Genomic DNA, 172,382 nt, shown 5'->3' on the forward strand with positions numbered 1-172,382 from the left:
GTGCTGATTTTTGGCTAGGTTCGCCTGCAACGTGCCTGGAGACTGTTACTAACAGGGAAACGTCCGCTTCCGACCCAAATCGGACATAGTTTGTTGCGTTCAATTCGAGCGAGGTGGTAGCGATGAAGGTGGGGGATTCCGTTCGGCTCGCCATCAATGATTGGGAGCGAGGCGAGCAAGAGTCAGCAATGCTGCATGCCTGCAACTCGGTGGACGGAACGGCAAAGAAGATCTATCCGGCTTTGCTCAATAAGCAGCGCTTTACGCAGATGCTTCGCGACAACTACGGCGTCCTTGGGCCGATGGGCGCCCCTGGCATCAATCTTGTTGAAACCCGATTTCCCATAAAGGTCAACAATCCCACTGCGCCCGGCGGAGAGCCGGATCTCGCGGATCTCGTCTATGCCATTCACCGCTGTACGCATGGCCACGGCGATGAATTGCCGGGTGGCTACGAGCTAATTCCCGATGTGGCTGGGCCACCCGGGCTGACCCATGTTGAAATCCGAAAAGGGGGTGGGGTGCGGCTCAGCGACAGGATGATCTTTGGTCTCTTGGCCGTGGCAGTCCTTTCGCCAGCCAACAACGATCAGCGAGTTCCAGACGGATATCACCTCACGTTTGGGCGATCAGCCCGCTTGATGATCAATGACTGGTGGGGCCGCGCTGGTGATTTTCCCGCCATTGCTGCACTTGAGCCCGTCCCGTTGTTGAAGCTTGATTTCAGCAGCTGGGGACGACCCTAGAATTGTTCTCTGTTAAACACGGGATGTCTGCTTCCGACCCATAGCGGACATTAACTTCCATAGAGACGATGGACACTCATTGCCCATGCATCAGATCCCCACGTCTGTCTTCCTGCTTGCCATGGCCGTCACGGTATTCTTCTGGGCGCATCTAGCTTTCGCCCTTCTAGTTCGCTTTGCCGTGCGCCGCGATCAGCGCGTGGTGAAGGCCCTTTTTGCTTCAGACTCATCTCCTGGACTGATGCCGTTCAAGTCCTTTCAGATGCGGGTGAAACTGTTCTTGCCTTGGGCCTCAGCCTGCGAGATGAAGGGGCATTCGAGGTCGGTCAAAGTGTTGCTCTGGTCCGCCAGACTCGCTGGAACCGGCCTGATCGTTGCCTTTCTTCTCGTCGTGGGCGACTGCATTTATCTGGCTTCGAGCGGGGCGTAACCGAATGTCCGCTTTCGACCCGGAGCGGACCTTCGCAATAGCCACCATCCGCCTCAGGTCGCAGGTTGGCTTGCGCAGTCGCACAAAGCCGCTTAGGCTCCGCGCGAAACCCTTGGGGGCTTTATGATCAGAGCAATGCCTTTGCTCTTTTTGCTGCTGATCGCGGGAGCAATCGGGCTGAGCTGGCGCCACTACCAGAACGCCAGGGCACTGCTGAACGACTGGGCCGACGCCAACGGATTGCGCATCCTGCACGCGAAATCCAACACCTTCTGGCTGTCCGTTCCGCTGTCGATGTGGCTCACTACTTCGAAATACCAGATGATCTTTCGCATCTCTGTTTACGACGAATCCATTCATCGCATACGCACAGGCTTGGTGCGGCTCGGCACGCCCATATGGGGCATCATGAACCGGGATGCGGTAGACGTGTTTTGGGACAACCCAAACTGAGGCTTGTCGGGCGATCCAGTGCTTGAGGTTCCCTGGTGTTGGGCGTGGTCGTCCATTTTGTCGGGAACGGCCGCTCTAGGCCCAATGCAACCCTAAGACCCAGGGCTGGGGTCATGCGGCAAAAGCAGGGAATGATGTGACGAGTGGTCGCAAACGCGTACAGGGGTTGGGAGCGCCATCATCACCGCGCCGTATAGCCAGTGTCAGGGGCAATCAACATGCAATTCCGTGAGCTCGAAGAATCAGCATTACAGCTAAACGAACTTTACGAACAGCTTGAAATCAAGAGGTATGGTCGCGTCTGGACCACAGAAGAACTCGCGCTTGGTTTCGTTGGGGATGTAGGCGACCTTGCAAAGCTGATCCAGGCGAACGCAGGTGTCCGAACTATCGAAGACTGCAAGGCCAAACTTGGTCATGAATTGTCCGACTGCTTATGGTCGATTATCGTTCTGGCAAATAAGTGCGGCATTGATTTGGAAGCCGAGTTTTTCAGTAACACCCGGGGGCTGGTCGAACATGTATCTGGCGAACTTGGTACATGACAAAAGGCCACGCGGCGACGAATTCGGCGTCGCCTTGCGTCACCAGGCTAGCGCGTGATGGCTAGCGGTAGGTGCCATCACCAAAGGGCGACCACGAACTTTTAGGCTTTCGATTCCGGCCCGACGCAGCGGTCGCTGCTCGATTGACCCGGTACATAAAGGAAACTTGCATCGTGAAATGGGTTTCAAGATTCCTGTCCATCGCCGTCGTGTCGTGGCTGTCGTCGTTCGCACCAGCATCAGTGGCGGGTGATGCCACCGCGGCAACCGACGTGCTTTTCGTTGCCCGCCACCTTGATGTGCTCTCCTTTCCGAGTTCCATCTATCCCCGACGACGTGACGGAGCACATACCCTCATGGACTACGGATTCACGCACTTCAAGGTGAAGGATCGCGGCGTGGAGTCGATCGAGGACGATGGTGAATGGTGCTTCGCGGTAGAGCTCACGGCGGACCATGGGGACACCAAGGAGCTCTGCATCACGGACCAGGCAACGAACGGTGGTACATATGCCGACCGCTACCCCATCAAAGTTCGGTTGGGGCCTGATGGCTTGTTCCATGCGATAGAAAGGCCCGCAGAAGGGGCGTCTTGTTAGGCTAGAAAGGTGAGGGGGCTGCTTTCGATAGCGCCCGAGCAGGTCAACGCAACCCATGCTGAGCCGGAGCGGACTTCACAATATCAGGGAGGAGATATTGCAATGTACGGACGGAAGCTTTTATTGGCTTTTACCCTTCTTAGCCTGGCTGGATGCTCCCAGACTTTTTCGGCAGGTCCGGCAGGGACATCAGTCGATGGAAAGACATACTTCGTTGTTTATGACGGCCCAGGGAAGAAGTGCCAGGCGCCGACGTTTGATGGCGAAGGATGGAAGGGTGGGTACAACACGCCGTTGCAGGTGTCTGTTGGTCCCCACCGTTATGAATGCGGTGGCACCGTCATTACGTTGAACATGCCCAAGGGCATGATCTACAAGGTCGACTATCGGTTGCTATGAACGAGCGCTACCGACCCGAAGCGAATTCAAAGGGTCTGGGCGATCGTCGCGCTAGGTGGTGAGCTGTCCTCCGGCGGACCGTCATTGGAAAGACGGCTAAGATGGGTGCCCACCCAAGAAACCAGTTCCGGTTTATGGTCGCAGTCGTCACGCAAGATCAATGGTTGAGTACGCCGTGCGGTCGACTTTACGTCAAGCAATGGTCGCCATCGCGTGGTGGATCGGGCCACGCTCCCATCGTGATGTTCCACGATTCACTGGGTAGCGTGGAGCTCTGGCGAGCGTTTCCCGAGCAACTGGCCGAGGCCACTGGTCGCAGCGTGATTGCTTATGACCGGCTGGGTTTTGGGAAATCGGACGCCAACCCGGCGGTGCTTGCCGCCGACTTTATTCGCGATGAGGCATTGGATGGCTTCCAGTCTGTCCGCCAGGGGCTGGGTGTCGTCTCCTTCGTCGCCTTTGGACACAGTGTGGGCGGCGGTATGGCGGTTGGGTGTGCGGCGCGTTTTGGCGCTGATTGCGAAGCTTTGATAACGGTGTCCGCGCAGGCGTTCGTCGAGGATCGAACGCTGCGCGGTATCATGGACGCGCGAGTTGCGTTTGGTCAGCCGGGACAGTTGGAGCGCCTGGCGAAATATCATGGCGACAAGGCTCAATGGGTATTGAGTGCGTGGATCGATACCTGGCTCTCACCAGGCTTTGCGGACTGGAGCCTGGATGCTGATTTGAAGCAGGTCTTCTGTCCCGCCTTGGCGATCCATGGCGAGCAGGACGAGTTCGGATCTGCACTTCATCCCCAACGGATCGCCGAGCTGAGTCGCGGACGGTCTGCCTTTGAAATACTCGCCGATTGCGGCCACTCGCCCCATCGGGAGTATCCAGAAGTCGTTGCTGGCCTGGTCCAGCGATGGCTCGACCAAGCGTGATATGTACGCCGATCAGGGTCCCCGGCCTGCCGATGGGGCCTGGGGAAGGCCGGGCGGACAGTGGTCACATGGCATCACCGGACAGGGCTGCTTCCGACCCGGAGTGGACATGGCTAGGATGGTGTAACGGGGTCCGCTTGGCGATGTGCCGCTCATCTCAGGAGCATTGGCCTAGCTGATTGGGGGCCGCCTTTCCTCTACTGCATGCTCTGCGGTAGTCGACTTTGCTGGGGAACGGTCAGATCGAGATAGGCACTGGTGCGACGGCTATCCAATTCATTGGATGGCCCAGTCGAGGTGATTCGGCAGCTAGCTGCCCATCCTTGGCCAGAATCAGGCAGCGAAAACGGCACGGAGAATCAACTCGAATGAAATTCCAAAGATTCACGACGGTGTTCATGGCTGTCGTGCTTTTGTCGGCGGGTTTCAACGCCTGGGCGGGCCCCGGCGCGGGTCCGGCGGAGGTCGCGGGTTTGGCCGCTCTCAAGCCCGTGCCTGCGGTACTGTCATGCGAAACACTGACATCCGTGGACGTGTCCAAAGAAGTCGGTGCACCGACCCGTTTGACGAGCGCGCGTCTCGAAGGTGACATGTGTGCTGTCACCGGCAACATCGATCCAAGCATCGGATTTCAAATGCGGTTGCCCATGCGAAAGTGGAGCCAGCGCTACCTCCAGCTCGGCTGCGGCGGCCTGTGTGGCCTCATGCGACTGGACATTGAGCACGCCAACGGTTGCGTGCCCGCCGAAAATGGGGAGCTGGTGACCGCGACCACGAATATGGGCCACGAAGGCGCGTCCATGGGCGATGGATCTTTCGGCAGAACGCCCCAACTGCGTATCGACTTTGCCTACCGTGCAGTTCACCTAACGTCGGTGGCAGCTAAGGCGATCATCAGGAGGTTCTATGGTCAGCCCCAAACGTATGCCTACTTCTCCGGCTGTTCCGACGGAGGACGAGAGGCTCTGATGGAGGCCCAGCGTTTCCCTGATGATTTCGACGGTATTGCGGCCGGTGCACCGGCCATGAATTTCCAGCTTCAAAACAGCTTCTATCATGCCTGGCAAGCACGCTCGAACATGGACGCAAAGGGCAAGGCGATCATCACTGCCGACACGTTGCCGATTCTCCATGAGGCGGCGCTGGCGGAATGCGATGCGCTGGACGGTCTCAAGGATAGTCAGATTGACGACCCGCGACGCTGCAACTTCGACCCGGCGGTGGTTCAGTGCAAGGAGGGGCCGGCCGACGCGTCGCGCTGCTTGAGCGCTGCTCAGGTTGAAGCGGCTCGAAAGATCTATGCGGGGCCCACCGATGACAAGGGCCGCCACTTTCTGGTGGGGACCGTGCAAGTCGGGTCGGAGCTCAACTGGAAGGGAGTGTTCGTTCCGGAGCGTGGCGATGGCCCGATTCCCAGTGCAGAGATGGCGATGAGCGCAGTGCGCAATCTTGTCTTTGAAACGAATCCGCCGTCGACCATGCAGGTAACGGATTTCAAATTTGATGAGGCGACGTTCAACAAGCTGGTGCCGTTGCATGGCTTGTACGACGCCACCAATCCCGATATCGCGGCCTTCGTACAGCACGGTGGCAAGCTCATGCTTTGGCATGGCTGGGCCGACCCTCACATCTCGCCGCTCAACACCATCGCCTATTACGACGCGGTCAAGAAACAGTTGGGAAGTGCCGCGGACAATGCGGTTCGGCTGTTCTTGTTCCCTGGCATGGGGCATTGCTTCGGTGGGCAAGGTCCGAACCAATTCGATTTGCTTACGCCCCTGATGCAGTGGGTGGAGTCGCATCATGCGCCTGAGATGATCGTTGCCGGTCGCCCGCGTGTGGAGCCCTTGATGATGGGTCCAGCTCCTGCCGCGGCTCCGGGGCCGGGAGGCAGTCCTGAAGACAGGTCGACGATGCCCAAAGGCACGATGCCGCCGACGATGGGTGGCGCCTCGGGGCTCAAGCCCGCGCTTCCGGTCAATCGCACGCGTCCCATCTTTGCCTATCCGCAAGTAGCTCGTTACGCCGGTAAAGGCGATGTGGACCAGGCAGCTAACTTCGTCGCGGCGACGCCAAGCGATAGTGATCCGTCGATACCGACTTGGCTGGCGGCATCGTTCTATCAGCCGGGCTTCCAGAAGCAATGCGCGGTCAGCGCAGACGGATTGGTTTGCAAGTAGTGGCCAAGATGCAGGTCGAATACCACCGCTTGGTGCCAGCACTTGGCGGACTATGGAATGCATGCACCCCAGCAGCCGAGCGATCTCTTGGCGCGAGTCGCCTTGCTGCCTTCGATCCCACAGGAGGGTCTTCTGCCTGTCAGTGAGGCGCCGCGGAAGCCTGGTTGGGCATGCAACACGCCATCCGCCCGGCCATTTATAGTGTTTTGCGTTGACCGGCCGAATACGCAACCCGAAGCGGAGACTGCGAACTATCTAAATCTTTGACAAGGATGATAGAGCAGTGGAAGGCACTCCCAATGCAATGAATTCGACCGGCGTCGACGTAAATCCATCTGTCCGTTGGCCGTTCCGGATCCTCGCTGCGTTGATCGTCTTGGCCGGCGTGGCCGCAGTTATCGGTGAATTATTTGCCGGCGCGTCGCGCCAAGAGCCCTCAAGATGGCAACTGCTCGCTAGCCTCCCTGGCATTCTCTGGCTCGTGCGACTGGCTTGGTGGGCTGCTGTCCGGGGAAAGTCGCCGCCACACCCTTGCTGGCCGTTCGCTACCGATCGAGTACTGTTCTGCTACTTGGCAGCGTGGATGGCCATAAATTTCTACGCGTGAAAGATCCGCTTCCGACCGATAATGGTCATTCTTGATGCCGCTAATCGGGTCGGCAAACACCCGGGAGAGAGGCTCTGGCCTCTTCTCGGTGTGCGCTATCGCGGATCAGCGGCAATGCACTTAAACCTTGTGGCGCCATGCGACATCCAATGTGGAAGTTGTCTCCCTTCCCTGATTGGAAACTACCCCGATGGATGGCTCACTGAAGTTGCGGAACATGATGGGGCGGCACACCGTATGGAAAATTGTGCTCACGGCCCTCGTCCTGCTTTCTGCTTTTCCAGCCCTGGCTGATTGCGGCGATTGTGCGGCCATTGCCCGGCGCTTTGCCGCGAAGGAGAATTTCAGCGGCGTTGTGCTGGTAGGTCATGGCGAGAAAATCGATTACGCCGAGACCTTCGGACTGGCGGATGCCGGCACTGGCCGAACTATAACGACCGACACGCCGTTCGAAGCTGGATCGATCTCGAAATGGATCGCTGCGATGCTAGTCATGCGGCTAGTCCAACAAGGTCAACTCGGCTTGGATGAGCCGATCTCGACCTACCTGCCAGATTATCGGCGTGACAACGGTGCCAAATTGACGCTACGTAGCTTGATGACTCACAGCAGCGGTGTTCCCAACGACGTCGACGAAGCCATCAAGCGCGATCCATCTATACGCGAGCTATCGCTCAACAACGCTGAAGCTGTGCGCCGCTTCGCCAGTGGTGACCTGCGTTTCGAGCCGGGAACGGATTGGGACTATTCGCACTCCAATTGGCTTCTGGTCAAAGCGATTGTCGAGAAAGTCACCGGGCGGGACTATGCCTCACTGGTAGACGGCTACTTGATCCAGCCGCTCGCTCTGCATCACAGCGGCATCTACAGCGGTAGCTCGTTGGCGGTGTCGGGTATGGCGCGCGGTTACCGGCAGCCCGCCCCTCAACCCGAGCCGCTCGACAAACCGATACCGAACTTCATGGTGCTTGCTGGGGGATTCTACGCCAGCGCTAACGATCTCTTCGCCCTGATGAACGGCCTTTTTACAGGCAGGATTCTGTCGGTTGAATCCACGCACACCTTGATGGCCGTTGAGCGTCCCGCTCAGAACTATGCCCTGGGCGGACGTACCAAAACATTGGCATTCGCCGGCGTGAGCCATCCCGTTGCCTGGGAGTACGGTTCCAATGGCGCCTTTCGCGTATTGGCTTGGCGCACGCTGGATGATGGGCATACCGTCATCGTGATGAACAACACGAGCTTCGATCACATGAAGATCGGAGAGCTTGGCACGGCAATGCTGGAGGCCAGCTATCGTTGATTCGTTCGGTGGTCCGAACGCCGTATCAGGGGTCCTGGATGGCATCCATGTTGAGTGGTGTAGCTTTTGGCGACTGCGTTTTGATGCTGTCACGTCCGCCGTTCTGGCTCGTGCCGCTCGAAAACAAGCAGGTGACCCGTCTGCTTTCGACTCATAGCGGACGTCATTCGCACAACGGCGAGGCAGCACAACTTGAACGGGAGCGGCGATTCGCATGATGGAAGGTAGTTGCCACTGCGGTGCGATTCGCCTGAAGCTTGCGACCGCTCCAGATCACGTAATCGACTGCAACTGTTCAATCTGCAGAAGGCATGGTGCGCTCTGGGCGATATTTGAGCCAAGAGCAGTGACTATTTCTGGTCAATTGGAGTCTTTGCGCGCCTACGTCTGGGGACGACGAACGATCCGCACCATGCACTGCGTAATCTGTGGATGCGTGACTCATTGGGAGCCCATTAACTCCCAGGACGAGCCAAAGCTTGGGATCAATATGCGTAACTTTAGTCCTTCATCGGCGACCGGCTTTAGGGTGCGCCGCTTCGACGGGTCTGATAGCTGGACTTATCTTGATTGAAGTGTCCGTTTTCGACCCGTCGCGGACAGTTCTGACAGGGGCGCAGTAACGGATGGCACAAGCTTGCCGCTAGTGTGCTCTACGAGGGGGAAGTAAGTCATGCAACGCATTGTGGGACCTGTCATGTTCATGGCAGCGCTATCCGTCAGCCTGGTCTCTGTGGTCTACGATGCCAAGCCGGCCAGAGGCTATATCTATGATGGGGGGGCGGGCTGGATAACGTGGCGATAGTCATCGATGTCGGAAGAACCTGGATAGACGTACAGGGAAAGGAACACGTACGCATAGGTGCTGCAGGTGGCGACTTTGGCGGTTCCTATGATGATTGTGGTAATCAGGCCTTCTATTGCATGACAGGGGGGCTGGAAATCGTCATTCCGAAGGCCATGCCGATGAAGGAGTGGACGTACCACGGTCTGTACTGCAAGAACGTCGCCAAGCTGGGAAGCGACAGCTATCGCATCATGTGCCAGTCACCGAACTACCGTGGGCGGCCCACCTATACATATTCACTTTCGCGCGGGGTCATCTCGATCGAGAGCTCCCCCGTGGCCAGCTATAACAAGTTCGAGTTGCGCGGCGATCGAGGGTTGTTCTCGCCGGGAAATAATCCTTAGCGGACGATGCAAAGCGTCCACCCCCGGTCCGAAGCGGACACCACATGGCGCTGTGCCTTCCGCTCTCAGGTGCTGAATTCAGTCGTCGTGGGGCTGGGAAGCTTGGCGCCGTTTGCAGGAACTCTGGCGCTTTTTGCTAGTTACCCAAGGGCATTCTGGGGACACAATGCCGAATAATCGCCTTGGGAATCGATCATGGTCGCCATCAAAACAACTCAGCCCGTCATGGTCACGGGCGCCACGGGGTACGTCGCCGGGTGGATCGTCAAGGAACTGCTCGATGCGGGTTTGACGGTACACGCTCCGGTTCGCGATCCGGATGATCGTGCGAAAGTGGATCATCTTGAGGCGTTGGCGGCGGGAAGCACGGGATCTATCCGCTTGTTCAAGGCGGACTTGCTTGAACCCGGTTCATATCGTGACGCGATGGCCGGATGCGAGGTGGTCCTTCATACGGCTTCGCCGTTCAAGGTTGACGTCAAGGATGCCCAAAAAGAACTTGTAGACCCTGCGCTGCTCGGGACCCGCAACATATTGGAAGAGGCCAGTCGCACGAGCAGCGTCAGGCGCGTGGTCCTCACCAGCAGCTGTGCCACCATCTATGGCGATAATGCCGATCTCTTGAAGACGCCGGCAGGTGTTTTTACCGAGGACATCTGGAATACCAGCTCTTCGCTCCAGCACAACCCGTACTCGTACTCGAAAACCGTCGCTGAGAAGGAGGCGTGGGCGATTGCGCGGAAGCAAGGCCGCTGGAACCTCGTCGTGTTGAATCCCTCCCTGGTCGTTGGACCTTCGCTCAACGACCAGCCGACATCGGAGAGCTTCGCGATGGTGAAGAGAATGGGTGACGGATCGCTCCGCATGGGGGCTCCGCGCTGGGGTTTCGGAATGGTCGACGTTCGTGACCTGGCGAAGGCTCATCTGGCAGCAGCTTTCACGCCAGCTGCGTCGGGTCGCCATATCATCAGCGGCCACGATACCGACCTTTATGAAGCAGCGCGGCTGTTGCTTCCCAGGTACGGTAGCCGTTACCCCATACCCAGGCGGGTGATGCCGAAATGGTTGTTGTGGTTGATCGGTCCGATGGCAGATGGCGGCCTGACCCGCCAGGCCGTATCGAAGAACGTGAATCTTCCGTGGAAGTCTGATAATGGTCGCGGCGTGAAGAATCTTGGCGCAACCTATCGTCCGCTCGAGGTTTCAATGAACGACATGTTCGAACAGATGGTTGATCGTGGTGTTTTCACCAAGGCCTAGATCGAGTTGCAAGCGACCGCCGAGGACATGGGGTTGCCTCTGTTTCACTCATGGGGCGCGTGACCTCGGTTGGAACAAGGCATGGGTATGGATGTCATGACGACCAGACAAGCAAGCCGTTTCGCGGTGCAACCGGGCTGGCGTCTGATCCTGCGTGATGCCGGCATCAGTGCGGCGGATGCGTTGTCATATGCCGGACTTCCTGCGGATCTTTTCACCCGCAAAGATGCGTCGTTAACCCCGGCGGAATATTTTCGTCTTTGGCATGGCCTGGGGGCTGCGGCCGGGGAGCGGAACGTCGCTCTCACGCTGGTTCGCGCCATCTCGGTGGAGGCGTTTGACCCGCCGATCTTTGCGAGCCTTTGCAGTCCTCACCTGAATGTTGCACTGTCACGGCTGGCTGAGTACAAGCGCTTGATAGGCCCGCTAACATGCGATGTGCTCATCGGTCCGGAATTCACGCAGGTCACGCTCGCTTGCTATGGACAGGATGATCCGCTTCCCCCAAGCCTTGGGGTATTCGAAGCGCTGTTCCTGGTCCAGCTCGCACGGCTGGCCACTCGCTTTGACGTGAAGCCGACTATCTGTCAGCTGGTGACGCTTCCGCCGGAAGCAACGCAGTGCGAGGCGTTCTTGGGTTGCCCCATCGAGCTCGGTCAATCCAACATCATTCGATTCTCGGCAGAGGATGCCACTCGTCCCTTCCTGACCGAGAATGTGGCGATGTGGGAGGTTTTCGAGCCCGACCTGCGTGTTCGTCTGTCGAAGCTTGATGTGGGGGCAACCATGGGTGAGCGGGTCCGCGCAGCCCTCCTTGATATGCTTCCTAGTGGGCAATCGTCCATTGACCAGGTGGCGAAGCGACTCGCCGTGAGCAGGCGTTCGCTGCAGCGCCAACTCGAAAAAGAACGTATTCCATTTCGCGACGTGCTCAATGGCGTGCGTAGCGAATTGGCCAGTCACTACCTGCTGCATTCCGACCTCGCGCCAGGGCAGATTTCCTACCTTCTGGGGTTTGGAGACGCGAATTCGTTTCTTCGGGCATTCAAGGGCTGGACGGGAATCACCCCGGGTGAGTTTCGCCTGGAGCGGTCGGATCGTCCTTTGGCGCACGCCTTGCGTTAGTCGCACATTGATGACGCACCTGATGGGTGGGTTGCGTCGTGGGAGATTCGATTGGGCTGAGCGATCCCTGGCGATGCCCGGCCATCGACAGCTCATGGGCCTTTAGAATGGAACTTGCGTCAAGCGTCCGCCATCGCCCCGAAGCGGGCAAGCCATGGGCAGGAAAAGGGCCAGTCATGCCGAACGGGAGCACATGGATGAAACGGCGATCGAGTCTCTTGCTGTGTGTAAGCTTGCTTTCAACTGCCGGCCTGGTGTTTGCCGCGTCCGATCCTCCGGCCGGACACATCACCGGGGTGGGTGGGGTTTTTTTCAAGGCGAAAGATCCAAAGGCGCTCGCCGCGTGGTATCGCGACGTCCTTGGCATGCCGGTGGAAGCCTGGGGCGGCGCCGCGCTGCGCTACGACGCACCCAAGCATCCACCCGTACTGGCCTGGAATGCGTTTCCTGCCTCGACGAAATACTTCGCACCGTCGGACAGTGGATGGATGATCAACTACGCCGTCGACGACATGGATGCGCTGCTTGCGCGGCTGCGCGCCAAGGGCGTCACCGTCCTCAAGCGCGACGACAGTGATCCGAATGGCCGGTTTGCGTGGATCCTGGACCCCGAAGGAAACAAGATCGAGCTGTGGGAGCCCAAGCACTAGTTGGCCGCTGCGGTGTGCGCGGGGTGATGCAACGTGTCGGGTGGCGATCATCGTCGCTGGGCTGAAGCAGCGCGCCACCGATCGGGCAGGCGACCGGGCGAGCGTATGCATTTTCGTCGCAGGTGATGGCGTAGATGTACGACTTTGGACGCGTCAGGGCAGGCAGCGGTGGGCAGGCCATGGCGGATGCTATCCCGGGTCTTCTCGCCAACGGACAAAGGGTGGCATCTTGCCGGGTTCGTCCAGATAAGCTCGTTCGCCAAGGGCGACGCCGAAACTGCACTTTCCAACGGAGAATCCTTCATGAGCCTACCCCTGCTGGATCGCACCAATTGCGCGTTGATTTTCGTGGATCAACAGGCCGGTCTGGCCTTTGGTGTCGGCTCGGAAGACCGCCAGGTGCTGCTCAACAATTCGATCGCCCTGGCGAAAACGGGAAAGGTATTTGGGCTGCCCATCGTGGCGTCCACATCGGCTACCAAGGTGTACAGCGGGCCGATGATGCCGGCATTGCAGCGCGCCATCCCCGAGGTGGCTGCGATCGACCGGCGCAACATGAACGCCTGGGAGGATGACACGGTCCGTGAAGCGATCATCCAGACCGGCCGCAAGAAGCTATTGGTCTCCGGCATGCTGACGGAAGCTTGCGTGAGCTTCCTGGCACTATCGGCGGCGAACGATGGCTACGAGGTCTTCGTGGTGGGCGACGCCTGCGGCGGACTTACCTTGCGCAGCCACGAGCTTGCATTGACGCGGATGCAGTCGGCCGGTATCCACATGACAAGCTGGATCCAGGTGCTGCTTGAACTGCAGAGGGACTGGACACGACATGACACCTACGACGGCGCCAGGGCCATTGTGGAGGAGTTCGGGGGCGGCTATGGGATCGGGCTCGCCTATTCCCGTGACATGATCAAGCCTTGATGACCTCCGGAGGACGCATGCCCGAGCAGCAGAGGCTGGGACGTTGGCAGGACGTATCGATCGACATTGCTGCCCGGGACGGCGTGACGGTGGATGTGGATCTGTCCTTTGCCTGCATGTTCGCCCGTGAGCTGGATGGTGGACCGCATGGCGGGTTGCTTCATCTGGACAATGCACTGTCGGGCCTGCTGGTACGTTTGCGCGATGAGGGCGCATTCCTGGGTGAGGCGACGGAGACGCTGTTGCTCAGTCAGCCGCCTCCGGCCATTGCGGCGCGGGCGGTGATGGTGATCGGCATAGGCGATCCGGCCCAATGGACGACGGCAGTGACGGCCCGGGCAGTCGCCACCGCGGTCCGTGCTGCGATGCAACTGGGCGCCACCAGTGCCGCATTTGCGCCGAGCCTGCTCGACACGGGGCTGGCGCCCGAGGCCACGGCTGGTGTCGCCACGGCCATGGCAAAGGCCTTGACCCGCGCCATCGACGCCCAACTGAGTGTAGCGAGATACGGCCTGGCGCCGGCGCCCTCATTGCGCCGGTGGGTGTTTGATGTCGGCGCGGCGGGCTTCACGGCCGCAGCCGAGCAATTCAAGGCCGCCTTGAACCCATGAGTGGATCGTCGGTCAGGCGCACTCGATCAAACCGCTTCCGAAGTCAGTTGGCCTGACGTGGGGAGGCAAAGCCGATGGCCGGGCGAGCGCCGGCCGGGTTGCCTAGGACCTGGGTTCGCCGGGGTTTTCCTCGGCGAGAAGGCGATCCAGGTTTGAGTTGAGGCGTCGTAGCAGGTCCACCAGCATCGTGATCTCGGCCTTGCTGAAGTCGTCGAACGCCTGCCGGTTACCCGCATTCATCACTTCCCGGACCTTCGGGATTTTCGCCATGGCACCGCGGGTGAGCGAGATCAGGCTGCTCCGTCCATCGGCAGGGTCTGGCGAGCGTTGGATGAGCCCGTCACGCTCCATGCGTGAAAGCATCTGGGCCATGGATGGCTGTTCGATCTTGGCGAGCGTTGCCAGTTGCTTCTGCGACATCGAGCCACCATCGCGCAAAAGGTAGACAACCGGCATCTGACCGATGGCAAAACCCAGCGGCTTGACCTGGCGATCGCCAAGCCTGGCGAAGCTACGCGAGGCCATGTTGATAAGGGGAGCGGGATTGTCGAACAGGCTCCAGTCGACGGACCTTGACATATAGATAGTCACCTATATTGTTATATAGGTTCCAATGTATATGGGCGTAGAGGTATTGTCGATGAGCAGTCAGCCACGTATCGCCATCATCGGGGCAGGCCCCGGCGGCCTCGCCCTGGCCCGCATCCTTGCCCTGGGAGGAATGACCTCGACCGTACTGGAGCGTGAAGCCCATGCCGGGGTCAGGCCGCAGGGCGGCACGCTTGACCTGCATGCGGACTCCGGCCAGCTGGCGCTGCGGCGGGCTGGCCTTGAGCAGGAGTTCCTCGCCATTGCCCGCTACGAGGATCAGGGCGGCCGCCTGTGCGACAAGCACGGCAGGCTGCTGTTGGCCGATGATGACGCCAGCGAGGGCGACCGTCCCGAGGTTGATCGCACGGCGCTAAGGAACATGCTGCTGGCCTCGCTTCCCGCGCAGGCCGTGCGTTGGGATCACGCGGTCTCTCGCGTGCAGCCCAACGCCGATGGAAGCTACGACGTCATCTTCGCGCACGGCGACAGGCAGACATTTGACCTTGTGGTGGGAGCGGACGGAACCTGGTCGACGGTACGGCACCTGGTGTCGCGCTACGAACCACAGTACACCGGGCTTACCTTCATCGAGTTCGGCCTCGATGACGTGGACGTGCGCCATCCGGCGCTTTCCGCGATGGTGGGCCGGGGCAAGCTTGGCGTCGAGGGCAATGATGGTCGTGCGCTTATTGTCCAGCGCAACGGCAATGCGCATCTGCGCGGCTACGCCATATTCCGGGTGCCCGTGGACTGGGTCAGCCATCACTTCGACTTCTCGTCGCCGGCGATTGCACGCGGGCAACTCGTCGCAGAGTTCGATGGCTGGGCGAGCAGCGTGCTCGATCTCATCCGTGCAAGCAACGACCAGATCGTTGCCCGGCCAATCTACGCGTTGCCGGTCGGCCACCACTGGGCCAACCGCGTTGGCGTGACGCTCCTGGGCGATGCGGCCCACGTGATGTCGCCCTTCGGTGGCGAGGGAGTAAACGCAGCGCTCCTGGATGCCGCCGAATTGGCGCGGCGCCTGGTGGAGACCGATGACTGGCGGTCCGCCGTCAGGGACTATGAGAGCGACATGTTCTCGCGCGTCGAGGCAGCGGCGAAGGCGTCCGCCGAAGCGGCCGCCACCGAGCTATCGCACGTGGCGATCAGCCTGAGCCTGGATGCCATGAAGGGGCATATGCGTAATCGACCAGGTTCCTGATCGGGCGCGCGCGTGAGCATGCCGGCAGGGTAGTGCTTCGCTGCAAACCGCTGCAGGCCAAAGGCGCGTGGACTCCTGTCGTGTGAAGTCCACGCACCTGTCGCGGATGGTGCACCTGCCGCGCCGGAGCTGGCCTCAGTTGGCCACGGCGGCCTTTTCAATGAGGCGCGCTACCACTTCGGGATGCGACACCATCACGACATGCGACGCGCCCTTGACGACCACCACGTCCTTGGCCGCGGCACGCTTGGCCATGAAGGCCATGGCCTGCGGCGGGATGTTCTTGTCGGCATCGCCGTAGACCCACCACGACGGGATGGTCTTCCAGGAGGCCTGGCCAGCCTTTTCATCGAGCGCTGCCTGCAGCAGGGGACGCTGCGTGGCCGCCATCAGCGCGGCTTCGCCGGCCGGCACGTCCGCCGCAAACTGCGCGGGGAACTTGTCCTGCACGATGTACAGGTCCTTGCCGCCATCGGCCAGCTCGGCCGGCGGGGCGAGTGCCTGGCCCAGCGTGCTGCCCGGGAACTTGCCGGTCAGTTCACCCAGGGTTTCGCCTGTGTCAGGGGCGAAGGCGCTGACGTAGACCAGCGACTTCACGTTGGCGTGCCCATTGGCTGCCTCGGTGATGACGTTGCCGCCATACGAATGACCCACCAGCACCACCGGTCCCTTGAGGTCGCCGACCAGGCTGCTGATGTAGGCACCATCGCTCTTGGCGCCGCGCAGGGGATTGGCCGCGGCAATCACGAAATAGCCGTCCTTCTGCAGGATCTTGGCCACGCCGTTCCAGCTTGACGCATCGGCGAAGGCGCCGTGCACCAGCACGATGAAGGGTTTCTGTGCCGGCTTGGCCATCTGCGCCGATGCATTGATGGCGAGCATCGCGGTGACGCACAGCGCAAGCGCGACGAGGATCTTTTTCATCTCACATCTCCTTGAGGTTTTGGTATGGCATGAACGGACGTTGTCGCGACGCGGATCAGGGGGCCAGGCGCGTAAAGACCAGGTCGTGGTCTTTCACCTTGGCCTGGTGACAGGCGAAGCACGTACGGTGCTGCGCTTCATCGGCCGGCTTGCCATCGATGAACCGGCCAAAGCCCCAGCCGCCCGTGGCGGCGTACCGCTTGGAGTCCTTGACCATCACCTGCACCGTCGAGGCAGCACCGGGAATGGTCGCCGGCTCGAACTCCGGCGACGGCTTGCGCTTCCACGCGAGCTTGACCAGCACGGCGCCGTCCGGAAATGGCAAGCTCTGGCTCCGGTAGGCCTTGAGCGCGGCGGCGTTGCCCACCACCACGCGCAATTCATCGAGCGGTGCGGCTTCCTCGGCCGGTGCGATCAACTCCCATTGGCGGTAACCGTCGGGCAAGGTGACGCCGTAGATGGGCGATGCCTGGCTCTTGCCCATCAGGTCCGCTGCAAACGCCATGGTGGCCATCGCGATGGAGGCACCGGCCACGGCCAGCATGGCAACGTGAGTCCGTTTCATTGGGTTTCCCTCCGCCGCGCGGGATCAGAGATGATCGGCATCGATGACTGCCTGGGTGAAGGCCGCCGGGGCTTCCTCAGGCAGGTTGTGGCCGATGCCGCCGGTGATCAGGCGAAACTCGTACTTGCCGGTGAACTGCTTGGCATAGGCTTCCGGTGCCGGATGCGGAGCGCCGTTGGCGTCACCTTCCATGGTGATGGTGGGTACCGAGATCGTCGGCAGCTTCGCCAGGCGGGCCTCCAGCGCCGCGTACTTCTCCTCGCCCTTGGCCAGGTCGAGGCGCCAGCGGTAGTTGTGGATGGAGATCGCGACGTGGTCCGGGTTGTCCAGCGCCGCGGCGCTGCGCTCAAAGGTGGCGTCGTCGAAGTTCCACTTGGGCGAGGCCAGCTGCCAGATCAGCTTGGCGAAGTCGCGGTGGTACTTCTGATAGCCTTCCTGGCCACGCTCGGTCGCGAAGTAGAACTGGTACCACCATTGGTACTCGGCCTTGGGCGGCAGCGGTGCCTTGCCGGCTTCCTGCGTGCCGATCAGGTAGCCGCTCACGCTGACCAGCGCCTTCACCCGTTCCGGCCATAGCGCCGCGACGATGTCGGCCGAACGCGCGCCCCAGTCGAAGCCGCCGAAGACGGCTTGCTTGATGTGCAGCGCGTCCATGAAGTCGATCACGTCCTGCGCCAGGGCAGCAGGCTCGCCATTGCGCGCGGTATTGGCGGACAGGAAGTGCGTGTCGCCGTAGCCGCGCGCATACGGCACCAGCACGCGATAGCCCTTCGCCGCCAGCGCAGGCGCCACCTGCTCGTAGCTATGGATGTCGTACGGCCAGCCGTGCAGCAGGATCACCACCGGACCGTTGGCCGGCCCCATCTCCGCGTAGGCCACGTCGAGCACGCCGGCATGCACATGCTTGAGTGCACCCCAGGCCTCGGGGGTGGCGGCCGGTTGTGCCGGTGCCGATTGCGCATGCGCCTGGCCGAGCAGGCCTGCCTGGATCACCAGTGCGGCCGTGAGCGCTGTGCGCAGCAAGCCGCGAGCCGAAACGTTCTTTTTCAACTGCATGGGATGTCTCCGGTAGGGAAGCGGTTCGTTGAAAGAGACTGCAGCCGTTCCTTCGGCAAACGGGGTTGTCAGGTTTCGTCGAGCAGGGCCAGCGCCTGGTTCCTGTATTCGTCCGGCACCTGCAGTTGGATACCACCCGTGCCGCCCTCCATGGCGAAGTCGACACCGACGACCTGGGCCTCGATGCCGGCGGCATCCAGCCGGATCCTGGCCAGTTCGGCGGAAAGTCGTGTGCTATAGCTGCGGATCGTGATCATCGTGGTCTTGCCCTGGAATAATCGGCATCGATCGCCGGACGCGTCCGGCGCGCACGACTACCGTTTGGCGTAGTCGGTAAAGACGTAATCCCGGCCTTTTACGATCGTGTGGCAGGCGAGCCCGCACTTGGCATCGTTGCCCTGCGGCGGTTTGCTTGCCTGTGTGCCCGGCGCAAAGGTGTCGGTTTCGGGGGCGCGGTCGAATACGGCGTAGCCCCAGCCGCCACTGTCCGCAAAGCGCTTGCTGTCCTTGACCATGAAGTCGACGTCTTGCTGGTGGGCCGGCACGGTCGCTGCAGGGAAGGTTTCCATCTTCTTGGTGTTCCAATGGACCTTGGCCATCTTCGAGCCATCGGGGAACGGTTTGCCGTTGCCCGGAATACCCGAGCGGTAGGCGTTGATCATGGTCGGGTTGGCCAGAATGACGGCCAGAAGCCCGCCGTCCTCACTCACCGACACCACCTCCCAGTTCTCGTATCCCTTGAATTCGGAGAAGGCGAGGCCGCCAGGAGCCTTCAGGGCGTATTTGTCCTGGGCTGTTACGGCAAGCGCTGCGCCACCCAGTGTTGCCGTCATCAACAGCACTGCTGCAATCGAGCGCGTTTTCCTGGTTTTCATGGCGGGTCCTTCCTGGCTGGAGTGGGTGGGGGCCAACTCTTTAAGGCGGTCGCCCGCGTGTTTTGGTCGATCACCGGTCCATCTGACTTTCGTTGCGTGGGGACATCACGTGCGTGGCCATGCGATCAATGCTTCATTTCTGGCGGGTCGTCGGGATCGTTGATCACCACGCTCCTGCGTCCGAACATGCGGGCATCGACGGAGTAGCCACCCGGGCCGAGCAGCGCCAGTGCAACGGCCACGGGCACAGAGATTCCGGCGCACGCCCATGCCGCGCCGCCCGAACGGATCAGTGCATAGACCCCGATCAAGGCGCAAAACGAAGCGAGCAAGGGTGTTGCGAAGCCAATGAGCAACAGGAAGCAAAGTATCTCCAGCATCCATGCGAGTGCCGGGAATCGGGCTTGCATCGACTGCGTCGCCAGGCATAGCGCGAGCGCTGCCGTCAGGCGCAGGCAAAGCAAACCGATACCGGGTAAGCCGACCGGAAACATGGAGAATAGGCGCTGCATGGCCATAGCCTAGGCGCGCCCGGATGTGGCTGCGACCCCACATGGTGGAGAACTGGAGTCACCCTTTTGAGGCATTGCCACCGGGCGGCATGCGTGGCTGGTGGCAACTCGAGCATTTTCAATCCAGCCGGGTTCGGCGAAGATTGAACGTCCGTTGGCCGATGGCAGAGAGGAAGGGCAGTGGCTTACCGCTCGGACTGGTTCTCCCTCCTTGGGCGTCGCTGCCTTCCCTGGATCCGTTGCGCATCGGTGCTTGCACTCGTCGCCATGCTTGGCGCCAGTGGCCTTGCGCACGCGGTCGATGCGGGTCGCCTGCTTTCACAGTACGGGCATACCGCCTGGCGATTGCAGGATGGGGAACTTCCCGCCTCCGCCTATCCGATCGGGCAAACCTCGGACGGCTATTTGTGGATCGGCACGCAGACCGGTGTGGTGCGGTACGACGGTGCGCGCTTCGTAGCGCTCGATACCCTGACCGCCAGTCGCTTGAGCAGCTCCTTCATCCTGGCGCTCCTGGGCGCCAGGGACGGCAGTTTGTGGATAGGTACCACCAAGGGCCTGAGCCGCTGGAAAGACGGCAAGCTGACCGACTATGGCGCGTTCGATGGCGGAGTGAACTCGCTCGCCGAGGACAAGGGCGGCAAGATCTGGCTCTCGACGTACAACAAGGAACTGAAGCCGTTATGTGAAGTGACAGATACCGGCACGACATGCCATGGCAAGGATGATGGCCTGGTCGTGTCCCGCATGTGTTGTGACCGGATGATCACCGACCACAACGGTACCTTCTGGATGGGCTCGGATGTTGCCGTGGTGGAGTGGAGCGAACATGCTTCGTCCAGGACGTTTCCCATCGAGGCGAAGGTCAAGGCGGACACGCCTGGCATCATCATCCTCTCCCGGGAATCCACCGGTGCGTTGTGGGCGGGCTTGCCCCTGACCGGAGCCGGGCTTGGCCTGCAGCGCCTGGTCAAGGGCCAATGGCAGCCTTTCGAGGCCGATGGCATCACGGGAAGCTCGCTGGCGGTCCAGGCCATGTACCGGGATCGTGAAGGTGGGCTCTGGATAGGCACCATCGATCACGGCATTTATCGCTACGTCGCGGGGCGAGTGGATCATTTCGACAGCAAGGACGGCTTGACCAGCGACTGCATCTACGCCTTCTTCGAAGACAAGGAGGGAAACGTATGGGTCTCGACGTCGGGCGGCATCGATCGGTTTCGCGACTTCCGGGTCTGGAGCTACACGACCCGGCAAGGTTTGACCGTCGATGACATCGATTCGGTGGCGGCGAGCCGCGACGGAAGAATCTGGGTAGGCACGGCGGGAGCCCTGGATGTCCTCGACCACGGTCGCATCCAGTCGCTCCGCTTCGGCAAGGAGTTGCCAGGCAACCAGGTGACCTCGTTGCTCGAGGACCACGCAGGCCGCCTGTGGGTGGGCGTTGACCAGGGCCTCTGGATCCATGCGGATGGAAAGTTCTCCGCGGTCCTCGACCAGCATGGCAAGCCGTTGAAGGGCATGGTGTACGGGCTGGCGCAGGATGCCAGTGACGACATGTGGGCCGTCGTGCGCGCCTACCCCAACAAGCTCGTCCGCATACGGGATGGCCAGGTCGTGGACGAATTCGCCGCTCCCCGATATCCCGTACCGCGCAGCCTCGCATCCGATGCGGCGGGCACCGTCTGGGTTGGCACGGTCGACGGTGAGCTGACCCATCCGGGCGAGGCGGGAGGGCTGGCGCCAACGCACCTGGACACGCCCATCGTGGAGTTGGCTGTTGCCGGGGACGGCTTGGTGCTCGGCGGCAGCAGCAAGGGGCTGGTCGCGTTCAAGGATGGGGTTCTTCGAGTCCTATCCAGCAAGGATGGACTTCCCTGCGATGAAGTCAATGGTGTGGTCGACGGTGACGCCAGGTCGTTGTGGCTGCAAATGGGCTGCGGCCTGGTCAGGCTTGAACGTTCCGACGTCGAAAGCGCCCTGCATGATCCCACGCATACGACGAGTGCGAGGGTATTCGATGCGATCGACGGCGTACGTTCCGGCCTGTCCCCGTTCCAGCGGGTGATCACACGCGATCCGGATGGCAGGCTGTGGTTCGTCAACGGCGCGTCGCTGCAGACGCTCGACCCTCGCGCAAGCGTGGCCAGCGATGCCGCGTTGCCCATCCACATCGAGCGGCTGACCGCGGACGGAAAAACCTACCCGCTGGACGACAAGCTGGCGCTGCCTGCCTTGACGCGCAACATACAGCTGGACTACACGGCGATAGAACTCGCCACGCCGCAGCACATCCGCTTCCGTTATCGGCTCGATGGACGTGACCGCGGCTGGATGGATGCGGGTTCGCGCCGCCAGGCGTTCTATACGGACTTGCCGCCGGGTACCTACCGGTTTCGTGTGGCCGCCAGACTGGACGGCAGCGCGTGGCAGGAAAGCCCCGCGGCGTTGAGCTTCACCGTACTGCCGGCGTTCTACCAGACCAGCCTGTTCACGCTGCTGGTGGTGGCCGTGATCGCGTTTGCGCTTTGGCTGCTGTTTTCCTGGCGTGTCGCGCATATCAAAGTCCAGATGCGTACGCTCTTCGAGGAGCGGCACGCCGAACGCGAGCGCATTGCGCGCGAGCTGCACGATACGTTCCTGCAGGCTGTGCAGGGATTGATGCTGCGCTTCCAATCGGCCATGGAGCGTATTCCGCCCTCCCAACCGGCGCGCGAGCTCATGGAGGGCGCGCTCGATCACGCCGACAAGGTCATCATCGAGGGCCGCGACCGGGTGACCCAGTTGCGGGCCCTTGAGCACAGGGAAGCCGATCTGGAGTACGCGCTGCAGCAGCTTGGCGCGGAGTTCACGCGTGACAGCCGCATCACGTTCGGGCTCACGGTGGAAGGTGCACACCGGCCGGTCGACCCTGCCGTCGGCGACGAAGTGCTGCGCATCGCACGGGAGGCGATGTCCAATGCCCTGCGCCATGCCAAGGCCAGCCGCATCGACGTCAGCCTGTGCTACGAACGAAAGCGATTGACGCTGGCCATCACCGATGACGGTGTAGGCTTTGACGTGGACGCGATCGCCCAAAAGGCGCCCGCCGGTCACTGGGGCCTGAAAGGCATGCATGAGCGTGCAAGAAGCCTTCGCGCACGCCTGACGCTTTCCAGCCGGGCGGGCGCGGGTACGGCGGTGGAGCTGGTGGTGCCGGCGGCCATGGCCTTCCGCCGGCCGACGAGCAGGTGGAGCCGGCGCATGCGCCTGCTACGCCAGATATTCGCCGGACGCAGCACGAGTACGAGAACCCTAGACCATGACGAAGTATGAAACGCCTATGCCGACCAGCGACGTCGAAGTGATTACGGTGCTGGTGGTCGATGACCATCCGCTCTTGCGCGATGGGGTCGCCTTCGCGCTTTCCGGCGAGGCGGACATGCGCATCGTGGCGCATGCGGCGGATGGTCGTTCGGCGATCGAGGCGTTTCGCACCCATCGGCCGGAGGTTACCCTGATGGATCTGCAGTTGCCCGACATGAGCGGGGTCGATGCGATGCGTGCCATCCGCTCGGAGTTCGCCGAGGCACGCATTCTTATTCTTACCACCTACCGGGGCGATGCGCAGGTGAGCCATGCATTGCGCCACGGTGCCAGCGGGTTTCTGCTCAAGGCCTCGCTACGGAAGGAGTTGCGCGACGCCATCCGCGCGGTGCGCGCCGGTCGGCGCGTCATCGATCCTGACGTGGCCTCCGACCTGGCGGTGCACGTGGGCGGCGACACGCTTTCCGAGCGCGAACTGCAGGTCTTGCGCACGGTGGCGCGCGGGTACGCGAACAAGCAGATTGCGTCGGAGCTTGGGGTCAGCGAGGACACCGTCAAGTCGCACATGAAGAGCATCCTGTCCAAGCTCGACGCGCAGGACCGCACGCACGCGGTGGTGACCGCGATAAAGCGGGGCATCATCCAGATATAGCCCCGGGCGGCGCTTCGCAGCGCGCAGATGCCCGGGTGGATACAAGGGCTTCTGGCCTGCGCGCCGGCAACCCGCCGGGATGGATCAGAGCGTCATGCCGCCATCGATGGTGAGGCTCGCGCCCGTCATGTAGCGGGATGACGAGCCGGCCAGGTAGGAGACCAGATCAGCGATGTCGTCGGCCTGGCCGACCTGCCCCAGCGGCACCATGTCCTTGATGCGCTCGATATGCTCGGCCGTCATGTCGGTTTCGATGGGGCCCGGCTGGATGTTGTTGACGCGGATGCCGCGGGGGGCGAGATCGAGCGCGAGCCCCTTGACCATGGCCGCCACCGCAGCCTTGCTCATGCCATAAACCGTCCCCGCGGGCGACAGTGGGCGTACCGCCGTGTTGCTGCCGATGGTGATCACGCGTCCGTTCTCGCCCATGTGGGCCACTGCTGCCTGGATCGCCACGTACACGCCGCGCACGTTGACCTGCAGCACCTGGTCGAGATCGGCGAGGGTGAAGGCGTCCACCGTGCCCAAACGGAGTATGCCGGCGTTGACCACCACCACATCGAGTCGGCCGAAATGCTCAACCACTATGTCCACGGCCTGCCGGATGGCCGTGGCGTCGCCGCTGTCCGCCTGCACGGCGATGGCCTCGCCGCCTTCGGCCACGACGGTGTCCACCACCCGCTGCGCGCTGTCGGGGCGAGAGACGTAGGTCAGGCCAACGGCATAGCCATCGCTTGCGAGGCGGCGGGCCACCGCGGCACCGATGCCGCGTGAGCCGCCGAAGACAAGAGCAACCTTTTCCTTGTTGCGGACACCAGTGTTCATACGCATCCTCGTTATGGAATAATCAGTCAATAAATGGTCGAGAAAAGCCGCCATGGCCGGCGACGGTAAACGGGGGGCTAGGCCTGCAGGCGATCCACGGCAAAGCGGGCGAGGCGCTGCAGCTGCGACTTCCTGGCCCCGCTTCGAGCGGCAAGCTGGATGCCGGTCATGCTCATCATCAGGTAGTCAGCGGCTTCGCTCGCGCTCAAGGACGGATCGATTTCGCCGGCCTCCTGTCCCTCGCGGATCCGCTTGGCCAGGCGACCGTGCAGGTAGCTCGAAGCTTTTGCGCGCAATTGGGACAGCTGTGGATCGCTCGTTCCAAATTCGCAGGCGGAGCCCACGCCCATGCAACCCAACGCTCGCAGCGCATCGTCATCCACCACCAGGCCTTCGAGCATATCCCGCAGGCCCTGCAAGGGCGAGGCGGGCGCCTGCAGCCGATGCAGATGAGACGAGGTGGAATGGTTCTGGTAGCCCGTGAGCGCTTCCACGTAAAGCTGCCACTTGTCGCCGAAGGCGTTGTACAGACTCTGCCTGCCGATGCCCATGGCCTTGACCAGATCGTCGGTGGACGTTCCGGCGTAACCCTTGGCCGAAAAAGCCAGACGGGCCTGCTCAAGGGCAGTGTCTCGATCGAACTCGCGCGGTCTGGCCATGGCATCAAGCTACCGATTATTGACTGATACATCAATAATTGAGTGCAAGGGGCAGGGTGTCCGTTCAGGTTGCCTGAAGGTAGTCATCCACGGCGCTGCCCACGGTGGGGTGAAAACTCTTGTCGCCGATGATGTCCATCAATTCGAAACGCCTGAGCTTGTCACGCACCGGGTCCTTCATTTCAGCGAAATGGAGTGCGATGCCACGGTCGCGCAAGATGCGGCTCAGGTCCCGCAGCATGTCGGCGGACGTGACATCGATGCTGGTCACCGGTTCGGCCGCCACGATCACTCTTTGTACTGGCGTGGGAGAGGCATCGATGGCCTCGAGCAGGCGTTCCTGGAAGAGCTCGGCATTGGCGAAGAAGAGCGGTGCATCCCAGCGAAACAGCACGAGCCCCGGGACTCTCTCGTCGTGGGGATAGCGCTTGGTGTCGTGGTATCCGCGCAGGCCTTCCACGCGCCCGAGCACCGCGTAATGCGGGCGCCAACCATCCCACAGGAACTCGATGACGGCGATCGCCACGGCCAGGCAGATGCCCGGGATGGTGCCCAAGGCCGCGACACCGGTGAAGCAGGCAATGGATAGCCAGAATTCCCACTGCTGGATCCGGTAGATGCGTTTGAGGTCGGCGAACTCGAACAGGCCGAGCGCCGCCGCAATGACGACAGCCGCCAGGGCGCTGCTGGGCAAGTTGCGCATCACGTTGGGTGCTGCCATCAGCAGTATCGCTACCGCCACCGCGCCCACGACACCGGTCATCTGGGTTCTGGCGCCGGCCGCCTCGGCGACCGGCGTGCGCGACGAACTGCTGCTGACCGGGAAGCCCTGGAAGAAGCCTGCGGCAAGGTTGGCCATACCCAGGCCGACCATCTCCTGGTTGGGATTCACGCGGGTATGGAAGCGGGCCGCAAAGGTACGCGATAACACGCTGGTATCCGCGAACGAGATCAGGCCCACGGCGCAGCCGCCAAGCAGGATCCTCACCGGGTCGGCATCGCTGGCCCAGGGAATGACGAAGGATGGCAAGCCTTGCGGAATGGTGCCAAGCACCTGCACGCCTAATGCGTCGAGCTTGAATAGGGCGACGCACAGCGTTGCCAGGATGACGGCGATGAGGATCGTCGGCAGCCGCTGGTAGCGCTTGAGCGACAGGATCAGTACGAGGCAGCCTGCACCCACGGCAAAGCTGTACCAGTTGGCTTGTCCCGCCACGATCGCCTTTCCAAGGCTCCATACATCGCGCAGCGGGCCGCGGCTATCGATGGAAATGGCGAACAGCCTTGGCAGCTGGCTGATCAGGACCGTCAGCGCGATGCCATTCATGTAACCGTATCGGATCGGCTTGGACAGCAGTTCGGTGATGAAGCCAAGCCGCAGCCATCCCAGTACGATGCAAAACAGGCCAGACACGACGGCCATCATGCCGGCGATCGCGATGGCCCGCGACGGATCGCCGAAGGCCATGGGCGCGACGATGGCAAGGATCGGCGCCGCAAGGGCGGAGTCCGGGCCAAGCACCAGGATGCGACTGGGGCCGAACAGGGCATACGCAAGCAGCGGCACGATCGTGGCGTAGAGTCCGTAGACACCCGGCACGCCCGAAGCCTCGGCATAGGCGATGCCAACAGGCACCAGCATGGTGGTCAGGACCAGGCCGGCGCCGATGTCTCTCGGCAGCCAGGCGGCCTGATATTCCCGCAGCATCGCGATGCCCGGCAGCCAGCGCGCCCAAGCCGGCCTCCCGTCCGTCAACGATTCAACCGGGAGGCTTGGTCCGTCGGATGGCATGCGTTCCTCGCTTGCTGTCGAACCGGATGCTGCTGATCTTGGCTTGGTGGCAGTCCGGCAGCCCATACGGGGGCTCTTTCCCGAAACCGGCCACCGCCCGCACGTCCCTTGAGCAATGCACAGGCAGCCGGATGGCCGGTGCGGCCCCGGCCTTTCATATTGGGCCAGCGTGCACGAGGCCATGCATCCTTGGTGTCAAAGCCCCGCCGGCGGCATGGATGGCGCCACGCGATGCCACCATGCTGGCTTGCCCCTTTGCATGTCCATGCTTCCGATGGCGCGGTCCTGGGCTCAGGTCGGTCTTGTCGGCAGCTTCACTTGCCAGGTCATGACGGCGGTGCGGTTCGTCACGATTTCCGTACGAGTAAGGGCTCCGGGCGATCTGGCACGGCCACCTGGAACATCCTCAGGCTGGGCCGAGCCATAAGCCGGGCCCAGGTGGTCGCGAAGACCTCGGATGAAGTGCTGCTAGGCAACGGCAGCCGGCGTTGCCATCAACGGTCGAGTAGCTGCTGCTCGAGTTGGTGGAGCACCTGGTAGCACGGCAATACCTGGGCGACGCTGGCGTTCGGTTCGCGGCCTTCGCGGATCGCCGCGAAGAACTCGCGGTCCTGCAGCTCGATGCCGTTCATCGACACGTCGACCTTGCTCACGTCCACCGGTGTTTCCGCCCCCTTGCTGTGCGACTGCACCAGGTCGTCGTAGCGCGCGATATAGGTGGCGCTGTCGCCGATGTAGCGGAAGAACGTGCCCAGCGGGCCATCGTTGTTGAACGAGAGGCTGAGCGTGCAGATGGCGCCGTTGGCAGCCTGCAGCTGGATGCTCATGTCCATGGCGATGCCAAGCTCGGGATGGATCGGGCCCTGGATAGCGTTGGCCTTCACGATCGGGCTGCCGGTCTGGTACGCGAACAGGTCAACGGTGTGCGCCGCGTGGTGCCAAAGCAGGTGATCGGTCCAGCTGCGCGGCTGGCCCAGCGCATTCATGTTGGTGCGGCGGAAGAAGTAGGTCTGCACATCCATCTGCTGGATATGGAACTCGCCGGCCCGGATCCGGCGGTGGACAAACTGGTGGCTGGGGTTGAATCGGCGCGTGTGACCGACCATGGCCACCTTGCCGGTCTGCTTCTGCAGGGCCAGCACTTCCTCGCCTTGCTTCAGCACGTCACACAGGGGAATTTCCACCTGGACGTGCTTGCCGGCCCTGAGGCAGGCCTTGGCCTGGTCGGCGTGCATCTGCGTGGGCGTGCAGAGGATCACCGCATCCACTTCCCGGATTGCCAGCGCGTCGTCCAATTCGGTGCTGACGTGCGCGATGCCGTATTGGTCGGCTACTTCGCGGGTCTTGGCAAGGTCACGGCTGATGAGGGAAACGACCTCGACATCGGGGATGTTCCTGATGCCGTCCAGGTGCTTGATGCCGAAGGCACCGGCGCCGGCGAGTGCGACTTTCAATGACATATCAACGGTTCTCCAGAATCAGATGGCCCACGGCGGTGTTGGATGCCGGCACGTGGTAGAAACGATGTGCGACGCGCGGGGCCGCGCCGCCGGCCACGTCGGCCATGGCGCCGCGGGCGATCAGCCACATCACCAGCTCGATGCCTTCGCTGCCGGCCTCGCGTACGTATTCGATGTGCGGCACCTTGGCCAGCTCGGCCGGCTCGGCGATCAGCCGGTCGAGGAACTGGCCATCCCATGCCGCGTTGATCAGCCCGGCGCGCGGGCCCTGCAGCTGGTGGCTCATGCCGCCGGTGCCCCAGATGTGCACGTTGAGGTCCTCGTCGAAGCTCTCGATCGCCTTGCGTATGGCCTGGCCGAGCAGGAAACAGCGTTGGCCGCTGGGCACCGGATACTGCACGACGTTCACCGCGAAGGGGATGACCGGGCAGGGCCATGCGTCGGCCACGGGGTCCTTCTCGCCGCACATCAGCGACAGCGGCACGGTGAGGCCGTGGTCGACATCCATGCGGTTGACGATGGTGAGGTCGAAGTCCTGCTGGATCACGCTCTGCGCGATATGGCTGGCGAGCTCGGGATGGCCGATGACCCTGGGCACCGGCCGCGCCCCCCATCCTTCATCGGCGGGCTGGTACTCCGCCGCCGTACCTATGGCGAAGGTGGGAATCATGTCCAGGCTGAAGGCAGTGGCATGATCGTTGAACACCAGGAAGATCACGTCGGGCCGGTTGTCCTTCATCCACTGCCTGGAGCGCTCGTAGCCGGCGAACAGTGGACGCCAGTAGTCCTCCTGCGTCTTGCCGAGGTCCATGGCGGCGCCGATGGCGGGAACGTGCGAGGTATAGACCGAGGCGGAAATGCGGGCCATGGCTTACTCCTCCTGGCCGCGCCTACCGGCGGCACCCTGTGGCTGGTTCTGCGGCTGCGCGTCGCCGCTTTCGCCGAGGTGGCGATTGCCCTCGATGCCGCGGCCGCCGCCGATCATCATGTCGCGGTACTCCTGCTCGGTCATGCCGGTCATGCTGCCCGCCATCTGCTGGAAGCTCTTGCCGTCGGTAGCGCCGATCTTGGCAAGGAAATAGATGTTGCCTCCGGCCTGGATGCATCGGTTGAGGTCACGTGCGAGCACTGCCTGCTTCTGCTCTTCGGTCATCGGCCACTCGTCGAGATAGGCGCGCTCGTCGGCCTTGAAGCGCGCGCGGTTGCCGGCCTTCATCAGGCTCATGCAGAACTGGTTGAGCCAGTAGCCCTTGCGGCTTTGCTCGGCGTCGAAGATCACCGTGCCGGGGATGTCGAGATAGGGTTTGTCCAGGGACATCGCGGCGTGGCCTAGGCGACTTCTTCGGGCCAGTAGAGGCGCATGGGGTTGTCCACCAGCAGCTTCCTCTGCAGTTCGGCCGTGCGTGCGATGTGGGGGATGAAATCCACCAGCAGACCGTCGTCCGGCATGTGGTCCTTGAGGTTGGGATGCGGCCAGTCGGTGCCCCACAGCACGCGATCGGGGAAGGTTTCCACGATGCGTCGCGCAAAGGGCATGACGTCGCGATAGGCCTGGCGTTCGCCGTCCAGCGCGGCCGGCCCCGCTACCGAAAGACGCTCGGGGCAGCTGACCTTGCTCCATACATTGGCGTGTTCGGCCATGAAGCGCTCGAACAGGGCGAACTCGGGGCCTTTCACTGGCTTGCGCACATCGGGTCGACCCATGTGGTCCACCACCACGGTGGTGGGAAGGCGTGTGAAGAAGTCCCACAGTTCGGGCAGGTCCACCGCCTCGAAGTAGATCACCACATGCCAGCCCAGCTCGGCGATGCGGCCGGCGATCTCCATCAGCTCGTCCTTGGGCGTGAAGTCCACCAGCCGCTTGACGAAGTTGAAGCGTACGCCACGGACACCGGCGTCATGGAGTTCCTGCAATTCATGGTCGGTGACGCTGCGCTTGACCGTGGCCACGCCTCGCGCCTTGCCGCCGGAGGAGCGCAGCGCATCGACCAGTGCACGATTGTCTGCGCCGTGGCAGGTGGCCTGCACGATCACGTTGCGGGCGAAGCCGAGCCGGTCGCGCAGGGCAAACAGCTCATCCTTGCCGGCATCGCAGGGCGTGTACTTGCGTTCTGGCGCATAGGGAAAGCGGTCGCCTGGGCCAAACACATGGCAATGTGCGTCCACGCTGCCCGCGGGCACGCGGAACGCCGGCTGGCTGGGATTGCCGTACCAGTCGAGCCAGCCTGGCGTTTTCTCGAAGGGACCGGAAGTAGGCTTGCTCATCGGCACTCTCTCAATCGATGTACTTGAGGCCGGCGGCTGCCAGCGGTTCGCGCATGCGGTACATGTCCAGCCCAAGTACGCCGCTGGCCAGCTTCGCGCGCTTCTCTCCCTCCAGGGCTTCACGCTTGCGCGCGGCGTCGAGAGTCTTGTCGGCCAGGGCGTGCGGCACGCAGACCACGCCGTCGTCGTCGGCCACGATGACGTCGCCCGGCGTCACCCACATGCCCGCACAGACCACGGGAATGTTCACCGAGCCCAAGGTGGCCTTGATGGTGCCCTTGCTGCTGATGCAGCGGCTCCACACCGGAAAACCCATCTCGGTGAGCGTCTTCACGTCGCGTACGCCGGCGTCGATCACCAGGGCGCGCGCACCGCGTGCCTGGAAGCTGGTGGCCAGCAGGTCGCCGAAATAGCCGTCGGTGCATTCGGCCGTGGTGGCGGCCACCACGATATCGCCGGGCTGAATCTGTTCGGCCACCACGTGCATCATCCAGTTGTCGCCGGGATGCAGCAGCACCGTCACGGCCGTGCCAGACACCTGCACGCCGGCGTAGATCGGGCGCATATAGGGCTTGAGCAGTCCTACACGCCCCATGGCTTCGTGCACGGTGGCCGACCCCAGCGTCGCCAGTGCATCGGCGGTGGCGCGGTCGGTGCGCTCGATATTTCGATAGACGACACCCAGTTCGTACATCATCGTGTCCTTGTGGTGTTGGCCCGGGCGATCAGCGCCCTTGGGCCTTCAGTGCTGCATCGAGGCGCGGATACACGCGGCGCGCATTGCCCTCGAAGATCTTCTGCCTGTCCGCCTCGCTGAAGCGGGGCGAGCCGTCGACGTAGCGCTTGGTGTCGTCGAAGTAGTGGCCCGTGTCCGGGTCGATGCCGCGCACGGCGCCGATCATCTCGGACGCGAACAGGATGTTGTCCACCGGGATCACCGTGCCGAGCAGGTCGATACCCGGCTGGTGGTACACGCAGGTGTCGAAAAACACGTTGCCCAGCAGGAACTCCCGCGGCTCGGGTTTCTTGAGCATCTGCGCCAGGCCGCGGAAGCGCCCCCAGTGGTAGGGCACGGCGCCGCCGCCATGCGGAATGACGAAGCGCAGCGACGGGAAGTCCTTGAACAGGTCGCCGGTCAGCAACTGCATGAAGGCTGTGGTGTCGGCATTGAGGTAGTGCGCACCCGTGGTATGGAAGCAGGCGTTGCAGCTGGTCGACACGTGCACCATCGCCGGGATGTCGTATTCGACCAGGACCTCGTAGATCGGATACCAATGGCGGTCGGTGAGTGGCGGTTCGCGCCAGTGTCCGCCCGACGGGTCCGGGTTGAGGTTGACCGCGACGAAGCCGAACTCTTCCACGCAGCGACGGATCTCGGGAATGCAGGTCGCCGGGTCGACGCCGGATGATTGCGGCAGCATGGCGGCGCCGATGAAGTGCTCGGGAAACAGCTGCGACACCCGGTGGCATAGCTCGTTGCAGATCGATGCCCAGGTATTGCTGACGTTGAAGTCGCCGATGTGGTGCGCCATGAAGCTTGCGCGCGGACTGAAGATGGTCAGATCCGATCCGCGTTCGCGCATCAGCTTGAGCTGGTTGGTTTCGATCGTTTCCCTCAGTTCGTCGTCGCTGATGGCCAACTCCGACACCTTGGGCATCTGCGAAGGTTCCTTGATGCCGGCGATCTGGCGGTTGCGCCATGCCTCCAGGGCGTTGGGCGCGGTGGTGTAGTGTCCGTGGATGTCGATGATCATGGTCATGGGAAGAGGGGCCTCAGGCGGGTTCCATGCCGTGCTTGCGCAAGGTGGCCGCGCTGTCCGGCGAGGCCATGAAGGCGAGTAGCGCGCGGGCGGCGCCGGGCTGTTCGCTGGTGGCGCACACCACGCCCGCGAACACCGTGGTTTTCTGTATGTCCGGGGGCAGTGGCCCGAGGACGTCGATGCCTTCGATATCGATGAGCTCGCTGCGTTGCTGGAAACCGAGCTCGATCTGGCCGCGGGCGATCAAGGTGCCCACCGGTACCCCCGGGGGCGCCTGCACGAGGCGAGGCGCAACGTCTTGCGCGATGCCCCAGCGTTGAAAGAGCCCGGCGAGATACACGCCGCTGGGCCCGGTGGAATAGCCAAGCGTCCTGGCGCGCAGTACCGCTTGGCGCACCGCTGCTTCGGTGTCGATCGGTGGATGCGCCGCGCCGCCTGGCACGGCCACCCAGATATCCGAGCGCATCAGGTCGACCCGGCTGCCCGGTACGACATGGCCTCCCTGGTCGAGCTTCTCGATGGCGTCCGCTGCCAGCCAGACCAGGTCGAAGCGTTCGCCTTCGCTGACGCGCTTGAGTGCGTCCACGCCGCCAACCGATTCGATCTCGATTCGACCCAGGCCCTCGCTGTGATAGCGGGCCGCCAGCTCCGACAGGACGTGGCGCGTGGCCATGGAGGAAATGCCGCGCAGCGTGTTTTCAGGATTCGCCATGGCCAGGTCCTAGAGCGGCAGTCCGACGTAGTTTTCGGCGAGCGAACGCGAGGCCGCCTCGGAGTTGACCAGGTAGTCCAGCTCCGCGCCCTGCAGCTTCCGGCCGAAGTCGCCACCGTCGGGAAAGTTGTGCATCAGCGAGGTGAACCACCAGGAGAATCGTTCCGCTTTCCATACGCGGCGCAGGCAACGCTCCGAGTAGGTATCGATGCCGGTGTCGCTATGCTCGTCGTAGTGCTCGATCAGGGCCGCCGCGAGGTACTTCACATCGGTGGCGGCGAGGTTGAGGCCTTTGGCGCCGGTCGGCGGCACGATGTGCGCGGCATCCCCGGCAAGGAACAGGCGTCCGAAGCGCAGGGGTTCGGCCACATAGCTGCGCAGCGGCGCGATGCTCTTCTCCAGCGAGGGCCCGGTCACCAGGCGCTCGCGTGCATCGGGGTCCAGGCGTGCGCGCAGTTCGTACCAGAAGGCCTCGTCGGACCAGTTCTCCACCCGGTCGTCGATGGCCACCTGAAGGTAGTAGCGGCTGCGCGTCCGACTGCGCATGGAACACAGCGCGAAGCCCCGTGCAGTGTTGGCGTAGACCAGCTCATCGGCTACCGGAGGTACGTCGGCGAGCAAGCCAAGCCAGCCGAAGGGATAGACCTTTTCGTATTCGTGAATGGCGTTGCGCGGGATGCTTGCGCGGCACACGCCGTGGAAGCCATCGCAACCGGCAATGAAATCGCAGTGGATCTCGTGCCGCCGGCCACCGCTGGTACAGCTGACCGTGGGTTGCGCCGAGTCGAAGTTCGCGATGACGACTTCGCTGGCCTCGTAAAGCGTCTGGGCTCCCGATGCCTCGCGGGCCTCCATGAGATCGCGGGTGACTTCGGTCTGTCCGTAGACGATGACCTGCTTGCCCCCGGTGAGGCCCTGCATGTCGATGCGATGGCGCGCGTTGTCGAACAGCAGCTCGAAGCCCGCATGCGGAATGCCTTCGCGCTCCATGCGGTCACCGACGCCCGCCTCGCGAAGCAGGTCGGCACTGGTCTGTTCCAGCACGCCGGCGCGGATGCGCCCGAGCACGTAATCCGCTCGCTGCCGCTCGATGATCACATTGGCGATGCCCGCTTGGCTGAGCAACTGCCCGAGCAATAGGCCCGATGGACCTGCACCAATGATGGCCACCTGCGTTCGCACGCTTTCCACCCTCCTTCGGGGCCGAACGGATCGGCCATTCACGGGCGGACAAAGTACTGTGCGAAGAAACTTCCAACAGCGTGGGATATTTGCCTGTTGCGCGATTATCGCGCACGATGTGCGGTAATCGCACAACGGGTCGAGATGGTGGGCATCGCAAAAATCGATTTGATCGAAGGCGTGGTCAAGGGTATGGCGGTGCTGGAGTGTTTCGACACCAGTCGCCAACGCCTCAATGCCACGCTCACCGCGCAGCGTGCCGGCATCACTCGCGCGGCCGCACGTCGCCATTTGTTGACGCTCGCGCACCTTGGCTATCTGGAGTCGGCGGACGGCTACTACTGGCTATCGTCAAAGGTGTTGCGCTTTTCCGGCAGTTACCTGGCTTCCGCACGCGTGCCACGCGCCGTCCAGCCAGTGCTGGACCAACTGGCTGCGCAGACGCAGGAGGCTTTTGCGGCCGCCGTGCTCGATGGCGACGAGGCCGTCATCGTGTCGCGTAGCGGCAACGAAGGCTCAGGCACGCCCGGTTCCACGCGGCGCCTGCTTGCCCATGGTCTCCATCTGGGCGCCCGCCTGCCCGCGCATGCCACATCGTCGGGGCGCGTGCTGCTGGCGGGCCTTCCACGCACTGAACTGTCGGCGTGGTTGAAGGAGCGCCAGTTTCGGCGCCTGACTCCGCAGACCGTCACCAGCAACAGCGCGCTGCGTGCGATCCTCAATGAAGTGCGCAAGCAGGATTACAGCCTCGTCTATGAGGAGCACGAAACCGGCGTGGGTGCACTGGCGGTTCCCGTGCGTGATGCCCAAGGCAACGTCGTTGCCGCGCTCAATGTCGTGGTCTCGCCGCAACGGTACGGTCCGGAGGCCCTGCTTCGGACGATGTTCGGCCCGATGTGCGACGCGGCGGCCATGCTGCGTAGCGTGCTGTAGCGGCGGCCTTCGCTTGCTTGAGTGGAAGTTTGTTCCGGTGCTTCCGACCAGGGGCTGTGCGTGCACATGACGCAACGGCCGGCAGCCAGGGCGGAATGCCAGGGACGGTGGGACAAGTCCGTACGGCGTGCAGCGGTGCGGGTGCTTTGTTGGGGGGACTGGTTCGGCGTACCTGGCAGCCGTTCGCGGATTTGCAGTCTTGTGGCCATCTGCGGCATGGGCGGCCTCGCACCTTGAACGGGAAAAGCCTTTACCTGGGCTCATCCACGAATAATAATGATTCGCATTTAGTGACCTGCAGCCCCTCGGCGTGGCGGGTTCGGGCCACCCTCAACCGTCGCGATGTCCACCTCTTCCACGCCTGCCTCCCGCGCCGTCGAAGCCCTGTATGTCGACCACCATGGTTGGCTGCGCAGTTGGTTGCGCCATCGGCTGGGCAACGAGTCGGATGCCGCCGACCTGGCGCAGGACACCTTCGTGCGCGTCATTCGCTCACGGCAAGCGCCGGAAATCCGACAGCCCCGCGATTTCCTGGCTACCGTGGCCAGAGGCCTGGTGGTCGACTTCTTCCGCCGGCGCACCTTCGAGCAGGCCTACCTGGAGGTTCTCGCGCAGTTTCCCGAGCCACTAGCGGCTTCGCCGGAGGAGCGGGCGACGGTCATCGATGCGCTCATGGACATCGATGCGATGCTCGATGGCCTGGGAGCGAAGGTTAAGCGCACCTTCCTGCTGTCCCAATGCGACGGCCTGACCTATGCAGCGATAGCCAAGACCCTTGGCATTTCCTTGCGCACGGTCAACAACCATATGGCCAAGGCGATGGAGCACTGCTGCCGTCTTCGCCTGCGCTACGCCGCATTGGATTGAGCCCGCCGTCATGCCTGTTCGTCCCCTCGACGATGCCGTCATCCTGGAAGCTTCCCGCTGGTTTGCTCGCCTCCACGCGGAGCAGGCCTCGGAGGATGACCGCCAGGCATGGGCGCGCTGGCACACGGCCGATCCCAGCCATCAACGCGCATGGCAGCTGGTGGAGGATGTGCGCGCGCAGTTCGAACGCGTTCCCCGCGTCGTAGCCGGGCATGCACTGGATGCGGCGGGCAGGGCGCGACGTCGGGCGCTAGGCCAGCTGTTGGCGGTGCTGGGGGTCGGCACCGCCGGCATGCTCGCGTGGCGGCAGTTGCCCTGGGGCGGCTGGCTGGCCGGTTACCGAACCCGTGTCGGTGAGCGCAGGGATGTGGCACTGCCTGACGGATCGGCGCTTTCGCTCAACACGGCGAGTGCGGTTGACGTCGAGTTCTCGTCCACGCGGCGCTTGCTCAAGCTGCACGCGGGCGAGGTGTTGATACGCACGGGTGCCGACGCGGCGGCAAGTACGCACCGACCGTTCGTGGTCGCGACGCGGCATGGCGAGGTACTGGCGCTGGGTACTCGCTTTACCGTGCGCACCGAGGCTGACTACGGGGAAGTCTCGGTGCTGGAGAAGGCGGTCAAGGTGCAGCCGGCGGGCGGCATCGCGCCGCTCATCGTGCCGGCCGGCTACCACGCGCGCTTCACCGTTCATGGCGCCGAGGCGCCGCAGCCCAACAACGTCTCCGTGGCGTCGTGGCAGTACGGCAGCATCATCGCAGTGGACATGCCCCTGGGCGGACTCGTCGCGGAATTGTCGCGCTACCGCCACGGATACCTCGGCTGTCATCCGTCCATCGCCGCCCTGAAAGTCTCGGGCGCCTTCCCCATCGACGATACCGACCGGGCAATGGATGCACTCGTCCAGGCGTTTCCTGTGCGAGTGGTCCAGCGTACCCGGCTCTGGGTGACATTGGAGCCGCGCTGACCGCCGGGTTGCACTTTTTCCATCGCTCGTTCGGCCCCTGCTGGAGAACCTATCCATGCCCGGGAAAACCCATGTCGTTCGATCACTCCATCACCTTGCCCCACCGCGCCCTGTCCAGGCACCTGCGCGGCATCCTATGCGGCTGCCTCATCGCGATGCCCTTGCTGAATTCGGTTCATGCGCAGGACCTTGTGGCCTCTTCCGCCCCGGCAGCGCGGCGGGTCGATATCGCTGCCGGCCCGCTGCCCTTGGTGCTCAGCCAGTTTGCCGGCACGCAGGGCGTGACCCTTTCGTTCGACGCAGCCCAGCTCGGTTCGGCTACCTCGAACGGACTGCATGGCGTATACACGGCGCAGCAGGGCTTTGATGCCCTGCTTGCCGGCAGCGGATGGCAGGCGACGGTTGACCGCCGCGGGATCTATTCGCTGGTGCACGCCTCCCAGTCCACGGCCGGGGCAAGGGCGGCGGCGCCGGCGGCCGCGACCCAGGCCGGTTCGGCACCGGGGACGACCACGCTATCGACGATCCAGGTCACGGCCGAATCGCAGAACGCCACTACCGAAGGAAGCGGCTCGTACACCACGCGTGCGCTGACGCTGGGCAAGGGCGAGTACAGCATGCGCGAGATTCCCCAATCGGTCAGCGTCATCACGCGCCAGCGCATGGATGACCAGAACATCAACGACATCAAGGATGCGATGACCCAGACCACGGGTGTCACCGTGCAGGGAAACGCCAATCCGTACCTCAACAACAGCTACTACGCCCGCGGCTATGCGCTCGAGGCAGAGCTGGACGGCATTCCGTCCAGTGGGTCGCTCAACGTCGGTGCACCGCAGTTCGACATGTCCATGTACGACCGCATCGAGATCATCCGTGGCTCAGCGGGATTGCTCGAGGGCTCGGGCGAGCCCGGCGGTCTCGTGAACTTCGCGCGCAAGCGCCCCACCGCAGACACGCAGGTTTCCGGCAGCCTCAGCGTAGGGTCGTGGAACCAGTTCCACGGTGACCTTGACGTATCCGGCTCGCTGAACCAGGACAAGACCCTGCAGGGCCGCATGGTGATCGCCGATACGGACAACGACGAGTTCTACGATCACTCGCACCACGAATCGCGGATGCTGTATGGCATCGTGGAATACCATCTGGGTGCGAGTACCTTGCTGTCGCTGTCGGGTACGGTGCAGCACGACGAGACGCACGGCATCCTTTCGGCCATTCCCGCCTATAGCACCGGCCAGCTGCTGGACCTGTCGCCGTCGACCAACCCATTTCCCGACTGGACGCGCAGCAACCAGAACACCCGCGAGGCGTTTGCCGAGCTTGACCACTTCTTCGATGGTGGCTGGCGGATGCGCGCGAGCGCGCGCTATCGCTCCAGCGACACCGATGCGCGCTATATCGGCCTGCCAGGGCCGGTCGACGCTGAGACCGGCGAGGTGCAGTACTTCCCCGCGGCGGATAACACGCGCTTCAGCTGGATATCCGCCGATGCCAATGCGAGTGGTCCATTCGAACTGTTCGGTCGCACCCACCAGCTGATGGTCGGCATGAACTACGACGAGGTGAAGACGCAGGACCAGTATTCCAACGAACCCTGGGGCAGCACCGACTTCTTCCAGCTCGTCCAGCTGCCACAGCCCTCGATCCCATTGGTGGGCAACTACCAGACGCGCACCGAGCAATACGGCATCTATGGGCAGGCTCGCTTCAGCATCACCGATCCGTTCACCTTCGTGCTCGGTGGACGCGTGAGCAACTACCACAGCTTCAGCGGCAACGCCGACTACGGCACCACGCCGGACATGCCGCGCGACCCGGGCGGCGTGGATCACAAGTTCACGCCCTATGCGGGACTGATCTACACCCTCAACAGCCAGATTTCGCTTTATGGCAGCTACTCGCAGATCTTCGTGCCGCAGTCCGAGCTGACCGCCAGCGGATCGCCGTTGCCACCACGCACCGGCGACCAGTATGAGATTGGCGCCAAGGGCGAGTTCTACGACGGCAAGCTCAATGCCTCGATGGCGCTGTTCAATCTCAAGGATCGTAATCGCGCGTATTACTCCAGCGACATCTTCTTCTACAGCGCGGCTGGCGAAGTGCGAATGAACGGCGCCGAGGCCGAGATAGGCGGTTCGCCGATGCCCGGCTGGGACCTGAGCGCGGGATACACCTATCTGGACCCGCATTACCGGACCGAGCAGGATGAGGCGAACCTCTCTGCGATCACGCCGCGGCACAACGCAAAGATCTGGAGCAACTACCACTTCCAGGGCGAGGCGCTGCGCAAATTCAACATCGGCGCGGGACTGTTGGCTTCGAGTGGATGGACCAGCGGCAATGTGCACGCGCCAGGCTATGCAACCGCATCACTTCAAGTGGGCTACCGCATCGATCCGCACTGGAACGTCACGGCTACGATCGACAACGCGTTGGACCGCCGCTACTACCAGAGCTTCTACGCGGCTGGCGGCTTCTACGGCGCGCCACGGAGTTTCATGCTGACCGTACGCGCGAAGTATTGACGCATCGTCGGGTATCAGGCCCCGTCGTGAAGAGGGCATGCGTTGCCGGAAGCGGACGCATTGCCCTCTTGCGTCGAACGCTTAGGCAGCCTGCGCGGCGCGGCGCCGCTCAGGCGCCGGCATCGATGATGGTTTCCATGACCACGAAGGTCGAGGTGCTCGCCACGTGCGGGAGGCTGGAGATCTTTTCGCCGAGGACGCGCCGGTAGGTGTGGATGTCGGAGGTTCGAACCTTGAGCAGGTAGTCGAAGCTGCTGGCGATCATGTGGCACTCCTCGATCTCCCGCACCTGCATGACCGCCTTGCCGAACGCCTGGAGTGCCCGCTCGCGGGTGTCGGAGAGTTTCACTTCCGCAAAGGCGATATGGCCCAGGCCCAGCTTCACCGGGTCGGTCACCGCCCTGAAGCCGCGGATGTAGCCGTCGTCGATCAGCCGTTTGAGCCGGATCTGGCACGGCGTCTTGGAGAGGCCGACCCGTTTGGCCAAGTCGGTCACGGTCAGGCGACCGTCGCCGCGCAGTTCCTCGATGATCTTGCGGTCGATTTGGTCGATCTGGCTATAAGTCGACATATAAGTCACCAATACATGAATAAATTGGCAGTTAATTAGGTAATTAGACCTACATCTTTGATAAATATAGTCAAATCGACTTTCGGCGTCGAGGTACCATCGCGCATTAGCTAAATGCAGGATTCGAGCCCCATGAACCAGCCCTCCGCACCGTTCGCCACCTTCGCTCCGGCGATCAGCACCGTGACTCCGCTTCGCCAACGGATCACCGACGCCTATCGGCGCCCCGAGACTGAGGCCGTCGCGGCCCTGCTGCCGCTGGCTGAAGTCGATCCCGCGCTGCGCCGGGACATCGCGGCACTGGCCAAGGAACTGGTGCTGGCGCTGCGCGCGAAGGGGCAGCAGGGCGGCGTCGAGGGACTGGTGAAGGAGTACTCGCTTTCCAGCCAGGAAGGCGTGGCGCTCATGTGCCTGGCCGAAGCGCTGCTTCGCATTCCCGACAACCAGACGCGCGACGCGCTGATCCGCGACAAGATCGCCGGCGGTGACTGGCAGGCCCACCTGGGTGGCGGCAAGACGCTGTTCGTCAATGCCACCACCTGGGGCTTGGTGGTCGCCGGCAAGCTCACGGCAAGCCACAGCCAGGAAGGTCTGGGCGCCGCGCTGACCCGTGTCATCGCGCGGCTCGGCGAGCCGGTCATCCGCCGCGGCGTCGACCTGGCCATGCAGATGATGGGCGAACAGTTCGTCACCGGCGAGACCATCGACGAGGCGCTCAAGCGCGCCCGCGAGCTGGAGGCCAAGGGCTTTTCCTTCAGCTACGACATGCTGGGTGAAGCGGCGACCACGCGCGCCGACGCGGATCGTTATTTCGCCGACTACGAGCGTGCCATCCACGCGATCGGCACCGCTTCGAACGGTCGTGGCGTTTACGCCGGCCCTGGCGTATCGATCAAGCTTTCCGCGCTGCACCCGCGCTACAGCCGTGCCCAGGCCGGCCGCGTGATGGATGAACTGCTGCCCCGCGTGCATTCGCTCGCCCTGCTCGCCAAGGGCTATGGCATCGGCCTCAATATCGATGCCGAAGAGGCCGATCGGCTTGAACTTTCGCTGGACCTTCTCGAAAGCCTTGCGCTCGCTCCCGACCTGGCGGGCTGGGACGGCCTGGGTTTCGTCATCCAGGCCTACGGCAAGCGTTGCCCCTTCGTGATCGACTGGGTGGTGGATCTTGCCCGCCGCTCCGGCCGCCGGCTGATGATTCGCCTGGTCAAGGGCGCTTATTGGGACAGCGAGATCAAGCGCGCCCAGGTGGACGGCCAGGCCGGCTTCCCGGTGTATACGCGCAAGGTCTATACCGACCTGTCCTACATCGCCTGCGCGCGCAAGCTACTGCAGGCCCGCGATGTCGTGTTCCCGCAGTTCGCGACGCACAACGCGCATACGCTCGCCACCATCTACCGCATGGCGGGACCGCAATTCTCGATCGGCGACTACGAGTTCCAGTGCCTGCACGGCATGGGCGAGGCGCTCTACGAGGAAGTCGTCGGTGAGGCCAAGCTGGGCCGGCCGTGCCGGATCTACGCACCGGTCGGTACGCACGAGACCCTGTTGGCTTACCTCGTGCGCCGCCTGCTCGAGAACGGCGCCAACTCGTCCTTCACGCATCGTATCTGGGACGAGAACGTGTCGGCCGACGAGCTGGCCGCCGATCCGGTCGACGAAGTGCGAAAGATCGTGCCGCTGGGCGCGCCGCACGAGGTTGTGGCGTTGCCCCGCTACATCTATGGCGAGCGGCGCAACTCCGCGGGCGTGGACCTTTCCAACGAGAACGACCTGGCCAGGCTGAAGGTGCAGTTGCAGGAAAGCGCCGGCCTGCGCTGGACAGCCGCTCCCACGTTCGTCGGTCCGGAGGCAGGACACGATCCGCAGCCCGTCCGCAATCCGGCGGATCACCGCGATTTCGTGGGCGAGGTCACCTTCGCGCTTGAGCGTGACGTCGAACTCGCGGCGCAGCGCGCCGCGCAGGCCGTGGCGGCCTGGTCCGCCCATTCGGCGGAGGCCCGCGCAGGCTTGCTCGAGGCCGCGGCGAACGAACTCGAACACAAGATGCCGATCCTGCTGGGACTGATCATTCGCGAGGCGGGCAAATCCATGCCCAACGCGATCGCCGAAGTGCGCGAGGCGGTCGACTTCCTGCGCTACTACGCCCAGCAGGCGCGTACGACGCTGGCCGACGCCGAGCGGCCGCTCGGACCGATCGTCTGCATCAGCCCGTGGAATTTCCCGCTGGCGATCTTCATCGGACAGGTCGCCGCGGCACTGGCTGCGGGCAACACCGTGCTGGCCAAGCCGGCCGAAGAGACGCCGCTCATCGCGGCCGAGGCCGTGCGCATCCTGCACGGCGTGGGCATCCCGAACGAAGCCGTGCAGTTGCTGCCGGGCGACGGCGCCATCGGCGCGGCCCTGGTGCGCCAGCCTGAAGTGGCAGGCGTGATGTTCACCGGATCGACCGAGGTGGCCAAGCTCATCCAGGTCGAGCTGGCCGGGCACGCCCTGGCCGATGGCCGTCCGATTCCGCTGATTGCGGAAACCGGCGGCCAGAACGCCATGATCGTCGACAGCTCGGCCCTGCCGGAACAGGTCACCGCCGACGTGATGGCCTCGGCGTTCGACAGTGCCGGCCAGCGCTGCTCGGCCTTGCGGGTGCTGTGCCTGCAGGAAGACATCGCCGACCGCCAGCTGGTGATGCTCAAGGGAGCCTTGCTCGAGCAGTCCATCGGCAATCCGGACCGCCTTTCGGTGGACGTGGGCCCGGTCATCACCGAGGAAGCCAAGCGCAACATCGAAGCCCACGTCGACCGCATGCGTGGACTGGGCTGCAAGGTGCAGCAGCTGCCGCTTCCGGAGGCGACCCAGCACGGCACCTTCGTCGCACCGACCATCATCGAGATTTCCGACATCGGCCAGATCGGGCGCGAGGTGTTCGGCCCCGTGCTGCATGTCGTGCGGTTCCGTCGTGAAGCGTTGCCCGGCCTGATCGACGCCATCAATGCGACCGGTTACGGGCTGACCTTCGGGCTGCATACGCGCCTGGACGACACCATCGAGCAGGTCACCGCCAAGGCCGCCGCCGGCAATATCTACGTCAACCGCAACATCATCGGCGCCGTGGTCGGCGTGCAGCCCTTCGGTGGTCGCGGACTCTCGGGTACCGGTCCGAAGGCAGGTGGCCCGCTGTATATCGGACGTCTCACCCAGGGCCGGCCCAAGCTCGGCATCAGCGGCAACGGCAGCACGGACAACGCGTGCGAAGCGCTTGCATCCTGGCTCGATGCCTCCGGCCATGCGCAGGCGGCCCGCCAGGTGCGTGCAGCGGCGACGGAGCGCATGAACGGCTACCAGGTCGAGTTGGCGGGCCCGGTGGGCGAGCGCAACATGTACGCGCTGCATCCGCGCGGGCAGGTGCTCGCCGTTCCGGCCACCGAAGACGGACTGATCGCCCAGCTGGGCGCCGCGCTGGCCGCCGGCAACCGCGTGAGCGTCGTGTGGCCAGGCGCCAGGCCGGCCCGTTTCGCGAGCTTGCCGACGCAGGTTGCCGCCAGGGTGCAGTGGCTTGCAGAGATTCCGTCGGCGTCCACCTTCGCCGCCGTTCTTGTCGAGCCGCGTGAGGAAGGTACGCACGCATTGATCGCTCGCCTGGCCGGCATGACGGGCCCGATTCCCATCGTGCAGGTAGGCGATCAGCAGGGTCGTTACCGCCCTGACTGGCTGGTGGAAGAAGTGTCCACGTCGATCAATACGACGGCTGCCGGTGGCAATGCGCGCCTGATGGCCATGGTCTGAGCCGGCGATGCCGGCGGGTGGCGTGGCCTTGTCGTCCAAGGCCACCCGCCCATGCTTGGCTAAGTCTCGGCAAGTAGGGGCATATCCATGCCGAGACAGACCGGTATTCGCGCGCTCGTTGGCATGCTCGCCGTGGTTTGACGGCGGCGGGCATGCTTCATCCGTGGCTGGTCGGGCGCAACGTGCCCCGGTCAATCGAAGCCGCCGAGCGCCCTCCGTGTCGCCCAGGTTGCTGCGCCGACGAGCGTCGGTTCAGGCGCCGCCGAAGATCGCCAGGGCCTGCTCGTTGAAGCCGTTCACGAAGCCGTGCTCGCCCGGGCCTACGTTGGCGCGGAACGGCTTGGCGGACTCGACCAGGATTTCGTCAGCATCGGTACCGAGTGCCGCCATCGTCTCGGCGATGAACTGGTCCAGCGGCATCGCCTGTTCGGCTTCCTGGCTGTTCATCAGCTCGGTGCGCACCCAGGGTGGTGCTATCTCGAGGACGCGCACGCCGGTGTTGCGCAACATGAAGCGTTGCGACAGCACGTACGAATGAAGCGCGGCCTTGGTGGCTGAGTAGATGCCGGTGACCGCCAGCGGCACGAACGCGAGCACGGAGCTCGTGTATGCAACAACGGCGTTGTCCTTGCCCTTGAGGTGATCGATCAGCGCCGAGGTCATGCGGATCGGCCCCAGCAGGTTGGTGGTGATGGTCGAGGTCAGCAGCGCATCGTCAATCCTTCCGGCGACGGTGTCGGGCTGCATGATGCCGGCGTTGTTGATGAGCACATTCAGCCCGGGATGATCGGCGACCAGCCGCTTCGCCACGTGCTCGATGCTGGCTGTATCGTTGACGTCCAGCTCGACCGCCTCCATGCCCGGATGGGCCGCGATCACGGCGTCGAGATGACTGCGGCGCCGGCCGCCGATGATCACCTTGTTGCCGAGCTTGTGCAGCGCTTCGGCAAGGCCGCGGCCAATGCCGGAGCCGCCGCCGGTGATGAAGATCGTATTGCCAGCAAGTTTCACGGGGGTTCTCCTCAGAAGGGATCAGGCAGGAAAGCGATTGCCGAACATCGGCAGTCCGCTCCTGGATTCGGCTTGTGTTGCTTCGTCCTGCAACACGTCCCAGTGCTCGGCGAGCTTGCCGTCCTCGACGCGCACGACATCGGCGGCGATCCACGCGGCCGGGCGCCCGTTGCCGGAAAAGCGGCCGTGCACGATCACGTAGTCGCCTTCGGCGAGGATCAGCCCGTGCTCGTAGCGCAGGGTGCTGGGAATGCTGCGTATCAGCTTGAACAGGCCGTCACGGCCCGGCTCGATGTGCGCGCTGTGCTGGATGTAGCGATCGGACCAGAAGGCTTCGGCCGCTTCGTAGTCGCGCTGGTTGAAGAGCGTATCGAAGGCCTTGAGGACCAGGGCCTTGTTCTGTTCGGGCGTGGTCTTTGACATGGTCGTTTCCTCTTCGAGGGTGGCCCTGGTGCGCCTAGGGGTGGAATTCAAATCACAATGGCGATCACCATTGACATGGCGTAGAATGGTCCCGCCCGAATTCAATGTCAATGGTGATCACCATTGTATTTTCCCTCCAAGGGGTGTCGGGTGGCCGGACAGGAGTAACCGTATGGGCGTTTCCAAGCAGCAAGCCATTGAAAACAAAAAGGCTATTACCGATGCGGCCGAGCGGCTCTTTCGCGAGAAGGGCGTGTCGGCGGTGGGCCTGGCAGAGCTGACCAAGGCGGCCGGGTTCACGCAGGGCGGCTTCTACAACCACTTCAAGTCCAAGGACGCCCTGGTCGCCGCCGTGATGGAGAAGGCGATGGAGGGCGGGGCCGCCGCGCTTTTGGGTGGGCTCGAGGCCTCCAGGGCGCAAGCGGCCGAGCCCATGAAGGAGTACATCGATTACTACCTGTCCCCCGGGCACCTGGCCGATATCGAGGCCGGTTGTCCGTTGACGGCGTTTGCGGGCGACGTCCGCCGGCTCGGCGAGGAGGCGCGGCAGCGGTACGCCCGCGGGCTGGACTGGAATTTCGATCAGCTGGCCGGTGTCATCGATGGCAACAGCGCGCAGGAGAAGCGCCGGAAGGCCATTGCGCTGTTCAGCCAGATGGTGGGCTCGCTGCTGCTTTCGCGCGCGGTCGCCGAGGCTGATCCCGCGCTCGCCGAAGAAATACTCAGGGACGGGCGGCTGCAGTCGTTGCAGGCCGTCGATGACGACGGCGCGCCGGAGCGCTGAGCGAACGCCAGGCCCTTGAGTGGCGACGCGCGCGGAGAGCGGCGCCCTCACCGCGCAGTGATGCGCCGCACACATGGGCTCGGCTACAAGTCCGGAACGACGGCGATGGCGATGCCTTGGCAAAAGCATCGGGTCACCGGCGTTTCCCGTCATGCACTGCTGAGGACCGCGATGGATACCACGCCGCTGTTTCGCCCTTTCCATCATGGACAGCTCAGCCTGCCCAACCGCATCGTCATGGCACCGATGACGCGACGCTTCAGCCCGGGCGGCGTCCCCGGCGCCGATGTGGTGGAGTACTACCGCCGCCGGGCGGCGGGTGGCGTCGGCCTGATCATCACCGAAGGCACCACGATCAACCGTGCCGCGGCATCCGACAACACCCGCATTCCCAACTTCCATGCGCCGGAAAGCATCGCCGGCTGGCAGCGGGTGGTGCAGGCGGTGCATGCCGAGGGTGGCAAGATCGCGCCGCAACTGTGGCACCAGGGCCTGGCACGCGCGGCCGGTGCGGGGCCCCACCCCGAAGCGCCGTCGGACGGCCCCACGGCCGTGGATGAGCGCTCACATGCGATGACCGACGCGGACATCGCCGACACCATCGCCGCCTTCGCTGCGGCGGCGGCCACGGCGCGGCAGCTCGGCTTCGACGCAGTGGAGCTGCACGGCGCGCATGGCTATCTCATCGACCAGTTCCTGTGGGCCACCACCAATCGTCGCGAGGACCGTTTTGGCGGCAACCCCGGGGAGCGCACGCGTTTTGCCGCGGAGGTCGTGCGCGCAGTGCGGGCCGCGACGGGGAGCGATTTCCCGCTGATCCTGCGGTTCTCCCAATGGAAGCTACAGGACTACGGCGCCCGCCTTGCCGACACACCCCAGGAACTGGAGCGCGTGCTCGCGCCGCTGGTCGATGCGGGCGTGGATATCTTCCATGCGTCCACGCGCCGCTTCTGGCAAGCGGAGTTCGCCGGATCCGATCTCAACCTGGCCGGGTGGGCGCGGAAGCTGACCGGCCGACCCGCGATCAGCGTCGGCTCCGTGGGTCTCGCCGGGCCCGACTTCACGGAGCAGGTACGTGGACAGTCCAGCGAAGCGCCCATCGGTTCGCTGGACGATCTGCTGCGCCGCATGGAGGCCAACGAGTTCGACCTGGTCACCGTGGGTCGCGCTTTGATCAGCAACCCCGACTGGGCCACCAAGGTACGCGAAGGTCGCTTCGATCAACTGCATGCATTCCGCAAGACGGACCTCGCCACACTCGCCTGATACGGATTGCATCTGCGCCGGGTGCGGTCTTGCTCGCGCAAGCACTGACACATTTCCATGACATCGCACATGGAAACATCGCCCGGCAACGCGCCCAATCGGCGGCGTCGTCGAGCACTGCGGATGGGCAAGCTTTGCCGGTCTCCACGTGCGGCTGTTTGATCTGGCCGCGCCTGCCCTGTTCGGCGCGCCCTTTTCTTCGCCCGTCCACAGGGATACGTCATGACCGTTCGCCACGATTCCAGCGTCGCATTCGACAACGAGCCGGATGCCACTCGCCAGTACTGGCATAACCGCCCGGAAAACACCTTGCCGCCGCCGGACATGCTCGGGCCGTATTCCCGCAACCGGCCATTGGCACCCGAAGGCGTAAACGAGCGCAAGGCATGGATCATCGGCGGCGGCATCGCGGGGCTGGCGGCGGCGTTCTACCTGATCCGCGACGGGCATATGCCGGCCGCCAACATCACCATCATCGAAGGACTCGATGTGGAGGGTGGTTCGCTGGACGGCGCCGGCAATGCGCAGGATGGCTACCTCGTCCGCGGTGGTCGCGAAATGAACTGGAACTACGACAATTTCTGGGACATGTTCCAGGACGTGCCGGCGTTGGAACTGCCGGCGGGTTTCAGCGTGCTCGACGAGTATCGCCTGGTAAACGACGCGGACCCCAACTGGTCCAAGGCGCGTCTCCTGCACAGGCAGGGGCAGGTCAAGGATTTCTCCACCTTCGGGCTCGACAAGTCACAGCAATGGGAGCTGATCCGCCTGCTGCTGAAGCGCAAGGAAGACCTGGACGACCTGACCATCGAGGACTACTTCAGCGACGGCTTCCTCAAGAGCAACTTCTGGTTCTTCTGGCGTTCCATGTTCGCCTTCGAGAACTGGCAGAGCCTGCTGGAGATGAAGCTGTACATGCACCGTTTCCTCGATGCCATCGATGGACTGAACGACATGTCGGCGCTGGTGTTTCCCAAGTACAACCAGTTCGACAGCTTCGTGCGGCCGTTGGCCAACATGCTGCGCGAGCAGGGCGTGAAGGTGGAGCTGGACACCCTGGTATACGACCTGGACCTGCGCACCGACGGTGCGGCGTACACGGTTACCGGCCTGCGCTGCGGCGGAGCCGGCGGCGAGCGGACGATACCGGTGGCGGCGGGCGACCTGGTGTTCGCCTTGACCGGGTCGATGACACAGGACACCGCCTATGGCGACATGGATACCGTGCCAGTGCTGGATCGCGAAAAGCTCGCCACGGCGCCGGAGGGCGGCTGGTCGTTGTGGCGCAACCTCGCAAAGAAATCGGCCATTTTCGGGCGACCCGGGAAGTTCTTCGGCAACGTCGACAAGTCGATGTGGGAATCCGCCACGCTGACCTGCAAACCCTCGCCGTTGACGGAAAAGATCCGCGAGCTTTCGGTCAACGACCCGTATTCGGGCAAGACCGCGACCGGTGGCGTCATCACCTTTACCGATTCGAACTGGGTGCTGAGCTTCACGGTGAACCGGCAGCCGCATTTCCCCGACCAGCCCAGGGACGTGCTGGTGGTGTGGGTGTATGCCCTGCTCATGGACAAGGACGGCAACCATGTGAAGAAGCCCATGCCGGCCTGTACCGGGCGCGAAATCCTGGCGGAGCTTTGCCATCACCTTGGCCTGGCCGACCAGATCGACGAAGTGGCGAAGCACACCAAGGTGCGCACCGCCCTGATGCCCTACATCACGGCCCAGTTCATGCCGCGCGCTGCTGGTGATCGCCCGCGCGTGGTGCCGGCCGGCTGCACCAATCTGGGCTTGCTCGGGCAGTTCGTGGAAACCCACAACGACGTGGTGTTCACCATGGAGAGCTCGGTGCGCACCGCACGTATCGCGGTGTACACCCTGCTTGGGCTGCGCAAGCAGGTGCCCGACCTGTCGCCCACGCAATACGACATTCGCCACCTGCTGAAGGCCGCGCGCACCATCAACAACAACCAGCCTTTCGTGGGAGAGCGCCTGCTGCATCGCTTGCTGGACAAGACCTACTTCGCGCACGTATTGCCGCCGCTTCCAGTGGACGAGCGCGGGACTCGCCAGAAGATCGATGACGAAGTGGTGTCGTTGCTTGGTGCAGGCAGTCACGCGTTGAAGAGCATCTCGGGCTGGCTGGACCAGTTCGGCGACAACCTGCGCAAGCGCAGGCGCTAGAGGCCCCGAGCATGTGAAAACGTTGCCGCTGATGCGCGGCCGCTGCATGTAGAAAGCTCTCGCGCGGCGTACATCGGGCGCGGCCACCAGGGTGGTGCGGCTGCATCGGTACACGTGGGGTCGGGCATTCACTCGCCCGGATTTACGGACCGAATGTCATCACGCATGAGCGTTTTCAAAAAGGTTTAAAGGGAAACGCCATGACGTTGTGCACATCGCCATGCCTGCCGGGTGGTGATATCTCTGGAAGCATCTCCATCACGGGCGCGCGCGGACCGGGCGTCATGCGCGGTGCGCCGTCGCGTGGCCAGGCTTGGCGATCGCGGGGGCGTCGAGCCGTGGTGTCATCAACGAGCAGATGCGTTCAAGAGGAGTGAACATGCTGCAACGACTGTCGACATGGTCTTTTGGATTGGCCTTGATGGCGCCGGCCCTGGGGTGTGCGCAAGTGGATCTCTCGGGGTTGGACAAGGGCATGGCCGGGCCGCGCAGCGAGGTGTTGGTACTTGGCAGCGTGCACCTTTCGCAGTTGCCCAAGGGTGCCCATGTCACGCCCGCGCAATTGCAGCCCGTGATCGATCGGCTGGCCGCCTATCGGCCCGGCATCATCACCATCGAAGGCCTTTCCGGCGAGACGTGCGATCTGATGGCGCGTCATCCCGCGGTTTACGACGCCGATGACGTCAAGACGTACTGCCCGGATACCTCGGCGGCAAGGGCGGCCACCGGGCTCGATGTGCCGGCGGCCATCGCCGAGTCCAGGCGTCTTCTGGATAGCTGGCCGAAGCAGCCCACGCCGGCGCAGCGGCGCCACCTGGCCGCGGTGTTCCTGGCCGCGGGCGATCCCGTGTCGGCCGTGGTGCAGTGGCTACAATTGCCCGATGCCGAGCGCCATGCCGGCGATGGCCTGAGCGAGGCGTTGGTGCAGCAACTGCGCAAGGGCGAAAGCCGCCCCAACGAAAGCAACCAGATTGCCGCCGTGCTTGCCGCGCGACTGGGCCTGCAGCGCGTGTATCCGGTGGACGACCATACCGGGGACAATATCGCCATCGACGATCCGGCGGCCTACGGCAAGGCGATCCGTGCTGCCTGGGCCCAGGCGGCGCCGAGGGCCCGGTCGATGAGGGAGCGTGGGGACGAGCTTGCCACCAAGGGTGACATGCTCGGGCTCTACCGCTTCATCAATGACCCGGCCAACCAGCAGCTGACCTCGGAATCGGACTTCGGCGCCGCGCTGAAGGATCCATCGCCGCAGCACTATGGCCAGCGCTACGTGGCAGGTTGGGAGGGGCGCAACCTGCGCATGGTCGCGAACATCCGCAGCAGCTTTTCCGACCGCCCCGGTGCACGCGTGCTGGTGATCGTCGGTGCAACGCACAAGCCATGGTTCGATCGCTGGCTGGGGCAGTTGCAGGGCGTGGACATGGTGGACGCGGAGAAGATCCTCGATGCCACCGCGGGCTGATCCGCCAGGCAGGGGCGCGGGACTCAGGCGGCCATCACTCGCCGTGCGAAGGTGCTGAAGGCCTCGGCGACTTCGCCGGGGTTGTCGATCCAGGGGAAATGTCCCGCGCGGGCAATCGGGCGCACCATCACGTTGGGCGTGTTGTATTTCGGTGCCGACCAGCCGCGTTGCGTCACGATGCGGTCGCGGTCGCCCCACAGGCGCAGCACCGGTATGTCGGTGGGCCACCATGCGGCGCGATAGCTGTGGTCGAAGCAGGCATCGGACCATTCCACGGCCGCGCTGTTGTAGGGCATGCGGGCAAGCAGCGCGCGCCCCACTTCGAGCGCATCGGCGGTGAAGTTCCACTCGGCGGACGACACCGCAAGCGTGGTCAGGTTGCCGATCGACTTCTCCTCGGCGTAAGCCACCGCGGCTTGTTCGAAGGCAGGCAGCGGGTACTTGCGCGTCATCTCCACATAGGCGGGATGCCACGAGGCGTCGGGCGCCGTATCCAGCAGCGCCAGGCCGCGCACCAGTCCGTGCAGCTGCGGGGTGGCGAGCAGGTACATGCCGCCGGTGGAATGGCCGACGTAGACCGCATTGGGCAGGACCTGCGCAGCCTCGACCAGTACCTGCGGCCACTGGCTGTAGGGATCGTCATCGTCGTGCAACGTGTTGGACCCGTCGCCTGGCAGGTCCACCAGCCAGATCTGTCCCGGCACCGCCATCGCATCGGCGAGCTCGTGCAGGCTCTCCGATCCAATGCCGGGGCCACCGGGCAATAGCAACCAGTTGAGGTGGTCCCCTCGCTTGGAGTGGAATCGCATCCTCACGCCGGATGGTGTGTAGCGTGTTTCCATCGTGGTCGTTCGCATGGCTTGGAAAACGGCCATGCTGCGGCAAGCCGCCTACACGGACTTTTCAAAACGCCCGCTTCCTTGCAGGGAAGCACGTTGCGACGAAGCGGGCGCCTTCAGCTCAAAGCGAGGTATCCAGCAAGGCTTGTTCGAGATCCGCATGGGCATCATCGACCTTGCGCTGGCGGTCGGCGATCTTCTGCGGGCTCTTGCCCTCGTCCTTCGCCTCCTGCAGCTCCTGCTCGCGTTCGGCCAGCTTCTGCCGGGCCTTGGTGACCTTCTGCTCCGCGTCCGAACGCAGCGATGCCTCGGTGCAGTGTGCCTTTACTTCGGCCAAAGCCCTTTGCAGTCCCTGCACGCGCGACGTGTTGCCATGGGCCTGGGCATAGGCGATCTCGCTTTCGATCGACTGCTGCTTGGCGTTGCATCCGCCCGTTTGCGCAAAGGCTGCGACGGGCAGGACGGACATGGCGAGCAGGGCCGCGGCGACAACAGGTTTCATGGGTGCTTCCTCGTGTTGAAGACGCCGGCACGAGGCCGGCGGTGATCCATCATGGCGTCTTCGCGAACAGCGGGTGTGTGTGTTTCGTGATGCCGGCCCGGGCGCCGCCGCCGGCGGGAAACGCGCGGGGAATGGAACGTGTGTTCGCATACTACCCCCGGGTATGTTAGGTTACTCCCCTCCAGTATCGTCAGGCACGGCCCATGCCCCACTCTGTCGAAGAAAAAAAGCGTGTTCTTGCCCGTGTTCGCCGCGTGCGCGGCCAGCTGGATGCGCTGGAGCGCGCGCTGGAGGAGGGGGCCGAGTGTGGTCCGATCCTGCAGCAGATCGCCGCGGTACGTGGTGCCATCAACGGCCTGATGGCCGGCGTGCTCGAAAGCCACCTGCGCGAGGAGTTTTCCCATCTTGCGCAAGCCAAGGGAGCGCCGGAGAAGTCCATCGACGAGGTGGTTTCCCTCGTGCGCTCGTATCTTCGCTGACCTGTTCGGGTGGCCACGCGTGCCGCCTGTCGTTTTCCATCCTTGAGTCTCTGGAACTGCCATGAAATCACGTGCCGCTGTTGCCTTCGCGCCGGGCAAGCCCCTGGAAATCGTCGAGATCGACGTCGAGCCGCCCCGCAGGGGCGAGGTGCTGGTGAAGATCACCCACACCGGCGTGTGCCACACCGATGCCTTCACGCTGTCGGGCGATGATCCGGAAGGCCTGTTCCCCGCCGTGCTGGGCCACGAGGGCGCCGGGGTGGTGGTGGAAGTGGGCGAAGGCGTCACCAGCGTGAAGCCGGGCGACCATGTGATTCCGCTGTACACGGCCGAGTGCGGCGAGTGCCTGTTCTGCAAGAGCGGCAAGACCAACCTGTGCGTCTCGGTGCGCGCCACCCAGGGCAAGGGCGTAATGCCGGACGGCACCACGCGCTTCAGCTACAACGGCCAGCCCATCTACCACTACATGGGTTGCTCCACCTTCAGCGAATACACCGTGGTGGCCGAAGTCTCCCTCGCCAAGATCAACCCGGAAGCCAACCACGAGCAGGTCTGCCTGCTGGGTTGCGGCGTCACCACGGGGCTGGGCGCGGTGAAGAACACGGCCAAAGTGCAGGAAGGCGACAGCGTGGCGGTGTTCGGCCTCGGTGGCATCGGCCTGGCGGTGATCCAGGGCGCCAAGCTGGCCAAGGCGGGTCGCATCATCGCCATCGACACCAACCCCGGCAAGTTCGAGCTGGCACGCAGCTTCGGCGCCACCGATTGCGTGAACCCGAAGGATCATGACAAGCCGATCCAGCAGGTGATCGTCGAGATGACCGGCTGGGGCGTCGACCACAGCTTCGAGTGCATCGGCAACGTCAACGTGATGCGTGCGGCGCTCGAGTGCGCGCATCGCGGCTGGGGCCAGTCGGTGATCATCGGCGTGGCCGGCGCCGGCCAGGAAATTTCCACACGTCCATTCCAGCTGGTCACGGGGCGACGCTGGCTGGGCACCGCGTTCGGTGGCGTGAAGGGTCGTTCGCAGTTGCCGGGCATGGTGGAAGACGCGATGGCCGGCAAGATCCAGCTCGAGCCGTTCGTGACCCACACCAAGTCACTCACCGGCATCAACGAGGCCTTCGACCTGATGCACGAAGGCAAATCGATCCGCACGGTCATTCACTACTGATCCATTGCCATCGACAGGCGTGGGCGTGTTCGACGCCCACGCACCTGGTGTCGAAGCCGTTGCCGGGATGCCGGCAACGGCCGATGGCTTCGCGGCCTGCGGCTCAGGAGATGGTCGCCGCCTCGCCTGCAAGGGCCGTTGCATCCTTGCGCGTTGCAAGCCTGACCAGTTCGCTCGGGTGGTCCGCGTAAAGCAACAACCATCGGCGCGGTGGCAGTGGCTTGCCGTTCCGGAGCAGCTCCACCCCAGTCATGGCGCCGGCATCGAGCTCGATGGCCAGGTTCGGCGGATCCAGTTCGCTCATCCTCAGCGTGTCACGCATCGCCACGCCCTGCGTTGCGGCCCAGGCATGGCGGGAGCCCTGCACGGGAACCGCGCGGACCATCGCGCCACGAGGCAGCTTGCCGCTGTGCCGTATGCTCCCGCCTATCCACAGCTGGTGATCATCGATGACATGCGGCACGGCCGCGACCACGCTGCGCGCCGCCAGTGCCCAGCCCACCGCATAAAGCCCGAAGGCCGCGATCAACGCGTGAACCAGCCAGGGATGGGTCGGGTGGCACAGCGCGACGATCACCAGCGACAACGGAACATCACCCATCAGCCCGACCAGGACCACCGGCAGCAGGACGCTGGTCACCGGCCCGTTGGCCGTTGTAAAACGTTGCCCCGGGGGATGGCTCGCGACAAGGGCAGCACTCGGCCGGGGGCGCCGAAGCAGGATGGCAAGACACTCTCGCCGAAGGCTGGGAGTTCGCGGCATTCGACGTTCCTGTCGTTGATCAGCGGGATACTAACGCCGCCGATCGCGATGTACGACGGAGTGCGGAGGCCGGAATGGCAGCTGCCGGGGCTGGCGTCTCGTCTGCCGACGGCGCGAGGAGATGTTCCTCGATCGCACCTGCATCGCGGGTGGGTGATGGCTAAGATGCTGGGGCGGTCGCAACCCCATAGCCGAATTCGATCTCAGGGCTTGCCATGCCGATCAAACGGGACGCGTCCACAGGCCATGCGTCCGTCCACAAGGGAAGAATCATCATGAAATGGAAAACCCGCGCTACACCGCTGTTGAAACTCGCCACTTGCGTGGCCATCGTGTGCAGTACGGTGCGCGTCGCCTCTGCCGAACCTGGCGGGTTGCCGCCCTGGCAGTTTGGCATGACACCGGAGCAGGTCTCGGCGTTTCAGGTATACGGTCCTTACAAGTCCTTCAGGAACGGTGACCTGGAAACCTATGCGGGAATCTTCAATGACCGTAAGGAGAATGTGCAGTTCTTCTTCCGGGATGGAAGACTCGCGCGCATCGGCATCTACCTCTATGAAGGCCAGGACGCCAAGGAGGCTGCCGCTACCTGGGGTCGTGCGTACGCAACGCTGAAATCCATGTTCGGCGAGATGGAGTTGCCCGGCCTCCAGCTTTCGGGTGAAGGTGATATCCCACCCGAGGCGGTAGGTGCCGCTGCCGGCGCCAACGTGGGCATGGGAAACAAGATGCAGATGGCGCCGATGCACCAGGGGGCTGACAAGTTCGTCTTTGGCAGCTTCTGGCGGGCGAGTGTGCAGGGCCACATGTTTTATTACGTGACGGTGATGTACGAACCACCGCATGGATAACCGAAGGCGTCGCCTGGTTTTCACCTGCCCTGAACAATCCACGCGCCCGCGCGACACGATGCCCGCCTGGCGTTTGTGACAAGCGGGGCGCCCCCCGCGCCACGGCGTAAAACCGCAAGAACCTGGACCGCCAGACCCCACTAGCTGTGCTACATTTTTGAACAGGCGGCGGGGTCTATCCCCGTCGTCGCCACGGAGATTTTCGAGCAACGTCCATCGCCCCTTGGGGCGGTATGTCTAGCCAGATTTCCCGGGAGCGCAAGCGATGGCACTCACGCGCCGCGAGTTCATCAAGTTCACAGGCCTGGGGCTGGCCGCGTCCGGCCTGGGCGTACTCGGCTTTGGAGCCTCCGGCGAGGCCCAGGCCGCCGCCGTCAGGCCGTTCAAGCTCACCCACGCGACCGAAACGCGCAACACCTGCACCTATTGCTCGGTCGCCTGCGGCATTCTGATCTACAGCATGGGCGACCGTGCCAAGAATGCCCGTTCCAACATCATCCACATCGAGGGCGATCCCGATCATCCGGTGAATCGCGGCACGCTGTGTCCCAAGGGCTCGGCCTTGCTCGACATCGTGCATGCGCCCACGCGCCTGAAGGCGCCGCGCTATCGCAAGCCGGGTGGCACGGAGTTCGAGGAAGTCTCCTGGGATTTCGCGCTGGACCGCATCGCGCGCCTGATGAAGGACGATCGCGACAAGCACTTCATCGCGAAGAACGCCGCCGGCACCACGGTCAATCGCTGGACCAGCGTGGGCATGCTGGCAGCCTCGGCGTCGTCCAGTGAAACCTCCTACCTCACGTGGAAGGTGGTGCGTTCGCTCGGCATGGTGGTGTTCGACAACCAGGCGCGCGTCTGACACGGACCGACGGTGGCCAGTCTGGCCCCATCATTCGGTCGCGGTGCGATGACCAACACCTGGCAGGACATCAAGAACGCCAACGTCGTGATCGTCATGGGTGGCAATGCCGCCGAGGCGCATCCGTGCGGCTTCAAGTGGGTGATCGAGGCGAAGATCGAGAACGGCGCCAAGCTCGTCGTGGTCGATCCGCGCTTCACGCGCACGGCGTCGGTGGCCGATTACTACGCGCCCATCCGCCCGGGCACGGACATCGCCTTCCTCAGTGGGGTGATGCATTACCTGCTGGAGAAGGATGCGATCCAGCACGAGTACGTGCGCGCGTACACCAATGCCAGCCTGATCGTGAAAGACGGCTTCGGATTCCAGGATGGCCTGTTCAGCGGCTACAACGAGGAAACCCACGCCTACGACAAGTCGAGCTGGGATTACGAACTGGACGAGCAAGGTTTTGCCATGTCCGACGACACCTGGCAGAACCCGCGCTGCGTGATCAACCTGCTCAAGCAGCACGTGTCGCGCTATACGCCGGAGATGGTGTCGCGCATCTGCGGCACGCCGCAGGACAAGTTCCTGCATGTGTGTGAGCTGATCGCCAGCACCGCCGCGCCCGACAAGGCCATGACCAGCCTGTTCGCGCTGGGCTGGACGCAGCATTCGGTGGGCGCGCAGAACATCCGTTCGATGGCGATGGTGCAGTTGTTGCTCGGCAATATCGGTGTGGCCGGTGGCGGCATGAACGCCTTGCGCGGGCATTCCAACATCCAGGGCCTGACGGACGTCGGTCTGCTTTCCAACCAGATGCCGGGCTATATGAACCTGCCGCTGGACAAGGAAATCGATCTCGACACGTACATGAAGACCAAACTGTTCAAGCCGCTGCGTCCGGGGCAGACCAGCTACTGGCAGAACTACCGAAAGTTCTTCGTGAGCTTCCAGAAGTCGATGTTCGGCGACGCGGCCACGCAGGACAACAACTGGGCCTTCGATTGGCTGCCCAAGCTGGACGTGCCGCTGTACGACATCATCCGGGCGTTCGAGATGATGAACAACGGGCAGATGACGGGCTACATCTGCCAGGGCTTCAACCCGCTGCAGGCGTTCCCGGATCGCGGCAAGATCCGGCGCGGCCTGAGCAAGCTGAAATTCCTGGTCACCATGGATCCGCTGGACACCGAGACCTCGCGCTTCTGGCAGGATTTTGGTCCGCAGAACCCGGCCAAGTCCGCCGAGATCCAGACTGAAGTGTTCCAGTTGCCCGTGACCTGCTTCGCGGAAGAGAACGGCTCACTGGTCAATTCGGCGCGCTGGCTGCAATGGCACTGGAAGGCCGCCGAAGGGCCTGGCGTGGCGCGCTCCGACATCTGGATCATGAGCGGCATCTTCCATCGCCTGCGCGAGTTGTATCGCAAGGAAGGCGGCGCCTTCCCCGATCCCTTGCTCAACGTGACGTGGAAATACACCGATCCGGTGAGCCCTGATCCGGAAGAGCTGGCCAAGGAAATGAACGGCCGCGCGCTGGCGGATCTGGTCGATCCTGCCACCAACACGGTGGCGACCAAGGCGGGTACCTTGCTGGATGGCTTTGCGCAATTGCGCGATGACGGCACCACCGCGTCCGGTTGCTGGATTTTCGCAGGCTGCTTTACCGAAAAGGGCAACCAGATGGCGCGGCGCGATGCCACCGATCCGCGCGAGCAGGGCATCGCGCCGAACTGGGCGTGGGCGTGGCCGGCCAACCGGCGCATTCTCTACAACCGTGCCAGCGCCGATCCGGACGGCAAGCCGTGGAATCCGGCCAAACCGGTGATCACCTGGAACGGCACGCGCTGGGTGGGCATCGACGTGCCCGACTATGGCCCCACGGTGAAGCCGTCCGATGGCGTGGGTCCATTCATCATGAATGCCGAAGGCATGGGCCGCCTGTTCGCCCGCGACCTGATGGCGGAAGGGCCGTTCCCCGAGCACTACGAGCCGCTGGAATCGCCGGTGGAAAACGTGCTGCATCCCAAGGTGCAGAACAATCCCGCAGCCCGCGTGTTTGCCGATGACCGCGCGGCGTTTGGCAGTCCCGACAAGTTCCCCTACGTGGCTACCACCTACCGACTTACCGAGCACTTCCACTACTGGACCAAGCACGCGCTGATCAATGCGATCCTGCAGCCAGAGGAGTTCATCGAGATCGGCGAAGTACTGGCCAAGGAAAAGGGCATCGAGCAGGGCGGCTGGGTGAAGGTGTCGTCCAAGCGCGGCGAGGTGGTGTGCAAGGCCTATGTCACCAAGCGCATCAAGCCGATGATGGTGGATGGCAAACCCACGCATGTGATCGGCTGCCCCATCCACTGGGGTTTCACCGGCCAGGCCAGGAAGGGCTATGGAGCCAACACGCTCACGCCGTCGGTAGGCGATGCCAATACGCAGACCCCGGAGTTCAAGGCATTCCTCGTCAACGTCGAAAAGACCCACGCACCGGTAGCAGCCTGAGGCCAACGTCATGTTCGATCTGCAATCGCAAGACTACGTCCGGCGCTCCGCATCGACCATGACGCCGCCCATGGCGCGCAGCCATGAGGAGCAGGTGGCCAAGCTGATCGATGTCAGCCGCTGCATCGGCTGCAAGGCCTGCCAGGCAGCGTGCATGGAATGGAACGACCTGCGTCCGGAAATCGGCCACTTCGAGGGTTCGTACCAGAATCCCGACGACCTCGGGCCCAGCGTGTGGACGCTGATGAAGTTCGCCGAGTACGAGAACGAGCAGGGCAACCTCGAGTGGCTGATCCGCAAGGACGGCTGCATGCACTGCGAGGACCCGGGTTGCCTGAAGGCTTGCCCGTCGCCCGGCGCCATCGTGCAGTACGCCAACGGCATCGTCGACTTCATCAGCGACAAGTGCATCGGCTGCGGCTACTGCGTGAAGGGTTGCCCGTTCGACATCCCGCGCATCAGCAAGCAGGACCACAAGTCGTACAAGTGCACGCTGTGTTCCGACCGCGTGTCGGTCGGCCTGGAGCCGGCCTGCGTCAAGGCCTGTCCCACCGGGGCCATCATGTTCGGCTCCAAGGCCGACATGAAGCAGTGGGCGGGTGAGCGCATCGAGGACCTAAAATCGCGCGGCTTCGAGAACGCCGGCCTCTACGATCCCGCTGCAGTGGGCGGCACGCACGTGATGTACGTGCTGCACCATGCGGACAAGCCGTCGCTGTATTCGGGCCTGCCCGACAAGCCGGAGATCAGTCCGGTGGTGCGTGGCTGGAAGGGCATCATCAAGCCGCTGGCACTGATCGGCATCGCGCTGGCCGCGCTGGGCGGATTCTTCCACTGGATTACCGAAGGCCCGAACGAAGTGACCGACGAGGACGAGGCCGAAGGCGAGCGCGTGCTGCGCGAGTCGGAGACGGAGAAGACGCCATGAGTCCCGCCAAGACCGTGATCGTCCGTTACAACAGGGTCAATCGCGTCAACCACTGGATCACCGCGATCTGCTTCGTGCTGCTGGTGCTGTCGGGACTGTCGATGTTCCATCCGCTGCTGTTCTTCCTGTCCGGCCTGTTCGGCGGCGGACAGTGGGCGCGTGCGGTGCACCCGTGGATTGGCGTGGTGCTGCTGGTCAGTTACCTGGGCCTGATCGTGCAGTTCTGGCGCGAGAACCTGGTGCACAAGGACGACGTGGAGTGGATGAAGCAGATGCGTTTCGTGGTGGCCAACGATGAGGCGCATGTGCCGCCGGTCGGCCGCAACAACGCCGGCCAGAAGTTCGTGTTCTGGTCGATGACCCTGTTGATCCCGGTGCTGTTCTTCAGCGGCCTGCTGATCTGGGAGGTGTACTTTGGTGAGGCTACCTCGATTCCGGTACAGCGTGTGGCGGTGCTGATTCACAGCCTGGCAGCGGTGGCGGCCATCCTGGTGTGGGTGGTGCATGTGTACGCGGCGATCTGGGTGCGCAACTCGGTACGCGCGATGACACAGGGCTACGTGACACCCGGCTGGGCCTGGCGGCATCATCGCAAGTGGCTGGAGGAAATCGCTTCCGGCCATGACAAGGCAACCCTCAGGAAGCGTCCGTGAAGCAGGCCGGCACCCCTCCCACCGGCAAATGGACCGGCCCATCCCACGCCGGCGTCAAAGCACCGGATCCGATTCTCCTGCCCGACCCGGCAAGGCGCTTCATGGCCACCGCGCAACGGCTGGAGCAACTGGCCGACGGCCATCCGCTCGACGCGTGGCTGCGTTTCCTGGCGGCAGTGGCCCGGGCCCAGCATGCGGTGGCGGCGATACGGGCGCCGTCCGCCGCACCCGGTGCGCAGGCCGTGGCGCAGGCTGTCGAGGCGCGACTTCCGCCGCTGGCGGCGGATGGCCACCAGCGCGACAAGGGCTGGCACGAAGGACTCGGCCTGCTGCTGGCTCGCATGGATCGCGGCGTGTTGCCGGATGCCGCGATGGATGCCATCAAACAGTTGCAGGCGATGGATGCGGTCGCCGTGGACAAGCTGGCCGACCGCTTCCTGCGTGGTGGACTGGCCGCGTCCGAGATCGGCATGGCCGTCTACGTGGCGGCCGCCCTGCAGGTGTACTTCACCTGCGCGGCGGCGCAGTTGCAGGCCGCTGAGTTGCGCCTGCTGGACGAGCGCGCGCTTTGCCCGTGCTGTGGTTCGCCATCGGTGTCCGGCTTGATCACGGCAAGCGGCGTGACGCCCGGTACCCGCTACCTGTATTGCTCGCTGTGCTCGACCGCGTGGAACCACGTGCGCGCGGTATGCATCACCTGCGGAGGCACGCGCGAGCTGCTGCTGCAGTCCATCGACGGCGATGACGGCGTGGTCAAGGCCGAGACCTGCTGCGAATGCCACACCTACGCCAAGCTGCTGTACCAGCTCAAGGACACGCAGGTCGATCCGTATGCCGACGACCTCGCCTCGCTGGGCCTGGACATGCTGGTCAGCGAGGAGGGCTACGCCCGCCATGCGCCCAACCCGCTGCTGCTGGTGGGCGATGGCGAGGCGATGGTCGACTAGGGCGTACCCGCGCGCCCTCAGTGCATGCCCAGCGCCGCGGCGATCGCGCCGCCGAGGATGCCGAAGCCGACCACGGCCACGGCGATGGTCACCAGCATGCGCAGCGGGAACGAGCGCGACAGCATGGTCAGCGACGGCAGGCTCACCGGCGGCAGGGTCAGCATCAGCGCGGCGGCCGGGCCACCACCGAGGCCCAGTGCCAGCATGGCCTGTACGATCGGCACCTCGCCGGCCGTCGGTATCACGAACAGCATGCCGGCCAGCGCGAGCGCCACGATCCAGAACCATTGGTTGCCGATTTCCGGCCCGATGTGCGGAAACATCCACGCGCGCACCGCGCCCAGCAGCAGCACGATCACTACGTATTCGGGAATCAGCCGCACGGTCATGCGCAGGAAGATCCGTGCCCAGCGCGCACCGACCTCGGCCAGCGTGCGGGATTCCTCTTCCATCAGCGGTGTTTCCACCAGCACCGGCTGGCTGGGCCCGGCCATGCGGTTGGCCAGGTGACCCAGCCCGAACACCATGGGTATGCCCAGCACCACGCGCAGCAGCGTCCAGTGCCAGCCGAGCACGAAGCCGGTGAACACCAGCGTGGCCGGATTGAGCACCGTATTGCCCAGCCAGAAGGCCATGGCCGCACCCGGCGCGGCCTGGTGCTTGCGCAGCCCCACCACCACCGGTGCGGCGCAACAGGTGCACATCATGCCGGGTACCGCCAGCAGGCCACCGACCACCACGCTGTCGAAACTGCGTCGGCCCAGTGCGCGCTGCACCCAGTTCACCGGAAGCAAGGCCTGGATACCCGAGCCCAGCAGCAGGCCCAGCAACATGGCCTGCCAGATCGCCTTGCCGTAGGCGAGCGCATAGCCCAGCGCGGCGTCCCACGAGGGCGCCGGGGCGCTGGCCTGGTCACCCATCAGGATCGAATGGCCGATGGCATGCTGCGACGCGGCCACGAAGGCACGGTCGTAGTACGGATGCCATTTCACGTAGAACAGGCCGGTCACGGCCAGCAACACAAAGACCAATACCGAAACGCGCAGGGTGCGCGCACGCTGCACTGCGATGGCCATGGATCCTCCTGCAGACAATCAGGGAGGTGATGGCCCTACAGGGCACGCTGTTGTCCCCTGGAGCCGCAGGCCGGACGCACTGCAGTGGGGGCAAGACCTTGGAGCGGCTGCGAATCGCAGCATGCTACAGCCGGTGCGTGAAGTCACCATGGCGCGGGTTTTGTGACAGCTTGACCCACCCCGGCCCTCACCGCAGCATAGGCGCGACCCCGAGTCTTCGTCGTCGCGCCCGCGCAGCTGTCGCCGGGGCCCGGCGACGTCACTGGATGAGCGCCATGACCGAACGCGAGGCCGGATCACTGCGTCACCTTCCTGCAGTCGCCGCCGTGCTGGCGACGGCGCAGGCGACCCAGTTGCAGGAACGCCACGGACGACTGGCCACCACGGACGCCATCCGCCAGGTGATCGACGAGGCGAGGGAGCTGCTGCGCGCCTCCAAGGCTGCCGCGCCCGGTGCCGATGAGCTGGCCCAGCGGGCCGGCGCTGTGCTCGATGGCCGCCAGGCCGGCCTGCGTCCGCTGTTCAACCTCACCGGCACCGTGTTGCACACCAACCTTGGCCGCGCGGTGCTGGCGGAGGCGGCCATCGACGCCGCGGTGGCGGCGATGCGCCACGCGGTGGCGCTGGAGTACGACCTGGCCGATGGCGAACGGGGCGAGCGCGACGATCATCTGCGCGAGCTGCTGTGCGGGCTCACCGGCGCGCAGGACGCCACCGTGGTCAACAACAACGCGGCGGCCGTGCTGCTCTGTCTCAACACGTTCGCGCTGGGACGCGAGGCGGTGGTGTCGCGGGGCGAGCTGATCGAGATCGGCGGCGCGTTCCGCATGCCGGACATCATGACGCGGGCAGGCGCGCACATGGTCGAGGTGGGCACCACCAACCGCACCCATCCGGCGGATTACCGCAACGCACTGCATGCCGACACCGGCATCGTGCTCAAGGTGCATACCTCCAATTACCGCATCCAGGGTGTCACCGCCGAGGTCGCCGCCGCCGAACTCGCCGCCATCGCCGATGCTGCCGGCGTGCCACTGCTCAACGACCTGGGCTCCGGCAGCCTGGTCGATCTGTCCCGCTACGGCCTGGCCCGCGAGCCCACCGTGCGCGAGGCCGTGGCCGAAGGGGCCCGCCTGGTGACGTTTTCCGGCGACAAGCTGCTGGGCGGTCCGCAGGCCGGCTTCATCGTGGGCGATCGTGAGCTGATCGATCGGATCAACCGCAACCCGCTGAAGCGCGCGCTGCGCGTGGACAAGCTGCGGCTGGCTGCGATCGAAGCCACGCTCAGGCTGTACCGCGATCCCGATCGCCTGGCCGAACGCCTGCCCACGCTACGCGTCCTTGCTCGTCACAAGGGCGATATCGAGGCGCAGGCGCACCGTTTGCTGGCCAGCATGGCCGGGCGCCTGGGCGAAGCGTTCACGGTCGAAGTGGGCGATTGCCTCAGCCAGGTCGGCTCCGGCGCGCTGCCGCTGGACACGCTCGCCAGCGCGGCGCTGCTGATCCGTTCGCGTGGCAGCCAGCGGAGGCTGGACGCGCTGGCCGCCGCCTTGCGTGCATTGCCGCGCCCGGTCATCGGGCGCATCGCCGATGGCGCGCTCTGGCTGGACCTGCGCTGCCTGGCGGAGGCGGATGAAGCGCCGCTGCTGGCCTCGCTGGCGCAACTGGATGTCGAAGGGATGGCCACGCACGCTCCATGATCATCGGCACCGCGGGCCATATCGATCACGGCAAGACCGCGCTGGTGCGGGCGCTTACCGGCGTCGATTGCGACCGGCTCAAGGAAGAGAAGACGCGCGGCATCACCATCGACCTCGGCTTCGCCTACCTGCCGCTGACGGATGGCATCACGCTGGGTTTCGTCGACGTGCCGGGGCACGAGCGCTTCGTGCACACCATGGTGGCCGGGGCCAGCGGCATCGACTTCGCCTTGCTGGTGGTGGCCGCCGACGACGGCGTGATGCCGCAAACGCTGGAGCATCTGGCGATCCTGGATCTACTGCAGGTCGAGCACGGCCTGGTCGTACTGACCAAGGCGGATCTCGCCACGCCCGAGCGGCTGGCCGAAGTACATGCACAGATCCGCGCCGCCACGGCCGGCGGCGTGCTGCAGGATGCCGACATCGTGCCGGTGTCATCAATCACCGGGCAGGGTGTGGAAGGCCTGCGCGAACGGCTCGCCGCCGAGGCGCGCAGACACGCCGCGCGCGCCAGCGACGGCCGGTTCCGTCTGGCGGTGGATCGCGTGTTCACCCTGTCAGGCATTGGCGTGGTCGTCACCGGCACCGTGCTGGGCGGCGTGGTGCAGGTCAAGGACGAGGTGCGCGTGAGCCCATCGGGCCTGCGCGCGCGCATGCGCTCGCTGCATGCGCAGAACCAGCCGATGGAGCAGGGCCGCGCCGGCGATCGCTGCGCACTGAATCTGGCCGGCGAACACGTGGGCAAGGACAGCATCCATCGTGGCGACATGGTCGTCGATCCCGGCTTGCATGCGCCCACCGACCGCATCGACGCGCGTCTGCGCCTGCTGTCCAGCGAGACGAAATCCATCGGGCCGTGGCACCCGGTGCGCCTGCACCACGGCTCGGTGGAAGTCGGTGCGCGTGTCGTGCCGCTCGAGGGCGACGCCTTGCAGCCGGGCGAGGTGGCGGACGTCCAGCTGGTCCTGGCTCGCCCCATCGCTGCCGCCGCGCTGGATCGTTTCGTGCTGCGCGATGTCTCCGCCCAGCGCACGATCGGCGGCGGCCAGTTCATCGACCTGCGGGCGCCGTCGCGACAGCGACGCACGCCCGAGCGCGTGGCCCAACGCGCCGCGTTGGCCATGGCCGATCCGCAGGCGGCGTTCGCCGCACTGCTCGATGCTTCGCCGTACGCCTGGGACCTGCTGGCCTTCGGACGCGATCGTGCGCTGTCCACGGACAGGCTCGACGCCATCGCCGCCGCCCTGTCGCCAGTGATCTTCGATCTCGGTGAACAACGCATCGTGCTTGGCCGTACGCATTGGCAGCGTTTCGTCGAGAGCCTGCTCGATCATCTGCAAACCTTTCATGCCGCCCATCCGGACCTGCAGGGCGTCGGCCGCGAAAAGCTGCGCCTGGCGGTGCAGCCGCGCCTGCCGCCCGGCGCGTTTGCCCTGGCCCTGCTGCACGCGGACCTGGCGGGGCGCGTGGTGCGCGATGGTGCCTTCGTGCGCCTGGCCGGGCACACGCTGAAGCTCGGGCCGGAGCGCGAGGCGCTATGGCAGGCAATCGCGCCGCTGCTGGGCGGCGAGACGCGCTTTCGCCCGCCGCGCGTGCGCGATATCGCAGCGGTCCTCAAGCGGCCCGAAGCGGAGATTCGCCAGACGATGAAGTTCGCCGCGCGGCTCGGGCTGGCCGACGAGGTGGCGCACGATCATTACTTCCTGCGCGTGACGGTACACGAGATGGTGCTGATCGCCGCCGAGCTGGCCGCGCAGGCGAAGGACGGCCAGTTCACCGCGGCGCGGTTCCGCGACCGGCTGGACAACGGTCGAAAAGTGGCCATCCAGATACTAGAATTCCTCGACCGCCAGGGCGTCACGCTCAACCACGGCACCTTGCGGCGAATCCAGGCGCGGTATCTCGACCTGTTCGGACCCGCCCCGCAATGACCCTGCAGCATGGAAGAGAATCGTCTCCGGTGGGGCGTCCGGACTTCAAATCCGGGTGAGGCAGCCAAGACTGTCTCGGGTGGGTTCGACTCCCATTCTCTTCCGCCATCTCCGGCGGCCTGGTCAGATCACCTCGATGCCCGGCGTGCCCGCGGTCGCGTTGCCGATGATGCTGGCGCGCGGATAGCCGGCCGCCTCGATCTGCGCGCGAATGGCTGCGGCCCGCTCCGGCGGGCAGGCCACCAGCAGGCCGCCCGACGTCTGCGGATCGGTCAGCAATGCGCGCTGCCACTCCGGAAGCTGGTCGGGCAGCTGCACATCGTGGCCATAGCTGCTCCAGTTGCGCTTCGAGGCGCCGGTGACATAACCGGCCTGCGCCAGCGCCTGGGCCTGCGTGAACCAGGGGATGCTCGCCTGGTCGATGCGCAGGCGCAGCCCGCTGGCGCGTGCCATCTCCATGGCATGCCCCAACAGTCCGAAGCCGGTGACATCGGTGATGGCATGCACGTCCGGATCCTGCGCCAGTATGTGGCCGACGCGGTTGAGCAGCGTGGTCGAGGCCAGCATCTCGGCATAGGCCTCCGCAGGCAGCGCCTGCTTCTTGAAGGCGGCCGAGTAGATGCCGACGCCGATGGCCTTGGTCAGGATCAGCGCGTCGCCCACCCGCACATCACCGTTGCGCCTTATGTCGGTGGGTTTGCAGATGCCGATGGCCGCCAGGCCATAGATCGGTTCGGCCGAATCGATCGAGTGGCCACCGGCGATGGGGATGCCGGCCTCCGCGCAGATGGAGGCACCGCCGGCCAGGATCTCGCGCACCGTGGCCACGTCGAGCTTGTCCAGCGGCATGCCCAGGATGGCCAGCGCCATGATCGGCTTGCCGCCCATCGCGTACACGTCGGACAGCGCGTTGGCGGCGGCGATGCGGCCGAAGTCGCGCGGATCATCGACCACCGGCATGAAGAAATCAGTCGTGGCGATCACGCAGGTGTGCTCGTCCACCTGCCACACGCCGGCATCGTCGCTGGCCTCGGTGCCCACCAGCAGCTGCGCGAACGGCGCGGCCGCCGGTTGGTTGGCCAGCAGCTGCTGGAGCACGGAAGGTGCGAGCTTGCAGCCACAGCCACCGCCGTGGGCAAGATCGGTCAGACGGACAGAGTCCATGCCAGATCCTTGGAGGGTTCGCAAAGCAAGACGGCCCAGTGTCCAGCAGCATAGCGTGAGCGATGCGTCGAAACGCGGGCGACGATGCCTGTTTTCGGCTAATGTCGAGCGCGGCCCCGGGGTTGGATGTCGTTCATGGGCCGTGGGTTCGACCGTCAACGAGCGCGGTGAAGCGGAGTGCCGATGAGCGAGATTGATAGCCGCCTGGCCGCCCTTGGCCTGATCCTTCCGCCGCCTTTTACCGTTCCCAGCGGATTGCGGCTGCCGTTCGACTTCGTCCAGGTCGACGGATCGCGCGTATTCGTGTCCGGCCATGGACCGCAGGGACCGGACGGCCTGATGGCGCCGCCATTCGGCAAACTGGGCGAGGAGCTTACGGTGGAGCAGGGCTATCAGGCTGCGCGGCTCGTCGCCCTTTCCATGCTTGCCAGTCTCAGGCGCAGCCTCGGCGACCTGGACCGGATACGGCGCTGGCATCGTGTGTTCGGCATGGTGAATTCCGCGCCGGGGTTCACCCAGCAGCCGCAAGTGATCAATGGATGCTCCGACCTCATCCTCGAGGTGTTCGGGCCGGAGCGGGGTGCGCATACGCGCAGTGCCGTGGGCATGGCTGAGCTGCCGTTCCATACCCCGGTGGAGATCGAAGCCGAGCTTTCGATCCATCCGTGAACCGCCGGCCGGGGCGAGGGCCGTGGCGAGCGGGCGGTGCGTTGACGTTCCAAGGACTGGTGCAGCCTGTATCGTTTCGCGCTCCCCCTCCCTGACCGGTCCGGAGACCTGCGCATGACCACCCTGCTTTTGATCCGCCACGGCGAAGTGGAGGGCATCACGCCCCCGATCTTTCGCGGCCGCATGGACCTGGCGTTGACAGACAGGGGCAGGCATCAGGCCGAACGCACCCGCGACTTCGTGCGTGCGAACTGGGTGCTGGACGGGATCTATTGCAGTCCGTTGTCGCGTTGCGTGCGGACCGCCGCGACCATCGGCGGTGCTTTTCACCTGGAAGGCACGCCGCTGCCGGGGCTCACGGACATCGACTACGGCAACTGGAACAGCCGTCCGGTGGCCGAGGTCGAGCAGCGCTGGCCTCGTGAGGCGGGGCTGTGGAAGACGGCGCCGCACCGCTTTCGCATACCCGGCGGCGAGACCATCCAGGAAGTGGCAGCGCGCGCCACCGATGCGCTGGCCGGGGTGCTCGCGCTGCATGGCGAGGACACCGTGGCGGTGGTCACGCACGACAGCGTGATTCGCGTCCTGCTGTGCCACATCGCGGGGCTGCCGTTGTCCAGCTACTGGCTGTTCCAGCCCTCGCCCTGTGGCGTCAGCATCGTCAAGGCCGGTGAAGCGTTTGCGGTCCAGGCAGTCAACAGCACGCAGCACCTGGCCGGGGCCTAGCCGTGCATGCGATCGCTCGCGTGGCTCAACGGCGGCCGATGTCCTCGAGATAGGCGCAGAACATGTCGGCCATGGCATCGGCGTAGAGCGTGATGTCGCGGGGGCTGCGAGGGCTTTCCGAATATGCCTTGCCCACGGCGCTGAGCGTGGCGGTGATCAGTGCACTCGCGGCCGCACGCGCGGCCGGCTTCGACTTGGGCAATGCCTCGCGCATGAATGACTGGAAGGTACGAGCGCTGGCCGCGCGTGCCTCCCGCGCTTCGGGCGCATCGCGATAGAGCGGCGCGGCGTCGCTGAGGGCCACGCGCATGGCGGCTTCCTCGCATTCGGAGCGGATGAAGGCATGCACCAGCCTGCGCAGCCGCTCAAGTGGCGGCGTGCCGGTCTCTTCGAGGATCGTGCGCAGCAGGTCCGTGGTCTGTCGCCATTCGTCACTCTGCAGGCGGAACAGGATGGCGGCCTTGTTCGGGAAGTATTGATAGACCGAGCCCACGCTCACGCCGGCACGCTCGGCCACGCGCGCGGTAGTGAAGCGCGTGGCGCCTTCCTTCGCCAAAACCTGAACTGCCGCTTCGAGGATGGCGGCCACCAGTTCGTTCGAGCGCGCCTGTTTGGGCTGTTTTCGCGAGGAAATCTGCGCAGTCTTGCGTGCAGTCATGGGTGGTCCTGCAATGCGAATAGGAAACGTGACGAATTCGTCGCATTCTAGTCCGGCGCAACTAACCACGCATCCCATTACCGGAGATTCGCATGACCACGCTTACCACCGCCCCCGTGGCGCCCATGCTGGAGCGCCTGTTTGCCGATGCCGATGCCACCTCGCTTGCCTCGGTTCCCGATCTGGCCGCGCTCTCATCGGAAGAGCGCGGCAAGCTGATGCGGAGCAAGACCGCATACCGTGATTTCTACAGCCGGCTGAAGGACCTGCCGCTCGCCGTGTCGAAGGAAACCGGTGTGCTGTTGTACATGCTGGCGCGCAGCTGCCGCGCCCGGACCATCGTGGAGTTCGGCACCTCGTTCGGCATCTCGACGCTGCACCTGGCGGCCGCATTGCGCGACAACGGCGGCGGTCGGCTGATCACCAGCGAGTTCGAACCAGGCAAGGTGGCACGTGCCCGCGAGAACCTCGCCGCCGGTGGCCTGCTCGACCTGGTGGAGATCCGCGAAGGCGACGCGCTGCAGACGCTGGGCGTGGACCTGCCCGATTCCATCGACCTGCTCCTGCTCGATGGGGCCAAGTCGCTGTACCCGGAGGTGCTGGACCTGCTGGAGAGCCGTCTGCGGCCGGGTGCAATGATCGTGGCCGACAACGCCGACTACAGTCCGGACTATCTCGCCCGCGTGCGTTCGCCGCAGCATGGCTACCTGTCCACGCCGTTCGCTGAAGACGTCGAGCTGTCCATGCGCCTGGGCTGAAGCGGACTCCGGCCCGCGCACCCTGCGCATGAACTTGCCGAGTCCGGCCCGACCCGGGCCCGGTGGAGATCGCGGGTGGGCCCCAGGCCTGGCGGTCGCGGACGAACACATCGGCTCCACGGTCGTGCATATGAAGATAGCCCCACGGACCAGGAAGGTCCGGCCACGCTGGCGGTACAGCCGTGCCGCTCCAGCGGGCCATCCACGGGACCGGGTCAACCTTCGCAGAGGTGGGGGCCGTGAAGCGACGTACGAAGCGACGCCTGGTCAGATCGCTGCTTACCTGCGCCGTGGTGGCGCTGGTGGTGATGCTCGCGCTGCTGGACAAGTGGCGGCGGCCCGCAGCCGATGCATCGATCGCGGCGCAACGCGCGGTGGATGTCGCCGTACAGGCCTGCCAGGCCAAGTTGCAGCCGCGGCTGCGTGGCCAGGTCGAGCGATGGCAGTTGCTTCATTGGGACAGCAGTCCGCAGGGCGTGAACCTCACCTTCGTCGGCGATGTCGACGGCAAGACCTCGTTGTATGCCTGCGATGCGGCCCCCTCGGGGCCGACGGTCGCGGTCATCGGCTCGCCCTGACGCTGCTCAGGCTTCGACCAGTCCGTCATGCCCGGTGTCGACGACCACGCGGTTGCGTCCGGCGCGCTTGGCGCGATAGAGCGCGGCATCGGCTTCCCGGCACAGGTGCTGCAAGTCGTAGCCGGAAGCCTCGGTGGTGGCCACGCCCACGCTCGCTGAGAACGCCACCTGCGCGCCCTCACTGTCCACGGAGGTGGACTCGATCGTTCGGCGGATCTGTTCGGCGATGGCCTTGCCCTGGTCGGCGGGGCAGTCGAGCAGCAGGATGCCGAACTCCTCTCCACCGAGGCGACCGAACAAGTCGCCGGTCCGCAATGCCTGCTGGCAGATGGCGACAGTGCGCCTGAGCACGGCATCGCCGGTGGCGTGGCCGTGGTTGTCGTTGATCTGCTTGAAGTTGTCCAGGTCGATGAATACAAGGGCCGCGCTGCCGTGTTTCCTCTCCAGCAGGTGCAGCGCGCGCGTGGCGGCACCGATGAAGTTCTGGTGGTTGAGGATGCCGGTGAGGCCGTCGATGGACGAGAGTCGCTTGAAGCGCAGCTGCGAGAGCTTCAGCCGCACCAGCCACAGCACCACGGAGATCAGCACCACCAGCAGCAGCACGATGTAGAGCCGGCTGGTCTCCATGGCCTGGGTATCCAGCGCACGTTGCAGGCGCAGCACGTTGTTCTGCCGGCTCAGCTTTTCCGTCTCGAGCTTTTGTGCGAGCAGATGCTGCTGCGCCACGGCGTAGGCGAGCGCGCGGGCACGCACGTCGTTGAGATAGCCGGTGTCCTGCGCCACGTAGTGCTCGTAGTGCGCCAGCGCGGCGGCGGCGTTGCCGTGCTTGCGTTCGATGCGATACAGCACCTGATAGGCGTCGCGCAGCGTCTCGTCGATGTCATTGGGGTCGCTTGAGGCGAGCGTGCCAAGTGCGGCCTTGCGCGCGGATGCGTCGTTGCCCTGCTTCCAGTAGGCCTGGGCCAGCTCGGTTTGCGCGGCCAGCGTGTTGGAGTAGTACTGGTCGCCGCGGATGCTCGGCATGATGCGCTGGATCAGGTCGATGGCCTTCTGCGATTGCTCCTCGTCGAGGTAAAGGCTGGCCTTCACCAGCCAGATGGTGTTGGTGAAGACCGAATCCCGCGCGGCCTGGCAGGTCTCGACGCCGCGCTGCAGCTCCGGGCTGGACGAGCTGAGCTTGTGGCTGTCGTAGAGCACGCTGAGCAGGATGGTCATCGGTTTGCAGGCCGACTCGCCCGGTGGCAGCTCTTGCGCCATGTCGCGGGCGTATTTCGCGGCAAGGTCGTACTGGCCGGCCGACCTGAGCAGCTGCGAGAGATAGGACAGCGCCACGAACCGGGCCAGCTTGTCCTGGGTCTGGGGCAGGCCGGCGACCAACCCGTTGGCCAGCTCGAACGCCTCGTCGTAGCGCTTGTTGCGGCCCAGGTCGCCCATCAGTACGGCAGAGGCCTTGGTCACCAGCGCCGGGTCACCGGAATGGCCGATCACATCGCGCAGCACCGGCTCGGCATGCGCATAGTCACCCTGGAAGGAAGTTTCCCACCCGTCGAGGTAACGGAATTGCCAGCGCTCGCGTGGCGACATGTCGGCCACGCGCAGGCGCACCGTTTCCAGCAAGCGCACGAAACGCGCGTGGTCGTTGGTGCGCAGGCTCTCGATCTGTTCGAGCTGCGCGCCCAGGCGCGCTTCTTGCGCGCGGGCGTGGATGGGCACGAACCACGCGCATACGGCCATGGCCGCGAGAGCGGGCCACGGCCGTATGCGGCAGGACCACCCGGGCATGCGGGTGCGGCCGGTCAGCTGTGCGAGGGGCCGCCCTGGGCGGGCGGGGAGGGTTGGCTGGGCTCTTCCCCACCATCACCGTGATCCGGCGTTTCGTCGTCGTCCTCGTGGCCACCGGTGTGGGAGTCGTGGTTGACCTGCATGGGCCGCAGGCCCAGCTCCTCGGCGAGCTTCGCATTGTCCCCGGCCGTCACGGCCGCGAGCAGTGCATCGGAGGCTCCCGCTTCGGCCAGCGTCTTCGCCAATTCCTCGGCGGAGGCATGGCGCAGGGCAGCGTTACCGCCGATGGCTTCGAGCAAATCCAGCGTGTCGGACATTATTTTTCCCCTGTTCCCTGTCGTGTTGCAGCGTCGTGTAAACGGTCATCCTTCGGGCAGATCCTACGCGGATCATGGCCAGTCAGGCCATTGCGACCCCGTCGCCGGTACCGTCAGCCCTTAGTACAGGGCCGCCTGGCAAGCCCTGCGCAAACTCAGGAGGGCGACTGTGTCATGGCAAGCTTGCACTTCATGTGAAGGCAGCGTGCTTGTCCAGCGCTTCCAATCGCTGGCGGATCGCCAGGTTGGGCTTCAGCGCGTGCGCGGGTGGCACGACGACGGTGTCTTCGCCGGTGAGACGGGTCGCCGGCAGGTCGCGCAGCGCCACGCGACGGATCCGCGGTTGTTCGATCGGCAGCGTGGCTGCACGGTAGACGATGACCTCGTGATCGAGCGGATAGTCCTGCGCCAGTACGTCCACCAACACCTGGCGATAGGCCGGACCGGTCTCGAAGCGGGTCAACGACCAATCGCCGACCATCGCCACCTGCCACAGCACCAGGTAGCCGGAGGGGTCGATGCGGCGTTCGTAGAACAGCAACTGGCTGGCCTCGAAATGCTGGCAGCCGTACTGGCCCGGGTCGATGCACAGGTCGGCGTAGAGGCAGTCCTCGGCCGAGATCCCGGGTTCCATGTACGCGTCGTAGCCTTCCGCGCGGGCGATCCTCACTGCATTGCGCGGCGACCACGCAAAGATGCAGGGATGCCCGTAGAACACCCCGCACACGCGCTTGCCCGCACGCACCTCGGCCAGCATCAGCTCGACCCATTCGCGATAGGTCTTCTGGCGCGACTTGCCCTCCCCATAGTACGGCTGCAGGCTGCGCACGTCGGGATGCATGCGCTGCAACCACTTCTCGGTGGCGCCGTGCGCCAGCGCGGCGAACACCACGTCGGCTTGCTCGATGTGGTTGCGCGCCAGCGGCGTGAGGTGGGACCCGAGGGTCATGCCCAGGCCGATGCAGGCGAGATTGCCGCGGGCCGGCAGGGTGGGTGGCGAAAGCGATGGGGTCGTCATCACGCGATGGTAGGGCAAGTGTTGGGGCGCCAGCCCGCCGCCGGGCGGCGGGCCAGGAAGAGAGCGCTCAGGACTTGACGCCGTTGAGGTAATCCAGCGTGGCCTGCAGCATCGACTCCATGCCGATGGTCAGCGCGCCTTCGTCCATGAAGAACTTCGGCGAGTGGTTGGCGGGTGCCTTCGACGCGTCCTGGCCCAACGGCGTGGAGCCGACGAAGAAGTACACGCTGGGTACTTCCTGGGCAAAGTAGGCGAAGTCTTCCGAGGCCATCCACGGCTTGGCCTCGATCACGTGCGAGTTGCCGATGGCCTTGGCGATGCTGGCGCGCACGCGGCCGGCGAGCGCTGGATCGTTGACCAGCACCGGGTTGCTGTCGCCCACCGGAATCTGCATGTCTACGGTGGCGCCATTGGCGGCGGCCACGTGTTCGGCGATGCCCTTGAGGCCGTCGATCGCTTGCTGGCGCATGGCCGGGTCGAAGGTGCGCAGCGTGCCCTGCATTTCCACCTGGTCGGGCACGATGTTGTAGCGCGCGCCGCCCTCGATGATGCCGAAGCTCAGCACGGCAGGCAGCTCGCCGATGTTGAGCCTGCGGCTGACGATGGTTTGTGCGTCGTTGATGATCTGCGCAGAGGTCACGATCGGGTCCACCCCGTTCCACGGCATCGCACCGTGGGTCTGGCGACCGTGCACGACCAGCTTGAACCAGTCCGAGCCTGCCATGGTCGGGCCGGGGCGCACGCCCACGGTGCCGGTGTTGAGCGCGCTGACCACGTGCATGCCGAACATCGCATCCGGCTTGAAGTCGCGGAACACGCCCTCCTTGAGCATCAGCGAGGCTCCGCCCTCCTCGCCCGGAGGAGCACCTTCCTCGGCCGGCTGGAACACGAACATCACCTCGCCCGGCAGGTCCTGCTTCATGCCGGCGAGAATGGTGGCCAGGCCCAGCAGCATGGCGGTATGCGCATCGTGGCCACAGGCGTGCATCACGCCGGTGGGCTTGCCGCGATACTCGCCCTTGGCCTTGGAGGCGAAGGGCAGATCCACTTCCTCGGTCACCGGTAGTGCATCCATGTCGGCGCGGATGGCCAGCTTCGGACCCGGCTTGCCGCCCTTGAGGATGCCGACCACACCGGTATGCGCGATGCCGGTATGGACGTCCAGGCCGAGTTTCTTCAGTTGGGCGGCGACCAGCGCGGCGGTGCGCGTCTCGCGGTTGCTCAACTCCGGATGCTGATGGATGTCGCGGCGCCATGCGGTGACCTGGGGCAGTTCGCCCTGCACGAGTTGGCTGGTGTCAGCGGCGTGGGCGGTGCCGATCAGGGCGGTGGCCACGGCAAAGGCGAGGGTAGGCAGGCGCATGGGTGCTCTCCACGGAACGAGCCCTGATCCTAGCGTGACAACGCCGGTCGTAGGAGCGCATCCCGTGCACGATCTCGTTGCGACCAGGCGCATGGGGCGCCACTGCCGGTCGCGCACAGTGTGCGTTCCTACAAAGGTCGAAGCCTGGGCGGCGGCGGCCCGATGCTATGCTCGGACGCCCAGGGGCTTCAAGAGTGGTTTCATGCGAGCGGCAAGCTACGTCCACGGCGCGAGTACGGTTCCGCTGCTTGGCGATACGGTGGGTTCGCTGCTCGATCGCATCGCCGCCGCGCATCCCAACCAGCCTGCGCTGGTGGTGCGCTCGCAGGGCGTCCGCCTCAGTTACCGCCAGTTCCACGCCGAAGTGGAGCGCGTGGCCGCCGGCTTGCTGGCGCTAGGTCTCCAGCCGGGCGACCGCATCGGCATCTGGGCGCCGAATCGGGCCGAATGGGTGGTGCTGCAGTTCGCTGCCCCCAAGGCGGGGCTGATCCTGGTCAACATCAACCCGGCCTATCGCCTGCATGAGCTGGAGTACGCGCTCAACAAGGTGGCATGCCGCGCCCTGGTGCTGCCGCGCCGCTTCAAATCCTCGCACTACCTGGACATGCTTGCCGAGCTGGCGCCGGAGCTGGCCTCGTGCGCACCGGGCCGGCTGGCGGCGACGCGGCTGCCGGCGTTGCGCGAGGTGATCCTGCTCGCTGACGAGCCCGCCAGCGGGACGCGCACGTGGCAGGCGCTGGCCGAGCGCGGCGACGCGCAGGCGATCGATCATCTGCACGAGGTCGAAGCACAGCTGGGCTTCGACGATCCGGTGAACATCCAGTTCACCTCGGGTACCACCGGCTCGCCCAAGGGCGCCACGCTCACCCACCACAACATCATCAACAACGGCTTCTTCATCGGCGAGGCCATGCGCCTTACCGAGCAGGATCGCCTGTGCATCCCGGTGCCGTTCTACCACTGCTTCGGCATGGTGCTGGGCAATCTCGCCTGCGTCACGCATGGCGCCTGCATGGTGATACCCGGCGAGGGGTTCGACGCCATCGCCACGCTGGAGGCGGTGCAGGAAGAGCGCTGCACCGGCCTGCATGGCGTGCCGACCATGTTCATCGCCGAACTGGAGCATCCGGAGTTCCGTCGCTTCGACCTCAGCTCGCTACGCACGGGCATCATGGCCGGCTCGCCTTGCCCGATCGAAGTGATGCGCCGTGTGGTCGGCGAGATGCACATGGGCGAGGTGACCATCGCCTATGGCATGACCGAGACCAGCCCGGTGAGTTTCCAGACCACGCTGGACGATCCGCTGGAGCGTCGCGTGGACAGCGTCGGCCGCATCCATCCGCACCTGGAGGTGAAGCTGGTCGACGAACAGGGACGGATCGTGCCCCGTGGCACGCCGGGCGAGCTGTGCACGCGCGGCTACTCGGTGATGCTGGGTTACTGGGACGACGACGCGCGCACGCGCGAGGCGATCGACAGCGCGCGCTGGATGCACACGGGCGACCTGGCGGTGATCGACGACGACGGCTACTGCACCATCGTCGGCCGCCTGAAAGACATGATCATCCGCGGTGGCGAAAACGTGTACCCGCGCGAGATCGAAGAGTTCCTCTATACCCATCCCAAGGTGCAGGACGTCCAGGTGTTCGGCGTGCCGGACCCGAAGTTCGGCGAGCAGGTTTGCGCGTGGGTGCAGCTGCGCGAAGGCTGCACGGCCAGCGAGGCGGAGATCCAGGATTACTGCCGCCACCACCTGGCGTACTTCAAGGTGCCGCACTACGTGCGTTTCGTCGACGCCTTCCCGATGACGGTGACCGGCAAGGTACAGAAGTACCTGATGCGCGAGCGCATGGAGCAGTCGTTGCAGGCACGTGGATCCGGCGCGGGTTCCTAGACGCGGGTGTAGCGGCTCCAGCGCCGTGCCGGCATGCCCGGATGCGCGGCCAGCCACGCGGGTAGCTCGGCCGAGGGCATGGGGCGGGCGATATGAAAGCCCTGCGCCTCGTCGCAGGCCATGCCCAGCACGCTGTCGTAGAGCTGCGGCGTTTCCACGCCTTCCACCACCACGCGAAAGCCCATGTTGCGGGCAAGCTCCGCCACCGAGCGCACGATGGCCTCGTCGTGCTGGCTGGTGCCCATGCCGCGTACGAACGATTGGTCGATCTTCAGGCTGGTGGCCGGCATCTGCCGTAGCGCGGCGAGGTTGCTGTAGCCGGTGCCGAAGTCGTCGATCGCGATGCCTGCGCCGAGCTGGCGCAGCGCGGTGAGGTGGCGGCGCGTGGTGGCGCTGTGCTCGATCAGGGTGCTTTCGGTGAACTCCAGCTCCAGCATGTCGAGCCCGACCTTGTGCTGCTCGGCCACCTGCTGCACGCGCCCCACCAGGTCGGCGCCGAGGTCGGTGCTGGACACATTGATCGATAGCTTGATGTCATGGCCCTCGCGGCGCCACGCCGCCAGCTGGGCCACACCGTGTTCCAGCACCCACTGGGTGAGCGAGCGCATCAGGCCAGCGCGTTCGGCCAGGCCGATGAACTGCCCGGGCGGAATCGGCCCCAGCGTAGGGTGGTGCCAGCGGGCGAGTGCTTCCAGTGCCACGCAGCGGCCGCTGTCCAGGTCCACGCGTGGCTGGTAGTGCAGGTCCAGCTCGGTGCGGTCGGTGAGCGCGGCAGCCAGTTCGGTGACCAGGAAAAACTCCTGCCGGTGTTGCTCGTCCTGGTGGCGGTCGTATACCGCCCAGCCGCGCATGCTGTGCTGCGCGGCGTGCGACGCATTCATCACCAGCCGCAATGGATCGCCGCCGCGCAATTCGCTGGCGTCGATGCGCACCAGGCCCACGCCCGGCTGGATGGTGAGTGGAATGCCCAGGCAGTCGAATGGCTCGCGCAGTCGCGCGACCAGGTCGTCCAGCCGGGTGGTGTCGGTGAGCACGTGATGGTCGCGCAGCACTGCGGCGAAGCGCGTGGTGCCCACCTGGTAAAGACGGGTGTCCGGTGGAATCCAGCCCAGCGTGCGGCTGGCCACGGCACGCATCAGCTCGTCGGCGTAGGCGTGGCCCATGGCGCGGATGAAGGCGTTGAAGCGTTGCACCGGCGCCACGTCGATGGCGATCACCCAGGCATGCGGCGCACGGTCGTGCAGGTGGCGGCGCAGGTCATCGAAGAAGGCGTAGCGATGCGGCAGCTGGGTGATCGGGTCGGTGCGGCCGAGATAGCTGCGCAGCACCACGCCCGCGCCGACCAGCGAGGCGGCATCGCGCAACGCGGTCTGTTCGCTTTCGGTGAGCGCCTCGCGGGGCGAGGTGTCCATCACGCACAGCGCACCGATCTGCTGCCCGGTGAGCGTGCACACCGGTTCGCTGGCGAAGAAACGGATCGGGGCCGGCGACACGGCCAGTCCCAGCGTGGCGTCGCGGAAGCGTTCGTCCTGCAGGGTGTCCAGCACCACGTGCGAGGTCAGGCTGCGGGCAGCCTCCAGGTACAGTGGATGCAGCGTGCGCGGATCGTGCGCCGGCAGCGCATTGCCGTTGGCGAACCAGTATGCGGTGCCGCCGTTGAGCACCAGCGATACCAGAGGCACGCCCAGCGAACGCGATGCCAGGCGCACGACCGCATCAAAACCGGGTACGGCGAAAGCGTCGCCCGCGGGCGTGCCAGGGGAGGCCGCAGACGTTTTGGCGTCGGCTCCCATCTCGGCCGCGTACTGCCCCGGGTCGCTTCCCGTGGTCGTGTGCATTGCCTGTTCGCCCCTGTGTTGAACAGCGTCCCCTTGTCAGGAACCGAGGCTACTGCAGCGGCGTGACGTGTAGCAATGCGACAAATGGAAGGCCAATCGGCTGGCGGCGGATCGCAGAATCCTGCCCTATGGATCGGCCCAATGGCCTACTTCTTGATGCTGAAATCGATCTCGATCGGGTAGGGCACCGGGCTGGACGGCGGCACCGGCAAGGTCCAGCTGCTGAACTGCCCGGCCATGCATTTGGCCACCTCGGTGGTCGGCTGCACCTGGATGCGTGCCAGCTTGCCGTCGGACATGACATTGGCCACCAGGGTGAATGGCGTCTTGTCCGCGGGCGTGTTGCTCGCCAGGCAGGACTTGTACGCGTCCGTGGTCGGGTTGCCGATGCGATCCCACAGTTCCTTCTGGTATGCGGGGCCGCTGCCCGCGCCCTCGGCGAGCTTGGCCTGGCTCACGCGTGCCTGGAAATCGTCGCTGATGGCAGGGCCCAGTTGCAGGGCGAGGGCAAGCAGGATGGGCATGGCGACTCCGGGCGGGCGGAAAGCTCCACCTTATTGCATCCCTGGTAGGAGCGCACCCCGTGCACCACCACGACGCGCCGAGGTTCTTCGCCGCTCGCGTGCCTGGTTGCTGCATGGCCGGTCGCGCATGGGGGCGCTCCTGCGGGGAGCGCGACGCTCAAGGCAGGTGCGGGCTCGCCAGGTATTCCTCGCTCTGCATCTCGATCAGGCGCGACTCGGTGCGGCCGAACTCCGCGCGCAGCCGTTCGCCGTCGTACAGCTCGGTGATCGGCGCGGCGGCAGAGAGGATCAGCTTTACGTGGCGGTCGTAGAACTCGTCCACCAGCAGCACGAAGCGGCGGGCCGCGTCGTCGGTGTAGATGGTGAACTGCGGCACGTTGGAAACGATCACCGCAGGCCCCGCCTTGGCCAGCTCGATGTAATCGGACACCGCTCGCGGGCCTTCGCACAGCGCGGCGAACTCGAACCACAGGATGTTCGCCGCGCGCTTGCGCACCGGGATCGGGCGATCGTTGAGGATGATCTCGCCGCCTTCCTGCACGTCGCCCTCGGCCTGGCTGGCGAAGATGCGGGCCAGCGCGCGCTCGGCCTCGGGGCCCGGCGGCGTGTGGTACACCGGTGCCTGGGTCAGCGCGCGCAGGCGCCAGTCGTGCGAGGAGATCATCTGCACCACGTGGCAGTGCTTCTCGATCAGCGCGATCGCTGGCAGGAAGCGGGCGCGCTGCAGGCCATCCTTGTACAGGTTGGCCGGTTCGGTATTGGACGTGGTCACCAGGGTCACGCCGCGGTCGAACAGCGCCTGCAGCAGGGTGCCCAGGATCATCGCGTCGCCGATGTCATTGACCAGGAACTCGTCCAGGCACAGGACGCGACAACGCGAGGCGAGCGTGGCGGCCACTTCCAGCAGCGGATCCTGCCGCTCGCCCAGCTGGCGCAGCTGCTCGTGCACTTCGCCCATGAAGCGGTGGTAGTGGCGGCGCAGCGCCATGCCCGAAGGCAGGCTGGCCACGAACAGGTCCATCAGGAAGGTCTTGCCGCGCCCCACGCTGCCCCACAGGTAGAGGCCGGGTACGCCTTCGCGCACGTCGTTGCCCAGCAACGACTTGAGGCGCCCGAACAGGCCGCCGTTGCCATTGCCGGCCGAGGCGGCGATCAGCGCGCCATGCATGCGATCGAATTCCGGCAGTAGCGTCTGCTGGGCCGGATCGGCTTCCCAGCGGTGCGCGGCGACGCCTTCCTGGTAACGCACGCTGGGTGCGAGCAACGGGGTATCACTCATGGGTACGACAGACTCTTGATGCGCGCCGCCCGGGGCGGCGCGCCATGACAGGCAACAACGGGCGTGGTGGCTTCAATCCTGGCGCAGCGGCGGCAGCCAGGGCTGCACGTCGTGCTTGATCACACCGCGCAGGTCCATCAGGCGGCGGTGGAAGAAATGGCTGGTGTCAGGCATGCGTACCAGCTGGGGCTTTTTCGACATGCCATCGATCCAGTCGAACACCGCCTGCGGGTCGACCACCTCGTCGGCCTCGCCCTGCACCACCAGCCAGGGGCAGCGCGGCAGCTCGAAGCCCTCGAACGGCCAGCGGCCGGCCGGCGGGGCGATGCTGATCAGCGCGTCGGCATGCAGCCGCACCGCATTGCGGATCGACACGTAGCTGCCGAACGAAAAGCCGGCCAGCCATAGGGCGTCGTGCGGGCGCACGCGGCGCACCCAGGCCACCACGGCGGCCAGGTCGTCGCCCTCGCCGTTGCCGTGGTCGTAGCTGCCTTCCGACTCGCCGGTGCCGCGAAAGTTGAAACGCACGGTATCCAGCCCCGATTCGCGCAGCGAGCGCTCCACCATGGTCACCACCTTGTTGTGCATGGTGCCGCCCTGGAGCGGGTGGGGATGGCAGATCACCGCCGTGCCGCGGCGGGCTTCCTCGGGAATGGCGACGTCGCTGATCGTCTCGAGCTTGCCGGCGGGGCCGTCCAGCGCGAAGCTGGCAGCCTGCTCTGGAAAATGGTCGGGTTGGGTGGGGAGCATGACGGGATTCATGGCCATGATGATAACCGCCACGTGTGTCCACCGTTCGCGTGGGGAGGCTAGGCGCGCATGAATCACCTCGCCCATACCCTGCTGGCCGGCGACGACGAGCTGCTGCAACTGGGCGGCCTGATGGGCGATTTCGTGCACGGCCAGCCCGATCCGGCGCTGCCGGCCGGCGTCATCGCCGGCATCCGCCTGCACCGCGCCATCGACGTCTACACCGACAGCCATCCCGACGTGACGGCCGCCCGCGCGTTGCTGCCGGGCCCCTACCGCCGCTACGGCGGGATCCTGCTGGACATGTGGTTCGACCACCTGCTGGCGCGCGACTTCCCGCGCTGGAGTCGCCAGCCGCTGGATGCTTACGCAGCCGGCGTGCGCGGCCTGCTGTACCGGCACGAATCGCTGCTGCCGCCCGGCCTGCTGCGTTTTCGGCACTACATGGACGCGCATGCGCTGCCCGCGGGCTATGCGCGGCCGGAGGAAATGGGCGCGGCGTTCGACGGTATTTCCCATCGTCTGCGGCGCCCCAACCCGGTGGCGCAGGCCATGTCGGTGCTGGTGGGGCTGGATCGGCCGCTGCAGGCGACGTTCGAAAACTTCTTTCCGCAGCTGAAGCAGTTCGCCGCGCAATGGATCGAGGCGAACTGACCTGGCGGCCGGCCTTAGCCGCAGAGGTTGTCGCCCAGCAAGCGCTCCCCCATGTAATCGACGAACGCGCGCAGCTTGGGCAGCATGTGCCGCCCCGAGGGCCACAGCAGGTAGAACGTGCCGCACACCTGGGCGTATTCGTCCAGCACGGGCACCAGCTCGCCGGAGGCCAGTGCCGCGCGCACCGCGTGCTCGGGCACGTAGGCGATACCGCGCCCGCGCATGGCGAAACAGACGCGGCTGTCCACGTCGTTGCACACCATGGCGATGGGTACTTCGACCTCCGGCGGCACCGGCCAGGCTTCCAGTTTGCCGCTGGTGGGGTAGCGGTAGTGCAGGCAGTCGTGTTCCAGCAGGTCCGAGGGTGTGGCCGGCATGCCCCGGCGCGCCAGGTAGCCGGGTGAGGCGACCAGCAGTCGGCGGAATGTGCCGACGCGCCGGGCGACGAGGCGCGAGTCGTTCGGCACGCCCACGCGCAGCACGGCATCGAAGCCTTCCTCGATCACATCCACCAGGCGGTCGTCGAAGTCCAGGTCCAGCCGCACGTGCGGGTAGGCTTCCATGAAGTCCGAAAGCACTGGCAGCACCAGGCCGCTGACCAGCGGCAGGCTCACCCGCAGGGTGCCGCGAGGTTCGGCGAACTGGCTGTGCAGCTCCGCCTCGGCCAGTTCCAGTTCGCCCAGGATGCGCCGGCTGCGCGCCAGGAACTGCTGTCCTTCGGCCGTCAGCGCGATGCTGCGCGTACTGCGGTGGAACAGCCGCACGCCCAGCTGCGCCTCCAGCCGCGCCACGGCCTTGCCCACCGCCGAGGCGGACACGCCCTGCAGGCGGCCGGTTTCCACAAAGCTCAGGTTGTCGGCCACCTGCACGAAGGTCTGCAGCAGGCCCAGGCTGTCCACGTTCATGGATTGCGGAACTCGGGATCCGTAAAGCCACGAACTCTACCCGTCTTTTTCCGTCGATGCGCGGTATCTAACGTAGCGCTCCCCTCCCAGGTAAGGAACGCCCCCATGACACCGCGCCCGGCCACGGCCCCCGACCAGGCCCCCATCACCGCTCCCATCGATGCGGCCATCGACCTTGCCGTCGCGCAGCAGCGCCTGGTGGGGGCGGTGGTGCTGGTCCAGCATCGTGGCCGTGAGCTGTACCGCCGCAGCGCCGGCTGGGCGGATCGCGAGCAGCGGCGTCCCATGCGCACTGACACCGTGTTTCGCCTGGCGTCGGTCAGCAAACCCATCGTGACCACGGCGGCGATGGTGCTCGCCAGTCGAGGCGTGGTGGACCTGGATGTGCCCGTCATCCGCTGGCTGCCGGATTTCCAGCCGCGCCTGCCCGACGGTGGGGTGCCGGACATCAGCCTGCGCCAGTTGCTGAGCCATCAGGCCGGCCTCGGCTACCGCTTCCTCGAAGCCGAGGCGGATGGCCCTTACGCACGGGCTGGCGTGTCCGACGGCATGGACGCCAGCGGCATCACCCTGGCGGAAAACCTGCGCCGCATCGCCAGCGTGCCATTGCAGTTCGTACCCGGCGAGGCCTGGGCTTATTCGCTGGGCATCGATGTGGCCGGTGGCGTGCTGGAGGCGGCCACGGGCAAGACGCTCGGGGACATCGTCCGCGAGACGGTCACCGAGCCGCTGGGCATGGCCGATACCGCCTTCCACGTGCGCGATGCCGAACGGTTGGCCACGCACTACGTGGCCGGGGCGACGGCGCCCCATCGGTTGGCCGAGGGTGAGGTCGTAGCGCCGTTCCCGGGTGTCGTCGGCATTCCCTACAGCCCCGCGCGTGCGCTCGATGGCGAGGCCTTCCCCTCCGGCGGTGCCGGCATGGTCGGCACCGCGGATGACGTGATGCGTCTGCTGGACGTGCTGCGCCGGGGCGGCGGATCGATCCTCGATCGCGCATGGACCGCGCAGATGGCGCACGTCCAGACCGGTCCGCAAGACCTGGATGAACAGCCGGGCTGGGGCTTCGGACTGGGCTTTGCCGTGCTGCGCGATCCGCTGGCCGCGGATACACCGCAGCGCGCCGGCAGCTGGCGCTGGGGTGGCGTGTACGGGCACAGCTGGTTCGTCGATCCGGCCAGCGAGCTCAGCGTGGTTGCCCTGACCAACACGCTCCACGACGGATTGCCGGCCGGCTTCCTCGCCGACGAGCTGCGCGATCCCATCTACGCCATGCTGGAGGCGAAGTCATGAGCGCCATCGACGACGCCGTGCCGGGCGCCCTCTGCGCACCGACGCCGACGCGCCTCCCGTGGCTGGGCCTGCTCGCCCTGGCCTGCGGCGCGTTCATCACCGTGCTTACCGAGTGCATCGTCGCCGGGCTGTTGCCGGCCATGAGCCGCGACCTGGGTATCAGCGAGGCCCTGGTCGGCCAGCTCACCACCATCTACGCCGTTGGTTCGATGCTGACGGCGATTCCGGTGGTGAAGCTCACCAGCCACTTGCCACGGCGCCCGCTGCTGCTCGCTGCCTTGATCGGCTTTGCGCTGGTCAACAGCGCGATGGCCTGGTCGCAGTCGTATGCCCTGATGATGGTCACGCGCTTCCTGGCCGGCGTGGCGGCAGGCCTGCTGTGGGCACTGCTGGCCGGTTACGCCAGCCGCATGGTGGAGCCGCACCAGCAAGGTCGCGCCATTGCCGTGGCGATGCTGGGTACGCCGCTGGCGATGACCATCGGCATTCCTCTCGGCACCTGGCTGTCCCAGCTGATCGGCTGGCGCTGGGTGTTCGGCCTGATGTCCTTGCTGAGCCTCGTGCTGGTGGCCTGGGCGCGCGGTACCCTGCCGCCGGTGCCGGGCCTGCCGCCGCAGACCCACGGCAGGCTGCGCGACGTGATCGCATTGCCCGGCCTGCTGCCGGTCTACCTGGTGATGCTGCTGGCCGTGCTCGCGCACAACGTGCTCTACACCTATATCGCGCCGTTCTCCGCGTTGTCGGGCGTGCAGGCCTCGCTGGACCGGCTGCTGCTGGCATTCGGCGTGGCATCGGTGCTGAGCATCGTGGTCACTGGCGCCCTGATCGATCGCTGGATGCGTCCGCTGATGGCCCTCGGCTCGGGCCTGTTCCTGTTCGCCGCACTGGCGATGGCGTTGTGGCCGAACTCGTCCGCGGTGCTGGTGGGCGCGGTACTGGCGGGGGGGCTGGGGTTCGGTGGGGCGGCCACCTTGATCCAGACGGCGGTTGCGCGACGCGCCGGCGAGCAGCAGGACCTCGGCCAGTCGCTGGTGGTGGTGGGATGGAACCTGGCAATTGCCGGTGGCGGCCTGCTGGGCGGCGTACTGCTCAAGACCACCGGCGTGGCGATGTTGCCGTGGTCGTTGGTGGTGGTGCTGGTGGCGACGGTAGCGGTGGTGGTACCGGGGAAGAGGGCGTGGGCGTGAGGTGTGGGCCAGTTCCTGGACCGATCAGAGGGCAGGGTGAGGGGTGGGTTCGCCTCTTGCGCTCCCGCGACCTGGCCGCCTACGCGGCGGGCGTTTCGACGTCCTGCCGGCCGCCGAGTCACTTTTCTTTTGCTGGCCCAAAAGAAAAGTACCCCAAAGAAAATGGCCTTCAGAGCCAGGGCTTGCAGCATTTCGCTGGGAAAAGCCCGAATGGGCGAGGAATCGTGTGATTTGGCAACCTTCGCCGCTACACAGCGGGTACCTCATTGCGCTTCGCAACGCGCCGTGGCGAAGAGGACTTAAAGCAGGTCGCGCTACGCTTCCCGATCGCCTTGGCTAGGTGAAGGGGACGCCACGCTTCCCGACCGGCGTGGAGAACGCGCCACCTCACGGCGAGCCATGTCCTCAGCACGATGCCCCAACATCGCGTCCAGTTTTTTCACCAAGGCAGGTACGGAGGTCAGGCTCGTGTGTGAAAAGGAACTCATCAGTACTGGTCCAACTCGCGAGGCCGTGTCAGGCGACGCCGATTCCTATCAGAATGCCAGGCGAAGCGGGGGCGAGGTGCGTAAGGAATGACGCTGCATTGGACGACCGTTCTAAAAGGATTCCTTCGCTTGGCCCTAACGATTGTCGCGTGGCTCATCGTGGGTGGCGTCGCCTATATCCTGCTCATCAAAGCCCTCGTGGCTGCGCTGGGCTGATGCAATAGCCGTGTGCGTGCCATTGGGACTGAGGTCGGCTTCCGACCCAAAGTCGACACGAGGCTTGCTTAGTTCTTCGCCGGTGGCAGGATGGGTCACCTTTCTCGTGAGTACGGGCATGACGGGCTATTTCTTGGTAGCGGATCTGTTGGGCTTCGGGCAGATCGTCACAAATTCAAGCCCTGAGCAACTTGAGGATCGGATCGGCGATTGGATCGACTTAGTGGCGACAAGCGCAAGAGAGACGGGTTTGGAGCGCTATCAGCTGATCTCAGACACGGTTTTCGCTGCGGCTGAATCGTCCGAACAGGGTCTGCGCGTGTTGATCAGTTTTGCGCGCCAATTGCTAAACAACGGCGCGCCGAAGTCGCTGCTCGTGCGCGGAGCTGTCGCTCATGGAGAATTTACTTGGGGGTCCAAACTCATTTACGGGCCGGCCGTGATTGCGGCTCACGAGCTTGAAATGTCCCTCAATTGGATCGGGGTCGCATGCGACCCGGAGCTGCCCCACATTGACTCGCAATGGGACTACGGGCATGCCATCGCGTACGTCCCGCCAAAAAAGGGAGGGTGGTATCGAGTTCAACCCGTTGTGGACTGGCAAATCCCGCCCACGCATAAGTTGATCGAGTACTTGGCTGGGGGAGGGCTAACCAAGCCCGATGATCGAATCCCTGGGGAGGTTATGTCGAAGCTGAACAATACCGTGCAGTTTGGGACATACCGGCATTTGGCTCGCGCAGAGAAGTTCAAACCGAGCGCCTTCTACGGGCACAACCCGATGCAGGCAATTGAAATGGTCGTCGCGCGATGCCTTACGCAGCATCTAGAAGGAGAAGGGCGGTCTGCCTGAACCCAAACTGGCCCTCTCCAAGCCTAGTCGGCCAGTCCCGCCGCCCACGGCAGTCCCTGAAGCGCACCAAAACTTCGCTCCTGGACGCCCAGGAGCTGGGAGGCTGGCCCGAGCAGCTACTTGATGCTTGCTTGACCGCCCGCGATACCCGGCCATTGCCCTAAAAGGACCTATTTCTCTGATTCTTCGGGGCAATGTGTTGCGGGAGGGGGTGTTGGCAGGCCATGTGACGCCACCGTTCAAACCAAGCGCCGCTCTACAGCCATTGCGGCCGTGCACCTGCCCAAGCACATTTTGTGCAACAGCTACCGTTTAGCGTTGGGCAAGCAAGAGAAAGTAACCCGGCCTTCCCACGGGACTAGCGTCGCGTCGCCGGCGGTAGGTCGGAAGCCCGCGGCAGGCGGGCCAGGTCGCGGAATCGCATGAGGCGACCACCGACTACAACCGTTACGGGATCCCGACCCATCGCCGGGGTGACGGCATCGACGAAACCGTGAGGCGAGCACCCGGCCCTTTCCCCCAAGGGCAGAGGGTGAAAGAAGCGAGGCCATCCCCGACACCGTAAAAGAAAACGCCGCCCAAAGGCGGCGTTCCCGAACATCCGTGCCTGCGAGGGCTTACTTGGCCTGATCCACGATCCAGTGCACCGCGGCCTTCACCTGGTCATCGGTCAGCGCCGGATTGCCACCCTTGGCCGGCATCATGTTGCCGTCCGGGCCCTTGTAGCCGTCGGTGGCGTGCTTGATCAGGGTGTCGATGCCCTCGGCGATGCGCGGGCCCCAGTTGGCCTTGTCGCCGAGCTTGGGCGCGCCGGCGACGCCGGCGGTGTGGCAGCTGTGGCAGAGGTTGTCGTAGATGGTCTTGCCGTCGGTGGTACCACCGTAGGCGACCTGCGCGGCGGCGGCCTTGGCGGCGGCGTCCTGCGCGGCCTGCATGGCGGCGCGTCCGGTGTCACCGGCGTAGACCGCGCCCGCCGGCGCAATGCGCGCGGCAACCTGCTGGGTGGTTTGCGGATTCACTTCCTTGGGTTCGCGGCTGTAGATCAACCAGGCGCCGCCGATCAGCAGCAGGGTCAACACACTAAGGCCTGCGATCAGCAGAGAGAAACTGCGCATGAAGCTCTGGTCGGACTTGGTCAGGGAACCGCTCACACAATTACTCCATGTCAATGGACGGCTTTGCAGCCGGGTTGGGCATAGGTTCAGACAACAAGGCCCCGGAGTATAGTGGAAGGCCGGGGCAAGTTTCAGTCGGGCATGGACGTGGCGTTCGGTCGCGCAGAGGCCCCTGTTTTGATGCAAATTTCTTCATATTGACGCGATAGGCTGGCAAAACCCTGCCATCGGTCATGGGGCACCCATGTCAACTGGCATTGTCTATTCCCGTTGATCTGACCCTATCCTTTCATCCGACAGACGAGTCGGGCGCGGTTTGCGCCGGTGGGGTCGGGTGGCCCGCCTTATATTTCTGGGAGTTTTTTCATGTCGCGTTTTTGGAAGATCGCGCTGATCGTTGTGGCTGTGATCGTGGTGGGAGCCGTGGGCTTCCGTTTGCTGCACAAGCCTGCCGCAGAGGAAAGCGCGCAAGGGCAGCACCGCGGCCAGCACCGGGGGCAGGGAGAGGGTGGCGCCGGTGGTCCGGGTGGTGCGGGTGGCCAGGGCCAGGATGCGCCGGTGCCGGTCACCGTCGAGCCGGTGGTGAAGCAGGACGTGCCGGTGTATCTCACCGCGCTTGGCACCGTGCAGGCACTCAATACCGTCACCATCAACCCGCAGATCAGCGGGCAGATGCTGAGCATCAACTTCAAGGAAGGCCAGGAAGTGAAGAAGGGCGACCTGCTGGCGCAGATCGACCCGCGCCCGTTTCAGGCCGCCTATGACCAGGCCACGGCCAAGCAGGAGCAGGACGAGGCCCAGCTGGCCACCGCGCAGAGCACGCTCAAGCGCAACGACGCGCTGGTGGCCAAGGGCTACGTGGCCCAGCTGGACATGGACACCTACCGCAACAACGTGGCCAACCTGATTGCCACCGTGGCGGCCGACAAGGCAGCCGTGCGCGCGGCCAAGGTGAACCTGGACTACACCCGCATCCTGTCGCCGATCGACGGCGTGGCCGGCATCCGCCAGGTCGACCCGGGCAACGTGGTCACCACCACCACTGCGGTGGTGACGCTGACCCAGATCCATCCAATCTACGTGATGTTCAACCTGCCCGAGCAGAACCTGGAGATGGTGCGCAGCGCCTCGGGCGGCAACGACCCGCTCGAAGTGCTGGCACTGGATCGCACCGATGCGCACACCATCGCGGACGATGGTGAGCTCAACGTGGTGGACAACCAGATCGACACCACCACCGGCACGTTCAAGCTGCGCTCGGTGTTCAAGAACGCCAAGGGCGACCTGTGGCCGGGCCAGTTCGTGAACGTGCGCCTGAAGGTGCGCACCGTGGCTGGCGGCCTGGTGATCCCGGCGCAGGCGGTGCAGCGTGGTCCGGATGGCGACTACGTGTACCTGCTGCAGCAGCAGGACAAGGAACAGACGGTGAAGATGCAGCCGGTCAAGGTGGCCGGTGAAGTGGGCGACAGCCACGTGATGATCGGTTCGGGCCTGGCGCTCAACGATCAGGTCGTGACCGAAGGCCAGTTCCGACTGAAGCCGGGCAGCAAGGTCAAGGCCCTGAAGCCGGGCGAGGTGCCGACCGCACCGAGCGCGGCCGATGTGGACAAGGCCAAGAAGCGCGCGCAGCAGCAGGGCGGCGGTCGTCGCGGCGGCTGATGGAGAGGCGAGGGGCGAGGGATGCGTAGCGAAGGCACCGGAACCGTGGCCTTCGCCAGGCACCCACGCGGTGAAGCGGTGCGAGCGTGCGCCGTCGCTGCCGGCCCCTCGTCCCTAGCAACAACACGGGGCGTCGCAGGACTGGCGCCCCCCACATACATCGACGGCTGACCCCATGGGCTTCTCCACACTCTTCATTCGCCGACCCATCGCCACCTCGCTACTGATGGTGGCGGTGATGCTGCTCGGCATCCTCGGCTACCGCGAGCTGCCGGTATCGGCGCTGCCCGAGATCGACGCGCCCAGCCTGGTGGTCACGACCCAGTACCCGGGCGCCAGCGCATCCACCATGGCCTCGCTGGTCACCACGCCGCTGGAACGCAACCTGGGCCAGATCTCCGGCCTGTCCATGATGACCTCCGATTCGTCGGCGGGCCTGTCCACCATCGTGCTGCAGTTCGCGATGGACCGTGACATCGACATCGCGGCGCAGGATGTGCAGGCGGCCATCAACCAGGCCAAGGGCACGCTGCCCAGCACGCTGCCGTATCCGCCGGTGTACAACCGCGTGAACCCGGCCGATGCGCCCATCCTCACGCTCAAGCTCACCTCCGACAGCCTGCCGCTGCGCGACGTGAACAACTACGCCGACTCGATCCTGGCGCAGAAGCTGTCGCAGGTGCAGGGCGTGGGCTTGGTGTCCATCGCCGGCAACGTGCGCCCTGCGGTGCGCGTGCAGGTGAACCCCTCGCAGCTGGCCAACCTCGGCCTCACCATGGAGGACGTGCGCAGCGCGCTCACCGAGGCCAACGTGAACGCGCCCAAGGGCACGCTCAACGGCGCCACGCAGTCCTACAGCATCGGCACCAACGACCAGCTGGCCGACGCGGCCGAATACAAGAGCACCATCATCGCGTACAAGAACAACGCGCCGGTGCGCCTGTCCGACGTGGCCGAGGTGATCGACGGCGTCGAGAACGACCAGCTGGCTGCGTGGGCCAACGGCAAGCCAGCCGTGTTGCTCGACATCCGCCGCCAGCCGGGCGCCAACATCGTGCAGACGGTGGAGCAGAGCCGCGCGATCCTGCCGCAGCTGCGCGCGGTGTTGCCGGCCGACGTGCACCTGGACGTGTTCGCCGACCGCACCATCACCATCCGTGCCTCGGTGGAGGACGTGCAGTTCACCCTGATCCTCACCATCTGCCTGGTGGTGGCGGTGATCTTCGTGTTCCTGCGCCGCCTGTGGGCCACCGTTATCCCGTCGGTGGCGGTGCCGCTGTCGCTGATGGGCACCTTCGGCGTGATGGCCTTCACCGGCATGTCGCTGGACAACCTCTCGCTGATGGCGCTGACCGTGGCCACCGGCTTCGTGGTGGACGATGCGATCGTGATGATCGAGAACATCGTGCGCTACATCGAGCAGGGCAAGGAGGGCAAGGAGGCGGCGGAGATCGGCGCCAAGGAAATCGGCTTCACCGTGCTGTCGCTGACCGTGTCGCTGATCGCGGTGTTCCTGCCACTGCTGCTCATGCCCGGCGTCACCGGCCGCCTGTTCCACGAGTTCGCCTGGGTGCTCACCATCGCGGTGGCCATCTCCATGCTGGTCTCGCTGACGCTGACGCCGATGATGTGCGCCTACCTGCTGCGCCCCGACGCGCTGCCGGAAGGCGACGACGCGCACGAGCGCCACGCCGCCGCCGGCAAGAAGACCTGGTGGGCACGCCTGGTCAACGTGTATGAGAGCTCGCTCGACTGGGTGCTCAGCCACCAGCGCTTCACGATGATGATCGCGGCGACCACCGTGGTGGTCACCATCTTCCTGTACATCGTCATCCCCAAGGGCCTGTTGCCCGAGCAGGACACCGGCCTGATCACCGGCGTGGTGGCGGCTGACCAGAACGTGGCCTTCCCGCAGATGGAGCAGCGTACCAAGGCGGTGGCCGATGCCCTTCGCCGCGACAAGGCGGTGACCGGCGTGGCGGCCTTCATCGGCGCCGGCTCGATCAATCCCACGCTCAATCAGGGCCAGCTGAGCATCGTGCTGAAGGACCGCGGCGACCGCGACAGCCTGGATGAAGTGGTGGCGCGCCTGCAGAAGGAAGCGGCCGATATCCCGGGCGTGGCGCTGTACCTCAAACCGGTGCAGGACGTGACGCTGGACAGCCGCGTGTCCGCTACCGAGTACCAGTACTCGATGTCCGACGTGAACGCGACCGAGCTGTCGGGCTATGCCACGCAGATGACCCAGGCGCTGCGCGAGCTGCCGCAGCTGGCCGACGTGGACAACAACCTCGCCGACCAGGGCACCTCGCTCAAGCTCACCATCGACCGCGAGAAGGCCAGCCGCCTGGGCGTGCCGGTGCAGACCATCGATGACACGCTGTACGACTCGTTCGGCCAGCGCCAGATCTCCACCATCTTCACCCAGCTCAACCAGTACCGCGTGGTGCTGGAGGTGGCGCCGCAGTTCCGTACCAGCACTGCGCTGCTCAACCAGCTCACGGTGAAGAGCAACGGCAACGGCGCGCTCACCGGCAGCAATGCCACGGCGTTCGGCCAGGTGGCGTCGAGCAACTCGTCCACCAGCACGGGCCTTGGCGTGGCCAATACCGGCGTGATCATTGGCGCCGGCGGCACGATTCCGCTCGCCTCGCTGGCCAGCGCCGAGGTGACCACGGCGCCGCTGGTGGTGAGCCACCAGCAGCAGCTGCCGGCGGTGACCATCTCGTTCAACCTGGCCCCGGGCTATTCGCTGTCCGAGGCGGTGGAGGCGATCCACGGCGTGGAGCAGAAGCTCAACTTCCCGCCGCAGGTGCGTAGCCAGTTCATCGGCAAGGCCGCGGAGTTCTCCACCTCGCTGACCAACGAAGTGCTGCTGCTGATCGCCTCGATCGTGGTGATCTACATCGTGCTTGGCGTGCTGTACGAGAGCTACATCCACCCGCTGACCATCATCTCCACGCTGCCCCCGGCCGGTGTCGGTGCCTTGCTGGCGCTGATCCTGTGTGGCATGAGCCTGTCGGTGGACGGCATCGTCGGCATCGTGCTGCTGATCGGTATCGTGAAGAAGAACGCGATCATGATGATCGACTTTGCGATCGAGGCGCAGCGCGATGGCATGAAGCCACACGAGGCGATCCGTCGAGCCTGTCTGCTGCGCTTCCGCCCGATCATGATGACCACCGCCGCGGCCATGCTGGGTGCGCTGCCGCTGGCGCTGGGCAACGGCATCGGCGCGGAGCTGCGCCGTCCGCTGGGCGTGTCCATCGTGGGCGGCCTGCTGCTGTCGCAGCTGGTGACGCTGTACACCACGCCGGTGATCTACCTGTACATGGAGCGCTTCTCCGATTGGCTGCGTGCACGGCGCGAACAGCGTGAGCTGGCCCGCGCGCAGACGCGAGGCGCGATGTGAGGCGATCGTGATGGCCCGGTACGCACCGGGCCACGGTGACTACCCCGAGGGGGCGCGGCCGGCACGGCGCGCCCCTTTCGGCGTCTCCGCAGACGCCGGCAAGCGCGCTGCATCAACCAAACCCGCCGTCATGCGTTTCGCAGACCATGTGCGGTATATACGTTTCTTCGTGCCTGCGCGGCCCTTCGGCGCATGGCTTGTCTGAATACCGCTGTGCCTGGCGCGCAGCTCAAGCTCCCCTGATGGCATGAACATTTCCGGCCCCTTCATCCGCCGCCCGATCGGCACCTCCCTGCTGGCTATCGGCGTGTTCGTGGTGGGCCTGATCTGCTACCTGCTGCTGGGCGTGGCGGCGCTGCCGAACATGCAGTTCCCGGTGATCTTCGTGCAGGCCAGCCAGGCCGGTGCGAGCGCCGACACCATGGCCTCCACCGTGGCCGCACCGCTCGAACGCCACCTGGGCCAGGTGCCCGGCATCGATACGCTGCGTTCGACCAGCTCGCTGGGCAGCACCCAGGTGTTCATGATGTTCGAGTCTGGCCGCAACCTCGACGCCGCCGCGCGCGACGTGGAGGCGGCCATCAACGCCGCGCAGTCAGACCTGCCCAGTGGCCTCAACGCGCCGCCGAGCTACCAGAAGGCCAATCCGAACGACGATCCCATCATCGCCTTCGCGCTCACCTCCGATACCCAGTCGGCGCGCGACCTCTATGACGTGGCCGACTCGCTGCTGGCGCAGCGCCTGCGCCAGCTCGACGGCGTGTCCGAAGTGGATATCCTCGGTGCGGCGACGCCGGCCATCCGCGTGGACGTGAACTTGCGACAGCTCAACGGCCTGGGCCTCTCGCCCGACCAGCTGCGCAATGCGCTCACTGCCGCCAACGTCACCTCGCCGGTGGGCTTCCTGTCGGACGGCAAGACCACCATGGCGGTGACCGCCAACGACTCGCTGCACACCGCGCAGGACTTCGCCGACCTGGTGATCGCGTCCAACAATGGCGTGCCGGTGCGCCTGTCGGATGTAGCCAAGGTCTATGAAGGCACCCAGGACGCATACCAGGCAGCCTGGTTCCAGGGCAAGCCGGCGATCCTGATGTACGTGTACCGGCAGTCGAACGCCAACATCATCGGCACCGTGGATCGCGTGAAGGCGGCCGTGCCGCTGTTGCGCGGCTACCTGCAGCCGGGCACCACGCTCACTCCGTACTTCGACGGCACACCAACCATTCGTGCGTCGCTGCATGAGGTGCAGGCCACGCTGCTGATCAGCCTGGCCATGGTGATGCTGACCATGGCGATCTTCCTGCGCCGCCTCGCGCCTACGTTGATCGCCACCGCGGCGGTGCCGCTCTCGCTCGCGGGTGCGGCGATGGTGATGTACGTGCTGGGCTTCACGCTCAACAACCTCACCCTGCTGGCGCTGGTGATCGCCATCGGCTTCGTGGTGGACGATGCCATCGTGGTGATCGAGAACATCGTGCGCCATATCGACCAGGGCATGACGCGCATGGACGCGGCGCTGGCCGGCGCCAAGGAGATCGGCTTCACCATCGTCTCCATCACGGCATCGCTGGTGGCGGTATTCCTGCCCCTGCTGTTCATGGGCGGCATCACCGGCCTGTTCTTCAAGGAGTTCACCATCACCCTGGTGGCGGCGATCATCGTTTCGGCGATCGTCTCGCTGACGCTCACTACGTCGCTGTGCGGGCAGTTCCTCAGCAGCCACGACCAGGACAAGCCGACCACGCCCATCGGCATTGCGCTGGAGAAGTTCCAGGCGGGCATGCTTGGCCTGTATTCCAGGGCGTTGAAGTTCTCGATCAAGCATGCGCTGTCGTTCGCGCTGACTCCGCTGGCGCTGATCGCGCTCACCATCTTCCTGTTCGGCGTGGTGAAGACCGGCATGTTCCCGCCGCAGGACACGGGCCTGATCCGTGGCCGCGCCACGTCCGGTGCCACCGTGTCGTTCCAGGACGCCGTGTCGCGCCAGCAGCGCCTGATCGACATGCTGCTGCGCGACCATGACGTGGCCCGCGTGGGTTCGCGCCTGGGCAGCAGCCGCCAGGGCGCTTCCGGTTCGTTCGACATCGAACTGAAGACCCATGCCGAGGGACGCAAGGACGATACCTTCGCCGTGCTCGCGCGCCTCAGCGCCAAGGCTGCGCGCTATCCCGACCTCAACGTGCGCCTGCGCCCGATCCAGGACCTGCCCAGCTTCGGCGGCGGCGGCACTAGCCAGGGCGCGCAGTACCAGGTGTCGCTGCAGGGTGATGACCCGCAGGAACTGCAGGAGTGGCTGCCCAAGCTGGTGGCCGAGCTGAAGAAGAATCCCAAGCTGAAGGACGTGGGCAGCGACATCGACGATGCCGGCCTGCAGCAGAACATCGTGATCGACCGCGACAAGGCCGCCCGCCTCAACGTGGGCATCGGCACCATCGACGGCGCGCTGTACAACGCCTTCGGCCAGCGCCAGATCAGCACCATCTACTCCGACCTCAACCAATACAAGGTGGTGGTCAACGCGCTGCCCAACCAGACGGCAACGCCGGCGGCGATCGATGCGATCTACGTGGCCAGCAACAACGGCGTGATGGTGCCGCTCACCGCGTTTGCGCGCCAGGAGGCCGGCATGGCGCCGACGCAGATCTCGCACGAGAACCAGTACACCGTGATGAGCATGAGCTTCAACCTCGCCCCCGGCGTGAGCATGGGCGAGGCGCTGGAGATCATCCAGGAGACCGGTTCGCAGATGCGCCTGCCGGGCAACATCCGCATCAACATCGGCGGCGACTTCCGCCGCTTCCAGCAATCGCAGAGCGGCATGATCTGGTTGCTGCTCGGCGCCATCGTCACCGTCTACATCGTGCTGGGCATGCTGTACGAGAGCCTGATCCACCCGGTGACCATCCTCTCCACCTTGCCGGCGGCGGGCGTGGGTGCGCTGCTGGCGCTGTGGATCACCGACACCGAGCTCTCGGTGATCGCGCAGATCGCATTGGTGCTGTTGATCGGCATCGTGAAGAAGAACGCGATCATGATGATCGACTTCGCGCTGGTGGCGCGGCGCGAGCATGGGCTCACCGCGCAGGATGCCGCCTACGAGGCGAGCATGGTGCGCTTCCGCCCGATCATGATGACCACCATGGTGGCCATCCTCGCCGCCGTGCCGATCGCCATCGGCCTGGGCGAGGGTTCGGACCTGCGCCGCCCGCTCGGCATCGCGCTGATCGGTGGCCTGCTGATCTCGCAGAGCCTCACCCTGCTCAGCACGCCGGCGCTGTATGTGATCTTCTCCTGCCTGGCCGACCGTTTCTCGGCCTGGCGCGCACGCTTCGGCCAGCACAAGCGCCTGCCGGCCAGCGAAGGCGCCTGATCGCATCCATGCGCAGTGGCCGCATCGCCTGGGAACGGGCGATGTGGCTGCCGTCCCATGAAGCCGCTGGTCAATCCTTCACCGCCGCGTCGCTTTGGCTTGGTGGATCAAGCGTCTATCGCATCTATCCACAGGCTTCTCCCGTGCGCATCCACATCGGCTGTGGAAAACAACCTGGCCAACGCCTTCGCGACGTTTGGTCGCGCACTACAAAAGCGCGGCACGCCCCCGCTGTAGGAGCGCATCCTGTGCGCGACCACGGTCGCGACACCGCTGGTCAATCCTTCACCGCCATGTCGCCCTGGCGTTGTGGATCAATCACCTGCGATACCTATCCACAGGCTTCTCCCGTGCACATCCACATCGGCTGTGGAAAAAAGGGTGATCAACACCTTCGCGGCGTGTGATCGCGCACAGGGTGCGCTCCTACAAGAAGCGCGGCACGCCCCAGCTGCAGGAGCGCACCCTGCGCGCGACCATGGCTGAGACACCGCTGGTCAATCCTTCACCGCCATGTCGCCCTGGCGTTGTGGATCAATCGCCTGGAGTACCTATCCACAGGCTTCTCCCGGGCGCATCCACATCGGCTGTGGAAAACAGCCTGGTCAACGCCTTCGCGACGTGTGATCGCGCACAGGGTGCGCTCCTACAAAAAGTACGACACGCCCCAGCTGTAGGAGCGCACCCTGTGCCCGACCACGGCGGCGACACCGCTGGTCAATTCTTCAGCGCCATGTCGTGTTGGCGTTGTGGATCAACCACCTGCGATAGCTATCCACAGGCTTCTCCCGCGCACATCCACACACGCTGTGGAAAAGGGGGGGCATGCAGCCCTGGGCGGGTTCCGGGGGTCCATCGTCCAGGGCGGCGCGCTGGACCATACGTTCGCGCATAGTCGGGGCCGCGCTTTCCCCCTCTGGACGAAATCGCGACAATGAGGGGCTTTCGTCCGCGTCCTTTGCCCCCATCTGGAATGGCCCCGGACGATTCCTGCGTCCGCGGATGGCGCTGCCGCCCGGCGCGCCTCCCCCTTTTGGTCATGCCGTAGCCAGCGAGGTCATAGAATGTCGAACACGCCGAAGATCATCTACACGCTCACGGACGAAGCGCCGTACCTCGCCACCCAGTCGCTGCTGCCGATCATCAAGGCGTTCACCGGCACCGCCGGCATCGAAGTGGAAACCCGCGACATCTCGCTGGCCGGCCGCATCGTGGCGCAGTTCCCGGACATCCTCCCGGACAACCAGAAGATCGCCGACGACCTCTCCGAGCTGGGCCAGCTGGCCACCACGCCGGAGGCCAACATCATCAAGCTGCCGAACATCAGCGCCTCGATGCCGCAGCTGAAGGCCGCGATCAAGGAACTGCAGGGCCAGGGCTACGCCCTGCCGGATTATCCGGAAGAGCCCAAGGACGTCAGCGAGTGGAACGTCAAGGCGCGCTACGACAAGGTGAAGGGCAGCGCGGTGAACCCGGTGCTGCGCGAGGGCAACTCCGACCGCCGCGCGCCGCTTTCGGTGAAGAACTACGCGCGCAAGCACCCGCACAAGATGGGTGCGTGGAGCTCCGACTCGAAGACCCACGTCGCGCACATGGATGGCGGTGATTTCTACGGCAGCGAGAAGTCCACCGTGGTGCCCAAGGCCACCACCGTGAAGATCGAGTGGTTTGGCAAGGACGGCAGCAGCAAGGTGCTCAAGGAGAAGACCGCGCTGAAGGACGGCGAGATCATCGACGCCGCGGTGATGAGCCGCAAGGCGCTGGCCAGCTTCATCGATGCGCAGATCGAGGACGCGAAGAAGCAGGGCATCCTGTTCTCGGTGCACCTGAAGGCGACCATGATGAAGGTGTCCGACCCCATCATGTTCGGCATCGTGGTCAACGGGTTCTACAAGGACGTGCTGACCAGGCACGCCGATGTGCTCAAGAGCGTGGGCTTCGAGCCGAACAACGGCATCGGCGACCTGTACGCCCGCCTCGGCGCCCTGCCGCAGGGCACGCAGGACGAGATCCTGGCCGACATCAAGGCCGAGTACGCCAAGCGCCCGGCGCTGGCCATGGTCAATTCCGACAAGGGCATCACCAACCTGCACGTGCCCAGCGACGTGATCATCGACGCCTCGATGCCGGCGATGATCCGCGACTCCGGCAAGATGTGGAACGCCGAAGGCAAGCTGGAAGACACCAAGGCGGTGATCCCCGATCGCAGCTACGCCGGCGTGTACCAGGTGGTGATCGAGGACTGCAAGGCGCATGGCGCGTTCGATCCGGCCACCATGGGCAGCGTGCCCAACGTGGGCCTGATGGCGCAGGCCGCCGAGGAATACGGCTCGCACGACAAGACCTTCCTGATCGCCGGCGACGGCGTGGTCAAGGTCACCGACGAAGCCGGCAACGTGCTGCTGGAGCAGCCGGTGGAAACCGGCGACATCTGGCGCATGTGCCAGACCAAGGATGCGCCGATCCAGGACTGGGTGAAGCTCGCCGTGAACCGCGCGCGCCTCAGCAACACTCCGGCAGTGTTCTGGCTGGACAGCAACCGCGCGCATGATCGCCAGATCATCGCCAAGGTCGAGCGCTACCTGAAGGATCACGACCTCAGCGGCCTGGACATCCGCATCCTGTCGCCGGTGGAGGCCACCCGTTTCTCGCTGGAGCGCATCCGCAAGGGCCAGGACACCATCTCGGTGACCGGCAACGTGCTGCGCGACTACCTCACCGACCTGTTCCCGATCATGGAGCTGGGCACCAGCGCCAAGATGCTCTCCATCGTGCCGCTGATGGCCGGTGGCGGCCTGTTCGAGACCGGTGCCGGCGGCTCGGCGCCCAAGCATGTGCAGCAGTTCCTCGAAGAGGACTACCTGCGCTGGGATTCGCTCGGCGAATTCCTGGCCATCGCCGCTTCGCTGGAGCACCTGGCCAACCGCTACGACAGCGCCGATGCCCGCGTGCTGGCCAAGACGCTGGACCAGGCCAACGGCAAGATCCTCGACAACAACAAGTCGCCGGCACGCAAGGTCGGCGAGCTGGACAACCGCGGCAGCCACTTCTACCTCGCCATGTACTGGGCGCAGGCATTGGCCGAGCAGAACGACGATGCCAAGCTGAAGGCAAAGTTCGCGCCGCTGGCCAAGCTGCTCACCGAGAACGAAGCCGCCATCGTGGCCGAGCTCAACGGTGCGCAGGGCAAGGCCGTCGACATCCAGGGCTACTACCACCCGAACCTGGCGCTGGTGAGCAAGGCCATGCGCCCGAGCAAGACCTTCAACGACGCGCTGGCTTCGCTGGGTTGATCGACGGCGACAACGCGTAACAAGAGGAAGGCCGCGCAAGCGGCCTTCTTTTTTGCAGGAGCGCACCCTGTGCGCGCATGCCTTTGGCGATCAACTGCACGATCACGCACAGGCTGCGCACCTGCAGGCGAAGCCTGTCGCGCTCAGCGCTGGTGGCAGCCGGTGCAGGAGAACGCGCTGCCCAGCATGATCGGGTTGGCGGGCTTCTGGCCGGGCACGCCAGGCGCATTGAACGCAACGACATTGGCCTGGGCGTCGCGGATGCGCTGTTCGAGCACTTCGCGATAAGGCCACTGCGCATAGTCCGGTGAGCGCTGCGCCAGTGCGTAGATCTTGGTCGCCGTCTGCCAGTCTCCCGACTTGGTCAGCATGTCGCCCATGTTGAGCATGAAGCCTTCCTCGTTGTGCGGGGCCATGGCGGAGTTGAGGCAGGCGCGCGCATCGCGCGTGCCCGCACTGGCGCCGCGCATGGCCTGGCTGAAGCGGTCGAGGTCGGTGCCATGGCGATCGAGGCGGGTGTGCGCGCACACCTCGAGATCCTGCCATTGCAGTTCCAGCGCCTGCCTGAAGCCCTCGCTGTCGGCTGGCTGGTTGCTGGCCACGTAGCCGGCGGTGAACAGGTTGAAGGCGGGCCAGTCCTTGACCGCCTGCTGCATGACGGCCATGCCTTGCTGGCGCAAGGCGTCGTCGCGATCGAGCTGTGCTTCGGCCAGCATCGCGCTGGCGAGGAAACCGCGGAAACGTGCGTCGGCAGGGTCCAGCGCCGACGCCCGGGCGAAATACTTGCGGGCCAGCACCAGGTCGTCGGTGATGCTCGGCGGCGTGTGCTCCAGCCGGTTGCGCTCGGCGGCCCGCCACATGTGCAGCCAGCCCACGTGCGCCGCGGTCTGTGCATCTTGCGGGTTGCGCAGGTAGGCCGCGGTCTCGGCTTCGAGGGCTTGCTGCAGGTGCGCGTAGTCGCCGCGATGGAACGTGTCCAGGAACAGCTGGTCGGCTTGTACCGCCGCCGGCTGGCGCGGGGCGTCACCGCCCGCCTGCGCGACGGCCAGGCCCGCGACCAGGCAGCCGGTGATGGCCAGGGCGGCAATGAACGCCGTGGGAATGAACGGCTGCAGCGGTCGCAGCAGGGACGAGCGTTTCATGGCGCACTCCTTGGCGGGGTTGGTGTGCAAAGCGTGCCCGCCAGGCGATGGCGCCGGCAGCGTGGCCTATCAGCCATCGCCACTGACAGCTGTCATGCACGAAGCCTAAGGGCCGAATGAACGCAAGGCGTCGAGGTGCGGTCGATACGGCGAGGGCTGGCGGATAATCCCGGTCCGATACGCTCACTGGCCATGGAGCTGCGCATGCGTCCCACCCTGTTCGTCTGTCTGTTCGCCCTTGCCGGATTCACCCCAGCCTTCGCGCAGACCGCCGGGTCCGCGACGCCGGCGCCGCCGTCCACGGCGGCGGCGACCAACCTCGAAGCGGTGACGGTAAGCGGTGTGCAGCCGGGTCCGGGCCTGTGGAAGGTGAGCAAGGGTGACCACGTGATGTGGGTGCTCGGTACGCTGTCGCCGCTGCCCGACCACATGGAATGGAAGACCGACGAAATCGAGCAGACCATCGCCGAATCGCAGGAGGTGCTGGGCCCGCCCTCGGTGGCGCTCAAGCCCAAGACCAACTTCTTCGGCAAGCTGTTCCTGCTCCCTTCGCTGGTGGGCGCGCGCAAGAACCCCGATGGCCAGACCCTGCAGCAGATGGTGCCCGCGCAGGACTATGCACGCTGGCTGGTGCTCAAGCAGCAGTACCTGGGCAATGACCGCAGCGTGGAAGACTGGCGCCCGATCTTTGCTGCGGTGGAGCTGTACGACAAGGCGATCAAGCGCCATGGCCTCACCGGCTCGGGCGGCGTGAAGGATGCCGTGCGCGACCTGGCCAAGAAGCACAACGTGAAGTTCGAGACGGTCCGCTACACGCTGATGGTGGACGAGCCGCGCAACGCGGTGAAGACCTTCAAGTCCTCGCCCATGGACGACCGCGAATGCTTTGGCCGCACGCTGGATACGGTCGAGCGCGACCTCGGGCGCATCACCGAGCGCGCCAATGCCTGGGCCACCGGCGACATCGAGACCTTGCGCGGTCTGCCGATGAACGACCAGCGCGAGGCATGCATTTCCGCCGTGACCGAAGCGGGCTTCGCCAGGCAGCTAGGCTTCAGCGATGTGCAGCAGAAAGCGCAGTCGATGTGGATCGAGGCGGCCGAGCAGGCGTTGAACACCAATACGCAGACCTTCGCCATGCTGCCGATGGAAGACGTGCTTTCGCCCAAGGGCCTCATCGCGCAGCTGAAGGAAAAGGGTTATTCGGTGGAGGCGCCAGACGGCAGCGACGCCGAGGGTGTGGCGCCAGCGCAATAACGCAGCCAAATCACCGCCCACCGGGCGCATTCGCACCCTGTGCGCGACCATGACGGCGACACCGCTGGTCAATCCTTCACCGCCATGTCGTGTTGGCTTTGTAGATCAACCACCTGCGATACCTATCCACAGGCTTCTCCCGTGCGCATCCACATCGGCTGTGGAAAACAGCCTGGCCTACGCCTTCGCGACGTTTGATCGCGCACAGGGTGCGCTCCTGCAAATAGCGCGAGGGACGACAGGGCAGGGCGCCTGCCCAACGGCAACGCCCCGAACATGGTCCAAACGGTGGCTTATCCGGCGCTAGCCTGGTCCAGCAACGCGATCTCATCCTTGCCCAGCTGGAGTTCGACGGCGCCGAACAACTCCTTCAGTTGCGGAATCGTGGTGGCGCTGGCGATCGGGGCGGTGATGCTGGGGCGGGCGATCAGCCAGGCCAGTGCCACCTGCGCGGGCGTGGCGTTGTGTGCGGCCGCCACCTTGTCGAGCGCAGCGAGCACGCCCAGGCCGCGCGGGTTCAGGTACTTCTGCACCGCGCCGCTGCGTGCGGCGCTCTTGCCGAGGTCCGCCTCGCTGCGGTACTTGCCGCTAAGGAAGCCGCTGGCCAGAGCGTAGTAGTTGATGACGCCAATGCCCTCGGCGACCACCAGTGGCTCGAGCTCCTGCTCATAGGCTTTGCGGCTGACCAGGTTGTATTCCGGTTGCAGCGTTTCGTAGCGTGGCAGGCCAAGCTCGGCGGAGAGCTTGAGTGCTTCGCCAAAGCGGTCGGCACCGTAGTTGGAGGCGCCGATCACGCGCACCTTGCCTTGTTCGATCAGCTTGGCAAAGGTCTCCAGCGTCTCGTGCAGCGGCACCGAGGCGTCGTCCTCGTGGGCCTGGTACAGGTCGATGTAATCGGTCTGCAGGCGCTTGAGCGAACCCTCCACGGCCTGGTTGATGTTCATCGGCGACAGGCCAGGATGCTCGGCCCACTTGGCTACCTTGGTGGCGATCACCACCTTGTCGCGCTTGCCGCTGCGCTTGAGCCATTTGCCGATGATGGTTTCCGATTCGCCGCCGCGGTTGCCCGGAACCCACGCCGAATAGACGTCCGCGGTGTCGACCAGGTTGAAGCCTGCGTCGACGAAGGCGTCCAGCAGTTCGAACGAGCGTGCTTCGTCCGCGCTCCAGCCAAATACGTTGCCGCCGAATGCAAGGGGCGCCACCGAGATCGAGGATCGGCCAAGGGGACGAAGATTCATGGATGTGCTCCGCATGCGATGGGGGAGGGGTACGTTTACATGCATACTCGAAACGCTGGTTTCGCGCGAGTATACGCGCCGCCGATGTGATGCCGAGGCGAGCGCGCCACCGTTACGGAGAGGACGTTCGATGAAAGCCAAGGCAGTAACCGCACTGCGGTGCGCGATCGTGATGGGTATGTGCACGTGGGTGGGCGCATCGTTGGCGCAGCCCGCCGCGCAACCCTGGAGCAACGTCTCGCTTGCCCCCGACGCGCGGGCCAGGCTGTTGCTGGCGCAGCTGACGCAGGACGAGAAGTTCCAGCTGATCCGCAGCTATTACGGCGGCCCCGATCGTCCCGCCAACAACCCAGTGCCGAAGGGTTCGCTCGGTTCGGCCGGTTACGTGCCGGGCATACCACGGCTGGGCATTCCTGCGCTGCAGGAGAGTGATGCCGGCCTGGGCGTGGCCAGTTCCGATCGCATCCGCGCGGGCCATTACGCCACGCCGCTTCCGGCGGGGCCGGTGACCGCGGCCAGCTGGGATCCGCAAGTGGCGTTTCGCGGTGGCGCGATGATCGGCGGCGAGGCGCACAGCAATGGCTTCAACGTGCTGTTGGCCGGCGGCATCAACCTGATGCGCGAGCCGCGCAACGGTCGCAACTTCGAGTACGCCGGCGAGGATCCGCTGCTGGCCGGTGCCATCGTGGGCGCCGCGGTGGGCGGCGTGGAAAGCGCGCATGTGATCTCCACCATCAAGCATTACGCCCTGAACGACCAGGAGACCGCGCGCGACACCATCAACGTGGAGATCGGCGAGCAGGCCATGCGCGAGTCCGACCTGCTGGCGTTCGAGCTGGCCATCGAACGCGGCAAGCCAGGTTCGGTGATGTGTTCGTACAACAAGCTCAACGGCGACTGGGCCTGCGAGAACGATTACCTGCTGAACCAGGTACTCAAGCGCGACTGGCACTACCCCGGCTTCGTGATGTCCGACTGGGGCGGCACGCACAGCGCCGCCAAGGCGGTGAATGCCGGCCTCGACCAGGAGTCGGCCGGCGAGGTGTTCGACAAGCAGGTCTACTTCGATGCGCCGCTGCGCGACGCGCTGGCCAAGGGCGAGGTGAAGCAGGCGCGCGTCGATGACATGGTTCTGCGCATCCTGCGCAGCATGTTCGCCGCGGGCGTGTTCGAGCATCCCGCCCAGCCGTCGCCGATCGACGAGGTGGCCAACCTGGCCGTGGCGCGGCAGACGCTCGAAGCGGGCGCGGTGCTGCTGCGCAACCAGCAAGGCCTGTTGCCGTTGGACGTGGGCAAGCTGGGCTCGGTGGCGGTCATCGGTGCCCATGCGGACAAGGGTGTGCTCGCCGGTGGCGGCTCGTCGCTGGTCAGCGCCAAGGGTGGCAATGCGGTGCCCGGACTGGCGCCCGCCGGCTGGCCGGGCCCGGTGATGTATCACCCGTATGCGCCGCTCAAGGCGCTGCGTGAAGCCGCACCCAAGGCCAATATCCAGTTTGCCGAGGGCAACGACGTGGCCGCTGCGGCTGCGTTGGCGGCGAAGTCGGACGTCGCCGTGGTGTTCGTGCAGAAGTGGGCCGCCGAATCGGTGGATGCCACCGACCTCTCGCTGCCCGATGCCCAGAATGCCCTGGTGGCGGCCGTGGCGAAGGCCAATCCGCGTACCGTGGTCGTGCTGGAAAACGGCGGCCCGGTGACCATGCCCTGGCTGGACCAGGTCGGCGCGGTGCTGGAGGTCTGGTATCCCGGCGGTGACGCCGGCCATGCCATCGCCGATCTGCTCACCGGCAAGGTGAACCCCTCGGGCCGCCTACCGCTGAGCTGGCCACGCGACGTCTCGCAATTGCCGCGTCCCGCGTTGCCGGGTGCCGGTGGCGGTACGCCTCCCGCTTCGGTCGACTATGGCATCGAAGGTGCCGACGTCGGTTATCGCTGGTACCAGTCGCGCGGCATCAAGCCGTTGTTCCCGTTTGGCTATGGCCTGTCCTACACGAGCTTCAGCCATGGCTCGCTCAAGGTGAGCGCGCAGGGCCACCAACTCGAGGCGACGCTCGAGCTCAGCAACACCGGTACCCGCGCGGGTGCCGAGGTGGCCCAGGTCTATGTGCAGTTGCCCGGCGCCAAGGCACGGCGGCTGGCGGCATTCACCAAGGTCAACCTGCAGCCGGGCGAGCATCGCCAGCTGACCATTCCGCTGGAACCGCGCCTGCTCGCCCATTTCGACACCACCACGCACCGCTGGGTCGTGCCGGGTGGCTCCTACAGCGTCGCCGAAGGCCACTCGTCCGCCGAACTGGGTACGCCGGTCGTCGTGCAACTCAAGCCGGGCGCGCTCTGAAACTCAGCTTCGCCGCCTTCATGGGCGGCGACCGCGCCTACCGCGGGGGCATGCTTCAGCCGCAACCGCCTTGCGCCGCCAGGCTGGGGACGGCGACCGCGTTGGCCAGCTGTTGCTCTGCCTTGGGTGCGGGTTGGCGCTTGCCCTTCGGCGGACGCCCCCGTTCCTCTTCGCCCGCCAGTCGACGGGCCAGTTCGAGGTCGGCGATGTGTCCATGCATGAACAGCAGGTTCGTGAAGAGCGAGCTCATGAGATCCTCCCGTTGCCGCCTTGTCTAAGCGTGGCTTCAAGATAGGCGCCTCGCAGGGTGCGAAAAAGCGATATATTCGCAAGCCAGACTTGAGAGAAATTCAAATGGCACGGGTGTCACTGGATCTCCTCCAGCAGTTCGTGCAGGTGGCCCGGCTGGGCAATCTGTCGCGCGCGGCCGAGCAGGCCAATCTCACCGTCAGCGCACTCAGCCACCAGGTTCGCCAGCTGGAGCAGCGGCTGGAGCGCAAGCTGTTCGAGCGCGGCCCGCGCGGCGTGCAACTCACGGCGGAAGGGCGCCGCCTGCTGGAAGCGGTGGGGCATCACTTCGAGGGCATCGATCGCGCCATGGCCGGCTTCCGCTGCCGGCGCGAGGACGTGCTCACGCTGAGCGCGATTCCCGGCGTGATGTCGAGCTGGCTGGTGCCGCGCCTGGCACGGCTGGTGGCGGCCCACCCGGAGCTGCAGCTCAACCTGCAGTCGAGCGTGGAGCTGGTGAACTTCGAGCGCGATCCAGTGGATGCCGCGGTGCGTTATGGACGCGGCCCGTGGCCGGGCCTGGTCACCGAGCGCCTGTTCGGCGAATGGATCGCGCCGGTGGCCTCGCCAGCCCTGCTCGCGCGCATGGGCGACGCCGATCCCAACGATCTCGGCCAGTGGCCGCTGCTCGGTGATCCCGGTGATCGCTGGCGCGACTGGTTTGCCGCTGCCGGTGGCCAGCCGCCGGGACGCTACGTGGCCCATTTCGACAACACCGATGCGCTGCAGCGCGGTGCCCTCGAAGGCATGGGCGTGGCGCTGGGGCGCATGGTGATGGCGCGACCGCTGGTGGAAGCGGGTTTGCTGAAGGTGCTGGGCGACCGCTACCAGCAGATTCCCGAAGCCTATTTCCTGGTGTATCCGGAACACGCGAAGGGTCACGCCGGACTGCGCACGTTCCGCGAATGGCTGCTGTGCGAGGCGGGCAAGTACGCCCAGGCCATGTCGTCGGCAACCAATGGCGAGGGCATGGCGTAAAACCTTCGCCGTGGGTGGTGAAAGGCCGGCTCCAGCGATTCGTGTTTTCCTGCCGTCGGACGAGCGCGAGCGCTTTGTCCATCCACCATTTGTATACGTAGTGGCCGGCAAGCTGCCCCCGCTATGCTTTATCCGTCTTGATTGATGTTACGTACCAGGGGTTTTCGATGAATAGCCGTGTGATCCTGGGGCTGGCAGCGCTGCTGCTGGCCGCGTGTAGTGGTGGCACTGCGCCGGAGGCGCAGGCACAGGACCAGCCTGCGGGCGAGCTGGTGCCGCCGACCACCGCCAGCGATTTCACCGCGTCGCAGCTCGACCAGGTCATCGCCGGCAACTGGCGCTCGCCGGAAAACCGCGCCCGCGATGTCTATCGCCACCCCAAGGCCACGCTGCAGTTCTTCGGCATCCGTCCCGACCAGACGGTGGTCGAGATCACCCCGGGCGGCGGCTGGTACAGCGAGATCCTCGCGCCGCTGCTGCAGGACAACGGCCATTACATCGCCGCCGTCGCCAAACCCTCGGGCGAAGGCGAGGCCAGCCGCAACCTCAGTGGCCTGCGCGCGAAGTTCGCGGCCGATCCTGCCCATTACGGCCAGGCGCAGGTGCTGGAGTTCGATCCCAAGGCGCCGTCGTTCGGCGCACCGGGTTCGGCCGACCTGGTGCTGACCTTCCGCAACGTGCACAACTGGGTCGAAGCGGATACCGCGCCGGCCATGTTCAAGGCGTTCTATGCCGTGTTGCGTCCGGGCGGCGTGCTGGGCGTGGAAGACCATCGCGCGGCCGACAACGCCACGCTCGATGCGGTGAAGGGCAGCGGCTACCTGCCGACCAGCTACGTGGTGAAACTCGCCACCGATGCAGGCTTCAAGCTCGAGGAAAAGAGCGAGATCAACGCCAATCCGAAGGACACCAAGGATTACCCCAAGGGTGTCTGGACGCTGCCGCCCACGCTCACCCTGGGTGACCAGGATCGCGCGAAGTACCTGGCCATTGGCGAATCGGACCGCATGACGCTGCGCTTCGTGAAGCCGGCGACGCCCGCCGCTTCCGCGTCCACGCGCTGAGTCGCCAGGATCACGCGCCCCCGCGGCGCGCGATGGTGTTGCCCATGTTGCTTGCGCTCAACAAACCCTACGGCGTGCTTTGCCAGTTCAGCGATGCGGATGCTCGTCGCACGCTGGCCGAGTTCGTGCGTCAGAAAGATGTCTACCCGGCCGGCCGACTCGACCACGACAGCGAAGGCCTGTTGCTGCTCACCGACGACGGCCGGCTTGCCCACAAACTCACCGACCCGCGCCACAAGCAGCCCAAGACCTACCTGGTGCAGGTTGACGGGCAGGTCACCGACGAGGCCATCGCCGCGCTTCGCCGCGGCGTCATGCTCAACGACGGGCCGACCCTGCCGGCCGGTGCCGAACACGCCGCGGAACCGGACTGGCTGTGGCCACGCGACCCGCCGGTGCGTTTTCGCAAGCTCATCCCTACCAGTTGGATACGCATCACCTTGCGCGAGGGACGCAATCGCCAGGTGCGCCGCATGACGGCGGCGGTGGGTTTCCCCACCCTGCGCCTGATTCGCGAACGCATCGGCCCCTACGCGCTGGATGGGTTGGAACCGGGCGCTACGCGCATCATCACCCCGTAGGAGCGCACCCTGTGCGCGACTATGGCGGCGACACCGTTGGTCAATCCTTCACCGTCATGTCGTGTTGGCTTTGTAGATCAACCACCTGCGATACCTATCCACAGGCTTCTCCCGTGCGCATCCACATGGGCTGTGGAAAACGCGGGGATCGACGCACGCGCGGCGTGTGATCGCGCACAGGGTGCGCTCCTACAAGAAGCGCGGCACGCCCTCGCTGTAGGAGCGCACCCTGTGCGCGACCATGACGGCGATACCGCTGGTCAATCCTTCACCGCCATGTCGTGTTGGCGTTGTGGATCAACCACCTGGCGTACCTATCCACAGGCTTCTCCCGTGCACGTCTACAAACGCTGTGGAAAACGGCTTAGCGGGCGCTTTCGCGGCGCGTGATCGCGCGCGCTCGCCGGATCAATCCAGGTTGAAGAACGCCTTGGCCGTGGCGGTGCTGTTGGCGGCGGTCACTTCCACCGGCTCGCCGCGGTCGCGCGCGATTTCCTGGCAGATGTGGCGCAGGTACATCGGCTCGTTGCGGCGGTGCGAGGGCTGCGGGCGCACGGTGCGCGGCAGCAGGTAGGGCGCGTCGGTCTCGATCATCAGGCGGTTGGTGGGGATTTCCTTCACCAGCTCGCGCAGGTGGGTGCCGCGGCGCTCGTCGCAGATCCAGCCGGTGATGCCGATATGGCAATCCAGCGCGAGGTAGTCGCGCAAAGCCTCGCCGGTATCGGTGAAGCAATGCACCACCGCGCCGGGAATCTTGTCGCGATAGCGGCGCAGCAGTGCGACGAAATCGTGGTGCGCGTCGCGCTGGTGCAGGAACAGCGGCTTCTGCACGTCCACCGCGATCTGCAGCTGGCGCTCGAATACGGCCAGCTGCACGTCGCGGGGCGAGTAGTTGCGGTTGTAGTCGAGCCCGGTTTCGCCGACGGCACGCATCTCCGTGTGGGTGGCCAGCGCGCGCAGCAGGGCGTCGGTGGCGTCGTCGTAGTCGATCGCATGGTGCGGATGCACGCCGGCGGTGGCGTACAGCACGCCAGGGTGGGCCTGGGCCAGCGCCAGCGCATGCGTGCTGCCGTCGGCCGAGGCGCCGGTCACCACCAGTTGTGCCACCCCGTGGTCCTTCGCGCGCTGCATCACGGCGTCGAAGTCGTGATGGAACGATTCGTGGGTAAGGTTGGCACCGATGTCGATCAGCTGCATGGGACGGCTACGCGCGAAGGGGCCGGCTATTGTCCCAGACCCGTGGCGATGTGGCATCCGACGGCAGGGCGGCCTGGCGCTCTGGGCAAGGGCAAGGCGTGTTCCGCGCCGGCGACCATGTCCTGTCCGCAGGCATGCGCCAAGCACGGGCCGGCGCGGGGATGCTGCGCTGCGGGATGCCGCTCGGCCATGACGTGTCGATGACCATGCCCCATGGCCGCAGGGCGGCGCTCGTCGCTGGCGCAAGCAGGGTGGGGCCGGAAACGGCCCTCCCCATGCCCTGGAAAACACCGGTCTGGGGGCATCGGTGGGCGGGTTTCGGCGAGTTCTTGCGCCTGAACGGCGGTGCCGTGCGAGCCGGTGGCGGCAAGCGAACCGTCATGCGGCCCGATTACGCTCCGGCTCTCGTTGAACGCAGGGACCCGGGCGTGGTCGACAACTGTGAGCGATGGTGAGGAACCGTGCTCGCGTGGCGCCCAATGGGTGTGTTACGAATGCGTCCTCGTTGCCGTTGGGGGCGGCATGCGCGAGGGTACTTACACTGGAAGCGGGGTGAGCACATGTCGGCAGTCGCAAAGCCGGTCGCCAACAAGGAAGATATGGCGATGGAAAGCGGTGAGGCGGCGGTCTGCGCGCTGCTGGTGGCCCGTGGCCGGCTGAAGGACACAGATCTCGTCCGGGCGCGCCGGCTGCACGAGGAGTCGCCGGAAGGCACGCTCACCGCGCTGATGGCCCGGCTGGGCCTGGTGTCGGAGCGCGACCTGGCCGAGGCCTGGTCCGAGCGGCTGGATACCCCGCTGCTGGCGGCACGCGATGCCCCCGAGTTGCCGCCCGCCGAGCTGGACGTATCCGTGCGCTTCCTCAAGCAGCAGCACGTGGTGCCGGTGCGGGTGGGCGAGGATGGCCTGGCGCTGGTGGTGGCCGACCCGGCCGATCCTTATCCGCTGCAGGCGATGCAGCTGGCCGCCGGCCGGCCGGTGACGCTGCGCATTGGCCTGCGCTCGGAAATCGACGACCTGATCGAGCGCTACTACGGCTCCGGCCGTTCGGCGATGGGCACCATCGTCGAGAACCTGGACGGCAGCGCCGCCGTCGAGGACGACGTGGAGCACCTCCGCGACCTCGCCTCCGAGGCGCCGGTGATCCGGCTGGTCAACCTGATCCTGCAACGCGCGGTGGAACAGCGCGCTTCGGACGTGCACATCGAGCCGTTCGAGAACCGCCTGAAGGTGCGCTACCGCATCGACGGCGTGCTGCATGAAGTGGAGGCGCCGCCGTCGAGCTCCACCGCGGCGGTGATCTCGCGCGTGAAGATCATGGCCAAGCTCAACATCGCCGAGCGGCGACTGCCGCAGGATGGCCGCATCCAGCTGCGCGTGCAGGGCAAGGAGCTGGACCTTCGCGTGTCCACCGTGCCCACCAGCTTCGGCGAATCGGTGGTGATGCGTATCCTCGATCGCGAGTCGGTGGTGTTCGATTTCGCCTCGCTCGGTTTCACCGACAACTTCCAGCAGCGCTTCGTCGACGTGCTGGAACGTCCGCACGGCATCCTGCTGGTCACCGGCCCCACCGGCTCGGGCAAGACCACCACGCTGTATACGGCGCTGTCGAAGATCAACACGCCCGACGTGAAAATCATCACCGTCGAAGATCCGGTCGAATACCAGATCGAAGGCATCAACCAGATCCAGGTGAAGCCGCAGATCGGCCTGGATTTCGCCGGTGCCCTGCGCTCCATCGTGCGCCAGGACCCCGACGTCATCATGATCGGCGAAATGCGCGACCTGGAAACCTGCCGCATCGCCATCCAGTCGGCGCTTACCGGTCACCTGGTGTTGTCCACGCTGCACACCAACAGCGCGGCGGGCGGCATCACGCGCCTGCTCGACATGGGCGTGGAGGACTACCTGCTCGGCTCCACCGTCAACGGCATCCTGGCGCAGCGTCTCGTGCGTCGCCTGGATCCGGAGACGGCCGTTCCCTACGAGGCACTGCCCGAGGTGATCGAGCAGTTCGAGTTGCACAAGTACACCAACGAACGTCCCATCCGTTTGTGGAAGCCTGGCAGCAGCGCGGCCAATCCCACCGGTTATCGCGGACGCCGCGCCATCATGGAGTTCCTGGTGATGAGCGACCCCCTGCGCCGCCTGGTGATGCAACGCGCCGACGCCGGCGAGATCGAGCGTCTCGCGCGCGCCGAAGGCATGCGCACCATGTACGAGGACGGTATCGCCAAGGCCGTGGCGGGCATCACCACGATCGAGGAGGTGCTGCGTGTCACGCAGGAGAGCTGATGGTTTGACGTCCCCCGGCATTTGCCGAATGGCCCGGGGTGCGTCCCCAAGAAAGGGTAGCGCCTGCGTGCTTGCGAGCTGGCCCGACCTTATCCGCCGTCATCCCAGCCTTCGCTGGGATGACTGCCTTGCAGTGGCGCATCGGGTGCTGTCCGCGCTGCGCCATGTACGGGCCAAACCGGACGCCCGTCCATGACGCAGTTCCGCTATCGCGCCGTCAGCGCCACCGGCGAGCTGCTGCAGGGCCAGATGGAGGCCGCCAGCCTCGAGGAGGTGGTCAATCGCCTGCAGGACCAGGGCCACACGCCGCTGGACGCCAGCGCGGCCGACGCCGCCAGCGGCGGGCGAGGGCTGGCGGCCCTGCTCAAGCGTGGCCCGTTGACCGGCGACCAGCTCGCCCAGTTCACCCACCAACTCGCCACCCTGCTTGGCGCAGGGCAGCCGCTGGATCGCGCGCTCGGCATCCTGATGGACCTGCCCGAAGGCGCCAGCGCCAAGGCGCTGATCGAGCGCGTGCGCGACCGCGTGCGTGGCGGCACGCCGCTGTCACAGGCGCTGGACGACGAACACGGCGTGTTTCCCAAGCCCTACATCAGCCTGGTGCGCGCGGGCGAAGCCGGCGGCTCGCTGGAAGACACGCTGCGCCGCCTGGCCGAATACCTGGAGCGTTCGCAGCAACTGCGCGGCAGCATCATCAATGCGCTGATCTATCCGGCCTTCCTGATGGTAGGCGTGCTCGGGTCCCTGTTGCTGCTGCTCGCTTACGTGGTGCCGCAGTTCGTGCCGATCTTCGAGGACATGCAGGTGCCGATCCCGTGGATCACGCAGGCCGTGCTGGCGCTCGGCGGCGCGTTGCAGAACGGCTGGTGGGCGATCGTCATCCTGATCGTGCTGGGCGTGCTGATCGTGCGCGGGCGCCTGCGCGATCCGGCCACGCGGCTGGCCTGGCATGCGCGCCTGCTCACCGTGCGCGTGGTGGGGCCGCTGCTGCTGAAGGTCCAGACCGCGCGCATAGCGCGCACGCTGGGCACGTTGCTGAAGAACGGCGTGCCGCTGCTTTCCGCGCTGGGCATCGCGCGCCAGGTCACCGCCAACCGCGCGCTGGACCAGGCGCTGGAGCAGGCGGCCGAGCAGGTGAAGGGAGGCTCCGGCCTGAGCCTCGCGCTCGCCCAGTCGCAGCGCTTCCCGCGCCTGGCCCTGCAGATGGTGCAGGTGGGCGAGGAGGCCGGCCAGCTCGACACCATGCTGCTGAAGGTGGCCGATACCTTCGAACTGGAAAGCCGTCGCGCCATCGATCGCCTGCTGGCCGCACTGGTGCCCGCATTGACCATCGTGATGACCGTGCTGGTGGCGATCATCATGGCCGCCATCCTGCTGCCGTTGCTTAGCCTGACCAGCAACATCCAGTAGCCCCTTTCATCGAACGACCACGAGGTACCCCATGCGTCAAAGGAACAACCGCCGTTTCGGCGCCACCCGCGGCTTTACCCTGCTGGAAATGCTCGCGGTGATCGTGCTGATCGGCATCATCGGAGCGGTGGTGGTCACCCAGGTCGGCAAGAACGTCGACAAGGGCAAGTACGGCGCGGGCAAGGCCCAGCTGGTCACGCTCAGCCAGAAGATCGAGAACTACGCGCTGGACAACGGCACCCCGCCGCAGCAGCTGCAGGACCTGCTGGTGAAACCGGCGAACGCGCGCAACTGGCAGGGCCCGTATGCGAAGGAGTCGGAGCTGAAGGATCCGTGGGGCCATGAGTTTGGCTACAAGTATCCCGGCGACCACGGCAGTTTCGACCTGATCTTCTACGGCCAGGATGGCAGGCCCGGCGGCGATGGCTACAACGCCGACGTGGGCAACTGGCAGTAGGCATGGCGTCGCGGCCGCCCCGTGCACGATTTCGCGTTTGCGCCGGTGGCGCAGGCGCGGTTGCGCGCGGGCAGGCCGGCTTCACCCTGCTGGAAATGCTCGCGGTGATCCTGCTGATCGGCATCGCCGCAGCCGCGGTCGCCGTATCGGTGACCCAGGGCCTGGCCAGCGCCCGCGTCAGCGCCGCCAGCGGCGAGCTGGCGGCGGCGCTGCGTGCGGTGCGTACGCAGGCCATCGTGCATGGCAACGAACACACCTTCGACGTGAATACCCGCGACAACACCTATCGCGCGGATGACGGTGCGCCGGTACGCCTGCCCTCGGGCATGCGCATCGGCATCACCAGCGCACGCGAGGACCAGGTGGACGCCCACACCGGCCGCATCCGTTTCTTTCCCGATGGCAGCTCCACCGGGGGCCACATCACGCTGCAGCGCGAGCGCCGCCAGTGGCGGGTGAACGTGTCGTGGCTGACCGGCGCGGTCAGCGTCGCCGACACCAGTGGCCCGCCATGACACGACGCACGCGCGGCTTCAGCCTGCTGGAGGTGATCGCGGCCACGCTGCTGCTGGCGATCGCCTTCGCCGCGCTCATGAAGGTGGCGGGCGGTTCGATCGCACTGACCCGCAACGCCGACGATCACAGCCAGGCCGCGCTGTGGGCACGCAGCCTGCTCGACACGGTGGACATCACCACGCCCCTGCAGCCCGGCCACACCGAAGGGCGCTTCGATGGCACCTACCGCTGGCGCCTGGTGGTAACGCCGTGGAATCCGCCGCAGGCGGCGGGCGGCAATGCGCCATTTCGCATGGTGAAGCTCGACCTGGAGGTGATCTGGGGTGCTGCCCCGCGTGAGCACACCGCGCACTTCAGCACGCTGCGCCTGCTCGGCCCGCCGGGAGGGTCGACCTCATGAGGCATACGCCCGCGGCCATGCGTGGATTCACCCTGCTCGAAGTGCTGGGCGCGCTGGCCTTGCTCGCGCTGCTGCTGTTGGGCGTATACGGCGGTGTGCGCACGGCCACGCATGCGGTGCATTCCGGCGAGCAGGCCATCGGACGGCTCGACGAGATCCGCTCCGCGCAGCAGTTCCTGCGGCGCGAGCTGGCCCAGGCGCGCGCGGTGCCGCTTGGCCGCACCGACAAGGGCGACCCGATCTACTTCACCGGCGACGCGCACGTGATGCGTTTCGTGGCGCCGTTGCCCGGCTACCTGGGTCAGCTCGGCCCGCAATTGCAGCAGCTCAAGCTGGTGCCTGACGGCAAGGGCGGATCGCGGCTGGAGGCCAGCTTTGCGTTGATGCCTCCCGACGGCAGCGCGCCGCACGCCCTGGGCGAACCGGAAGTATTGCTGGAGGGCATCCGCGACGGCAGCTTCAGTTATCGCGCGCCAGACACGGCGCAGAAGGCCGGCGACTGGCGCGACCAGTGGAGCGACGTGCGTGCGATGCCGCGCATCGTGCGCATCGCGTTGCGGCTCAAGGGCACCAGCAACTGGCCCGAGCTGGACGCGCCCTTGCGCGTGGATGTCTCGGCCACGCAGGGGCAGGCCGACCTGCTGCAGGGCCTGCAGCGCAGGAGCCCGCCATGAGCCGGCTTGCCCGCGGCCTTTCCCGGACACAACGCGGCGTAGCTCTGCTGGTGGTGCTGTGGGCCTGCACGCTGCTGGCGATCCTGCTCGGCGGCTACGCCATGCTGGCGCGTACCGAAGGTTTGCAGGCGCGCTACCAGTTTGCCCAGACCCAGGCGCACTACGCCGCCGAGGCAGGCGTGATGCGCGCCATCTACAGCCTGCAGGATCCCCAGCAGCCGCAGCGCTGGGTGCCCGACGGGCGCAGCTACCCGTTCGATTTCGACGGCGCCAAGGTCAACATCAGCATCATCGACGAGGGGGGCAAGGTGGATCTCAACGCCGCTTCGCCCGATGTGCTGCAGAACCTGTTCCGCGCCGCGGGCATGTCCGACAACGCGGCGCAGTCGCTGGCGGGCAACGTGGTGGATTGGCGAAGTTTTTCGGTCATGCCGAAGGTAGGCAGCGTGCCCGACCCCACTTATGCGCAGGCTGGCAAGGACTACGGTCCGCGCCACGGCCCGTTCGCCAGCGTCGAAGAGTTGCAGATGGTGTTGGGCATGGACCCGGCCGTCTACCGCGCGATCGCCTCGCAGGTCACGTTGTGGTCGGGGCGGCCCAGCCCCAACCCGGCGACCGCGCCGCCGCTGGCGCTGGCCGCGATTCCGGGCATGACTGCGCAACAGGCGCAGGCGGTGGTAGCGTCCCGTGCAGCGGGACAACCGGGACAAGGCGTGCAAGGCTTGGTCGCGGCCCAGGGAGTAACGCATAGTATTCGTTCGGAAGCCACGCTGCCCGATGGCACGCGCGCGATTCTTCGCGCGACGGTGCGCCTGCAGGGCAGCCGTCCGGGAGCGGCACCGTATGCCGTGCTGCGTTGGCAGGAGGGGGACGGGGAATGAACACGGCAACGCAGCCGCTGCAGGCGCAACTGGATCGCGCGCGGCGCGCATGGCACGGCTCGCCGCTGCCACGGGCCCTGGCCTGGTGGACCGGCGAACTGGTGGCGCTGCTGCCGGCGCGCTGGCGTACCCGCTTCGGCGGCGGCCAGGCCTGGTATCTGTTGCAGCGTGAGGGCGATGACTGGCTGGTGCGTCGTGCCGGCGACCTGTATGCCGGCGCGCGCTGGAGCAGCCAGCTCGATGCCAGTGCCCAGCAGGTGGCGCTGGGCGATGCGGTGCGCGGCGTCGATCGTGAAGACCTGCGGCTGGCGCTGTGCCTGGATCCGGCCGAAGTACTGCGGCCGCGCCTGACCCTGCCGCTGGCGGCGCGGGACAACCTGCTGCAGATCGGTGCCTTCGAGATGGACCGGCAGACGCCGTTCCGCGTCGAACAGGTGCGTTTCGACCTGCGCGAGCTGCGCGCCAACGCGCCGGCCGGGCGTTTCGCGGCCGAGCTGGTGGTGGTGCCGCGCAGCACGCTCGACCCGCTGCTGGCGCGTCTCGGCGCCTCGGGCCTGCAGGTCGATGCGGTGGACGTCGCCGTCGGCCATGAGCGCCTGGGCGTCAACCTGCTGCCGCCTGAGCTGGTGCCGCGACGCCAGCACCCGCGCCAGCGCCTCAATCTCGCGCTCGGCGCCGCGGCCATCCTGCTGCTGCTGCTGTCGTTGCTGCAGTTCCTGCACAACCGCGAGGCCGCGCTGGAGCAGATGCGCAGCGAGGTGGAAAGCATGCGCGCCGACGCGCAGCAGGTGTCCAATCTGCGCCAGCAGTTGCAGGACAATGCCGGCGCCGCGGGCTTCCTCGCTGATCGCAAGCGCAACAAGGTGTCGGCGCTGGCGGTGATGGAGGACCTCAGCAGGCGGCTGCCCACTACCGCATGGCTGGAACGCCTGAGCATCGACAACAGCGGCCAGGTCGGCTTCCAGGGACAGAGCCCGCAGGCCGCGCGGCTGGTCGATGCGCTGAAGGGCTCGACGGTGATCACCGACGCCAACTTCCAGGGCACCATCCAGGCCGATCCGACCACCGGCAAGGAGCGCTTCTACATGGTGGCGCAGTTGCGCAAGCCGGCCGAGGCCAAGAGCAAGATCGCGCCGGCAAGCAGCAGCGCCGCGGCGGGAGGTGCGCCATGAAGCTGACCGCGATGAAGCCGCGCGAAAGCCGTATCGCCGCCATCGTGCTGCTGGCCATGGTCCTGCTGATCGCCTACTTCGCGCTGCTGCACTGGTGGTTCGTGGCGCCATTGCAGGCCATCGGCTCGGAAATGGATGACCTGCGCGACACCCATGCACGCTATGCCGCCGCGATCGCCGAGAAGCCGGCGTTGCAGCAGCGCATCGCGGCGATGGGTGCGGGGCAGGCGGCCAGCCATGCGTTCCTGCCCGAGGACGATCCCAACGCGGCGGCGGCAGGCTTGATGCAGCGCGTGGTCGATGCGGTGGCGGCGCATCCGCAGGGCGGTTCGTGCGACGTCACCCAGAAGATGCCGGTGACCAATCCGCCGGCTGGGCCCGACGAGCCCTACCGCAAGGTAGCGGTGAGCATCAGCCTGCGTTGCGAGATGCAGCCGCTGGCCGAGACGCTGCACGACCTGGAGCAGGGCACGCCGTACCTGTTCGTCGATGACATGAGCATCTATCGCAATCCGGTGGCCGCGATGCAGCAGGCGGGTGCGCCGCTGGAAGTGCAGTTCACCCTTTCCGGTTATGTGCGCCAGGCGCGCAATGCGGGTGTGGACGCGCAGGGAGGTGCGCCATGAATGCCGCTGCCCAGCGTCGCCTGACGCCCCTGCTTGGTGGCATCGCCGCGGTGTTCGGCGTGTTGCTGCTGTCGTTGCTCGCCGGCGTTGGCCGTGGTGTGGCCTGGGGTCCGTCGCGACCCACCGCGCCGCTGCCCGAGGCGCACGACCAGGGCTTGCCGCCGCCCGTGCCGCTCACCCAGTTCGCGGCGGTGTGGCAGCAGCCATTGTTCAATCCTGATCGCAAGCCGGTGATGCATGCGGCCGGGGGCGGAGCCAGCCTGGGTGATATGCAACTCACCGGCATCATCCTGATGCCGACCCTGCACATGGCATTGCTGCACGACAAGAGTGCCGACCGCGACGTGCGCGTGCGCGAGGGTGATGCGTTGCCTGACGGCAGCTGGAAGCTGGCCGAACTCAAGCCGCGCGCTGCGATCTTCGAATCGGCCAGCGGACGCACCCAGCTCGACCTGCCGGCCGGCGCGCCGATCGACATGCCCAAGCAGGCGGCGCCAGGCGCTGCGCCACCGGTGCCGGTACCGGCGGGGGCGGCGTTGCCGCCGGGTGCCATGCAGGTCACCAGCGTGCCGGCGCCCACCACGGCATCACCCCCACCCGCAGCCGGCGATGCGCAGAACGATCGCATTCGCCAGTTGAGAGAAGCCATCCAGAAGCGGCGCGCACAACAACAGGCAGCGCCTACCGAGGGAGCCCACTGAGTTATGTCCACCCAGCGCATGCCGCGGTTCCACCGCATCGGTACGCTCACCCTGGCGCTATGGCTGGCCGGTTGCCAGACCCTGCCACAGGCCCACGACGACGGCGCGCTCCAGCGCGAGGCCATGGCCGGCACGGAGAATCCGGTACCTGCCCCCTTGCCGTTGAATACCCAGGGCACCTCGCAGCAGGGTGGCCAGCCGCGCGCGGACGTGAGTACCGGCAGCGGCCAGTTCGTGCATGCCGTCGGCATGGCGCAGCCACGCAATGGCGCCACCGGTGATGGCGCAGTCACCTTCAACTTCGAGAACCAGCCGGTGCAGGCCGTGGTGAAGGCCATCCTCGGCGACCTGCTCAAGCAGAACTACACCATCGTGCCGGGCGTGCAGGGCAACGTGTCGTTCTCCACCTCCGAGCCGGTGGACAGCAGCCAGGCGCTGCCGATCCTCGAGACGCTGCTGTCGTGGACCAACAACGCCCTGGTGATGCAGAACGGCCGCTACGTGGTGATGCCGGCCAAGGACGCCGTGGCCGGCAACCTGGTGCCCAGCCTCAACGCGGTGGCGCCGCAGGGCGGCCTGCAGGCGCGGTTGTTCCCGCTGCGCTACATCTCCGCGGCGGAAATGCAGAAGCTGATCAAGCCGTTCGCGCGTGCCGATGCCGTGCTGCTGGCCGATCCATCGCGCAACCTCATCGTGCTCTCGGGCACGTCGGCCGAACTGGACAACTACCAGCGCACCATCCACACCTTCGACGTGGACTGGTTGCGTGGCATGTCGGTGGGCGTGTTCAGCCTGCAACACGCCAATGTCGGCGACCTGATGCCCCAGCTCGACCAGATGTTCGGGCCCAAGGGCGACACGCCGCTGGCCGGCATGCTGCGCTTCATCCCGATCGAGCGCACCAATGCGCTGGTGGTGATCAGCACGCAGCCGAACTATCTCTCCGAAGTGGGCGAATGGATCACCAAGATCGATCGTGGCGGCGGCAACGAGCCTGAGCTGTACGTCTACGACGTGCGCAACATCAAGGCCTCGGACCTGGCCCAGTACCTGGCGCAGATCTACACCAATGGCGCGGGTGCCAACGGCAACGCCGGCAAGGTGGGCCCCGGCCTCAACGGCACCACGCTGGGCGCCAGCGACAACGCCAACGGCAATGCCAGCGGCATGGGCAGCACCGCCGGCAGCTTCGGCAGCAGCACGCCCACGGTCAACGGCGTGGGCGGCGGCTTCGGCAGCGCGGGCGGGCTGGGCACGACCAGCAGCACCGGCACCAGTTCCAGCTTCGGCAGCAACACCGGTACCGGCGCCACGGGCGGTGCCGCCGGCAGCAGCTTCGGCACCGGCAACAACGCCAACAGCAATGCCGGCCAGCAGTACGTGTCCGAGGACGGCAGCATCCGCATCAGTTCGGTCGATGCCAACAACCAGCTGATGGTGCGCGCGCGGCCGTCGCAGTGGCAGGAGATCCAGCAGGCCATCCAGCGACTCGACAATGTGCCGCTGCAGGTGCAGATCGAAATGCGCATCCTCGAGGTGGACCTGACCGGCGAACTGCAGTTCGGCGTGCAGTGGTACCTGCAGGGCCTGGCCAACAGCACGCCGAACTCCGACGGCATCGCCACCAGCATCTACCCCGGCGCCCATCGCCAGATCGCCCTGGGTTCGGGCGGCAACCAGTATGGCGGCGAGCCGTTCTTCTATTCGTTCCTGAGCAGCAACGGCAAGTTCCAGGTGGCCATCCGCGCGCTGGAAACCAGTGGCAATACCAAGACGCTGTCGGCGCCGTCGCTGGTGGTGCTCAACAACCAGGTCGCGCACATCCTGGTGGGTGACCAGGTGCCGATCAACCAGACCTCCATCGTCACCGGCCTCAACACCACCGGCTCCACTGCCACCAGCGTGAGCTACATCCCCACTGGCGTGATCCTCGACGTGCAGCCGCGCGTGAATCCCGGCGGGCTGGTCTACCTCAACGTACAGCAGCAGGTGAGCAACACCACCGGCTCGGCGAACTCGCAGGGCAACTACACCATCCAGCAGCGCGCGGTGGGCACGCAGATCGCGGTGCAGAGCGGACAGACCGTGCTGCTCGGCGGCCTCATCCAGCAGAATGAATCAGTGACCGATACCGGCATTCCTGGGCTGAATCGCATTCCCATCGTCGGCCGGCTGTTCGGCAGCACCGACCACAACAGGACCCGCACCGAGCTGATCGTGCTGATCACCCCGCGCGTGATCACCAGCAGCGAAGAAGCCAAGCAGGTCACCGACGAGTACCAGCGCAAGTTCGAATCGCTGGCGCCGTTGCGCGCTGCCGGCGCTGCTGCGCCGGCGCAGTCCAAGCAATAATCGACGGCACGCGCCCTCTTCCCTGTGGGGAGAGGGCAGGGCGAGGGGGCGCATTGGCGACAAGCCCCGCCTCAAGCCGCCGGGCCCGTCGTCATGCCCGGTATCATGGGCGCGATGAATACCCCGCCGTCCTTCCCCATCACCCCGCTGTTGCCGGAAATTCGCGCTTCGCTGGCCGTGGCGCCGCGACTGGTGCTCGAAGCGCCGCCCGGCGCCGGCAAGACCACGCAGGTGCCGTTGGCCCTGCTGGATGAGCGGTGGCTCGCCGGCCAGAAGATCCTGATGCTGGAGCCACGCCGCATTGCGGCGCGCGCCGCTGCCCAGTTCATGGCACGACAGCTGGGGCAGGAGGTGGGGCAGACCGTGGGTTACCGCATCCGCTTCGAGGCGCGCGTGAGCGACGCCACGCGCATCGAGGTGGTGACCGAGGGCATCCTCACCCGGCTGATCCAGGACGATCCCGAACTCAGCGGCATCGGCGCCATCCTGTTCGACGAATTCCACGAGCGCCACCTGGCCGGCGATCTTGGCGCGGCACTCGCGCTGGACGTGCAAGGCACGCTGCGCCCCGAGCTGCGCGTGGTGGTGATGTCCGCCACGCTGGACGGCGAGCGCATCGCGCAGTGGCTCGATGCACCGCGCATCAGCAGCCCTGGCCGCAGCTATCCGGTGCGCGTGGATTATCCACCGGCGCGCGTGCAGGAGAGCGTCGAGCACCATCTCGCGCGCATCGCGCGACAGGCGCTGCAGGAGAACGGCGGCGACGTGCTGGCCTTCCTGCCCGGTCGCCGCGAGATCGCGCGCACGCAGGCCGTGCTCGAATCCTCGCTCGATGAGGACATCGACATCGTCGCCCTGCACGGCGAACTGTCGATGGCCGAGCAGCAGGCCGCGCTGAGCCCGGCCGAACCGGGCACGCGACGCATCGTGCTGGCCACCAACGTGGCCGAATCCAGCGTCACGCTGCCGGGCATTCGCGCAGTGGTGGACAGCGGCCTCGCGCGCGAGCCGCGCTTCGATCCCAATTCCGGCTTCACCCGCCTGGAGACGGTGACCATCTCGCAGGCCTCGGCCGACCAGCGCGCGGGTCGCGCCGGCCGCGTGGCCGAAGGCACGGCCTATCGCCTGTGGCCGCAGAGCAAGCGCCTGGAACCCTCGCGCACCGCGGAGATTACGCAGGCGGAACTGTCCGGCCTGGCGCTGGAACTGGCGTCCTGGGGCATCACCGCCGGCAGCGGCAGCGACCTGCCGTGGCTGGATGCACCGCCCGCAGGCGCACTGGCACAGGCACGCGAACTGCTCACCCAGTTGGGCGCACTCGCCGCCGACGGGCGCATCACGGCGCTGGGCCGCGAGATGCTGGCGCTGGGCGCAACACCGCGTCTGGGCGCCGCCGCCATGCGCGCGGCAGCCGAGTTGCGTGCCCTGGTGGCCGACCTTCTGGCCTTGATGGAAGCGCGCTCGCCGCTGCGTGGCGAGCAGGCGCGCACCGACGATTTCCGCGCACGCGTGAGCGCGCAGCATGCCTGGCGCGATCGCAGCACCGCCGGTGGTCGTGGTGGTGCGGACGCCGGTGCGCTGGCCGCCATCGAACAGGCCAGCAAGGGCTGGCGGCGACGCCTGGACGTGCGTTCCGCCGCGAGCGGCGTGCCCGACAGCCACGCGGTGGGCGATTTGCTGCTGCACGCGTTTCCCGATCGCGTCGCGCGCCGCGATGACGGCAACCCCTTGCGCTACACGCTCGCCAACGGGCGTGGCGTACGCCTGCACGAAAACACCGCCTTGCTCGGCGAGCCGTGGCTAGTGGCGCTGGATGTGCGCTTCGAGGCACGCGACAGCCTGATTCTTGCCGCCGCGCCGCTCGATCCGCGCGTGCTGGAGCGCGACTATCCCGCGCAGTTCCGACGCGAGCGCGTGCTGCGCTGGAACGACGAACGCAACGCCGTTGAAGCCTTCGAGGAGCAGCGCTACGCCGCCATCGTGCTCGAACGCCGCAGCGTGCCGGTGAAGCCGGAGGACGCCTTGCCCGCGCTGCTCGCCGCCATTCGCAGCAAGGGTCTCGACGCCCTGCCTTGGAGCGAGAACGCACGGCGCCTGCGCGCGCGCATGCAGGCCCTGCGCATCTGGTTGCCGGAACTCGGCCTGCCCGATGTATCCGACGCCGCGCTGCTCGACACGCTGGAAGACTGGCTGGCGCCCTATCTCGATGGAAAGCGCCGTTTCGACGCGCTGAGCGCCGAAGAACTTTCCCAGGCACTGGGCAGCCTGTTCGACTACGAGCAGCGCCGCCTGCTGGACGCGCAGGCGCCAGAGAGCCTCACCGTACCCAGCGGCATGAGCCGCCGCGTGGAATACGCCGAAGGCGAACCCCCCGTGCTCGCCGTGAAACTGCAGGAGCTGTTCGGCCTCGCCGACACCCCACGCATCGCCAACGGCCGCATCCCGGTGACGCTGCATTTGCTTTCACCCGCCGGCCGTCCCATCCAGGTCACCCAGGACCTCAAGGGCTTCTGGGAACGCACCTACCCCGAAGTGAAAAAAGAACTGAAAGGCCGCTACCCCCGCCATCCCTGGCCGGACGATCCGTGGACGGCCGCGCCGACGCACCGGGCCAAGCCGCGGGGTACCTGACGTCGTTGTGGCGCTCCGCCCGGTGGGGCGCTCAGATTTCCACGCGGCTGTTTGATATGGCGGTGCTGGGTGTATGGCATGTGAAAACCCACACGGCAAGCCGGCCACCGGCAGGGCATCGCTGCGTTCGCAAATCGCCAGTGCTCAGATTTTCGCGTTGCGGCTGGCGGCGGGGGCTTCGTAACGTCGGGGTGTCATAGACGTATGCCATGCCTCGAACCCGGGGCGGGGAGTCCTGGGGAGGGACTGGGCGGATGAAGAAGGTGCTGGGTGCGGTCGGCGTGCTGCTGCTTGCGGTGGGCGTGGTGGCGGCCATCGTGCTGGTTCGTACATGGTCGACGCCGCCATTGGCGACGGCCGCGCCGACCGGGTCGTATACGCCGTTGAAGCTGGATGAAGGCGAGGTGGTGCAGCGTTTCGCCGGTGCGGTGAAGCTGTCCACGGTGTCCACCGGCGAGGCGCCGCCGTCGACGCAGGATCTGGATGCGCTGCACGCCTATCTGGCCGGGCAGTTCCCGCGCGTGCACCGCGAGCTCCAACTGGAGCAGGTGGGCCACGGCGCGCTGCTGTTCACCTGGAAGGGCAGCGATGCCTCGCTGCCGCCGATCATCCTGATGGCGCACCAGGACACCGTGCCGGTGGATCCGGACACGCGCGCACGCTGGACGCGCGACCCGTGGTCGGGCGACGTGCAGGATGGCGTGGTGTGGGGCCGCGGTGCGCTGGACGACAAGGCCAGCCTGGTGTCCATCCTCGAAGCGGGCGAGCAGCTGCTGCAGCAGGGCTTCAAGCCGCGCCGCACGATCTACTTCGCCTTCGGCAGTGACGAGGAGCGCGGCGGTGCCCAGGGCGCCATGGCCATCGTCGAGCTGCTCAAGCAGCGTGGCGTGCATGCCCAGCTGGTGCTCGACGAAGGCGGTGCCTATACCAATGGCCTGATGCCGGGCGTGTCCGGTGACCTGGCGATGGTCGGCATTGCCGAGAAGGGCTATGTGTCGGTGCGCCTCAGCGTGCAGGCTGCCGGTGGCCACTCGTCGCAGCCGCCTCCGCAGTCGGCGATCGGCATTCTCAGCCAGGCACTGGTGCGGCTGGAGGCCCAGCAGATGCCGGCACGGCTGGCGCCCACCGCGACGGCCATGTTCGATGCGCTGGCGCCGATGCTGCCGTTTCCGGCGCGCATGGCGGTGCGCAATCGCTGGCTGCTCGGCCCGATGCTGATCAGCCAGCTGTCGAAGACGCCCTCGGGCAATGCGATGGTGCGCACCACCACCGCCGAAACCACCTTCAACGCAGGCGTGAAGGACAACGTACTGCCCACCGTGGCGGTGGCCACGGTGAACTTCCGCATCCTGCCGGGCGACAGCGTGGCCGACGTGCTGGAGCATGTGCGCAAGACGGTGGCCGACCCGCGCGTGACCATCGCGCCGGGCGACGAGCAGGCCGATGCAAGCCCCACCTCGCCGGTGGATGGCGAGGGCCTGCGGCTGGTGCGCGAAACCATCCAGCAGACTTCGCCCGGCGTGCCGGTGGTGCCCTATCTGGTGACCGCCGCCACCGATGCCGCGCATTACGTGCCGGTGTCCACCGAGCAGCTGCGCTTCGTGCCGTACCACCTGACGCCGACCACCATCGAGCGATTCCACGGCATCAACGAAGGCATTCCGGTCAGCGACTACCTGAACTGCGTGCAGTTCGCGGCCCAGTTCATGCGCAACGCCGCCGGCTGATGCGCGGCCGCCGCGCGTGGGGTGCGGCGGTGATCAGCGAAACCTCCGCAGCGGCATGCAGCGCATGCCGCCGGGAATGTTTCGCCCCAGGCAAACAGCGACGCCACGACGTCGACCATGGCACATACGAACAAGAGGGGAGAGCAGATGATGGGTTTTGCAAAGCGCGATGATGTGGCCCTGGCGCGCCGGCCGCTGTGGACGGCCCTGCTGGTGGCCGGCGTGATGGCTTCGGCCGCGTTGCACGCGCAGGATGCGGGCAACGGTAATGCACCACAGGGTAATGCCGCGGCGTCCAAGCCACCGGCACCGTCCAAGGACGATGCAACTTCGCTCGGTGCGATCACGGTGACGGCGACCAAGCACGCCACCGCCATCGACAAGACGCCCATCGCCATCACCGCGGTGCCGGCCGAAGTCATCGCAGACACCGGCGCGGTGACCGTCAACGACATGATCAAGCTGGTGCCCGGCGTGAGCGTGGAGGATGCCGGTGCTGGCCAGTCGCGCATCTCGATCCGCGGCATCTACGCCGCGGGCGAGCCCACCACCGGCATTTACTACGACGAGACGCCGATCTCCGGTTCTGTGGGCACCACCAACGACGCGGGTGGCCACCAGCCGGACCTGAACCTGTTCGACATCGATCGCGTGGAAGTGCTGCGCGGCCCGCAGGGCACGCTGTACGGCGCCAGCTCGATGGGCGGCGCGATTCGCCTGATCAGCAACAAGCCGGATCTGGACCAGGCGGGTGGCAGCGTGGAGGCAGGCTACGCGGTGACCAAGGGTGGCGCGCCGTCGTGGCAGACCAACGCGATGTTCAACCTGCCGCTGATCCAGGACAAGCTGGCCATCCGCGTGGTGGCCAACAAGGAGGATACCGGCGGCTACATCGACAACGTGGTGCTGGACCGCACGCACGTCGGCGAGTCCAAGCAGGGTGGCGGTCGCGTGATGCTGCGCTACCAGCCCACCGACAAGGTGACCATCGACGCCAGCTTCTCCACCCAGGCCACCAACGCCGAGCCGAGCTTCTGGTCGCCGTATCCCGAGCGCTGGGCCCTGGCCGCCTTGTATCCGGTGGATCTGCCGTCGCGCTATGGTTCGGAGATGGCGACGCTGGTGCCATACCGTGACCACACCAAGATCTCCAACGTCACGCTGAACTGGGACCTGGACTGGGCCACGCTCACCGCGGTCACCTCGTATTTCGACCGCGCCAGCTATTACAGCCAGGACTCCACGCCGCTGTTCCAGTACGCCAAGTACCTGGTGGGCGAGCTTGGCCTGGGCCATGTCTACAACGCCGACCAGTACATCCCTTCCTATCTCTACTACCCCGGCCACACCACCAACTGGTCGAACGAACTGCGCCTGAGTTCCAAGAGCAACGACACCCTGGACTGGACCGCAGGCCTCTACGAGGAACAGCGCAAGAGCAGCCTGTTCAGCCAGGAAATCTATGCCGACCCGAGCACCGGCGGTCCGCTGTCGCCGTCACAGATGTTCTTCCAGCGCCATATCGCGGACGACCTGCAGCAGAAGGCCGCGTTTGGCGAGGCCACCTGGCACGTCACTGATGCGCTCAACATCACCGGCGGCCTGCGCTACTACGACTACAGCAAGGACATCACCGGCTACACCGACCTCAACTTCAACTTCCCCCTTATCGGTGGCGGCCTGATCCCGCCGACCACGGTGAGCGCCGGCCAGAACGGCTGGCTGAAGAAGCTGAACATCTCCTACGAGCTGGCGCCGAACGTGATGGTGTACGGCCTGGCGGCGGACGGCATGCGGCCCGGTGGCGCCAACCAGCTGATCAACCTGCCGATCAATCTCACCACTTACAAGGCCGATTGGCTGTGGAATTACGAGCTGGGCATCAAGTCCAACTGGTTCGACCGCAAGCTCTACATGACCGCGGACGTCTACCAGATCAACTGGCATGACATGCAGGTCGGCGCGATCACCCAGGACGGCACTTCGGAGTTCATCACCAACGCTGGCGCGGCGCGCATGCGTGGTTTCGAGTGGGAGATGCTCTATCGCCCCCTGCATGGCCTGGATATCACCGCCAACTTCAACTACGTGGATGCCGTGCTGACGCAGAACCAGGTCAGCAACGCCTATGAAGAGCAGGGCGTGCTGGGCCAGGTGGGTGATCGCGTCCCTTACACACCCAAGTACAGCGGCGCACTGGGGGCGAGCTATCGCTGGCCGATCGGCAGTGGGCTCGAAGGCATGGCGCGACTGGATGCCAACTACGTCGGTACGTCCTACTCCACCTTCCGGCCCAATGACCCGAGCCGCACCGTCATGGGCAACTACACCATGGTCGACGGTCGCGTGGGTCTGGAAGACGGCAGCGGGCGCTGGAGCGCTTACCTGTACGTGAAGAACATGTTCAACAAGCTCGCCTTCGTCTCCACGGGCCTGCAGACCTACTATTCGCCGTTTGGCGAGGCATACACCATTGCGCCGCGCACCGTTGGCATCGACCTGAAGTACAACTTCTGACCGGCCGGGGCGAGGTGGCGGACTGGCCACTTCGCCTCCCCCGGCCAGGGGGACCGATAGGGCTGGACTTGGACGAGGCAATGAGTGAGCCTCGTGGAACGGTCCCCTCATCCGCCTGTCCCGCATGGCCAGCCAACCGCCCTCCAAATCCACGGCCAAGCGGCGTGCGCCGGCCCAGGCGCGTGCGCGCCAGACGCGGGAGCTGATCCTTGAGGCCGCCATCCAGTTGCTGGAGAAGCGCGGGTTGCGCGCGTTCAGCACCAACCGCCTGGCGACGGCCGCGGGATTTAGTGTCGGCACCATCTACCAGTACTTCGAGAACAAGCAGGAGATACTCGACGCGCTGGCGCGGCACGAGCGCGATCGCCGACTTGTCCGCATGACCGAGGCGCTCACCATGCGCGTCCACGAGGCGCATGGACGGAAGCTCACCCTGCGCGACCGCATCCGCATCGTGGTGCGTACCGAGCTGCATGCCTTCGATGGTCGGCAGCGGGCGCGCAAGATCCTGTTCGACCTGGCCTGGCGCAACGACCAGCATCGCGACATGGACCGGCCGGTCACCACCCTGGCTGCCATGCTGGCGGCAGGCGAGGTCGCCGATGATGCCGAAGGCGTGGTGCAGCTTTCGTCCATTGACGCCTTCATCCTGACCCAGGCCGTCGCCGGCATCATCCGTGCGGGCCTGGAGCGCGACGAACACATGCTGGTCACGCCGGAATTCGAAGATGCACTGGTGGAACTGGTCGCCGGCTTCGTGGATACGCGTCGCCGGGCACAGGGTCAGCACAAGCCGTAACGCCGGGAGCGGGCAGGCCGCGGCCATGCCGTGGACGCAGGCGTTGCGTGGGTCTCGATGCATCACCGAAGGAGCCGGGCCATGAACGCGAATGACACGGGCATCAACCTGGAAGCGGAACCGAGTGGCGCGGGGTGCGTCGAGTGCCTGCGCAACGGCGGCTGGTGGTTTCACCTGCGGCGCTGCGCGCAGTGCGGGCACATCGGGTGTTGTGACAGCTCGCCCAGCCAGCACGCCACTGCGCATTACCATGCCACCGGCCATCCGGTGATCGCCAACTTCGAGCCGGACGACGAATGGTTCTACGACTACCGCTCCGACGAAGTGTATTCCGGGCCGCGGCTGCGCCCGCCACTGCACCACCCGCTGGAGCAGCCGGCGCCGGGACCCGCGGGCAAGGTGCCACGAAACTGGATGGAGCTGTTGCGCGGCTAGCGTGGGGTCACCGCGTGGCGGTGCCGGCAACAGGGCCAATGATCTTTACTGGGAGATACACGATGCGCATGCGACGAATGCTGGTGACCATGGCCACTGCCTTGCTGCTGCTTGCCGGCAGCATGGGGCTTGCCCAGGCGGATGAATCCGTTCCGCCAGCCCTGGCACCGCCGGCGGGCTACACCGCGGTGCTCACCGCCAGGGCCACCGGCGTGCAGATCTACCGGAGCACCGCCGATGGCGCCGGCTTCAAGTGGAGCCTGGAGGCGCCGCTGGCCGAGCTGAGCTATGCCGGTGGGGTGATCCATCATTATGCCGGCCCTTCGTGGGAGGCGGCCGACGGCAGCAAGCTCGCCCGCGATGCGTCGGTGCCGGTGGCATCGGTGCCGGCCGCACATGCAAGCGCCGACATTCCCTGGCTGCTGTTGAAGGTTACCGCGGACCCTGCGCCGGGCGCGCTGGCCAAGGTCGGTTTCGTGCAGCGCATCGCCACCCAGGGCGGCGTGGCTCCGGCCCAGCCGCCGGTACGCGCCGGCACGCTGGTCGGCGTGCCGTATACCGCCACATACGTGTTCTACGCCAGGCCGGACTGACGCCCGGGCGGGATCAGACGATGCGGGCCCGGCAGCTGCCGGGCTGCACGTTGCGCCAGAACGAGTCGTTGTCGAAGCGATGGAAGATGTCCGGCGGCAGTATCGTCGGGCGCGCTTCGTGGCTCACCTTGCCGCGCACGTGGTGCAGGCCCGGCGTGCCGGTGCGCTGGTCGAACTCGGCGGCGTCGAACACCACGTTGTCGTAGTCGTGGGCGAAACGCGGCTCGCCGATGAAGTCATACACCGCATCCATCACGCGGGCGGGGTTGCTGCACAGGCTGTCGTACTGCACCAGCATGAGCCGGTCCGCATGGGGGCCGAAGAAGCCCTCCTTCAGGGCGTCGAAGGCGTAGCCGACCAGGCCTTCGGCATTCTGCAGCATCGCGGTGCGCGTGTAGACGGTGCTGCCGTGCGCGTAGTTGAAGATCGGCGAAGGCAGCAGCGCGTTGCGTTGTACCAGCCGCTCGATGCTGTCGATGACCCAGGCGATGTCGCGCACGCAGGCAATCACGCGGCTTTCCGGAAACAGTTCGCTGATGGCGGGCAGCCGGGCACACCAGCTGCGATTGGTATCGAAGATCACCTCGCCAGCGATCTCCGCACCGTAATAGTTGTCGACCAGCCCACGCAGGATGCGTGCGCGCTGCTCGTTGCTGATGAACAGCGAGTACTCGTTGCGCTGGCTCATCTCACCGCTGAGCACGCCGAGCAGGCCGGCCACCGGGCCGCTCATGCCGGCGTGGAAGCGCGGGTTCTGGCGCAGCAGCGCCGACAACAGCGTCGAGCCGGAGCGGGGCAGGCCGGAGATGAAGTGCAGCGGTCGTTGCATGGCAGGTTCGGGCAGGTAGGCCAGTGGCGCAGTGTGCCGCAGCGGCACGTCGCGGCAAAGGCGGGCACGGGAAGACCCATCCACATTGAATGGCGGATGGGCCAGGCTTGCCGGCGACGAGCATGACCCCGTGGCCGCGGCAGGGTCGTTATCGGCCATGCCACGGCGTTCTTCATGCCTTCAACGGCGCACGCTGCCGGGTGGTCAGAAGTGCTTGGTGAAGCCGAACGAGAAGGCGTTGTCGTGCAGGTTGCTGCCGTACATGCCCTGGTAGTCGAGGAACAGGTTCCAGGACTCGCCGGCCTTCGCCGTGATGCGCGCACCCGCCGTTGCCATGCCGCGACCGATGGCGTTGGCCGGCAGCAGGAACGTCGTGCCATCGGCGGCCGATACCGACACCGACGGCGCCTGGCCGCGGGTGTTGTAGCGGTAGCCGACCTCGAACTGCGGCAGGTAGGTCACGCCCTGCGCCTGGAAGCTGCGGCCCAGCGCCAGCGACACGAACGGCAGCAGCGTATTGGCGGTGCTCTTGGCACCCTCCACGCCGAAGTCCGATGCCACCAGGCTGTCGCTCACCACCTGTTCGTTGAAGCTGTCCAGGCTCTGGTGCTGGTAGAGCGCACCGATCTTGGGCGTGACCTGCCAGCTGGCCAGCTGCATCGGGATCGCGGCCTGGATCGCGGCCGAGTAGGCCTTGGCATCCGGGCTGGACACCGCCTGGCCCACGCCGGTGGTGCGCGCGAAGTCATAGCTGCCGGTCCAGGCATCGACTACGCCACTGAGCACCACGGGGCCCAGGTTGGCGAACGCGTAGGCGCCGCCATGGGCGGTGTCGGCACGGCTGTTGCCGCCGTCGCGATCATTGGCGTTGATGCGGCCCACGCCGGCTTCCAAGCCCACATGGAACACCTCACCCACGGCGGCGTCGTAACCGGCGTTGAGGCCGAAGCCGGTGCTCTGCATGCGGTTGGCGCCGTCGAGCGTGTCGTTGGCACCGGACACCTGCACCCACGCCCCCGAGCAGGCGCGCTGCGCGAGGTTCTGCTGCGCGGCGCCACCCTGGCCGCAATCGGCGGCGGCCGGCAGCAGCGATGCATCGAGCACGGTGGTCAGGTTGCGCTGGCCGTCGAGGGCAGACAGGCGCTGGGCGTTGGCGAACAGCGCACCATCACGCGGCGCAACCACCACCGGCGCGGTCGGCGTCGTCGGGTTGGTCGGCGTTGTCGGGTTGGTCGGCGTGGTGGGGTTGGTCGGGCTGGTTGGCGTGGTCGGTGTGCTGGTCGACGATTCCGTCAGCGCGAGCGACACGGTGGTCGCGCCGTAGCTCAGCGCGGCATTGATGCCGGAGGGCACCGAGCCGCTGGAGGTCAGCGAGGAGAACGTGCCGGTCACCGTGTTGGCCTGCACGATGGTGTAGTTCACGGCGCTGTACGTGCCCGGTGCGTAGATCAGGTTCACGCCGCCGGCAATCGTCGCGTTGCCCTTGACCACCAGCTCCGACGCGCCGGTCGGGGTGAGGTCGATGGCCAGCGTGGCGTTGGCGGCCTGCGTGTAGTCGCCGTTGATGGTCAGGATGCCGACCGAGCCGCCTGGACGAACCGTGCCGTTGTTGACCACGTCGCCCGTCACCGTGCCGTGGCCGCGCAGCGTGCCGTCGGCTTCCACCTGTGCATCGCCGCTCCAGGTGGCGTCGGAGTGGTCGGCGTCGCCGATTTCCAGCGTGCCGGTGACTACGTGGGCCAGGCCGGTGGCCGTGCTTGCGCCATTGAGGATGGTCAGGCCCGTGCCGGTGGTGGTAACGCCGCCGGTGCCGGTCATCACGTTGCTGTTGGTGGCAGTGTCGCCCTGGGCGAACGTCACCAGGCCGTTGTTGGTGACCGCTGAGGACGCCAGGCTGCCACCCGCCGTCACGATCAGGTTGCCGCCGTTGACGATGGTGGCGCCGGTATAGGTGTTGGTACCGGTGAGGATCTCGGTGCCGCCGGTGACGGTCAGGCCGCCCGTGCCGCTGATGTTGCCCGAGAAGGTATCGTGGGCATTGGTGAGGGTGAGCGTACCCTTGCCCAGCACCACCGAACCGTCACCGCCCAGGCTGGCGATCGAGGTGCCGCCGGCGAGGCCGGAGATGTCGAAGGTGCCATGGGCGATCACGCTGGCCGAGGTGGCCAGGCTGGCGCTGCCCTGCAACGCAAGGGTGCCCTGCGCAATCGTGGTGGTGCCGACATAGGTGTTCGCGCTGGTGAGTGTCAGCGTGCCGGTGCCAAGCTTGGTGAGCCCACCGTCGTTGCCCGAGCTGGTGACCTGGCCATTCCAGGTGACGTTGTTGCCGTTGGTGTCGATGCCGCCACCGTTGGCGCCGAGCGTGATCGTGCGCGACGACGCCAGGTTGGCCAGCGCCATCAGGTTGCCGCCGTCGAGCTGGATGCCGCCGGTCGAAGCCCCCAGCACACTGTCGCTGGCGACGGCCACGACACCGCCCTGGATTACCGTGCCGACGTAGGCATTGTCGGTATCGGTCAGGGTGAGCGTGCCGTTGCCGCTCTTCACCAGGCTGTAGCCGCTGACGAGGCCGTTGACAGTCAGGTCGCTGTTCTCGGTATCGATGGTGCCGTTGTTGGCGCCCAGGACGATGTTGCGCTGGCTGGTGACGCTGGCGGTGGTCTGCAGCGTGCCGGCGTCGAGCGTCAGCGTGCCTGCGTCATCGCCGAGGGCGGCATCGTCGCTGATGGACAGCACGCCACCAGTGACCTGCCACGGCGTGTGCTGGGTGGTGGTACCGGTCAGCGTCCACAGGCTGCTACCGGTCTTGTTGTAGAAGGCGAACTGCTGGAACTGCGTGCCGATGCCGGAGACATCGAAGCTGCCGTTGCCCGGGCCGCCGTCGGCAACGCTCTGGCCACCCAGCGCGAGCGTGTTGTTGGAGCCCAGCGACACCACGTCGCCATTGAACTGGTAGCCGTTCCACAGCACCAGGCTGTTTTCGTTGCCGTCCAGGCGCACGGCGTAGGCGCGCGTGCCGTCGCTGTCGAGGCCGCCGGAGATCACGCCGCCGTTGATCAGCTGCGAGTGATCCATCATTTCGACGCCGAAGCCGCCTGCGCCGTTCGGGCCGGTCGCATAGGCGGGCGTCGAGCCCAGGCCCACCGCGCCCGCGTTGCCACCGGTGATGCTGCCGGTGTTGGTGATCACGGTGCTTGCAGAGGCCATCACGCCGTTGCCGCCCGCGCCGCCGCCACCGCCGGTGGCGCCGATGATGCCGCCGGTGCCGGCGTTGCCACCCGAGCCACCGTTGCCGCCGCGAATGGTGCCGGAGTTGGTGAGCGAGGTGCCCTGGTCCAGGTCCACACCGAGGCCACCGGCGCTGCCGTAGCCACCGGCGCCGGCCCGTGGGTTGAGCCCACCCATGCCTGCGTTGCCGCCCACACCGCCGTTGCCGCCGTTGCCACCGGCAATCAGGCCACTGTTGCTCACGCTGCCGTACGACTGGATGGACACGCCAATGCCGCCGACGGCGCCGTTGCCGCCACGGCCACCATAGATCCCCTGGCCGCCATCGGCACCGTTGCCGCCCGCACCGCCCACGATGCTGCCGGTGTTGTTGACGGCCGAGTAGCGCGCATTGACGCCGTAGCCACCGTAGCCACCCTGGCCACCGGCACCGCCGTTGGCGAACGGGGCGAGCTGGCCGATGCCGCCGCTGCCACCGGCACCGCCCTGGATGAGCCCGTTGTTCTGCAGGGTCACGTAGGCCATCAGCAGGCCAGTGCCGCCCGCACCGCCCTGCGCGCCGGTCTGGCCGCCGCGGCCGTTCTGCGCCTGGGCGCCGGCGTTGCCGCCCGCGCCGCCCAGGATGCTGCCGTCATTGAGCACGTTGAGGTAGGGCGTGGGGCCGCTGCTGTACAGGCCAATGGTGTACATGCCGTTGCCGCCGGTGCCGCCAGCGCCAGAGGTGCCACCGACCGGAGCCGCACCGCCGTCGCCACCGTTGCCGCCCGCGCCGCCGGAGACCGACACGCCCTTGGCGATCGATGCGTTGCCGTTGTTGTAGGCACCCCAGCCGCCGCCACCGCCCGCGCCGCCGTTACCGGAGACGCCATAGCCCGCCGCGCCGCCGGTGCCGCCGTTGCCGCCCGCACCGCCGCTGATGTTCGCCTCGATCAAGGCGTTCAGCACACCCAGGCCGAATGCGGCGCCGATGCCGCCGGCGCCACCGCCACCGCCGGAGCCTGCACTCACGCTGAGCTCGCCGGAGGATGCGCCGCCTGCACCACCATTGCCGCCGTTGCCGCCGGTCATGGCCGCGGAGACCGTGACGTCGCCGCTGGCGAGCCTGAGCACGTTGTCATAACCGCCACCACCACCGCCGCCGCCGGAGCTGCCGGTGCTCGCCGCCGTGTTGAGGCCGGGTGTGCCACCGTCGCCACCGTTGATCGATGTCGCATTGCCGGCCGTGCCGCCGAGGCCGCCGACCGTCGTTGCTCCCGTCGCGCTGCTGCCCTGCGCACCGCCACTGCTCGACAGTCCACCCGAACCGCCGGCGCCATAGCTGGTGCTGCCGGTGAGCACGCCCGAGCCGCCTTGCGCGGGAGGCGCCTGCCAGCGCGAGATGGTCTTGGCGGCGGCGTCCTGCGGCGCAGCGAGTACGCCCAGCACGACCGCGACGGCGAGTGCCAGCGGCTTCATGGTCCGGCTGAGTGGTTGCGCTGCGCAGGTAGTGCAGCCGCCCTTGGCGGCCTTGGCAAGTTCGGAAGCAACCTGGGATTGCCCAAGCGCCGTGTTCCATACGAGTCGGTAGATGCGATTCACAAAAATCCCTATGTCACTGTTGTACTTTCAAATGCCCATGGCCGTGCAGGCGGGAGCGTTGTTCGTTGCGGAGTCCCGGCAGCGAGCGCGGCGCACGCCGAGGGTCGCCCCAACGCTGTTGGCCCGCAGGCGGGCATTTCGCGTGTTTCGCGTCGTCGGTGTGTCAGGCATGGGGCGGAAAGACACGAAACAGGCGCACGGCGCGTCTCGTGTTCAGGCTGGGCGTGGGCACCCACGCTGAGCTTCCGGTGCCGGGTTCATCCAGCGGGCCGTCATGATGGGTATTGCGGCCAAACGCCTCCCTGCCGGATGAACGGCATGTCTTCATGCACGCCTCGGTTGGGCGCTTTCCATGCACGGAGCTGGCTGCCACCGTGATGTGGTCGAGAGCCCTGCGACCCATGTGGCAGGACTCCACGGCCGGTATCGGCCGTCATCGCAATTTCTGGAGTCCATGTTGCTGCGATGGAGGGGCATCGCAGGTGTTTCCCGTTTTCGCCGGAGGCGGTGATTTTGGCGGGTGGTCCTGGAGGCAGAACTTCGTCCATGACTCAAGGGCGGAACAGGCTCGCCGATAGCCAACGGGCCACATGCGTGCGCGGTGCGTCGTGCCGCCAGGCGCACATCGATCGCCCGACGCGTGTCGAGTGCCTGGCAGCAGGTGCACCGGCAGGAAGTGGACGCGTTGAAGTGTTTTCTTCGTATCCCGGAACCAGGTAGCCGCGTGCTTTCGTCTCTGATCACTTCCGGCAGCATCGTCGTCATCAGCCTGATGTTCGGCGTGGCCCTGCTGGTGGCATGGTGGCGCTTCGGGCTGGAGCGCCACGCGGCGCTATGGTCGTCGTCGTTCATGGCGGCGACGGTCGGGCATGGCCTGCGTACGTCCGGCCAGATATGGCCTTCGCAGCAGGAGCTGTTCGCCATGCTGGCCTGCCACGCGTCGGTGGCCAGCTTTGCGTTGCTGGCCTGGGGCTTCCGCTGGCGCGTATCGGCACCGAGCAGGGGCGTGAAGGCAGGTTGGCTGCTCGCCGTGGCGGCGCTCATCTGGGTCTGGGTGGATCACCAGCCGACCTGGCGCGCTACCTCGCGCATCCTGACTGCGGCGGGCGATGCCTACATGGTGGCCTGGATCGTTGCCACGCTCTGGCGCAAGCGGGGCATCGGCGCCCTGGCGCGCTGGATCATGATCTTCTACGGCCTTTACGTGATCGGCGTCGGCGTGGCGGCCGAACTGGCCAAGCCCGGCGGGCTCATCAGCGATCGTGCTTTCATTTTCGTGCTCTCGATCGGCACCCCCACCGGCATGATCGGCACCGGCGTAATGACGCTGTTGATCGTCGCCTCCGACCTGGCCAAGGGCCTGCGGCAGCAGGCGCGCACCGACGCGCTTACCGGCCTGTTGAACCGGCGTGGCGTGGACGAAACCATGCAGTCGCTCCTTGGTGTCGCCGGGCGGATGGATCCGTTGACGGTAGTCGTCGCCGATCTGGATCACTTCAAGGACATCAACGACCGTCTCGGGCACGCCGCGGGGGACGAAGTGCTGCTGCGCTTTGCGCAACACCTGAAGATCAGCCTGCGTGCGCGCGACGTGGTGGCCCGCATCGGCGGTGAGGAGTTCGTGCTGTTGCTGCCGCAGACCGGTGCGGCGGAGGCCATGGGCCTGGTCGAGCGGCTGCAGCGCTCGGTGCCTGCCGCGTTCACCGAGTACACGTCGTTCGGACGCATCAGTGCGAGCTTCGGCGTGACGCAGATGCGCGACGGCGAGACATTCGACGCCGCGCTTGCGAGAGCCGACGAGGCGCTCTACCAGTCCAAGCACGAGGGGCGTGACCGGGCGACGCACGCCTAGTTCGTGGGCCGGCCGATGATGGTGTGGCAGGTGAAGTCAGCAACCTGCCTTGATGGCTGGAGGCGTCCACGGCTGATCCTCGGCGGTTGGCGGGTTCGCGCTTGCGCTTTGGCCAAGCCCCCATTCATCGGCAGAAGGCGTCGTGACCGGCCAGTCGTTCCAGCGGGTCGGTAAACAGGACCGCATGCCCTTGCCCGAGGGAGTGACCAGGGACGGCCGGAGGCCGTGCCAGGTCGCGGCCAAAGGCTGACTCTCGCCTGCGTAGGGCAACCGGCGCGAGCTGCCGAAATATCTTTCGACAGCTTGCGCACGCGGCGCATGCACACCCTGAGTCGGGGTAGAGTACGGCGAGGGGGAACCAAGGATCGCAGTGACGATGTCCTCGCATAGCCCGGAATCCGAGTACACCTGGCCGCCGGCCGTGGTCGGCTTTGACATGCCATCGACGACGGCGATCGAGCGGGAGAGCGGGGAGCCGAGCATGGTGGCTTTCCTGAGTTCACGGCCCGACCATTACTGGATCGAGGTGTTTGCCTCGGAAGTGGGCGCCTTCATCTTGCAGCACCAGTTGCAGGCGTTGCGGCTGGACGTGCAGTGCCTGGTGGCGACGGGCGCTGCGACCAAGCTGCGCAGCCTCACGGCAGACTTGCGCAACTTCGTGCATCGGGTGTCGCGGCTCAGCTTGCAGCGGCGGGTGATCGATCGCATCGCGGCCGACGATGACTCGTCCCGAGACGTGGTGGAGAACGACGCGGCGCAGCGTGATCTCGATGTCGTGTCCCACACGCCCAGCGTCTCGGCGATTCTCGCGGCGGTTGCGCGGGTGACCGGCATGCGGCTGGTGGCGGTGGCCAGGGTGTCCGAAACGCGTTGGACCGCATGTGCGGTCTACGACATGATCGATTTCGGCTTGCACCAGGGCCAGGATCTCGTGCTGGAAACCACCATCTGCAGCGAGATCCGCAAGCACGGCAAGCCGGTGATGTTCAGTCATGCCAGCCAGCATCCGGTGTTCTCACGCCATCGCACCCCGGCGCTGTATGGTTTCGAAAGCTATATCTCCGTGCCGATCCTTCGCGAGAACGGCCAGTTCTTCGGCACCTTGTGCGCGCTGGACACCGAGCCGCGTCTGCTGGACCAGGTCATGGTGCAGACGGTGGAGCGTTACGCGCGTGCCATCGCTGCCGAGATCGACGCGGTGGCGATCTAGCCGGCGCGCGTGGACGGCGCGGTGGATCGCCCATCGTGCCCGGGCGCTTGGGTAATGCGGTGGCGGTGACTACACTGGGGCAAACGATGTTCAAGGGGTGAGTCGTGTCTTCCGTCAATTCGCAGCCGGTCGTGGCCAAGCTCACCACGTCGGCGATTTTCCTGGTCCTGACGCTCAAGCCGGAGCCCGCGCATCGCGCGGTCGTGAGAGGGCTTTGCGCCGATCTTTCCGGCCTGTTGCGGGCGATAGGCTTTCGCGACCAGCAGGGCCAGCTGTCCTGCGTGATGGGTTTCGGCTCGGAGGCCTGGGACCACCTGTTCGGCCAGCCGCGCCCAGCCGAACTGCATCCATTCCAGGAGATCCAGGGCAAGCACCATGCGGTGTCCACCCCTGGGGACATCCTGTTCCATATCCGCGCACGCAGCATGGACCTTTGCTTCGAGCTGGCCACGCAACTCATGTCGCGCCTGGGTGACGCGGTGGCGACCGTCGATGAGGTACACGGCTTCAAGTACTTCGACGAACGCGACCTGCTCGGTTTCGTCGACGGCACCGAGAACCCGGTGGACCAGGCCGCCGTCGATGCGGCCATCATCGGCGCCGAAGATGCCGCTTTCGCCGGCGGCAGCTACGTGATCGTGCAGAAGTACCTGCATGACCTGAAGGCGTGGAATGCGGTGCCGGTGGAAGTCCAGGAAAACATCATCGGGCGCGCCAAGCTTTCCGACATCGAGATGGAAGACTCGGTCAAGCCGAGCTACGCGCACAGCGCGCTCACCACCATCGAGGAAAACGGCGAGCAGCTGGAGATCGTGCGCGACAACATGCCTTTCGGCGAAGTGGGCAAGGGCGAGTTCGGCACCTATTTCATCGGCTATGCGCGCTCGCCGCGCCGCATCGAGCAGATGCTGGAGAACATGTTCATCGGCCGCCCGCCGGGCAACTATGACCGTCTGCTCGATTTCAGCAAGGCGGTCACCGGCTCGCTGTTCTTCGTACCCTCGGCCAGTTTCCTGGATGCCGTAAGCGACTGAGGTGGTCTTGCACGGCGCGGTCGGTCAGCCGGCCGACTGCGCGTCGAGCAGCGTACGGATGCGCGCGGCATCCTCGGGCGTGGCGGGGTTGTAGACCACCATCGCCAGGTCGGGCCGGCCATCGACCGCGAACGCGGAATACTCCAGTGCGATGGGGCCGGCCAGCTGATGCCGCAGGCGCTTGGTGCCCTCGCCGTAGGTCTGCACGTCCTGGCTGCGCCACAGCGCGGCGAACTCGGGGCTCGTGGCGCTCAGTTCGTCCACCAGCGCCTGCACTTCGCGTGATGCACCCGCGCGTGCCACGTCGGCGCGGAACGTGGCGACGGCGAAACGGGCCACGCTCTCCCAGTTGTACTGCGCATCGCGCACGCGATGGCTGGAGAACATCAGGCGGAGAATGTTGCGCTGCGCCGGTGCAAGCTGGCCGTAGTCCGACAGCACCACGGTGGCGGCGCGATTCCAGGCCAGTACGTCCCAGGCGGGCGTCTTGACCAGGGCCGGGCTCAGCTCCAGCGCATCGAGCACGCGCTGCAGCCGGGGTGATACGGCTTCGGAGGCGTGATAGCGGATCACCGGGGGACGCCCCAGCGCAAGCAGGAACAGATGCTCGCGTTCGATCTCGCTAAGCAACAGCGCGCGGGCGATGCGATCGAGCACCTCGGCGGAAGGTGCGCCGCCGCGTCCCTGCTCGAGCCAGGTGTACCAGGTGGCGCTGACGCAGGCCCGTTGTGCCACTTCCTCTCGACGCAGTCCGGGAGTGCGGCGACGCTGCAGCGGGTAGCCCAGCGTGGCGGGGTCGAGCTTTGCGCGCCGATCCTTCAGATAAGCGCCCAGAAGGTTGTCGTGGTTGCCGCTCATGCTGGCTGTTAGTCCCTATACCCGTATAAGGCCACTACTTTTGTTCGACGAAGCGCGGATCAAGATTCTCCGGCATCCCCACTGGAGAGTATCGCAATGCATGTGTTCGTTACGGGTGCTACCGGTTTTGTCGGCTCCGCCGTGGTCAGCGAATTGCTGCGTGCGGGGCATCAGGTGCTTGGCATGGCCAGGTCGGACGAGGGTGCGGCGAAGCTGCGGGCCGCCGGTGCGCAGGTGCATCGCGGCGAGCTCGAGGACACCGACAGCCTGCGCAGCGGCGCTGCCCAGGCCGATGGCGTGATCCACACGGCCTTCATCCACGACTTCAGCCGCTTTGCGGCCAATTGCGAGATCGACCGTCTCGCCATCGAGGCGCTGGGCAGCGCGCTGGCCGGCTCGGATCGGCCGCTCATCGTCACCTCCGGCACCGGCCTGCTCGCGCCGGGTGGCGTGGCCACCGAAGACACGGCCCCTGCCTCGGGTCCGCACGCGCTGCCGCGCGTATCGGAGCAGACCGCGCTTGCACAGGCCTCGCGCGGGCCACGGGTCTCGGTGATCCGCCTGCCGCCATCGGTGCATGGCGAGGGCGATCACGGTTTCGTGCCGATCCTGATCGGCGTCGCGCGCGAGCATGGCGAGGCCGCCTTTGTCGGCGAAGGGCGCAACAGCTGGCCGGCGGTGCATCGCTTCGATGCGGCACGCGTGTATCGCCTCGCGCTGGAGAAGGGCGTGGGCGGTGCGCGCTATCACGCGGTGGCCGAGGAGGGCGTGCCGTTCCGCGACATCGCGGGAGCGATCGGCGAAGGCCTGGGCCTGCCGGTGGTCAGCAAGAACGCCGGCGAAGCCGCCGAATACTTTGGCTGGTTCGCGCACTTCGCGGCCATGGACAACCGCGCCAGCAGCGAGCGCACGCGCAGGGAACTGGGTTGGGAGCCCACGCAGCCGGGCCTGCTGAGCGATATCCGCAACGCCGGCTATTTCGGGCACTGATACCCGCCGCAAGCGAGGCACCCTTGGGTGCAATCGCGATCGGCCGAACCCGATGACCGCCGCCCGGCGGGTACGGGTGACGGTCCCACCTGCCGAAACCTGGCGCGGCCGGAGTGCGTCCTGTCCCCGCACTGATCCGGTGGGATTGAGTCGCCATGGGCTGCATCGACATGCCACCCCCGTGCCGCTCCTGGGCGGCCCGGCGGGTGGCATGCGTCTCGAACGTGTGTAGACTCCCGGGGACGACCGACGTCATCCGGGGCGTGAAGGTGTTGCCATCGGGTGAGTGAACGACAGCAGAGTGTTCCCTCCACGAACGAGGTACCTCCATGTTGATGCGTTGTGTTGCCTTCCTCGGGCTGCTGTTGCTGGCGACGCCCGTGCTGGCCAGCAAGCCTGCCGAAAGCGGTGCCGATGCGACCGCCGCTGTCGCCAAGGCCGACAAGCCAAGAACCACTTCCACCGGCACGCAGTTCGTGGTGCCCGCAGGCTGGTCCGTGCAGGCGAAGGGCCCCAAGGTGCTGCTGACGCCACCGGAGGCCGGTTCGCAGGCCGTGCTGGTGGACGTGAAGGCCGCCGATGCCGATGCGGCGGTGGCCGATGCCTGGAAACTCTACGCGCCGGCCAAGACCTGGCCGCTGCAGGTGGCCACCGACAGTTCGCCGCGCGACGACTGGGACCAGATTCGCGTCTACAACTACGAAACCTCGGCTAACGACAAGCGAACTGTCGAAGCCATCGCCTACCGTCGCGGCGGCCAGTACACCGTGCTGATCTACGACGTGGCCAATGCGGTGGGCGAAAAGCGCGCCTCGCAGCTGCGCGCCATCTCCGACCGGCTGCTGCCCAAGGGCTACAAGCGCGAGACCTTCGCCGGGCGCAAGGCGCACCCGCTGGACGAGCAGCGCATCGAGGCGCTCAAGGCCTTCGTGGAGTACGCGCGCAAGGCGTATGACGTGCCCGGCGTGGCGATCGGCCTGATCGACCACGACAAGGTAGTGTTTGCCGGCGGGCTGGGCGTGCGGGAGATCGGCAAGACGGAGCCGGTGGATGCCGACACCCTGTTCATGATCGCCTCCAACACCAAGGCGCTCACCACGTTGATGCTGGCGCGGCTGGTGGACCAGCAGAAGTTCACCTGGGACACGCCGGTCGTCGACGTGATGCCGTCGTTCAAGCTGGGCAATGCCGACACCACGCGGCAGGTGCTGATCCGCCACCTGATCTGCGCCTGCACCGGCATGCCGCGGCAGGACATGGAGTGGCTGCTCAACAGCCGCGATGCCACGCCGGAAACCGTGTTCAAGTCGCTGTCGGGCATGCAGCCCACCAGCAAGTTCGGCGAGCTGTTCCAGTACTCCAACCTGATGGCGGCAGCGGCCGGCTACATCGGTGCGCACGTGCTGTACCCGAACATGGAGCTGGGCGCGGCGTATGACCTGGCCATGCAGAAGCAGGTGTTCGATCCGTTGCACATGCGCGTGACTACCTTCGATTACGACCGTGCGCTGCTGGGCGACCATGCCACGCCGCACGGCCTCGATGTGGACGGCCATACCGCGGTGGCCGGCATGGGCATCAACGATTCGATCCGCGCCGCGCGCCCCGCGGGCGCCGCTTGGAGCGCGGTGAGCGACATGCTGCGCTACGTTCAGATGGAGCTGGACAACGGCCTGCTTCCCGACGGCCAGCGCTATGTGTCCAAGGAGGCCCTGCTGGAACGGCGCAAGCCGAACGTGGCCCTGGGCACCACAGCAACCTATGGCATGGGCCTGATGGTCGACCACACCTGGGGCGTCCCGGTGGTGCATCACGGCGGCGACCTGTCCGGCTTCCACTCCGACATGATGTGGTTGCCGGAGCAGGGCGTGGGCGCGGTGATCCTCACCAATGCCGATACCGGCATATTCATCCGTGGGCCGTTCCAGCGCCGCCTGCTCGAGGTGCTGTTTGACGGCAAGCCGCTGGCTCAGGGCGACATCGATGCCGGTGTGAAGCGGCTGAAGGCCCAGATCGCCGCCGAGCGCAAGCGACTGACTGTGCCCGCCGACCCGGCCGCCACCGCGAAGCTCGCGTCGAACTATCGCAACGCCGCGCTGGGCGGCATCCAGGTCGAGCACAACGGCGGCGCCACCGTGTTCAACTTCGGTGCCTGGCACAGCGAGGTCGCCTCGCGTCGCAACGATGATGGCAGCGTGTCGTTCGTCACCATCTCGCCGGGCGCGGACGGGCTGGAGTTCGTGGTGTCGGGCAGCCAGGCGCAACCGAAGCTGGTGCTGCGCGACGAACAGCACGAATACGTGTACGACGCCGCACCCTAGCCGGCAACGGGATCGCGCCGGCTGCGGCCGGCGCGATCCCGCGCTGAACGGCTGCCTTCCGCCACGCGGCGAAGAGGCCGCCGCGCGTTGTGGACGTCGATTCAAGCAAGCCATCTGCAAGCCACCATCCCGATAATGCCGGCTCACACACTCGGGAGGGTCGCATGAAATTGCTTTTTAAGCGCATGATTTTGACTGCTGGTCTGGGCCTGCTGCTGCCGCTGTCGGCTCACGCCGATCTGCCGGGCCGCCACCCTGCCTATCTGCATGCGCTGTCCAACCTGCGCGCTGCACGCTGGATGCTGGAGCACCGCGCGGGCGACGCCGCCGTCAGCGGCCAGGAAGACGTAGCCATCACTGAGATCGACCATGCGATCGACGAGATCAAGCATGCCTCGATCGACGACGGCAAGGACCTCAACGATCATCCGCCGGCCGACACCGCGATGGATCCGCCGGGTCGCCTGCATGCCGCACTCGACCTGCTTGGCCAGGTGCACAACGACATCGATCGCGAGGAAGACGATCCGCAGACGCGCGGTCTGAAGCATCGCGCGATGGCGCACGTTGACCAGGCCGCGCAGGCCGTGGAAAACGCCATCGGCGCCGCACGCTACCCGCGCTGATCGTTGTCTGGCGCCGGCCACCGCAGTCCCGCAACGGGCTGCGGTGGCCGGTGTCGTTTCAGGTGCTCGGCGCCTGCGTGACCTGCGCGGGAAGCGGGCCCAGGAAAATCGCCCGCAGCCGATCATTGCCGATCAGGCGCGCCAGTTCCGCGAACACGCAGTAGTTGGCGATGAGCACGATCAGCAGGATCTCGATGGCCCAGAAATGCGGCCAGTTGATGTGCGCCCACAACTGGCTGTTGGCCTCGCCGAGACTGGACGATTCCTTCCAGAACTCATACAGGTGTTCCAGGTAATGGATGATCGTCGCCACGATGGCGTAGATCAGCGTCTTCCATGCGGCATTCCAGATCAGCGGCTTTTCCGGAAAGCGGTTGATGAAAGGCAGCAGGTTGGCCAGCAACACCGACTTTCCCAGGATCAATGCCGCGACGATGATCGAGATACTGGTGGTCGGCTCGATGCCCGAACCCCGGGTCATCAGCGTGCGAACCAGTGCCAGCACGTGCAGGATCACGAAGAAGTAGATCGTGGGCGGCAGCATTTCCAGGAACTCATGCTTCACCGTTGCAGTGAACTTGCTCATGTTCCCCTCCTGACATGGTTGTCGATACCCGTGCTCCAAGACGTGGCCGACGGCGCGACATGTGCGCCTTCACCACGCAGTGCGGGCGGCGAGTCCGGTGACGGTGAAGGAGGATGGTTGACGCTCATCCTCCCGTTGAAGCGGCGCCGTCTGGCGGTCTGCATCGGCCCGGGGGACTGCGCGGCGGAACATAGCACGTCCCCGTAGTGCCGGATGTGCACGATGCGGACTCCGGCCGGAGGGTGAAGAGGGCGCGATGACGTCCACGCCCGCGTCACCCCGCTTACGTAAAGTGGCGCGGGTTGGTCATTGTGCTGCGGGCGCGACGCGTCGGGAGGACGTGCCATGAAAGCGTGCACTGAGCGTGGGTGGCTGGGCTGGGCTGGGGTGGCCCTGGCATGGCTGGGATTTGCGGGCGCGGCGCACGCCGACGACGAACTGGAAAGCCAGCGCATCGTCGGCATCGGCATCCAGCGCATGCCGGCCTGGCCCGGTTCGGACAATCAACGCAACGAGCCGGTGCCGTTCATCCTGGCCGAGTTGCCCTGTCACATCACCATCTCCACGCTCGATGGCCTCACCGTCGATTTCATCCACGCGGATGGGTGGCACGGTGGCATCTACGGCAACTACCAGTGGGGGCGCGACCGTTCCGAGCTGGGTAGCGAGCTGGAAGGCACCATCCCTTCGTTTTCGCCGCGCATCAGCGCCGGCGGTTACGTGGAATACGAGTTCGCCGACAAGTTCGAGGTCGGTTCGGACCTGAGCCACGATACCCAGGGCGCCGGCGCCTACCTGCGCGTGTACGGCAGCTATGAACTTCCGAGCATCGGCTACTGGATGCACGAAGTGGAGCTGCAGTGGCAGGCGATGAATGGGCCCGCCATGCGCCGTTACTTTGGTGTCACGCCTGCGCAGGCCATGCAGCTGGGCGTGGATTCGTGGCAGCCCACCGGCGGCACGCAGCAGATGGAACTCGAGTACAGCGCCTTCATGCCGACCAGCCTGCACACCGGCTTTGCGTTCATGCTCAACTACGCGCGCCTGCTGGGGCAGTCCAGCGGAAGTCCGCTGGTACATCGCTACGGCTCGTCCAACCAGTTCACCGGCACGTTGGCCTTCGTCTACCGCTTTCTCTAGTCGCAAGCCTGCGTGAAGTGGGCCAGGATGCCGCCGAGGCTGCGCAAGTCCTGGCTGTTGTGTCGCGCCACGCGGTGCAGGGCGGCGGCCGATCCGCCGCGCAGAAAGCCCAGCCACGCGGCGGGCGCCTCGGCGCCGGGCAGGTCGTCCTCGCGCACCACGCGCAGCAACTGGCGCTCGACGGTGGCGAGACGACAGTTCTCCCACACGCCGCGCCAGCGGCGGCGCACCGGGTGCAGCAGGTCGATATGGGCCAGGCCGTCGAGCGGTGACTCGCGGCGGTGCAGGCGCAGGCGCGTCTTCAGCAGTGGCGCGTCGTACGACTTGCCGTTGTAGCTCACCAGCACCGTATCGGGTCGCAGCCACGAGACGAAGCAATCGAGCATGGCCGCCTCGCCGGCCAACGTGCTGATCAGCAGCTGGCGTTCGCGAAACTGGCCCTTGTGCCAGTCGGCCACGCCGATCATGAAGGCGCGCGTACCCGTGCCGCCCGCCAGTCCGGTGGTTTCGGTGTCGAACAGCAGCAGCCGTTCGGGCTCGATGTCCGCATCGATCCGCGCGAAGCCGGCATGGAAGCGACCCGGCGAGGGCGGCCAGGCGCAGCGCGTCTCGCTCAACTGCAGGCCGGGCGCAATGGTCTGTCCGGGCAGCGGCGTCGGTTCGCTTGCACGCACCGGCGCACGGTCGGTGCGACGTCGCACGCCGAGCAGGGCGCGCAGGTTGTCCGGCATCGGTTCGGGGCGCCGCACGGTAGCTGGCGCGGGGGCCTGCACGCCGGCCTGCCTGCGCAGGCCACGCAGTTTGTCGGCGAGCGCGCTCACAATGCCACGATCAGGTCGAGCACGCGCGTAGCGAGTGATTTCAGTGGGGCATCACCGTGTTCGTCGGCAGCGAGCACCGGGCCCACGCAAGCCGGGCAACCGGCGCGGCAATCGCAGCGCAGCACCAGCTCGCGCGCCAGCCGCACCAGGTCCTCGCGCCGCTCGTACAGCGGCGCGCTGAGCCCGACCCCGCCGGGAAACGCATCGTAGAGATACAGCGTGGGTACGAACGGCCCCTGCGTGACGGCGTCCGTTTCGCCAAGGCTGGTGCGCAGCTGCGCACGGCCGTTCGCATCGGGCGTGGCGAACCAGGCGCCATCGCCGCTGCCGACGGCCTTTTGCAGGTCGCGTGCCTCGGCCATTACCGCCACCGTGGCAACGATGTGCAGCGCGTGCGCGGCGGCGAGGAACCCGTCGAGTGCCTGCTGGCGGTGATCGAAGGCCTGGTCCAGCGCGCGCTGCGGCAGCTGCCACCACACGGCGGTGGTGTGCAATTCGAGGTCCGGCAGATTCACCGGGCCGTAGCCGATGTTCTCGTGTGTGTAGTAGCGGATCTTCTTGTAGCCGGCCACGCGTCGCGCCACGTGCACCTCGCCGTGGTGCGTGCTGCCGGCGCCGGCCGGCGAGCCGTCGAAGGCCTCCAGCACCTTGAGCTTGGTGTAGTCGATGGCGTCGGTGTAGTAGTCGGCCTGGGTGCGCGTGACATAGGCCTTGCGTCCCTCCCAGTCGAGCTTCTCCACCTGGTAAGGCGTGGACTGCACCATGTGGATGGCGCCTTCGTAGAGGGTGAGCGCGGCGGCGCTGTAGTCCACCTCGGCGATGATGGTCTGGCGGCCGTTGGTACGGTCCACCACCACGAAGTTGCCGTCCGCCACCGAGCGCAGCGACACCGCATTGGCCGGGTAGCTGTCGGCGATCCACTCGAAGCGTTCGCCCTCCTGGTGCAGCACGCCTTCCTCGGCAAGCACCTGCAGCCACGGCGTGGCGTCCTGCATGCCGAACAGCTCGCCGAGGCGAAACGGCAGCTCGAATGCCGCGCAGCGGATGTGGTCGAGCAGGATCAGCGGCTGGTCCGGCGCGATGCGTGCGTGCTCGGGCGGCGCGCCCTGGAAGAACTCCGGGTGGCGCACCAGGTACTGGTCCAGCGGATCGCTGCTGGCCACCAGCACGCCCAGCGAGGCCTGCTGGCGGCGGCCGGCGCGTCCAAAGCGCTGCCAGGTGGCCGCCACGCTGCCGGGGTAGCCGTTGAGCACCACCACGTCGAGCGCGCCGATGTCCACGCCCAGTTCCAGCGCCGAAGTGCTGACGATGCCGTCGACCTGTCCCGCGCGCATCTCGCGCTCGGCGGCGCGGCGCTCGGTGGGCAGGTAGCCACCGCGATAGGCGCGGATGCGCGGCGGCTTGCGCGGATCGTTGTCGAACACGTCCTTGAGGTACTTGGTGAGCACTTCCACCATCAGGCGCGACTGCGCGAAGACCAGGGTCTTGAGGCCCGCGCGGATGGCCGTGCGCGCGATGCGGTTGGATTGCGAACGCGCGGAGGCGCGCAGGCCGAGGTCGGGGTTCACCACCGGCGGATTCCACAGCAGCACGTGCTTCTCGCCCACCGGCGCGCCGCTGTCGGTGATGGCGGTGACCGCTTGCTCGATCAGTGCGCTGGCGTGCTCGGCCGGGTTGCCGATGGTGGCCGAGCACAGGATGAACTGCGGCGTCACCCCGTAGAACGCGCACACGCGCTGCAGCCGGCGCAGCACGTTGGCCACGTGCGAACCGAACACGCCGCGATAGGTGTGCACCTCGTCGATCACCACGTAGCGCAGGTTCTCGAAGAACTGCGCCCACTTGGTGTGATGCGGCAGGATCGCCTGGTGCAGCATATCCGGGTTGCTCACCACGATGTCGCCGTGCAGGCGGATCGCCTGGCGCGCATCGCCCGGCGTGTCGCCGTCGAAGGTAAAGGCCTTCACGCCCAGCTCGCCGGCCTGGTTGAGTTCGAGCAGCTCGGCCACTTGGTCCTGCGCCAGCGCCTTGGTGGGAAACAGGAACAGCGCCTTGGCGCGCTGGCGGATCGCCGCACTGATCACCGGCAGCGTGTAGCACAGCGACTTGCCGGACGCGGTGGGCGTGGCAATCACCACGTGCTTGCCGGCCGCAGTGGCATTCCACGCCTGGGCCTGGTGGTCGTAGAGCTGCTCGATGCCCCGGCTGCGCAGGGCCTGGACCAGTGTGGCCGGCATGTCGCCGGGCAGCGGTGCGTAGCGACCCTCGCGGCCGGGTTGCACGAAGCTGCCGGTGATGCGGTCGGCGTATCGCCTGGCGAGGCGCCTGGCCAGCTGATCGCCGCCCGCGACCGGTGCGGCCAGCGCGCCATCCCCGCGCACGGCGCGCTGGGCGAAGGGATTGGGCAAGGCATTCATCGGCGCGCTCCGTCCGGCTGGGAACGGCATTGCAGCGGGGAGGCGTCTCAGTTGTTGAGACGGCAGGACTCTGGCCCCTCTCCCCTTGGAGAGGGGTTGGGTGAGGGTGCGGGGCTTGCGTAGCACCCAAGCGCGCCCCTGGCAGCCCCACTTAAGCGTTTCATAAGCCATCCGCCGCATAATGGCCGCGCCTTTCCCCACCGGCGGCGCTGGAGCTTCTGTTTCGTGCATATCCTTCTGGTCGAAGACGACGCCCAGCTGGGCAGCGCCATCGAGCGTGCGCTGGAGCGCCTGGGTTACACGGTGTCATGGCTGCGCGACGGGCGCAGCGCGCTCAATGCCATCCGCGACCGCTCTGCCGACCTGGTGCTGTTGGACCTTGGCCTGCCCGGGCGTGATGGCATCGACGTGCTGGTGGAGGCGCGCCGCGCGCGCATCGATACGCCGGTGCTGGTGATGACGGCGCGCGATGGCCTGTCGGCCCGTGTCGACGGGTTGGACGCAGGTGCCGACGATTACTTGATCAAACCGTTCCATGTGGAAGAACTGGCCGCCCGCATCCGTTCGCTCAGCCGACGCATGCGCGGGTTGGCGGTGAACTGCATCGAGGTGGGCGCGCTCAGCCTGGACCTGGGTTCGTCCGAAGTGCTCTTCCGTGGCCAGCCGGTGGAGCTGACGCGGCGCGAGTTCGCCTTGCTGCAGGCCCTGATGGAAAGCGCCGGCCGGCTGGTGCGGCGCGAGAGCCTGGAGAATTCGCTTTACGGGCTGGACCACGTGGTGGGCAACAACGCCCTCGAGGTGCTGGTGCACGCGCTGCGCAGCAAGCTCAGCTTCGAGACCATCCGCAATGTGCGCGGCTTCGGTTACATGATCCCGCGGGATCCCCAATGACGGCCACCAGCCTGCAGGGACGCCTGCGCTGGCTGATCCTCGGCGTGCTCGCGCTGGTGCTGGTGCCGCTGGGCATCTTCAGCCTGCAACGCACCATCCATGAAGTGGCCGAATTGTCCGATGGCCGCCTGGCCCAGTCGGCGCGAACGCTGCAGGTGATGATCCGCAACATTGGCCTGCCCGCGCTGCAGCAGCATGCCGGCGACCAGGGCGTGGTGGTGCCGATCACCGCCAAGTCGATGCAGGAACTGGTGCTGCACGGCCATACCTACGAATCGGAGGTGGGGTTCCAGGTGTTCGACCACGATGGCCGCACGCTGATGGCCACCGGCAACCTGGGTGCGTTGCCGCCACCTGCCGCGGGGCAGGTGGGTTTCACCGATGTGCGGCTGGGCCGCTATCGCTGGCGCCTGTTCACCCTGCCGCCGACACCTGACGGCGTGGTGGTGCGTTCGGCCGAACGATACGACAGTCGACGCGACATCACGCGCGCCCTGTGGATGGAACACGCCTTGCCGCCGCTGATCGCCTTGCCGGTGCTTGCCCTGCTGGTGGGCTGGGCCGTGCGCCGCGGCCTGCGTCCGCTCGACGCGCTGGCCGGCCAGTTGGCCCGTCGACGCCCCGGCAGCCACGAGACACTGCGGATCGCCGACGCGCCGCGCGAACTGGAGCCGGTGTTGGCGGCGCTCAACGACCAGTTCGACCAGCTTGAAGATGCACTGGAACGCGAGCGCCGCTTCAGCGCCGACGTAGCGCACGAACTGCGCACGCCATTGGCGTCCACCATGATCAACCTCGAGAACGCGGAGGCGAGTCGCGATTCGCGCGAGGGCGATGCCGCGCTGGCCAGCGCACGCGAAAGCCTGGCGGCGCTGGCGCGTCGCGTGGAGCAACTGCTGTCGCTTGCACGGCTGGAGAGCAGTTCGCGCAAGCAGCGGCGCACCGAAGTCGACCTGCTGGCGGTGGCGCGCACCGTGATCGAGGAGCTCTCGCCGCTGATTGCCGACAGCGATGCCGAGCTTGATGTCATCCTGCCGCCTGGCCATCTGGCCGTGCAGGGCCACGAGGTGGCCTTGGCCGCATTGATGCGCAACCTGCTGGAGAACGCGCTGCGCCACGTTCCCGATGGCGGACAGGTGCAGTTGGCGATAAGGGCGGAGGGAGCCGCGGCGGTCATTGACGTGGTCGACAACGGCGAGGGCATTGCGCCCGAACGCCGTGCGGCCGTGTTCGCCCGTTTTCATCGCGAGGCCAGCAGCCGGGGTGAGGGTTACGGGCTGGGCCTGTCCATCGTGCAACGTGCCGCGCAGCTGCACGATGCCTCGATCGAACTGCTCGACTCGCCGCTGGGTCGCGGCCTGCGCGTGTGCGTGCGCATTCCCCTCATCGACGGCCGGATACCGTCCGCGGCGGCTTGATCGGAACCACGAGGCCGCTTTACAAAGTGAACGCTAAGAGAGATTCGCTAGGGTAGGTATTCCCCTGCCGTGCATGGATTTCTCGGTGTTTCTCCACAAGATTTCGCGCCTGCCGCCCATGGTCGCCGCCCATCGCCTCGCCGCGGTGCTGATGGCGGCGACCGTGGCCGGTTGCGCAACCTATCGCCCCGAGCCGTTGCCCGAGCAGGCCGAGTCGGCTTCCTCGCTGCAGCAGTTGCATGGCTATCACGCCGGCGGCCAGCCACTGGATACGGTGGCGGTCGAGCAACTGGTGCTGCTGAACAACCCCGACCTGCGCAGCGCGCAGGCACGTCATGTGCAGGCTCAGGCCCAGCGGGTGCAGGACAGTGTGCTGCCCAACCCGGTGGTGAGTGGCAGCGCCGGCTATCTGACCGGTGGCGTGGGGGACGCCACCGCGTGGACTGCCTCGATCAGCGAGGACATCACCGCGCTGATCACGCTGCGCCCCCGCCGCGTAGCGGCAAAGGCGCGGGCCGACGCCGTCGATGCCAGCCTGCTGTGGGAGCAGTGGCAGACGCTGGGCAAGGCGCGCCTGCTGGTGATCGACCTTATCGAGCAGCAGCGCCTGATCGCCTTGCAGCGGCAGGCCGTGCAGGCGCTGGAATATCGCCAGTCGCAGCTGCAGGCGGCCGTGGCCGACGGAAACATGGAGCGCCTTGGCAGCGCTGCGGACCTGGCCGCCGCCGCCGATGCGCGCAGCAGCCTCAACGACCTGGAGCGCCGTCAGCTCGACAGCGAGCAACAGCTGCATGCCTTGCTTGGGCTCAAGCTCGAGGTGGCGTTGCCGCTGGTGGATTGGTTGCCGGCACCGGCGCTGGATGCGGTGGCGATACGCAGCGAGGCGGGCAGCATCCGTCAGCGTCGGCCCGATCTGGTGGCCCTGCAACTGGGCTATCAGGCGCAGGAGGCGAGCCTGCGCGCCGCCGTGCTCGCGCAGTTTCCGCCGCTCTCGTTCGGCTATGCCGCCTCGCAGGACAACAGCCGGGTACGCAACGGCGGACCGGCCGTGACCTTCGCGCTGCCGCTGTTCGACCGCAACCAGGGCAACATCGCGCTGGCGCGCGCCACCCGCGAACAGCTGCACGTGGAATACGGCGCCAGGCTGGCCAGCGCGCAGGACGAGGTGGACGACCTGCTGGCGCAGTACGCCCAGCTGCAGCAACAGCGCCGCGCACTGGCTCCCGCGATGAATGAAGCCGCGCAGGCCGCGCGGCAGGCCGGGCACGCGGCGCAGGCACAGCTGCTGGATGTGCGCGCGCACACCGACCTGGAGTTCGCCGCGCTCAATCGCCGCATTGCGGATGTCTCCATCGAACAGGCCATGCTGGAACAACAGGCAGCGCTGGAGCTGCTGGTTGGGCAAGGCATGCCCACTTCACTGCAACAGGATGTGTTTGCTCCATGACTGCGCGACTTCCATGGCTGGTTCCCGCGATGCTCGTGCTGCTGGCGGGCTGTGCGGCCGATGATGATGCCGACAGGGGCAGCGTGAGCGCCGCCGTGAGCACGGTGGCGGTGCACCAGGGCAGCATGCCCGAGCGTCTGTCGGCCTATGGCACGGCCGGCCCCGCAACCGACGCGGTGCAGGTGCTTGCCGTGCAGGCCTCCGGGCGGGTGAGCCACTGGGCGGTTACGGCCGGCAGCCGCGTCACGCGCGGACAGCGCCTGCTCAGTTTTGAACTGGCGCCCGCGGCCGTGGCGGCCTGGCGACAGGCCCGCGATGCGCTGTCACTGGCGCAATCGCAGCGCACCCACACCGCCCAACTGCTGGCGCAGCAACTGGCCACGCGCGACCAGATGGACCAGGCCGACAAGGCCGTGCGCGATGCGCAGTCCAGCCTCGATGCGCTCACACGCGCACAGGGCAGCGAGGCGACGCTGGAGCTCACGGCACCATTCGACGGCACCGTGGTGGCCATCAGTGCCGTGCAGGGTGACGTGCTGCAGCCGGGTTCGGCGCTGCTCTCGGTGCAGCGCCAGGATGGGCTGGTGATCACGGCAGGCATCGAGCGCGATGCACTGCCGCGCGTGCAGCCGGGGGCGGAGGTGGAGCTGGTGCCGCTGGATGCTACTGCGCCCATGCATGGCAAGGTGCGTCGCGTGGCGCAGGCGCTCGATCCGCACACGCATCTGATCAACGTGGAGATCGTGCCCGATGGCACCCCGGTGAGCGGCGAGGCCTTTCGCGCCGACATCGTGGTGGGCCAGTGGCAAGGCTGGCTGTTGCCGCGCGATGCGGTGCTGGGCGACGAGTCGCAGCGTTACGTGTTCCAGGTCGCCAAGGACCACGCGGTGCGCGTGCCGGTGCAGGTGCAAGGCGAGACCGACAGCATCAGTGTGGCCACGGGCGGGCTCGATGCCTCCCGTCCGCTGGTGACCGAAGGTGCCACGCAGCTCGACGACGGCATGGCCGTGCGTGCCGGCACGCCGGAAGTGCGCCCATGAGTGCCGGCAGCTGGCTTGCCCGGCATGCCCGGGCCATCGTCATCGTGGCCTTTGCACTGGCCCTTGCGGGGCTGGCGAGCGCCTTCACCCTGCCGGTGGGCCTGTTTCCGCAAGTGTCGTTTCCACGCGTGGTGGTGGACCTGGATGCCGGCGACCGGCCCGCCGACCAGACCGCGCTGCTGGTGACGCGACCGGTGGAAGAGGCCATCCGCACCGTGCCCGGCGTGGAGGGCTTGCGCTCGGAAACCACGCGGGGCTCGGCGCAGATCTCCGTCGACTTCGGCTGGGGACGCGACATGATCGCCTCGACGCTGCAGGTCGACTCGGCCATCGCGCGCGTGCTGTCCAGCCTGCCTGCCGGCGCCAGCTACAACGTGCGGCGCATGGACCCCACGGTCTACCCGATCATCTCGTACGCGTTGCAGTCGGATCAGCTGTCGCCGGTGGCGTTGCGTGACCTTGCGCAGTACCAGCTGGTGCCCTTGCTGGCTTCGGTACAGGGGCTGTCGCATGTGGACGTGCAGGGCGGCGAAACTGCCGAAGTGCAGGTGGATGCCGACCCGGCCAGGCTCGTCCAGTACGGCCTGGGGCTGGACGACCTGGCCAACGCGCTGCAGGGCGCCAACCAGCTGCAGGCGGTGGGGCGCCTGCAGGATCGCAACAAGCTGTACCTGGTGGTGGCCGATCATTCGCTGCAAAAGCTCGATGCCATACGCCGCATCGTGGTGAAGAGCGATACCCACGGCTGGGTCAGGCTTGGCGATGTGGCGAGCGTGCACGACGGCTACGTGCCGCAATGGGTGAAGGTGAGCGAGGACGGCAAGCCGGCCGTGCTGCTCAACGTGTACGAGCAGCCCGATGGCAACGCCGTGCAGGTTGCGGCCGAGGTGCGCGCGCGACTGGCCGGCTTTCGCCTGCCCGCCGGCGCAACCCTTCGCAGCTGGTATGACCAGAGCGAGCTGGTGATGGAGTCCGCGCACAGCGTGCGCGATGCCGTGCTCATCGGCCTGCTGCTGGCGGGCAAGGTGTTGCTGCTGTTCCTGCGCAACCTGCGTGTCACGCTGATCGCGCTGCTGGTGGTGCCGGTGACCCTTGCGGTAACCGTATTGCTGCTGCAGGTGCTGGGCCTGAGCTTCAACATCATGACGCTGGGTGGCATTGCCGCCGCGGTAGGCCTGGTGATCGACGACGTGATCGTGATGGTGGAGCATGTGGCGCGCCGCGCGGGCGCCGAAGGCTCGTCCGGTGCGGACGACGTATTGCCGGCAGCGCGCGAGTTCCTGCCGCCGCTGACCGGCTCCAGCCTCGCCACGCTGATCGTGTTCGTGCCGCTAGGCCTGTTGAGCGGCGTCACCGGCGCATTCTCCAAGGCCTTGTCGATCACCATGGCCAGCGCGCTGGTGGTGTCGTGGCTGGTCACCGCCTGGGTGGTGCCGCCGCTGTTGCGGCGGCTGGTCGACTTCAGGCGCTGGTATGACCCGGGGCTGGCCGGTGAGGGCGTGCTGGCGCGCGTGCACGCATGCCTGTACGACGGCATCGCCCGTCGTCCGGCGACGATGCTGCTGGCATGGGTGCCGCTGCTGGCGCTGGGTGCATTGGCCTATACGCGCGTATCCACGGGTTTCATGCCGGACGTGGACGAGAGCGGCTTCGTGATGGACTACTACACGCAACCGGGCACCTCGCTGCCGGAGACAGCGCGGCAGGTGGCCCAGGTGGAGGCGATCCTGCGCGCCATGCCGGAGGTGGACACCTTCTCGCGGCGCCTGGGCACCGGCCTCGGCGGGGACCTTGGCCAGTCCTATCACGGCGACTTCTTCGTGCGCCTGAAGCCAGACCATGCACGTTCCACCGAGGACGTGATGAACGACGTGCGCGAACACGTGGAGCACGAGGTGCCCGGCGTCGAGGTAGAGCTGGCGCAGTTGATGGAGGACCTGATCGGCGATCTCACCGCGGTTCCACAGCCGATCGAGATCAAGCTCTACGCAGCCGATCCGCGTGAACTGGTGCCGCAGGCGCAGAAGATCGCCAAGGCCATCGCGGATATTCCCGGCGTGGTCGAGATCAAGGACGGCGTGCAGCTCGCGGGCGACGCGCTGAATGTGGATGTGGATGCCGACAAGGCCACCGTGGAGGGCATGACCGTGGCCACCGTGACCCAGGCCGTGAACGATGCACTGAGCGGCGTGGTCGCCACGCAGCTTCCGCTGGCCACCAAGAGCGAGGGTGTGCGCGTGCGCATGCCCGGTGCCATGCAGTGGCGCCTGCCGCAATTGTCGTCGTTGCCGGTGCGCGCACCCGACGGCCACCTGTTCCCGTTGAGTCGCGTGGCCACCATCACGCCGGTGAGTGGCCAGCCGCAGATTTCTCGCGAAGACCTGCAGCAGATGGTGGCGGTGACTGCCCGCATCGAGGGGCGTGGCATGGGGGCGGCGGTGGCGGACGTGAAACACCTGCTCGCCCGGCCCGGCATGCTGGGTGCGGACATGCGCTACGAGCTGGGCGGCCTCTACCAGCAACAGCAGATTGCCTTCGTGGGCTTGAGCAAGGTGTTCCTGATGGCGCTGGTGGCCGAGTTCGTGCTGTTGCTGTTCCTCTACGGGCGCACTCGCCTCGCGCTGATCGTGATCGCCTGCTCGCTGTTCTCCGCCACTGCGGTGTTCATCGCGCTATGGGTGTGCGGCGTCGACCTCAACATCACCGCGATGATGGGCATGACCATGATCATTGGCATGGGCACGGAGATGGCCATTTTCTACGTATCCGAATACGTAGCCATGGCCGGGCACATGCCGCACGCCCAGGCGCTCCGCGAGGCCAGCCGCAACCGCTTGCGACCGATCACCATGACCACGCTGGCGGCCATCTTGACCTTGTTGCCGCTGGCCCTGGCATGGGGCGCAGGCGCGGGCATCCAGCAGCCACTGGCCATTGCCATCATCGCCGGACTGGTCCTGCAATATCCGCTGGTGCTGTTGGTGGTGCCGACGATGATCGGCCTGACCTTGCCGCGCGAGCACGCGACACCCGCGCATTGATCAACACAGGCCATTGGGCCGGGGCACGTCGATCATGGCGGCGTGCCGGATCGCGCAGTGCCGGTGCGCGACGGGATGCAGTGCTCAGCAGGCCGATTCGGACCGCGTCTGCAGCTCGGCGCTGGTGCGGCGAAGCAGGGGGTCGGGCAGCGGCGCCTTGGGCAGCAGGTGGTCACCGTCATCCCCGTAGACCACCCGGTTGCGTCCATCGCGCTTGGCGCGATACAGCGCGTTGTCTGCGTCGATCATCAGCTGCCGTAGCTCGAAGCCGCTGCGATCGGTGGAGGCGATGCCGAGGCTTGCGGTGATCAGCACGTGGCGCGTCTCGCCCCACAGCGGCACGGCCGCCACGGCCTGGCGCAGTCGCTCGGCACGTTCCAGCGCGGCGGACGGGCTGCAGTCGGGCATCAGGATGGCGAACTCCTCCCCGCCGAGGCGGCCGAACACGTCGCGCCCGTCCAGGTGATGCAGGCACGCCGCCACCGCGCGCTTGAGCACCAGGTCGCCGATCACATGCCCATGGGTGTCGTTGACCTGCTTGAAATGATCCAGGTCGAGCAGCACCAGGCAGGCGCTGCGCGTAGCCTTGGCGGCGTGGCGAAGCACCAGTTCGGACTGGTCCACGAAATGCTGGCGGCTGGATATGTCGGTGAGGCCGTCACGCGTGGCCAGCCGCTTGAAGCGCAGCTGCGAGCGCTTGGTGCGCAGCAGCCAGATCGCGATCGAGGCGAGCACGGTCAGCAGCAGGGCGATGTAGAGCCGGCTGGTTTCCATGGCCTTGCGGTCGAGCTGGCGCTGAAGCTGCAGTATCTGGTTCTGGCGATTGAGCGAGTCGACTTGGCTCTTCTGCGCCTGCACCTGCTGCTTGATGGTTTCGTAAGCCAGCGCCCCTGCGGTGACGTCGCTGAGGTAGCCCTTGTCCACCTGCATGTATTTTTCGTGGAAGGCGAGAGCCTCCCTGGCATGGCCAAGTTGGGCCTCGATCTCGTAAAGGAGTTCATAAGCGCGCCTCAGTGGCTCGCTGAAGGCGCCCCCGTGGTCTGCCACGATGGTGGACATCGCGTAGTTGCGGGCGCGATGGAGATCGCCCTGGCTGAAATAAGCTTGCGCCAGCAGCACATTGAAGTACTGCATGAGCATGGGGTAGTTGTATGACTGTACTTCGGCGTAGTGGTCCTGCAGCAGGCGGATTGCGTCGGCACCCTGGCCCTTGCGCAGATAGAAGCCCGCCAGGTCGCTGCGTACAGCGTTGGCGAACAGCGAGTCGTTGTCCTTGGTGCAGCGGTCGATGCCCTGGTCGAACTGCGCCTGCGTCAGCTGGGGATTGTTGCTCTGGAACAGTGCCTGCAGCCTGTAACGCGCCGCGTGGCATGCGTTCTTGCCCGGAGGGGCGTTGTCCAGCATCTGGTCGGCGTAGTTGATGGCCTGTCCGTACTGGTGCATGGCGATGAGGAACTGGGCAGCTTCGCCCATCGCCGCGTAGCGCGCTCCCTTGTCGGCGACCTTTGGCAGCAACTCCGTTAGGCGGTTGAGCTGGATGAAGGCTTCTTCGTAGCGATGGTTGAAGCCGAAGGTGTCCACCATCGTGGCCATGGCGCGCAGGCGTAGCGCCGGGTTGTTGGCGTGCTCGGCAATATCGCGCAGCGCACTCATGGCGCGCGATTCGTTGCCTTCGAACACGGCCTGCCAGGCTTCGAGATAGCGTAGCGACCACTGCTCGTCGAGCGGAAGGCTGTCGGCTATCGGGTGCAGTTGTGCGAGTATCCTGAGGAACTCGTCGTGGTCCGAGGTCTTGATGCTGGTGGCACGCTGCAGCATCTGCTCTGGCGATTCGGTGGTGGGCATGGCCTGCACGGCCATGCCCACACAGATGCCCGTGAGAGCGATGAAGCTCCCTATCCAATTCCGACTCGCCTTGCCAAGCCGGAACATGGGGCTGCTCAAAGCGTGCGGGTGGTCACGAGCGCACTGACGGAGAAGTCGGCTAGCGCGTCCTTCTCTTCCTCGCCCTCATCCTCGCCTTCGCCTTCTTCGTCCTCATCTTCGCGGCCCGGGTTTTCCATGGTGTGGAACATGGGGCGAAGGCCGAGCAGCGAATAAAGTTCGTCGGCGCTTGTGCTGTGGGCAATGATCGCTGCGCCAAGGGCGGAATCGATCTGCGATTCCTCCAGCGCCTTCGTCAATTCCTCGGCTGAGGCGTGACGCAGCTGCGCGTCGGCACCCAGGCGTTCCAAAAACTCGATAACGCTCGACATGGCTTGTGTTCCCCTGATGGTCTTGAAAGAAAGACAGCATCCCCCCTGACGTGCCGTTCCCCTCTCCCCGGGGAGTACTGGGAGAAGGCGATCATAACCCCGTTTCTAAGGGCAGATGTGTACGCGACGCTGGGTCGGCTTCGGTTGTTCCGAGCGTTTGAACGGACCTGCTGCCCCACGCGCCCTGCACAGGACGGGTCGGCAGGGCCGCCCGGTGTGTCAGTTTGTTCGAGGCGGATGTCTCGCGGGTGACCGCAGTAGATTACGCGGGAATGGCGGGGTTCTGGCTGTCCAGGGCGGACAAACGGGCCTGCACCTCCAGATCGGCCAGAAGCGGACGCGATGGAGGTACCGCCAGGGTGTCCGCACCATTGAGGTCAGCCCCGGGCAGCTGGCTCAGTGGCATGCGCTCCATGCGCGGCGACTGGGTCGGTAGCGTGGCGGCCCGGTAGACGATGACTTCGTGGTCGAGCGGGTAGTCACGCGCCAGCACGTCCACCAGTACCTGGCGGTGAGCCGAACTGGTGGCGAAGCGATGGCCGGTCTGTTCACCCGCCAAGCCGACCTGCCACAGGATCAGCCAGGCACTAGGGTCCACGTTGCGCCGGTAAATCATGAACTGGGTAGCATCGAAATGCTGACTGCCCAAGCTGCCGGGGTCGATGCCCAGGTCGGCATACAGGCAATCCTCGGAGGAGATGCCCGGTTCCATGTGCGCCTGGTAACCCTCTTCGCGGGCTACCTTGATGGCGCGGTGAGGGGCCCAGGCGAACACACCGGGGTGGCCGTAGAACACCGCGCACACCCGCTTGCCGGCACGCACCTCGGTGAGCATGGCCTCCACCATCTCGCGGTAGGTCTGCATGCGGCGCTTGCCCTCCGCGTAGTAGGGCTGGAGGCTGCGCACGTCAGCGTTCATCTCCTTGAGCCACAGTTCCACGACGCCATCGGACACGGCGACGAACACCACGTCGGCGGTCTGGATATGGCTGCGTGCCAGCGCCGTGATGTGCGAGCCCAGCGTGATGCCGATGCCGACGCAGGCAAGGCTTCCCTTCGATGCGGTGGTGCCCAAGCGCGTGACTCCCCTGGAATGAGGGCGGGGACCGTATGTGGCTTCCCTGCCGAGCATCGCAGCATAAGCGCTGCACGATGCTGCTTGCCACCGTGCGATGCGCCGCCCGTCCAGGGGAGCGGGCGGCGCCGTGGTTCATTGCGCCAGCATCCAGCCGTCGTCGGTCTTCACAAAGCGCTGGCGCTGCACGCCTCCTACGCCCTGCACCTCGCATTCGTAGGCCTTGTCCACCGCCTTGCAGTCCAGCACCTTGATGGCGTCGATCTCCGTGCGGAACATGTCGGCGCCCTGGCTGCCGGCGATGGCGGCCATCTGTTTGCGCACCGCGGCCTTCACATCATCGGTGCTGGGGCCGGAGGAACAGGCCGCCAGGGTGGTGGCGGCAAGCGCCGCACATAGCAGTTTCTTCATAAGGGATGTCCTTGGGTCGAGAGGGGGCTGGGCGCTTGCGTGGCTCAGCACGGCGATTCGCTGGAGGCCGACATGTCCCAGCCGCCGCCGGTGGCACGGGGGCTGGCGAGTTTCAGCGCATCGCGGGTGGACTGGCACTTCACCTCGATCGGGCCGAGCGCCTTGCCGCCGATGGTGAGCAGGGGTTTGCCGGTCTTGCGATCCACCGCGGTGATCGCATCCACCCCGAACACCGCGGTGTCGTCGTTGGCCGGGCCCCAACTGGCCCCGAGCACGTGGCCCTCGTACTGGCTGAAGGTGTTGACGCTGTCGCCGTCGCGGCTGCGCTGGGCGGCCAGGGTGGCTTCGATCGCGCGGGCCTCCGCTTCGTCCCTGGGGTGGTAGATGAAGTCCTTGCCGGGTCCGCTGACGGGCACGCCGATGAAGCGGAAGCGCCAGGCACCTTCGTTATGCGGCGTGCCGGCATTGCGGAAGATGCCCACCGCGCTGCCTTCCTCGTTGCTGGCGAAGCTCACGCGGAAGCCGCCGAGCGCGGCATCGTAGGGATACACCTGCATCAATGTGTTGGTGCGCACCGCATAGTCCTGGCGCGCCTGCGCATCGGCATAGTCGTGCTCGAGTTCGGGCGTGAGCGTCTTCAGCATGTCGCTGCGTTTGAAACTGTCCGGCTCGTGGCGGTAGTCGGTGATGTAGTCGTAGGCCAGCTTGTCCAGCTGTTTGGGCGTACCCGACCAGAACGCCGCGCGAACCTGGGTCGACAGGCTGGTGTACTCGGCAGTGCTGTAAAGCGCGGGCGACAGGTCGATCAGCTGGTAGGCATCCAGTGCCTTGGCATCGCGCCGCTCCGGTGCGGTGGGCGCGTCACCCGAGGGTGCGGGCGTGGTGGCGGTGCTGGCCGTCGAGGCGGCATCGCTGGTGGTCTTGCCGCAGCCGGCGAGCAGGGCTGTGGCGAGCAGGCAGGGCAGGGCGAGGCGGTTGGGTTGCATGGTTTTCCTTTCGATTCCACGGGGCACGGGCAGCGCGGATGCACTGTCCCTGCTTGAGCAAACGGAATCGGCGGGCGGCTAGCGCCATGCCCGGGCAGCTGGCACCATGCCGCGCAAGGCCCGGGGTTCGGCCGTCCGTGCCAGGGCACGGGGGAGGGGATCTGGTCCGTCATTGTCCCTCGTGATGCCCCCCATGATCCCCACGCCACCGCTTGCCGCCTGTACTCCCGAGACGCTGTTCGAGGCGATCTACGACGACCTCAAGCAGATGGCCCACCAGCGCTTGCGCCGTGGCCATGCGTTGACCCTGCTGGACACCACCGCGCTGGTGCACGAGACCTGGTTTCGCCTGTCCGCCCGGTTGGGCCTGCTGCAGCAGGATCGCCAGCATTTCTTCGCCTACGCCGCGCAGGCGATGCGTTCGGTGGTGGTCGATGCCGTGCGCGAACGCGCAGCCCTGCGCCGGGGCGGCGATGCCGTGCACATGACCCTGGACACGCAGTTGCCGGCGACCGGCGGCGATGAGCAGGTCCTGCGGGTACATGAGGCGCTGCTGGACCTGGAGACGCTCGATCCACGCCTCGCCCGCGTGGTGGAGCTGCGCTATTTCGTGGGCCTGGACGAGGTCGAGGCGGCCGAGGCGATGGGTGTGTCACGCCGCACCCTGCAGCGTGACTGGAGCAAGGCGCGTGCGCTGCTGTGGGAGGCGTTGCAGTGAAGGTTCCATCCGGTGACGACTGGTCGGTACTGGAGCCCGCGCTCGACGCCCTGCTCGAGTTGGAGCCGGCGCAGCGCGGCGCGGCGATCGAGCAGTTGTCCGCCGAGCGCCCGGCGCTGGCGATGCGGCTGCGCGAACTGCTGGCGGCGGAGGCGCAGGCGGCGGCAGCAGGCTTCCTCGACACCTTGCCCACGCTGCATGCCATGGAGGGCGTGGCCGAATCGGTCCACCGTGCCGGCGGGAAGGTCGGGCCATGGCGCCTGTTGTCGCCGCTGGGCCGTGGCGGTATGGCCGAGGTGTGGCTGGCTCGCCGCGACGACGGCCAGCTCGATCGCGAGGTGGCGCTCAAGCTGCCCCTGCATGCCAGCGCCAGTGGCACTGCGACGGAACGCTATCCGCGTGAGCGTGACATCCTGGCGGCGCTCACGCACCCCAACATCGCACGCCTGTACGACGCCGGCGTGGATGAGCAGGGCCAGCCCTGGCTGGCGCTGGAGTACATCCATGGCGAGGATCTGCTCGCCTGGTGCGCGCGCCATCGGCTGGATGTCGCTGCGCGGCTGCAGCTGTTCCTGCAGGTATGCGACGCGGTGCAGTACGCGCATGGCCGGTTGGTGATCCATCGCGACCTCAAGCCAGCCAACGTGCTGGTGGACGGCCACGGCCAGGTTCGCCTGCTCGACTTCGGCGTCGCACGGCTGCTCGACGGCGACGATGCGCCGAGCCCGCTCACGTTGCAGGCCGGGCGGCCGCTGACGCTGGAATACGCGGCGCCCGAACAGGTCGAGGGCGACGTGCCCGGCATCGCCTCGGACATCTACGCGCTCGGCGTGCTGCTCTATCGCCTGCTGTGCGGTTGCAGCCCCTATGAAGTGCAGGGCCAGGGACGTCGCGCGCTGGAGCGCGCCATCCTGGCCCAGGAGCCCAGGCCCCCCTCGCAGCGTGGCGCTGACGCGAGCTTGCGTCGCCTGCTGCGCGGCGACCTGGACACCATCGCGGGCAAGTCGCTCGCCAAGGTGCCGGCGATGCGCTATGCCACGGTGGAGGCGCTGGCTGCCGACGTCCGCCGCCATCTGCATGGCGAGCCGGTGCTGGCGCGCGCGCCCAGCGTGGGGTATCGCCTGTCACGCTTCGTGCGGCGTCATCGCCTGGGCGTGGGCCTGGCCACGCTGGCCGTGATCGGCCTGCTGGCGACGACCGGCGTGGCCCTGCACCAGGCGGCGGTGGCCCGGCGCGAAGCGGCGCGCACGCAGGCGCTGTACCAGTTCGTGCTCGGCCTGTTCAATCCGGACAACAAGCCGATTCCCGATACCCGTTACCGCGACATGCCTGCACGCGAGCTGGTGGCACATGGCGCCGAGCGCGTCATCACCAGCCTGCCCGACCAACCGCAGGCGCGCTTCCAGCTGATGCACGACCTGGCCGCGCTGACCACCAGCCTCGGCCTGAGCGAGGCTGCCGGCAAGCTGCACGAGGCACGCCTGGCGCAGTCGGCGGTGCTGATGGGCACGCATAGTCCCGAATACGCCGACGCCTTGCTCGACCGGACCTCGGACCTGGAAGGGCGGGGTCGCTACCCCGATGCCTATCGCGATGCGCAACAGGCGCTGGCGATCTACCAGGCCACGGGTGAACGCGATCCCGACCGGCTGGCGCGGGCGCATTACCAGGTAGCGGCGTTCGGCATGCATTCGCATGCTGCCGGCGATCCGGACGACCTGGCTCACCTGCAGAAGGCGGCTGCGCTGTGGCGCGGCCGTTATGGCAAGAGCGAGTTCGGTTCGGTGATGGAGCGCCTCACCCAGTACTACCTGCTGGTGGACCGCAACGAAGACGCCTACCGCGCAGCGCGCGAGGGCCTTGAAAACAACCGGCAGCAGTTCGGCGAGCTGGACTGGAAGACCGCCGCCGCCGAAGAGCAGACCGGCCTGATGCTGGGCACCCTGCTGCGCCCGGCAGAAGCCGAGCCGCTCTTGCGCCACGCACTGGCCACCCAGCAGACCATCTGGGGGCCCGATCATTTCCTGGTGGCGCGCTCGCGCATGTACCTGGGCAATCTGTTGATGGCCTCGTCGCGTCACGACGAGGCCCGCAGCTTGCTGCGCCAGGCGCGTGATGCGATCCACGCGCCGCAGTGGCAGGGCAACAAGGTGGTGCTGGCCGCCTTCATCGACCAGGCCAACATCGATCTCGACGATCGCTACGGCGACCAGCCCGATGCGCTGGCTACCTGCGCACCCTATGTGCAGGCCCTGCCCGCACTGCAGGCGCCGATCCACCTGAAGCTGGCCCTGGCCTGTGCCCAGGTCGAGGCGGAGGCGGGGCGCATGGACGATGCCGTGCGCCTGCTCGACGACGCGAGCCATACCGTCGCGGCGAACTGGCCCAACGAGCCGGCGCGCATGGCGCCGCTATGGCGTCGTCGCGGTGAGTGGCAGGCCTTGCACGGCGATCGCGGCAACGCGCAGCGCGCCTTCGCGCAGGCCTTGCAGGTCGCCGACGCCGATGATCTCGATACCCTGAGCGCGTCCTGGCTGGGGCTGGCGCAGGTCAGTGCGCATCCGCTCGACGCCGCGCAGCGGCAGCGGATCATGCCACTGCTCGCGCGTGTGCAGTCGCCCTCGGCGCAGGGCTACTACACGTTGTATGCGGGGCGGCTGCAGCAGGCCCTGCAATGGCCCGGCGCCCGCTGAAGGCCCGCTATGCGAGCTGTGCACGCCGCGGCGCCGGGCCAGCCGGTGCCGTCGTGGCGATGGGGGCAAGAAAGGGGCGCACGGCTGCCAGGAACGCCTCGGCGTGTTCGCGGTGCAGGTGATGGCCGTCTCCGACGCGCTGGATGCTCGCCCGCGGCAAGGCATCGGCGAGTATCTGCTGGCGTGCGCTGACCGATCCGTCGGTGTCGCTGGCGAGCAGCAGGCAGGTTGCCTCGACGCGTTGCAGCGACTGCCACCATGAGGGCATGGGCTGCCTGAGTTCGCGCAGTACGCTGCGCGCCGCGTGCAGGTCGAACTGCCGCAGGCAGACCAATCGCAGCAGCCGGCCAGCGCCGACCAGTCGCAGCGAGCGGCGCCAACCGGTCGGGCCGCGGAGGGCCGCCACCGACGCCGCATCCGCCGCATCGCGTGGCGGTACCGGCGCCGCTTCCAGCACCAGCCGGTGCACGCGGGCCGGCGCCTGCGCCGCCAGTCGCAGCGCAAGCTGGCCACCCAGCGAATGGCCTATCACGCTGATGCATGGCAAGCGCCAGGCATCGAGCATGGCAGCGAGGTCCTGTACGAACTCGTCCAGCGCATAGCTGCGCGCTCGCTGGCTGCGCCCGTGGCCGCGCAGGTCCGGAACGATCACGCGGTGGCCATCCGCGGCAAGCGCCTGGGCGACCTCGCGCCAGCTGTCCGATCGGCTGGCGAGCGCATGGATCAGCAATACCGCTGGCCCATCGGCGGGCCCGGCGGTGCGATAACCCAGTCGGCGCCCGTCAACGTGCTGGAAGCGGATCGGCGAGAGCTGCAGGTCGGATGATGTCATGGTGATTCCATGGAGCCCGGCGATGCCGGTGGGCGCCGGCCCGCCCACGATGCCATGGCGTCGGGCCGGTATCGACGTATCCGGGCGATATCCCGGCTCAGGGCGGTGTCACCGCGACGGTCCCCGTCCACTGCTGCAGCTTGCCGCGCCAAAGGCGGCGACAGATGCGGGTATGGGTGCCGTCCGGATGATGGACGTGCTCTGTCCACGAATCGCCACGTGCGTCGACCTTGCAGCAGGTGAGGCCGAGCGGTGCCCCGGAAAGCACCGGCGCAAGACAGCGGAACGCACGGCGGATGTCCTGCAGGCTGCCGTCGCCGAAATGGAACACGAAGATCACGGGGCTGTGCTGGGGCGGGAACTGCGCGTCGTCCAGGAAACGGCGGTCGCAGGTGAACAAGGCCAGGCCGCACGCCAGTGCGTGCGCGGCGTGGGCTTCGGCGGCCTGACCCAGCAGCCTGGCCTCGCTGGCCGTCTGCACGCTGGCACCGACCGAGCGCAGCAGCTCGATGGCGCGTGGCGGGAAAAGCTCGTCGGTATAGAAAGTCACGCCGGCCCCTGCTGCCTGGTAGTCCAGTCCGGGCAAGCGATGCGTGTTGCGTGCCGCACATGAGGGCGGCAACTCTTCAGGATTTCGCCACATGGGACAGCTCGACTCCGTTCTTGCGCGCCGGGCCAGGCCCGCGCTGCGCCATCCTTGATGGACCCGCCTTCCCCTGATGCGCTTGGCGGCGGGCTTGTTCAATCAATGCCCGACGGCGTCTGCCGGCGGGGTCAGGCCATCGCTTGCTTTAGTCGGTTCGCTGCCGCCGGGAGCGATGGCGCGCGTGAAATCGATCGACCGCGTCCAGGCGGTCGTCGATGGCGTGTTGCCGGTAGCGGCACATGTTCGGCATGAACGGGCTCTTGGTTCGATGATCGCTTGCCTTGCCAGCCGTGGACGGTCACTCCGGGTGACCGCACGCAAGCCCCCCGCAAGGCAAAAAGCGGCGAAAACGACGTTGTCTGCTCTTCTACCGCCCGGTTCAGGTCCCGGGCAATACCGCCTTTGGTCCATAGACCCCGGGCCATGCCCTGGATGCCATCAGCGGATCGCCTGCGATTCGATGCCGATGCGTATCGCGTCGGCGGTGCTGGCCGCGCCCAGTCGGCGAAGCAGGCTGGCACGGTGCATCTTCACCGTCTTTTCCTCGATGCCGAGCAGGGCGGCAATCTGCTTGTTGCGGTGCCCGCGGACCATCTGTTCGAGCACCTGGCGCTGACGGGGCGTCAGCGACTGCACCTGCGCGGCCGCCCGCAGCGCCCTCGGGTTCGGCGGAATGCCCTGTTCGGCGGTCACGTCCATCTGCGAGCCGATGAAATAGTTGACGCGGCCATCCGCGCCAAGGATGGGCGCGATCATCACCGCGTTGAGGAAACTTGTGCCGTCCTTGCGGTAGTTGCGCAGCACGGTAAGCAGCGGTCGGCATTGCGCCACGGCATCACGTATGAGCTTGCGACGATCGGGCTCGGTGTCGGGACCGCTGAGGAAACGGCAGTTGCGGCCGATCACTTCGGCGTCGTCATAGCCGGTGAGTGCACGGAAAGCCGGGTTCGCGCAGACGATCGGGTTGTCGGGCAGTCGGGGATTGGTCACCAGGGTGGCAATCGGCGACAGCTGGATCGAGGAGAACAACGATCGCTCGAACTCCGGTTCATGCATGCGGGTCATCCTCTATCGCAGTGGATCTGGTGGGCGCGCATTCGAACAGAGTTCGTGCAAGAGACCAAGCCCGCCGCATGGCACGTCGTCACATATTGCGAATCATCCCGTCGTCACCAGTTAAAACGTACGCCCACGTTGCCGTTGAACGCGCGCACTCCCGCGCTGAATCCCTTCTGGTAGCTGAGCGTGGCATAGATCGAGGCGACCTTGCTGACCTGCGCGCTGAGTCCGGCACCCAGCTCCCACCAGGTGCCGGTGAGGTCGGACTGGAACGGTACGTTGCCGTCGTCGGAGGAGAACAGCGTCTGTGCATCGGAATTGAACTCGTGCCAGATGTTGGCCACCAGCCAGCCGGTGAGCAGGCGGGGCTGTCCACCCTGGTCCCAGCTCCAGGTGTTGGAGGCCCTGCCGCCCACGCGTGCCGTCAGCGAGTCGGTGTCGCGAAACTGTACGCGGGCCGCGGCATCGGAGGCGTTGTCCACATGCAGGTTCTGGTAGATCACCTGTGCCTGCGGCTCCAGTGACCAGCCGCCATCGAACTTGAATGGATAGCCACCTTCCAGCGAGGCCGCGGCGCCGAAGCCGTCGGTGGACAGGCTGTTCTGGTAGTTCGAAGTGGCCCTGGCGTTGTACCAGGTGCCTTGCAGTACGCCGTCCAGGTACCAGTCATTGGCGCCGAAGCGGGTCCAGTAGGCGCCGATCGTGTAACTGTCGAAACGATCGTTGCCGGCCGAGGTCTGGTCGAAGTTGGTGACGCCGCCATGGCCATGCCCGACTGCGGCCATGACGCCGGCAAAGTCGCGCAGGCCACCGTCCTGCTCGGCGCGGTACAGGTCCATGCCGCCTTGCAGCGCAATCATGTTGTCGTCGAACGAGGGGCCGTCGCGATAGATGCCGCCGCTGCGGGCATCCCATTCGCCGTCCTGCCCGAGCACGCGCGCCCACGCTGCCGTCGGGCCCCATTCGTCGCCCGAGACGAGGCCGTGCAGCTGTTCCTCTTCGCCCACGCGCTCGTGCAGGGTGCCGATCAGGGTGATGCCGTAGTTGAGCATCATCGAGGGCAGGGCGGTGTACAGCGAGACTTCGGGTCGGTAATCGGGCACTACTTCGGGCGGGGTGGGCGTGCCGGGTGGCGTCACCGGTGGCGTCACCGGTGGTGTGACGGGCGTGACCGGCGGCGTCACCGGCGGATTGGGGTTCTCCGTGCGCAGATACCAGGACTCCGGCGAGGAGTTGTCACGCGAGCCCTGGTAGAGCGTGTACAGGTACGGACCGGCCTCGACCTGGTTGCCGAGGGCGAACGCGTTTGCCGCGGTGGTGGCGCCATTCAAGGCCTGCACCACCAGGATGCCGTTGCCCGGTGTAGTGCCACCCAGGCCACCGACATTGGTCACGTTGATGACGGTGCCGCCGGTAGCGCTGCCACCGTTGATCACCAGCAGGTCGGAAGGCGAGCCGTCGCCATTGAGTACGGTGTTGATCGCCATGCGGCCGTTCTGGCCCACGTAGTTGCCTACCACCAGCCGGTTGCCCACGCCCTGGCCGGCGATCTGCAGGAGGCCGGCATTGGTGAGCGTGCCGCCGATGGTGAAGCTGCCCGTGGCGCCGCCCGCGAACGCCGGGACAGCATTGGCCACGGCGATCGTTCCGTTGTTGTCCACCGATCCTGCCGTGCTGCCGTAGCCGCCGAACGTTGCGCCGCTGGCCACGATCACCTCGCCGCCGCCGCTCAGCGACGCTGTGGTATGGGCTGCATCGCCGATGGCCAGCGTGCCAGCGTCGACGCTGGTGATGCCGGTATAGGTGTTCACCGCATCAAGGACGGTGGTGCCGCTGCCGCTCTGCGTCACCGCCCCGGAAGGATCGGGCGTCGTGTCGGTCCAGTCGCTGATGATGCCGTAGAAGGTGACCGTGTCCGAGCGGTTGAACACCAGCAGGCTGCCGTCCTGCACATTGCCCACGATGCTTCCGCTGGTGCCGCCACTGCCCAGTTGCAGCGTGCCTGCGCTGATCACGGTGCCGCCGCTGTAGCTGCTGTTGCCGGTGAGGGTCAGTGTGCCGGCGCCGGTCTTGGTCAGCTCACCGCTGCCGGTGATGCCCTGGGCAATGGTGCCGGCGTAGCCGTTGGTGTCGATGGTGCCACCCGCGGCGTCCAGCGTGACGGCGCGCGTGGCTGCCAGATTGAACGAGGCGCCCAGTTGCAGCGTGCCGCCGTCGAAGGTGAGCGTTCCCGATGGATCGCCCAGGCTGGCATCTGCACTGACGTTGAGCACGCCGGCAAACAGCGTCCAAGGTGTCACTGCCGTGGTGCTTCCGGTCAGCGTCCAGGTGCTGCTGCCGGTCTTGTGGAACGCGGAGAAGCCTTCGTACTGCGCCGTGGGACCAATCAGCGAGGCGTCGAAACTGCTGTCGGCCGTACCGCCAAGTATCAGCGTATTGGTGCCCTGGTTGCCGTCCACCGTGCCATTGATGGGGGAGCCTGCATGCAGCTCCAGCGAGTTGGTGCCGCCAGTGAACTGGATCGCGTTGCTGCGGGTGACGCCATCGGCCGACAGTCCGCCGGTGATGATGCCGCTGTTGATGATGGCGATGCCGTCGCCGCTCATGCCCATGCCCCCCGCGCCGTTGGCGCCCTGCCCACCGCCATCGCCGGCGGTGCCGCCGCTGCCACCGTTGCCGCCGGTCACCGCACCGGTATTGGTCACCGTGCCACCGCTGGTGACCTCTACGCCCACGCCACCGGCGCCACCGGCGGCACCGCCGCCGCCGCCGCCACGGTTGCCGGAGCCGCCGTTGACAGTGCCGTCGTTGGTCATGTTGCCGCCCTGGGTAATCAGCACGCCGCTGCCGCCTGCGCCGCCTGCGCCACCGACGCCGGTGCCGTTGCTGCCGCCACCGGTACCGCCACCGCCGCCGACGATGGTGGCGCCGGCGGTGTTGGTGACATCGCCATTGCCGGCGATCAGCACGCCGTTACCGCCTGCGCTGCCGGCGCCGCCTGCGCCGTTGGTCACGTTGGCGTTGGCGCCCGCGCCGCCGGTGCCTGCGCTGACCTGGCCTTCGTTCTGCACGATGCCGCCGTTGGCCAGCGATATGCCGTTGCCACCGACGCCGCCCTGGCCGCCGCCGCCCACGCTGTTGTCGCCGCCGTGGCCGCCCGCGATGATGCCGGAGCTGGTATTGGTGACCGCGCCCCCACCCTCCAGCGACACGCCATCACCACCGCCACCCGCATTGCCGGCCACGCCGCCGCCGGTGGTGTTGCCGCCACCGCCGCTGCGGTTGCCATTGCCACCGGTGATGGTGCCCTGATTGGTGACCGTGCCGCCGGCCGTGAGCAGTACGCCATCGCCACCGGCACCGCCGTTCGCGCCCACGCCACCGGTGATGTTGTTGGTACCGCTGCTGCTCTGTGCGCTGCCGCCGCCACCGGTGCCGCCATTGCCGCCAGTGAGGGTGGCGCCGCGCAGGTTGACCACGTTGCCGCGGCCCACCACCCACACGCCGATGCCGCCATTGCCGCCGAGGCCGCCGCTTCCGCTGATGGCTTCACCCGCGCCTTGCGCATAGCCGCCGTTCTCGCCATTGCCACCGGTACCGCCCGTGATGGCGCCAGAGTTGTTGATCATGCTGCCGCCGGTGAGGAATACGCCGCTGCCGCCCTCGCCGGCGGCGCCACCGGTGCCGCCCACGGCCACCACGCGGGCGCTGCCGCTGCTGCTGGTGGAGCCGGCGCCACCACCGTTGGCGCCGTTGCCGCCGATGATGCTGGCATGGAGCGCGTTGGTAATGATGCCGCCGCTGACCGCCAGTACGCCGCTGCCGCCCGAACCGCCGCCGCCGCCTTCGCCGGCCACCACGTAGCTGCCGTCGCCCGTGCTGTTGCCCGGGCTGCCGCCGCCGCCACCGTTGCCGCCGTTGCCGCCCGTGAGGGTGCCGCTGTTGCTCAGCGTGGCCGAAACGCTGGTCAGCAGCACACCGCCACCGCCGTCACCGCCGCCGCCGCCATTGCCGCCGCCACCGGTGCCATTGCTGCCGGAGCCACCGCCACCGACGCCGTTGCCGCCGCAGGCGCCCGTCATGCTGCCT

141 protein-coding genes and 1 tRNA gene are annotated in these 172,382 nt (G+C 66.1%); 86 read left to right on the forward strand and 56 right to left on the reverse strand.

Features of this window, described 5'->3' with window-relative positions:
• Window positions 1-122 precede the first annotated feature (122 nt).
• The 15 genes from DVU99_RS11165 (at window position 123) to DVU99_RS11235 (ending at window position 13,949) form a co-directional block, all read left to right on the forward strand.
• Window positions 123-746 (forward strand): hypothetical protein, encoded by a 624-nt coding sequence (locus DVU99_RS11165; protein WP_157971410.1) that lies wholly within the window; start codon window positions 123-125, stop codon window positions 744-746.
• A gap of 85 nt (window positions 747-831) precedes the next feature.
• On the forward strand, window positions 832-1,176 hold the full coding sequence (locus tag DVU99_RS11170) for a hypothetical protein (protein WP_114240297.1): 345 nt from the start codon (window positions 832-834) through the stop codon (window positions 1,174-1,176).
• A 135-nt stretch (window positions 1,177-1,311) separates the two neighbouring features.
• Window positions 1,312-1,629: a hypothetical protein gene (locus DVU99_RS11175; protein WP_232823565.1), complete on the forward strand. Its 318-nt coding sequence runs from the start codon at window positions 1,312-1,314 to the stop codon at window positions 1,627-1,629.
• Between the two features lie 218 nt (window positions 1,630-1,847).
• Entirely contained in the window at window positions 1,848-2,174 is a 327-nt protein-coding gene (locus DVU99_RS11180; RefSeq protein WP_114240299.1) for a nucleotide pyrophosphohydrolase, read from the forward strand.
• A 173-nt stretch (window positions 2,175-2,347) separates the two neighbouring features.
• Complete coding sequence (locus tag DVU99_RS19755; RefSeq protein ID WP_157971411.1) at window positions 2,348-2,773, forward strand: hypothetical protein; 426 nt, start codon at window positions 2,348-2,350, stop codon at window positions 2,771-2,773.
• 102 nt (window positions 2,774-2,875) lie between these two features.
• Window positions 2,876-3,172 (forward strand): hypothetical protein, encoded by a 297-nt coding sequence (locus tag DVU99_RS19760; protein WP_157971412.1) that lies wholly within the window; start codon window positions 2,876-2,878, stop codon window positions 3,170-3,172.
• 134 nt (window positions 3,173-3,306) lie between these two features.
• Window positions 3,307-4,098 carry an alpha/beta fold hydrolase gene (locus DVU99_RS11190; RefSeq protein ID WP_114240421.1) on the forward strand — a complete coding sequence of 264 codons (792 nt, stop codon included), beginning with the start codon at window positions 3,307-3,309 and terminating at the stop codon, window positions 4,096-4,098.
• A gap of 368 nt (window positions 4,099-4,466) precedes the next feature.
• Entirely contained in the window at window positions 4,467-6,278 is a 1,812-nt protein-coding gene (locus DVU99_RS11195) for a tannase/feruloyl esterase family alpha/beta hydrolase (RefSeq protein WP_114240301.1), read from the forward strand.
• A gap of 797 nt (window positions 6,279-7,075) precedes the next feature.
• Entirely contained in the window at window positions 7,076-8,188 is a 1,113-nt protein-coding gene (locus DVU99_RS11200) for a serine hydrolase (RefSeq protein WP_198670278.1), read from the forward strand.
• 795 nt (window positions 8,189-8,983) lie between these two features.
• Window positions 8,984-9,379, forward strand: a complete 396-nt coding sequence (locus tag DVU99_RS11210) for a hypothetical protein (protein WP_157971413.1) — start codon at window positions 8,984-8,986, stop codon at window positions 9,377-9,379.
• A gap of 195 nt (window positions 9,380-9,574) precedes the next feature.
• Window positions 9,575-10,639: an NAD-dependent epimerase/dehydratase family protein gene (locus tag DVU99_RS11215; RefSeq protein ID WP_114240304.1), complete on the forward strand. Its 1,065-nt coding sequence runs from the start codon at window positions 9,575-9,577 to the stop codon at window positions 10,637-10,639.
• A gap of 81 nt (window positions 10,640-10,720) precedes the next feature.
• Complete coding sequence (locus tag DVU99_RS11220; RefSeq protein WP_198670279.1) at window positions 10,721-11,764, forward strand: AraC family transcriptional regulator; 1,044 nt, start codon at window positions 10,721-10,723, stop codon at window positions 11,762-11,764.
• 176 nt (window positions 11,765-11,940) lie between these two features.
• Window positions 11,941-12,414 (forward strand): VOC family protein, encoded by a 474-nt coding sequence (locus DVU99_RS11225; RefSeq protein WP_232823566.1) that lies wholly within the window; start codon window positions 11,941-11,943, stop codon window positions 12,412-12,414.
• 303 nt (window positions 12,415-12,717) lie between these two features.
• Window positions 12,718-13,338, forward strand: a complete 621-nt coding sequence (locus DVU99_RS11230) for a hydrolase (RefSeq protein WP_114240424.1) — start codon at window positions 12,718-12,720, stop codon at window positions 13,336-13,338.
• Window positions 13,339-13,355: 17 nt separating this feature from the next.
• A complete protein-coding gene (locus DVU99_RS11235; RefSeq protein WP_232823567.1) occupies window positions 13,356-13,949 on the forward strand; it encodes a M17 family peptidase N-terminal domain-containing protein in 594 nt (197 codons plus the stop codon).
• A gap of 102 nt (window positions 13,950-14,051) precedes the next feature.
• On the opposite strand, the gene DVU99_RS11240 is transcribed toward DVU99_RS11235, so the two are convergent.
• Window positions 14,052-14,528 carry a MarR family winged helix-turn-helix transcriptional regulator gene (locus tag DVU99_RS11240; protein ID WP_114240307.1) on the reverse strand — a complete coding sequence of 159 codons (477 nt, stop codon included), beginning with the start codon at window positions 14,526-14,528 and terminating at the stop codon, window positions 14,052-14,054.
• A 61-nt stretch (window positions 14,529-14,589) separates the two neighbouring features.
• Between DVU99_RS11240 and DVU99_RS11245 the strand changes: the two genes are divergently transcribed.
• Window positions 14,590-15,744 carry an NAD(P)/FAD-dependent oxidoreductase gene (locus DVU99_RS11245; protein WP_114240308.1) on the forward strand — a complete coding sequence of 385 codons (1,155 nt, stop codon included), beginning with the start codon at window positions 14,590-14,592 and terminating at the stop codon, window positions 15,742-15,744.
• Between the two features lie 135 nt (window positions 15,745-15,879).
• Here the strand turns inward: DVU99_RS11245 and DVU99_RS11250 are convergent, their stop codons facing one another.
• The 6 genes from DVU99_RS11250 to DVU99_RS11275 all read right to left on the reverse strand — a co-directional run bounded on the left by DVU99_RS11250 (window position 15,880) and on the right by DVU99_RS11275 (window position 19,676).
• Entirely contained in the window at window positions 15,880-16,668 is a 789-nt protein-coding gene (locus DVU99_RS11250) for an alpha/beta fold hydrolase (RefSeq protein ID WP_114240309.1), read from the reverse strand.
• 55 nt (window positions 16,669-16,723) lie between these two features.
• Window positions 16,724-17,233: a cytochrome P460 family protein gene (locus DVU99_RS11255; protein WP_114240310.1), complete on the reverse strand. Its 510-nt coding sequence runs from the start codon at window positions 17,231-17,233 to the stop codon at window positions 16,724-16,726.
• 24 nt (window positions 17,234-17,257) lie between these two features.
• Window positions 17,258-18,289, reverse strand: a complete 1,032-nt coding sequence (locus DVU99_RS11260) for an alpha/beta fold hydrolase (protein ID WP_114240311.1) — start codon at window positions 18,287-18,289, stop codon at window positions 17,258-17,260.
• A gap of 68 nt (window positions 18,290-18,357) precedes the next feature.
• The gene (locus tag DVU99_RS11265) at window positions 18,358-18,546 is read right to left on the reverse strand and encodes a hypothetical protein (protein ID WP_114240312.1); all 189 of its coding nucleotides are present in this window, start codon (window positions 18,544-18,546) and stop codon (window positions 18,358-18,360) included.
• Between the two features lie 57 nt (window positions 18,547-18,603).
• Window positions 18,604-19,164: a cytochrome P460 family protein gene (locus tag DVU99_RS11270; RefSeq protein WP_114240313.1), complete on the reverse strand. Its 561-nt coding sequence runs from the start codon at window positions 19,162-19,164 to the stop codon at window positions 18,604-18,606.
• Between the two features lie 125 nt (window positions 19,165-19,289).
• Window positions 19,290-19,676 (reverse strand): hypothetical protein, encoded by a 387-nt coding sequence (locus DVU99_RS11275; RefSeq protein ID WP_114240425.1) that lies wholly within the window; start codon window positions 19,674-19,676, stop codon window positions 19,290-19,292.
• A 249-nt stretch (window positions 19,677-19,925) separates the two neighbouring features.
• Between DVU99_RS11275 and DVU99_RS11280 the strand changes: the two genes are divergently transcribed.
• Window positions 19,926-22,991, forward strand: coding sequence for a sensor histidine kinase (locus DVU99_RS11280; protein WP_157971414.1), 3,066 nt, complete (start codon window positions 19,926-19,928; stop codon window positions 22,989-22,991).
• On the forward strand, window positions 22,978-23,634 hold the full coding sequence (locus tag DVU99_RS11285; protein WP_198670280.1) for a response regulator transcription factor: 657 nt from the start codon (window positions 22,978-22,980) through the stop codon (window positions 23,632-23,634). Before DVU99_RS11280 ends, DVU99_RS11285 begins: the two co-directional genes overlap by 14 nt.
• Before the next feature lie 84 nt (window positions 23,635-23,718).
• Here DVU99_RS11285 and DVU99_RS11290 read toward each other — a convergent pair whose 3' ends face one another.
• From DVU99_RS11290 to pobA, 11 genes are all read right to left on the reverse strand, one after another.
• Entirely contained in the window at window positions 23,719-24,513 is a 795-nt protein-coding gene (locus tag DVU99_RS11290; RefSeq protein ID WP_198670281.1) for a 3-oxoacyl-ACP reductase family protein, read from the reverse strand.
• Window positions 24,514-24,536: 23 nt separating this feature from the next.
• Window positions 24,537-25,118, reverse strand: coding sequence for a TetR/AcrR family transcriptional regulator (locus DVU99_RS11295; RefSeq protein ID WP_114240317.1), 582 nt, complete (start codon window positions 25,116-25,118; stop codon window positions 24,537-24,539).
• A gap of 64 nt (window positions 25,119-25,182) precedes the next feature.
• A complete protein-coding gene (locus DVU99_RS11300) occupies window positions 25,183-26,910 on the reverse strand; it encodes a SulP family inorganic anion transporter (protein ID WP_114240318.1) in 1,728 nt (575 codons plus the stop codon).
• A gap of 494 nt (window positions 26,911-27,404) precedes the next feature.
• Window positions 27,405-28,370, reverse strand: a complete 966-nt coding sequence (locus DVU99_RS11305; RefSeq protein ID WP_114240319.1) for a Gfo/Idh/MocA family oxidoreductase — start codon at window positions 28,368-28,370, stop codon at window positions 27,405-27,407.
• A gap of 1 nt (window position 28,371) precedes the next feature.
• Window positions 28,372-29,238, reverse strand: a complete 867-nt coding sequence (locus DVU99_RS11310) for a class III extradiol dioxygenase subunit beta (protein ID WP_114240320.1) — start codon at window positions 29,236-29,238, stop codon at window positions 28,372-28,374.
• A 3-nt stretch (window positions 29,239-29,241) separates the two neighbouring features.
• Window positions 29,242-29,688: a protocatechuate 4,5-dioxygenase subunit alpha gene (gene ligA, locus DVU99_RS11315; protein ID WP_114240321.1), complete on the reverse strand. Its 447-nt coding sequence runs from the start codon at window positions 29,686-29,688 to the stop codon at window positions 29,242-29,244.
• Window positions 29,689-29,699: 11 nt separating this feature from the next.
• Window positions 29,700-30,635, reverse strand: a complete 936-nt coding sequence (locus tag DVU99_RS11320; RefSeq protein ID WP_114240322.1) for an amidohydrolase family protein — start codon at window positions 30,633-30,635, stop codon at window positions 29,700-29,702.
• A gap of 10 nt (window positions 30,636-30,645) precedes the next feature.
• On the reverse strand, window positions 30,646-31,329 hold the full coding sequence (ligK, locus tag DVU99_RS11325) for a 4-carboxy-4-hydroxy-2-oxoadipate aldolase/oxaloacetate decarboxylase (RefSeq protein WP_114240323.1): 684 nt from the start codon (window positions 31,327-31,329) through the stop codon (window positions 30,646-30,648).
• A 31-nt stretch (window positions 31,330-31,360) separates the two neighbouring features.
• Window positions 31,361-32,389 (reverse strand): amidohydrolase family protein, encoded by a 1,029-nt coding sequence (locus DVU99_RS11330; RefSeq protein WP_114240426.1) that lies wholly within the window; start codon window positions 32,387-32,389, stop codon window positions 31,361-31,363.
• 19 nt (window positions 32,390-32,408) lie between these two features.
• Complete coding sequence (locus DVU99_RS11335) at window positions 32,409-33,107, reverse strand: substrate-binding domain-containing protein (RefSeq protein ID WP_114240324.1); 699 nt, start codon at window positions 33,105-33,107, stop codon at window positions 32,409-32,411.
• Window positions 33,108-33,116: 9 nt separating this feature from the next.
• A complete protein-coding gene (gene pobA / locus DVU99_RS11340; RefSeq protein WP_114240427.1) occupies window positions 33,117-34,289 on the reverse strand; it encodes a 4-hydroxybenzoate 3-monooxygenase in 1,173 nt (390 codons plus the stop codon).
• Window positions 34,290-34,436: 147 nt separating this feature from the next.
• Here pobA and DVU99_RS11345 point away from each other — a divergent pair, with 147 nt between their 5' ends.
• The 4 genes from DVU99_RS11345 to DVU99_RS11360 all read left to right on the forward strand — a co-directional run bounded on the left by DVU99_RS11345 (window position 34,437) and on the right by DVU99_RS11360 (window position 39,584).
• Window positions 34,437-35,222, forward strand: coding sequence for an IclR family transcriptional regulator C-terminal domain-containing protein (locus DVU99_RS11345; protein ID WP_232823569.1), 786 nt, complete (start codon window positions 34,437-34,439; stop codon window positions 35,220-35,222).
• Between the two features lie 342 nt (window positions 35,223-35,564).
• Window positions 35,565-36,089: a sigma-70 family RNA polymerase sigma factor gene (locus DVU99_RS11350; protein ID WP_114240326.1), complete on the forward strand. Its 525-nt coding sequence runs from the start codon at window positions 35,565-35,567 to the stop codon at window positions 36,087-36,089.
• A gap of 10 nt (window positions 36,090-36,099) precedes the next feature.
• Entirely contained in the window at window positions 36,100-37,056 is a 957-nt protein-coding gene (locus DVU99_RS11355) for a FecR domain-containing protein (protein WP_114240327.1), read from the forward strand.
• A gap of 71 nt (window positions 37,057-37,127) precedes the next feature.
• Window positions 37,128-39,584, forward strand: a complete 2,457-nt coding sequence (locus DVU99_RS11360) for a TonB-dependent receptor (RefSeq protein WP_114240328.1) — start codon at window positions 37,128-37,130, stop codon at window positions 39,582-39,584.
• A gap of 109 nt (window positions 39,585-39,693) precedes the next feature.
• Here the strand turns inward: DVU99_RS11360 and DVU99_RS11365 are convergent, their stop codons facing one another.
• Entirely contained in the window at window positions 39,694-40,155 is a 462-nt protein-coding gene (locus DVU99_RS11365) for an Lrp/AsnC family transcriptional regulator (protein ID WP_114240329.1), read from the reverse strand.
• A 132-nt stretch (window positions 40,156-40,287) separates the two neighbouring features.
• Here DVU99_RS11365 and putA point away from each other — a divergent pair, with 132 nt between their 5' ends.
• Window positions 40,288-43,938, forward strand: coding sequence for a trifunctional transcriptional regulator/proline dehydrogenase/L-glutamate gamma-semialdehyde dehydrogenase (putA, locus tag DVU99_RS11370; protein ID WP_114240330.1), 3,651 nt, complete (start codon window positions 40,288-40,290; stop codon window positions 43,936-43,938).
• 252 nt (window positions 43,939-44,190) lie between these two features.
• Here the strand turns inward: putA and DVU99_RS11375 are convergent, their stop codons facing one another.
• Together DVU99_RS11375 and DVU99_RS11380 are read right to left on the reverse strand one after the other, a co-directional pair.
• Window positions 44,191-44,949 (reverse strand): SDR family oxidoreductase, encoded by a 759-nt coding sequence (locus tag DVU99_RS11375; protein WP_114240331.1) that lies wholly within the window; start codon window positions 44,947-44,949, stop codon window positions 44,191-44,193.
• Window positions 44,950-44,970: 21 nt separating this feature from the next.
• Window positions 44,971-45,372, reverse strand: coding sequence for a nuclear transport factor 2 family protein (locus tag DVU99_RS11380; RefSeq protein ID WP_114240332.1), 402 nt, complete (start codon window positions 45,370-45,372; stop codon window positions 44,971-44,973).
• 172 nt (window positions 45,373-45,544) lie between these two features.
• On the opposite strand from DVU99_RS11380, the gene DVU99_RS11385 reads away from it, so the two are divergent.
• The 4 genes from DVU99_RS11385 to DVU99_RS11400 all read left to right on the forward strand — a co-directional run bounded on the left by DVU99_RS11385 (window position 45,545) and on the right by DVU99_RS11400 (window position 51,074).
• Entirely contained in the window at window positions 45,545-46,156 is a 612-nt protein-coding gene (locus tag DVU99_RS11385) for a TetR/AcrR family transcriptional regulator (RefSeq protein WP_114240333.1), read from the forward strand.
• Window positions 46,157-46,327: 171 nt separating this feature from the next.
• On the forward strand, window positions 46,328-47,422 hold the full coding sequence (locus DVU99_RS11390) for an NADH:flavin oxidoreductase (protein ID WP_114240334.1): 1,095 nt from the start codon (window positions 46,328-46,330) through the stop codon (window positions 47,420-47,422).
• 222 nt (window positions 47,423-47,644) lie between these two features.
• A complete protein-coding gene (locus DVU99_RS11395) occupies window positions 47,645-49,609 on the forward strand; it encodes an oleate hydratase (RefSeq protein WP_114240335.1) in 1,965 nt (654 codons plus the stop codon).
• 379 nt (window positions 49,610-49,988) lie between these two features.
• A complete protein-coding gene (locus DVU99_RS11400; RefSeq protein ID WP_114240336.1) occupies window positions 49,989-51,074 on the forward strand; it encodes a DUF5694 domain-containing protein in 1,086 nt (361 codons plus the stop codon).
• A gap of 23 nt (window positions 51,075-51,097) precedes the next feature.
• Here DVU99_RS11400 and DVU99_RS11405 read toward each other — a convergent pair whose 3' ends face one another.
• A complete protein-coding gene (locus DVU99_RS11405; RefSeq protein ID WP_198670282.1) occupies window positions 51,098-51,883 on the reverse strand; it encodes an alpha/beta fold hydrolase in 786 nt (261 codons plus the stop codon).
• 151 nt (window positions 51,884-52,034) lie between these two features.
• Window positions 52,035-52,415, reverse strand: coding sequence for a DUF1090 domain-containing protein (locus DVU99_RS11410; protein WP_114240338.1), 381 nt, complete (start codon window positions 52,413-52,415; stop codon window positions 52,035-52,037).
• A 203-nt stretch (window positions 52,416-52,618) separates the two neighbouring features.
• Here DVU99_RS11410 and frmR point away from each other — a divergent pair, with 203 nt between their 5' ends.
• Window positions 52,619-52,894 carry a formaldehyde-responsive transcriptional repressor FrmR gene (frmR, locus tag DVU99_RS11415; RefSeq protein WP_114240339.1) on the forward strand — a complete coding sequence of 92 codons (276 nt, stop codon included), beginning with the start codon at window positions 52,619-52,621 and terminating at the stop codon, window positions 52,892-52,894.
• A gap of 61 nt (window positions 52,895-52,955) precedes the next feature.
• Window positions 52,956-54,065, forward strand: a complete 1,110-nt coding sequence (locus tag DVU99_RS11420) for an S-(hydroxymethyl)glutathione dehydrogenase/class III alcohol dehydrogenase (protein ID WP_114240340.1) — start codon at window positions 52,956-52,958, stop codon at window positions 54,063-54,065.
• Between the two features lie 103 nt (window positions 54,066-54,168).
• On the opposite strand, the gene DVU99_RS11425 is transcribed toward DVU99_RS11420, so the two are convergent.
• Window positions 54,169-54,705 carry a hypothetical protein gene (locus DVU99_RS11425; protein WP_114240341.1) on the reverse strand — a complete coding sequence of 179 codons (537 nt, stop codon included), beginning with the start codon at window positions 54,703-54,705 and terminating at the stop codon, window positions 54,169-54,171.
• Between the two features lie 398 nt (window positions 54,706-55,103).
• Here DVU99_RS11425 and DVU99_RS11430 point away from each other — a divergent pair, with 398 nt between their 5' ends.
• From DVU99_RS11430 to fdhE, 5 genes are all read left to right on the forward strand, one after another.
• Window positions 55,104-55,679 (forward strand): hypothetical protein, encoded by a 576-nt coding sequence (locus DVU99_RS11430; protein ID WP_157971415.1) that lies wholly within the window; start codon window positions 55,104-55,106, stop codon window positions 55,677-55,679.
• Window positions 55,680-55,944: 265 nt separating this feature from the next.
• Window positions 55,945-59,022, forward strand: a complete 3,078-nt coding sequence (gene fdnG, locus DVU99_RS11440) for a formate dehydrogenase-N subunit alpha (RefSeq protein WP_157971416.1) — start codon at window positions 55,945-55,947, stop codon at window positions 59,020-59,022.
• Between the two features lie 10 nt (window positions 59,023-59,032).
• Entirely contained in the window at window positions 59,033-59,950 is a 918-nt protein-coding gene (gene fdxH, locus DVU99_RS11445; RefSeq protein ID WP_114240345.1) for a formate dehydrogenase subunit beta, read from the forward strand.
• The gene (locus DVU99_RS11450; protein WP_114240346.1) at window positions 59,947-60,603 is read left to right on the forward strand and encodes a formate dehydrogenase subunit gamma; all 657 of its coding nucleotides are present in this window, start codon (window positions 59,947-59,949) and stop codon (window positions 60,601-60,603) included. Before fdxH ends, DVU99_RS11450 begins: the two co-directional genes overlap by 4 nt.
• A complete protein-coding gene (gene fdhE, locus DVU99_RS11455; protein ID WP_114240347.1) occupies window positions 60,600-61,550 on the forward strand; it encodes a formate dehydrogenase accessory protein FdhE in 951 nt (316 codons plus the stop codon). Before DVU99_RS11450 ends, fdhE begins: the two co-directional genes overlap by 4 nt.
• Before the next feature lie 17 nt (window positions 61,551-61,567).
• Here fdhE and DVU99_RS11460 read toward each other — a convergent pair whose 3' ends face one another.
• Window positions 61,568-62,626, reverse strand: a complete 1,059-nt coding sequence (locus DVU99_RS11460; protein ID WP_114240348.1) for a permease — start codon at window positions 62,624-62,626, stop codon at window positions 61,568-61,570.
• A 266-nt stretch (window positions 62,627-62,892) separates the two neighbouring features.
• Here DVU99_RS11460 and selA point away from each other — a divergent pair, with 266 nt between their 5' ends.
• The 3 genes from selA to DVU99_RS19765 all read left to right on the forward strand — a co-directional run bounded on the left by selA (window position 62,893) and on the right by DVU99_RS19765 (window position 66,365).
• Window positions 62,893-64,326: an L-seryl-tRNA(Sec) selenium transferase gene (gene selA / locus DVU99_RS11465; RefSeq protein WP_114240349.1), complete on the forward strand. Its 1,434-nt coding sequence runs from the start codon at window positions 62,893-62,895 to the stop codon at window positions 64,324-64,326.
• Window positions 64,323-66,257 (forward strand): selenocysteine-specific translation elongation factor, encoded by a 1,935-nt coding sequence (gene selB / locus DVU99_RS11470; protein WP_114240350.1) that lies wholly within the window; start codon window positions 64,323-64,325, stop codon window positions 66,255-66,257. Before selA ends, selB begins: the two co-directional genes overlap by 4 nt.
• Before the next feature lie 11 nt (window positions 66,258-66,268).
• Window positions 66,269-66,365, forward strand: a tRNA-Sec gene (locus DVU99_RS19765).
• A gap of 15 nt (window positions 66,366-66,380) precedes the next feature.
• On the opposite strand, the gene selD is transcribed toward DVU99_RS19765, so the two are convergent.
• A complete protein-coding gene (selD, locus tag DVU99_RS11475) occupies window positions 66,381-67,421 on the reverse strand; it encodes a selenide, water dikinase SelD (protein WP_114240351.1) in 1,041 nt (346 codons plus the stop codon).
• Between the two features lie 183 nt (window positions 67,422-67,604).
• On the opposite strand from selD, the gene DVU99_RS11480 reads away from it, so the two are divergent.
• Entirely contained in the window at window positions 67,605-68,090 is a 486-nt protein-coding gene (locus DVU99_RS11480; RefSeq protein ID WP_114240352.1) for a RidA family protein, read from the forward strand.
• A gap of 114 nt (window positions 68,091-68,204) precedes the next feature.
• Entirely contained in the window at window positions 68,205-68,816 is a 612-nt protein-coding gene (locus DVU99_RS11485) for a histidine phosphatase family protein (protein WP_114240353.1), read from the forward strand.
• Between the two features lie 25 nt (window positions 68,817-68,841).
• Here the strand turns inward: DVU99_RS11485 and DVU99_RS11490 are convergent, their stop codons facing one another.
• Complete coding sequence (locus tag DVU99_RS11490; protein ID WP_114240354.1) at window positions 68,842-69,474, reverse strand: TetR family transcriptional regulator; 633 nt, start codon at window positions 69,472-69,474, stop codon at window positions 68,842-68,844.
• Window positions 69,475-69,566: 92 nt separating this feature from the next.
• Here DVU99_RS11490 and DVU99_RS11495 point away from each other — a divergent pair, with 92 nt between their 5' ends.
• On the forward strand, window positions 69,567-70,232 hold the full coding sequence (locus DVU99_RS11495) for an O-methyltransferase (RefSeq protein ID WP_114240355.1): 666 nt from the start codon (window positions 69,567-69,569) through the stop codon (window positions 70,230-70,232).
• Between the two features lie 239 nt (window positions 70,233-70,471).
• Window positions 70,472-70,810, forward strand: coding sequence for a hypothetical protein (locus DVU99_RS11500; RefSeq protein ID WP_157971417.1), 339 nt, complete (start codon window positions 70,472-70,474; stop codon window positions 70,808-70,810).
• 6 nt (window positions 70,811-70,816) lie between these two features.
• Here the strand turns inward: DVU99_RS11500 and DVU99_RS11505 are convergent, their stop codons facing one another.
• The 4 genes from DVU99_RS11505 to DVU99_RS11520 all read right to left on the reverse strand — a co-directional run bounded on the left by DVU99_RS11505 (window position 70,817) and on the right by DVU99_RS11520 (window position 75,290).
• Window positions 70,817-72,523, reverse strand: a complete 1,707-nt coding sequence (locus DVU99_RS11505; RefSeq protein WP_232823570.1) for a GGDEF domain-containing protein — start codon at window positions 72,521-72,523, stop codon at window positions 70,817-70,819.
• Window positions 72,524-72,606: 83 nt separating this feature from the next.
• Window positions 72,607-72,909 (reverse strand): hypothetical protein, encoded by a 303-nt coding sequence (locus DVU99_RS11510; RefSeq protein WP_114240358.1) that lies wholly within the window; start codon window positions 72,907-72,909, stop codon window positions 72,607-72,609.
• Window positions 72,910-73,099: 190 nt separating this feature from the next.
• Window positions 73,100-73,927 (reverse strand): SAM-dependent methyltransferase, encoded by an 828-nt coding sequence (locus DVU99_RS11515; protein ID WP_198670283.1) that lies wholly within the window; start codon window positions 73,925-73,927, stop codon window positions 73,100-73,102.
• Window positions 73,928-73,994: 67 nt separating this feature from the next.
• The gene (locus tag DVU99_RS11520) at window positions 73,995-75,290 is read right to left on the reverse strand and encodes an amidohydrolase (protein ID WP_114240359.1); all 1,296 of its coding nucleotides are present in this window, start codon (window positions 75,288-75,290) and stop codon (window positions 73,995-73,997) included.
• 202 nt (window positions 75,291-75,492) lie between these two features.
• On the opposite strand from DVU99_RS11520, the gene DVU99_RS11525 reads away from it, so the two are divergent.
• A complete protein-coding gene (locus tag DVU99_RS11525) occupies window positions 75,493-77,184 on the forward strand; it encodes an AMP-binding protein (protein WP_114240360.1) in 1,692 nt (563 codons plus the stop codon).
• On the opposite strand, the gene DVU99_RS11530 is transcribed toward DVU99_RS11525, so the two are convergent.
• The 4 genes from DVU99_RS11530 to DVU99_RS11545 form a co-directional block, all read right to left on the reverse strand.
• Entirely contained in the window at window positions 77,181-78,893 is a 1,713-nt protein-coding gene (locus DVU99_RS11530; RefSeq protein WP_232823571.1) for a bifunctional diguanylate cyclase/phosphodiesterase, read from the reverse strand. The two genes, DVU99_RS11525 and DVU99_RS11530, sit on opposite strands and share 4 nt — an antisense overlap.
• Window positions 78,894-79,168: 275 nt before the next feature.
• Window positions 79,169-79,546 carry a peptidase C13 gene (locus DVU99_RS11535; RefSeq protein WP_114240362.1) on the reverse strand — a complete coding sequence of 126 codons (378 nt, stop codon included), beginning with the start codon at window positions 79,544-79,546 and terminating at the stop codon, window positions 79,169-79,171.
• 157 nt (window positions 79,547-79,703) lie between these two features.
• Window positions 79,704-80,825: a cell division protein ZapE gene (zapE, locus tag DVU99_RS11540; protein WP_114240363.1), complete on the reverse strand. Its 1,122-nt coding sequence runs from the start codon at window positions 80,823-80,825 to the stop codon at window positions 79,704-79,706.
• A gap of 72 nt (window positions 80,826-80,897) precedes the next feature.
• On the reverse strand, window positions 80,898-81,575 hold the full coding sequence (locus tag DVU99_RS11545) for an alpha/beta hydrolase (protein ID WP_232823572.1): 678 nt from the start codon (window positions 81,573-81,575) through the stop codon (window positions 80,898-80,900).
• Window positions 81,576-81,644: 69 nt separating this feature from the next.
• On the opposite strand from DVU99_RS11545, the gene DVU99_RS11550 reads away from it, so the two are divergent.
• Window positions 81,645-82,229 carry an ACP phosphodiesterase gene (locus tag DVU99_RS11550; RefSeq protein ID WP_114240364.1) on the forward strand — a complete coding sequence of 195 codons (585 nt, stop codon included), beginning with the start codon at window positions 81,645-81,647 and terminating at the stop codon, window positions 82,227-82,229.
• Window positions 82,230-82,243: 14 nt separating this feature from the next.
• Here the strand turns inward: DVU99_RS11550 and DVU99_RS11555 are convergent, their stop codons facing one another.
• Window positions 82,244-83,134 carry a LysR family transcriptional regulator gene (locus tag DVU99_RS11555; protein ID WP_114240365.1) on the reverse strand — a complete coding sequence of 297 codons (891 nt, stop codon included), beginning with the start codon at window positions 83,132-83,134 and terminating at the stop codon, window positions 82,244-82,246.
• Window positions 83,135-83,239: 105 nt separating this feature from the next.
• Here DVU99_RS11555 and DVU99_RS11560 point away from each other — a divergent pair, with 105 nt between their 5' ends.
• From DVU99_RS11560 to DVU99_RS11570, 3 genes are all read left to right on the forward strand, one after another.
• Complete coding sequence (locus DVU99_RS11560) at window positions 83,240-84,427, forward strand: serine hydrolase (protein WP_114240366.1); 1,188 nt, start codon at window positions 83,240-83,242, stop codon at window positions 84,425-84,427.
• Window positions 84,424-85,614 carry an MFS transporter gene (locus DVU99_RS11565; RefSeq protein WP_114240367.1) on the forward strand — a complete coding sequence of 397 codons (1,191 nt, stop codon included), beginning with the start codon at window positions 84,424-84,426 and terminating at the stop codon, window positions 85,612-85,614. The genes DVU99_RS11560 and DVU99_RS11565 overlap by 4 nt, the downstream gene beginning before the upstream one ends.
• Window positions 85,615-86,436: 822 nt before the next feature.
• Window positions 86,437-87,171: a hypothetical protein gene (locus DVU99_RS11570; RefSeq protein ID WP_114240368.1), complete on the forward strand. Its 735-nt coding sequence runs from the start codon at window positions 86,437-86,439 to the stop codon at window positions 87,169-87,171.
• 617 nt (window positions 87,172-87,788) lie between these two features.
• Here DVU99_RS11570 and DVU99_RS11575 read toward each other — a convergent pair.
• Entirely contained in the window at window positions 87,789-88,286 is a 498-nt protein-coding gene (locus DVU99_RS11575) for a cytochrome c5 family protein (RefSeq protein ID WP_198670292.1), read from the reverse strand.
• Between the two features lie 366 nt (window positions 88,287-88,652).
• On the opposite strand from DVU99_RS11575, the gene DVU99_RS11580 reads away from it, so the two are divergent.
• From DVU99_RS11580 to DVU99_RS11595, 4 genes are all read left to right on the forward strand, one after another.
• A complete protein-coding gene (locus DVU99_RS11580) occupies window positions 88,653-89,945 on the forward strand; it encodes an efflux RND transporter periplasmic adaptor subunit (protein ID WP_114240370.1) in 1,293 nt (430 codons plus the stop codon).
• A 175-nt stretch (window positions 89,946-90,120) separates the two neighbouring features.
• Window positions 90,121-93,357 (forward strand): efflux RND transporter permease subunit, encoded by a 3,237-nt coding sequence (locus DVU99_RS11585; protein WP_114240371.1) that lies wholly within the window; start codon window positions 90,121-90,123, stop codon window positions 93,355-93,357.
• Window positions 93,358-93,604: 247 nt separating this feature from the next.
• The gene (locus DVU99_RS11590; protein WP_114240372.1) at window positions 93,605-96,730 is read left to right on the forward strand and encodes an efflux RND transporter permease subunit; all 3,126 of its coding nucleotides are present in this window, start codon (window positions 93,605-93,607) and stop codon (window positions 96,728-96,730) included.
• Window positions 96,731-97,794: 1,064 nt separating this feature from the next.
• On the forward strand, window positions 97,795-100,023 hold the full coding sequence (locus tag DVU99_RS11595; protein ID WP_114240373.1) for an NADP-dependent isocitrate dehydrogenase: 2,229 nt from the start codon (window positions 97,795-97,797) through the stop codon (window positions 100,021-100,023).
• 143 nt (window positions 100,024-100,166) lie between these two features.
• Here the strand turns inward: DVU99_RS11595 and DVU99_RS11600 are convergent, their stop codons facing one another.
• On the reverse strand, window positions 100,167-101,165 hold the full coding sequence (locus DVU99_RS11600; RefSeq protein WP_114240374.1) for a hypothetical protein: 999 nt from the start codon (window positions 101,163-101,165) through the stop codon (window positions 100,167-100,169).
• Between the two features lie 204 nt (window positions 101,166-101,369).
• Here DVU99_RS11600 and DVU99_RS11605 point away from each other — a divergent pair, with 204 nt between their 5' ends.
• Window positions 101,370-102,422, forward strand: coding sequence for a TraB/GumN family protein (locus tag DVU99_RS11605; RefSeq protein ID WP_114240430.1), 1,053 nt, complete (start codon window positions 101,370-101,372; stop codon window positions 102,420-102,422).
• A 293-nt stretch (window positions 102,423-102,715) separates the two neighbouring features.
• Here the strand turns inward: DVU99_RS11605 and DVU99_RS11610 are convergent, their stop codons facing one another.
• Window positions 102,716-103,663 (reverse strand): aldo/keto reductase, encoded by a 948-nt coding sequence (locus DVU99_RS11610; RefSeq protein ID WP_114240375.1) that lies wholly within the window; start codon window positions 103,661-103,663, stop codon window positions 102,716-102,718.
• Between the two features lie 172 nt (window positions 103,664-103,835).
• Here DVU99_RS11610 and DVU99_RS11615 point away from each other — a divergent pair, with 172 nt between their 5' ends.
• Window positions 103,836-105,998: a beta-glucosidase gene (locus tag DVU99_RS11615; protein WP_232823577.1), complete on the forward strand. Its 2,163-nt coding sequence runs from the start codon at window positions 103,836-103,838 to the stop codon at window positions 105,996-105,998.
• 55 nt (window positions 105,999-106,053) lie between these two features.
• Here DVU99_RS11615 and DVU99_RS11620 read toward each other — a convergent pair whose 3' ends face one another.
• On the reverse strand, window positions 106,054-106,248 hold the full coding sequence (locus tag DVU99_RS11620) for a hypothetical protein (protein ID WP_114240377.1): 195 nt from the start codon (window positions 106,246-106,248) through the stop codon (window positions 106,054-106,056).
• 104 nt (window positions 106,249-106,352) lie between these two features.
• Between DVU99_RS11620 and DVU99_RS11625 the strand changes: the two genes are divergently transcribed.
• From DVU99_RS11625 to DVU99_RS11635, 3 genes are all read left to right on the forward strand, one after another.
• Window positions 106,353-107,264, forward strand: a complete 912-nt coding sequence (locus DVU99_RS11625; protein ID WP_114240378.1) for a LysR substrate-binding domain-containing protein — start codon at window positions 106,353-106,355, stop codon at window positions 107,262-107,264.
• 167 nt (window positions 107,265-107,431) lie between these two features.
• Window positions 107,432-108,328 (forward strand): class I SAM-dependent methyltransferase, encoded by an 897-nt coding sequence (locus DVU99_RS11630; protein WP_114240379.1) that lies wholly within the window; start codon window positions 107,432-107,434, stop codon window positions 108,326-108,328.
• 44 nt (window positions 108,329-108,372) lie between these two features.
• Entirely contained in the window at window positions 108,373-108,909 is a 537-nt protein-coding gene (locus DVU99_RS11635; RefSeq protein ID WP_114240431.1) for a pseudouridine synthase, read from the forward strand.
• A 408-nt stretch (window positions 108,910-109,317) separates the two neighbouring features.
• Here the strand turns inward: DVU99_RS11635 and DVU99_RS11640 are convergent, their stop codons facing one another.
• Window positions 109,318-110,106, reverse strand: coding sequence for a TatD family hydrolase (locus tag DVU99_RS11640; protein ID WP_114240380.1), 789 nt, complete (start codon window positions 110,104-110,106; stop codon window positions 109,318-109,320).
• Between the two features lie 599 nt (window positions 110,107-110,705).
• On the opposite strand from DVU99_RS11640, the gene gspE reads away from it, so the two are divergent.
• The 17 genes from gspE to DVU99_RS11730 all read left to right on the forward strand — a co-directional run bounded on the left by gspE (window position 110,706) and on the right by DVU99_RS11730 (window position 130,291).
• The gene (gspE, locus tag DVU99_RS11650) at window positions 110,706-112,400 is read left to right on the forward strand and encodes a type II secretion system ATPase GspE (protein ID WP_114240432.1); all 1,695 of its coding nucleotides are present in this window, start codon (window positions 110,706-110,708) and stop codon (window positions 112,398-112,400) included.
• Window positions 112,401-112,592: 192 nt separating this feature from the next.
• A complete protein-coding gene (gene gspF / locus DVU99_RS11655) occupies window positions 112,593-113,810 on the forward strand; it encodes a type II secretion system inner membrane protein GspF (protein WP_114240382.1) in 1,218 nt (405 codons plus the stop codon).
• A gap of 31 nt (window positions 113,811-113,841) precedes the next feature.
• Window positions 113,842-114,267: a type II secretion system major pseudopilin GspG gene (gene gspG, locus DVU99_RS11660; RefSeq protein ID WP_114240383.1), complete on the forward strand. Its 426-nt coding sequence runs from the start codon at window positions 113,842-113,844 to the stop codon at window positions 114,265-114,267.
• Window positions 114,268-114,269: 2 nt separating this feature from the next.
• Entirely contained in the window at window positions 114,270-114,782 is a 513-nt protein-coding gene (locus DVU99_RS11665; protein ID WP_114240384.1) for a GspH/FimT family pseudopilin, read from the forward strand.
• The gene (locus DVU99_RS11670) at window positions 114,779-115,183 is read left to right on the forward strand and encodes a prepilin-type N-terminal cleavage/methylation domain-containing protein (protein ID WP_114240385.1); all 405 of its coding nucleotides are present in this window, start codon (window positions 114,779-114,781) and stop codon (window positions 115,181-115,183) included. The genes DVU99_RS11665 and DVU99_RS11670 overlap by 4 nt, the downstream gene beginning before the upstream one ends.
• Window positions 115,180-115,857 carry a prepilin-type N-terminal cleavage/methylation domain-containing protein gene (locus DVU99_RS11675; protein ID WP_232823573.1) on the forward strand — a complete coding sequence of 226 codons (678 nt, stop codon included), beginning with the start codon at window positions 115,180-115,182 and terminating at the stop codon, window positions 115,855-115,857. The genes DVU99_RS11670 and DVU99_RS11675 overlap by 4 nt, the downstream gene beginning before the upstream one ends.
• Window positions 115,854-116,738 carry a general secretion pathway protein GspK gene (locus DVU99_RS11680; RefSeq protein ID WP_114240387.1) on the forward strand — a complete coding sequence of 295 codons (885 nt, stop codon included), beginning with the start codon at window positions 115,854-115,856 and terminating at the stop codon, window positions 116,736-116,738. Before DVU99_RS11675 ends, DVU99_RS11680 begins: the two co-directional genes overlap by 4 nt.
• Complete coding sequence (locus tag DVU99_RS11685) at window positions 116,735-117,910, forward strand: PilN domain-containing protein (RefSeq protein ID WP_114240388.1); 1,176 nt, start codon at window positions 116,735-116,737, stop codon at window positions 117,908-117,910. The genes DVU99_RS11680 and DVU99_RS11685 overlap by 4 nt, the downstream gene beginning before the upstream one ends.
• Window positions 117,907-118,536: a type II secretion system protein GspM gene (gspM, locus tag DVU99_RS11690; protein WP_114240389.1), complete on the forward strand. Its 630-nt coding sequence runs from the start codon at window positions 117,907-117,909 to the stop codon at window positions 118,534-118,536. Before DVU99_RS11685 ends, gspM begins: the two co-directional genes overlap by 4 nt.
• Window positions 118,533-119,237, forward strand: a complete 705-nt coding sequence (locus tag DVU99_RS11695; protein ID WP_114240390.1) for a general secretion pathway protein GspN — start codon at window positions 118,533-118,535, stop codon at window positions 119,235-119,237. Before gspM ends, DVU99_RS11695 begins: the two co-directional genes overlap by 4 nt.
• Before the next feature lie 3 nt (window positions 119,238-119,240).
• Window positions 119,241-121,589 (forward strand): type II secretion system secretin GspD, encoded by a 2,349-nt coding sequence (gene gspD / locus DVU99_RS11700; protein ID WP_114240391.1) that lies wholly within the window; start codon window positions 119,241-119,243, stop codon window positions 121,587-121,589.
• A gap of 114 nt (window positions 121,590-121,703) precedes the next feature.
• Entirely contained in the window at window positions 121,704-124,220 is a 2,517-nt protein-coding gene (gene hrpB, locus DVU99_RS11705) for an ATP-dependent helicase HrpB (RefSeq protein WP_114240433.1), read from the forward strand.
• 254 nt (window positions 124,221-124,474) lie between these two features.
• On the forward strand, window positions 124,475-125,947 hold the full coding sequence (locus DVU99_RS11710; RefSeq protein WP_157971418.1) for a M20 family peptidase: 1,473 nt from the start codon (window positions 124,475-124,477) through the stop codon (window positions 125,945-125,947).
• A 147-nt stretch (window positions 125,948-126,094) separates the two neighbouring features.
• The gene (locus DVU99_RS11715; protein WP_198670284.1) at window positions 126,095-128,464 is read left to right on the forward strand and encodes a TonB-dependent receptor; all 2,370 of its coding nucleotides are present in this window, start codon (window positions 126,095-126,097) and stop codon (window positions 128,462-128,464) included.
• Window positions 128,465-128,588: 124 nt separating this feature from the next.
• Complete coding sequence (locus tag DVU99_RS11720; RefSeq protein WP_114240394.1) at window positions 128,589-129,263, forward strand: TetR/AcrR family transcriptional regulator; 675 nt, start codon at window positions 128,589-128,591, stop codon at window positions 129,261-129,263.
• An 81-nt stretch (window positions 129,264-129,344) separates the two neighbouring features.
• Entirely contained in the window at window positions 129,345-129,698 is a 354-nt protein-coding gene (locus tag DVU99_RS11725) for a UBP-type zinc finger domain-containing protein (RefSeq protein ID WP_114240395.1), read from the forward strand.
• A gap of 62 nt (window positions 129,699-129,760) precedes the next feature.
• Window positions 129,761-130,291, forward strand: coding sequence for a DUF3455 domain-containing protein (locus DVU99_RS11730; RefSeq protein WP_157971419.1), 531 nt, complete (start codon window positions 129,761-129,763; stop codon window positions 130,289-130,291).
• Between the two features lie 13 nt (window positions 130,292-130,304).
• Here DVU99_RS11730 and DVU99_RS11735 read toward each other — a convergent pair whose 3' ends face one another.
• The gene (locus DVU99_RS11735; protein ID WP_114240434.1) at window positions 130,305-131,120 is read right to left on the reverse strand and encodes a sulfotransferase; all 816 of its coding nucleotides are present in this window, start codon (window positions 131,118-131,120) and stop codon (window positions 130,305-130,307) included.
• A gap of 204 nt (window positions 131,121-131,324) precedes the next feature.
• The gene (locus tag DVU99_RS19770; protein WP_198670285.1) at window positions 131,325-135,926 is read right to left on the reverse strand and encodes an autotransporter-associated beta strand repeat-containing protein; all 4,602 of its coding nucleotides are present in this window, start codon (window positions 135,924-135,926) and stop codon (window positions 131,325-131,327) included.
• 724 nt (window positions 135,927-136,650) lie between these two features.
• Between DVU99_RS19770 and DVU99_RS11760 the strand changes: the two genes are divergently transcribed.
• The 3 genes from DVU99_RS11760 (at window position 136,651) to DVU99_RS11770 (ending at window position 140,022) form a co-directional block, all read left to right on the forward strand.
• A complete protein-coding gene (locus DVU99_RS11760; RefSeq protein ID WP_114240397.1) occupies window positions 136,651-137,778 on the forward strand; it encodes a diguanylate cyclase in 1,128 nt (375 codons plus the stop codon).
• Window positions 137,779-138,154: 376 nt separating this feature from the next.
• Window positions 138,155-138,988, forward strand: coding sequence for a GAF domain-containing protein (locus DVU99_RS11765; protein WP_198670286.1), 834 nt, complete (start codon window positions 138,155-138,157; stop codon window positions 138,986-138,988).
• A gap of 104 nt (window positions 138,989-139,092) precedes the next feature.
• The gene (locus tag DVU99_RS11770) at window positions 139,093-140,022 is read left to right on the forward strand and encodes a Dyp-type peroxidase (protein WP_114240398.1); all 930 of its coding nucleotides are present in this window, start codon (window positions 139,093-139,095) and stop codon (window positions 140,020-140,022) included.
• Between the two features lie 24 nt (window positions 140,023-140,046).
• Here DVU99_RS11770 and DVU99_RS11775 read toward each other — a convergent pair whose 3' ends face one another.
• Entirely contained in the window at window positions 140,047-140,880 is an 834-nt protein-coding gene (locus DVU99_RS11775) for a helix-turn-helix transcriptional regulator (RefSeq protein ID WP_114240399.1), read from the reverse strand.
• Window positions 140,881-140,976: 96 nt separating this feature from the next.
• Here DVU99_RS11775 and DVU99_RS11780 point away from each other — a divergent pair, with 96 nt between their 5' ends.
• From DVU99_RS11780 to DVU99_RS11790, 3 genes are all read left to right on the forward strand, one after another.
• On the forward strand, window positions 140,977-141,870 hold the full coding sequence (locus DVU99_RS11780) for an SDR family oxidoreductase (RefSeq protein WP_114240400.1): 894 nt from the start codon (window positions 140,977-140,979) through the stop codon (window positions 141,868-141,870).
• A 329-nt stretch (window positions 141,871-142,199) separates the two neighbouring features.
• A complete protein-coding gene (locus tag DVU99_RS11785; RefSeq protein WP_232823574.1) occupies window positions 142,200-144,191 on the forward strand; it encodes a serine hydrolase in 1,992 nt (663 codons plus the stop codon).
• Window positions 144,192-144,355: 164 nt separating this feature from the next.
• Entirely contained in the window at window positions 144,356-144,817 is a 462-nt protein-coding gene (locus DVU99_RS11790) for a hypothetical protein (protein ID WP_198670287.1), read from the forward strand.
• A 58-nt stretch (window positions 144,818-144,875) separates the two neighbouring features.
• On the opposite strand, the gene DVU99_RS11795 is transcribed toward DVU99_RS11790, so the two are convergent.
• The gene (locus DVU99_RS11795) at window positions 144,876-145,403 is read right to left on the reverse strand and encodes a hypothetical protein (protein ID WP_114240402.1); all 528 of its coding nucleotides are present in this window, start codon (window positions 145,401-145,403) and stop codon (window positions 144,876-144,878) included.
• A gap of 345 nt (window positions 145,404-145,748) precedes the next feature.
• Between DVU99_RS11795 and DVU99_RS11800 the strand changes: the two genes are divergently transcribed.
• Window positions 145,749-146,543, forward strand: coding sequence for a MipA/OmpV family protein (locus DVU99_RS11800; protein WP_114240403.1), 795 nt, complete (start codon window positions 145,749-145,751; stop codon window positions 146,541-146,543).
• On the opposite strand, the gene DVU99_RS11805 is transcribed toward DVU99_RS11800, so the two are convergent.
• Window positions 146,540-147,364, reverse strand: coding sequence for a ribonuclease H-like domain-containing protein (locus DVU99_RS11805; protein WP_232823575.1), 825 nt, complete (start codon window positions 147,362-147,364; stop codon window positions 146,540-146,542). The genes DVU99_RS11800 and DVU99_RS11805 overlap by 4 nt on opposite strands.
• Window positions 147,361-149,781, reverse strand: coding sequence for a DEAD/DEAH box helicase (locus DVU99_RS11810; RefSeq protein WP_114240404.1), 2,421 nt, complete (start codon window positions 149,779-149,781; stop codon window positions 147,361-147,363). Before DVU99_RS11810 ends, DVU99_RS11805 begins: the two co-directional genes overlap by 4 nt.
• 225 nt (window positions 149,782-150,006) lie before the next feature.
• Here DVU99_RS11810 and DVU99_RS11815 point away from each other — a divergent pair, with 225 nt between their 5' ends.
• From DVU99_RS11815 to DVU99_RS11835, 5 genes are all read left to right on the forward strand, one after another.
• Window positions 150,007-150,672, forward strand: coding sequence for a response regulator (locus tag DVU99_RS11815; protein ID WP_114240405.1), 666 nt, complete (start codon window positions 150,007-150,009; stop codon window positions 150,670-150,672).
• A complete protein-coding gene (locus DVU99_RS11820; RefSeq protein WP_114240406.1) occupies window positions 150,669-152,090 on the forward strand; it encodes an ATP-binding protein in 1,422 nt (473 codons plus the stop codon). The genes DVU99_RS11815 and DVU99_RS11820 overlap by 4 nt, the downstream gene beginning before the upstream one ends.
• Window positions 152,091-152,175: 85 nt before the next feature.
• On the forward strand, window positions 152,176-153,537 hold the full coding sequence (locus tag DVU99_RS11825; protein ID WP_157971421.1) for a TolC family protein: 1,362 nt from the start codon (window positions 152,176-152,178) through the stop codon (window positions 153,535-153,537).
• The gene (locus DVU99_RS11830) at window positions 153,534-154,577 is read left to right on the forward strand and encodes an efflux RND transporter periplasmic adaptor subunit (RefSeq protein WP_114240408.1); all 1,044 of its coding nucleotides are present in this window, start codon (window positions 153,534-153,536) and stop codon (window positions 154,575-154,577) included. The genes DVU99_RS11825 and DVU99_RS11830 overlap by 4 nt, the downstream gene beginning before the upstream one ends.
• Complete coding sequence (locus DVU99_RS11835; RefSeq protein WP_114240409.1) at window positions 154,574-157,618, forward strand: efflux RND transporter permease subunit; 3,045 nt, start codon at window positions 154,574-154,576, stop codon at window positions 157,616-157,618. The genes DVU99_RS11830 and DVU99_RS11835 overlap by 4 nt, the downstream gene beginning before the upstream one ends.
• An 84-nt stretch (window positions 157,619-157,702) precedes the next feature.
• Here DVU99_RS11835 and DVU99_RS11840 read toward each other — a convergent pair whose 3' ends face one another.
• The 5 genes from DVU99_RS11840 to DVU99_RS11860 all read right to left on the reverse strand — a co-directional run bounded on the left by DVU99_RS11840 (window position 157,703) and on the right by DVU99_RS11860 (window position 162,345).
• Window positions 157,703-159,463 (reverse strand): GGDEF domain-containing protein, encoded by a 1,761-nt coding sequence (locus tag DVU99_RS11840; RefSeq protein ID WP_157971422.1) that lies wholly within the window; start codon window positions 159,461-159,463, stop codon window positions 157,703-157,705.
• A 95-nt stretch (window positions 159,464-159,558) separates the two neighbouring features.
• Window positions 159,559-159,873: a hypothetical protein gene (locus DVU99_RS11845; RefSeq protein ID WP_114240411.1), complete on the reverse strand. Its 315-nt coding sequence runs from the start codon at window positions 159,871-159,873 to the stop codon at window positions 159,559-159,561.
• Between the two features lie 262 nt (window positions 159,874-160,135).
• The gene (locus DVU99_RS11850; RefSeq protein WP_232823576.1) at window positions 160,136-160,948 is read right to left on the reverse strand and encodes an SAM-dependent methyltransferase; all 813 of its coding nucleotides are present in this window, start codon (window positions 160,946-160,948) and stop codon (window positions 160,136-160,138) included.
• A gap of 135 nt (window positions 160,949-161,083) precedes the next feature.
• Window positions 161,084-161,359, reverse strand: a complete 276-nt coding sequence (locus tag DVU99_RS11855) for a hypothetical protein (RefSeq protein WP_114240413.1) — start codon at window positions 161,357-161,359, stop codon at window positions 161,084-161,086.
• A 44-nt stretch (window positions 161,360-161,403) separates the two neighbouring features.
• Window positions 161,404-162,345 (reverse strand): hypothetical protein, encoded by a 942-nt coding sequence (locus tag DVU99_RS11860; protein ID WP_114240414.1) that lies wholly within the window; start codon window positions 162,343-162,345, stop codon window positions 161,404-161,406.
• Between the two features lie 193 nt (window positions 162,346-162,538).
• Here DVU99_RS11860 and DVU99_RS11865 point away from each other — a divergent pair, with 193 nt between their 5' ends.
• Both DVU99_RS11865 and DVU99_RS11870 read left to right on the forward strand, forming a co-directional pair.
• On the forward strand, window positions 162,539-163,063 hold the full coding sequence (locus tag DVU99_RS11865; RefSeq protein WP_157971423.1) for an ECF-type sigma factor: 525 nt from the start codon (window positions 162,539-162,541) through the stop codon (window positions 163,061-163,063).
• On the forward strand, window positions 163,060-165,756 hold the full coding sequence (locus DVU99_RS11870; protein ID WP_114240416.1) for a serine/threonine-protein kinase: 2,697 nt from the start codon (window positions 163,060-163,062) through the stop codon (window positions 165,754-165,756). Before DVU99_RS11865 ends, DVU99_RS11870 begins: the two co-directional genes overlap by 4 nt.
• 7 nt (window positions 165,757-165,763) lie before the next feature.
• Here the strand turns inward: DVU99_RS11870 and DVU99_RS11875 are convergent, their stop codons facing one another.
• The 4 genes from DVU99_RS11875 to DVU99_RS20285 form a co-directional block, all read right to left on the reverse strand.
• Complete coding sequence (locus tag DVU99_RS11875; protein ID WP_114240417.1) at window positions 165,764-166,588, reverse strand: alpha/beta fold hydrolase; 825 nt, start codon at window positions 166,586-166,588, stop codon at window positions 165,764-165,766.
• Between the two features lie 97 nt (window positions 166,589-166,685).
• Window positions 166,686-167,138 (reverse strand): DUF5615 family PIN-like protein, encoded by a 453-nt coding sequence (locus DVU99_RS11880; RefSeq protein WP_114240418.1) that lies wholly within the window; start codon window positions 167,136-167,138, stop codon window positions 166,686-166,688.
• Window positions 167,139-167,672: 534 nt separating this feature from the next.
• Complete coding sequence (locus DVU99_RS11885; protein ID WP_198670288.1) at window positions 167,673-168,290, reverse strand: LuxR C-terminal-related transcriptional regulator; 618 nt, start codon at window positions 168,288-168,290, stop codon at window positions 167,673-167,675.
• A 113-nt stretch (window positions 168,291-168,403) separates the two neighbouring features.
• On the reverse strand, window positions 168,404-172,382 hold a 3,979-nt coding region (locus DVU99_RS20285), incomplete at its 5' end, for an autotransporter outer membrane beta-barrel domain-containing protein (protein WP_198670289.1).

This window comes from Dyella sp. C9, from assembly GCF_003332825.1.
In the GTDB taxonomy this organism is placed as follows: Bacteria; Pseudomonadota; Gammaproteobacteria; order Xanthomonadales; family Rhodanobacteraceae; genus Dyella.

Excerpts from the sequence above, each read along its gene's own strand:
- DVU99_RS11165 (WP_157971410.1), top strand. The coding sequence starts at position 123 with ATGAAGGTGGGGGATTCCGTTCGGCTCGCCATCAATGATTGGGAGCGA.
- DVU99_RS11170 (WP_114240297.1), top strand. The coding sequence starts at position 832 with ATGCATCAGATCCCCACGTCTGTCTTCCTGCTTGCCATGGCCGTCACG.
- DVU99_RS11175 (WP_232823565.1), top strand. The coding sequence starts at position 1,312 with ATGCCTTTGCTCTTTTTGCTGCTGATCGCGGGAGCAATCGGGCTGAGC.
- DVU99_RS11180 (WP_114240299.1), top strand. The coding sequence starts at position 1,848 with ATGCAATTCCGTGAGCTCGAAGAATCAGCATTACAGCTAAACGAACTT.
- DVU99_RS19760 (WP_157971412.1), top strand. The coding sequence starts at position 2,876 with ATGTACGGACGGAAGCTTTTATTGGCTTTTACCCTTCTTAGCCTGGCT.
- DVU99_RS11190 (WP_114240421.1), top strand. The coding sequence starts at position 3,307 with ATGGTCGCAGTCGTCACGCAAGATCAATGGTTGAGTACGCCGTGCGGT.
- DVU99_RS11195 (WP_114240301.1), top strand. The coding sequence starts at position 4,467 with ATGAAATTCCAAAGATTCACGACGGTGTTCATGGCTGTCGTGCTTTTG.
- DVU99_RS11200 (WP_198670278.1), top strand. The coding sequence starts at position 7,076 with ATGGATGGCTCACTGAAGTTGCGGAACATGATGGGGCGGCACACCGTA.
- DVU99_RS11215 (WP_114240304.1), top strand. The coding sequence starts at position 9,575 with ATGGTCGCCATCAAAACAACTCAGCCCGTCATGGTCACGGGCGCCACG.
- DVU99_RS11220 (WP_198670279.1), top strand. The coding sequence starts at position 10,721 with ATGGGTATGGATGTCATGACGACCAGACAAGCAAGCCGTTTCGCGGTG.
- DVU99_RS11225 (WP_232823566.1), top strand. The coding sequence starts at position 11,941 with ATGCCGAACGGGAGCACATGGATGAAACGGCGATCGAGTCTCTTGCTG.
- DVU99_RS11230 (WP_114240424.1), top strand. The coding sequence starts at position 12,718 with ATGAGCCTACCCCTGCTGGATCGCACCAATTGCGCGTTGATTTTCGTG.
- DVU99_RS11235 (WP_232823567.1), top strand. The coding sequence starts at position 13,356 with ATGCCCGAGCAGCAGAGGCTGGGACGTTGGCAGGACGTATCGATCGAC.
- DVU99_RS11240 (WP_114240307.1), bottom strand. The coding sequence starts at position 14,528 with ATGTCAAGGTCCGTCGACTGGAGCCTGTTCGACAATCCCGCTCCCCTT.
- DVU99_RS11245 (WP_114240308.1), top strand. The coding sequence starts at position 14,590 with ATGAGCAGTCAGCCACGTATCGCCATCATCGGGGCAGGCCCCGGCGGC.
- DVU99_RS11250 (WP_114240309.1), bottom strand. The coding sequence starts at position 16,668 with ATGAAAAAGATCCTCGTCGCGCTTGCGCTGTGCGTCACCGCGATGCTC.
- DVU99_RS11255 (WP_114240310.1), bottom strand. The coding sequence starts at position 17,233 with ATGAAACGGACTCACGTTGCCATGCTGGCCGTGGCCGGTGCCTCCATC.
- DVU99_RS11260 (WP_114240311.1), bottom strand. The coding sequence starts at position 18,289 with ATGCAGTTGAAAAAGAACGTTTCGGCTCGCGGCTTGCTGCGCACAGCG.
- DVU99_RS11265 (WP_114240312.1), bottom strand. The coding sequence starts at position 18,546 with ATGATCACGATCCGCAGCTATAGCACACGACTTTCCGCCGAACTGGCC.
- DVU99_RS11270 (WP_114240313.1), bottom strand. The coding sequence starts at position 19,164 with ATGAAAACCAGGAAAACGCGCTCGATTGCAGCAGTGCTGTTGATGACG.
- DVU99_RS11275 (WP_114240425.1), bottom strand. The coding sequence starts at position 19,676 with ATGCAGCGCCTATTCTCCATGTTTCCGGTCGGCTTACCCGGTATCGGT.
- DVU99_RS11285 (WP_198670280.1), top strand. The coding sequence starts at position 22,978 with ATGACGAAGTATGAAACGCCTATGCCGACCAGCGACGTCGAAGTGATT.
- DVU99_RS11290 (WP_198670281.1), bottom strand. The coding sequence starts at position 24,513 with ATGGCGGCTTTTCTCGACCATTTATTGACTGATTATTCCATAACGAGG.
- DVU99_RS11295 (WP_114240317.1), bottom strand. The coding sequence starts at position 25,118 with ATGGCCAGACCGCGCGAGTTCGATCGAGACACTGCCCTTGAGCAGGCC.
- DVU99_RS11300 (WP_114240318.1), bottom strand. The coding sequence starts at position 26,910 with ATGCCATCCGACGGACCAAGCCTCCCGGTTGAATCGTTGACGGACGGG.
- DVU99_RS11305 (WP_114240319.1), bottom strand. The coding sequence starts at position 28,370 with ATGTCATTGAAAGTCGCACTCGCCGGCGCCGGTGCCTTCGGCATCAAG.
- DVU99_RS11310 (WP_114240320.1), bottom strand. The coding sequence starts at position 29,238 with ATGGCCCGCATTTCCGCCTCGGTCTATACCTCGCACGTTCCCGCCATC.
- ligA (WP_114240321.1), bottom strand. The coding sequence starts at position 29,688 with ATGTCCCTGGACAAACCCTATCTCGACATCCCCGGCACGGTGATCTTC.
- DVU99_RS11320 (WP_114240322.1), bottom strand. The coding sequence starts at position 30,635 with ATGAGCAAGCCTACTTCCGGTCCCTTCGAGAAAACGCCAGGCTGGCTC.
- ligK (WP_114240323.1), bottom strand. The coding sequence starts at position 31,329 with ATGTACGAACTGGGTGTCGTCTATCGAAATATCGAGCGCACCGACCGC.
- DVU99_RS11330 (WP_114240426.1), bottom strand. The coding sequence starts at position 32,389 with ATGATCATCGACATCCACGGACACTACACCACCGCGCCCAACGCCCTG.
- DVU99_RS11335 (WP_114240324.1), bottom strand. The coding sequence starts at position 33,107 with ATGGCGAATCCTGAAAACACGCTGCGCGGCATTTCCTCCATGGCCACG.
- DVU99_RS11350 (WP_114240326.1), top strand. The coding sequence starts at position 35,565 with ATGTCCACCTCTTCCACGCCTGCCTCCCGCGCCGTCGAAGCCCTGTAT.
- DVU99_RS11355 (WP_114240327.1), top strand. The coding sequence starts at position 36,100 with ATGCCTGTTCGTCCCCTCGACGATGCCGTCATCCTGGAAGCTTCCCGC.
- DVU99_RS11360 (WP_114240328.1), top strand. The coding sequence starts at position 37,128 with ATGTCGTTCGATCACTCCATCACCTTGCCCCACCGCGCCCTGTCCAGG.
- DVU99_RS11365 (WP_114240329.1), bottom strand. The coding sequence starts at position 40,155 with ATGTCGACTTATAGCCAGATCGACCAAATCGACCGCAAGATCATCGAG.
- putA (WP_114240330.1), top strand. The coding sequence starts at position 40,288 with ATGAACCAGCCCTCCGCACCGTTCGCCACCTTCGCTCCGGCGATCAGC.
- DVU99_RS11380 (WP_114240332.1), bottom strand. The coding sequence starts at position 45,372 with ATGTCAAAGACCACGCCCGAACAGAACAAGGCCCTGGTCCTCAAGGCC.
- DVU99_RS11385 (WP_114240333.1), top strand. The coding sequence starts at position 45,545 with ATGGGCGTTTCCAAGCAGCAAGCCATTGAAAACAAAAAGGCTATTACC.
- DVU99_RS11390 (WP_114240334.1), top strand. The coding sequence starts at position 46,328 with ATGGATACCACGCCGCTGTTTCGCCCTTTCCATCATGGACAGCTCAGC.
- DVU99_RS11395 (WP_114240335.1), top strand. The coding sequence starts at position 47,645 with ATGACCGTTCGCCACGATTCCAGCGTCGCATTCGACAACGAGCCGGAT.
- DVU99_RS11400 (WP_114240336.1), top strand. The coding sequence starts at position 49,989 with ATGCTGCAACGACTGTCGACATGGTCTTTTGGATTGGCCTTGATGGCG.
- DVU99_RS11405 (WP_198670282.1), bottom strand. The coding sequence starts at position 51,883 with ATGCGATTCCACTCCAAGCGAGGGGACCACCTCAACTGGTTGCTATTG.
- DVU99_RS11410 (WP_114240338.1), bottom strand. The coding sequence starts at position 52,415 with ATGAAACCTGTTGTCGCCGCGGCCCTGCTCGCCATGTCCGTCCTGCCC.
- frmR (WP_114240339.1), top strand. The coding sequence starts at position 52,619 with ATGCCCCACTCTGTCGAAGAAAAAAAGCGTGTTCTTGCCCGTGTTCGC.
- DVU99_RS11420 (WP_114240340.1), top strand. The coding sequence starts at position 52,956 with ATGAAATCACGTGCCGCTGTTGCCTTCGCGCCGGGCAAGCCCCTGGAA.
- DVU99_RS11430 (WP_157971415.1), top strand. The coding sequence starts at position 55,104 with ATGAAATGGAAAACCCGCGCTACACCGCTGTTGAAACTCGCCACTTGC.
- fdxH (WP_114240345.1), top strand. The coding sequence starts at position 59,033 with ATGTTCGATCTGCAATCGCAAGACTACGTCCGGCGCTCCGCATCGACC.
- DVU99_RS11450 (WP_114240346.1), top strand. The coding sequence starts at position 59,947 with ATGAGTCCCGCCAAGACCGTGATCGTCCGTTACAACAGGGTCAATCGC.
- DVU99_RS11460 (WP_114240348.1), bottom strand. The coding sequence starts at position 62,626 with ATGGCCATCGCAGTGCAGCGTGCGCGCACCCTGCGCGTTTCGGTATTG.
- selA (WP_114240349.1), top strand. The coding sequence starts at position 62,893 with ATGAGCGCCATGACCGAACGCGAGGCCGGATCACTGCGTCACCTTCCT.
- selB (WP_114240350.1), top strand. The coding sequence starts at position 64,323 with ATGATCATCGGCACCGCGGGCCATATCGATCACGGCAAGACCGCGCTG.
- selD (WP_114240351.1), bottom strand. The coding sequence starts at position 67,421 with ATGGACTCTGTCCGTCTGACCGATCTTGCCCACGGCGGTGGCTGTGGC.
- DVU99_RS11480 (WP_114240352.1), top strand. The coding sequence starts at position 67,605 with ATGAGCGAGATTGATAGCCGCCTGGCCGCCCTTGGCCTGATCCTTCCG.
- DVU99_RS11485 (WP_114240353.1), top strand. The coding sequence starts at position 68,205 with ATGACCACCCTGCTTTTGATCCGCCACGGCGAAGTGGAGGGCATCACG.
- DVU99_RS11490 (WP_114240354.1), bottom strand. The coding sequence starts at position 69,474 with ATGACTGCACGCAAGACTGCGCAGATTTCCTCGCGAAAACAGCCCAAA.
- DVU99_RS11495 (WP_114240355.1), top strand. The coding sequence starts at position 69,567 with ATGACCACGCTTACCACCGCCCCCGTGGCGCCCATGCTGGAGCGCCTG.
- DVU99_RS11510 (WP_114240358.1), bottom strand. The coding sequence starts at position 72,909 with ATGTCCGACACGCTGGATTTGCTCGAAGCCATCGGCGGTAACGCTGCC.
- DVU99_RS11515 (WP_198670283.1), bottom strand. The coding sequence starts at position 73,927 with ATGACGACCCCATCGCTTTCGCCACCCACCCTGCCGGCCCGCGGCAAT.
- DVU99_RS11520 (WP_114240359.1), bottom strand. The coding sequence starts at position 75,290 with ATGCGCCTGCCTACCCTCGCCTTTGCCGTGGCCACCGCCCTGATCGGC.
- DVU99_RS11525 (WP_114240360.1), top strand. The coding sequence starts at position 75,493 with ATGCGAGCGGCAAGCTACGTCCACGGCGCGAGTACGGTTCCGCTGCTT.
- DVU99_RS11535 (WP_114240362.1), bottom strand. The coding sequence starts at position 79,546 with ATGCCCATCCTGCTTGCCCTCGCCCTGCAACTGGGCCCTGCCATCAGC.
- zapE (WP_114240363.1), bottom strand. The coding sequence starts at position 80,825 with ATGAGTGATACCCCGTTGCTCGCACCCAGCGTGCGTTACCAGGAAGGC.
- DVU99_RS11545 (WP_232823572.1), bottom strand. The coding sequence starts at position 81,575 with ATGCTCCCCACCCAACCCGACCATTTTCCAGAGCAGGCTGCCAGCTTC.
- DVU99_RS11550 (WP_114240364.1), top strand. The coding sequence starts at position 81,645 with ATGAATCACCTCGCCCATACCCTGCTGGCCGGCGACGACGAGCTGCTG.
- DVU99_RS11555 (WP_114240365.1), bottom strand. The coding sequence starts at position 83,134 with ATGAACGTGGACAGCCTGGGCCTGCTGCAGACCTTCGTGCAGGTGGCC.
- DVU99_RS11560 (WP_114240366.1), top strand. The coding sequence starts at position 83,240 with ATGACACCGCGCCCGGCCACGGCCCCCGACCAGGCCCCCATCACCGCT.
- DVU99_RS11565 (WP_114240367.1), top strand. The coding sequence starts at position 84,424 with ATGAGCGCCATCGACGACGCCGTGCCGGGCGCCCTCTGCGCACCGACG.
- DVU99_RS11570 (WP_114240368.1), top strand. The coding sequence starts at position 86,437 with ATGACGGGCTATTTCTTGGTAGCGGATCTGTTGGGCTTCGGGCAGATC.
- DVU99_RS11575 (WP_198670292.1), bottom strand. The coding sequence starts at position 88,286 with ATGCGCAGTTTCTCTCTGCTGATCGCAGGCCTTAGTGTGTTGACCCTG.
- DVU99_RS11580 (WP_114240370.1), top strand. The coding sequence starts at position 88,653 with ATGTCGCGTTTTTGGAAGATCGCGCTGATCGTTGTGGCTGTGATCGTG.
- DVU99_RS11585 (WP_114240371.1), top strand. The coding sequence starts at position 90,121 with ATGGGCTTCTCCACACTCTTCATTCGCCGACCCATCGCCACCTCGCTA.
- DVU99_RS11590 (WP_114240372.1), top strand. The coding sequence starts at position 93,605 with ATGAACATTTCCGGCCCCTTCATCCGCCGCCCGATCGGCACCTCCCTG.
- DVU99_RS11595 (WP_114240373.1), top strand. The coding sequence starts at position 97,795 with ATGTCGAACACGCCGAAGATCATCTACACGCTCACGGACGAAGCGCCG.
- DVU99_RS11600 (WP_114240374.1), bottom strand. The coding sequence starts at position 101,165 with ATGAAACGCTCGTCCCTGCTGCGACCGCTGCAGCCGTTCATTCCCACG.
- DVU99_RS11605 (WP_114240430.1), top strand. The coding sequence starts at position 101,370 with ATGCGTCCCACCCTGTTCGTCTGTCTGTTCGCCCTTGCCGGATTCACC.
- DVU99_RS11610 (WP_114240375.1), bottom strand. The coding sequence starts at position 103,663 with ATGAATCTTCGTCCCCTTGGCCGATCCTCGATCTCGGTGGCGCCCCTT.
- DVU99_RS11615 (WP_232823577.1), top strand. The coding sequence starts at position 103,836 with ATGGGTATGTGCACGTGGGTGGGCGCATCGTTGGCGCAGCCCGCCGCG.
- DVU99_RS11620 (WP_114240377.1), bottom strand. The coding sequence starts at position 106,248 with ATGAGCTCGCTCTTCACGAACCTGCTGTTCATGCATGGACACATCGCC.
- DVU99_RS11625 (WP_114240378.1), top strand. The coding sequence starts at position 106,353 with ATGGCACGGGTGTCACTGGATCTCCTCCAGCAGTTCGTGCAGGTGGCC.
- DVU99_RS11630 (WP_114240379.1), top strand. The coding sequence starts at position 107,432 with ATGAATAGCCGTGTGATCCTGGGGCTGGCAGCGCTGCTGCTGGCCGCG.
- DVU99_RS11635 (WP_114240431.1), top strand. The coding sequence starts at position 108,373 with ATGTTGCTTGCGCTCAACAAACCCTACGGCGTGCTTTGCCAGTTCAGC.
- DVU99_RS11640 (WP_114240380.1), bottom strand. The coding sequence starts at position 110,106 with ATGCAGCTGATCGACATCGGTGCCAACCTTACCCACGAATCGTTCCAT.
- gspE (WP_114240432.1), top strand. The coding sequence starts at position 110,706 with ATGGCGATGGAAAGCGGTGAGGCGGCGGTCTGCGCGCTGCTGGTGGCC.
- gspF (WP_114240382.1), top strand. The coding sequence starts at position 112,593 with ATGACGCAGTTCCGCTATCGCGCCGTCAGCGCCACCGGCGAGCTGCTG.
- gspG (WP_114240383.1), top strand. The coding sequence starts at position 113,842 with ATGCGTCAAAGGAACAACCGCCGTTTCGGCGCCACCCGCGGCTTTACC.
- DVU99_RS11665 (WP_114240384.1), top strand. The coding sequence starts at position 114,270 with ATGGCGTCGCGGCCGCCCCGTGCACGATTTCGCGTTTGCGCCGGTGGC.
- DVU99_RS11670 (WP_114240385.1), top strand. The coding sequence starts at position 114,779 with ATGACACGACGCACGCGCGGCTTCAGCCTGCTGGAGGTGATCGCGGCC.
- DVU99_RS11675 (WP_232823573.1), top strand. The coding sequence starts at position 115,180 with ATGAGGCATACGCCCGCGGCCATGCGTGGATTCACCCTGCTCGAAGTG.
- DVU99_RS11680 (WP_114240387.1), top strand. The coding sequence starts at position 115,854 with ATGAGCCGGCTTGCCCGCGGCCTTTCCCGGACACAACGCGGCGTAGCT.
- DVU99_RS11685 (WP_114240388.1), top strand. The coding sequence starts at position 116,735 with ATGAACACGGCAACGCAGCCGCTGCAGGCGCAACTGGATCGCGCGCGG.
- gspM (WP_114240389.1), top strand. The coding sequence starts at position 117,907 with ATGAAGCTGACCGCGATGAAGCCGCGCGAAAGCCGTATCGCCGCCATC.
- DVU99_RS11695 (WP_114240390.1), top strand. The coding sequence starts at position 118,533 with ATGAATGCCGCTGCCCAGCGTCGCCTGACGCCCCTGCTTGGTGGCATC.
- gspD (WP_114240391.1), top strand. The coding sequence starts at position 119,241 with ATGTCCACCCAGCGCATGCCGCGGTTCCACCGCATCGGTACGCTCACC.
- hrpB (WP_114240433.1), top strand. The coding sequence starts at position 121,704 with ATGAATACCCCGCCGTCCTTCCCCATCACCCCGCTGTTGCCGGAAATT.
- DVU99_RS11710 (WP_157971418.1), top strand. The coding sequence starts at position 124,475 with ATGAAGAAGGTGCTGGGTGCGGTCGGCGTGCTGCTGCTTGCGGTGGGC.
- DVU99_RS11715 (WP_198670284.1), top strand. The coding sequence starts at position 126,095 with ATGATGGGTTTTGCAAAGCGCGATGATGTGGCCCTGGCGCGCCGGCCG.
- DVU99_RS11720 (WP_114240394.1), top strand. The coding sequence starts at position 128,589 with ATGGCCAGCCAACCGCCCTCCAAATCCACGGCCAAGCGGCGTGCGCCG.
- DVU99_RS11725 (WP_114240395.1), top strand. The coding sequence starts at position 129,345 with ATGAACGCGAATGACACGGGCATCAACCTGGAAGCGGAACCGAGTGGC.
- DVU99_RS11730 (WP_157971419.1), top strand. The coding sequence starts at position 129,761 with ATGCGCATGCGACGAATGCTGGTGACCATGGCCACTGCCTTGCTGCTG.
- DVU99_RS11735 (WP_114240434.1), bottom strand. The coding sequence starts at position 131,120 with ATGCAACGACCGCTGCACTTCATCTCCGGCCTGCCCCGCTCCGGCTCG.
- DVU99_RS11765 (WP_198670286.1), top strand. The coding sequence starts at position 138,155 with ATGTCCTCGCATAGCCCGGAATCCGAGTACACCTGGCCGCCGGCCGTG.
- DVU99_RS11775 (WP_114240399.1), bottom strand. The coding sequence starts at position 140,880 with ATGAGCGGCAACCACGACAACCTTCTGGGCGCTTATCTGAAGGATCGG.
- DVU99_RS11780 (WP_114240400.1), top strand. The coding sequence starts at position 140,977 with ATGCATGTGTTCGTTACGGGTGCTACCGGTTTTGTCGGCTCCGCCGTG.
- DVU99_RS11785 (WP_232823574.1), top strand. The coding sequence starts at position 142,200 with ATGTTGATGCGTTGTGTTGCCTTCCTCGGGCTGCTGTTGCTGGCGACG.
- DVU99_RS11790 (WP_198670287.1), top strand. The coding sequence starts at position 144,356 with ATGAAATTGCTTTTTAAGCGCATGATTTTGACTGCTGGTCTGGGCCTG.
- DVU99_RS11795 (WP_114240402.1), bottom strand. The coding sequence starts at position 145,403 with ATGAGCAAGTTCACTGCAACGGTGAAGCATGAGTTCCTGGAAATGCTG.
- DVU99_RS11800 (WP_114240403.1), top strand. The coding sequence starts at position 145,749 with ATGAAAGCGTGCACTGAGCGTGGGTGGCTGGGCTGGGCTGGGGTGGCC.
- DVU99_RS11810 (WP_114240404.1), bottom strand. The coding sequence starts at position 149,781 with ATGAATGCCTTGCCCAATCCCTTCGCCCAGCGCGCCGTGCGCGGGGAT.
- DVU99_RS11820 (WP_114240406.1), top strand. The coding sequence starts at position 150,669 with ATGACGGCCACCAGCCTGCAGGGACGCCTGCGCTGGCTGATCCTCGGC.
- DVU99_RS11830 (WP_114240408.1), top strand. The coding sequence starts at position 153,534 with ATGACTGCGCGACTTCCATGGCTGGTTCCCGCGATGCTCGTGCTGCTG.
- DVU99_RS11835 (WP_114240409.1), top strand. The coding sequence starts at position 154,574 with ATGAGTGCCGGCAGCTGGCTTGCCCGGCATGCCCGGGCCATCGTCATC.
- DVU99_RS11840 (WP_157971422.1), bottom strand. The coding sequence starts at position 159,463 with ATGCCCACCACCGAATCGCCAGAGCAGATGCTGCAGCGTGCCACCAGC.
- DVU99_RS11845 (WP_114240411.1), bottom strand. The coding sequence starts at position 159,873 with ATGTCGAGCGTTATCGAGTTTTTGGAACGCCTGGGTGCCGACGCGCAG.
- DVU99_RS11855 (WP_114240413.1), bottom strand. The coding sequence starts at position 161,359 with ATGAAGAAACTGCTATGTGCGGCGCTTGCCGCCACCACCCTGGCGGCC.
- DVU99_RS11860 (WP_114240414.1), bottom strand. The coding sequence starts at position 162,345 with ATGCAACCCAACCGCCTCGCCCTGCCCTGCCTGCTCGCCACAGCCCTG.
- DVU99_RS11865 (WP_157971423.1), top strand. The coding sequence starts at position 162,539 with ATGATCCCCACGCCACCGCTTGCCGCCTGTACTCCCGAGACGCTGTTC.
- DVU99_RS11875 (WP_114240417.1), bottom strand. The coding sequence starts at position 166,588 with ATGACATCATCCGACCTGCAGCTCTCGCCGATCCGCTTCCAGCACGTT.
- DVU99_RS11885 (WP_198670288.1), bottom strand. The coding sequence starts at position 168,290 with ATGCATGAACCGGAGTTCGAGCGATCGTTGTTCTCCTCGATCCAGCTG.